General features: G+C 40.7%; 207 protein-coding genes and 4 pseudogenes (2 of these 211 running past the window's edge). 80 read left to right on the top strand and 131 right to left on the bottom strand.

Going from position 1 to position 230,686, the window contains the following annotated elements:
- Both L0Z67_RS19260 and hutH (L0Z67_RS19255) read right to left on the bottom strand, forming a co-directional pair.
- On the bottom strand, window positions 1-1,706 hold the 5' portion of the coding sequence (locus L0Z67_RS19260; RefSeq protein WP_392353247.1) for a urocanate hydratase. Its footprint begins 295 nt before the window's first position; the window shows 1,706 of its 2,001 coding nt (coding positions 1-1,706); its start codon is at window positions 1,704-1,706; the stop codon falls past the left edge of the window.
- A gap of 11 nt (window positions 1,707-1,717) precedes the next feature.
- The gene (gene hutH, locus L0Z67_RS19255) at window positions 1,718-3,211 is read right to left on the bottom strand and encodes a histidine ammonia-lyase (protein WP_237115638.1); all 1,494 of its coding nucleotides are present in this window, start codon (window positions 3,209-3,211) and stop codon (window positions 1,718-1,720) included.
- 119 nt (window positions 3,212-3,330) lie between these two features.
- On the opposite strand from hutH (L0Z67_RS19255), the gene L0Z67_RS19250 reads away from it, so the two are divergent.
- Window positions 3,331-4,227, top strand: a complete 897-nt coding sequence (locus tag L0Z67_RS19250) for a LysR family transcriptional regulator (RefSeq protein ID WP_237115639.1) — start codon at window positions 3,331-3,333, stop codon at window positions 4,225-4,227.
- Here the strand turns inward: L0Z67_RS19250 and L0Z67_RS19245 are convergent.
- From L0Z67_RS19245 to L0Z67_RS19215, 7 genes are all read right to left on the bottom strand, one after another.
- Window positions 4,205-4,705 (bottom strand): hypothetical protein, encoded by a 501-nt coding sequence (locus L0Z67_RS19245; RefSeq protein WP_237115640.1) that lies wholly within the window; start codon window positions 4,703-4,705, stop codon window positions 4,205-4,207. The two genes, L0Z67_RS19250 and L0Z67_RS19245, sit on opposite strands and share 23 nt — an antisense overlap.
- Window positions 4,698-5,087, bottom strand: coding sequence for a DoxX-like family protein (locus L0Z67_RS19240; RefSeq protein WP_237115641.1), 390 nt, complete (start codon window positions 5,085-5,087; stop codon window positions 4,698-4,700). The genes L0Z67_RS19245 and L0Z67_RS19240 overlap by 8 nt, the downstream gene beginning before the upstream one ends.
- Before the next feature lie 56 nt (window positions 5,088-5,143).
- Window positions 5,144-5,560, bottom strand: a complete 417-nt coding sequence (locus L0Z67_RS19235; protein ID WP_209438167.1) for a DUF805 domain-containing protein — start codon at window positions 5,558-5,560, stop codon at window positions 5,144-5,146.
- 266 nt (window positions 5,561-5,826) lie between these two features.
- Window positions 5,827-6,345 carry a DUF4240 domain-containing protein gene (locus tag L0Z67_RS19230; protein WP_237115642.1) on the bottom strand — a complete coding sequence of 173 codons (519 nt, stop codon included), beginning with the start codon at window positions 6,343-6,345 and terminating at the stop codon, window positions 5,827-5,829.
- A complete protein-coding gene (locus L0Z67_RS19225) occupies window positions 6,342-6,536 on the bottom strand; it encodes a YwbE family protein (RefSeq protein ID WP_062568181.1) in 195 nt (64 codons plus the stop codon). Before L0Z67_RS19225 ends, L0Z67_RS19230 begins: the two co-directional genes overlap by 4 nt.
- Window positions 6,537-6,684: 148 nt before the next feature.
- Entirely contained in the window at window positions 6,685-6,963 is a 279-nt protein-coding gene (locus tag L0Z67_RS19220; protein ID WP_062568010.1) for a hypothetical protein, read from the bottom strand.
- Complete coding sequence (locus tag L0Z67_RS19215) at window positions 6,960-7,163, bottom strand: hypothetical protein (protein ID WP_062568011.1); 204 nt, start codon at window positions 7,161-7,163, stop codon at window positions 6,960-6,962. Before L0Z67_RS19215 ends, L0Z67_RS19220 begins: the two co-directional genes overlap by 4 nt.
- A gap of 88 nt (window positions 7,164-7,251) precedes the next feature.
- Here L0Z67_RS19215 and L0Z67_RS19210 point away from each other — a divergent pair, with 88 nt between their 5' ends.
- Window positions 7,252-8,058, top strand: a complete 807-nt coding sequence (locus L0Z67_RS19210) for an ion transporter (protein ID WP_237115706.1) — start codon at window positions 7,252-7,254, stop codon at window positions 8,056-8,058.
- 59 nt (window positions 8,059-8,117) lie between these two features.
- Here L0Z67_RS19210 and L0Z67_RS19205 read toward each other — a convergent pair whose 3' ends face one another.
- The 3 genes from L0Z67_RS19205 to L0Z67_RS19195 all read right to left on the bottom strand — a co-directional run bounded on the left by L0Z67_RS19205 (window position 8,118) and on the right by L0Z67_RS19195 (window position 11,348).
- Complete coding sequence (locus L0Z67_RS19205; protein WP_062568013.1) at window positions 8,118-8,498, bottom strand: VOC family protein; 381 nt, start codon at window positions 8,496-8,498, stop codon at window positions 8,118-8,120.
- 330 nt (window positions 8,499-8,828) lie between these two features.
- Window positions 8,829-9,263 (bottom strand): GNAT family N-acetyltransferase, encoded by a 435-nt coding sequence (locus tag L0Z67_RS19200; protein WP_062568014.1) that lies wholly within the window; start codon window positions 9,261-9,263, stop codon window positions 8,829-8,831.
- Between the two features lie 126 nt (window positions 9,264-9,389).
- Window positions 9,390-11,348: a methyl-accepting chemotaxis protein gene (locus tag L0Z67_RS19195; protein ID WP_392353241.1), complete on the bottom strand. Its 1,959-nt coding sequence runs from the start codon at window positions 11,346-11,348 to the stop codon at window positions 9,390-9,392.
- 401 nt (window positions 11,349-11,749) lie between these two features.
- On the opposite strand from L0Z67_RS19195, the gene L0Z67_RS19190 reads away from it, so the two are divergent.
- The gene (locus tag L0Z67_RS19190) at window positions 11,750-12,217 is read left to right on the top strand and encodes a YHS domain-containing (seleno)protein (protein ID WP_062568016.1); all 468 of its coding nucleotides are present in this window, start codon (window positions 11,750-11,752) and stop codon (window positions 12,215-12,217) included.
- A 7-nt stretch (window positions 12,218-12,224) separates the two neighbouring features.
- On the opposite strand, the gene L0Z67_RS19185 is transcribed toward L0Z67_RS19190, so the two are convergent.
- Window positions 12,225-13,142, bottom strand: coding sequence for a cupin domain-containing protein (locus tag L0Z67_RS19185; protein ID WP_392353239.1), 918 nt, complete (start codon window positions 13,140-13,142; stop codon window positions 12,225-12,227).
- Window positions 13,143-13,223: 81 nt separating this feature from the next.
- Here L0Z67_RS19185 and grxC point away from each other — a divergent pair, with 81 nt between their 5' ends.
- Window positions 13,224-13,463 (top strand): glutaredoxin 3, encoded by a 240-nt coding sequence (gene grxC, locus L0Z67_RS19180; protein WP_062568018.1) that lies wholly within the window; start codon window positions 13,224-13,226, stop codon window positions 13,461-13,463.
- 45 nt (window positions 13,464-13,508) lie between these two features.
- On the opposite strand, the gene L0Z67_RS19175 is transcribed toward grxC, so the two are convergent.
- Complete coding sequence (locus L0Z67_RS19175; protein WP_062568019.1) at window positions 13,509-14,132, bottom strand: FMN-binding negative transcriptional regulator; 624 nt, start codon at window positions 14,130-14,132, stop codon at window positions 13,509-13,511.
- A gap of 313 nt (window positions 14,133-14,445) precedes the next feature.
- Here L0Z67_RS19175 and L0Z67_RS19170 point away from each other — a divergent pair, with 313 nt between their 5' ends.
- The 6 genes from L0Z67_RS19170 (at window position 14,446) to fhuF (ending at window position 22,921) form a co-directional block, all read left to right on the top strand.
- Window positions 14,446-16,005: an aspartate aminotransferase family protein gene (locus L0Z67_RS19170; protein ID WP_062568020.1), complete on the top strand. Its 1,560-nt coding sequence runs from the start codon at window positions 14,446-14,448 to the stop codon at window positions 16,003-16,005.
- Window positions 16,006-16,015: 10 nt separating this feature from the next.
- Window positions 16,016-17,353 (top strand): lysine N(6)-hydroxylase/L-ornithine N(5)-oxygenase family protein, encoded by a 1,338-nt coding sequence (locus tag L0Z67_RS19165; protein ID WP_392353236.1) that lies wholly within the window; start codon window positions 16,016-16,018, stop codon window positions 17,351-17,353.
- The gene (locus L0Z67_RS19160) at window positions 17,350-17,955 is read left to right on the top strand and encodes a GNAT family N-acetyltransferase (RefSeq protein ID WP_392353234.1); all 606 of its coding nucleotides are present in this window, start codon (window positions 17,350-17,352) and stop codon (window positions 17,953-17,955) included. The genes L0Z67_RS19165 and L0Z67_RS19160 overlap by 4 nt, the downstream gene beginning before the upstream one ends.
- Before the next feature lie 2 nt (window positions 17,956-17,957).
- Window positions 17,958-19,820 (top strand): IucA/IucC family protein, encoded by a 1,863-nt coding sequence (locus L0Z67_RS19155; protein ID WP_392353232.1) that lies wholly within the window; start codon window positions 17,958-17,960, stop codon window positions 19,818-19,820.
- A 45-nt stretch (window positions 19,821-19,865) separates the two neighbouring features.
- Entirely contained in the window at window positions 19,866-22,013 is a 2,148-nt protein-coding gene (locus L0Z67_RS19150; protein ID WP_237127425.1) for a TonB-dependent siderophore receptor, read from the top strand.
- 122 nt (window positions 22,014-22,135) lie between these two features.
- A complete protein-coding gene (fhuF, locus tag L0Z67_RS19145) occupies window positions 22,136-22,921 on the top strand; it encodes a siderophore-iron reductase FhuF (protein ID WP_062568025.1) in 786 nt (261 codons plus the stop codon).
- Between the two features lie 70 nt (window positions 22,922-22,991).
- On the opposite strand, the gene asd is transcribed toward fhuF, so the two are convergent.
- A complete protein-coding gene (gene asd, locus L0Z67_RS19140; RefSeq protein WP_062568026.1) occupies window positions 22,992-24,128 on the bottom strand; it encodes an aspartate-semialdehyde dehydrogenase in 1,137 nt (378 codons plus the stop codon).
- Between the two features lie 328 nt (window positions 24,129-24,456).
- Between asd and L0Z67_RS19135 the strand changes: the two genes are divergently transcribed.
- A complete protein-coding gene (locus tag L0Z67_RS19135) occupies window positions 24,457-24,864 on the top strand; it encodes a hypothetical protein (RefSeq protein WP_237127423.1) in 408 nt (135 codons plus the stop codon).
- Window positions 24,865-25,125: 261 nt separating this feature from the next.
- Here the strand turns inward: L0Z67_RS19135 and L0Z67_RS19130 are convergent, their stop codons facing one another.
- The 15 genes from L0Z67_RS19130 to L0Z67_RS19060 form a co-directional block, all read right to left on the bottom strand.
- Window positions 25,126-25,473 (bottom strand): hypothetical protein, encoded by a 348-nt coding sequence (locus tag L0Z67_RS19130; protein WP_392353229.1) that lies wholly within the window; start codon window positions 25,471-25,473, stop codon window positions 25,126-25,128.
- A 193-nt stretch (window positions 25,474-25,666) separates the two neighbouring features.
- On the bottom strand, window positions 25,667-28,300 hold the full coding sequence (locus L0Z67_RS19125; RefSeq protein WP_392353227.1) for a TonB-dependent receptor domain-containing protein: 2,634 nt from the start codon (window positions 28,298-28,300) through the stop codon (window positions 25,667-25,669).
- 80 nt (window positions 28,301-28,380) lie between these two features.
- Window positions 28,381-31,182: a hypothetical protein gene (locus L0Z67_RS19120; RefSeq protein ID WP_237115652.1), complete on the bottom strand. Its 2,802-nt coding sequence runs from the start codon at window positions 31,180-31,182 to the stop codon at window positions 28,381-28,383.
- 289 nt (window positions 31,183-31,471) lie between these two features.
- Window positions 31,472-32,779: a tetratricopeptide repeat protein gene (locus L0Z67_RS19115; protein WP_392353225.1), complete on the bottom strand. Its 1,308-nt coding sequence runs from the start codon at window positions 32,777-32,779 to the stop codon at window positions 31,472-31,474.
- Between the two features lie 17 nt (window positions 32,780-32,796).
- Window positions 32,797-33,402 carry an energy transducer TonB gene (locus L0Z67_RS19110; RefSeq protein ID WP_392353223.1) on the bottom strand — a complete coding sequence of 202 codons (606 nt, stop codon included), beginning with the start codon at window positions 33,400-33,402 and terminating at the stop codon, window positions 32,797-32,799.
- Between the two features lie 12 nt (window positions 33,403-33,414).
- The gene (locus L0Z67_RS19105; protein ID WP_036971869.1) at window positions 33,415-33,828 is read right to left on the bottom strand and encodes a biopolymer transporter ExbD; all 414 of its coding nucleotides are present in this window, start codon (window positions 33,826-33,828) and stop codon (window positions 33,415-33,417) included.
- 45 nt (window positions 33,829-33,873) lie between these two features.
- On the bottom strand, window positions 33,874-34,401 hold the full coding sequence (locus L0Z67_RS19100) for a MotA/TolQ/ExbB proton channel family protein (protein WP_392353221.1): 528 nt from the start codon (window positions 34,399-34,401) through the stop codon (window positions 33,874-33,876).
- 3 nt (window positions 34,402-34,404) lie between these two features.
- Complete coding sequence (locus L0Z67_RS19095; RefSeq protein WP_392353220.1) at window positions 34,405-35,772, bottom strand: MotA/TolQ/ExbB proton channel family protein; 1,368 nt, start codon at window positions 35,770-35,772, stop codon at window positions 34,405-34,407.
- A 10-nt stretch (window positions 35,773-35,782) separates the two neighbouring features.
- The gene (locus L0Z67_RS19090; protein WP_341804749.1) at window positions 35,783-36,535 is read right to left on the bottom strand and encodes a DUF3450 domain-containing protein; all 753 of its coding nucleotides are present in this window, start codon (window positions 36,533-36,535) and stop codon (window positions 35,783-35,785) included.
- 367 nt (window positions 36,536-36,902) lie between these two features.
- A complete protein-coding gene (locus L0Z67_RS19085) occupies window positions 36,903-38,060 on the bottom strand; it encodes a lipase family protein (RefSeq protein WP_392353218.1) in 1,158 nt (385 codons plus the stop codon).
- Window positions 38,061-38,090: 30 nt separating this feature from the next.
- Entirely contained in the window at window positions 38,091-38,633 is a 543-nt protein-coding gene (locus tag L0Z67_RS19080; protein ID WP_392353216.1) for a DUF6795 domain-containing protein, read from the bottom strand.
- A 564-nt stretch (window positions 38,634-39,197) separates the two neighbouring features.
- The gene (locus tag L0Z67_RS19075) at window positions 39,198-39,818 is read right to left on the bottom strand and encodes a DsbA family protein (RefSeq protein ID WP_392353214.1); all 621 of its coding nucleotides are present in this window, start codon (window positions 39,816-39,818) and stop codon (window positions 39,198-39,200) included.
- On the bottom strand, window positions 39,819-40,898 hold the full coding sequence (locus L0Z67_RS19070; protein WP_130152216.1) for a GGDEF domain-containing protein: 1,080 nt from the start codon (window positions 40,896-40,898) through the stop codon (window positions 39,819-39,821).
- Between the two features lie 22 nt (window positions 40,899-40,920).
- Entirely contained in the window at window positions 40,921-42,810 is a 1,890-nt protein-coding gene (locus L0Z67_RS19065) for a methyl-accepting chemotaxis protein (protein WP_392353211.1), read from the bottom strand.
- 345 nt (window positions 42,811-43,155) lie between these two features.
- Window positions 43,156-44,427 (bottom strand): sugar MFS transporter, encoded by a 1,272-nt coding sequence (locus tag L0Z67_RS19060; RefSeq protein ID WP_371352760.1) that lies wholly within the window; start codon window positions 44,425-44,427, stop codon window positions 43,156-43,158.
- A gap of 147 nt (window positions 44,428-44,574) precedes the next feature.
- On the opposite strand from L0Z67_RS19060, the gene L0Z67_RS19055 reads away from it, so the two are divergent.
- Together L0Z67_RS19055 and L0Z67_RS19050 are read left to right on the top strand one after the other, a co-directional pair.
- A complete protein-coding gene (locus L0Z67_RS19055; RefSeq protein WP_392353845.1) occupies window positions 44,575-45,786 on the top strand; it encodes an AGE family epimerase/isomerase in 1,212 nt (403 codons plus the stop codon).
- Window positions 45,783-46,736: a carbohydrate kinase gene (locus tag L0Z67_RS19050; protein ID WP_392353209.1), complete on the top strand. Its 954-nt coding sequence runs from the start codon at window positions 45,783-45,785 to the stop codon at window positions 46,734-46,736. The genes L0Z67_RS19055 and L0Z67_RS19050 overlap by 4 nt, the downstream gene beginning before the upstream one ends.
- A 61-nt stretch (window positions 46,737-46,797) precedes the next feature.
- Here the strand turns inward: L0Z67_RS19050 and L0Z67_RS19045 are convergent, their stop codons facing one another.
- The gene (locus L0Z67_RS19045; RefSeq protein WP_237115659.1) at window positions 46,798-47,397 is read right to left on the bottom strand and encodes a hypothetical protein; all 600 of its coding nucleotides are present in this window, start codon (window positions 47,395-47,397) and stop codon (window positions 46,798-46,800) included.
- Between the two features lie 431 nt (window positions 47,398-47,828).
- Window positions 47,829-49,514: a M1 family metallopeptidase gene (locus L0Z67_RS19040; RefSeq protein WP_392353207.1), complete on the bottom strand. Its 1,686-nt coding sequence runs from the start codon at window positions 49,512-49,514 to the stop codon at window positions 47,829-47,831.
- Between the two features lie 205 nt (window positions 49,515-49,719).
- Here L0Z67_RS19040 and L0Z67_RS19035 point away from each other — a divergent pair, with 205 nt between their 5' ends.
- The 3 genes and pseudogenes from L0Z67_RS19035 to L0Z67_RS19025 all read left to right on the top strand — a co-directional run bounded on the left by L0Z67_RS19035 (window position 49,720) and on the right by L0Z67_RS19025 (window position 52,192).
- Window positions 49,720-51,456 carry a hypothetical protein gene (locus L0Z67_RS19035; protein WP_392353205.1) on the top strand — a complete coding sequence of 579 codons (1,737 nt, stop codon included), beginning with the start codon at window positions 49,720-49,722 and terminating at the stop codon, window positions 51,454-51,456.
- Between the two features lie 218 nt (window positions 51,457-51,674).
- Complete coding sequence (locus tag L0Z67_RS19030; RefSeq protein ID WP_062568045.1) at window positions 51,675-51,929, top strand: type II toxin-antitoxin system Phd/YefM family antitoxin; 255 nt, start codon at window positions 51,675-51,677, stop codon at window positions 51,927-51,929.
- Window positions 51,922-52,192: pseudogene (locus tag L0Z67_RS19025) on the top strand (Txe/YoeB family addiction module toxin). Before L0Z67_RS19030 ends, L0Z67_RS19025 begins: the two are co-directional and overlap by 8 nt.
- Window positions 52,193-52,222: 30 nt before the next feature.
- Here the strand turns inward: L0Z67_RS19025 and L0Z67_RS19020 are convergent.
- The 3 genes from L0Z67_RS19020 to L0Z67_RS19010 all read right to left on the bottom strand — a co-directional run bounded on the left by L0Z67_RS19020 (window position 52,223) and on the right by L0Z67_RS19010 (window position 55,153).
- On the bottom strand, window positions 52,223-52,759 hold the full coding sequence (locus L0Z67_RS19020) for an RNA methyltransferase (protein ID WP_392353202.1): 537 nt from the start codon (window positions 52,757-52,759) through the stop codon (window positions 52,223-52,225).
- Entirely contained in the window at window positions 52,759-53,256 is a 498-nt protein-coding gene (locus tag L0Z67_RS19015) for a YcgN family cysteine cluster protein (RefSeq protein WP_138616689.1), read from the bottom strand. The genes L0Z67_RS19020 and L0Z67_RS19015 overlap by 1 nt, the downstream gene beginning before the upstream one ends.
- Window positions 53,257-53,332: 76 nt before the next feature.
- Window positions 53,333-55,153: a DUF885 domain-containing protein gene (locus L0Z67_RS19010; protein WP_392353200.1), complete on the bottom strand. Its 1,821-nt coding sequence runs from the start codon at window positions 55,151-55,153 to the stop codon at window positions 53,333-53,335.
- 147 nt (window positions 55,154-55,300) lie between these two features.
- Between L0Z67_RS19010 and L0Z67_RS19005 the strand changes: the two genes are divergently transcribed.
- From L0Z67_RS19005 to L0Z67_RS18990, 4 genes are all read left to right on the top strand, one after another.
- On the top strand, window positions 55,301-56,569 hold the full coding sequence (locus L0Z67_RS19005; protein WP_392353198.1) for an amidohydrolase family protein: 1,269 nt from the start codon (window positions 55,301-55,303) through the stop codon (window positions 56,567-56,569).
- A gap of 199 nt (window positions 56,570-56,768) precedes the next feature.
- The gene (locus tag L0Z67_RS19000; RefSeq protein WP_392353197.1) at window positions 56,769-59,153 is read left to right on the top strand and encodes a TonB-dependent receptor; all 2,385 of its coding nucleotides are present in this window, start codon (window positions 56,769-56,771) and stop codon (window positions 59,151-59,153) included.
- A 195-nt stretch (window positions 59,154-59,348) separates the two neighbouring features.
- On the top strand, window positions 59,349-59,564 hold the full coding sequence (locus L0Z67_RS18995) for a hypothetical protein (protein WP_392353195.1): 216 nt from the start codon (window positions 59,349-59,351) through the stop codon (window positions 59,562-59,564).
- 60 nt (window positions 59,565-59,624) lie between these two features.
- Complete coding sequence (locus L0Z67_RS18990; protein ID WP_392353193.1) at window positions 59,625-60,212, top strand: hypothetical protein; 588 nt, start codon at window positions 59,625-59,627, stop codon at window positions 60,210-60,212.
- 297 nt (window positions 60,213-60,509) lie between these two features.
- On the opposite strand, the gene L0Z67_RS18985 is transcribed toward L0Z67_RS18990, so the two are convergent.
- From L0Z67_RS18985 to adhP, 3 genes are all read right to left on the bottom strand, one after another.
- Complete coding sequence (locus tag L0Z67_RS18985; protein ID WP_392353189.1) at window positions 60,510-60,908, bottom strand: HI0074 family nucleotidyltransferase substrate-binding subunit; 399 nt, start codon at window positions 60,906-60,908, stop codon at window positions 60,510-60,512.
- Complete coding sequence (locus L0Z67_RS18980; RefSeq protein WP_392353187.1) at window positions 60,898-61,221, bottom strand: nucleotidyltransferase domain-containing protein; 324 nt, start codon at window positions 61,219-61,221, stop codon at window positions 60,898-60,900. Before L0Z67_RS18980 ends, L0Z67_RS18985 begins: the two co-directional genes overlap by 11 nt.
- Window positions 61,222-61,620: 399 nt before the next feature.
- Window positions 61,621-62,631 carry an alcohol dehydrogenase AdhP gene (gene adhP / locus L0Z67_RS18975; protein WP_062568053.1) on the bottom strand — a complete coding sequence of 337 codons (1,011 nt, stop codon included), beginning with the start codon at window positions 62,629-62,631 and terminating at the stop codon, window positions 61,621-61,623.
- Window positions 62,632-62,889: 258 nt separating this feature from the next.
- Here adhP and L0Z67_RS18970 point away from each other — a divergent pair, with 258 nt between their 5' ends.
- On the top strand, window positions 62,890-63,444 hold the full coding sequence (locus tag L0Z67_RS18970; RefSeq protein ID WP_062568054.1) for a GbsR/MarR family transcriptional regulator: 555 nt from the start codon (window positions 62,890-62,892) through the stop codon (window positions 63,442-63,444).
- A 172-nt stretch (window positions 63,445-63,616) separates the two neighbouring features.
- On the opposite strand, the gene L0Z67_RS18965 is transcribed toward L0Z67_RS18970, so the two are convergent.
- A complete protein-coding gene (locus L0Z67_RS18965) occupies window positions 63,617-64,642 on the bottom strand; it encodes a lytic transglycosylase domain-containing protein (RefSeq protein ID WP_392353184.1) in 1,026 nt (341 codons plus the stop codon).
- Entirely contained in the window at window positions 64,635-64,916 is a 282-nt protein-coding gene (locus L0Z67_RS18960) for a YcgL domain-containing protein (protein ID WP_392353182.1), read from the bottom strand. Before L0Z67_RS18960 ends, L0Z67_RS18965 begins: the two co-directional genes overlap by 8 nt.
- Window positions 64,917-65,071: 155 nt before the next feature.
- Here L0Z67_RS18960 and minC point away from each other — a divergent pair, with 155 nt between their 5' ends.
- From minC to minE, 3 genes are read left to right on the top strand one after another with little or no spacing between them, the layout of a single operon-like run.
- Complete coding sequence (gene minC / locus L0Z67_RS18955; RefSeq protein WP_062568057.1) at window positions 65,072-65,776, top strand: septum site-determining protein MinC; 705 nt, start codon at window positions 65,072-65,074, stop codon at window positions 65,774-65,776.
- 5 nt (window positions 65,777-65,781) lie between these two features.
- The gene (gene minD / locus L0Z67_RS18950; protein WP_062568058.1) at window positions 65,782-66,591 is read left to right on the top strand and encodes a septum site-determining protein MinD; all 810 of its coding nucleotides are present in this window, start codon (window positions 65,782-65,784) and stop codon (window positions 66,589-66,591) included.
- Window position 66,592: 1 nt separating this feature from the next.
- Window positions 66,593-66,856 carry a cell division topological specificity factor MinE gene (gene minE / locus L0Z67_RS18945; protein WP_062568059.1) on the top strand — a complete coding sequence of 88 codons (264 nt, stop codon included), beginning with the start codon at window positions 66,593-66,595 and terminating at the stop codon, window positions 66,854-66,856.
- A 40-nt stretch (window positions 66,857-66,896) separates the two neighbouring features.
- On the opposite strand, the gene L0Z67_RS18940 is transcribed toward minE, so the two are convergent.
- Both L0Z67_RS18940 and L0Z67_RS18935 read right to left on the bottom strand, forming a co-directional pair.
- A complete protein-coding gene (locus L0Z67_RS18940) occupies window positions 66,897-67,313 on the bottom strand; it encodes a GNAT family N-acetyltransferase (protein ID WP_392353180.1) in 417 nt (138 codons plus the stop codon).
- Between the two features lie 70 nt (window positions 67,314-67,383).
- Window positions 67,384-70,173 carry a TonB-dependent receptor gene (locus L0Z67_RS18935; RefSeq protein WP_392353178.1) on the bottom strand — a complete coding sequence of 930 codons (2,790 nt, stop codon included), beginning with the start codon at window positions 70,171-70,173 and terminating at the stop codon, window positions 67,384-67,386.
- Between the two features lie 387 nt (window positions 70,174-70,560).
- On the opposite strand from L0Z67_RS18935, the gene L0Z67_RS18930 reads away from it, so the two are divergent.
- Together L0Z67_RS18930 and L0Z67_RS18925 are read left to right on the top strand one after the other, a co-directional pair.
- Window positions 70,561-71,289, top strand: a complete 729-nt coding sequence (locus L0Z67_RS18930) for a copper homeostasis protein CutC (protein ID WP_237115673.1) — start codon at window positions 70,561-70,563, stop codon at window positions 71,287-71,289.
- Window positions 71,290-71,291: 2 nt separating this feature from the next.
- A complete protein-coding gene (locus tag L0Z67_RS18925; RefSeq protein ID WP_392353175.1) occupies window positions 71,292-72,161 on the top strand; it encodes a BadF/BadG/BcrA/BcrD ATPase family protein in 870 nt (289 codons plus the stop codon).
- On the opposite strand, the gene L0Z67_RS18920 is transcribed toward L0Z67_RS18925, so the two are convergent.
- Window positions 72,158-72,883: an AraC family transcriptional regulator gene (locus tag L0Z67_RS18920; protein WP_054552042.1), complete on the bottom strand. Its 726-nt coding sequence runs from the start codon at window positions 72,881-72,883 to the stop codon at window positions 72,158-72,160. The genes L0Z67_RS18925 and L0Z67_RS18920 overlap by 4 nt on opposite strands.
- Before the next feature lie 162 nt (window positions 72,884-73,045).
- On the opposite strand from L0Z67_RS18920, the gene L0Z67_RS18915 reads away from it, so the two are divergent.
- The 7 genes from L0Z67_RS18915 (at window position 73,046) to L0Z67_RS18885 (ending at window position 80,580) form a co-directional block, all read left to right on the top strand.
- Window positions 73,046-74,206: a Gfo/Idh/MocA family protein gene (locus L0Z67_RS18915; RefSeq protein WP_392353172.1), complete on the top strand. Its 1,161-nt coding sequence runs from the start codon at window positions 73,046-73,048 to the stop codon at window positions 74,204-74,206.
- Between the two features lie 6 nt (window positions 74,207-74,212).
- Complete coding sequence (locus L0Z67_RS18910) at window positions 74,213-75,265, top strand: sugar phosphate isomerase/epimerase family protein (protein WP_392353170.1); 1,053 nt, start codon at window positions 74,213-74,215, stop codon at window positions 75,263-75,265.
- Window positions 75,266-75,299: 34 nt separating this feature from the next.
- On the top strand, window positions 75,300-76,520 hold the full coding sequence (locus L0Z67_RS18905) for an MFS transporter (protein WP_392353168.1): 1,221 nt from the start codon (window positions 75,300-75,302) through the stop codon (window positions 76,518-76,520).
- A gap of 24 nt (window positions 76,521-76,544) precedes the next feature.
- Window positions 76,545-77,237 (top strand): DUF1080 domain-containing protein, encoded by a 693-nt coding sequence (locus L0Z67_RS18900; protein ID WP_392353166.1) that lies wholly within the window; start codon window positions 76,545-76,547, stop codon window positions 77,235-77,237.
- Between the two features lies 1 nt (window position 77,238).
- Window positions 77,239-78,918: a GMC family oxidoreductase gene (locus tag L0Z67_RS18895; RefSeq protein WP_392353164.1), complete on the top strand. Its 1,680-nt coding sequence runs from the start codon at window positions 77,239-77,241 to the stop codon at window positions 78,916-78,918.
- 2 nt (window positions 78,919-78,920) lie between these two features.
- Complete coding sequence (locus tag L0Z67_RS18890; protein ID WP_392353162.1) at window positions 78,921-79,676, top strand: gluconate 2-dehydrogenase subunit 3 family protein; 756 nt, start codon at window positions 78,921-78,923, stop codon at window positions 79,674-79,676.
- 73 nt (window positions 79,677-79,749) lie between these two features.
- A complete protein-coding gene (locus tag L0Z67_RS18885; RefSeq protein WP_392353160.1) occupies window positions 79,750-80,580 on the top strand; it encodes a sugar phosphate isomerase/epimerase family protein in 831 nt (276 codons plus the stop codon).
- A gap of 131 nt (window positions 80,581-80,711) precedes the next feature.
- Here the strand turns inward: L0Z67_RS18885 and L0Z67_RS18880 are convergent, their stop codons facing one another.
- The 5 genes from L0Z67_RS18880 to L0Z67_RS18860 all read right to left on the bottom strand — a co-directional run bounded on the left by L0Z67_RS18880 (window position 80,712) and on the right by L0Z67_RS18860 (window position 93,063).
- Window positions 80,712-89,315, bottom strand: coding sequence for an Ig-like domain-containing protein (locus L0Z67_RS18880; RefSeq protein ID WP_392353158.1), 8,604 nt, complete (start codon window positions 89,313-89,315; stop codon window positions 80,712-80,714).
- A 187-nt stretch (window positions 89,316-89,502) separates the two neighbouring features.
- Entirely contained in the window at window positions 89,503-90,120 is a 618-nt protein-coding gene (locus tag L0Z67_RS18875) for a phage tail protein (RefSeq protein ID WP_237115683.1), read from the bottom strand.
- Between the two features lie 138 nt (window positions 90,121-90,258).
- Window positions 90,259-90,744 (bottom strand): hypothetical protein, encoded by a 486-nt coding sequence (locus L0Z67_RS18870; protein ID WP_237115684.1) that lies wholly within the window; start codon window positions 90,742-90,744, stop codon window positions 90,259-90,261.
- 142 nt (window positions 90,745-90,886) lie between these two features.
- Window positions 90,887-91,813, bottom strand: a complete 927-nt coding sequence (locus L0Z67_RS18865; RefSeq protein ID WP_237115685.1) for a methionyl-tRNA formyltransferase — start codon at window positions 91,811-91,813, stop codon at window positions 90,887-90,889.
- Window positions 91,810-93,063: a hypothetical protein gene (locus tag L0Z67_RS18860; protein WP_392353155.1), complete on the bottom strand. Its 1,254-nt coding sequence runs from the start codon at window positions 93,061-93,063 to the stop codon at window positions 91,810-91,812. Before L0Z67_RS18860 ends, L0Z67_RS18865 begins: the two co-directional genes overlap by 4 nt.
- 481 nt (window positions 93,064-93,544) lie before the next feature.
- Here L0Z67_RS18860 and L0Z67_RS18855 point away from each other — a divergent pair, with 481 nt between their 5' ends.
- A complete protein-coding gene (locus L0Z67_RS18855) occupies window positions 93,545-94,060 on the top strand; it encodes a hypothetical protein (RefSeq protein ID WP_392353153.1) in 516 nt (171 codons plus the stop codon).
- Window positions 94,061-94,191: 131 nt separating this feature from the next.
- Here L0Z67_RS18855 and rnd read toward each other — a convergent pair whose 3' ends face one another.
- The 3 genes from rnd to L0Z67_RS18840 form a co-directional block, all read right to left on the bottom strand.
- A complete protein-coding gene (rnd, locus tag L0Z67_RS18850; RefSeq protein WP_062568078.1) occupies window positions 94,192-95,322 on the bottom strand; it encodes a ribonuclease D in 1,131 nt (376 codons plus the stop codon).
- A 49-nt stretch (window positions 95,323-95,371) separates the two neighbouring features.
- A complete protein-coding gene (gene fadD, locus L0Z67_RS18845; RefSeq protein WP_237115688.1) occupies window positions 95,372-97,033 on the bottom strand; it encodes a long-chain-fatty-acid--CoA ligase FadD in 1,662 nt (553 codons plus the stop codon).
- 117 nt (window positions 97,034-97,150) lie between these two features.
- Window positions 97,151-98,002: an alpha/beta fold hydrolase gene (locus L0Z67_RS18840; protein WP_237115689.1), complete on the bottom strand. Its 852-nt coding sequence runs from the start codon at window positions 98,000-98,002 to the stop codon at window positions 97,151-97,153.
- A 110-nt stretch (window positions 98,003-98,112) separates the two neighbouring features.
- Here L0Z67_RS18840 and L0Z67_RS18835 point away from each other — a divergent pair, with 110 nt between their 5' ends.
- Window positions 98,113-99,402: an alkaline phosphatase gene (locus L0Z67_RS18835; protein ID WP_237115690.1), complete on the top strand. Its 1,290-nt coding sequence runs from the start codon at window positions 98,113-98,115 to the stop codon at window positions 99,400-99,402.
- Between the two features lie 67 nt (window positions 99,403-99,469).
- Here L0Z67_RS18835 and L0Z67_RS18830 read toward each other — a convergent pair whose 3' ends face one another.
- The 5 genes from L0Z67_RS18830 to L0Z67_RS18810 form a co-directional block, all read right to left on the bottom strand.
- Window positions 99,470-99,793: a hypothetical protein gene (locus tag L0Z67_RS18830; RefSeq protein WP_392353149.1), complete on the bottom strand. Its 324-nt coding sequence runs from the start codon at window positions 99,791-99,793 to the stop codon at window positions 99,470-99,472.
- Window positions 99,794-99,869: 76 nt separating this feature from the next.
- Entirely contained in the window at window positions 99,870-100,562 is a 693-nt protein-coding gene (tsaB, locus tag L0Z67_RS18825; RefSeq protein WP_392353147.1) for a tRNA (adenosine(37)-N6)-threonylcarbamoyltransferase complex dimerization subunit type 1 TsaB, read from the bottom strand.
- 10 nt (window positions 100,563-100,572) lie between these two features.
- Window positions 100,573-102,489, bottom strand: coding sequence for an ATP-dependent DNA helicase (locus tag L0Z67_RS18820; protein WP_392353144.1), 1,917 nt, complete (start codon window positions 102,487-102,489; stop codon window positions 100,573-100,575).
- 95 nt (window positions 102,490-102,584) lie between these two features.
- Window positions 102,585-104,447, bottom strand: a complete 1,863-nt coding sequence (locus L0Z67_RS18815) for a M28 family metallopeptidase (RefSeq protein WP_392353142.1) — start codon at window positions 104,445-104,447, stop codon at window positions 102,585-102,587.
- A 61-nt stretch (window positions 104,448-104,508) separates the two neighbouring features.
- Entirely contained in the window at window positions 104,509-106,698 is a 2,190-nt protein-coding gene (locus L0Z67_RS18810) for a M4 family metallopeptidase (protein WP_392353140.1), read from the bottom strand.
- A 382-nt stretch (window positions 106,699-107,080) separates the two neighbouring features.
- Here L0Z67_RS18810 and L0Z67_RS18805 point away from each other — a divergent pair, with 382 nt between their 5' ends.
- Entirely contained in the window at window positions 107,081-108,160 is a 1,080-nt protein-coding gene (locus L0Z67_RS18805) for a mechanosensitive ion channel family protein (RefSeq protein ID WP_392353832.1), read from the top strand.
- A 226-nt stretch (window positions 108,161-108,386) separates the two neighbouring features.
- Entirely contained in the window at window positions 108,387-109,670 is a 1,284-nt protein-coding gene (locus tag L0Z67_RS18800) for a sodium:proton antiporter (RefSeq protein ID WP_062568087.1), read from the top strand.
- A gap of 118 nt (window positions 109,671-109,788) precedes the next feature.
- Here the strand turns inward: L0Z67_RS18800 and L0Z67_RS18795 are convergent, their stop codons facing one another.
- Window positions 109,789-110,022 carry a hypothetical protein gene (locus L0Z67_RS18795; RefSeq protein ID WP_062568088.1) on the bottom strand — a complete coding sequence of 78 codons (234 nt, stop codon included), beginning with the start codon at window positions 110,020-110,022 and terminating at the stop codon, window positions 109,789-109,791.
- A gap of 357 nt (window positions 110,023-110,379) precedes the next feature.
- Here L0Z67_RS18795 and hisG point away from each other — a divergent pair, with 357 nt between their 5' ends.
- From hisG to hisIE, 8 genes and pseudogenes are all read left to right on the top strand, one after another.
- Complete coding sequence (gene hisG / locus L0Z67_RS18790) at window positions 110,380-111,279, top strand: ATP phosphoribosyltransferase (protein WP_237115695.1); 900 nt, start codon at window positions 110,380-110,382, stop codon at window positions 111,277-111,279.
- Between the two features lie 6 nt (window positions 111,280-111,285).
- Window positions 111,286-112,587 (top strand): histidinol dehydrogenase, encoded by a 1,302-nt coding sequence (gene hisD / locus L0Z67_RS18785; protein WP_062568089.1) that lies wholly within the window; start codon window positions 111,286-111,288, stop codon window positions 112,585-112,587.
- A pseudogene (hisC, locus tag L0Z67_RS18780) lies at window positions 112,577-113,675 on the top strand (histidinol-phosphate transaminase). The gene hisD and the pseudogene hisC overlap by 11 nt, the downstream one beginning before the upstream one ends.
- The gene (gene hisB, locus L0Z67_RS18775; protein WP_337117094.1) at window positions 113,672-114,733 is read left to right on the top strand and encodes a bifunctional histidinol-phosphatase/imidazoleglycerol-phosphate dehydratase HisB; all 1,062 of its coding nucleotides are present in this window, start codon (window positions 113,672-113,674) and stop codon (window positions 114,731-114,733) included. Before hisC ends, hisB begins: the two are co-directional and overlap by 4 nt.
- Window positions 114,730-115,320: an imidazole glycerol phosphate synthase subunit HisH gene (hisH, locus tag L0Z67_RS18770; RefSeq protein WP_392353829.1), complete on the top strand. Its 591-nt coding sequence runs from the start codon at window positions 114,730-114,732 to the stop codon at window positions 115,318-115,320. The genes hisB and hisH overlap by 4 nt, the downstream gene beginning before the upstream one ends.
- A gap of 27 nt (window positions 115,321-115,347) precedes the next feature.
- Window positions 115,348-116,082 carry a 1-(5-phosphoribosyl)-5-[(5-phosphoribosylamino)methylideneamino] imidazole-4-carboxamide isomerase gene (locus tag L0Z67_RS18765; protein ID WP_392353827.1) on the top strand — a complete coding sequence of 245 codons (735 nt, stop codon included), beginning with the start codon at window positions 115,348-115,350 and terminating at the stop codon, window positions 116,080-116,082.
- The gene (hisF, locus tag L0Z67_RS18760) at window positions 116,064-116,843 is read left to right on the top strand and encodes an imidazole glycerol phosphate synthase subunit HisF (RefSeq protein ID WP_392353825.1); all 780 of its coding nucleotides are present in this window, start codon (window positions 116,064-116,066) and stop codon (window positions 116,841-116,843) included. The genes L0Z67_RS18765 and hisF overlap by 19 nt, the downstream gene beginning before the upstream one ends.
- Window positions 116,834-117,448, top strand: a complete 615-nt coding sequence (gene hisIE, locus L0Z67_RS18755; protein ID WP_062568095.1) for a bifunctional phosphoribosyl-AMP cyclohydrolase/phosphoribosyl-ATP diphosphatase HisIE — start codon at window positions 116,834-116,836, stop codon at window positions 117,446-117,448. Before hisF ends, hisIE begins: the two co-directional genes overlap by 10 nt.
- Window positions 117,449-117,491: 43 nt before the next feature.
- On the opposite strand, the gene L0Z67_RS18750 is transcribed toward hisIE, so the two are convergent.
- Window positions 117,492-118,871 carry a serine hydrolase gene (locus L0Z67_RS18750; protein ID WP_157066168.1) on the bottom strand — a complete coding sequence of 460 codons (1,380 nt, stop codon included), beginning with the start codon at window positions 118,869-118,871 and terminating at the stop codon, window positions 117,492-117,494.
- Between the two features lie 216 nt (window positions 118,872-119,087).
- Between L0Z67_RS18750 and L0Z67_RS18745 the strand changes: the two genes are divergently transcribed.
- Window positions 119,088-119,825, top strand: coding sequence for a hypothetical protein (locus tag L0Z67_RS18745; protein ID WP_062568097.1), 738 nt, complete (start codon window positions 119,088-119,090; stop codon window positions 119,823-119,825).
- Between the two features lie 62 nt (window positions 119,826-119,887).
- Here L0Z67_RS18745 and L0Z67_RS18740 read toward each other — a convergent pair whose 3' ends face one another.
- Window positions 119,888-120,295 (bottom strand): hypothetical protein, encoded by a 408-nt coding sequence (locus tag L0Z67_RS18740; RefSeq protein WP_392353823.1) that lies wholly within the window; start codon window positions 120,293-120,295, stop codon window positions 119,888-119,890.
- Window positions 120,288-120,572, bottom strand: a complete 285-nt coding sequence (locus L0Z67_RS18735; RefSeq protein ID WP_392353821.1) for a hypothetical protein — start codon at window positions 120,570-120,572, stop codon at window positions 120,288-120,290. The genes L0Z67_RS18740 and L0Z67_RS18735 overlap by 8 nt, the downstream gene beginning before the upstream one ends.
- A 203-nt stretch (window positions 120,573-120,775) precedes the next feature.
- Here L0Z67_RS18735 and L0Z67_RS18730 point away from each other — a divergent pair, with 203 nt between their 5' ends.
- The 3 genes from L0Z67_RS18730 to L0Z67_RS18720 all read left to right on the top strand — a co-directional run bounded on the left by L0Z67_RS18730 (window position 120,776) and on the right by L0Z67_RS18720 (window position 122,374).
- Entirely contained in the window at window positions 120,776-121,288 is a 513-nt protein-coding gene (locus L0Z67_RS18730; RefSeq protein WP_062568100.1) for a hypothetical protein, read from the top strand.
- A gap of 41 nt (window positions 121,289-121,329) precedes the next feature.
- Window positions 121,330-121,515 (top strand): DUF1289 domain-containing protein, encoded by a 186-nt coding sequence (locus L0Z67_RS18725; protein WP_062568101.1) that lies wholly within the window; start codon window positions 121,330-121,332, stop codon window positions 121,513-121,515.
- A gap of 64 nt (window positions 121,516-121,579) precedes the next feature.
- A complete protein-coding gene (locus L0Z67_RS18720; RefSeq protein ID WP_392353819.1) occupies window positions 121,580-122,374 on the top strand; it encodes a glycosyltransferase family 25 protein in 795 nt (264 codons plus the stop codon).
- Between the two features lie 15 nt (window positions 122,375-122,389).
- On the opposite strand, the gene L0Z67_RS18715 is transcribed toward L0Z67_RS18720, so the two are convergent.
- Window positions 122,390-124,171: a M61 family metallopeptidase gene (locus tag L0Z67_RS18715; RefSeq protein WP_062568103.1), complete on the bottom strand. Its 1,782-nt coding sequence runs from the start codon at window positions 124,169-124,171 to the stop codon at window positions 122,390-122,392.
- Between the two features lie 202 nt (window positions 124,172-124,373).
- On the opposite strand from L0Z67_RS18715, the gene L0Z67_RS18710 reads away from it, so the two are divergent.
- The 8 genes from L0Z67_RS18710 (at window position 124,374) to ilvN (ending at window position 134,268) form a co-directional block, all read left to right on the top strand.
- Complete coding sequence (locus tag L0Z67_RS18710; RefSeq protein WP_338053560.1) at window positions 124,374-125,909, top strand: diguanylate cyclase; 1,536 nt, start codon at window positions 124,374-124,376, stop codon at window positions 125,907-125,909.
- Window positions 125,910-126,044: 135 nt separating this feature from the next.
- Entirely contained in the window at window positions 126,045-127,388 is a 1,344-nt protein-coding gene (gene ppnN, locus L0Z67_RS18705; protein WP_062568104.1) for a nucleotide 5'-monophosphate nucleosidase PpnN, read from the top strand.
- A 12-nt stretch (window positions 127,389-127,400) separates the two neighbouring features.
- Entirely contained in the window at window positions 127,401-128,174 is a 774-nt protein-coding gene (gene xni, locus L0Z67_RS18700; protein WP_392353815.1) for a flap endonuclease Xni, read from the top strand.
- Window positions 128,175-128,244: 70 nt separating this feature from the next.
- Complete coding sequence (locus tag L0Z67_RS18695) at window positions 128,245-128,628, top strand: DUF3192 domain-containing protein (RefSeq protein WP_062568106.1); 384 nt, start codon at window positions 128,245-128,247, stop codon at window positions 128,626-128,628.
- A gap of 6 nt (window positions 128,629-128,634) precedes the next feature.
- Window positions 128,635-130,332 (top strand): hypothetical protein, encoded by a 1,698-nt coding sequence (locus tag L0Z67_RS18690; protein WP_392353813.1) that lies wholly within the window; start codon window positions 128,635-128,637, stop codon window positions 130,330-130,332.
- A gap of 215 nt (window positions 130,333-130,547) precedes the next feature.
- Window positions 130,548-131,555, top strand: a complete 1,008-nt coding sequence (locus tag L0Z67_RS18685) for an isocitrate dehydrogenase (RefSeq protein WP_392353811.1) — start codon at window positions 130,548-130,550, stop codon at window positions 131,553-131,555.
- A 491-nt stretch (window positions 131,556-132,046) separates the two neighbouring features.
- Window positions 132,047-133,771, top strand: coding sequence for an acetolactate synthase 3 large subunit (locus L0Z67_RS18680; RefSeq protein WP_392353809.1), 1,725 nt, complete (start codon window positions 132,047-132,049; stop codon window positions 133,769-133,771).
- The gene (gene ilvN, locus L0Z67_RS18675; protein ID WP_036972002.1) at window positions 133,771-134,268 is read left to right on the top strand and encodes an acetolactate synthase small subunit; all 498 of its coding nucleotides are present in this window, start codon (window positions 133,771-133,773) and stop codon (window positions 134,266-134,268) included. Before L0Z67_RS18680 ends, ilvN begins: the two co-directional genes overlap by 1 nt.
- Before the next feature lie 76 nt (window positions 134,269-134,344).
- Here ilvN and L0Z67_RS18670 read toward each other — a convergent pair whose 3' ends face one another.
- The 15 genes from L0Z67_RS18670 to L0Z67_RS18600 form a co-directional block, all read right to left on the bottom strand.
- Window positions 134,345-134,620 (bottom strand): HU family DNA-binding protein, encoded by a 276-nt coding sequence (locus tag L0Z67_RS18670; RefSeq protein ID WP_036972004.1) that lies wholly within the window; start codon window positions 134,618-134,620, stop codon window positions 134,345-134,347.
- Between the two features lie 202 nt (window positions 134,621-134,822).
- Complete coding sequence (locus L0Z67_RS18665; protein WP_392353806.1) at window positions 134,823-135,359, bottom strand: DUF3833 domain-containing protein; 537 nt, start codon at window positions 135,357-135,359, stop codon at window positions 134,823-134,825.
- Window positions 135,352-135,849, bottom strand: coding sequence for a chalcone isomerase family protein (locus tag L0Z67_RS18660; RefSeq protein ID WP_062568111.1), 498 nt, complete (start codon window positions 135,847-135,849; stop codon window positions 135,352-135,354). The genes L0Z67_RS18665 and L0Z67_RS18660 overlap by 8 nt, the downstream gene beginning before the upstream one ends.
- A 55-nt stretch (window positions 135,850-135,904) precedes the next feature.
- A complete protein-coding gene (locus tag L0Z67_RS18655) occupies window positions 135,905-136,348 on the bottom strand; it encodes a DUF2878 domain-containing protein (protein ID WP_405128750.1) in 444 nt (147 codons plus the stop codon).
- A 28-nt stretch (window positions 136,349-136,376) separates the two neighbouring features.
- Window positions 136,377-137,639 (bottom strand): class I SAM-dependent methyltransferase, encoded by a 1,263-nt coding sequence (locus L0Z67_RS18650; protein WP_392353804.1) that lies wholly within the window; start codon window positions 137,637-137,639, stop codon window positions 136,377-136,379.
- 4 nt (window positions 137,640-137,643) lie between these two features.
- Entirely contained in the window at window positions 137,644-138,393 is a 750-nt protein-coding gene (locus L0Z67_RS18645) for a DUF1365 domain-containing protein (protein ID WP_062568114.1), read from the bottom strand.
- Window positions 138,386-139,642 (bottom strand): NAD(P)/FAD-dependent oxidoreductase, encoded by a 1,257-nt coding sequence (locus L0Z67_RS18640; RefSeq protein WP_392353802.1) that lies wholly within the window; start codon window positions 139,640-139,642, stop codon window positions 138,386-138,388. The genes L0Z67_RS18645 and L0Z67_RS18640 overlap by 8 nt, the downstream gene beginning before the upstream one ends.
- Window positions 139,639-140,349, bottom strand: a complete 711-nt coding sequence (locus L0Z67_RS18635; protein ID WP_062568116.1) for an SDR family NAD(P)-dependent oxidoreductase — start codon at window positions 140,347-140,349, stop codon at window positions 139,639-139,641. Before L0Z67_RS18635 ends, L0Z67_RS18640 begins: the two co-directional genes overlap by 4 nt.
- On the bottom strand, window positions 140,349-140,777 hold the full coding sequence (locus L0Z67_RS18630; protein WP_062568117.1) for a nuclear transport factor 2 family protein: 429 nt from the start codon (window positions 140,775-140,777) through the stop codon (window positions 140,349-140,351). The genes L0Z67_RS18635 and L0Z67_RS18630 overlap by 1 nt, the downstream gene beginning before the upstream one ends.
- A gap of 1 nt (window position 140,778) precedes the next feature.
- The gene (gene phrB / locus L0Z67_RS18625) at window positions 140,779-142,170 is read right to left on the bottom strand and encodes a deoxyribodipyrimidine photo-lyase (RefSeq protein WP_392353800.1); all 1,392 of its coding nucleotides are present in this window, start codon (window positions 142,168-142,170) and stop codon (window positions 140,779-140,781) included.
- A complete protein-coding gene (locus tag L0Z67_RS18620) occupies window positions 142,170-143,123 on the bottom strand; it encodes a DUF523 and DUF1722 domain-containing protein (protein WP_062568119.1) in 954 nt (317 codons plus the stop codon). Before L0Z67_RS18620 ends, phrB begins: the two co-directional genes overlap by 1 nt.
- A 7-nt stretch (window positions 143,124-143,130) precedes the next feature.
- Window positions 143,131-143,781 (bottom strand): ChrR family anti-sigma-E factor, encoded by a 651-nt coding sequence (locus L0Z67_RS18615; RefSeq protein WP_062568120.1) that lies wholly within the window; start codon window positions 143,779-143,781, stop codon window positions 143,131-143,133.
- Entirely contained in the window at window positions 143,774-144,397 is a 624-nt protein-coding gene (locus tag L0Z67_RS18610; RefSeq protein WP_062568121.1) for a sigma-70 family RNA polymerase sigma factor, read from the bottom strand. Before L0Z67_RS18610 ends, L0Z67_RS18615 begins: the two co-directional genes overlap by 8 nt.
- Window positions 144,398-144,459: 62 nt before the next feature.
- Complete coding sequence (locus tag L0Z67_RS18605) at window positions 144,460-145,038, bottom strand: LON peptidase substrate-binding domain-containing protein (RefSeq protein ID WP_062568122.1); 579 nt, start codon at window positions 145,036-145,038, stop codon at window positions 144,460-144,462.
- Between the two features lie 220 nt (window positions 145,039-145,258).
- Window positions 145,259-145,537, bottom strand: coding sequence for a hypothetical protein (locus L0Z67_RS18600; protein ID WP_392353796.1), 279 nt, complete (start codon window positions 145,535-145,537; stop codon window positions 145,259-145,261).
- A 255-nt stretch (window positions 145,538-145,792) separates the two neighbouring features.
- Between L0Z67_RS18600 and L0Z67_RS18595 the strand changes: the two genes are divergently transcribed.
- A complete protein-coding gene (locus tag L0Z67_RS18595) occupies window positions 145,793-146,422 on the top strand; it encodes a hemolysin III family protein (RefSeq protein ID WP_392353794.1) in 630 nt (209 codons plus the stop codon).
- Here the strand turns inward: L0Z67_RS18595 and L0Z67_RS18590 are convergent.
- Both L0Z67_RS18590 and L0Z67_RS18585 read right to left on the bottom strand, forming a co-directional pair.
- Window positions 146,419-146,727 carry an MGMT family protein gene (locus L0Z67_RS18590; protein WP_392353792.1) on the bottom strand — a complete coding sequence of 103 codons (309 nt, stop codon included), beginning with the start codon at window positions 146,725-146,727 and terminating at the stop codon, window positions 146,419-146,421. The two genes, L0Z67_RS18595 and L0Z67_RS18590, sit on opposite strands and share 4 nt — an antisense overlap.
- The gene (locus L0Z67_RS18585; protein ID WP_062568126.1) at window positions 146,711-147,622 is read right to left on the bottom strand and encodes a LysR family transcriptional regulator; all 912 of its coding nucleotides are present in this window, start codon (window positions 147,620-147,622) and stop codon (window positions 146,711-146,713) included. Before L0Z67_RS18585 ends, L0Z67_RS18590 begins: the two co-directional genes overlap by 17 nt.
- A 117-nt stretch (window positions 147,623-147,739) precedes the next feature.
- On the opposite strand from L0Z67_RS18585, the gene L0Z67_RS18580 reads away from it, so the two are divergent.
- Both L0Z67_RS18580 and L0Z67_RS18575 read left to right on the top strand, forming a co-directional pair.
- A complete protein-coding gene (locus L0Z67_RS18580; protein WP_062568127.1) occupies window positions 147,740-148,825 on the top strand; it encodes an efflux RND transporter periplasmic adaptor subunit in 1,086 nt (361 codons plus the stop codon).
- The gene (locus L0Z67_RS18575) at window positions 148,825-151,896 is read left to right on the top strand and encodes an efflux RND transporter permease subunit (RefSeq protein WP_237127379.1); all 3,072 of its coding nucleotides are present in this window, start codon (window positions 148,825-148,827) and stop codon (window positions 151,894-151,896) included. The genes L0Z67_RS18580 and L0Z67_RS18575 overlap by 1 nt, the downstream gene beginning before the upstream one ends.
- A 60-nt stretch (window positions 151,897-151,956) precedes the next feature.
- Here the strand turns inward: L0Z67_RS18575 and L0Z67_RS18570 are convergent, their stop codons facing one another.
- On the bottom strand, window positions 151,957-153,558 hold the full coding sequence (locus L0Z67_RS18570) for an amidase (protein WP_237127378.1): 1,602 nt from the start codon (window positions 153,556-153,558) through the stop codon (window positions 151,957-151,959).
- A 311-nt stretch (window positions 153,559-153,869) separates the two neighbouring features.
- On the bottom strand, window positions 153,870-155,780 hold the full coding sequence (locus L0Z67_RS18565) for a methyl-accepting chemotaxis protein (RefSeq protein ID WP_392353789.1): 1,911 nt from the start codon (window positions 155,778-155,780) through the stop codon (window positions 153,870-153,872).
- Between the two features lie 452 nt (window positions 155,781-156,232).
- Between L0Z67_RS18565 and L0Z67_RS18560 the strand changes: the two genes are divergently transcribed.
- Complete coding sequence (locus L0Z67_RS18560; protein ID WP_392353787.1) at window positions 156,233-159,448, top strand: TonB-dependent receptor; 3,216 nt, start codon at window positions 156,233-156,235, stop codon at window positions 159,446-159,448.
- Window positions 159,449-159,543: 95 nt separating this feature from the next.
- Here the strand turns inward: L0Z67_RS18560 and L0Z67_RS18555 are convergent, their stop codons facing one another.
- Together L0Z67_RS18555 and L0Z67_RS18550 are read right to left on the bottom strand one after the other, a co-directional pair.
- Window positions 159,544-159,885, bottom strand: coding sequence for a DUF6559 family protein (locus tag L0Z67_RS18555; protein WP_392353786.1), 342 nt, complete (start codon window positions 159,883-159,885; stop codon window positions 159,544-159,546).
- Between the two features lie 3 nt (window positions 159,886-159,888).
- The gene (locus L0Z67_RS18550; protein ID WP_392353784.1) at window positions 159,889-160,230 is read right to left on the bottom strand and encodes a hypothetical protein; all 342 of its coding nucleotides are present in this window, start codon (window positions 160,228-160,230) and stop codon (window positions 159,889-159,891) included.
- A gap of 129 nt (window positions 160,231-160,359) precedes the next feature.
- Between L0Z67_RS18550 and L0Z67_RS18545 the strand changes: the two genes are divergently transcribed.
- Both L0Z67_RS18545 and L0Z67_RS18540 read left to right on the top strand, forming a co-directional pair.
- Window positions 160,360-160,494 carry a hypothetical protein gene (locus L0Z67_RS18545; RefSeq protein ID WP_392353782.1) on the top strand — a complete coding sequence of 45 codons (135 nt, stop codon included), beginning with the start codon at window positions 160,360-160,362 and terminating at the stop codon, window positions 160,492-160,494.
- A 204-nt stretch (window positions 160,495-160,698) separates the two neighbouring features.
- Window positions 160,699-160,992 (top strand): hypothetical protein, encoded by a 294-nt coding sequence (locus tag L0Z67_RS18540; RefSeq protein WP_062568419.1) that lies wholly within the window; start codon window positions 160,699-160,701, stop codon window positions 160,990-160,992.
- 252 nt (window positions 160,993-161,244) lie between these two features.
- On the opposite strand, the gene L0Z67_RS18535 is transcribed toward L0Z67_RS18540, so the two are convergent.
- The 17 genes and pseudogenes from L0Z67_RS18535 to L0Z67_RS18455 all read right to left on the bottom strand — a co-directional run bounded on the left by L0Z67_RS18535 (window position 161,245) and on the right by L0Z67_RS18455 (window position 181,562).
- Window positions 161,245-161,757: a hypothetical protein gene (locus tag L0Z67_RS18535; RefSeq protein ID WP_062568420.1), complete on the bottom strand. Its 513-nt coding sequence runs from the start codon at window positions 161,755-161,757 to the stop codon at window positions 161,245-161,247.
- A gap of 175 nt (window positions 161,758-161,932) precedes the next feature.
- Window positions 161,933-162,771: pseudogene (locus tag L0Z67_RS18530) on the bottom strand (transposase).
- Window positions 162,772-162,816: 45 nt separating this feature from the next.
- Window positions 162,817-163,020, bottom strand: coding sequence for a hypothetical protein (locus L0Z67_RS18525; RefSeq protein ID WP_062567445.1), 204 nt, complete (start codon window positions 163,018-163,020; stop codon window positions 162,817-162,819).
- Window positions 163,021-163,578: 558 nt separating this feature from the next.
- A complete protein-coding gene (locus L0Z67_RS18520) occupies window positions 163,579-164,268 on the bottom strand; it encodes an RHS repeat-associated core domain-containing protein (RefSeq protein WP_245219856.1) in 690 nt (229 codons plus the stop codon).
- An 11-nt stretch (window positions 164,269-164,279) separates the two neighbouring features.
- Entirely contained in the window at window positions 164,280-164,570 is a 291-nt protein-coding gene (locus L0Z67_RS18515; protein WP_405128749.1) for a hypothetical protein, read from the bottom strand.
- Window positions 164,571-164,685: 115 nt separating this feature from the next.
- Window positions 164,686-164,955: a hypothetical protein gene (locus L0Z67_RS18510; RefSeq protein WP_392353776.1), complete on the bottom strand. Its 270-nt coding sequence runs from the start codon at window positions 164,953-164,955 to the stop codon at window positions 164,686-164,688.
- A 53-nt stretch (window positions 164,956-165,008) separates the two neighbouring features.
- Window positions 165,009-165,926 (bottom strand): 23S rRNA pseudouridine(2604) synthase RluF, encoded by a 918-nt coding sequence (gene rluF, locus L0Z67_RS18505; protein WP_392353774.1) that lies wholly within the window; start codon window positions 165,924-165,926, stop codon window positions 165,009-165,011.
- Window positions 165,927-166,003: 77 nt separating this feature from the next.
- Window positions 166,004-167,107: an ABC transporter substrate-binding protein gene (locus L0Z67_RS18500; protein WP_392353772.1), complete on the bottom strand. Its 1,104-nt coding sequence runs from the start codon at window positions 167,105-167,107 to the stop codon at window positions 166,004-166,006.
- A 50-nt stretch (window positions 167,108-167,157) separates the two neighbouring features.
- Window positions 167,158-168,240 carry a DUF418 domain-containing protein gene (locus L0Z67_RS18495; protein ID WP_392353770.1) on the bottom strand — a complete coding sequence of 361 codons (1,083 nt, stop codon included), beginning with the start codon at window positions 168,238-168,240 and terminating at the stop codon, window positions 167,158-167,160.
- Between the two features lie 7 nt (window positions 168,241-168,247).
- Window positions 168,248-169,462 (bottom strand): EAL and HDOD domain-containing protein, encoded by a 1,215-nt coding sequence (locus L0Z67_RS18490; protein WP_237115308.1) that lies wholly within the window; start codon window positions 169,460-169,462, stop codon window positions 168,248-168,250.
- Window positions 169,463-169,553: 91 nt separating this feature from the next.
- Entirely contained in the window at window positions 169,554-171,092 is a 1,539-nt protein-coding gene (locus L0Z67_RS18485) for a glycogen synthase (protein ID WP_392353767.1), read from the bottom strand.
- Between the two features lie 74 nt (window positions 171,093-171,166).
- Window positions 171,167-172,468 (bottom strand): glucose-1-phosphate adenylyltransferase, encoded by a 1,302-nt coding sequence (gene glgC, locus L0Z67_RS18480; protein WP_237115310.1) that lies wholly within the window; start codon window positions 172,466-172,468, stop codon window positions 171,167-171,169.
- An 18-nt stretch (window positions 172,469-172,486) separates the two neighbouring features.
- Complete coding sequence (locus tag L0Z67_RS18475) at window positions 172,487-175,006, bottom strand: glycogen/starch/alpha-glucan phosphorylase (protein ID WP_237127372.1); 2,520 nt, start codon at window positions 175,004-175,006, stop codon at window positions 172,487-172,489.
- Window positions 175,007-175,010: 4 nt separating this feature from the next.
- Window positions 175,011-177,053 carry a glycogen debranching protein GlgX gene (gene glgX, locus L0Z67_RS18470; RefSeq protein WP_392353765.1) on the bottom strand — a complete coding sequence of 681 codons (2,043 nt, stop codon included), beginning with the start codon at window positions 177,051-177,053 and terminating at the stop codon, window positions 175,011-175,013.
- Window positions 177,043-179,274: a 1,4-alpha-glucan branching protein GlgB gene (gene glgB / locus L0Z67_RS18465; RefSeq protein WP_392353763.1), complete on the bottom strand. Its 2,232-nt coding sequence runs from the start codon at window positions 179,272-179,274 to the stop codon at window positions 177,043-177,045. The genes glgX and glgB overlap by 11 nt, the downstream gene beginning before the upstream one ends.
- Window positions 179,275-181,251, bottom strand: a complete 1,977-nt coding sequence (gene malQ, locus L0Z67_RS18460; protein WP_237127369.1) for a 4-alpha-glucanotransferase — start codon at window positions 181,249-181,251, stop codon at window positions 179,275-179,277. It abuts the gene before it with no gap.
- An 11-nt stretch (window positions 181,252-181,262) separates the two neighbouring features.
- Window positions 181,263-181,562, bottom strand: a complete 300-nt coding sequence (locus tag L0Z67_RS18455) for an isoamylase early set domain-containing protein (protein ID WP_062567102.1) — start codon at window positions 181,560-181,562, stop codon at window positions 181,263-181,265.
- Window positions 181,563-182,153: 591 nt separating this feature from the next.
- Between L0Z67_RS18455 and L0Z67_RS18450 the strand changes: the two genes are divergently transcribed.
- Window positions 182,154-184,040 (top strand): putative bifunctional diguanylate cyclase/phosphodiesterase, encoded by a 1,887-nt coding sequence (locus L0Z67_RS18450; protein WP_392353760.1) that lies wholly within the window; start codon window positions 182,154-182,156, stop codon window positions 184,038-184,040.
- Window positions 184,041-184,084: 44 nt separating this feature from the next.
- The gene (locus tag L0Z67_RS18445; RefSeq protein WP_237115315.1) at window positions 184,085-185,011 is read left to right on the top strand and encodes a hypothetical protein; all 927 of its coding nucleotides are present in this window, start codon (window positions 184,085-184,087) and stop codon (window positions 185,009-185,011) included.
- A 70-nt stretch (window positions 185,012-185,081) separates the two neighbouring features.
- Here L0Z67_RS18445 and L0Z67_RS18440 read toward each other — a convergent pair whose 3' ends face one another.
- Window positions 185,082-185,510: an Lrp/AsnC family transcriptional regulator gene (locus tag L0Z67_RS18440; RefSeq protein WP_062567105.1), complete on the bottom strand. Its 429-nt coding sequence runs from the start codon at window positions 185,508-185,510 to the stop codon at window positions 185,082-185,084.
- Between the two features lie 204 nt (window positions 185,511-185,714).
- Here L0Z67_RS18440 and L0Z67_RS18435 point away from each other — a divergent pair, with 204 nt between their 5' ends.
- The 6 genes from L0Z67_RS18435 to L0Z67_RS18410 all read left to right on the top strand — a co-directional run bounded on the left by L0Z67_RS18435 (window position 185,715) and on the right by L0Z67_RS18410 (window position 192,663).
- Window positions 185,715-186,920: an aspartate aminotransferase family protein gene (locus tag L0Z67_RS18435; RefSeq protein WP_062567106.1), complete on the top strand. Its 1,206-nt coding sequence runs from the start codon at window positions 185,715-185,717 to the stop codon at window positions 186,918-186,920.
- Window positions 186,921-186,967: 47 nt separating this feature from the next.
- A complete protein-coding gene (gene astA, locus L0Z67_RS18430; protein ID WP_237115316.1) occupies window positions 186,968-188,002 on the top strand; it encodes an arginine N-succinyltransferase in 1,035 nt (344 codons plus the stop codon).
- An 18-nt stretch (window positions 188,003-188,020) separates the two neighbouring features.
- A complete protein-coding gene (astD, locus tag L0Z67_RS18425) occupies window positions 188,021-189,493 on the top strand; it encodes a succinylglutamate-semialdehyde dehydrogenase (RefSeq protein ID WP_237115317.1) in 1,473 nt (490 codons plus the stop codon).
- A gap of 40 nt (window positions 189,494-189,533) precedes the next feature.
- Entirely contained in the window at window positions 189,534-190,337 is an 804-nt protein-coding gene (locus L0Z67_RS18420; RefSeq protein ID WP_237115318.1) for a DUF1338 domain-containing protein, read from the top strand.
- 17 nt (window positions 190,338-190,354) lie between these two features.
- The gene (locus tag L0Z67_RS18415) at window positions 190,355-191,206 is read left to right on the top strand and encodes a hypothetical protein (RefSeq protein WP_405128748.1); all 852 of its coding nucleotides are present in this window, start codon (window positions 190,355-190,357) and stop codon (window positions 191,204-191,206) included.
- A gap of 239 nt (window positions 191,207-191,445) precedes the next feature.
- Complete coding sequence (locus L0Z67_RS18410; protein WP_392353754.1) at window positions 191,446-192,663, top strand: type III PLP-dependent enzyme; 1,218 nt, start codon at window positions 191,446-191,448, stop codon at window positions 192,661-192,663.
- Window positions 192,664-192,753: 90 nt separating this feature from the next.
- Here the strand turns inward: L0Z67_RS18410 and L0Z67_RS18405 are convergent, their stop codons facing one another.
- The 4 genes from L0Z67_RS18405 to L0Z67_RS18390 form a co-directional block, all read right to left on the bottom strand.
- Window positions 192,754-193,224: a hypothetical protein gene (locus L0Z67_RS18405; RefSeq protein ID WP_237115321.1), complete on the bottom strand. Its 471-nt coding sequence runs from the start codon at window positions 193,222-193,224 to the stop codon at window positions 192,754-192,756.
- 78 nt (window positions 193,225-193,302) lie between these two features.
- Window positions 193,303-196,272 (bottom strand): TonB-dependent receptor domain-containing protein, encoded by a 2,970-nt coding sequence (locus tag L0Z67_RS18400; RefSeq protein WP_237115322.1) that lies wholly within the window; start codon window positions 196,270-196,272, stop codon window positions 193,303-193,305.
- 373 nt (window positions 196,273-196,645) lie between these two features.
- A complete protein-coding gene (locus L0Z67_RS18395; RefSeq protein WP_237115323.1) occupies window positions 196,646-197,926 on the bottom strand; it encodes a flavohemoglobin expression-modulating QEGLA motif protein in 1,281 nt (426 codons plus the stop codon).
- Window positions 197,927-198,005: 79 nt separating this feature from the next.
- Window positions 198,006-198,872, bottom strand: coding sequence for a TlpA family protein disulfide reductase (locus L0Z67_RS18390; protein WP_392353751.1), 867 nt, complete (start codon window positions 198,870-198,872; stop codon window positions 198,006-198,008).
- Between the two features lie 189 nt (window positions 198,873-199,061).
- On the opposite strand from L0Z67_RS18390, the gene L0Z67_RS18385 reads away from it, so the two are divergent.
- From L0Z67_RS18385 to L0Z67_RS18365, 5 genes are all read left to right on the top strand, one after another.
- Window positions 199,062-199,322: a DUF3081 domain-containing protein gene (locus L0Z67_RS18385; RefSeq protein ID WP_062567116.1), complete on the top strand. Its 261-nt coding sequence runs from the start codon at window positions 199,062-199,064 to the stop codon at window positions 199,320-199,322.
- Window positions 199,323-199,329: 7 nt separating this feature from the next.
- Window positions 199,330-199,626, top strand: coding sequence for a hypothetical protein (locus L0Z67_RS18380; RefSeq protein ID WP_237115325.1), 297 nt, complete (start codon window positions 199,330-199,332; stop codon window positions 199,624-199,626).
- 80 nt (window positions 199,627-199,706) lie between these two features.
- Window positions 199,707-201,302: an AbgT family transporter gene (locus L0Z67_RS18375; protein WP_062567118.1), complete on the top strand. Its 1,596-nt coding sequence runs from the start codon at window positions 199,707-199,709 to the stop codon at window positions 201,300-201,302.
- A 221-nt stretch (window positions 201,303-201,523) separates the two neighbouring features.
- Window positions 201,524-203,260, top strand: coding sequence for an amidohydrolase (locus L0Z67_RS18370; RefSeq protein WP_392353748.1), 1,737 nt, complete (start codon window positions 201,524-201,526; stop codon window positions 203,258-203,260).
- A 19-nt stretch (window positions 203,261-203,279) separates the two neighbouring features.
- A complete protein-coding gene (locus tag L0Z67_RS18365) occupies window positions 203,280-203,798 on the top strand; it encodes a protein tyrosine phosphatase family protein (protein WP_062567120.1) in 519 nt (172 codons plus the stop codon).
- 22 nt (window positions 203,799-203,820) lie between these two features.
- Here L0Z67_RS18365 and L0Z67_RS18360 read toward each other — a convergent pair whose 3' ends face one another.
- The 23 genes from L0Z67_RS18360 to dapA form a co-directional block, all read right to left on the bottom strand.
- Window positions 203,821-206,067 (bottom strand): DUF5916 domain-containing protein, encoded by a 2,247-nt coding sequence (locus L0Z67_RS18360; protein ID WP_392353842.1) that lies wholly within the window; start codon window positions 206,065-206,067, stop codon window positions 203,821-203,823.
- Between the two features lie 203 nt (window positions 206,068-206,270).
- A complete protein-coding gene (locus L0Z67_RS18355; RefSeq protein WP_237127363.1) occupies window positions 206,271-207,572 on the bottom strand; it encodes a DEAD/DEAH box helicase in 1,302 nt (433 codons plus the stop codon).
- A 67-nt stretch (window positions 207,573-207,639) separates the two neighbouring features.
- On the bottom strand, window positions 207,640-208,071 hold the full coding sequence (locus L0Z67_RS18350; RefSeq protein ID WP_062567122.1) for a hypothetical protein: 432 nt from the start codon (window positions 208,069-208,071) through the stop codon (window positions 207,640-207,642).
- Between the two features lie 124 nt (window positions 208,072-208,195).
- Window positions 208,196-209,422 carry a beta-ketoacyl-ACP synthase gene (locus L0Z67_RS18345; protein WP_237115328.1) on the bottom strand — a complete coding sequence of 409 codons (1,227 nt, stop codon included), beginning with the start codon at window positions 209,420-209,422 and terminating at the stop codon, window positions 208,196-208,198.
- Window positions 209,422-210,147 carry a 3-oxoacyl-ACP reductase FabG gene (fabG, locus tag L0Z67_RS18340; RefSeq protein WP_062567124.1) on the bottom strand — a complete coding sequence of 242 codons (726 nt, stop codon included), beginning with the start codon at window positions 210,145-210,147 and terminating at the stop codon, window positions 209,422-209,424. Before fabG ends, L0Z67_RS18345 begins: the two co-directional genes overlap by 1 nt.
- Window positions 210,147-210,599: a hotdog family protein gene (locus tag L0Z67_RS18335; RefSeq protein ID WP_237127362.1), complete on the bottom strand. Its 453-nt coding sequence runs from the start codon at window positions 210,597-210,599 to the stop codon at window positions 210,147-210,149. The genes fabG and L0Z67_RS18335 overlap by 1 nt, the downstream gene beginning before the upstream one ends.
- Window positions 210,586-211,749, bottom strand: coding sequence for a beta-ketoacyl-ACP synthase (locus L0Z67_RS18330; RefSeq protein ID WP_392353744.1), 1,164 nt, complete (start codon window positions 211,747-211,749; stop codon window positions 210,586-210,588). Before L0Z67_RS18330 ends, L0Z67_RS18335 begins: the two co-directional genes overlap by 14 nt.
- Window positions 211,750-211,751: 2 nt before the next feature.
- On the bottom strand, window positions 211,752-212,303 hold the full coding sequence (locus L0Z67_RS18325) for a DUF3261 domain-containing protein (protein ID WP_062567127.1): 552 nt from the start codon (window positions 212,301-212,303) through the stop codon (window positions 211,752-211,754).
- Window positions 212,291-213,532, bottom strand: a complete 1,242-nt coding sequence (locus L0Z67_RS18320; RefSeq protein ID WP_392353742.1) for an NAD(P)/FAD-dependent oxidoreductase — start codon at window positions 213,530-213,532, stop codon at window positions 212,291-212,293. Before L0Z67_RS18320 ends, L0Z67_RS18325 begins: the two co-directional genes overlap by 13 nt.
- A gap of 3 nt (window positions 213,533-213,535) precedes the next feature.
- Window positions 213,536-215,755 (bottom strand): transporter, encoded by a 2,220-nt coding sequence (locus L0Z67_RS18315; protein WP_392353740.1) that lies wholly within the window; start codon window positions 215,753-215,755, stop codon window positions 213,536-213,538.
- Window positions 215,752-216,264 carry an outer-membrane lipoprotein carrier protein LolA gene (locus tag L0Z67_RS18310; protein ID WP_167346326.1) on the bottom strand — a complete coding sequence of 171 codons (513 nt, stop codon included), beginning with the start codon at window positions 216,262-216,264 and terminating at the stop codon, window positions 215,752-215,754. Before L0Z67_RS18310 ends, L0Z67_RS18315 begins: the two co-directional genes overlap by 4 nt.
- A 5-nt stretch (window positions 216,265-216,269) precedes the next feature.
- Complete coding sequence (locus tag L0Z67_RS18305; protein WP_062567131.1) at window positions 216,270-216,695, bottom strand: thioesterase family protein; 426 nt, start codon at window positions 216,693-216,695, stop codon at window positions 216,270-216,272.
- Window positions 216,688-218,232 carry a histidine ammonia-lyase gene (hutH, locus tag L0Z67_RS18300; protein WP_392353736.1) on the bottom strand — a complete coding sequence of 515 codons (1,545 nt, stop codon included), beginning with the start codon at window positions 218,230-218,232 and terminating at the stop codon, window positions 216,688-216,690. The genes L0Z67_RS18305 and hutH (L0Z67_RS18300) overlap by 8 nt, the downstream gene beginning before the upstream one ends.
- A 1-nt stretch (window position 218,233) precedes the next feature.
- Entirely contained in the window at window positions 218,234-219,202 is a 969-nt protein-coding gene (locus L0Z67_RS18295; RefSeq protein ID WP_237115335.1) for an acyltransferase, read from the bottom strand.
- Complete coding sequence (locus L0Z67_RS18290) at window positions 219,202-219,939, bottom strand: glycosyltransferase family 2 protein (protein ID WP_062567134.1); 738 nt, start codon at window positions 219,937-219,939, stop codon at window positions 219,202-219,204. Before L0Z67_RS18290 ends, L0Z67_RS18295 begins: the two co-directional genes overlap by 1 nt.
- Window positions 219,940-219,942: 3 nt before the next feature.
- Entirely contained in the window at window positions 219,943-220,296 is a 354-nt protein-coding gene (locus L0Z67_RS18285; protein ID WP_392353734.1) for a thioester dehydrase, read from the bottom strand.
- Complete coding sequence (locus tag L0Z67_RS18280) at window positions 220,280-221,638, bottom strand: AMP-binding protein (RefSeq protein WP_392353732.1); 1,359 nt, start codon at window positions 221,636-221,638, stop codon at window positions 220,280-220,282. Before L0Z67_RS18280 ends, L0Z67_RS18285 begins: the two co-directional genes overlap by 17 nt.
- A complete protein-coding gene (locus tag L0Z67_RS18275; protein WP_237127357.1) occupies window positions 221,628-222,191 on the bottom strand; it encodes a septation protein IspZ in 564 nt (187 codons plus the stop codon). Before L0Z67_RS18275 ends, L0Z67_RS18280 begins: the two co-directional genes overlap by 11 nt.
- Window positions 222,192-222,200: 9 nt before the next feature.
- Entirely contained in the window at window positions 222,201-222,446 is a 246-nt protein-coding gene (locus L0Z67_RS18270) for an acyl carrier protein (RefSeq protein ID WP_062567138.1), read from the bottom strand.
- A gap of 25 nt (window positions 222,447-222,471) precedes the next feature.
- Entirely contained in the window at window positions 222,472-222,729 is a 258-nt protein-coding gene (locus tag L0Z67_RS18265; RefSeq protein WP_062567139.1) for a phosphopantetheine-binding protein, read from the bottom strand.
- Window positions 222,726-223,502, bottom strand: coding sequence for a 1-acyl-sn-glycerol-3-phosphate acyltransferase (locus L0Z67_RS18260; RefSeq protein WP_237115339.1), 777 nt, complete (start codon window positions 223,500-223,502; stop codon window positions 222,726-222,728). The genes L0Z67_RS18265 and L0Z67_RS18260 overlap by 4 nt, the downstream gene beginning before the upstream one ends.
- A complete protein-coding gene (locus L0Z67_RS18255; protein ID WP_062567141.1) occupies window positions 223,492-224,202 on the bottom strand; it encodes a beta-ketoacyl synthase chain length factor in 711 nt (236 codons plus the stop codon). Before L0Z67_RS18255 ends, L0Z67_RS18260 begins: the two co-directional genes overlap by 11 nt.
- A 107-nt stretch (window positions 224,203-224,309) precedes the next feature.
- Entirely contained in the window at window positions 224,310-225,224 is a 915-nt protein-coding gene (gene dapA, locus L0Z67_RS18250) for a 4-hydroxy-tetrahydrodipicolinate synthase (protein ID WP_237115340.1), read from the bottom strand.
- A gap of 160 nt (window positions 225,225-225,384) precedes the next feature.
- Here dapA and L0Z67_RS18245 point away from each other — a divergent pair, with 160 nt between their 5' ends.
- Window positions 225,385-226,038, top strand: coding sequence for a DUF6058 family natural product biosynthesis protein (locus L0Z67_RS18245; protein ID WP_062567143.1), 654 nt, complete (start codon window positions 225,385-225,387; stop codon window positions 226,036-226,038).
- A gap of 34 nt (window positions 226,039-226,072) precedes the next feature.
- Here L0Z67_RS18245 and dkgB read toward each other — a convergent pair whose 3' ends face one another.
- The gene (gene dkgB, locus L0Z67_RS18240) at window positions 226,073-226,888 is read right to left on the bottom strand and encodes a 2,5-didehydrogluconate reductase DkgB (RefSeq protein WP_237115341.1); all 816 of its coding nucleotides are present in this window, start codon (window positions 226,886-226,888) and stop codon (window positions 226,073-226,075) included.
- A gap of 213 nt (window positions 226,889-227,101) precedes the next feature.
- Window positions 227,102-227,326, bottom strand: a complete 225-nt coding sequence (locus L0Z67_RS18235) for a hypothetical protein (RefSeq protein WP_392353841.1) — start codon at window positions 227,324-227,326, stop codon at window positions 227,102-227,104.
- Between the two features lie 251 nt (window positions 227,327-227,577).
- Between L0Z67_RS18235 and L0Z67_RS18230 the strand changes: the two are divergent.
- Together L0Z67_RS18230 and ykgO are read left to right on the top strand one after the other, a co-directional pair.
- Window positions 227,578-227,829: pseudogene (locus tag L0Z67_RS18230) on the top strand (type B 50S ribosomal protein L31).
- Between the two features lie 12 nt (window positions 227,830-227,841).
- Window positions 227,842-227,979: a type B 50S ribosomal protein L36 gene (gene ykgO, locus L0Z67_RS18225; protein ID WP_062567147.1), complete on the top strand. Its 138-nt coding sequence runs from the start codon at window positions 227,842-227,844 to the stop codon at window positions 227,977-227,979.
- A gap of 22 nt (window positions 227,980-228,001) precedes the next feature.
- Here the strand turns inward: ykgO and L0Z67_RS18220 are convergent, their stop codons facing one another.
- Entirely contained in the window at window positions 228,002-228,388 is a 387-nt protein-coding gene (locus L0Z67_RS18220) for a cytochrome b562 (RefSeq protein ID WP_392353726.1), read from the bottom strand.
- A gap of 155 nt (window positions 228,389-228,543) precedes the next feature.
- On the opposite strand from L0Z67_RS18220, the gene L0Z67_RS18215 reads away from it, so the two are divergent.
- On the top strand, window positions 228,544-229,563 hold the full coding sequence (locus L0Z67_RS18215) for a substrate-binding domain-containing protein (protein ID WP_392353724.1): 1,020 nt from the start codon (window positions 228,544-228,546) through the stop codon (window positions 229,561-229,563).
- A 43-nt stretch (window positions 229,564-229,606) separates the two neighbouring features.
- Here L0Z67_RS18215 and L0Z67_RS18210 read toward each other — a convergent pair whose 3' ends face one another.
- A protein-coding gene (locus L0Z67_RS18210) for a sugar phosphorylase (RefSeq protein ID WP_237115343.1) crosses the window boundary here: on the bottom strand, window positions 229,607-230,686 show its 3' portion. It continues 690 nt past the right edge of the window; only the last 1,080 of its 1,770 coding nucleotides appear in the window; its start codon lies off the right edge, out of view; its stop codon occupies window positions 229,607-229,609.

The following is a 230,686-nucleotide window of genomic DNA, read 5'->3' as shown; positions in this document are numbered from 1 at the left end:
ATTACGTTATGAATCGCCATGTCTGCTGTAAAGCGGCTACCGTCATAAATGTTTGATGTTTCACGGAAAGGTGAATCCGTACCACTTACGTCATGGTGGTCACGCCCAAGTACAACTGGACCAATTTCACCACGATTTATGGCATCATTAAAGGCTTTAGCGATTTCAGCGCGGCCTTGTGCATCTGCATATAGGATACGTGCTTGTGAACCAACAACGAGTTTGTTCTGTTTCGCATCTTTGATCCAAGTGATGTTGTCTTGCATTTGCTGTTGAATTTCTTCAGGCGAGTCCGCCATAATTTTTTCAAGGACTTGTGCAGCAATCGCATCTGTTTTATCAAGGTCGTCTGGTTTACCTGATGTACATACCCAGCGGAACGGGCCAAAACCATAGTCAAAACACATTGGACCAAGAATATCTTGTACGTACGATGGGTATTTAAAATCAATCCCATTATCAGCCATTACATCGCCACCAGCGCGTGATGCTTCTAGCAAGAACGCATTACCATAATCAAAGAAGTAAGTGCCTTTCGCCGTGTGCTTGTTAACAGCATCGGCGTGGCGTTTAAGCGTCGCTTGTACTTTTTCTTTAAATACCTCTGGCTCTTCACGAATTAAACGATTTGACTCTTCATAGCTGATATCAACTGGGTAATAACCGCCTGACCACGGGTTATGAAGTGAAGTTTGATCTGAACCTAAGTGAATGAAAATATCTTCTGCTAAGAAGCTTTCCCAAACATCAACCACGTTACCGATAAAGGCTATCGATACCACTTCCTCATTTTGCTGAGCAGTACGCACACGCTCAACAAGATCTGGCATGTTATCAATTAACTCATCAACCCAACCTTGCTGGTGACGCTTAATGGCCGCCTTAGGGTTAACCTCTGCACATACGGTAATACAGTTAGCAATGTTACCCGCTTTAGGCTGAGCACCACTCATACCGCCTAAACCAGCCGTTAAGAAGATTTTACCTTTCGGTGATTCACCTTTTTCAAGCACTTTACGAAATGCATTCATTACCGTAATGGTTGTACCGTGCACAATACCTTGCGGGCCAATGTACATAAATGAACCCGCAGTCATTTGACCATATTGAGTTACACCCAATGCATTGAATTTTTCCCAGTCATCCGGTTTTGAATAGTTCGGGATCATCATACCGTTAGTCACAACCACGCGCGGTGCTTCTACTGATGATAGGAATAACCCCATAGGGTGACCCGAATACATGTGAAGCGTTTGGTCTTCTTCCATTTCGCTTAAGTACTTCATGGTTAATAAGTACTGCGCCCAATTTTGGAATACTGCACCGTTACCACCATAAGTGATAAGCTCTTCTGGGTGCTGCGCTACAGCAGGGTCAAGGTTGTTGTCGATCATCAACATAATAGCGGCAGCTTGTTCGCATTTAGCCGGGTAATCGCTGATCGAGCGCGCTTTAAGCTCATAGTTAGGCTTAAAGCGATACATGTAAATACGGCCAAATTGTTTGAGCTCAGCAGCAAATTCAGCAGCTAGTTCTTGATGCCATTCTTTAGGGAAATAACGCAATGCGTTACGAATAGCTAATTGCTTTTCGTCAGCCGATAAAATGTCTTTACGTTTTGGAGCACGGTTTGCATCACTTGGATACGGTTTTGGCTCTGGCAATACGCTTGGGATACCTTGCTTAATTTGTTCTTGAAAAGTCATTATTTGCTCCCTTAGTTAACTTTAAACGCTTGCGATTTAACAAGTTCTACCATGGCATCAATATCAGGCTTAAGTAAGCGGTCTTCTTCTAGTTTGGCAACTTTGCTGCGAATTAGCGCAAAGTTTTCTTCAATGATGTCTGAACACGTGTTAGGACGTCTAAATTCAATTGCTTGCGCTGCATACATCAGCTCAATAGCAAAGATTTTATCAAGATTACCTAAAATCTGGTTTAACTTACGACCAGAAATACTCCCCATAGATACGTGATCTTCTTGGCCCATTGATGTTGGTACGCTGTCTGCTGATGGTGGGAAACACAAAGATTTGTTTTCTGTTACCAATGCCGCAGTCACGTATTGTGGGATCATCATGCCAGAGTTTAAGCCACCCGATGACGTTAATAAACGCGGTAAACCATGTAAGCCCTCAAGTAGCAAGTAACAACGACGATCAGCAATGTTGCCAAGCTCTGCTGCTGCGATTGAAGCATAATCTAATACCATAGCAAGTGGTTGACCGTGGAAACCACCACCCGAAATGGCTTCTTCTTCGCTGATCACAATAGGGTTATCTGTTACAGAATTCATTTCTGTTTCAGCAAGTTCTTTTAAGTGGTAATACGCATTACGTGATGCACCATGAACTTGAGGAATACAACGCAGTGAGTAAGGGTCTTGAACACGGTCACAATCAGTGTGTGAAGCCATGTTTTCAGAGCCTGCAAAAAAGCTGCGCATACGCGCTGCAACTTCAACGTTACCTTTAAAAGCACGAATGGCGTGTAACTCTTCACGAAACGGTGATTGGCTACCTTGCATACCTTCAATGCTCATAGCACCTGCGATATCAGCAAGGTCTAATAGGTAACGCATTTTAGTAAGCGCAGTAATGGCATGCGATAAGATAAACTGAGTACCATTAATTAACGCTAGGCCTTCTTTAGCATGTAAATCTAAAGGCGCTAAACCGTGCTCTTTTAATACGTCTGCAGCTGGCTTGATTGTGTCGTTTACCCAAAACTCACCTTCTCCTAAAAGAGGTAAGAATAGGTGTGATAACGGTGCTAAGTCACCCGATGCGCCAACTGAACCTTGCTCTGGTACAACAGGAATAATATCAAGTTCAATAAACTTAAGCATACGCTCAACTACGGTTAAACGAATACCTGAAAAACCTTGGCTTAATGCATGTACTTTGGTGATGAGCATTAGCTTTGAAATAGGTTTAGCGATTGGCTCACCCACACCGACAGCGTGTGTAATCAATAAATTCTTTTGTAATAGATTGGTTTCTTCTGGAGAAATTTGTGTATCACATAATGGACCAAAGCCCGTATTGATACCATAAATGGCTTTATCTGAGGCAGCCATTTTGTCTACGTTTTGGCGGCTTTTATTAATTTTATCAATCGCTTCTTGGCAAAGCTCTGCCTGTAACGTACCGGCTGCAATAGCATTAACGCTGTCTAACGTTAATTGGTCAACACCATACTTAAATGTCATTTATAACTCCTAAAGAACAGGATAAGTTTTATTTAGAGGGAGTCTAGCTTGCTCTAGTTGTTTTACAAATGCATAATTATCGTTATTCATTCCAGATTTATCGAACTAAAAGAAGTGCTATGCAAGTTCATGACGTAGATCTGCGCTTATTGCGCGTTTTTGTAGCAATTGTTGAGTGTGGCGGGCTTTCAGCCGCAGAGTCACGTTTAAATATTGGCCGCTCAACGATCAGTGCGCATTTATCTGATTTAGAAGTAAGGCTTGGCATTAAATTATGTAAACGTGGCCGCAGTGGTTTTGAAATTACAGACGCTGGCGCTATTACCTATCAAGCATCGATTGAACTGCTTCAGCAATGCGAAGCGTTTGCTAATACTGTAGCAAGCTCTAAAAACGAGTTATCGGGGCGTTTAAGTATTGCCATGATAGATACCATGGTCAGCGACCCACGCTGTGCCATCCCAAGTGCTATTGCAAGATTAAAAGGCAAGGGTAAAAACATTCAGTTTGATATTAATGTGTGTGAAGCACGAGAGGTAGAAACCGCAGTAGCCAATGGCCGTTCATTAGTGGGGATTGGTGTTAGCCGCCATCATATTCGCGGCTTAGACTATACCGCCCTGCATAACGAAACTAACTTTTTGTATTGCGCAGTCGGTCACCCCTTATTTGAGTGTGAAGACAAACAAATAAATGAGCTGCTCAAAGAAGCTGAGGTAATTACCAGTAACTACATGCGCGATAAAGAAAGCCGAAACGACGGTTTAAACTATCAAAATAGTGCTGTTGCTTATCACGATGAAGGTATTGCACATTTAATTTTATCGGGTGAGTTTATTGGTTATTTACCCGACCACTACGCACAGTTCTGGGTTGATAAAGGTATTTTCAAAGCTATTCAACCGAGTAAATATCACTACGATATTCCTGTGGTATTGATCACCTCAAAAACAAATGCCAATTCGCCGCTAGCAAGCGCCATGATTGACGAAATTAAGCGCTGTTACGCGGTTTAGTTTTAAACTTATTGATTAAACTAAAAACAATCAAAATCAGACCAAAAATACCAAGCAATATACGCGTAATATTGCTTTTAAATATTGCCTGTTCATAACTTTGGATCATCTTACCATTTAGTTGTAACTGATGAACTTTATACGCTTCGGCACTTTTATTATATGAAGCTAAAACATGAACGTGATCATTTAATTCAATTGGTAAATTCGTTGGTCTTAGGTATGTAGTCGTCTTTTCAGTTCCTACAACTGTCATAAGTTTACATTTATTGTGTTGCCCACAATTTCTATGTGATTCATAAAAGCGTTGTACTACACCCTGCTCATCTAGTAGTTGTTCTTTTATAGGCAAATCCAAAAAATAGAATGCGGCAATTATTTGCAATAGGCCTATTAAAAATAAATAAGAAGATAAAAACTTTTTTTCTTCTTTTTTCGTGTATTGAGTGATTGGCGACTGATGCGGTGTATTAAGCATTGAGCTGCGGCTCTTTAGTTTCTTTAATTAGCACAAGGCTAAACGCGATCATGGCAAGGTTTGTAGTCACAGGATTAAACGCTTCGATTAAAAGTGTGGGCTGTAAAACAGCAACAAACAGCATTAGCCCAACTAAAGCAGCTATATTGAGAATATTGAGTAAGATTGAACGATAGAAAATAAAAAACAGCACGGCAAAAATCATTTCACCTATGCCAGCTGCTCGGGTAATAAGTGTTGAAATTTCAGCATTAAAACCAAAACTGGCTGTCATTTTTAGTTCAAGGGGAGCAATGTGAATAAGTTTTGGTATCAGCCCATGATAAAGCCAACTAAAGCTGATAATAAATCGAGCGATTTGAATGTTAGTGAAGTATTTCATGAAAGATTATGTGCAGAGTCATTGTGTGCTCAGACAGAGCACACAATGAATACGGCTTAAACCGTTGGCTTACCAAAACGGTTTTCTGCTTCATCACCCGCTAAAAAGCCATTTTCAATCAGTACCCAAATACCACCAATCACTGGTACTAAACCAATTAGTACCCACCAACCTGACTTGTTGCGGTCGTGCCAACGTTTAACTTGAATAGCAAGCGATGACCAAATTAGTGGAATGTAAATTAAAAGTGGAAGGAAAATGGCCGCATTTTGTGAGATCATTGCGCCAATACCACTTAACACAAGCATAGCTAAAACACTAATTAGCATTAATCCTAATACTGATAACCAATAAGTTTTACGTGGAATTCTACCTTGGAAAGAGAATAAGATATCCTTACGACTCATGGTTGTTGTCTCTGTTGAAATATTAGCAACATCTGATTCAGGAGCTTGATAAACGTTTTCTGACACTGTCATTTCCTTTTGAGTTTACTTCGGTTTTAGCAAGGCTACCACTCCGTGCAGCTTACTGATTAATCAAAAATAATTTTTGCACTTTATTAGATCCAACTGAAATTATTGCTGAATCCAACATGAACAAAAGTACCATAAATAATACTATTTAAGGAACTAAAAATTAATAATACAATTAAATTTAATACTTTTTAACTAGCTGAAATAAATAAACTTTAGCTCTCGATATCTCTTTAAACTACAAAAAGCCATTCGAGTGGTTGCTACTGCCAATATTTAGCAAACAGGCGAGGATATGCCTGTTTTAAAAATTTCGGCTTGTCTTTAAAACGCTTGCCCTTTGGCTGTTCAAGCCCAGATGGAATAAATGGTAGCTCATCGCCATTACGCTCTTCAAACAGCATACCGGCGATTAAATCATACTCATCTAAATAAGGATAAGGTTGTTCATTCAAATGATAAACGGGTGTGCAGTCAGCAACGGAGTCTGGGTTCTCTAAGGCTTTTAAAAATGCGCCTTCACCGCGAGATATGAGCCAACATAAAAACTCTGAAAATCCATAATCATCGTTACAACCAGCCATTACAAACGCAGCACCAAATAAGTCCCAAGTGTAAGCTTTACGCATACGCAAACTAAACTGCTTGTCAAACTCCATAAGTTGCTCATCGGATAGATGTGTTAGCTTTTCTCTTAGAGTATTACACACCGATTCTGGCTCTGCCGTTTTATCTTCTGCGGTCACTAATTCCCAAAATTCACTTTCGGTTAGAACACTCATGATAAGATCTCTTTAACACGACCGACTTGACCGTCATCAAGTTGTACTTTAATGCCATGAGGATGGTTTGGTGACTTAGTTAAAATACGCGAAACAACACCTTGCGTTAAATGGCCTGTGCGCTGGTCTTGTTTTAAAACAATATTAACTTCACAGCCTACGGTTATTTGTGAGCGTGTTGGTACAGCCATAATAAACTCTCTTACAGTATTTTTGCCGATTATAGCTATTTGCGACTGTGTTACCAATGCTAAACTCATTTGATGTGTATGTTTTCATCCGCTTGACGTGGTGTTAGTGAAAGCTGTGCCTATTGCAAGGTAAAAGTAAACGGCATATTTAATCCTTAAAAAACAGAATAGCTTTTGCTGATATCACTACTCCTATCTCTTTCAGCTCTTTTGTAATCACTTGATTAATTTGCTCTGCCAGCGGTGAATTTGATAGAGGAATTTGCTCGGCAAAATAACAACTTACTTTCATTGATGCTGGCAGTCTCTTTAAATCAGCGGTGTGAGTTAACCATAAAAAGTTGTCGCTTATGTCTTTTAGGTTTTCACATGCCGTCGTTAGCGCTGCCCGAATAGCTTTATCGAGGCGTTTTTCAGTTTTGGTCATTGTTCTGACTTTTGCTTTTTAAAGTTTTCGTAGCTATCTTGCTGGCGCTTTACACACGCATGGTATTCTTTATCAGCTAAATAATTGCATTCAGTCAAGCGTGCAGATTGGAGTTCATGAAAACGCGCATTTGAACTACACCCTGTTAACAAAAGAAACATTGATGCAATCCCAGTAAACTTTAAAGCGTTTAAAAACATTTAATTTCCTTTCTTCAGTTATACATTGGTACTGCGATTTATTGTATATTGCGTGGGTTTAAATACTATCACCAAAGGGTCATATATGATGTTGTCGCAGTTACAAGAGCTGTTTCAGCGTATCGATAAAAGCAAAGTTTTTCAATCATTCGTTATTGCCGTTATTGTTATTTCAGCATTAACCGTCGGGGCTCATACTTATTCGCTTCACCCAACCGTAGAGTTAGCTCTCCATTGGATGGATATGGGTATTACCGTGTTTTTCCTTGTTGAGCTTGTGATCCGCTTTATTGCAAGCCGAGGCTTTAAAGACTTCTTCAGTAAAGGCTGGAATATCTTTGATTTTATCATAGTGGTAGGTAGCCTTTACCCTGCCGCAGGCTCAACGATTTTTATTGCTCGCTTGTTGCGTATCTTCCGCGTTTTACGACTTGTATCCATGATCCCCGAACTTAGGCTACTGGTTAACTCGCTTTTAAAAGCGATTCCACAAATGGGCTATATTGCCTTACTGATGTTCGTAATCTTCTATATTTATGCCGCCATGGGAAGCATGCTGTTTGCTGATATTAACCCTGTGTTATGGGGTGATGTATCAATATCAATGCTCACCTTGTTCCGTATAGCAACATTCGAAGATTGGACAGATGTCATGTACGAAACCATGGCCGTGTATGAACTTAGCTGGATTTTCTACCTAACATTTATTTTCTTAACTGCATTCGTATTCTTAAACATGATGGTAGGAGCTATTTTAGAGGTTATGTCTGAAGAGCATCGTAACGCGCGAGAAGAGCAGATAAACGACGATGATTTGCCAGCAACCAAAGGCCAAATAACTCAATTACAGGCTGAAGTAGCTGAATTAAAAAAGTTACTGAAAGAAAAGCAGTAACGTTTAAAGGATTAGCTTTTAAGATATTAGGCGCTAGGACATAGACCCTAGCGCCTTTTTTACCCTCGTTTTTCTACTTTCCATGGTGGGTTTAAGCGGTTTTCTCCGGCCCAATATAGTTTAATTTTATTCCCTGATGGGTCTTTTAAAATTGCTTCCGTCCACAAATAGCGCTGAGCGGTTGGTGGCTGTTCAAAATTAATGCCCTTTTCAACAAGTCTCTCGTACAGCTTATCGAGCTGCTCATGTTCAAAATAAATTACCGCATAATTACTATAATCTTCAGTTTCTAATGACAGCGAAAATGTGGCATCACCATCTGGACATTGAAAGCGTGCGTAATGCGGGGTATCTACAATCTGAATCATTCCCAATGTTAAGTAAAAAGCCACCGCTTCATTCATATCCGTTACTGGTAAGGTTACCTGATTGAGGTTCATTCGCTATTCCAATGTAATGCAATATTCTTTTCATCAGCATATCGCGTAAACCAATTAAGCAAAAGATAAGCTGTAACAAATTATTGAGTTAAGGGTTAAAGTTAGCGAGTTACTGGGGGAAAGTTTGTAGAATGCACTTTAACACCGAACATGTGAACTTCTCGGCTAAAGCCGTTCCTACTGGTTCCCATCGTAGGCGTGAAACTTGTTTCGCGCGCTTGAAGGTCGTGCTTTTTAGCACATTAAAAGTAAAGTTAGCGAGCAACAAGGGAAAACTTTGCAAGAGGTGTTTTTTCGCCGAATAACCGCGGTACACAACTAAAGCAATTCCTACCGGAGTACCATGTGCAATATTGGAAATGGTTTGCCCATATCATCTAAAGGCGAGCGTGAGGCGACTTTAAACCCCATATGCTGGTAAAAACCAACTGCAAGTGGGTTTTGCTCATTAACATCAACTTTGTTGGCAGCTAATTGATCAACCGCATAGTTAAGAAGCGCTTTACCAACCCCTTTACCTCTTGCTGCATCTAAAATGAACAACATTTCTATTTTGCATTCATGTACGCCAATGAAGCCCAAAATTGCCTTATGCTCATCCTTAATACACTTTAAAGTAACATGAGGAAAAGCTTGCTCAATGATGATCGGCTTAAAAAAGGCTATGTCGTCTTCTGTTATAAAATCATGTGTTGCTCGGACTGAATTTTCCCATACATCAAGTAGCTCTGGGTAATCTTCAGCGTTAGCACTATCTATTTTCATTGTTTGCCATTTTATAGGAGCTATCCAGCCTTATGCTTCTCAGATGAAATAACAAAAGGATTCGTTAGTCGTTTTAGTTAATTACTCCATTAAAGCATGTGAAGGTCTTTGAAACAAATGAGTATTTTACACCTTAAACTTACCCACTAAATCAGTAAGTAAATGTGATAACTGATTCAGCCGCTCACCATTATCACGCGCATTTTGAGCAATCTCACTCACATCATCGGCCGCATTTTTAATTTCGATAACATTACGATTAATATCTTCAGCTACATGTTGCTGCTCTTCTGCTGCCGTCGCAATTTGGGTATTTAAATCACTGATATTGACGATTGATGCGGTTATTTCGCTAAATTGATGTTGTGCGGAATGGGCTAACTCAACTGTTTTATTTGTGCGGTTTAAACTGGTTGTCATTTCTTTTGACACTTGATCAGACATTTTCCGTAAGGTGTCTAACTGGCTTGCTATTTCTTCTGTCGACTCTGAGGTTCTTTGTGACAAAGCACGTACTTCATCAGCGACTACCGCAAAACCGCGACCATGTTCCCCCGCTCTGGCAGCTTCAATAGCAGCATTTAATGCAAGCAAATTAGTTTGCTCTGCAATGCCTCTTATTACACTCAATATTGACATGATATTTTCACTTTCAGCGTCAAGCTGATTAATATCTTGAGTGGCTTTGGTTATGACCTCAGACAACGATACTACACTCTCTACCGTCTCTGAAATCACACTTTGACCAAGCTCTGAGGCATGCTGTGTTTGTGTTGCAAGCTCCGCAGCATTTGCACAACTTGCTGAGACTTCATTAGCGGTAGCCGCCATTTCATTAATAGCCGTTGCGGCCATTTCTAAAGCTTGTTGCTGCTGTGAAGTAGAACCCGATAATTGTCCTGCTTGTGTTGATGTTTGTGCTGACGTATCGCTTACATTATGCGCACATTCATTTATTTGTGTAACTAACTCTGAAATCAAACTCAAAAATAAATTGAAGCTATTGGCCAGCTTCCCAGTTTCATCACGCGTTTTAATAATTAACCGCTTGGTTAAATCTCCGCCGCCTTGTGATATTTCTGTCAACCCATCACTCACTTCGACAATAGGTGCAGAAATGAGTTTTGAAATATAGCTGGCTAACAAAATAAACACGGCAATTAAAATTGCACTAATGATCACAATGGTAATTGTCATCGTGTTAGCAGCGCTCATCACTTCAGACTTTTCAACTAAGCCAATGAATTTCCAGCCAAGCTTTTGAGACGTATAAATATTCGCCACATAATCAGTGCCTTCAAGATTAATTTCAAATTGGCCAGTGTTATTATTCGCTAATTGTTTATATTTACCTTCGTTAACCTCTGCCAATTGCTTAAAGCGATAATCAGCATGTTTAACATCAACCAAGACGTTACCACTGTCTTCAATAAGCATTAGATAACCGGTTTCACCTAATTTAATATTAGCTATGATATCTGTAAGGCCTTGTAAAGATACATCCATGCCCTGAACACCAATAAGCTGACTATTTTGTTTAATCGCTTTCACTGTTGATACAATCACCATATCATCAGCGGCCCAATAATAAGCATTCGTTCTTACTGTGCTTCCATCAGCGGCTTTTGCAGCTTCGTACCATGGCCGTTTTCTAGGATCATAATTAGCGGTTACTTCGCCTTCTGGCCATTGAATATATCCACCTTGCTCATTCCCCATGTAAATATAGGCAAGGCCTGGATGCGTATCACCAAAGTGATCAAATAACGTATAAGCAGCTTGCTCTGTGTCACTGCCAGACATATGCGCGAGTTTAACTGCATTGGGCGATTGCATATGTGTTTTAACGTCTTGTTTAGCTTCTAAAATCGCGGGGTGCGAAGCTAAATAATCTACATTTTTTTCAATCTCTGAAAAAAACATATTAATACCATTATCTACTTGCTTTGCTTCTCGTTCACTTAATTGGGCAAAACCATCTAATGCCTGTTGCCTTGTTTGTGTGATAACTAAAACAGCGATAATTATTAATGGTAAAACTATTGCGGATGCAAATGACAGCTTTAACTTCTTAGAGATATTCATGATTCAAACCCAATGTATGACTCACAAGAATATAGTGAGTATCTTTATATTCAGCAAGTTATTAGATTTAGATTTCAATAAAATGAAGGGTACTGAATGAGTAGAGTAAAGACTGAAGAACTTGAGTATGACAGTTAGTTGACACAGAAATGAACTGTACTAAGTTTACCTATAGCATTTAACATACTTTTAACAATCATGTTGAGTGCCATCCAACCAATATTGGCAGCATTTGCAGGATGCTAATGTGCTGCCTATTCTATTTTGGCTGTAAAACGAATTCATCTCTCCTCAAATTGTAATCAGGACTTTTGGACATATATTCAGTAATGCCAGATATATTTAGTTCGTTGATTGTCCACTACTATGTTTCCTAAGTTAAACATAATTGGAGAATAACTATGAAACTTTACCACGCATTTAAAGGGATCGCTGCTGTCGCTCTTTTGAGTTTATCGTCTTTATCTTACGCTGGAAATGACACCGAAACAGATGAAAATGGGGTCATTTTAGCGGGTCATGATGTCATCGCATATTTTAAGCAAAATAAACCTGTGTTAGGGAATGCTAAATATACAGCGGTATACAATGATGCGATTTACCGTTTTCAGTCTGCTAAAAATAGAGATATGTTTAATTCAAACCCAGAGAAATACGCACCTCAATACGGTGGTTTTTGTGCTTATGGCGTAACCTTCGGTAAAAAGTTTGATATTGATGGCAAAGCATTTGAAATCAAAGATGGAAAACTCTATGTAAATAAAAATATGGATGTGTATAAAGCATGGGCTGAAAACATTCCTAAACACATTAAAGAAGCAAACGACCATTGGCCAGATGTTGAAAATGTAAGTGCTGATGACCTGTAATTTATAGTTAGTGACCAACCATCGCACTTCTAACAGCACCAGGGGCTTCACCTTGGTGCTGTTTAAACGCTTTTCTAAAAGCGGCTTCTGTCTCGTAACCACTTAATTGCGCAATTTCTGCAATACTAATATCACTACAAATCAGCAATTTACGGGCTTCTATTAAACGCCATTTAAGCAAATATTTCATCGGACTTAAGCCAACTAGCTTTGTGAACTTATCTGCAAAATTAGAACGACTCATTGAAGCTTTACTGGCAAGTGACGCTAAATTCCAAGCATATTCTGGTTGTTGATGAATTGCATTAAGTGCTTTACCTATACGATTATCAAACAACGCCACCAACATACCATTATTTAACTTGCCAGCTTCAACTTGCTCTCTGAGTATTTCTATAAACACCAAATTAGCGAGTTGATCGACTATGGTATAGCAGCCTGTGCGCCTTTGCTGTAACTCCACAATCATCATATCAATTAATTGCATTATTCTTGAATTACACGATGAACTTGTAGCGGGAATGTGTAAAAACTCAGGTAAAGCATCTAAAAGTGGATTAACTAGGGTGTGATTAAACTGAAAAAAACCACAAACCATATTCGTTGTTTCACCCGCCCCCTTCGCAGGCTGATTGACTAATTTTTTTGCTGGTTTAATCGGTGAGCTCGATATTATGTGTTGATGATCTCTTGGAAAAACAACAAGATCTCTTTCATTCAATACAATAGTTTCACTCTCAAAATGCAGCCATGCTTGCCCTTTACCAATTAAATGAAATGGAATCCGGCGAGAGCCCGATGTATCAACAGCCCACGAGCCACAAAAATCGCCATTAACGTACACTTCAGCCCTCAAGGACATTCGTTCAAGTAACACACTAAGTGGATCAGGATCATTTAAATAAATATTTGGACTTTCAGACATAATTTTAGCTACATGCAACATAGAGAAAAAATTAACACAGCTTAAACTAGCCACATCGGTTAAATCACTTAGGACTAACTCATGGCTAAGATCAAAATGTACCACAAAGACTATTGCCCATACTGTCGAGCGGCAAAGCAACTGTTTAAAAAGTTAGGCTGGCAATACACAGCAATAGAAATCTCAGATAACGACCGACTTTTTCAAGAAATGGTTTCACTGAGTGGTCGTAGAACTGTCCCACAAATATTTATTAATGATGAACATATTGGTGGCTTTGATGATTTTCAGCACTATGTTAAACAACTAAGCCATAGCTAGATTAGCTTTAGCAATAGGAAAAGATACGCCTATAACAAGTAAAAGTTAGCTATTGATATCTTTTCCTATACCAACTTCAGTTTTCAACATATATGATAATAGGCTTTGCGCATCAGGATGCTTATCTTTTTTTAACCCTGCTACAACACCTAGTTGATCAGCTATTGATTTATGCTGGCCTAACTTTTCTTTTGCCTGAATTGAGTCAAGTTTGATTTTAATACCAATAATCCCGCGTAGTAGCTTCGCTTGATAGTCACCTGGCAGCAAACTTGTGTCGTTTAAAATACTCGGCTCGTATTGGCTAATTAACTCATCTAAGCAAACCAAGGTATTGTCGTCATCAAGGTATTCAACCTTGCCTTTTGCATGAACCGCAGTGTAATTCCAAGTCGATACAGCTGGCTTTTCAGCATACCAAGTGGGTGATATATAGCTATGCGGACCATTAAAAACTACTAACACATGCGTATCTTGTAAGCTTTTACCATGCTTGTTTGCCCGTGACACATGACCATATAAAGTACCAAACTCACCTTCATCGGGTTTATACACCAATGGCAAATGTGTGGCTTCAAATTCACTATCTATCATCAGCGCAAAGCTATAGGTTTTTATAAATTGTGAAACTCGCTCTGGCGTCATTTTCCACTTGTTGGGTGTGTGCATGCTTTTCTCATATTATTAAAATTGCTCAGATTGTTTGAATCTATCATTGTAATTGATAAAGAATTTTCTACTAGCCTTTACCCGCTACTTCAATCACAAATGATGCCGTGTCCTTTAACCAGTTCGAAAAATTAACAAATCAAAACACCTTTAAGTTAGAGTAAAGCAACTAAATGATAATTGTTTGCATTAGCGTTTAATGCATGATACCTTCCTACTTATCGGTACAGGGTGTTGCGGATTTTAATTAATTAGAGACGGAAAAAGCTCTTCTGGTCTCTTGGTTACTTAATCAATGTTAAAGGATATACATATGGAAAATTTTAAACCACCGCAATATCAATGGATTAATGATTCTAACTATCAAACTAAACCCAAACAAACTGCTGCCCCACTTTTTGGTGTTTCACCAATGGAGGATTACGCACAATTAATACAATTGGGTATAAGCACCCTCAGCGAGCGTATTAAAGAAGTTAATTCTCCTACCAGTGGAGTACAACCTGCACAGTTACAAGAAGAATTTGCAGCCATTGATCTAAACACACCTTTAAGTGACATAAATCAAGTCCTCGAAGAGCTAGATCACCTTTATTTAAAACACGCGATATACTTCCATCATCAAGATTACCTTGCTCACTTAAATTGCCCAGTTATGCTTACATCGCTGCTGGCGGAGTTGTTTAGCTCTTCGATAAACACCGCTGTTGAAACATGGGATCAAAGTGCAGGCGCAACACTTATAGAACAAAAAGTGATTGATTGGACATGCCAAAGAATCGGTTACGATGAGGGCGCAGACGGCGTGTTTACTACTGGCGGAACCCAGTCAAATTTAATGGCATTATTACTTGCACGTGAGTTGGCAGGCAAATTAGAACCACACAGCCATACAAATATTACTTCTGGCTTAAGCAGTAATGCACATCGTTATCGAATTCTTTGTTCTGAATATAGCCATTTTAGTATTCAAAAGGCAGCGGCATTATTGGGTCTTGGTCATGATGCTGTTATCAGTGTTGCGTGTGATAAAAATCGCTGTATTGATACCCATAGCCTCGAAAACACATTAAATGAACTCCAAAGAGCACATTTATTACCAATTGCTGTAATCGCCACGGCTGGTACAACAGATTTTGGCGCAATCGACCCGATAGCAAGCATTGCTCATTTATGTAAAGAGCATAACTGTTATTTACATGTAGATGCTGCTTATGGCGGCGCTTTATTAGTGTCACAACATCATAATGAACGATTGTCAGGCATTGATTTAGCTGACTCTGTCAGTATTGATTTTCACAAAACATTTTTCCAGCCAGTATGCTGCTCTGCCCTATTGGTTAAAGACAAGCGGTTATTGAGCTTTCTAACTTATCACGCCGATTACCTCAATCCAAAGGCTCAAGCACAAGCCGGCGTTCCTGATTTAATAAATAAAAGCTTACAAACAACGCGCCGATTCGATGCGTTAAAGCTCTGGTTAAGCTTAAGAACAGAAGGGCCTGATGCGATTGGTGCCATGTTCGATACCTTGCTTGAAAAAACACAACAGGTATACCAACGCTTAACGCGTCATAGCCAGTTACAAGCTGCACAAGTTCCATCACTCACTACACTCGTATTTCGATTTAACGATAGCGCCTTGAGCCAAACTCAGCTTGATGAATGCAACCGCACTATTCGCAGGGCCTTAGCTCAGAGTAGCCGTGCCATGATTGCAGCAACAAAAGTGAACAATGTTCAGTATTTAAAATTCACTTTATTGAACCCTCACGCATCGATAGACAGCATAGACGAGGTATTGAATGAAATTTGCAAAATTGGCGAACAATATGTGATCGACTGCAAAAGCAAACAATTGTGCACAGCTTAAGGAAAAGACAATGAAACCAGAAATTTATGATTTAATCGGAATAGGTGTAGGCCCGTTTAATTTAAGCTTAGCAGCGCTTTCTTCGCCACTTTCAGACTTGAAGACGCTATTTGTTGACAGTCGCCCTAAATTTGATTGGCATCCAGGTATGTTATTAGACTCTGCGAGTCTGCAAACCCCTTTTATGTCAGATTTAGTGACGATGGCAGACCCAACAAGTCAGTTCAGTTACTTAAATTTTGCCAAGCAGACTGGTAAATTGTATTCGTTTTATATTCGCGAAAACTTTTTTTTACCGCGACAAGAATATAATCAGTATTGCCAGTGGGTGTGCCGCCAGTTAAATAATCTCAAGTTTAATTTTCACGTAGAAAACCTCGAATACGAGCAACAGCTCGACTGTTACCGAGTCTCTGGCAAAGATAAAGTAACTGGCAAGGTACAAGATTTATATTGTAAACATTTAGTGCTTGGTACCGGTACTCAACCTTGGCTACCTGAATTTTGCCCGACAGATAAGCACATAACTCACTCTTCACAGTACCTTAATAACAAAGCAATGTTACAAAGCAAGTCTGACGTTACTATTGTTGGCAGTGGTCAGAGTGCAGCAGAGATTTTCCATGATTTACTGCTAGATATTGATAAATTTGGTTATCAATTACGCTGGTTGACGCGTTCACCGCGGTTCTTTCCTTTAGAGTACACCAAGCTTACTCTGGAAATGACATCGCCTGAGTATATTGATTATTTTCATAATTTACCAAGTGCGAAGCGACAGCAACTTATCCACTCGCAAAAGTCGCTTTATAAAGGAATTAATTCAGAGCTCATTAACGATATTTACGATTTGCTCTATCAAAAGAAACTGAATTGCGATTTTTCAGCCGAGCTTTTGACGAATACCTCATTAACGAACATTAAACAAGAAGGCCAAAAACTTGCCCTCTCATGCCTACATAACGAGCTAGAGCAAGATTTTAGCTTTAACACTAATGCACTTGTAATGGCGACAGGCTATCAATATCAGTTACCCACCTTCATTGAACCATTACGGCATAAATTAAACTTCGATGAGAACGGCGAGTTACAAGTAAAACGTAACTATAACATTGATGAGCAGGGTCGCATTTTTGCACAAAACCTAGGCCTTAACAGCCATGGATTAACAGTGCCAGATCTCGGAATGGTGTGTTATCGCAATGCCATCATATTAAAGCAAGTATTAGGTAAAGCGCCTTATAGCATTGAAGAACGCATCGCCTTCCAACAGTTTGGCATTCCTAAAACAGAGAGCTTTGCGCCCTCACATAGTAAAACAGCTTCAATGTCACAGGAGGCTATGTGAGCAATTGTAACCACGCAGAGGTCAGTAAAAGCTTCGCTAGCCAGTGCCAAGCAATAATAAACACGGACGCCTTTGTTATTGATGACTTTCGTTTTTACATTTACCAATCACAGAAACACTTTCCCTTATTAAATAGCTGGCTGGCTCAAGATTATGCCCACTTTTGGGGAATGCAAAATATGAATGCAGAGCAACGCCAAAGTGAACTTGCTCCCGCACCTCATAAACTAGCACTTATAGCTTACCAAGATGCGATTCCTGCTTTTTTTATTGAATTGTATGACCCGCAGTTTGACGAAATCGGTAAACATTTTGAAAAGCAATCTGGTGATTGTGGAATGCACCTTTTACTTGCCCCCGTAATCACCCCGCAAAGTGGTTTTAGTCGGCGTGCTATTACAGCAACAGCAAAACTCATCTTATCTCAATTAGGTTTTACTCGATTAGTTGTTGAGCCTGACATTAACAATCAAAAAATACATAAGCTAAATAAAAAAATAGGCATTCAGAGCAGTCATATCGTTCGCCTTACAAACAAAGATGCATGGCTAGGTTTTGCTGATCTAGCAAGCTTTGAAGCAGCTACAACACAAGGAGACTAATTATGGAAATCATTAAAAATTCATTCCCTCAACATTTATCTGAATCTTTATGGCAAGGTGCTAATCAACATTTAGTCGCCAAAATACTGTGTGAGTTTAGCCATGAAAAACTAATAAAACCTATTGCAGCAAAAGAAGATAGAAAACAAACATTGCAGCAATTTCAGTTATTATTAGAAAGCAACCAAGGGCTTTTAAGTTATGACTTTAGTGCTCGCCACTATCAACTAGATCACCTACATATTCAGCCAGAATCAATTGTCTGCAAACTAGATGGCATTAACCAAGATTTAGATGCAGTAACGCTCATTATTGCCCTAAAAGATCGTTTAGGTATGACTGATAGCCTCTTACCAACTTATTTAGAGGAAATCACCAGCACGTTATACAGTAAAGCATTTAAATTGCTTCACCAAAATAAACCCGTTTCAGAGCTGGTACATTGCGATTATCAACAAATTGAAGCGGCCATGACCGAAGGTCACCCAGTATTTGTCGCTAACAATGGCCGTATTGGCTTTGATATGGATGACTGCCACACTTTTACACCTGAAAGTGGTCAAGCAATGAAATTAGTCTGGTTAGCTGTTGCGCGGGTAAACACAAGCCTAGCAATGATTGAAGAGCTTAATTACGAGCGTTTTATTGAAAGTGAATTAGGCAGCCAGCAAGTTGCAGCATTTAACAACATAATTGCTGAGCATGGTAAAAAAGCTGAAGACTATTACTTTATGCCTGTGCATCCTTGGCAATGGCGCGAAAAAATTAGCCGAATTTTTGCTGCTGATCTTGCTCGTAAGCAACTTGTTTATCTTGGTCACAGTGAAGATGACTATCAAGTACAACAGTCGATTCGCACATTCTTCAACTTAAATAACAACAAGCGTTGCTACGTCAAAACCGCGTTATCTATATTGAACATGGGCTTTATGCGCGGGTTATCTCCTTATTACATGAGCCGAACGCCCGAAATAAACACCTTTGTTGCTGAGCTTGTGAACAGCGACCCATACTTTGCTAAAAAACGCTTTGTCGTTTTAAGAGAAACCGTCGCAATTGGTTATCACCATAAATATTACGAGCAAGCATTAGAAAAAGACACGCCTTATAAAAAAATGCTCAGTGCACTTTGGCGAGAAAGCCCTTTCAGTTTAACGTATCAGGGAGAACCGTTAGTTAAAGAAAACCAACAACTTTTGACATTGGCCGCCTTGCTACATCAAGACAGCCAACAAAAGAGCTTGCTTGTTGAACTCATTAATACCTCTCAACTCACAGCAAGTGAGTGGGTAAGCAAATTGCTGGATCTTTATTTACAGCCTCTATTACATGCGTTCTTTGCGTATGATTTAGTGTTTATGCCCCATGGTGAAAACCTAATCCTTGTTTTAGAAGAACACCAACCAGTTACTATTTTAATGAAAGATATTGGCGAAGAAGTCGCAATTCTAAACGGCAATTCACCTTTACCAGGTCATGTCGCTGACTTAGCGGTGAGCCTAGAAGAGGACATGAAATTAAATTATATACTGCTAGATATTTTCGACTGTATCTTCCGCTTTATCGTACCGCAGCTTGATGCGCAAAATTGTTTAACTGAACATGATTTTTGGCAATTAGTCGCTGATAAAGTTTATCAGTATCAGCATGAAAACCCGCAATTTTCCGAAAAATACACACGTTACAACTTATTTAAGGCTCGCTTTACGCGCACCTGCTTAAACCGCATTCAATTGAATAATAATCAGCAGATGATTGACCTTGAAGATAGAGAGAAAAATCTCCGTTTTGCTGGGGATATCAAAAATCCACTGCATGATTTTGCCACTCGTCATGACTTTCAACATGACACAACAATGGCCTAAGCATAGGCCTCACTATTTATAGACGTAATAGGACTACGGATAAAAATGAAAAAGACGAACTACTTTACACTCACGCCTGTCGCACTTTCTTGTTTAGCGATATTTAGCCACTCTTTACAGGCTGAGCAAAAAAAGCATCACGATATGGAAGTACTCACAGTCGTTGGTGAACAAAACCATGCTCAAGGCTATAAAGTCGAGCAAATGAGTACCGCAACGGGTTTAGAATTATCATTTCTAGAAACACCGCAATCAACCACAGTCGTGACTGAGCAAGCGATAAAAGATCAACAACTAAACTCAGTTATTGAAGTGATGAACAGCGTAACAGGGATTAATACCCGCCCTTCTGACAACGACCGCTACTCAATCAGTGCCCGCGGTATTGGCGTAAGCAGTATTTTGTATGACGGCGTGGCAACAACCTACGATACACGTTTTAACTATGGTGACAACTTAATGGATAGCGCAATTTATCAGCGCATAGAAGTTGTTCGTGGTGCAACAGGTTTGATGCTCGGGGCGGGTAGCCCGTCTGCTGCGATTAATTTAGTTCGTAAGCGTCCGACAGAAGAGTTTCAAGCAAGCGTAAGCCTAAGTACAGGTTCATGGCAACAGTTACGCGGTATTGTTGATTTATCGGGAGGCTTAAATCAAGACGCAAGTGTTCGAGGTCGAGTGGTCGTAGCGTATCAAGATCGTGAAAGCTATCAGCATCGTTACGAGCAGCAACGACAAACACTATACGGTATTATCGAAGCAGATATAGGTCGTAATACATTGCTGACGTTAGGTGCTGACTATCAAGACACCAAACCTGAAGGCTCTATGTCTGGCGGATTACCGTTATTCGACAACCAAGGCAATAGAACTAACTACAGCCACCATACGTCAACTGCCCCACGCTGGGCGTCATCCAAAACCAAAGCATTGAATAGCTTTGCCACGATTGAACATAACTTTAGTGATGACTGGCAACTCAAAGCAAGCTACATTTATGGCGATAACGATTTAGAATATGATGTGTTATGGGCTACAGGTCACCCAGACCCAATAACCAACGAAGGGATGATACCTGGCTCATTAGCATTTATTGACGGTAATCGAACCCAACATACATTCGACTTAAAATTAACGGGTCGCTTTACCCTCTTTGACCGCTCACAACAAATTCTAATTGGTGCAAATCAACAGAAGCAAGAGTTTGCCAATCCATATTATGGCTCTTTAGATGAGGCTCCACCTTTAGGTGACTTTAGAGATAAAGATTTTACATATCCGACCCCTACATGGAGCGATGAAGTTCTGTATGGCTCATGGGGGGAAACAAAGCAACAAGCAATATACCTCGCCTCTGATATTGCGTTAACCGACGCACTTTCAATGGTAATAGGTGGGCGTATTGATAATTGGGAAACTGACCAAGACAATTTTGGCACCATTCATGATTACGAAGTTGATAATGAATTTACCAGCTATGTCGGCGCCACCTATGCGATTGGGCAAAATGTATCACTGTATGCCAACTACACAGATATTTTTACACCACAAAGTAGAGTACAAGCTGATGGCAGTTACCTCGATCCTGTTAAAGGAAAAAACTATGAAGCAGGTATAAAAGCCAGCTTATTTGAAGAAGCGTTAGACACCTCTCTTTCGGTGTTTGAGATCCGTCAAGATAACGTTGGCGAAGCAACGGGAGAAACCTTACCAGGAACAACAGTTCCTATATACCGCGGTATTGATGGCACTAAAACACAGGGATTCGAATTTGAAGCCAATGGTTCAATCAATGAACAATGGAATGTCTATTTTGGTTATAGTCAATTTGAAACAGAAGACCCTGATGGTGAAAAAGTAACGACCACCAGCCCAAAACATCAAGTAAAGCTCTTCACTACTTATGAATTAGATAACTGGGTAAATGGCTTACAACTGGGTGCTGGCGTTAATTGGCAAAGTGAGATCCGCAGAGATGTTACTAAGCCAGATAGAAGCTCAGTGGAGGTTAGCCAGCAAAGTTATGGGCTTGTTCGATTAATGGCAAGATACAATGTAAACGATCAACTAACATTGCGCGCTAATTTAGACAACGCATTCGATAAACGTTATTACAGCCAATTAGGCTTTTATAACCAGTTTCAATATGGCGCACCACGAAACTTTAGCATCACTGCTCAATATAGTTTCTAAGTAACTCGACATTATTGCGAATTGCTATTATGCCGCCTCGGTATGAGGCGGCATAAAATACACTTAAAGCCGCAATTTTATGAAGAAGTTTCCACCCCAGCACAATGAAAGTACAAACATACATGGCGTTACACGATACCACTGAGCTAAACTCTTTACTGGAGCAACAGGCTCCATTTTATAGCCAGCATTTTAAACTTATTGAGCCACATCAACCTCTCCCCAAAAACTGCCAACCATTATCACAACGTTTAAAAAAACCACATTATACAGAATCGCTCATGACTTTTTCTAAGAGCTATCAGCAACAGCAACAAGAATCAATCGACCTTAGCGCATTACATTCTATGTGGAGCCAATGGTTTTTCGGCTTTTTACTTCCGCCACTATTAGAGTACGCATTAAAAAGCCAAACAAGTGTATTGCATGCTGCAATGAACCTTAAAAACTGGCATTGGACTTATCATCAAACGGGGCGAGTGGAATGTTTCTATTTAGTGCTTAGAGAAGATCAAGTTCAAAGACCGACTGAGTTACCCATCACATTACTAGAGCGGTTACTTGTTAAGCTGATAAACCCTATTATAAAACAACTAAGTACCCTGTCGCCGGTGTCAGAAAAGTTATTTTATAGTCATGTTGCGTACTGTTTTTATTGGTATTTATCAGAAATGTCGTTGGCTCAGGAATGTAAACTTAATTTACTAAACCAGTTATTTAGTAAAGACACATTATTACTCGCTAAAGGCGCTACTTTGCCACACCCTTTATGGCGCAAAATTAGACTTAAAAATAGTGAGTACCCGCGTATTATGTGTTGTTTACGGCACAAATTACCTAACACACCAATGTGTACTATTTGCCCATTGCACAAGAATAAACACAAGATCTGTAAAACTGCGATATGAAGGCTCTGTAAAAGAGCCTCTATAGAATAGAATGTTTGAGCAAGGCTTTATTGCTCAAACATAGCCTTATTTAGCCATCAACAATTATGCGAAGCATACGACGAAGAGGTTCGGCCGCGCCCCATAAAAGTTGGTCCCCCACTGTAAATGCACTGATGTATTCTGGACCCATGGCTAACTTACGAATACGGCCTACCGGAATAGACAAGGTGCCCGTTACTTTAACAGGGGTTAAGTCTGTAGCCGTCATGTCGCGGTCGTTTGGAATAACTTTGACCCATTCATTGTGAGAAGCCAGGATCTCTTCCACTTTTTCTACGCTGATATCTTTGCGTAGCTTAATCGTCATTGCTTGTGAGTGACAACGCATTGCACCAATGCGAACACATAAGCCATCAACAGGGATAGGTTGCTGGCTACTACCTAAAATCTTGTTTGCTTCAACTTGTGCTTTCCACTCTTCTTTACTCTGACCGCTTGGCATTGGTACATCAATCCAAGGGATAAGACTACCTGCTAAAGGCACACCAAACTGGTCTTGCGGTAAATCACTTGAGGCGATTTTTTCAGTGACTAATTTATCAATTTCAAGAATTGCCGCGTTTGGATCAGCCAGCTTGTCTGCCACTGTTTCGTGAATTGCACCCATTTGTGCGATTAACTCTTTCATGTTGCGGGCACCAGCACCAGAAGCAGCTTGATACGTCATTGGGCTAACCCATTCAATCAAGTCTTGCTCAAATAAACCACCCAGCGCTAACAACATTAACGATACAGTACAGTTGCCGCCAACATAGGTTTTAACCCCCTGCTCTAAGCCTTGATCTATAACGTCTTTATTCACTGGATCAAGAACAATAATGCTATCGTCACTCATACGCAGTGCAGATGCAGCGTCAATCCAGTAACCTTGCCAACCTGATTCGCGTAATTGCGGGTAAACGGCTTTGGTATAGTCACCGCCTTGGCAAGTCACAATAATATCCATCTTCGCAAGCTCAGCAATATCATTCGCATCTAAAAGCGGCTTAGCAGGGCCCGCAATATCAGGGCCTAATTGACCGGTTTGTGAGGTGGTGAAAAAAGTCGTGTCGATCTTAGAAAAATCATTTTCTTGCTGCATACGCTCTAATAACACAGAGCCAACCATGCCCCGCCAACCGACTAATCCTACTTTTTTCATTGTTTGTTCCACTGTTTGATTCATTCAAATTACCTAAACTGTTAAAAATTAAAGTCCATTGCGTGAGAATTTAACTTTTACAGAAGTAATCTAGCATTGCGGCCCCAGCAAAACTAGTGCTAGTCATAGAATATAAAATTTTTTCATCTTGGCTTAGTAATCTCATCTCAAATACTCAATTTGTTGCTCATACTTTTTCTAGTTCTAGCGAACTCTAGTCACTTATGACGTAAAAACTGAGCTGATTTCTTTATGCAATTAATACAAATGCCATAAACAAGATTCATAATCATTTCGCACTTTGTAGTAGGAAGTACTGTGTATTTTTTATTTTTAAAAAGGAATCAAACAAATGAAAAACCTATACTTTTCTGGTCTAATTGCGGCTTTGCTATCTTGTGGAGTTTCTGCAAATGCTAACGAAATTGATGTGGAGGCGAATACTTCTTTCACACGCTCTACAACCAGTGTCGAGCAAGTGGCGGGTTCTGCAACAAGCCTATCTACTGCAACTTACCTAAACCCAGTAGTTAGAGTAAATAACAGTTATAGAAACTTTTTCGTAGGCTCATTATCTGGCAACCAGTTTTGCAAAGAGCAAGGCCATAAAGAGGAAGTAACAGGAAGTAGCGTAAAATGTGGCGAAGATGAATCTTCTTATGCAGAATACGACTGGTATGATAGCGCATGGGTTTCAAAAAGCACGGGGAGCAAAAACCAGTGTTACCCACTCTATGCAAGCATAAAATGCGGTAATTAGAATTTAGAAAAGAACCCAGTGCTTTCTGGGTTCTTATCCTGTAATTGTATTAGCAATCTAGCCACTAATTTTTACCTGCCTTTTAAATCCTAAGCTTATTAAAAACGTCTCAATAATAGAATCACTGCCCTGAAAATGATTTTACAAAAGTGATGTCGCTAACTTTGCTAGTTAGCTTAATAAAATTAAAAAATCCAATTCAAAATATTCAAATATAAAAGCCCCACACAAGTTAGGGCTAATTAAATAAATTATATTGCTCTAAATATTATGTACAGAACCAACATAATCTATAACACCATCGCTACAGCTATTAGCGTCATCACCATCAAACTCTTCTAGAATATATACCTTTACTTGCAGCTCCCAGTTTTTAGCTTGGACTAACTTCTCTAGAATTGTGTCAAAATTTTCATCTTGATACGATAAAGTTAGAATGTCGTTATTATTGTATGTAACAGAGTTAATTGTATTTATTTGAACTTTATATGGCTCAAGAGTAATATCTTTTACATAAACAGAACACGATCGTGCTGCTAAAGCATTATTCATAAATCCCAATGAGAATAAAACCAACGAAAAGGTTAAAACCTTTTTATATATATTCATTTTCTTCATCCTTTTTAAAAAATCAATAAACTGTTAAGTTAAAATTAACGCTTACATAATGCGCAAATCTATTATCAACAGAGCATATTACAAAAAATGTGATATTGAGTGACAATACGATTAAAAAAGCCCTGCTATTGCAGGGCTAAATCAATGTTAGGATTTATTATTATATCCTTCCTTGGTCAGAGTTTTAAAACTGGTACTTGTACTCAATTGAGAACTCAGTGCCTTTCTCTTTAGAGCGGGTTAATGTACCGGCTGACTCTATTTCAGACTTTGCACCCAAGATATTCGTTACTTTGAATTTCAGACTTGAGTTAAAATCAGGAAAATAGCTGTAGTTAAAGTCTAAAGAATGAAATGGTTGTTCCATCCAATCATCTTGTCCTTCAATACCAGGAATGATAATTCGCTCACCAAATACGTTATAGATTAGCGTAGAGGCATGCTGACCACTTGGTGCATCATAGCCCAACTGCATATTTACAACATATTTGGAGTGACCCGTTAAGCGACGTTTAGTGTTAGTGATCGCCGCAGATACACCAGTTTGATCAACTATCGCTTGGCGGTCTAGGTTTATCTCAGAATCACTGAGTGTAACATTACCACTCATAAATACGTCTTGCCAAAAGCCACCTAAGAAAGCGAAATCTTTAAGATAATCAAACTCAACGCCAGCAACATAGCCATCTTCAGCGTTAGCAATACGAACAAGTGGTGGTCCATCTTGCGCTGGTGATTGCACTGACTCAATTGGATCGATCATGTCTTTATAAAACAAGCCAACTGAGAAGTTTTCACCGGTATCAAAGTAGTTTTCCCAGCGGAAATCGTAGTTTTTGATTTGCGTCGTACGCAATCCAGGTGTACCACCAACAGGATATTCAGTAAGTGGATCGATGTAAGTTGCTTCAGATATCTCACGTAAATCAGGGCGGACTACTGTTTCACCGTAACTTAAACGCCATTGGGTTTCGTCGTCTTGAACATAAGTGAATGCAAGTGCACCATAAATATCATCTTCTTGAAACGCTAAGTTACCTAAATCATCATAATCGATTGAAGGATCTAAGCCACCAGTAAACGGATCAAGTGGTACTGATACTTGCCTGAAATCTTCCCAACGTAAGCCACCTGTCACACGCCATTTATTATTGAAGAAAAAATCAGCTTCAAAGTAATAAGCATCTGTTTTTTGTGCAGAGCGGTAATCATCACCTGCAAACGTTGTATCATTAAGTATTGGTAGAGTTAGTTCTGCATTCGCTATTGCATCATCAGAAAGAATCGTATTCAGCTCATTGCCATTTAAATCAAGGTCTGTAAATGCACGTGTATTAATGTCAAAGCGACGATTGGAAGCCGAGCGCTCTTTAGAAACATAATCAGCACCTGATTTTAATTCTATCTCTACACCATCTAACATAATTGGTAAGGTAAAATTAAACCCGTAGTTTTCTACTTCATCATTAAGATCTTGGAATGTATAACGAGCAGCCGTTGTGGCATTGGTTAGTGCGATTTCATTAACTAAATCATAATTACCATCTTCGTTAGCATCTGTAACAATGAATCGTGTCTGCATATTTCCTGGCGCATAACGGTTTGATCGCCCATTTGAGTATTTCCAATCAAAACCTGCATAGTTAAGAAAATCGAATGTATGCATACCTTTGATTTGATTTACTATTAATTCTCTTTCTTCATAACTTACGTCATAAGAACGAACACGCTTATTATCTGACTGGTTATTATTTTCATCAATACCCAAACGATCACGAATTTTATCTTCTGTGTCGCGTAAAATCAGCGTGCTTAAATCAATACGATGAGCATTGTTATATTCAATACCAAAGTTAATCATTCCAGACACTTTAACATTGTGCTCTGTAGCGCTAACTTTATCGTAACCACGTGTCAGAGCAGCGCTTGTTTCGCCTAAACGAAAATCTTCACCTTGGTACTCTTCGCCAACAAAGTATTTGTTATCATAGCTAACCGCTGATAGAAAGCCGTAACGCCAATCGCCTGACTCAAAACTATTACCTAATGTTGCTGTAAACTTAGTATTCGGGTTTACAGTGGTTTCTTGCGGATCATAATCACGGTTTAGGTCAAGGACTAAAGAACGACTTTGCTCTGGCGTTAGATCATCTAATGATTGCCCAGAGTTATAAATTGCCATGATTGAATCAGGTATTTCACGCGTGCCATCATCAACACCATACCAATCGTTCGAGCCGCCATTGTACTCAATGCCATCATCGAAATTGTTGGTGTTATAACCAAGCTGGCCTGATACATCAAAAACAAATTGGTCTGGAATGCTTTTTAAGCGTATATCCACATTACCACCACCAAAAGAAGCTGGCATAGAAGGGGAATACGACTTTTGCACTGACAAACTTTCAATAATGCCTGATGGAAATAAATCAAGCGGGATCACTGAACGGGTTGGATCAGGACTCGGTACTGCTGCGCCATTTAACTGAGTACTTGAATAGCGCTCACCTAAACCACGTACATATATAAATTTACCATCGACTAAAGTTAAGCCCGTCACACGGCGTAATGCAGATGCCGCATCACTATCACCACTGCGAGATATTTGCTCAGCACCCATAATATCGGCAACAAATGCCTGCTGCTTTCGCTCTTCAAGTACGGCGGTTGCAGTGCCTTTTAAGCGACTTGCACTAACCACAACTTCCTCAAGAACAGCCTCATCTTCGGCTTCAGCAGCATGTGCTGAAACGCTTAAACTACATAAAATTGCTGCGGAAAGTGTGGATAAGCAAAACTTTTTAGAAAATTGTTTCATGTTTACCTCTATCTGAAATAAGTTACAGAAAGTGTTAAAAAAGGTGCTAGTACTAAGTGCTAGCACCCATTCTTACTGTGTTATTCCAGACCTACTGTCCAGCCAGCTGTCCAATCGTTATCACTCGATACAGCACCAATATGTGATGTAGTATCGAAGAAGCTATCTACAGCGTTTACATCTGTAGGCGTTGTTGTATCGATAGTATAAATACCATTAACTACGTCAGTTTGCCCTGATGCGACTAAGTTGCCTAATGTCGCTGTCCACCAGTTTTCTACACTGAAATCAACACCGCTTGGGTCTTTGAAGTTCTCAGAGCATGCGATAACTGATGACTTAATCATTAAAGTGCCATCTTGTGCATTTTTAACTGTTTCACTTTCATTGAATATTGGTGCACCATTTCCATCTAATGGAATACCTTCAACCTCTAGACACTCTCCCATGCCTGCAGGGCCTGTCACAATCGTGTTATAGATTTGCGCGCCAGTTCCTTCACGGAAGTACATACCTTCAGCGTCATCTTCACCCTTAAAGGTATTACCAATAATGGTTAAGTTAGCAATCATTGGGTTTGATTTAGGCATTTTAGAAGGTGTTTTACCGTCATTATCAGCTTCGATACCACGGTTAGCATCTGAGTTATCTGCTGCTTGCTTAACAAGAATATGCTGAAGCTTACCTTGGAAACCATTGTCCCAGTCGATGCTGTCATCTTGAATGCTTGTAAGTACTAAGTATTTCGCTTGTACGTTACCACCGAAGAACTCAACACCGTCATCCGCATTTTGGTGAACTTGTAAGTACTCAACCGTTGTACCAGAACCCACACCACCAAAAGTAATACCGTTAATTTCATTACCAGGAGACAGTAAGTAGCCGCCATTCATAACGCGAACATAACGTAATGTTCCAGAGTTATCTGTTGTATCAGTACCACCAAAAACAGCACCGGCTTCGACACCTTCAACTTGAAGCGCACATTCACCAGTATCTGGACATTTATTAGATGGTGCATTACCTAATAGTACTAAACCACCCCATTGACCTGCTGCCGTTGCCTCACCAGTGACATCTTGGCGTGAAGTAAATGAAATTGGCTTATCTTTAGTACCATTGGCTTCAATTTTAGATCCACGGCTAATGACAATATAATCTTTACCGTTACGGCCATAAACCGTTACACCAGGTTCAACGGTTAAAGTGGCAGAGTCTGCGTTATCATTACCCACAAAAACGGCACCATCTACAGCATATAGATTACCTGCTGTTAATGTTAAATCTGACGTAATACGGCCTGATATTTCGCATGTTGTCGTTACGTTATCCGCTGGAGTGATTGACGTGGTGCCCGCAGGACAACCAGCCACAACGGGTGGTGCCGTTACTTCACCGCCACCATAACCAAATGCCCAACCTTCACGCCAATCGTCAGAGTCATTTAAAGCACCAACAAAATCAACGGTATCAAAAAATGCATCAACAGTATTTGCAACATCTTGACCAGCGCCTAGTAAAGGAGAACCCGCAATTGGTTGGCCATTCACACCTAGCATTGGCTTATCGTTAATAACGTTGCCGACTTGACTAGTGAACCAAGTCTCAAGATCCAATAACGCAGAACCATCTGCACCTTTAGGGTTTTTGAAGTTTTCACCATTCGTACAAGACATAAACGTATTTTGCATCAAAATAGTGCCATCATTAGCATTATTCACAGTTTCACTATCTGAAAATAGTGCATCGCCATTATCATCCAACGCGATACCTTCTATCTCTAGACACTCGCCCATTTCATCAGAGCCTGTGATCACTGAGTTATAAAGGTGCAGGCCAGTGCCTTCACGTAAGTAGATACCTTCAGCATCATCTTCACCTTTAAAGTTATTACCGATGATCGTCAAGTTAGAGATAATAGGTAATGACTTAGGTTCTTTTGATGGGATCTTGCCATCATTATCAGCTTCAATACCACGGTTAGCGTCAGTCGAGTTTTTATCTTGTTCAACATAAACAAACTGCATCTTACCTTGATAACCGTTGTCCCAATCGATACTGTCATCGTCGATACTTGTTAAAACAACATGTTTTAAATTAACTGCGCCACCAAAGAACTCAACACCATCATCTGAGTTATTATGTACTTGTAAGTAATCAACTGTAGTGCCAGAACCTACCGCACCAAAAGTAATACCGTTTAGCTCATTGCCCGTTGATAGTTCATAACCAGCATTCTTAACAACAACGTATTTTAATGTACCTGAGCTATCAGTGTTGTCTGTACCACCAAATACAGCACCCGATTCAACACCTTCAACTTGAAGCGCACAATCGCCTTCAGCAGGACACTTATTAGAAATACCATTACCAAGAAGCACCATACCGCCCCATTGGCCAGCTGATGTTTCTTCGCCGATTACGTCTTGCTTAGAAGTAAAGATAATTGGGTCATTTTTCGTCCCTGTCGCTTCAATTTTTGAATCACGACTTACTACTAAATAATCAGAGCCATTATTACCAAATACAACTGCACCTGGTTCGATAGTTAATGTTGCACTGTCTGCTTTATCGTTACCAACGAAAACGGCACCATCAAGGGCCCAGAATGCATCTGTCGATAATGTTGTATCTTCAGTGATTACGCCAGAAAGAACTTGTACTGTTACATCACGTCCTAATGCTGCAGACACTTCATTAGATAGGCTTTGGCTGAAAACACCTGGTAACTCGTCAGTCGTTGGTGGTGTAGTTGGGTTAGTAGGTGTTGTTGGTTGTTCAACAGTTTCATCTACATTGATGTTGATGTCACCACCACCACAACCTGCTAGTGAGATAGCTGTCGCTACAAGACTAACTTTGAATAAGCCAGATAATTTCATTGTTTACTCCGTAAGATAAATATTTAATTATTGTGTTAGCGCATAAACTCAAGTCAGCCAAAAACACCTTTTGATTATGCTTTTGGGTCACTTGAGTTTTAAACTGCGACTACCTTACGGGAGCTGTATGACAAAGTGGTTACATTTTAATAAACATAAAATGACAATGTAATTGACTTTAAAATTAGAGGGTTAAGTAAAGTTGAAGAACCGAAAAAAGCCGCCCGAAGGCAGCTTTGGTGTTGCGATTATAAATGAGTTCTTTTGTACGCTTACCTGTTGAAGCTGGTTATAGCAATGCAGTACGTAATGTTTCGGCGTGTACTTTTTCACGCTTCACATACTTGATCCATTGCTCAGCTAAACGCTGTGATTTTTTGTGTTTTTCCGCTTGCTCGAACGCTAAAATCGAGGCATCAAAGTTTTGTAAATTGTATTGCGCCATACCTAGAGCCACATACACATTTGATTCAAACTCTAAGCCGCCTTTATCGAGGGCTTTACGTGCTGCATCCGCTGCTTCTTCGTATTTTTCAAGGTTAATGCTTACCTCTGCGATACGTTGCTCATACTGACCATGCGTTACTAAATCAGCAGCCTTGGCAAAATAAGTAAGCGACTTTTCAGCCTCTTTTGCTTGTACCATAGCCTCGGCTACGAATGCGTAGTTTTTAGCTGACTGCTCGGCAATACCATCTTGCATCGCTTTGCTCATTACGCTCGCCGCTTTATAAGCAAGGCCATTGTATAAATACACTTGCGATAATTGGCGTAAATCAGATTTAGATGTTAAAAAGCCTTGCTGATATGCCGCTTCTAAAACCGCTAACTGCTCTTTTTCTGCGCCTGTTTCACCGTACATACCACCTAATTGAACCCAGTACTCTGGCTTATTGTAAAGCTTCACTAAGCGCTCAAGTACCTCGACCACTTTGTCAGACTGATTAAGTGAGTAGTACATAGCACGTTGTAAAATTAGCCAGTTTTCTTTTGGCATTTCACCTTTACTGTCGGCTTCTGCGATAGCAAGATTAATGTTTTCAATGCCTTTTTGGTAATCTTTAAGCTGATAATAGGCTTGTGATTTTAATACGTAATAAGCATCTGTTTTAGGCTTGTTGTTAATCACATCCCACTGCGCTAAATATTTGATTACCTTTTCGTAGTCACTGTTAGCCATTGCAAGTTGCGCTAAGCTAAAGGTGGTGCTTAGACGTAATGTTTCTGGAATTGCATCTTCGTTTACTACTTTTTCAAACGACGCAATGGCTTTATCTAAGTCGTTTTCGTTGTAATAAATAAAGCCATAGAAATTATGCATCATGGCAATTTCATACGAGTTCATGCTTGAAGAGCGCTCTTGAATACTATCAAGTGCTGCTAATCCTGCTTTTGCATCACCATCATCAGCTAGCTTTTGTGCACGCGCTAATTGGCTATACACTTTTTCGCGCAGTGCAGGTACGCGTTTGGTTTGTTGCTCCTCAGCGTAAGCTGTTGCCAGTGTGACACCGGGTAATAGGCTAACAACGCTTGGCACTACCAGGCTGCTTGTGAAAGCAGCCGCGCAAATCACGGCAACTTTTAAAGGTTTCATAATCGCATTCCTCTTTTCTAACCGTTAATTTGGAAAGAAATTTTGTTCTGTACGCCCGCTACTTCAACAGCTTCACCGTTAACAACGCGCGGTTTATATTTAAATTTAAGTGCTGCATCCATCGCAGCGCGGTCAAACAATGACTCTGGTTCAGCTTTAATAACTTTCGGGTCACGTACTGTGCCTTGCTTGGTTACTGTAAACTCAACAATCACATAGCCTTCGATCCCACGTGATAAAGCTCGGCGCGGATAAACAGGCGCTACTTTTACAATCGGTAAGTATTCACCGTCGCTTGATTCAAGGGCTAAGCCGCCAGCTAAGTTAACGTCGGCTTCAACACTGGCACCAAAGTCAAAGTTGACATTGCTCGCGTTAGGATCACTGTTTTGCATTTGCGGTGATTCCATTGGCGGAGGTGGCTCTTTTGGCGTTGGTGGCTTTTGCGGTTTACGTTCTTTCTTTTGCACTGTCTCTTCTTTTTTCAGACGAACAAAATCAAGTACGTTTCCTTTTACGGGCTCAGACATGGCCCCTTCACCACCGGTGATCAGTGCCTGCATGCCTAAAAACAGCATAACAGTCACGATACCAGCGATGATTAATGCAACTATATAACGCATCGCTCACATTCCTTATGATGCTTCTTGCGCAGCAATCGACACATCAAATGCGCCTGCAGCACGCGATGCATCCATTACTTTGATAAGTACATCGGTTGTGGCTTTCTTATCAGCTTGAATAACCACGCTACCTTGTGGGTTTTCAGCTTTTAAGCGCTCGATGTTTGCTTGTACTGCACGAACATCTACTTGGCGTTTGTTGATCCAAATCTCACCTTTGTCAGAAATAGCAACTAAGATGTTGGCACGCTCTTTTTTCACTGCCGTTGCTGCTTCTGGGCGGTTTACATCAATACCAGCTTCTTTTACGAATGATGCTGTTACGATGAAGAATATAAGCATGATGAAAACAACGTCTAGCATTGGCGTCATGTTGATTTCTTCAGCGTCGTCTTCTTGAAATAAGTTACCTAGTGGCGCTCTCATTGTTAGTCTCCTAGTGGGTGATGCTCACATCACCCTAAAATTCGTTTAGTGGTCTAAGACCATGTTGTCTTCAAGTAATTGCACTTCGCGTTTTGCACGACGTTGTAAGAACGTTGATGCGAAAACCCCTGAAAGTGCACCCACCATACCGGCCATTGTTGGGATAGTGGCTTTAGACACCCCTGATGCCATCGAACGTGCACTGCCCGTGCCTGTGATTGCCATTACATCAAATACTTCGATCATGCCGGTTACGGTACCTAACAGACCTAAAAGTGGACATAACGCAACCATTACGTTGATAAGCGCAAGGTTATTATTTAATTGCATGCCAGCGCGTGAAATCATCGCTTGGCGAATTTGCTCTGCGTTCCAGCTGTTACGCTCTGCTCTATTGCTCCAAGTGCTTTTTACGTCTTTCTTGTAGCGTTTAAAGCCACCAAAAAAGTACATAAAACGCTCAAGTAGCAATAACCACATCGCGAAGATGAGGACCCCGATGACCAAGAGAACTTGGCCACCTGTGTCGAGGAAATCACGTAGAGCATTGATTGCATCAATCAATAGCACCATGATTTATGCTCCTTTCTCGCTTCGCTCTGCGATGATACCTGCGCTTTGCTCTTGTAAAATCAACAGCATGTTTTTAGAACGCGTGTTAAGAAGTGTGTATAAGAATACTGTTGGGATAGCCACAACCAGACCAAGTACCGTTGTTACAAGTGCCTGAGATATACCACCCGCCATTAGTTTAGGGTCACCTGTACCGAACAAGGTAATTGCTTGGAAGGTGTTAATCATACCGGTTACCGTACCTAGTAGACCAAGTAATGGTGCTACCACAGAGATAATCTTAATTAGCGTCAGGTTACGAGTAATTTTTGGCATTTCACGAATAATTGCTTCGCTTAATTTAAGCTCAAGCGTGTCGTACGCGACATCTGGGTACTGGTCTTTCACTTTCATTACACGACCAAGCGGGTTGTCATCACGTGCCACTGTGTCTTTAAGCTGACGACGGATTTTGCTACCCATAATCATCAGAGATACAAAACGCTCAAGTGCAATTAGTAAAGCGATTAAGCCAACACCTAAGATGATATAACCTACAGTACCACCTTGGTGAACTTGCTCTTCAGTGTCAGGTGCTTGTACTAAAAGACCTAAGATTGAACCGCCAGTTGGGTCAAGTGCGAACGGTACAACACCCGAATTTGCATGCTGTAAATCAGCTGCAGTTGCTGTGTAACGGCTGCTTGGCTGACGTGTAAGCTGGCTGATTGTATTTGTAGCAGGTGTGTACTCTAGGTATTTACCATCAGCGATTAAGTTAAATGCACCAACACGCACCACTTCTTTTTGTGCTTTGCTGCCACCTTCAACGATAACATCAGTTGTAAAGCGAGATACTTTACCTTGTTCAGTCATTTCGCGTTGTAATTCAAACCATACTTTTTCGATATCATCAATAGAAGCAAGCTTTGACGTTGAGCCCATTTTTTGTGCCAGCTCATCCATGAAGTTACTGCGACCAGGAAGCTCTGCAGAAACAATAGAGGTCATGAATTTGTTGCTAGAATCGCCCGCGACTTGTTGTAACACACCGAATAGCTCTTTAAGTGAGCCCATGCGGTTTGAAAGTGTTTCGGTTAAGTTAGCTAGCTTTACTTCGTTTTCTTCAAATTGAGTTTCTAAGCGCTCCGATTCGTTAAGCATTGCAGTACGCTTTGCTTGTGTATCTTTAAGCATTTGTACTTGCTCGTTTTGACGCGCCATGAATGCTTGTTCACGTTGCTTATTCTCAACGCTTTGCTGTGCTTTACCTTGCTCTAATGTTTTTAGTAATGAATCTAAATCCATTGGCTCAGCCGCTAGGCTGCTTCCAGCAAAACCAAGGCCAGCTGCAAATACGGCCATTTTTGTCATTTTCGTTAATAATTTCATCTCAAACCTCTTATTCAGCAGCGTGGACTGGCAGTGTTAACATATCTGGGGCAAGTTGCTTACGTGCAATGCGTAAACCTTTATTGATTTGGCTGATTGCAGAATCTGGTAATTCAACAAACGATTTAGTTTGCGTATCCCAGCTGCCTGCTTTTTTGCCATCGCGTGTTAAATAAATAAGTTCTAAACGACCGATGCGTAAGAAATCTACTTCGCGCTCTTGGCCATCTACATTCAGTAATGATGTGTACGCTTCGATAGTGCGACCGTAATCGACTTCTACTTGGTAAGCTTCAAGTAAGCGGCGGAATTTTTCACTTGAAGTGATGTCTGCGCGGTCCATCATTTCTTTTAATGATGCAATACGCTTACTACGTTCTTCAGTTAAGAAAGGCACGTCTAGTGCAACAAATTGCTCAAGACCTGTGATCATGCGCATCATTAACGGCGTGATTTGACGCTCAATAACTGATACCTGATCCATTGACTCGTTTAACGCGTCCATTTCTGCAATTTGGTTGTTTAATTGCTTAGTTAGCTGCGCGTTATAAACAGTTAAGCCGTCAATTTCTTTATTAAGGGCTTTAAATTGTTGTAAACGACCTTGCATTGAATCTGCAATCTTGTCGATTTTTGTTTGTGATTGCGCGGCAGAGTTGTTTATTTCGCTGCTTTTATCAATTACTTTATCTAGATCGTTTGCATGTACTGTTGCAGATGCCGCTACAATACCTGCTAAAATCAGTGGTTTAACGCCTTTCATCGCATACACCTTTACTCGTTAAGTTAGCTTAATTTGCTAGTGGGTTTGTTTTAATGTGCGAAAGGATAACGATGAAAAATGACAAGCATGTTGCGCAAAAAATACAAAAATATGACAGCTGTAACAATTAGTTTATATTAGGCTGAAAAGGAAGCGATATTGGTATGAAGTTTAAGAGTTATTCTGTTTAGACTATGAAGTTATTATTTTAGGATTGAGAAAAAGGTAACAAATTTCTGCTTGACCTGAAGTTAGGTTAATCGACTATAGATCGCGACCAACGAATATTTTTCAAAAAGTTATTTCTTTTGTTAATAGAACTTGTTTTAAATATGCCAGCATTAGTAACTGCTGGCATATGATAAGTTTATACAAGTAGAGGAGCTGTATGACTAGCCATTTCTATTGAAAATTTAGCTAATTGAGAAAGTTTCATAAGCATCTTCTTAAAAATCAAGCGAATACCACGATAACTAAAATCTATAAACTTTCCTGCGGGCAGGCCACAGAATACATACATATGACCCACTATCCCTTTTACTTCGGCTGCATAGGCCTGAGTTGTTTCTATCTCATTTGCTAAATAGGTCGCAATAGCATCATAAATAGTGAGTAAGCCCGTTACACTTGCTTGTATCGAATGTAATACACCTTTTTTATTTAAAAAGTCGAGCAGCGCGGCGCCTATCTTTTTAGCCCAGCGAACAGAAAAGTGAGCTTGGTGACGTTTTTCAAAATCAAGGCGAATAGCTTCTTGGTGACGTAACTCAAACCCTTTTTGAATATCAGCATAGCTTTTGTATTTTGATGCCGTATTTAAATATCCAGGGGTCGGGTTAGTCATACTATGTGCACCAGGAGAGATATTCTGTGCCGAATTTAAAATATATTCGTCTGTAGTGTGCACAAAAGGCCAAACAGGCACCATAGGTACGGGATCACCTGCGTGAACACAGCGATATACGCCTTGTAACGCTTGCTCAGTATGACTTGCAAAACTTAAAAAACCAACTCTAGGTGCACCAAAAGTATACAGTTTCACAGGTACTTTAAAGCGTTGTTTTAGCCAATTAGCGGCTAAATTCGCCAACGCTCCACCTAAGCTGTGACCAACAACATGGACTGGTGCCGTAGGGTTTTGCGAAAAGTATTGCTCTAGTTGTGATTTAAGTGAATTAAAAGTTTGATTAAATCCCGCATGTACACTCTGATTATTAGGTCCTGTTGCGACACCGCAATGTAAATCAGTAAGACAATCGCGCATTTTTGCTGTACCACGAAGTGCTAGTACATAATGATCTTTAAACGCCCCTGTTCTTCCTTTAGCAATACAGCCAAATGGAGTTTGGTGCCGAAAAATTCGTTCTAAAATAGAGCCACTGATACCTGTAATATTGTTGTTATCAAAATCAAATAAAGGGCTTAGATAGGGGTAGCTAGCAGAAGTTTTTAATCCGCCCTGCTCAAGAGTTGCATAGGCAATGTTGGCAAAATGTGCTGCTTGTGTTGGTTGTAATGAAATCATATTTATCTTCCTTAATAAAATGTTGAATTTTTAGTTTAAATTATTAGCTTCATCAATAATTTGCTGTGGGTCAATTATAGTGAAGTCTTGATCCCACCTACAAATTGATGAACCTGTAAGCAATAAGTTTGGTTGCTCTGGATTATCAAACTTAAAAAAGACTTCTTTATTATTAATATCTCCGTTTAATTCCTTTAATTTTTGCGAGTATTCGTGCATAGGATGTATGCTGTATAGGGTTGCAGCCCATAATAAATATTCCTGCTTCTTATAAAAAAATTTAATCTGTTGAGCAGTTCTCATATCGACGAAAGGAATACCTGGTTGATCAGAACGTATTATCCATTCAGGAAAATTAAAGTTTCCATGAGCGTCTGTGTAAGTCGCATCTTTTCTTGCTTTTCCGTCACAAAAATATAAACCACGCTCAATTTTTACGTTGGCCAAAGGTTCACCATTATTTGTTAAGCGGCCTGTAACCTCTGGGCACAAATGCACTTTATATGTGCCAAACTTATCTAAAAGAGGCTGAATTATTGTGCTAAGGGATTGGAGTTTATCGATGAGTGACATTTGAACCTCTTAATTTATAAATGGAATTACGAGGTATTGCGTAAAAAAGTGTTGTACGCAGAATATCCACATTCCATGTCAATATTGTCAGCATTCTATAGTCTAGGTGAAAATATGCAATCAATTTTAGAGTGATGTAATAGATTATGTTGCACTAAAATTACACAGAATGAAATTAGTAAGCTTGTACTATTGAGACAGGCAAAGCTGGAGGTGCAGGGCTAGGCTAACTTGGAGGTTATACAATAATGTAATGTAATTTTTTGATTTTACCTTTTGAAGGAACATTCTTTTGTGGTGTAATATAGTTACAGGCAAGTTAATGTATGAGGTTGTTGAAAAGTAATGGAACCTCTTAAGGTGTGGTTTTTAACTCTATTTCTTGCATCAGCTGGCCTTTTCTTTTTTATAATATTACCAATGCTAATAACTATAAAAGATAAGAAAACTCAGCTAATAGAGGATGCTCTTAATGATGGTAATCGTTTTTACTCATTAAATATCATAACTGCTGGTAGCTGCGCATTGCACTATGGTTCTATCTTTCTATTTGACTGTTATTCTTTAATTTGATGGCACTGACACAAATTGCATAACCTGCTGGTAAGTGCTTTGCCAGTCTTGATAATTAATAGGCACAGCATGGTAAATCCCTTTATTTTCAATAACTAAAGACGGAAAACCTTGGACAGGCAAGCTCCTAACCTCGTTTATTTCATTCATTAGTAAAGAATTGATTTTTTCACTTTGAATTTCTGTAATAAAGGTGTTTTTTGCTAAACCAATTTGCTCGGCTAGATTGGCAAGCGTGCTTATGTCAGATGGGTTTTGTGCATTTAGGTAGTAGGCTTTTTGAATTGCGTAGAGCATCTCAAGCTCTTTGTTGTATTGCCTTGCAACAAGCACAGCACGGCATGCAGGGTAAGTTGAGCGGCGTGGTTGAGTACTCAACCAAAAGTTATGATTAAACTTAGTGCCAAGCTGCTGTTCTATACGTTGCCATGTTTGCTGTAAAAATTGCTGCATATCTTCAGGCATTGGTTCATCAGAATCAGGCGCAAGACCACCCACTTTATATTCAATAGCGAGTTTATCCCCTAGGGCTTCTTTCAGTTTTAACCAGGTCTCTCTATAACCCCAGCACCAACTGCACATTGGGTCATATACATAAATCAGCTTTGCCATTTAGCTCACCTCATGGAAATCAGACACCACCACATTACGCCCTTTTGCTTTGGCTTTATACAAATTATCATCAGCTTGCTTTATCGCTTTACTAAATTGGCTACCATGTTCAAGGTTTGCAATACCAATACTGCAAGTAATAGAAATAGACTGGCCAACATCATAAGCTATTTGCTTATTTGATACGTATTCACGTAGTTTTTCAGCAACACCATGGGCTGTTTTCAAACTTGCTTTTGGTAATAGAATCATAAATTCTTCACCGCCATAGCGTGCTTTTATATCTGTGCCACGTAATTTATCGTGAAGCATGGAAGTAAAGGCAATTAAAACCTGGTCGCCAAAGTCATGGCCATAGGTGTCATTGAGCACTTTAAAGTTGTCTAGGTCGATTAATAACACAGACATAGGTAAATAACTGTTCGCTTCTGTATCAAGCCTTGGCTGAATGTGTTCATAAATATAACGCCGATTGGCAAGGCCAGTTAGGGGATCGGTTAATGCATCTCGCTTCTCTATCAAAGTAATGTCTGCAATTTTTTGATGGCTCTTTTTTCTAAAGTATTCACTTATCGCAGAAAATAAAATAACCAGCGAAAATGAGGCCAAAAAACGAGAAACTTCAACATCGCCATACTGCACTTGCCCAAAGTTGGGGCCAAATAGCATTAATAAAGTACTGATATACATCACAGCCATTAATGCACTGCCAAACATCAACCCCAATGTGACATAAGAAACTACAGGGTAAAACATAACCCAATAAAGAGCTGTATTCTCTTTTCCTCCAGTGTAGATAAGAGAAATACACAAAAGTAAAACGATCGACATAATAATACAGGCAATTGTCATTAGGTTGCCTGTTTTAAAGTAATACAACAAACAAAGCACGATTGTTATATCACTAACAATTAACATCACAGTTAGTGGCATTTCATAAATATGGAAATTAGAAATGACTAACGATGTAATCAATACAAGTGCAAAAAATGCCATTGTAAACAAGGTAAAGGCACGACGTTGTTTATCCGCCGTGTCAACGGTTTTTGTAGTTACGGCTGTAAGCCAATTTTGGTCCAATACAGTATAATTCCGTTGTTAATTAAACTTTAAAGGTTAACACGAGCTTTTCTAGCTCATAAAACTGTGCTTTGAGTTTAGTGCACTCATTCAAGGTGTTATTTAAGTTATTTTGACCTTGGTTAGACAACTCACTAATTGAGTGAATATCACTATCGAGGCTTTGTATAACATGATTTTGTTCCGTCGTAGCGTTAGCAACACTATGATTTACTTCATCTATTGACTCTATAGCATGGGTGACTTCAGACATTTTTTCGCCCGCAACATTGGCTTGTGCCACACTTTTTTCACTGTCTTTTATACTCGCAGTCATTACTTCTACTGCCGAGGAAGAACCCTGCTGAAGCTGCGAAATCATCTCTTCAATTTCTTGCGTCGATTGTTGTGTACGATGTGCTAACTGACGCACTTCATCTGCCACAACGGCAAAGCCTCGCCCTGCTTCACCAGCCCTAGCAGCTTCAATCGCAGCATTTAGTGCCAGTAAATTAGTTTGCTCACTCACCCCTTTAATCACTTCAAGGATCTGACCAATACTTACGGTATGCGCATCTAGGCTGTTGATTGTTTTTTGTGCTTGTTCCATATTGCGTGACAGTGCATTAATTGCAGCAAGGTTATCTGCCAGTGCAGCCTGACTTTGAAGCGATTGGTTATTAGCACTTGTAGCAAGTGTTGATGCATGACTTGCACTGTTGGATATTTCCACTGCACTTGAAGTTAGCTCGTTAATTGCGGTTGCCACATTATCAGTACGTTTAGTTTGATCTGCGTACATAGCTAATGTGCCTTGGGTTTGATTAACCAAGCTCTCTACCAAGCGCTCTAACTCTACTGTGGTGTTTTTAACTTGCTCGATAGAGCCATGAATTTTTTCAATAAAAGCATTAAAGTAGTGACTTAGTTCACCAAACTCATCATTGTTTTCAACTTCGAGGCGGCGGGTCAAGTCCCCTTCACCTTGAGCAATGTCTTTAATGGCATCGTTTAAACGCTGCATTGGTCGCATTAAATAACGAAGTAAAAACTGCATCATTAGCACAATGGCGGCGATACCGATTAACATATAAATGGCCGCCATGTTTCTAAATGAGGCCACCGATGAGTAAGCAATTTCTTCGTTGATCACCACGCCTAAATACCAGTCAACGTTTTGAATTCCTTTGATTTTAGTGAACGACACGAGTTTTTCTAAACCACCAACTTGCACTTCAACAAACTCAGATTGTAAAGACAGACTTTTACCAAACAAATCGCGCATGTTCTTATCGTTAAATTTTGTGTCTGGGTGGCTTAATATGCGCCCTTCACTATCGAGTAAAAAGCCATAACCAAACCCTAAAAAGTCAATTTCGTTAACGATCTTTGTAATGGTTTTCATATCGATATCGGCACCTGTAACCCCACTAAAAACACCATTGGCTTGCATAGGCGCAACAGCAGATATAGTTAGCTCGTTAGTGGTTACATCAATATAAGGTGCAGTAAATGCGGTGTTTGTTTTGTTTTCAACAAGCTTGTACCACGGCCGAGTCGTGGCATCGTAATCAGGTGGTAATACAACTGATTGGTCATTCAAAACAAAGGTACCATCGGTAATACCAATGTAGGTGTTTTTAAAATCGCCAGCTTTATCCGCTGTGTTTAGCTGTGTCAGTGTTAGGCTTTTACTGTCTCCTAACTGATAGGTTTCGGCAACAGATGAAACAATAGCCAGCTTCGCGTTTAGCCAATTTGCTATATTTTGCGATACCGATTGAGAAATCTCTTGAAGAACGAGCGAAAGCTGCTCCTGCGTTTGGCTACGCATAGAGATGAAATTGTTAATGGTAAATAAACCGAGCACTACCACTAAAACCAGTGATGCTGCCACAGTTACCTTGGTGGTAAATTTAAGAGTGCTTTGCATGACAAACCTGTTTGTTATTTTTTTCGTTGTTAGCTATTTATTTTTAACAAATTAAAACCACTTTGTCTTATAAATTTAGGCTAAAACAGTAAAAACGTCCCAATTTAAAGTAAACGCTTTCTATATAAATCAATTACTTTGTTAACGGCAGGCAGCTTTGCTTCTAAAGTTAATAAATGAAATATGTTCAAATCAACAATTGGAACGTTCCTACAAGCAACGTAATATTGGCACCTTGAATACGTATTCATTAAACAGTTATATCATGTAAATTTACTTGTCCAGTGTTCATTAGGCATAAAAAAACCCGCAACATTGTGCGGGGTTTTCCATCATTAAAAGTGACTATGCAATTCGCTTTTTCCAGCTATCCGCTAAGCGAACCACGTTTAGTCCATACCAAGCAATAAATGCGTAGCACACTACAGGAACGAAGAAGCTCTGTTGAATACTCACAGTGTCGGCAACAACACCCTGTACTAATGGTACAAGTGCACCACCAACGATGGCTAAACATAACCAGCCCGAGCCTTTACTCGTCAGTGAACCCAAGCTTTCGATTGCAACTGAGAAGATTGTTGGGAACATAATTGAGTTAAATAAACCAATTGCCAGTACAGAGTAAAGTGCCACATCACCTTCTGTGAAAATAGTCACGAGCAATAATACAATTACCATCATTGCATTAAAAAATAATGCTTTTGAAGGTGCCACTTTTTGTAGTGCCGCAGAGCCAATAAAACGACCTACCATTGCACCGCCCCAGTAGTAAGCAATCAAGCTTGCTGCTGCATGTTCTTCAAGGCCTGCAATGTGTGCTTCACCAAAATAATTTACTAAGAAGCTACCAATTGATACCTCAGCACCCACATAACAAAAAATCCCCACAACACCCATTATTAAATGTGGCGCTTCTTTAAGGCTGTGATTTTTGGCTTTGCAGTCTTGCTCTTCTGAATGCTCAGATATCACTGGTAATTTAAAAAATGCAAATACCACTGCAATCGTTAAAAGTGCTGCAGCTAGCATCAGATAAGGTACTTTAACAGACTCAGCTGTTGCAGCATTCGCAGCTAATGTACCTGCTGTACCGAAGAATAAAATCCCCCCTACATAAGGGCCAACAGTGGTACCTAGTGAGTTAAGTGCTTGTGCTAAGTTTAAACGTGATGATGCGGTTTTTTCTGGGCCCAGCGCAACAACATAAGGGTTAGCTGATACTTGTAATACCGTAATACCCGAGGCTAAAACAAATAATGCACCTAAAAATAACCAGTATTCATGCACAACGACTGCTGGGTAAAATAACATACAGCCAATTGATGCCACCACAAGGCCTGTTAGTACGCCATTTTTATAACCAAGCTTTTTCACCAACATACCCGCAGGTAATGACACAATAAAATAAGCACCAAAAAAGCAAAACTGAACCAGCATCGCTTCTGTATAAGTTAAGTCGAACACCCCTTTTAGGCGTGGGATCAACACATCATTAAGAACTGTGATAAAGCCCCATAAAAAGAAGAGGGTTGTCATTGCCGTCAGTGGTAGCAGATAGTTTTTATTTTGCTGCGAGCCATCGGCGACAAACGATTGGTTTGTATTAATTTCACTCACGTGGTTTTCACTCCGTTAACAAGTTGTGTTCGATTCTACACATTGATGTAAAAATAGCACAAGGATTTAATAGGAACGTTCCAATTATTTAATTTCCTGCTATGATTGTATTATCTTAAATATTCAGCTGGGGAAGATGTGCAAACCATCAACTTCAAATCGGTGCCTTTTTTACAACAGCACATAAAAGATACGCTTGCTTTTTATCACCCTCATTGTGTTGATTACGCTTCAAACGGTGCGGGTGGCTTTTACCAATATTTTAAAAATGATGGTGAAGTTTACGACAAACAAACTCGTCATTTAGTATCTAGTACGCGTTTTGTGTTCAACTATGCAATGGCTTATATCGAGTTTAAAAACCCTGACTACCTGACACTGACAAAGCATGGTCTAGATCATCTTGAAAATGTTCATAAACAACTCTCGGGTGGCTACGCATGGCTGTTAGAACAAGACGAAGCCGGTTGCGTCACTATTTTAGATAATACAAACCACTGTTATGGACTTGCATTTGTGTTACTCGCGAATGCAGTTGCTCTTAAGGCAGGAGTGACTGAATGTGAGCAAACAATATCGCGAGTTTGGGATTTACTCGAAAAACATTACTTTGAACAACATCACAACGCGTATTTAGACGAGCGAACAGGTGACTTGAGTCAAGCAGATAGCTACCGTGGTCAAAACGCCAATATGCATTTATGCGAAGCTTTTTTGATGTGTTTTGAAGCAACGAATAACGCCCGCTATTTAGCACGAGCCAAGCTACTTGCAGAAACCTTTACAGTTAAACTGGCTGGAAATAGCCGACAATTTATTTGGGAGCATTATTCTCACGACTGGCAACTCGATCTTGATTATAACAAGAATGATCCTAAACACTTATTTAGGCCGTGGGGATTTCAGCCAGGTCATCAAACTGAATGGGCTAAACTGTTACTGATTTTAAATCGCCACATTGATGAGCCTTGGCTCGTTGAACGTGCCAAAAGTTTGTTTGATAAAACACTTACTGTTGCATGGGATAATCAGTATGGTGGTATATTTTATGGTTTTTCTCCAGATAAACAAATATGTGATAGCGATAAATATTTTTGGGTTCAAGCCGAGTCGTTAGCCGCAGCAGCCCTACTCGCTGATGCCACAAATGATGAAACCTATTGGCAATGGTACGAAAAGATTTGGCAGTACAGCTGGCAACATATGGTCGACCATAAGTACGGTGCTTGGTATCGAATTTTATCTGTCGATAACCGACCTTATAGCGATGAAAAATCCCCCGCAGGTAAAACCGACTATCATACTATGGGTGCCTGTTACGAAGTTTTAAGAACGATTAGATTGAGGAATGCAAAATGAGTTTAGTGTGTTTTGGCGAAGCATTAATTGACTTTCTATCAAATGGCAAACAGCCTGAGTCATTTACCAAATACGCCGGTGGTGCCCCTGCAAACGTGTCGGTGGCTGCTGCTAAACTCGGTTTAAAAACAAGCTTTTGTGGTATGTTAGGCGATGACATGTTCGGCCATTTTATAAAAGATGAACTGACCCAACATGGCGTAAATACCCAGTATTGCCAATTTACCGATGCAGCAAAAACAGCCCTTGCATTTGTTTCATTAGATGAAAGCGGTGAACGCTCGTTTAGTTTCTACAGGCCCCCTGCCGCAGACTTGCTCTATCGGGTTGATGATTTTGAACATAGCATGTTTTCTGAACACGCCATCATGCATGTATGCAGCAATAGCTTAACGGAACATAACATATATCAAACAACTATTTATGGCCTAACACAAGCCAAAAAAGCGGGTGCTATTTGTAGCTTTGATATGAACCTACGTGAGAATTTATGGCCAAGCATGCGTCATACACTTGATCGTATTTGGCATGTCATATCGCTCTCAGATATTGTGAAACTTTCACATGAAGAACTGGAATTTTTAAATAACCGCAGTCACAAAGACCAACCATTCGAGCACACTATTAAAACCATTTTAAAAGCTGGGGTTAGCTGTTTGTTGGTGACCAATGGTGGCGAAGCTATTCGATATTACCATGCTGATTTTACAGGTGAAGTCACTCCACCAGCCACCAAGGTTGTTGATACCACAGCCGCAGGCGATGCATTTATTGGTGGTATGCTGGCTAAAATTGGCCAGTATTGCCCCAATAAACAGAGTTTTAAAGAATACTGTCAAACCCAAAGCAATATCGAAGAGACGATTGCTTACGCAGCTAAAGCAGGTGCTTTTGCAGTCAGTCGCTATGGCGCATTTGCGTCATTGCCAAGTGCTCAAGATTTAATCTAACCTAGTATAATGCACGGTATTAATTACTTAATACCGTGTTCAAAACATAACCTTTAGCTAATTATTTAACACCTATTTCTACTGTCATTGTACTTTCTTCAGATTGGCCAACATAATAAAAAACATAATCCTGCCATGCAGCATCAGAACGCAATTGCTCTGCAATCAGAATCGCTTGCTCAATTGATTCTGAGTCTTGCTCTGCCGTCAAATCTAAGTGGCAAAGTGTTTCTCTACACTCTACATTTATAAGGTCTAATTTGGCTAGTTGCTCATTTGAAGAGAAAAGGTCGTTCAATTTAAATGTCATTTCATCAGCCCATTCATAGTTCACCTCTTGCTCGTCAAAAGGGACTTTCTCAATGTTCTTAGGGCTTTTATCTATAACAATATCACTGCTGGTAATGACTGGTTGCTCTCTTTTTTCAGTGGTCTTGCTATCCAACAGCGTTGTCGTTTTCATATTAGTTGATTCTAGCTTGACATCATTATTTATGTTTGTGAGTTTTTTACTTTTAGCAGCTACATCTTTATGTTCAACTAAAACTGAGTTTTCATCTTTTTTATTTTCCTTTAACTTAGTGACTTCATTTGTTTGCCCCATAAAATAGATACATGAGAGTACTATCCCCAGAAATACAATGACTAATTTAATTTTCATATCCCCCAGCTAACTCAAAATAAAGTTTTCACAATATATGATGTATTGATGTATTGATGTATTGATGTATTGATGTATTGATGTAAATTTTAAGTCTGTTATTACTTTTATAATGAGTAATCTAAAAAATCTTATTTAATACACTAACACCAATTAAAAAAGATAGTTATAAAATTATACGATAAAAGCTCTTAGTGTAACCTTTTCAGTAGGATAGGCTTTCATTAAGAAAGCTTTTCTTAATGGTATTTATAAACATCATATTGTATTGAAACTTAGCTTCTATAAGCTACCTACGGAACACTGATTACAGTAATTACTTATCATTTCAGCCTAAAAATGTAAGCATTGGTATTTATTTTAGGGGTGAAAATAAAACGAATACCGTAAAGAAAAAGGGTATTAATTTATTTAATACCCTTTAAAGTTAATTAATCATCGTTTTTACATTTATCAATGATAGGTAGGTAGCGTAGTACTTTCATGTTTGGATCAATCACGACATGATCAGCTTCTTTTAATGTGATACGCAGCTCTCCTTTATCCATTTGGTATATTTTCTCTATGCCATTTATCGAAATAGGAACTGGCATTGGGAAACGTTCAGCTGCAATTTGTGGATGTTGCCAGCTCAATGTTAACGTATCGCCGTTATATGTTTCTGTTAACTCAGGTAATTCAGCCTGCTTAAGATACATATTAAAAAACCATTGATAGTCTTTTTTGGTTAAACGATTAATTATGGCAATAAACTCGTTTGTATTACGATAACGAGGTGCAATTGGGTATGTTAATGACGCTGTGTTATTCACACCATAAAGAAGCTCTCGTGTTGCTTGCCAAAATACGTCTTCACCCACAAGCCAGCGAAGAGTGTGTAATGTCCAACCACCTTTGCCATATATATCGGAGTTAAACGCTTGGTCTGATGTAATTTGTCCATCAAGTACCACTGGTTCACAGTTTTTCAGCCCAAGGTAAGCTGAGTACATGCTGTGTTTATACGCTGCGTCACCAAATTTATATAAGCTGTAACTGGGTTGCATGTAAAAACCAAACCCCTCATGCAGCCATGCATCATTGAGCTTTTCATGGGTCATTAAGTTGCCAAACCATTCATGAGCCAGCTCATGTTGCAGTAACCAATCATAACCATTTGGATCACGCTTGTATTTTTTACCATACGCGTTGACTGTTTGGTGTTCCATGCCTAAGTGTGGCGTCTCAACAAAACCTAACTTTTCACCGCCCCATGGGTATGGACCAAGCATCTTTTCAAAAAACGTAACCTGCTGGCGTAAATCATTTTCGATAAGCTCTCGTGCTTTTTGCTCATTTTTTTTGAGAGACCAGAATTCGATAGGTACAGTCGCGCCATTCACACTGGTGTAATCCGTTTGAATACGCGTGTAAGGGCCAATATTAAGTGCAATGTTATAATCACTGGCAGGCACCGATAACAACCAATCAAACTGTTGTTTATTGCCCCCAACTGGCTTCACTTCTTGTAATACGCCATTAGTCACCGCACTCAGCCCTTGCGGTACTGTTAGACGAATGCGCATACTGTCTGCTTTGTCTGCAAAATGGTCTTTACATGGCCAGAATAAGTCGCAACCTTCTCCTTGCACAGCGGTTGCTATCCAAGGTTCACCTTGCTCTGTTTTTGAAAATACGAACCCGCCATCCCAAGGGGCATTTTTAGCTATATGAGGAAACCCTTGATAGGCTACAGCAACACTTACCATGCTACCTTTTGCTTGTTGCTCACCTAAGTCAACACGAATTACACCGCCATCTCGCTCATATTTGAGAACCTCGCCTTTTGAGCTCACCTCATTAATTGTAAAACGGCTATCCAATTTTAATTCTACAAATTGAGTGGCTGCCAGCATTTTAAACTCTGTAGTAGCAATACCTTTAATACGTTTATTATCAGGAAATACCTCAAGTGCCAAATCGTAGTGCTTAACATCACTTTTAAGTGCAATCGCCGATAAAGCTTGCCCTGTATCACCAATAACAGGATCTAACGCAATAGGTTTTGAACTACACGCGGCTAGCACAGCCGATGCTACGAGCGTAGTGGCTACTTTAAAAAATTGATTTACGTGCAAAATACTTTTTCCTTATCGTTATTTTTATTGGTTTAAAATGACATGAGCAATTATTTATTACTAAGATTTGCGATGAAATTCAGACCTATATTCAAAACAGATAGAGGTGATGCTCTGGATATGTAGAGTATCTAAACCTAGGACTTTTAACGGTAATCGTGGTATGTTTTTCAGCGTATCTAATTATTAAAAAGGAATTTATGCTATGAATAGCAAACTTCTTGCAGGAGGCGCAGTCGCTATTGTCGCTGGCGCGTTCCTCTATTCACAAAGTAATACAAGCATTAATGTAGAGTTGTCGCAACTTCAGCATGTCCCTGCCGACACGCCAATTTTTTATGGTCAATTAAAACCATTTCCGTATGCAAAATACTTTGAGCTTATGCCGAGTACAATGAAAGGCGGCAACGATTTAACACCCGCGATTGCTCAGCTAAGAACGAGTGGCGATCCAAATGCCCTCTTTATTGCAGCACTTTTAGAAAAGTACCAAACATCGTTAACATCATATGACACGTTCAAGTCTACATGGGGGTTCAGCGATGACTCTATGGGGCTGTTTTACAGCCAAGGATTAATGCCGATATTTCGTATTAAAGTGGGTGAGCAAACCGCACTCTTAAATAGCATTAAAGAGTCTGCTGATGAAGCGGGTATTGCCTACTCTGATGAATCTTCACAAGGTATCACGTACACACAATTTGCACTCACTGTTGATGGTATCGATGATATTCATCTGATTGCATCTGCAACAGATAACTGGGTAACACTCACTTTGAGTAGTCCCTTAACAAACGAGCAAGACTTACGAATTGCTTTAGGGGTTGAAAAGCCTGTTAAATCATTAGCAGATACCGATAAACTGGCAACGCTTATCAATACTTTTTCATTGGATGGAAATTCTGTAGGCTATGTTGATCATCAACGGATTGCTAACGCCCTTACTGGTAAAGAAAATTCTCGCTTACATCAAATGCTAAAAGAGTTACTTAATAAAGCACAGCAAGGCAATGCATTAGCGGCTATTTCAACGCCTGAATGCCAAGATGACATCGCCAGCATTGCCGCTAAATGGCCTGCAACTGTGTCAGGAACGACAAAAACACGTATCACTACTGATTACGCCAACTTTGATGTAAAAGCTGTTCTACAAAGCACAGATCAAGACTTACTTAATACTCTACAAGCCGTACGTGGTTTTGTGCCAAAACATACCACTGGGCTTGACGGCCAAGTTTTAAGTGTTGCCTATGGTGTTGATATCGCAAAAGTAATGCCGCTTGCCAATACACTAACGGGTGCAATTAAGTCAGCTGAGTTTAACTGTGGCCCAATTGTCGCACTACAAAATGAAATGCAAGATGTGAGCACAGCAGGGCTTGCTATGATGTCAGGCTTTGCAAATGGTGTGCAAGGTATGAGTGTGAGCGTTCAAGATGCTGCATTTACCATTGATGACTACCAAGGGCCACAAATTGATAAGCTTGATGCTATTGTTACCCTATCTGCTACCGACGCCCATGGTTTGTATTCGATTGCGCAAGGTTTTGTCCCACCACTTGCTAATATAAAACTGCCTGCCAATGGTGATGCGGTGCTGATCAACGAATACATTCCCTCGCCAGTGCCACTTAACTTTGATATTAAAATGGCGCTAAAGGGCAATCATATTGTGATTTTCACTGGTGATAAGTCAGCACAAATTGCCAATACCCTAGAGTCGCAAAGTGTCACTAAAAATGGCTTTGTGAACATGGCATTTGACGTTCAAAAAATTCTTTTACCTTTGCTAGATAGCGTTGCAGCAACCGGTCAATTAAGTGATGAGGAAATGGCTGAACTTGATTCACTACGTCATCAACCTGTTAGTGTTTATTTTGCCACAGACATCACTGATAACGGTATTAACATGGAAAGTAATGTGCAAATCACGAAAGAGTGATTAATTTAATTAAATACACAAAGAGCGCAATTTAGCGCTCTTTTTTTACACTCTCTTTCAGTACTATAAGCCCCATTTCATTTAAAAGTGTATTAATGCAGCTCGCTAATGATGGTAAATCAGTTGCTTCTTGATTAACACTTCATGTTTAACTCACTGTTATATGTAGATAACTAAAGACTATACTTGTTCCATTAAATGTACATGTTGAGGTTATTATGAGAATCGTATCTTTTACTGAAGCTAAAAATGATCTCAAAGCTGTTTTGGATGGTGTAGTTAATGATGCTGATACAACAGTTATTACCCGTCGTGATTCTGAAGATGCCGTGGTTATGTCTTTGGATTACTACAATAGCCTTATGGAAACAGTTCACTTATTACGTTCACCTAAAAACGCTGAACATCTAATCCGTTCGATTGCACAGTACCGTGCTGGTAAAACAACAGCACGAGAGTTAATTGATGAATGATAGTCAACGATTACTGTCGTGGACTGATGACGCATGGGATGACTACCTGTATTGGCAATACTCGAGACAAGAAAACACTCAAGCGCATCAACAAACTCATTAATGATGTTAAGCGCTCACCATTTGAGGGCATAGGAAAACCAGAGCCCTTAAAAGAGAACTTATCTGGTTTTTGGTCTCGTCGTATTGATGACACCAACAGACTTGTCTACATAATCGATGAGCAAGCGATAACGATAATTTCGTGTCGTTACCACTATTAAATCTGGCGCTAACAAAGCTATTATGAGTGATTACTCAGTGTCGGCTTTCTCAGATTGATTTGGTTGCCATTTAAGTGAGTTGTTGGTGTCTCGACTATTACAAATGGTGTTGTTTGAGCTTTCGATGCCACCGAGTTTAGCAAGTCGGTCGTACAGCACAACATTACAGGTCGCGGCTAGGTTCATACAACCTATTGTTGGCACATACACCACTTCATCACACCATTTCAGCACGTCCTTACTGACCGAGCCATCTTCAGGGCCAAACACATAAAATGCGTTTTCAGGATGCTTAAATTCAGGTAGTGGCGTTGCACCCTCAACCAGCTCAATCACCACCGTTGTTGCACCTTCAGGCTTGGCTTGTTCTAGGCTTTCAACTTGGATTAGTGGAATATGCTCAAGCACATTTTTGGTATCGGTATGGTACTTATTAGCGCGTAAATAACGGCTACCAGTAAAAAACACCTGCTTGGCATTGTAGCACCCCGCAGCACGTAATACACCACCCACATTCGTTGGGCTTTTTGGGTTTAACAGGCCAATGCTGGCTTTAAGGGCGCTCATTAATCGATGTCTCTGGTTGGCCACTCGGCCACGTATAGGTCAAAGTCATCTAGGTCAACATCACAGTCTTTCACTGTTTTGTCACGCACAGAAATACCTAGCTGATGCATCATATCTTTACTGCCACCGTTCAGTAATGGGTGCCAAGACGCAAGGCCACGGCCTTCGTAAAGGCGACGGTAGCTACAGCTTTGCGGCATAAAAAAGATATCTTTGAGGTTTTCTTTAGTGAGCTTTACACATGAAGGCACCAAGGTTTGGCGGTTCGCATATTCGCTACAACCACAGGTGTCGTTGTCTAGGTATTGGCAAACGATATTAGTGAAAATAAGTTCTTCACCCTCGCGTAGTTGATCCGTTGCGGTAAATTCATCTTCGTCTTCACTGTCGATAAATGTGTTTAAACAACATTTACCACAGCCATCACAAATGGCTTCCCATTCGGGTTGTGACATTTGCTCAAGCGAGCGCTTAAGCCAAAATTGATCTTCTAACATGGTATTACTCAAAGCCCCTAAACAGCGCGCATTCTAGCGTAAAGCCAGCATGCGCGCAAAGTTTAGCGAGTTTGAGCTACTGCTCGTTAACCCAACGCTTAATTTTCTCTTCAAGAATTGGCATCGGTAATGCGCCATCAATCAGCACTTGCGTATGGAAGGCTTTAATATCGAACTTATCGCCTAGCTCTTTGCTCGCGTAGTCACGTAGTTCTTGAATTTTGAACTGACCTAACTTGTACGATAGCGCTTGACCTGGCCACGCAATATAACGCTCAACTTCGGCAATAATGTCACTTTCGGCCATTGATGAGTTAGCCAACATGTAATCAATACCTTGTTGACGTGTCCAAGCTTTCGCGTGGAAACCAGTATCAAGCACTAAACGCATTGCACGTAATTGCTCATCTGATAAACGACCGTACCACATGTAAGGGTCAGTGAATAAGCCAAGCTCTTTACCTAAGCTTTCTGCATACAATGCCCACCCTTCTGCAAATACCGTGTAGCCACCAAATTTACGAAACAGCGGTAATCCTTCTATTTCTTGTTGCAAGGCAATTTGAAAATGATGGCCTGGTGCCGCTTCGTGAATAGACAGGGTTTCAAGTAAAAACTTAGGCTGTGCTTTTAAATTAAAGGTATTGATATAAAAAATACCTGGGCGTGAACCATCTGGTGCTGGCGACTGGTAAGATGCACCCGCAGCAGATTCTGCGCGGAAGTCTTCAACTGCTTTTACTATATAAGGCGCTTTTGGCGCAATATCGAACATTTGCGGCAGCTTAGCGTCGATTTTTTCTTTTACTGCTTCATACGCAGCAATTAGCTCTTCTGGCGTATCGTAGTAAAACTCATCTGAAGTTCTTAAATGCTCAAAAAACGCTTTTAAATCGCCTTCGAAACCCACAGTCTCTTTGACTTTTTTCATTTCAGATAAAATACGCGATACTTCGCTTAAGCCAATGTCATGAATTTCATCGGCGTTTAGGCTCAGCGTTGTATGCTGCTTAATTTGATACTCATACCATGCTTTACCATTTGGTAGGTCGCTATAACCAATGCTTTCGCGAGCATTAGGTATGTATTCGTTGGCTAAAAAGTCAGCCATTTTTTGATACGCAGGCACTAAACGCTCGCTGATCATCACGGTGTACGCGCTTGTTAGCTGTGCTTTTTGTTCGTCGCTGAAAGACTCAGGCAACTGAGCAATTGGCCCCCAGAATAATGACTCTTCTGGTTTTTCTACAATATGAGTTTGAAATTGTGGTAATAGTTTTTCAGCAAGCGGTTTAGGAAGAACCACTTTATCTTTCATGCCTTGGCGCATTGATTGCTCAACACTGTCTAACCACGCAATAAAGCCATCGGCACGTTTTTCAAATGCTAGATAATCTTCAACCGTGTTAAAAGGCTGTGCGCTTTGCCCAGAGCCTAACGCAGCAAAGGTATTATGCGCCCCGCCCATTTGGTTAATTGGCATTAAATAACTTGGAAACTGCGCGCCTTCAATCGCAAGGTCTAAATCGCGGGCTAGAATTTCGTAGCTTAATAATGACTGACCTGTTAATTGCGCTTTGTCGATATTTGCTAGTTTGTTTTTGTATTCTTTAACAAAATTAAGCTGCTCGTCACGGTTTGCTTTATTGATTGGTGCAATAAATTGGTCGTTATATTCGCTACGACCAATGTAAGTGCCGCCGATAGGGTTAAACTGTAAACCATCTTCAAAGTAATCGGCTAATAGTGTGTCGAGTTGTGCTGCGGGTGCTTTTGCTTGCGTCGTAGTTTGTGCGTTTTCAGTCGTCGGCTTTTCATTTTTAGAAGCAGGTTCGTTACAACCAACTAATGCAAATAGAACTGCCGAACTGATTATTGCTAATTTTATATTTTTCATTCTTTCCTTGCCCTGATAGTGATTACAGATAAATTATGCGGCTTTAGCTTGCTAATAAGCAAGTATCCCTGCAATTTATCGCAGTTTATTTACACTATGCAAAGTGGTTGCTAGAGTTGCGATTCGACTATCTAACTTTGAATAAAAATGAAAAAGACTCTGCTATCAATAAGCCTTGGCTTAACGGGCTTTATATCAATGAATATAAATGCTGCAACCTATATATCTGCAAAAGAAATGGTTGATGTTCATTCAGGAAAACTGATTAAATCACCACTTATTAGTATAGAAAACGGTCAAATAACAAGTGTAGATAGTAATAAAGAACCACGGCTAAAAGAGGGTGATAAACATATACAGTTGCCAGAACTAACCTTAGTGCCTGGTTTAATGGATATGCATGTGCATTTGACGAGCGATCCAACTGTGCCGCGCAGCGAACGAATTGGCCAGTCTATTCCACGTAAAGCGATTAAAGCGGCACACTTTGCAGAAAAAACCTTATACGCTGGATTCACTTCTCTGCGTAACTTAGGCGCAGAAGGCTACAGTGTGATTGCTGTACGTGATGGCATAAACGCAGGCGACATTGTTGGCCCGCGTATTTGGGCAGCAGGGCCGTCTTTAGGTGTAACTGGCGGTCACTGTGACAACAACCGTTTACCACCAGAAATGAAATACACCGCCGAAGGCGTTGCTGATGGCCCGTGGGCTGTACGCGCTAAGGTACGCGAAAACATTAAATATGGTGCCAATGCGATTAAGTTTTGTGCAACAGGTGGGGTTTTCTCAAAAGGCACTAAGGTAGGTATTCAGCAGTATTCACAAGATGAAATGAACGCCATTGTGAACGAAGCACACCTACGCGGCCTTACCGCTGCGGCACATGCACATGGTACGAGTGGTATAAAAGCCGCTATCATTGCTGGTGTAGACAGTGTAGAACACGTTAGTTTTGTTGATGACGAAGCCATTAAACTTGCTAAAAAACATGGTACTTGGTTCTCAATGGATATTTATAACACTGAGTACACACTTGCCTTCGGTGAACAAAACGGGGTTGCAGAAGAAAACCTCAACAAAGAGCGCCAAGTATCTAAAAAGCAGCGTGATAGTTTCAGCCGTGCCGTTAAAGCGGGTGTGAAAATGGTATTTGGTACCGATGCCGCAATTTACCCACATGGCGATAACGCTAAACAGTTTTCGCGTATGGTTGAGTTTGGTATGACGCCACTGCAAGCATTACAATCAGCGACAATTAATAGCGCTAAACTGCTAAAAGTGGATGATCAACTTGGTCAAATCAAAAGCGGCTTCTTAGCCGACATCATTGCGGTTAAAGGCAACCCGCTTGAAAACATTGCCGTACTGGAAGATGTAAAATTTGTAATGAAAGACGGCAAAGTCTATAAATAAATTGATTTTCTGGCTTCTTATTTAGAAGCCAGCTCTCCCCTTTTTTCACAATTCACCGCTCACAAGTTAAATAAGCTTTAACAAAACATCTCTTTTTTGTATTAAAACGAAAAAAATACCTAATTTAGATAAATAAAACTTGAAATGAAAATAGCTCGCATTATCATTGCCGAAAATTTTCGACAAATTCCCCATAATAATGACATACAAATACTCAATTTTAGCCCTAGCCTGCTTAAGCGCATTCAATGCAAACGCCAACGATTTAGACTCAGTTGAACGAATTACCGTATATGACAAACAAAACCGTGTGGTACTTGAGTCTGGCCTTGCCACTAAATCAAATATGACCTTAATGGAAACGCCAGCCCCAGTTGTGGTTGTTGATCAAGAGCTTATCAACTCGCAAGGCGCTACAAACTTACAAGATTTAGTACGTAATATCAGTGGTGTAACCCAAGCGGGTAACAACTACGGCATTGGCGATAACTTAGTGATCCGCGGTTTAGGCGCTAACTATACTTACGATGGCATGTATGGCGGTGCAGGCCTAGGTAACACATTTAACCCAACACGCTCAATGACCAATGTTGAATCTGTAGAAGTACTTAAAGGCCCTGCAACGGGCTTATATGGTATGGGTAGCGCAGGTGGTGTTATCAACCTTATTGAAAAAAAGCCACAATTTACTGAAAAGCACACCGTTAATGCAGAGCTTGGTCAATGGGATAGCTACTCACTAGGCTTTGATAGCACAGCTGCATTAACCGACAACCTTGCTTATCGCGTAAACGCAAAAACCGCTCGCAGCGAGGGCTACCGCGACTTAAAAGACGACCGTGACGAAATTTATGGCGCGTTAAAATACGTATTAAGCGACAAACAAGACATCATGATTTCTGCCGCTTATATCAAAGATGCCATTGCCGTTGATTCAATTGGCCACCCTATTCGTATTTTTAACAGCGACTCAGTAAATGGTAAAACCGCAGGTGAAGTAACCGCTGCCGATTTAATTAACGATGCAACGGCAAAAGGCCTGCAACTAACCGATCAGCAACGCCAGCAATTAGCAGACTCACTGGCAGCAAATGATGGCCTAACACCTTATACCTTTGGCCATAACGGTATTATTTCGCCAATGGCAAATGATAACGAAGGCGAAGAGCTACGCTTTAAGTTAACCCATAACTACTTCATTACTGATAATTTATTTTTAAACCAGCAACTACAATACCGTAATTACGAATCGAGCTTTGCCCGCCAAACGGGTGCTTATAACTACGTTTATTGGAACCGCAAAGGCGTGATCAATGCCGACCCGCGCGCTCCGTTAGTGGTTGATGACGTACTTTACCCATTTGCCGCTCGTCGCCAAGAATACCGCCAAGTAGAAGCTGACGAAAAATCATGGCAATACTTTGCTGATCTTCGTTATGACTTTAGCTTTGCCGGAATTGATAACGAGCTACTGGTAAACGCCAACTACGAAGACCGCGATATTCGTTTTAAACAATACTCAATTTACGATGCCGACAAGATCATTAAAAACAAAGATGGTGAGGTTACTTACCAAGGTCAATTACCGTACATTTTTGATATTCGTAACCCGAACTGGGGCGAAGGCAGCTTTTACGATTACGACCCGCTAAAAACCAGCAATTACAACAAAAAAGTTCAAGCTTGGGGTGTGGGTATTCAACATGTTGCCTATATTCACGACACTTTCACAACCCGTGTAGGCGTTGCGTTTAACCGTATTAAACAAAGCTACGAACACTTTGGTGTTGATGCGCGCTATCGTGCCAGTGCAGCCGAGCCAACACCAGAAGCAGATACATCAGACAGCGGTATGACCTATAACCTTGGTGCAACTTATAAACTGAGCGATGATATTTCGTTCTTTGTAAACCACTCTAAAGGTCGTACAGCATATAGCGTACTTGGCAGTGTATCAGGTACCGAAGCTGACCGTGATGACGCCGAATCAGTCAGTAACGACATCGGTATGCGTGTAAAAGCGTTTGACGATCAACTACTGGCATCACTTGTGGTATTTGATAGCGCCCGCACAAACCTTGAGTATGCCAACCCAGATTACGAAGCCGGCGTATCAGGTCCATCAGTACCAAAAAGCTTTTACGATGGTGAAGAGCAAACTAAAGGTGTTGAGCTTGATTTAAATGCCGATTTAAACGAGCAATGGAAACTTAACGTAAACGCGGTTTATCAAGACGCCCGTTCTTTTGATGCTCGAAAAAAAGGTGTGCCTTATGTAACAGCAAGCAGCTGGTTAAGCTATGACGCTAAATGGTTTGATTTAGCCGAGCCACTTACAATTAGCGCAGGCGTTCAATATGTTGATGACCGCAGTACAAACTCAACCTCGTTTGGTATTCCTGATGGCTACGTACCGAGCTACACAGTCTACGACGCCGCAATTCAATACCAAACAGATGATTGGAAACTACAGTTAAACTTAAATAACTTGTTTAACAAAACCTATTATTCAAAAGCAATGTTCTTAGGCGGTATGCCAGGTGAAGAGCGTAATGCTAAATTAACCTTTAGCTACACACTTTAATTGTGAATTGATAGCAAAAAGCGCGGCTTAGATAAGTCGCGCTTTTTTTGTTTTAGAGCAACGGCCCATTTAAAAATGAATGCGTTTTTTCTACTAACTGGTTTCACGAATTAGATATGCCGCCTTTAAAATTGCACCGCAAAATTCTATTTGCTATTTTACACGCTCATAAATGGATAATTTAAGGATTTAAGGATGAACCCACTACAACAATACCCAATGCCAGATCGACCAAGTAACCCCAGCCCTTTAGAAATTGCTATTTATAATTATGAATTACTAGCCAAAAAACACTATGACGACAAACGCCGTAAATCTGCTGCGTCTAAAGAAAAGCTACAAAGGGATTACGACCACTTACAAAAAGAGCGCACACGTTTAGAGTTTTACCGAGCTGAAAGTGAAAATTAAAAATTATATGATGCCAGCCAACGTTATGATGCCAAAAAATGTTAAGTGAGATGGTAAATCATGAAGCTGTTTTCATTAAAGCCTGTTACTAACTCTTACGACATGGTTGAGTGGGACATAGTTTCATTCGCTGAAAAAATACAACCAATGTTGCCATCTAATCAAGATGCTTGCATGTTTCTTCTTGATATCCATATGAATAATGACTCTTTATTAGAGTACTGGCCTGAAGATTATGAGTTATCATTTTTACCTGGTTATCTAAAAGATAACTACGATATCAGCATCATGGATGGATTTATTGCTCTTCGAATGAATGCTTATGATGTTTTAAAAGGTTTATTAGCTCCTTTAGGTGAGTTCATTGAAACAAAAGCTGATGGTGAACCAATTGTGATTTTTAACTTGCGTACATTTGGTCAAGAAGATGAGACTAAATGTGAGCGTGAATACCTAGATGGCTATCCTCTGGATTATATTAAAATTGCTTTCATCAATGATGATGTAGAAAATAAACCTGTATTTAAAAGTAAGTTAACAGGTGGTTCTCGTTTATTTTGTACAGATAAGTTTAAATCTGCCGTCGAAGCTAATAATTTGACTGGTGTCTTTATTGACGAAGATCTAAATAATATTTTTTCTAGTTAAGTAATGTTCTTAGGCGGTATGTCAGGTGAAGAGCGTAATGCTAAATTAACCTTTAGCTACATACTTTAATTGTGAATTGATAGCAAAAAGCGCGACTTAGTTGGGTCGCGCTTTTTTGTTTTATTTAGTGAGAGCGAGTTTGACTAGTGGCTTGTTATTGGACAGAAATGAGTTAGATTCGACAGACGACTCTATGCCAAAAGCGGACGGTGGTAACGCTTCAATAGCCGGCGCAGCTTTGCTGCGTCCGACGCCGAAGGCGTGTAGTTAATTGACTTGTTATGTTTTGGTTGTTTGTTACTTATATCGGCCTTCCAAGAATTCAAGAAGCTCTTTGATCGGGGTAAAAAACCTTTTTATGTCATCGTAATACTCATCAAGAAACGATTCATCTAAATATTCATGAGATGAAGTATTTCTGTTGTCTAATAGCTCCTGCCAAACAATTTCGTTGCTTAGCCAACCTGCTGAAAAACCTTTTTTCATGGTCTCCCTTGGTGTTGCTGGATGAATGCCTTCATATTTGAGTCCACGCCTAAGTGTCTTCCAGACTAGCTCTACAACTGTTTCAAACCTTTGAATAGTCCCTTCCATGACTAATTCTCGATCTCTCGGGATTGCTAATGCTGATTCTAAGTTATCAACGGCATTTCTCAGGTTATCTAAGCTATCTAGTAGTTTTCTGTTACTGCTCATAAATTATTTTTCCATTTTCCAATATTCTATTTTTTAACCTGTCAGGGTTTTTGAAGTAGTTTACTACTGATATTTGCAAAACAGTTCTAACTTCGTAATAGGCACGCTCTCTAAGCTTGACCCAGCCTTCATGAACCAAACCTTCGGCATCTATAGCTAAGTCAACATCAGAATATTTTTCATAGTCACCACAAGCTCTAGAGCCAAAGATTATTATCCTGTTGACTTCATCGATATTAGAAATATCAGATATAAAATCGATTACAGTATCAGGAAGTGGGCTAACACCAGATAATTCGAGTCTTTTGTTCAATGCTCACTCCAATGCTTGTTTAAACATAACAATTTAATAGTGCGCAAATAGCGCATATTTCTACAACACAACAACTCACTTTCATCATTACTACATTTTTATCAAATTAGCTAACCTTTTGCTAGCTAAAAAATATTTTTATATTGGTAAAGTGGTCTGATGATAAATATGCGCTAATTGCTCATTTAACTGAATATATAGGAAAGTTGTATATTCTGAATATAAAAATCTATCAAAAGAAAATATTCAATGTCCGCTCATAGCCGACTCTAAGCAAATACGTTAATTTATTTTGGAGCATTAACGAGCTACAGCTCCCTGCTTTTTAACAAACGAAAAACTGTCAGATTCAATTGAATCATTCAACCAAACCTGACAGTACTTGTTAAAAAGCTCAACTTAAAGCGTCATCACAATTCGGCCTGTGATATCGCCTTTTAGCATGTCGTCAAAAATATCGTTGATATCTTCGAGGCGTTTTTCTTCAATAATGGCTTTAACTTTACCTTTGGCTGCAAAGTCCAGGCATTCTTGTAAGTCTTTACGCGTACCAACGATTGAGCCCACGACAGAAACACCATTTAATACAGTGTCGAAAATCGGTAGTGGCATCTCTTCTGGTGGTAAACCAACTAAAACGCATTTACCACCACGGCGTACACTTTTGTAGGCTTGCTCAAAACCTGGTTTTGATACGGCTGTACACACAACACCATGCGCACCACCCACTTGCTCAAAAATGGTTTCTGATGGCACTTGCTTCATAAAATCAATAGTGATGTCTGCACCAAGCTCTTTAGCAAGGTTGAGTTTACTTTCACCAGTATCAACGGCAATTACATTAAAGCCCATCGCTTTTGCGTACTGCACCGCTAAGTGGCCAAGGCCACCCACACCAACTATAGCAACCCAATCACCTGCTTTTGCACCCGTTACTTTTAATGCCTTGTACGTCGTAACACCGGCACAAAATAATGGCGCAGCTTCTGCAAAGCCTAACCCGTCTGGTACTTTTACAACAAAGTCACCATGTGCAACACAATACTCAGCGTAACCACCGTCTATTGAATAACCTGTATTGTGCTGCTCAAGACACAAGGTTTCTTTACCTTCTAAGCAGTAGTCACAATGCCCGCATGCACTATACAGCCAAGGGATCCCTACTCTATCGCCCACAGATAAGTGCTTTATATTAGCCCCTACTTTTTCAATTGTACCGACCCCTTCGTGACCAGGTACTAATGGCATTTTAGGTTTTACAGGCCAATCTCCATGGCATGCATGTAAATCAGTGTGGCACACACCGCACGCCGCTATTTTAACTAACACGTCGTTTATCCCTACCTCAGGGCATGGAATATCTTCAATAGTCAGCTTACCTTTGTATTCTTTATTAACTGCAGCTTTCATAACGTTCCTCCTTTGTTTTATTTTAATTGAGCACTTTGAGCCTATACGATAACGCAAACTATTGTCACCAATATTGATACAGATCAAACTGTTTATTTTTTGTTCGATTTCAATTTTCCTGTTTAACACTTAGTAAAATCAACGGACTAGCTCAAAATTTAGACTTTAGTCGCGTAACATCGAATAGTGGCTATTTCTTTTAGTTATACCAACACCGTGCTAGCATTAAATTTCTGAAGTTTTTGAATACAAAAAATTATGAGCCTATCTGAAAAAAATTTAGCTTTTGTAATGCACTGCGGTGAAATGGGTAGCCGTTGGGGCTTTAATCGCACTATTGGTCAAATGTGTGGTTTACTCACCATTACTAAAGAGCCCATGACCGCCAATGAAATTGCCGATACCTTGAGTATTTCACGTGGTAACGTGAGTATGGGCATTAAAGAACTTCAGTCTTGGCGTTTAATCAAGGTGCATCATATCCCTGGCGACCGTAAAGAATACTACGGCCCTGCTGGCAGTATTTGGGACATGGCCAACCGTGTATTCGAAGAGCGTAAAAAACGTGAGATAGACCCAACCCTTAGCTTACTTCGCGATAATATTTTAGAAGAAGCCCACAACGATGATGAGCGCTTTGCCCAGCAGCAAATGCAAGAAATTCACGACCTACTTGAAACCGTTACAAAATGGTCGGCAGAGCTACAACGTTTAAGCCCTGAACAACTCCAAAGCCTAATGAAACTCGGTTCAGGTATTGGCAAGGTACTCGATTTTAAAGACAAAATTTTGAAGAAGCCTGGAAAAGAATAAGTTGCGAGTTTGATATTGTAGGCGTGAAACTTGTTTCGCGCGTTTGCTTGAAGGCAGTGCTTTAGCGCGCAGTGGGTATGGATATTTATTGTAAAAAGTGACAACCTCACACCCAAAACCTTCTATTCCATTAACCACCAAGCTTTGATAAAACTTGGTGGTTAAAAATCAATTACTTAACCGCTGGGTAACCGATGCGATCTGATAAGTAACCAACACTGGTTGCAAAGTAATACGAGCGATTCCAGTGCATCAGTGCTTTGTAGTTATCGTAGGCTAGATACATACGACCGTTTACATCATCTGGCATTACCATTGCGGCGGTAACATCAACGTTTGGTAAGTCGCTACCATCCATTTTACGAACACCGATTGCTTGCCAGTCAGCAAGACTGCGCTCAGAGTCTTTCCAGTACTCTAACCATTGGCTGCGCGTTTTAGTGCCACGTTTAAGAATGTTTGCGTTATCAAAGTCTTCAGGTAATTTAACTTGACGACCCCAAGTTAAATCATCGTTCCAACCTGCTTGCTTTAAATAATTAGCGATTGAAGCAAATGCGTCTTCTTCTGTGGTCCAAATATCTTTGCGGCCATCACCGTTGTAATCAACAGCGTAAGCGTTAAATGAGGTTGGCATAAACTGCGTTTGACCCATTGCACCAGCCCAAGAGCCTTTGAACTTATCAAGGGTAATGTGGCCCTCTTTTAAGATATCAAGCGCTGCCCAAAGTTGGTTTTTATACATAGTTTCGCGGCGGCCATCAAAAGCAAGTGTGACTAATGATGCTATCACACTATGACCACCTTGGATTTTACCAAAGTTACTTTCAAGGCCCCAAAGTGCAACAATAAAGCGCGCTTGAACGCCGTATTCTTTGGCTACTTTTTCAAGAACCTCTTGGTTTTCTTTGTATAGTTTACGCGCGCGGTCAATTTTCCATTGCGGCACACGTTTTGGTAAATAGGTTTCGAGGGTTTCTTTTACTTCAGGCTGATTTTTGTCAGCTGAAATGACTTTCTTTTTAAATTTAGCTGTTGCGAATGCTTGCTCGATTAAGGCTTGATCATAGCCTTTTTCTATCGCTTCATTTTTTAATGCAGCAACGTATACGTCGAAGTCAGCTTGTGTTTTTTCCTCTGCCAATACAGATGTGCTTAATGAAGCACTTAGTAGAACTACGGCAAGTTTTTTAATCACTCTCAGCTCCCTTGTCTTTTTTAAATTGGGTTAACAGGTTTTCTTCTGGCGGTGGTAATTGCAAGTAGAAACCTTGGTCAATTAACGCTTGCTTAACCGTTTCTAAGTCTGCCAAACCTAACTTTTCACGACTAGCAAGATTAATTATCATCACATACTGTGGTTGACCAAATGTGTCCATTAAAGGTTCAGGAACACGCGTAAAATCATCTCTTTTTTCTACAAAAAGGTAGGTATCCGCTTTTTTCTTACTTTTATACACCGCAGTTAGCATTATGACCCTATAATATCTTGCTTAACGAGGGCGCACACTATAACATGACTCTTATAAGAAGATTAAAAATTTCGGTTAGATTTTTACTGTATACGCCTTGTTCAGCCTGCGTTTATTTAAAAAAGAGCTAACCAAGACAATTCAATTGAGCATGTATGTCGGAACAAATTTTTGAACTAAAAGGGAACCTTTTTACTTTATCTGTGTTGCATCTATTTTCAGCAGATACCTCTCTTTTAAGTAAGCAGTTAGATGAAAAAATAGCCCAAGCACCTAAGTTTTTTGCAGGCGCGCCCATCGTAATTAACTTAAGTGATGTACAAGGTGACTCGTTTGATTTTTCTTTCTTAAAATCAATGCTTACCAGTCTATCGTTTAACCCTGTTGGTGTGTGTAATGGCAGCCAAGAGCAAAACGAAAACGCCAAAGCGGCAGGCTTATCAGTCCTAAATTATTCACAGGACGTTAAGGGGGCAACCGCTAAACAACAAACAAATACATCTATCGTTGAGAAAACCGTTCACCTACCTGCACAAGTGATTCACGGCACAGTTCGCTCTGGTCAGCAGGTCTATGCAAAAGATCGTGACCTTATTGTTATTGGTGCGGTTAGTCATGGCGCAGAGGTGATCAGCGACGGTAATGTTCATATTTATGGCACATTGCGCGGACGTGCAATTGCAGGTGCTAAAGGCTACAACGAAGCACAAATATTTTGCCAAAAATTAGAAGCAGAACTTGTTTCAATTAATGGTAGTTATTGGATCAGCGATTCCCTACAAGGTGAACACTGGGGCAACGCAGTACAAATCCAACAAAAAAATGATTCATTAGAAATTTCAGCTTTGGTTAAAGGATAAATCTCATGGCAAAAGTAATTGTCGTTACTTCTGGTAAAGGTGGTGTTGGTAAAACCACATCGAGTGCTGCAATTGGCACAGGTTTAGCGCTTAAGGGCTTTAAAACCGTTATTATCGACTTTGATATTGGTCTACGTAATCTTGACCTTATTATGGGTTGTGAACGCCGTGTTGTTTATGACTTTGTAAACGTAATCAATGGTGAAGCTAACTTAAATCAAGCCCTTATTAAAGATAAGCGAGTTGATAAGTTACACATTTTACCTGCGTCACAAACACGTGATAAAGATGCCTTAACCCGTGACGGTGTTGAACGTGTACTAAATGATTTGAAAAAAGACTTTGATTACATCGTATGTGATTCGCCAGCGGGTATTGAAGCGGGCGCAATGATGGCAATGTATTTTGCTGATGAAGCAATTATAACAACAAATCCTGAAGTATCATCAGTACGTGACTCCGACCGAATTTTAGGTATTTTGCACAGTAAATCTAAGCGTGCTGAAGAAGGCCTAGAAAGCGTTAAAGAACACTTATTATTAACACGTTATAACCCTGAGCGTGTTGAAAAAGGCGAAATGCTATCAGTTGAAGATGTGCAAGAAATTCTTGCGATTAAACTTTTAGGTGTTATCCCTGAATCACAAGCAGTATTAAGTGCATCAAACTCTGGTCAACCAGTGATTTTAGACGGTGAATCAGATGCAGGCCAAGCCTATACTGATGCAATTAATCGTCTACTAGGTGAAACTGTCGATTTCCGCTTTTTAGATGTAGAGAAAAAAGGCTTATTTAAACGGATTTTTGGAGGTTAATGTGTCTTTACTTGACTACTTCCGCTCAGAGAAGAAAAGCAGTGCGTCATTAGCAAAAGAGCGATTGCAGATCATTGTCGCACACGAGCGCTCACAACGTGGTACACCTGATTATCTGCCACAGCTAAAGCAAGATATTCTTGATGTGATACGCAAATATGTGAATGTAAATACCGATGCTGTTCAAGTTCAGTTTGATCAAAATGAAGATGACTTAGCAGTACTTGAGTTGAACGTGACTCTGCCAGAAGAAGAAAAGAAATAGTCAAAATTGGGCGCTTTGTTAATGCTAACAGCGCCCTTTTTTATTTCTGCCACTGCATATGAAACTCATAGTCGTCTGCACCTAGCGTTTTGAATCCTGCCCGTTGATATAACCCATACGCTGGGTTTGCTTTTAGCACCGTTAAATTAATTTCTGATGTTTGCGCTTTTAGTGCATCTAACACCTGAGTGCCTAACCCCTTGCCCTGCTCTTTAGGTGCTATTTGTAACTGTAATAAACTGATTGTTTTGTCACTAACAATGAACTTAGCAGCGCCTACACATTGCCCATCATTTAACACTAAGTGGCTGTTTTCAAAGTGTTCTGCCACTCTTGCTTGATGTTGTTCAAGTGATAAAAATAACCCTTGATTCTCAAGGTGTTCAACCATGGTTTTTAACCTTAAGTCGAGTAAATAGGCTTTGTCTTGCTCGGTAGCCGCTACAAATTTAATCATTCTTGTCTTAAAAAAGAAAAAGGTACTTTAGTAAAAGTACCTTTTTAGGTTGCAACAAACAACATGTCGGTTAGAAGTTATAATTTGCGCCTAAGTAAAAGCGACGACCCGAATACTGGTTATAAGTAAAGCGATTACTTTGTTTCCAATAACCTTCTTCAAGCTCTTCTGTTAGGTTTACTACAGATGCAGTAAATGAGAGCTGCTCAGTTAGATTATATGATGCATTCACATCTAGCTGACCATAGTCTTTGGTATACAAGTTGTAGCCTTGGTGAATACCGTTGGCACGGTCATCTTTCCAGTTATAAGAGGCGCGAACGCTAAAGTCATCGTTCTCAAAATACACTGAAATATTATATTGATGCTTAGCTGTACCTGGGATCTCAGCATCTGTTTTTTGCCCGTCTGTTGAGACTTCGCTGGTGCTGGTATCTGTGTAGGTGTAGTTAGTTAAAATACCAAAACCATTATCAAACGAATGCTGGAAGAACAGCTCTAAACCCTCTGATTTTGCATCGCCGCCCCCTACTTTGGTGTTCATTTCAACTTCAATTGGGCCATTACAACAATCGTGTTCACGCTCTACTATTTCTACTGTCGAAATTGGTAAGTTAGAAATATCTTTAGAGAATAAAGTAGCACCCAGTGCAGAACCATCGCCGTAATACCATTCAATACCTAAATCGAATTGGTCAGATAACATAGGTTCAAGCCCTGTGTTTACTGAGGTACCATTACCACGGCCTGTCCATGAATCTGGCGAGTTAATGTTAACTGGAGGACCGTATGACTCTGCTTGGCTTAAGTCTGAATAACTCACTCTTGCCATGGTGCGTGCTGCTGCAAAACGAACAACAAGGTCTTCGGTTGCATCCCATGCAAGGTTAAAACTTGGTAATACTTCGCTGCCATCACTACTACGCTCATTCGGATCGGTATCGTCATCGTCTTGACCAATGACATCATCGTAGGTCAAGGTGCTAAGCTCTGTATTGACATAACGCACACCCACATTGCCGCGGAAATCTTGCCATTCAAAATCAGCTTGGGTGTAAACAGACCAAATTTTCTCTTCAAGGGCATAAGTACCCGAAAGCGTAGGCACAACTGTTTGGCTAAAGTTTTCTTTTAGGTAATCATCCAGTGCCCTGAAATCAAATGCTAAAAAGTTAAATGCGCCTGTATCCCCAGCGCTATTATCCACCACATGATCGCTCACCAGTGTTGGTGCATCTGGGTGAAAATCAGGATTATGGAACCACTCTGTACCTGGTAAGTAACCACGGTAACCGCCATTGTCAGCTATGCCATCATCCCAACGAAAATCATTACGCATCCCTTTAATTTCGTGGTCGCGATATTTGCCCCCCACATACACACGGGTAAAAAAGCTGCCATCAAGGTCAAATTTTACGTCTGTTTGAATGTAATCTTCAGAGTCTTCATTTTCAGATGAGTAAGAGTCAAACCAATCATAGTATTGATACGCTTCTTTATCGGTGGCTAAATCAGTCGACACTCCATAGCTTGGTTTTCCGTTTTCAATTGACCATAACCAACTGTTCACTGAGCCTTGCCGTGCATCAATGTTGGCGTAGGTTTCTTTTGATGTACCGCCCTCTGCTTCTGTATGACCAAGTTTTAACGTAATGCTATATGCATCACCATAATAAGTGCCTTCAAAATCATAAGTATTTGATTTTGATTCACCAAAACGCTCACGCCCCGTTAGCTGCGGCGATAATAAACCACGGCGAACCGGCACGCCGCCGTTTACATCGGCATCACCCCAGTTATTATCATTGAGTAAACCGTTATCGGCATTACCGTAGGCAACTACGGTATCGCCATCAAGTACTATGCCGTAATACGGGTTGTGGTTATCGTTCCACTCTGCAAAGGTAATGCTTTGCCCTGTTTGGTCGTAGCCTAACTTGGCACCAAAATAGTTAAAGTTTAAATCAAGTCTGTCACTCGGTGCCCACTGAACAGCCACTTGATAACCATCTCGTGTGCGGTCTTGGTTTGAGTTGTTAACACTCATCGCACGTGGTGCCCACACATTGTTGTACACTTCGCCAGTGGCTTGGTCTACTAGAGCTGGACGCTCTGCCCCTTCAACAGTATCTGAATGAAAGCGCCAATGTGACGCATTGTTAGTGATAGTTGTTACGGTGCGGTCTTGGCGTGTGAAGCCTGCTAAAATACCGAAGTTTTCCTCATCGTTTTTCCATGAGTACAATACATTCACTTGTGGTTTTGTGTCTTCAGACACATCATCGTAAGTCACCTCAGCACTTAACGCCCCTGAATTTACTTCCATTTCGAGTGGTTTACGGGTGTGTAGTATAACTGTGCCGCCAATACCGCCTTCATCAATACGTGCCTCAGCACTTTTGTACACTTCTACACTTTTGATCATGCTTGATGGCAATAACGTGTAGTTAAAACTACGGGTAGGGGCACCTGAACCTGATGATGCAATATAGTTACCGTTTAATTGAGTAAGTGTCCAATCCGGTGACGTACCACGAATACTGACGCGGCTACCTTCACCGCCATCGCGATCAATGAGTACGCCTGATACACGTTGTAATGAATCAGCGACGTTTTTATCAGGAAATTTACCAATATCTTCTGCGGTAATTGCATCAACCGTGGCAGCTGAAAGTCGTTTTATTGCTAAGTTCTCTGCGGTTGATGAACGAATACCACGTACTTCAATCACTTCTACGTCTTCATTCGCTTGTTCAGCGGCGTAACCTGTGTTGATTGCCGAGAGTAACGAAATCACAATTGCATTACGTTTAAAATGCCGTCCTTGCTCTTTTATTTTTATTACACTTTGCTTGCCCATGCTCATCTCCAGTTGTGTGTTCTGCACGCTTTATGAGATCTATACATCTCATAAAACATTTTATTGTTATCGGTTTAAACTGATTATTGGGAGTTAATAGCTTGTTAAACTCAGTTTCAGAATAGGGGGAGCGGTCAAAAAGTGATAATAAAAATTCGGTGACCGATATAACAAAATCGGCGCAAGGAATATTTTATATTCATTTTTATATTTTCTACTTTATAGTTAACCTTATGTTTTATGTGCGTAAACCAAAGTTTCAAAGAACACACCGTAAAATATAAGTAATTGATAAAAATAGATTAAAATACATAAAATACTTTCTGATAAAACAAGTGAAATAAGTGACTAGAAACTAGGTGTAATAGATATGGTAAAAACACAACTATGAACAATGGTAAAATCCTTGAAGTCTGTCTAAATGAAAGCGACTTAAAGCAACTTGCAAACAACGTTTTTACGGCTTGCAACTTAGGCGCAAAGCGCTTTGAGCTATGCAGCAATTTACACCTAGGAGGCTTAACACCCAGTATTTCAGCAATTGAATGCGCATTGAAAAGCCTGACCAGAAATACCGAGCTATTAGTAATGATACGACCAGAAGCTGGCAATTTTACTGTTCGTACTGAGTGTCATAAATTAATGGAAAAACAGATAAAACTCGCAGCTAATCTAGGGGCACATGGGGTAGTATTGGGTGCAGTCAAACAAGGAAAACTTGATTTAAACGTGACTCGCTCTTTAGTTGCCACAGCTAAACAGCATGGCTTAATGGTGACCTTTCACCGTGCATTCGATACCCTTACAAACCCGTTATGCGCACTTGATACACTCATTAGCTTAGGAGTTGACCGTATATTAACATCAGGCACGCCGTGGCAAAGCGGGCAAAGTGCCGTTGATGGTCTAAATCAGCTCAACACATATTTAGCGCAGAGCGCCAATCAAATAGAAATTGTTATGGGTGGCGGCGTTACCCTAGAAAACGCGGAAGCTTTTTGGCAATTAATAAGAAACCATTCAGCAAATGCATCTGTGCATGTACACTCTTGCGTGCATAACGCACAAGGTGCAATTAACGCTGAGGCTATCTATAAGCTACTTTCAAAGGATTAAGCATGGCGAAAAAAGCAACGTATTTTTTAGGTATTGATGGCGGTGGCAGTAAGTGTAAAGTTCGTTTAGAAAACGAAAATGGCTCTTTGCTTAGCGAAGCCATAAGTGGCTCAGCAAACGTGGCCACCAGCTGTCAACAAAGCCAAGACTCAATACTGCACGCCACTGAGCTTGCTTTTCATGAGGCAGGGCTTGCCTTAAGCGAGCTCAAAAACGCCTATGTGCATGCTGGGCTTGCCGGTGCCAATATCGACTCTGCCTATCAAGCCATGACCAAATGGCAGCACCCTTTTGCTAAGTTTACTCTTTCAACAGATATGCTGATTGCGTGTAAAGGCGCACACCAACACCATGATGGCGCGGTGATTATTATTGGCACCGGCTTTTGTGCAGGCTACCAACAGCAAAACCAATTTAGTGAATTGGGAGGCTATGGTTTATTGCTGAGCGATGGTGCCAGTGGTGGTTGGTTAGGCTTACAACTTTGCCGTAAAGCATTTGAAGTTCTTGATGGTGTTGCGAAAAGTTCCGCTGCTGTAGATACCCTGCTCACCCAGCTTAACTGCGACTCAAGCCAAGCGTTAAGTCAGCGTTTAATATCAGCACGCCCTGTTGAGCTCGCCAAATTTGCACCGCTGGTTTTTAGCTATTCTGATGACGCTTTTTGTCAGCAATTAATAAATGAAGCGTGCGCATACATTACCCGCTATATCGCTTACTTTGAAAAACAAGGTATTGAAAACGTTACCTTGATGGGCGGCATTGCCAGTGCCATCACGCCTTATTTAACTGATGCCAGTAAAGCGCGTTTAACCCCCGCCCTTGCCAGTGCTGAGCAAGGGGCTATTTTAATGGCAAGAGCGGCAATTTAATCGCCGAGTTGTGAGCGCATTTGTGAGGGAATTTCACCAAACAAACGCCGAAATTGTTTGCTGAAGTAACTCGGCTCAGAAAAGCCGCACTGATAAGCGACTTGTGAAATGGGTAGCTGTGTTTCAATCAGCAGCTTACGAGCATTTTCGAGACGCACTTCATTAATGAATTGATTGGGTGTTTTTGCTAAGTGTTTTTTAAAGCGACGCTCTAAAGCACTTACCGACAAGTGTGCAAGCTCTGCTAATTCATCAATACTGATCTGACGATGATAATGCTCGCGAATAAATTTTACCGGCTCTTCAATTGCTCTTACATGAGAAAGTGCTTTTGAGGTTTTTTGTAAGTGCCGAGTCACACCATAGGTGCCAATCACATTGCCATCATGATCTTTTAGAGCATGCTTTGACGTTGAAAACCAACCAAGCTCACCTTGTTGGGTTTGGTTAAGCTCTAAACGGTCAGTTACTATGTAGCCTTCCATCACTCGTTTATCGTCATTGACGTACTGAAACGCGAGGTGCTTTGGCGAAAAATCGAAGTCTGTTTTTAGCAATATTTGCTCCAGTGTTTTATAACCCTGATGCTCAATAAAATGCTGATTACAATGCAAAATTCTACTGTCTGTGTCTTTTACCCAAAAGAGGATATCTGGCAGTAAATCAAATGCAGCAATTAGCTGATTTACGCCAGCTTTTTTTATTATTTCTTGAATATCCATCGCTCAATTTTGTCTCTTTCCCGAATAATGCTATATATTTTAAACGCCGATTTTGTTGCATTGTCAACCGAATTTTTATTATCACTTATTGCTCAAGCTTTCCTATTATCAATAACATGATATTAACAGTAACAAACGCTATTTAAATTAGGAGCGCTTAAGATGAGCAAAGCTAAGATCCGCATGGCAATGGTAGGCGGTGGCGATGGTGCCTTCATTGGCGCTATTCATCGAATTGCAGCGCGGTTAGACGGGATGATAGAGCTTGTGGCAGGCGCATTCAGTTCAGATGCAAACAAATGTAAAGCAACTGGCGAACTACTCGGGCTTGATAGCAGTCGTTGCTACGACAGTTACCAAAGCTTATTTATCGAAGAAGCAAAATTACCCGCTGATGAGCGTATCGACTTTGTGGCTATTGTAACACCCAACCATTTGCATTTTCCGGTCGCAAAAATGGCGCTTGAACATGGTTTTCATGTGCTATCAGATAAACCCGCAACGCTCACTCTCGCAGAAGCAGAGCAATTACAAGCCATCATTGCAAAGCAGCAGGTTTTATATGGGTTAACCCACACTTACACAGCTTACCCTATGGTCAAAGAGGCCAAACATCGCATTAAAGCCGGTGAGCTTGGCACTATACGTAAAGTGATTGTTGAGTACACCCAAGGTTGGTTAGCACACAGTGAAGACGAAGGCTCAAAACAAGCTAGCTGGCGTTTAGACACCAGTAAGTCTGGCATTAGTTGTTGTATGGGCGACATTGGCGTGCATGCAGCTAACTTAGCCGAGTATGTCTCTGATCTCGAAATCACCGAGCTTTGTGCCGATTTAAATCATGTGGTTGAAGGTCGCGCCCTTGATGACGATGGCACCGTGCTACTTAGATTCAATAATGGTTGTAAAGGCGTTTTACTGGCAAGCCAAATCGCTATTGGCGATGAAAACAACTTACGGCTACGTATTTACGGCGACAAGGCAAGCCTTGAATGGTCACAGCTTGAACCTAATAGTTTATGGCTGCGTGGTCACAACCAACCCTCTATTTTACTGCGAGCGGGTGTGGGTGAATTACACCCTGACACACAAAACGCACTGCGAGCCCCTGCGGGTCACCCTGAAGGCTACCTAGAAGCATTTGCTAATATCTACAGCAATTTTGCAGCACAAATTCACGCATTTAAACAAGGCGATAGAGCAACAAACTCAGCATTTGATGTGCCTGGCATCAATGAAGCTGTGCGTGGTATGGCGTTTATTGAGCACGTAGTTGCTTCAGCAAAGCAAGACATTAAGTGGCACAAATTACAGATTGGATAATAAAGAATGAATAAAATCAAAGGGCCAGCAATTTTTTTGGCGCAGTTTATTTCTAAAGAAGCCCCCTTTAATAGCCTTCGTGGCTTATGTAAGTGGGCAAGCGGTTTAGGTTACAAAGCGATTCAAGTACCCACCTCAAACCCTGAGATTTTCGATTTAGAAAAAGCCGCCCAAAGTCAGCAATACTGCGATGAAGTCACTGGTATTGCCACAGAGTATGGACTTACAATTTCAGAGCTATCAACACATTTGCAAGGCCAGTTAATTGCTGTGCACCCTGCGTACGATGAAATGTTTGATAACTTTGCCGCAGAGCATGTAAAAGGTAACCCAGCTGCCCGTACTAAGTGGGCAACCCAGCAACTGATGCTAGCTGCTAAAGCCAGTAAGAACCTGGGTTTAACAACTCATGCGACTTTTTCGGGTTCTTTTTTATGGCATACCTTTTACCCGTGGCCGCAGCGTCCACAAGGACTTGTTGAACAAGGCTTTAGTGAACTTGCTAAGCGTTGGTTACCTATTTTAGATTGCTTTGACGAGCATGGTGTAGATGTCTGTTATGAATTACACCCGGGTGAAGACTTACATGATGGTGTGACATTTGAGCGCTTTTTAGCGGCAACTGATAATCATCCGCGCGTTAATATTCTTTATGATCCGAGCCACTTCGTATTGCAACAGCTCGACTATTTAGCGTTTATCGATATTTATCATTCGCGCATTAAAGCGTTTCATGTCAAAGATGCCGAATTTATCGCAAATGGCCGCTCAGGTGTTTATGGCGGTTTTCAAAACTGGCAAGACCGACCAGGACGTTTTCGCTCTTTAGGAGATGGCCAAGTCGATTTTAAGCAAATCTTCAGCAAGTTAACGCAATATGGGTTTGATGGTTGGGCTGTACTTGAATGGGAATGCTGCTTAAAGCACCCAGAAGATGGGGCAAGAGAAGGCGCTGAGTTTATTAAAGTCCACTTAATAAATCCAACAGACAAAGCCTTTGACGATTTTGCCAGTGGCGCAACAAACACCGAGCGTAATAATCGAATTTTAGGTTTATAAAACCGACAACAATAGAACACACAGGACACACAATATGGACAACAATAATTATAACCGCATTGTCTTTCGGCTTTGCTGTATAGCACTGATTGTGACCTCAATGACCTTTGCCATTCGTGCTGGTATTTTAGGTCAACTTGGCAGTGAGTTTGGCCTAACCGACACAGAATTAGGTTGGGTTAATGCCATGGCATTTTTAGGTTTTCCGGTTGCGACTATGATCGGCGGCATTATTTATAATGCCATTGGCGCGAAGAAATTAGTGGCGTTAGCCTTTATCTGCCATTTACTTGGTCTGGTTTTGACCATTACTGCTGATGGTTTTTGGGGCTTACTGGTTTCTACCTTTTTGATTGGTTTTGCTAACGGCTCTGTTGAAGCGGGCTGTAATCCGCTGATTGCAGAAATGTATCCTAAAAATACCACTACCATGCTAAACCGTTTTCATGTTTGGTTCCCAGGTGGCATTGTGATTGGCGCACTTGCCTCTAACTTTATGTCGGGAGCGGGTTTAAACTGGCAATGGCAAGTGGCGTTAATTTTAGTTCCTACGGTTATTTATGGCGCTATGCTAATTAAAGCGCAGTTTCCTAGCTTTGATACCCGCACTCACTCAACTAGTAGCAATATTCGCCACTTATTCACGCCGTTATACCTCTTTTTAATTGCCTGTATGACACTCACAGCAACCACTGAGTTTGGCACACAGCAATGGATTGAGCGTATTCTAGGTTCATCGGGTGCCTCTCCTATGGTGGTATTAGCCTTAATCACTGGCTTAATGGCTGTTGGTCGCTTCTTTGCTGGCCCCATTGTGCACAAGCTCAACCCTACCGGTGTATTACTTGGTTCAGCCATTTGTGCAAGCTTAGGTATCTTCATGATGAGTCAAGCCCAGGGCAGCATGATTTATCTGGCAGCGATGCTATTTGCACTTGGCGTTACCTACTTTTGGCCGACCATGCTTGGTTGCGTTGCTGAATACATTCCAAAGTCAGGCGCGCTGGGTATGTCGTTAATGGGCGGTGCTGGTATGTTTGCTATGAGTATCTGGAACCCTGTAATTGGTAGCTGGATAGATTCTGCCCGTTCATCGGCAGAGGCAAGTGGCGCTAGTCCTGAACAAATTGAAATTTTAGCCGGACAAGCTGTATTACAAAACCTACTGATCTTCCCAATTATTTTAATCGTCGCATTCATTGGGTTGCATTTAGTAATTAATAACAACAAACGCACCGAAAAATGTGCGTCTTAAGCAAGTAAATCGTCGAGGAACACTATGTTTAAATCTCTTAAAGCACTGACTTTAATTCTCACCGTTAGTAGCTGTGCACTCGCTAATGCGGCTGACAATCAGCTTACACAACAAGAAAAGCAAGCTGGCTGGCAGTTGTTATTTGACGGTAAAGATATGTCGCAATGGCGTAACTTTAAAAGCGAATCTTTAAACCCTGCATGGGTCGTTGAAGATGGCGCTATGACACTAACCAAAGGTGGCGGTGATCTGCTCACTAAAAAGCAGTACCAAAACTTTGAATTAAAGATTGATTGGAAAATCTCTACCAAAGGCAATAGTGGCATTTTCGTACTGGCTGATGAAACTGGGCAGATGATTTACTCTCATGCGCCTGAAATTCAAATTATTGATAACGAAGAACACCCAGATACTGAAATTGACTCACATTTAGCGGGGTCAATTTACGATTTATTTGCTGCGCCAGTTGCAGCGCACAAACCAGCAAATAGCTGGAACCATGTACGTATTAAGATGCAAGACAACCATTTACAAGTTTGGCAAAACGGTATTAGCACCACCAGCATTGTGATTGGTAGTACAACCTGGAATACCCTTGTTAAAGGCAGTAAGTTTGCAACCTGGCAAAACTTTGCAACGGCTGAACAAGGTCATATTGGGCTTCAAGACCACGGCGACAAAGTGTGGTTTAAAAATATAAAAATCAAGGAGCTATAAGATGTCTGATTTTAAACACAAGGTATTAGTAGTTGGCTCTGGTGCTGGCGGTGCCATGGCTGCTTACACGCTGACCAAACTTGGCTACAAAGTGTTATTACTTGAAGCCGGTCGTAATTATGACCCGAAAACAGAAAGCCCGATGTTTCGTCGTAACAACGAAGCCCCACTTATGGGTGCAGGTAATAAAGACAAAAACTTTGGCTTTTACGACGCAACTGTTGATGGCGGCTGGCAAGTGCCTGATGAGCCATACACTAGCGCAAAAGGGAGCGACTTTTATTGGTGGCGCGCACGTATGCTAGGTGGTCGAACAAACCACTGGGGCCGCTATTCATTACGCTTTAGCGAGCACGATTTTAAAGGCAAAAGCCGTGATGGTCACGGTGCTGACTGGCCTTTTGAATACGCTGATTTAGCACCTTGGTACGATAAAACTGAAGAACTTGTTGGTGTATGTGGCACCAATACAGGCCATGAAGATATGCCAGATTCATCGCCAGGTATTTTACAGCCACCACCGAAGCCGCGTGTTCCTGAGCTTTTAATTGCCGCCTCTGCAAAGAAAATGGGCATCCAAGCAGTGCCTATGCACCGCGCGGTATTGACCCGCCCGAAAGATGACCGCATGGCCTGTTTTTATGCAACGCCTTGTGGCTCGGGTTGCTCGATTGGCGCCGCTTTTCAAACGACGACATCATTACTGCCAATGGCAAAAGCTACCGGTAACTTAAAAGTCATTACCGATGCCATGGTGAAATCAGTCAAGGTTGATGAGCAAGGTAAAGTAACTGGCGTAACCTATGTTGATAAACATACGGTCACTGAGCATGCCATTGATGCTGATGTGGTTATCTTAGCTGCCAGTGCCTGTGAATCAGCGCGTATCTTATTAAACTCAAAAAATAAAAAGCACCCTAAAGGCCTTGCTAATTCAAGTGGCCAAGTAGGTAGAAACTTAATGGATTCGACGGGTGCATGGTTAGGTGCGCAAATTCCAGCACTTAAAGGCCGCCCACGCTATAACGAAGATGGCCATACCGCTAACCACTTATTTATTCCTTGGTGGGGTCATCAAGCACAAGCTAACAATGAATTAGATTTCCCACGTGGTTATCACTTTGAAATTGGCGGTGGCTTTAGGCAACCAGGCTCAGGTGTATCGGGTGATAAACAAGGTTATGGTCCTGCCCTTAAACAACAAATTCGTGATGCATATGGCTCTTACGTTGGCTTTGCTCTTCGTGGCGAAATGTTACCGAACAAAGATACCTATATGGAAATTGACGAAAAGGTTAAAGACAAATGGGGTATTCCGGTATCAAAGTTCCACTTTAAGTGGTCTGACAGAGAGTTAAAGCAAATCGAACATGGTTTAAAAACCGCGAAGCAAATCTTAGAAAACATGGGTGCCACCGTTGGCGACCTCCCGCCTGCTGAAAAAGCAATTTCAAAAGGTGGCGAAATCATTCACGAAGTGGGCACGACTCGAATGGGGAGCTCAAAGAAAGATTCGGTCACCAATCAATGGGGTCAAACATGGGATTGTAATAACCTATTTGTAATGGATGCCGGTGTATTTGCTTCTAACCCCCATAAAAACTGTACGCTCACCATCATGACACTGGCAATGCGTAATTCAACTTGGCTTGCTCAACAAATTGATAACGGGGTACTTTAATTATGCATCATCGTAACGAACATGACTCATATAACTATGTTTCTAACATGAGCCGCCGTGAGTCTTTAAAATGGCTTGGCCTATTAGCTGCGGGCTCGGCGGTTGGTTTAACTGCTGGCTGCACAAAAGCACTTGAAGATGACGGTGCTGTCTCTGCAAAAGAGCATTGGCCTGATTTAGATATTAAGCCTGTCACCGCTAAAGGCTATGGCCAAGATCCTAATTTGGTGATGCCACCAGAATCACCTTGGCCGCTGACCTTAACAGCGGACGAGCTTACGTTAGTAGCGCTTTTATCTGATTACATTGTACCGCGCGAAGGAGAAATTCCTTCAGCCAGTGAGCTACAAGTACCAGCTGTTATTAATGAGTGGGTGAGCGCGCCTTATGAAGGCCAACAACGCGATAGAATTAAAATTTTAAATTCACTCGCGTGGCTCAACGATGAAGCACGGCTTCGTTTTAAAAAGCAATTTGTTGCGCTTAACGAAAAGCAACATCGCGCGATTTTAGACGATATTGCGTTTTTAAACGAGCAAACACCTCTGCAATTTCAGCGTATTGGTAAAGCCTTTTTACGCTTTAAAGAGTTAGTGCTCGCAGCCTTTTTCTGTACCCCTGAAGGCTGTAAAGACATAGGTTACCTTGGTAATGTACCAATTGCTGGTGATTACCCTGGCCCTTCTGATGAAGCAAAAGCTCATTTAGATCAGGTTTTAGCTGAGCTTGGTTTAAGCGAGTACGCCTATACCGATTAACTTTCCCCCTTGTGTTGTTTTATAACACAGTTTAATGCAGGGGAGCTCTCCCCTGCTTTTTTAGGATTTAAGTATGTTTAAAACCCGCATTTTATTGCTCATTTTTAGCCTTGTATTTAGTGGTCAATTATTCGCAAAACTGCCAGTGAGTGTGCAGTTATGGTCAGTCAAAGACACCTTAAAAAATGACTTTCATGGTACGCTTAAGTCTCTTGCCGAAATGGGCTTTGACGGTGTTGAGTTTGCAGGGGATTTTGGCCCCTACTCTAATAACCCAGCCGCTTTAAAAGCAAAGCTCAGTGAATTTGGCTTAGTTGCTAGTAGTGCCCATATAGGCTTTGATGCGCTCAGTGAAAACACAATTGATAGCACCCTGCTGTTTTACAAGACCCTTGGTGTTACCACACTTTATGTACCTTGGGATGAGCGAGCATGGCACCCAGAAGGGGTTAGAACACTGGTTAAAGAGCTCACTAAAGTCAGTGATTATGCAACCCGCTTTGATATGAAGATCGGTTTTCACAATCATAATAAAGAGTTTAATGCATTTAATAACGCAACGTTTTGGGATTACATTGCCACTAATACACCCAAGACCATGCCATTGCAGTTAGATATAGGCTGGGTCAATTACGCAGCTAAAGACCCAATTTACTTCATTAAACAGTACCCTAACCGTACACTTGCTACGCACATTAAAGTACGCACTATTGAGGGCAGCAACATGAGCCCGATAATCGGTGAAAACAACATTGATTGGTCTGCCATCATCGATACGTTAGAATCGCACGGCGACACCAAGTGGCTAGTGATGGAACAGGAAGAATACCCAAACGGACTAACCCCACTACAAAGCGTTGCTAAATCAAAACAAAACTTAGATAAGATTTTACAGCGTCGCTAAAGAGTTCAGCATTATAGGTCCACAATTTTTGTAAAAATAAGTATGACCTTGCTAATTCAACTCCAAGTGTTTTTGCTCTATCGGCTAACTCGAATAAAAAAGCCAGCACAAAAGTGCTGGCTTTTAAATAATTAAAATTGATAGCTCATTGAAAGAGCAATTTCATTTATATCATTCTCAGAGACAAAATACCGCGTATAGTCAACACCTATACTAACTGAGTCAAGTAGTTGATAATTTATACCTGCGCCAAGAAAAAGGTCAGTTCCTTCATCCCGTTTGACAATAGTATTTGAATTATCTCTGCGACTGTTTATTTTATATTTCCAATGATACGCACCTAGAAACAGCTCCCCTTTGAGCGATGAGGCTAAATCAACTAAATAGTTAGCTTGAATTGCCAAGCCAGTAGGTAAAACAGGCGCTTTGTCTGAAAGTTCTGAGTGCGCTTGCTCAGGGTTACTCGTTTCTTTAGAAAAATTAACACGCGCTTCGCCTAAATCAATATATCTAATACCCAACTTCCAATTAGGTTTTAAATTATAAAAAGCACCAACGGACCAACTAACGCTTTCATCATCAATCGCCGTTTGTACCCATTGCTCAGATGAATATGAACTTTGAGCTGTCGCTTGACCTAGGGTTGCAGACACTTGCCAATCTTCCGCGGCTGCTGAACTTGCTAACACACAACTAGTGGATAGGAGAGCAAAACTCGGTAACCGAGACACTCTACGTCTTACTACAAAAGCAGAAACGACGAGTAAGGTGATCATGCCAAGGCCACCACCTGATGATTTATTGCTCACATTAACAGTTTGTTTTAACTCAACGGTTACTGAAACGCTTCCCTGTGATTGCGCACCTTGTGCATCTTTCACAATATAGTTGATCGTATCCATCCCTTCAAAACCAGCCGCGGGTGTGTAGCTCAACGTACCATCGCTGTTAACAACGGAAGTGCCAAATTCTGTGGTAGCCGAAACTAAGAACAGTTCACCTTGTTCTGGGTCGCTGTCATTAGCTAAAACATCAATCGTGATGGTTTCTCCATTGCTAGATGCGCTATCATTTTGTGTCACGGGAGCTTGATTAACTTTAATAGTCACAATTGCAGTACTATTAGCCGTTCCTCCCATCCCATCAGTGATACTGTATTGAATAGTCGCATCCCCGATATACCCGACTATAGGCGTGTAAACAAGCTGATTATTCTCGATAACAACAGTACCGAAATCAACCGTTGCACCGGTAATGGTAAGGGTATCATTATCGATGTCTTCATCATTGGCTATCACATCAATAACGACAGATTCCTCAGCTACAATTGTCACAGCATCGGCATTCGCAATTGGGGCGTTATTTCCTGTGGTTGGCACAGCAACACCACCTGGGTCTACAATACTACCATTGGCAACACCATCATCATCATTTGGACCACCGTCAACAATACGTAGTTGTACACACCAGTCCCCTTCAGATAGCCCTGTTGTCCACTCATTACTACCTGGCGGAGGACAGAAACCAGGTTCACCTTGTGTTGACAGTACTTCATTGCCGTCAACAATTACAAAGTTCTGCCAATCTCCATTAATTAATTTCCGATAAACAGCATTTACAGGAATAGGTTGTCTCTGCGGTAAAACAATACTGTAGGTATCACCAACTTCTGGTAAACCCGTTGCTATAAAGTCGAATAGCCCTCCAGTATTGCTTGCAGTTGGATCTTCCGGTAATTCTGTTTCTAGCAACTGCAAACCGCCCGTATTATTTTGCGGCACTGTAGCCCCTTTGCGCAGACATACTCCAGGGTCACCTTCTACTAAAAATTGTGACGACTCTAATGCTTGCTCTTGCATTACGTTACAATCAGAGATTGCATCCATAAAATCAGGAATACCGTCATTGTCAGAGTCTACATACCCTTCTTGATCATCAGGTATTAAATCGCCATCGCTATCAACCGCAGTCAGTTCAGGTAGTGACGGTATTACTTCAATATAAACATCTTTCATAGTCGACAAACTTGGTACTGCATTATCTTTTGCAGTAACACGTACCTTGTAAATGCCAGAAGCTACAGCGGCTGGATTAAACTCAAAAATGAACGGATCATTTGAGGTGTTCACAAACTCTGGCGCAGCATCCCACTCAACAGTTACTTCATCCGTTGGATTTGGATCTGATACGTTTGCGGTAATTGTCACCAATTCACCTGAAGCAGTAATAGTGCTGCGTTGTTGATTATTCTGTAAAACTAAGGTCTCAATATTCGGCGCGACATTGTCTTCGACAATTGTCACCGTTGAAGTAGATTTTGCGCCCTTATTTACAGAGTCACCAAGGGTTATAACAATAGTTTCGTTACCTTCATCACTACTGTCGGCAAAAATCATTAGTGGAATACTCGCCGACACGCCAGCGCTTATAACCAATTCGCCAGATTGTAAATCATGATCAGCGCTGTCCGCTGTACCAGATACAGTGTAAGGAATTACCACTGGATAACTTGGAGCAGGTCCGTTTAAATACACTTTAACGGCATGCTCTTTATCTTCAGCAACTCGACTATCTTTTTGTAATGATACAAGAGGATTGACGTTTAATTGCTGAGTTGTCGTTACTTGTTGACCTTCATTATCCACGCTTTGCCAGTACACCAAGTGTTTACCCGGTGCAAAAATGGGGGCTCCACGTACGAGCGAAACAGGTAGAGGATTATCTGAGCTATCAAACGCCATTGCTATCCCCAAATCAACTTTGGTGAATAAACCCGTTGCATTGACAGTTAAATCTGCAGGGGCTGTGATTACTGGCATTGCAGACGAGTCATCACTATTGATAGCAATCGTTGCGGTCGCTTCAGCTCGAGCTTTACTCTGATCTTCAATAATATAATTAACAAGAATTGGGCCTTGAGTATTCTCAATTGCTTGATAACTCAACGTGTTATTGTTGATAGATACTGTGCCTATCGACGCTTTTGCACCAATGATACGCAATGCATCGCCATCAGCATCGGTGTCATTTTCAAGTACTGATAATGTATATTGATTATCAGATACGGCTGCAAAATTAAAGTTATCGTCATTCGCCACAGGGACATCATTTACCGCACTTACATTTATCACCACTGAAGCGTCATTAGATGATAATTGTCCATCAGAAACACGATAAGTAAATGTATCATTGCCATTAAAATTTGGACTCGGTGTATAAGTAAAAATCGTCCCTTGTACTTGTACGTTACCATTTTCAGGTTGCGAGATAAGTTCGATAACTAATGAATCATCATTGGCGTCTTGAACATCTGCCACAAAGCTCGTTGTCCCATCTTCTTGGACATTTCTCTGCATGTTATTGGCTACTGGCGCTGCGTTAGTCGCAGTAACAAGGATAGAGAACCCTTCTAAACTTGCTTGTAATGAACCATCACTGACACTAATGACAATATTTTCATAATTACCTACGTCAGTAATATCAGGCGTGCCTGACAGTCTGCCCGTAGAAGTATCAAAACTCAGCCATGCAGGTAGATTAGAGACAGAAAAGCTGAATGTGTCTGAATCAACATCTTCAACGGTAGGCGTGAAACTATAGTTTTCACCTTGCTTCACCTCGATAGGCGGTACACCGAAAATAACAGGTGCATCATTCACTGGATTCACAATAATGTTAAATGCTGGTAGAGCTGATTCAAGTTCACCGTCAGAGACAGTAATAACAATATTATCGTAACTACCACTTTGTCCCTCAATTGGTGTACCTGAGATTGTTCCCGTCGTATTATCAAAACGAGCCCATAATGGTAAGTTCGTAATACTGAACTCCAAGCTATCGCCGTCTGAATCTGTCGCAGAAGGAGTAAAGCTATAAAGCGTGTCTTCATCTATTGAAGTAATAGGTTGACCTGAAATAACCGGTGCATTATTCGACGGAACACTTGGAGGGACAATTGTTACAATAGCCTGATTGGTGCCCGTACTATCTATCAGCCCATCATTAAAAGTATAGTTAAGCGTGACAGATGAGGCAGGGTTATTAGCATTATTAATGTAGCCAATTGCCTGCAACACACTATCAACGAGAACTGAAGTCGCATTACTGTTGAAAGTAAGTTGTAATGTTCCTGCTGAATTAGTGGTTACCGTTCCCACCACATTGCTATTATAGCTTAGCGCACCGCCTTGAGTTAACACTCCCAGCAACCCTGTGTTAGTAAAGAGATCGTTACCGTTGGCTCCACCCGCTCGCGCGATAGTTACAGATGCACCATCATAATTACCATTGCCGCTATTAAGTGCGTCTAGTTCACTATCTGCGACTGTGACATTGGCATCAATTACGATCGCTGAACCGCCCTCAGTAAACGTGCTTCCTCCATTTAAGCCACTAAAAACAGGGCCACTATTTGATGATCCAAAAGTAATCACAGTATCACTGCCCGAGTCAGCGACTGTATACACAAGATCACTCGCTGGAGCATTTGTAAGTGAGAGTGATATTTCAGGACTTGAGAAGTCAGTAGCATTGGTATCAATCTCTAGGATACTGCTGCCATTAAAACGCACATTACTGGTTGATAACCCAGTCATACCAGTAATCGTTATTACGTCACCAATACTCAGATCTGTTAGTGTATCGCCATTCAAATCACTTGATTCACCAATGAAGTTATCACTTCCACCATTACCTGTGATGGTATCTGCTCCCTCACCTGGGCGGATAGTATCTGCACCACTACCACCAATCATCGTGTCTGATCCATCTAAGTCAGCAGCGGTAATTTCAAGAACATCGCCAACAAACGCTGAAGCATCAATTACTAGATCAGCAGTTATTGCACTGCCAGTGGTATTAGTAACAGACACTGTTTGTGTATCTGCATTGAAGTTATCAGTTAAATTAATCGTTGCTACATTATTAGTGCCAATTGAGATCCCTTCGATCCCCGTAACATTAGTTGTAGCAAAGTCAAAGGTTCCCCCATCCATAAGGTTTAGTGTTTCAATGCCTGTACTGCCAGTAATCCCAGTTGTAAAATCATTTAAATTTTCAGCATCAACAGCAATACTTGCACCACTCGCTAAGCTGAGCGTTCCTATACTATTAAATACACCACCACTGACGTCTGCACCATCAGTTACTAATAGACTGTCAGCAACACTACTATCGCCAGTTAATGTGCCACTGTAAGCACTTCCGCCGATAGCAAATGTGATAGCATCTGAGGTTGAATTAGCTGTGACAGATGTCGTACCGCTTAAAATTGTGATTGTTCGAGTATTAGAACTATCATCACCAACCAGATAGTTTTCGATACCTGTTAGTGCTGTTATATCCCCGTCACCACTTAGCGTAATAGTTTCCGACCCACTGGCAGTCAATGTACCGTTAAAGTTTTGATGCTGACTGACTGTCATTGCAACATTGGCACCCGATTCTACCGTTAAATTACTCACTCCATTGATAGTTGCAGCAGTAATATCAGCACCAGAACCCAAAGATAATGTGTCCGCAGTCGTATTGTCACCCGTGATTGTGCCTGTGTAAGTAAGCGAACCTAAATCGAAGGTCACTGCATCTGAAGTTGAAGTAGCTGTAACAGAGTGGTTAGTGTTGCTTACTGTCACTGTTCGTGCGTTTGTAGAATCATCAGACAGTGTATAACTTTCAATTGCAGAAATAGTGGTAATATCACCGTCGCCTGACAGTGTTAAAGACTCACTTCCACTACCAGAAACTGTTCCGGTAAACGACGATAATTGCGCTACCGAAATTGTAGCTGAACCATTTTCTGCTACTGATAAATTTTCAAAACCACTAACCGTTGCGCCAGCAATATTCCCACTATTGCTGAGTATGAGTGTATCTGTACCACTTCCTCCAGCCAGCGTTCCCGTTGCATTCAATGTGCCTACATTTACTGTATCGTCACCACTGCTGCCTGTTAGATTTTGCGCTGCATGACCCAAAGTAAAAGTGTTAGCTGCAGACAATATGTATGTTTCAACTGCACTATTACCCGTTAAGCCATCACTTGAATCACTGATAGTGATACTCTCAGTGCCAGCAGCAGTGATTGTTGTGAAGTTATCATGCTGCGCTTCGGTCATCGTTATCGATGCATCATCACTTAAGGTCAATGACTCAAAGCCGCTAAGCGTTGCACCACTGATGTTTGCGCCAGTATCCGCTCGTAACGTATCTGTACCCGCACCACCTGCAAGCGTACCTGTTGTCGTAAAACCTGCAACATCTATAGTATCAACTCCAGTGCTTCCCGTAACGCTCTGCGCAGAACTAGCCAGTGTAAAGCTCATTGCCGCACCCAGCACATAAGACTCGATATCGCTATCACCGATTAGGGTTTGATCTCCATCAGCACTCGATATTGTAAATTGGTTAGTACCTGAGCCATTGATCGTGGTAAACACATCATGCTGCGTTTCTGTAAGTGTCAAAGATCCATCAGTTTCTGGCGTTAATGTTTCGAAATTAGTTAATGTCGTAAAATTAGCTAGATTAGAGCCTGTTGCTACAGACAAGGTATCTGTCCCCGCGCCCCCATCTGCAATTGAACCGACAATATGGCTGGGATCAGCAATAGTCAGTGTTTCATCGTCACTGGTGAAGGTAATTGCTGGAGATAAATTCGTGCCGTTTGTTGTATTAAAACTGGCTGCAGTACTGCTCGCCGCTGTGAGATTACTCACAGAAATAGTCGCTGTGCGAGAAGTACTATTATTTGTACCGTCATTTATGACAACGGTTACAGTTCTAGAAGTTTGATTCGGTGAACTGGAAGTATTGTTGTAAGTGATGGCTTGTAGAAATGTTTGTACTTCTGCTGCAGAAGCAGTTGCACCCGTTATAGATATTGTATCTTGTAGCGTAATATCAGACGATCCTGAAACTCCCGTCAATGCATCTTGGGCTGATGCACTAATATTTAACCCTTCAGATACACCATCTTGATCGTTTGTAAGACTTACGGTAATGGTTGTTAGCGTGTCGCCATCTGCTTCTGTCACAGCCGCATTCGCTGCAATATTGACCGCACCAGCCCCTTCAGAGAATGATACACTGCTATCGTCACTGCCGCTCGTTGAATCTAAGTCAACTGCAGGTGCAGTGTTACCTGTCGAGAAATTAAAGCTTGTATCATCATTAATACCTGGAAAGCTGTTTCCCGCAGAATCATCAACAGCAGTTGCGTCAATACGAATAGCGTAGTTACGATTACCCGATAAATTATTGCTAGGGTTTATATAAATTTTATCATTTGTAATGCCTATACGACCGGCACTTGGGCTTGTCGTTGTACCATCGCTCTCGGTTGCTACATTAAAAACTTCAAAGTCACTATTGCTACTGATATCACGAATAGTAATGTTCCCCGTTCCAAGGGATATATTTTCATTAAAATCGACAACGATATTGGCATTTCCTGCAACACCTGTGGCATCATCATTTGGCGTCGAATTTGCCCCATCAAACGCAGGCCCTATACTGTCAATTGTAAAAGCAGTTATCGCCAGTGGCGTATTAGCATTACCCGCAGCATCCGTTATTGTAATCGTACAATTACTGTATGTACCATCGACGAGCGCTGTGCTGTTATCGGTTTGCGTCAGAGTAATAGTTTGGTTACCTGTTGAACTAATCGTTGTTGAGCTTGAGGTGCCACAACTCCCTCCTACTGATAGTGTGCCCGTTTCAGTGGTACTAAATGTGTAGCTCGGAGTACTGTCACTCCCTGGAGTGGTCACTGCGGTCACTTCTGCAACCGCTGGCGCTGTAGTATCCACTGTGAAACTGGTAATATTCAAAACTGAACTAGGATTATTCGCAGCATCGGTCACAGTGATAGTACAGTTGCTGTAGGTGCCATCAGCCAAAGCTGTTGAATTATCAGTTTGAGTTAAAGTTATAGTTTGATTACCTGTACCACCGATAGTTGTAGATGTCGACGTACCACAGCTACCTCCTACAGACAAGGTACCAGCCTCATCGGTAGTAAAGGTGTAGTTAGGCGTGTTATCGTTCGTTGGGGTTGTAACGGGTGTCACTTCACTGATTATTGGTGGGGTTGAATCGGAGGCTACAGGGTTAGTCACCACCATACTCAGAACAGCTATCTCCTGAAAGTCTGTAGTGCCAACCACACCGCCAGAACCATCTGAGGTTGTAGCCCAAGTAACTACTAATGTATCTATATTTTGCCATTCAACATCATCCGACCAAGTACCTGAGCCTCTGGTAAATGTTTCAGCACTGCCTCCCGAAAAAACACTCCATGTTAAATCATCGGTAATAACCGCGCTGCCACTTCGGTAGCCCGTAATAGTAAAAACGTTATCACTAGTGCTACCAGTAGATCTTCGCCCTAAGTACATAGAGTCTAATGAAAAGTTATTTGTAGCGGATAGCTGAAAACCGCCTGTAGAAGCATCGAAAGCGATATTTGATGCCGTATCAAATGGCAGCATTGCAGCATTCGCCGCATATACTTTTTCATCCGTATATACATTGCTACCTTGTAAACCGGTTCCCCAATCGATTGTAAAGTTTGTGCTAGTAGATAGACTGACTGTTGAGGTATAGTCGTTTACTGCCCCCCCTGTATCTACATTGGTATAATCAATTGTTGCAGCCGAGGTTGCTATTGATGCAGTCAAGGTTGTTGATAAACCAACAAGCCTAATAGAATTAGTTATTTTATTTAATCGCATGATACTCAACCTCTAACCTGCGCTTGATACACATAAAATCCCATGATATGAAGCAATTTCTGCTTTTTATCATATTAAACAAATACTTATACAGCATTCTTTGGTAATATTGAAGAAAAAGCTCTTCAACCTTCTAATCTAAAGAACGAGTTTTGCATAAGCCTTTGCAAAACTCGCTCTGTCTGATTTATGAACGAGATGGGTATATTCCCTCCAGTACCATTTGCCAGTTAACTACCTGATATGGACTAACAATACTAAATGGCTCTGAGTTGCCAGTATTCCCCACAACGACATTACCTGACACACCACCACCCTCGACAGTTAACCCCGATATATCAGTCAATGTGGGAGCTGGCGAAAAGCCTTGCTCTTTATAGTACATTTGGCTACTTGTATTCGCTGCCAAGTAAGACTCAGCATCCGGCGTCGGTGTATTGGGGCCGTTTGTTGCAACCTGTAGTCGCCCAGTTGCTTGCGAAGCACCTGTAGACTCAAATATCGCAATATGATTATGCTGCGGCAGTTGCGATAAAGCTAAGGTTCTATATTCGGAACCAAAGCGTTGGCCAAGATTATAAGTAGCACCACCAGGCATATTACCCATACCTAATGGGCTACGACCACGTAAATCAGGTATACCAAACGTCGTTCTTGCATCACCACCATAAAAATCTCCAATTAAAGAGAATAAGGCTGAGTTTTGAGATATTGCCATTAACTGGCCCTGACAAATCGTCCAGTTACGAATTGTAAAATTGCCACCAAATGGTCTCATGGTGCCGATATATGAATCTGCTGACATAATTGGTCCTTAATAATGTTCGAGTTGTAATTGGCGACAAATTGACTTAATAACTGCTTTCAAATGCCTCACCAACTAGGTTACTTGCGATTAAATTAGATATATTTTGTACAACTAAAATCACCTCGTTTATTGAGATTATTTGTTATCTTCTGGTTTACTTCCCACAGGGTGGGCAGAAAATACTGGGGGAACAAACAATTCTGGTAATGCCACCTGACGAACACTTCCAGATGATACTTTTCCTAAACAAACAGTACCTACATCATTAACACTTAAGCTAACGGAAGGATGCTCTGGTTGTGTAGTAAAACGCCAATAAAGCTCAGAAGTCTTATAGCGTATCAATACCATTTGTTCGCATTGATCAAATTCATCTGGCTGTTCACAAAATTTATCGTGGTATTCAGACAGCCGCTGCTCACCCAAAAACTGCACCAACAAGCTCCCCATTCCTGGCACTTTTAAAATTGCGGACTGCCCACGCTCTACAATTAACTCCCCTTTACCCTCAAGTTTGGCGATGGTTTGGGCCAAATCATTGCTAGGCACAGCGCCATCGTTATATGGATATGCTGCTAGGTCATAGCCATAATTATTGGTAAGTTCTATTTTTATCTTCATTTGTTATCTCGCATCTGAAGTGTCATCTAGAGCACCGCGCACATGGAATTACGATAACAGCCCAACCTCTATTGCCTTTCATGCGACTTTGCTCACCATCTTTAAAACTATTATTAACTTGTTGCCTGCGAACCCTGCTTCACTAGATCAAAGAAAATCCTGCATCTAGTCCAAAAAGTACAGCAAATCTATAACCATCAAAGAGCCCTTGCTGTGTGCCAATAACATCTAGACACACAGCACCATCAAGAGTTTTAATAACTAAACCTTCTCGACGACTTAGTTGAATAACAGTACCTGCTTGTACGCCTTTGATATCACATTCAAGCTCACTCGCTTGTAGCAATTGAAACATCTCTTGTCTTAGACAAAAGGTGGCACAGCCAACATCGACATTGCCAGCACGGCACATGTTCACAATTTCCGAAGTGGGCTGTTTACACCAGTTAATAGCCAGCTGCTGCGGTTCGAGCATGGGTGCAAAATGCTCAAAGCATGTGTCTTGCTCACGCCAAGAGATATTTTCTTGCTCTTCTAATTGACAAAAAGTATTGAGCAAATGAGGTAAAGCTTGCGAGACTTTTTGATTTACTATACTTATCGTATCGAAAGGATGAATAGTAAGGTCAATATCGATAGCTATATCTCCGCTATCCACTTTTGATGTAACATGGTGCAACGTAAGCTTAGTGGCTTGTTCACCGTTTCTAATTTGCCAATAAAGGGGGAAAGGTCCACGGTATTCAGGTAGAGGACTAGGATGAATATTGACTAAGCTGCCATCAAAGTAGCTGATCAACGTTTGTTTTAAAATATGTCTAAATAGGTAAATTACACCGCGATTAGCGCCTAGCCTGTCCAAATCCGCTATTAGGGCCATATCGTCATGCTGGTTATACTGTAAAGTAGGGATCTGCGCTTGATGCAGTAGCTGCTGCAATTGCATTAAATCCGGGTTTGGCTCAGCGTCCGCCAAAACCACACATGCTAATTTATTGGTTTGTTGGAGATATTGGATCGCCGATAAACTCTGGCAACTCCCCGTAAACACCGCATACCTTTGCATCATATACTCTCCTGTACTTTTACAGGCACAAAACCCGGTAACCCTGTCAGTTGATAGTAAAACTGAATCGTATCTCCGCTACTAGCAACAAAGTGAGTATGTTCGATGTCTTTAGGTTTAAGATCTATGTAGACGCTATTGTCTGGTCTTGGGTGTGTGATCCCTGAATCATATTGGCCAACCTCTTCTTGCGCGAAGGTTTCTATGTGAGCATAGACCGCAAAAATACGTTTGCTCATATCTTCGACACCCTTAGGTAGTACAATTTGATTCGCAGGGATCACTTTTATACCGCCTTCAAGTTCAAGCTCTTGCATCTCTAACAAAGTAGATTTATTGATCTTAAGGATTTCGCCTAGCTCCACGCGGTCTTGTTGTGCCTCATTAGCTACATTACTTGAATGACTAAACTCTTGAGTTTTCCATTGTTGATTAAACTCAATTTCCCCAACAACCATCATGCCTTTTACCGACACATTTTGCGGGATCATCCAACCGTCTAGGGATAAGTACTTTACTAAATGTTTGGCAATACTTAATTGGCCCTCTTTCGTAAAACCATGTTGCATCGCTTCTAACACTAAAAGATCAATCGCATTTTCTGGCTCAAATATGCTCGCATCGGCCTCTTCAATAAGTGATATATACTCTTCTAGCTGCAAGTCACTCACGAGCTGTTTAAGGGTTAATATTGCACCGGGCTGAATATCCACAAGTGTCACTTGGATTTGACTCGGCTTATAAGTTTGAGTCTCTTTGTAATAACTAAGTAAAGGTAGTAATAAAGGGGCGAAAGGGCCACATGCTGGATACAACACATTAATTGAGGGTTTATTTTTTAACTTACCTTGAATTGCTTTATCAAGCCCGCGTGCATATCCCTTTATTCGGTATATATCCTTTATTGTATGCTTACAGTTATAGGGTGACATAATCAAACCCGTCGCTGAAATGTACTGATGTGTAAGTTGCTCTTGGCTTAATCCCGCAACGGCCATAGACAGCACTGCTTGGTCATACATATTTTCGAATGTTTTCACTAATTGAGTGTGAGGGGCAGTTATTTCAGAAAGTACCAACGTCATAGCTTCAACAAAACTTTGTTGCAATACAACGAGCCTTTGTTCAACACTAATAGAAGTCTTCAGCAATGATTCCAACTGTGTTCTAACAGAGTGTTTTAGTAACACGTCTATCTCAGGGTTAGCGTAATCGTATAAAGTCTTACTGTTTGTACCGTCTATTCTATCCATGTAATAAAAACTCAGATTTTTTAAATTGCTAATACCTATAGTTATAGATAATTTTATCTTTAACTAAACAATGTCACGCTGTTTTAGATCAAAGCGAATTACATCAGTATAGTTTTAATACTGTTATTTACAATTTAAGGGTACACTTAAAACAACAAATTATTTATTACACTTTATTACAGCTCATTGCATTACCAATTACCTAGTGCTACTTTGAAAAAATGGCATAAAATAAATTGATAAAATGAAAATACTATCGAGGTGTGGTAAATATTATTACCCGTATTTATTTGCCTAGGGTTCGACCAATATTTGAAGAAAAATCACCGAAAAGCTTGCCATGAACAAATTTGAAAAAATATCTTTTCAGATGGAAAAGAGCGTGTTATTTCATCCTCGAAAATAAACTTTCGAGATCCACGTTTATAGCATTCCAAAAAGTTTTCAGTGTTCATCCCTCATTTTAGACAGGATCTCTAATATGAAAAATTATATTGAGACTATTTTAAGTTTTTTAACCGAAATAAAAATAGCTTATGAAATGACTGATATTAAGAATAAAACCCTTTTGCCTGGGTTATTTATTCAAAATGGAATTCTTCAAATAGATATAAATAAGCTTAAGTATCCCGGAGATATTTTACACGAGGCCGGCCATATCGCTGTGTGCGAACCTATTTTTCGCGATCGGCTAACGGGGTATGTTTACAAACATGGTCTATCAATTAAGAGAGAGCCTCAAGCGATGCATGGTGAAGAAATCGCCGCCACAGCTTGGTCAGTTGCTGCTGTAAAATATTTAGGCTTACCTATAGAGCTCATTTTCCATGATAAATCCTATAAAGGATCTGCACAAAACCTTTTCGATTTATTTGAAAATGGCGGGTTATTTGGTCAACCGTTATTACACGCGTGGGACATGACGTGCCCAAACGCAGGCTTTCCAATTATGCGAGCATGGATAAGAAAAACAAGATGGATTAATTCGCTATCTTAATGAGCTGTGAGGCGTTTGGTAAAGAGTTATTTTCTAAAAAAACTTTGTTAAATATGAACTTATAGTGTTTGAGCTGGCTCTGCCACATATCAGACAAAGCCACAACAAAGCTCTTTTAAACTAAACGTGCCTTATTTTTCCCAAGCAGAGAGTACATCTTTCACCAACTCATAGCGCCATGAGTTAAAAAGGTCTGGTCTTGAGGCCGCTTTACGTTCTTCATCATCGAGCTTCCAATTCCAGCTGATCAGTTGATTAATCTGTTTTTTAGAGGCCAATACATCTTCAGGAATCCCCTGCTCTTTTGCAGCCTTGGTAATTTTTTGTTTAATGTCTTTAGCGGCTTTTTTATAAGCCGGAAAATCAATTAAACGTTTTAATTGTGCTGGTTGCTCGCTTACAGGGACAGCTTTACCACGTTCAATACATTTTAAAATTTCGACGCCTGAGCGGTTAACTTCCATCGACTCAACACCTGGGACACGGCGAAGTGCATTCAAGCTTGTTGGCTTACGTTTGGCAATTTCGACCATGTTATGCTCTTTTACCACAAAGTTAAGAGCAAGGTTTTTGCGCTCTGCTTTTTCACGGCGCCATGCTGCAAGTTCGCGTAATACAGCTAAATCATGCGGTCGTAATTGCCATGCATTTTTAATGTCTTTGTAAAGCTGATCGGCAGGGGTTTGATAGGCACGTTTTTGCGCAACTAACTCGCTTTCGCTGATCACTATGTCAAAAAAGCCGGCTTCATCAATTTGTTTTTTAATGATTTCAAAACAAGGCAGTAAATGAAAAGTATCGGCAGCGGCGTAATCTAACTGTTTTTCAGTTAGCGGACGCTGTAACCAGTTAGTGCGTGATTCGCTTTTATCAATTTCGATATCAAGCAACTCTCTTACCATGTGCGCAAAGCCCATGCAGTTACCATGACCTAAAATTTGCAGTGCAAATTGGGTATCAAACAGCGGTGTTGGTACAAAGCCAGCATACTTTTGAAACACTTCAATATCTTCTGATGGTGAATGCAGTACTTTTAACACTTCTGGGTTTTTAAGTACTTGCCAAAAATCAAAAAGCGACAACTCAGCCAGTGGGTCAATTAATGCTAAATGCTCACCATCATATACTTGAATAAGTGCAACTTCAGGATACAGTGTGCGACGACGCATAAACTCGGTATCAATTGCCAGTACCGATTTACCTGTAATTTTTTCTACAAAATCATTTAATTGGTTTTGTGTTTCGATCAGTTGATATTGCACTTACACTCCTATAGGAAACATAAAAAAAGCCGGCTGATGCCGGCTTTAATTATTTCTTTTCGTCCTTTAAGGCTCTTCTTAGAATCTTACCAACGTTTGTTTTTGGTAATTCATCTCTAAACTCAACGAGTTTAGGCACCTTATAGTTCGTTAAATTATCACGACAGTGCTTTATTATATCTTTTTCAGTTAAAGATTGATCTTTTTTCACAACAAAAACTTTAACTTGTTCACCACTTACCTCATGAGGAACACCAATCGCTGCCACTTCAAGCACGCCATCGTGCATTGCAACAACTTCTTCAATCTCATTTGGGAAAACATTAAAGCCAGATACGATAATCATGTCTTTCTTACGATCAACAATATAGAAGAAACCTTCATCATCGTAAGTTGCAATATCACCTGTTGCAAACCAACCATCTTTTAAGCATTCGGCTGTTGCATCAGGGCGGTTATAGTAACCTTGCATAACTTGTGGGCCTTTAACCCAAAGCTCACCAGGCTCACCTTTCGCTGCTTCTTCACCATTTTCAAGCATTAGCTTAATATCAGTGCTTGGTGCAGGTAAACCAATGGAACCGTTATAACCCTCAAGGTCGTATGGGCTCAGTGTTACAAGTGGTGCACACTCAGTTAAACCATAACCTTCCATTAATTTGGTTTTCGTTACAGCTTGCCATTTTTCAGCAACGGGACGCTGTACCGCCATACCACCGCCAAGTGACATTTTTAAGCTTGAGAAGTCTAGCTCAGCAAAGCCAGGGGTATTTAGTAAACCGTTAAATAAGGTATTTACCCCCGTCACCGCAGTAAATTTGTGTTGTGCTAACTCTTTTACAAAACCAGGCATATCGCGAGGGTTAGTAATAAGCACGTTCAAACCGCCATATTTCATAAAGGTTAGACAGTTCGCTGTCAGTGCAAATATGTGATAAAGCGGTAATGCCGTAATAACGACTTCTTTACCTTGCTCTAGCACTTTATCTAAGCAACCTGATACTTGTTCAAGGTTACCAACCATGTTGCCATGCGACAGCATTGCACCTTTTGATACGCCTGTTGTACCCCCTGTGTATTGTAAAAACGCTAAATCGTTTAAATCAATATCAGGCTTTTTATAGTTTGCTTCATCACCTGCCAATGCATCTGAAAACTTGATTACATCTGGTAGTGAGTAACTTGGCACCATTTTTTTGATGTGTTTAACAACAAAATTAACAATGTGCTTTTTAAGACCACCTACCATATCACCCACTTGGGTAACAACAATGTGTTTAACATTGGTTTTTGGAAGGGCTTTTTCTAGCGTATCGGCAAAATTAGCAAGAATGAAAATTGCAGCTGACTCTGAGTCATTTAATTGATGCTCTAATTCACGTACGGTATAAAGTGGATTTACGTTAACCACCACACAGCCAGCACGAAGAATACCTAAAATTGTTACAGGTGTTTGAAGCAAGTTCGGCATCATCACCGCAACTTTATCGCCTTTTTTTAGACCTAGGTCGTTTTGAATATACGATGCCACACGTTTTGTCGCACTGTCTAGCTCACTGTAGGTCAACTCTTTACCCATGTTGGTAAAGGCTGGAAGGTCACTATAGTCAGCAAAACTTTTTTCAAACAAGTCGAGTAACGAGTGATAATGCTCAGGGTCGATTGTTTCAGGCATACCTTCTGGGTAGCGCTTAAGCCAGATTTTTTCCACTCTTAGCTCCTGTTTATAATTATATTTTTTAATAACCTTAATCTAACTAAGGCTGTTTCACAATGGAGTAAATACTCTAATGGTGCAGATAATCCCACATTTGGTGCAATTATACAATTAACTTGCTTTATAGTGCTTAATAAATGCATGAATGTGCTCTAAGGTTAATGCAGGATTTTGCATATGGCAATGGTGACCGCCAGGTATCTGATGAATTTTTAACTCCTTGTAATATTTGCCATATGCTTCTAAGTTTTGCTTAACGAACGGGAACCCTTGCTCGCCAAGGATTAGCTGGCATGGTGCCTGAATTTGTTTGATGGTTGCAATACATTGTGCTTCATCAAAACGAAAACCTGAGTGATTTTTAAGCTTAGGGTCCGTTGTTAAATACCACTTACCTGCTTTGTGGTAGCTATTTCTGTCCATCAGTAACTCTGCTTGTGGGTATTCAAGGTCACCACTGGCAAGTCTTGCACTAATAATGTGCGCTTTAGACTCAAATGCTCTGAGCCCTTTAGTACTGACTCTTGCTCTATTTAAAATTGCTTTGCGAAGCTGACTGCTCACATCATTACTGTTTGTTGTGACGCCCCCTATTCCCTCAATAAAATTCACCGATGCCACTTTTTCAGGGAAGCAGCTGGCAAAAACACCTGCAACCATAGCGCCCATTGAATGGCCCACTAAATGCACTTTATTCACTTCAAGTGACTCAATAAACTTATATACGTCATCAATGTAGTCAATAAAGTAATAATGAGCATCGCTACTTCGCCAATCAGATAAACCATGGCCTGGGAAGTCTATACAGTACCAAGTATTATCGAGCTTGGCATTCTCTAACATAGGAATGTAACTATGTGCATTATCAAGCCAGCCATGTAAGGCAACAACAGCCTCTTCACCATGGCCAAAGGTTAGGCCACGTAATGTCTGAGTACCAGTTTGAAAAGAAAAAGGTTGCACAATTACTCCTATTTATTAAGCGTTTCAACTTAAAGGCGTTTATTTATCGTCTAGCTAGTATACAATAATCCTCGCAGTATAAATAAGGGCACAATAATAAGGTTACATCAATGAAATTAAAATTAAGTCTTTTAGCATTATTATGCTCAGCAGGCTCAGTAATGGCTGAATCAGCACCAAAAAACATTATTTACATGATTGGTGATGGTATGGGCCCAGCATATACAACTGCATATCGTTACTTTAAAGATGATCCAAATACTAAAGTCGTTGACCCAACTGTATTCGATACCATTTTACGTGGTATGGCACATACTTACCCTGATGATCATACTTATGTAACTGACAGCGCAGCGGGTGCAACAGCACTGAGCAGTGGTCATAAAAGTTATAATGGCGCAATTGCTGTTGATACTGATAAAAAACCAGTAAAAACCATGCTTGAAGTTGCTAAAGAGCGCGGTATGACAACAGCATTAGTAGCTACTTCACAAATCAACCACGCAACACCAGCAAGCTTTGCTTCACACAATGAATCACGCCGTAACTACGACGAGATCGCTAACGACTATATCGATAACAAAATCGCGGGTAAGTTACCGGTTGATTTAATGCTAGGTGGCGGCACTAAATATTATGTTCGTGAAGACCGTAACCTAGTTGAAGAATTCAAAGCAGCGGGTTATCAGTACAGCGATGACTTCGCAGCAATGAGTGACTTAAAACAAGTTCCAGCACTTGGTTTATTCGCTGAAGTGGGCTTGCCTTATGCACTTGACGAAAATCCGACTCGTCTTACGCAAATGACAACTAAAGCACTTGATTTACTTGATGGTCAGAACGACAAAGGCTTCTTTGTGATGATCGAAGGTAGCCAAATTGACTGGTGTGGTCATGCCAACGACATCGCGTGTGCAATGGGTGAAATGGACGACTTTGCTAAATCGATTGAACAAGCAAAAGCCTATGTAGATAAAAACCCTGATACTCTCCTTGTTATCACAGCCGATCACTCAACAGGCGGTTTAACACTGGGTGCTCATGGTCAATATAAGTGGGAAACTGACGTTGTTAAGGGTGTCAAAGCAACAGCGGGTACCATCACAAAAGCCTTGCTTGAAAGCGAAGATTTAAAATCGGTATGGCAAAAGTATTCTGATATCGAGTTTACTGAAGCAAATGCGATTAAGCTCAGCGAAGCGAAGAAAATGGGCGATAAAGCTTTAGTACTCGCCGTTAAAGATATCATTAACCATGCCAGCTTCACGGGTTGGACTACTGGCGGCCACACCGCTATTGATGTACAAGTGTTTGCCTATGGTAAACGTGCTGAAGATTTCTACGGCTCGCAAAACAATACCGCGATTGCCAGTAAGTTGATTGATTTTATTAAAGAGTAAACCTTTTAATCATAAAAAGCCTAAACACTGTTTAGGCTTTCTTCATTTAATTCAGTTATTTTATTAATTATGCGTACACATCAACGCCAATTAAGCTTTGCACTTCGGCACGGCGATCTAAATTAGCAAATTCAGTATAGGTGGAAATAGCACGGCTAACTTTCACACTGCTAGGTTTATCATAAATTGTTTGCTGATAGCTTTGCGACTCAGCTTTAAACTTATCGGCAATAACAACAGCTTGAGGGCTCGATTTAACATACTCTGTTGACGATTTTTGCTCAGCCGTTCGGTCTGATATCGCCTTGGACGTATCAGTAACGGTATTTTTACGGCTATATTGACCAGGGATGTCACCGGTATAAAAGCCTGAGCCAATAGGTAAAGTCAAACGAGTATTTCCACATCAAACATGACTAAATTATGTGCCATAACTGACGGGCACGCAAGTCCCGTTGCTCTTTCAATTACTCTCGGCCTGGTAGCTTTTTCCAAGTCACTGTATCACGAACATATTTAGGCTGTGCATTCGCAGCAGTTACCGTTTCACCGTTAGCAAAAGCAGATTCAACAGAGGCCAGCATGTATTTCGCATCAGGCAATAAGATGTTTTCATACAAGCTTACATTTGCAAGTTCAGTAACAAGCGAAGGATAGGTCTGCCAACCGGTACCCACCGCTGTTGCAGCCATTTCAGGTAGCGTTAGCAACTCAGGTTTAATAACTTGCTCTTCATCAACAAGTCGCATTAAGCCATGTTCATTCGCTTTATAGTGAGCGTAATAAATCTCCCCCATACGTGCATCAATGGCAGAAAACACATCACGTACTTGATGTTGCTCAAACGCTTGTTGCGCCATCATCTGTAATGTTGATACGCCAACCAAAGGCAAGCGTGCGGCATAAGCTAAACCTTGTGCAATCGCAACACTGATGCGCACGCCCGTGAAGCTTCCAGGCCCTTGACCAAACCCAATCACATCTAAATCGGTTAATTTACATTCTGCCTTTGCGAGTAACTCATCAATTAAAGGCAAGATTTTTTGGCTGTGCTGCTGTGGACACTCTTCAAAATGATGAAATGTTTGCCCTTGATAATGTAGCACCAGCGATAAAGCTTCAGTTGATGCATCTAAGGCAAGAATATTGTGTTTAATCATCTAAGTTACTCTAATTGATCTGTTCTAAAAAAGCGTTTGCCATTGCTAAATCACGCGTGCGGCGCATGGGTGGCAAACTTTTTAAAAATACTTGGCCATAATGGCGCGTTACTAAGCGGTTATCGCAAATAACCAGCACACCTTTATCTTTACTATCGCGAATCAGTCGCCCTACCCCTTGCTTTAATGCAATCACCGCTTGGGGTAATTGAATATGTGCAAATGGGTCTTTACCTTGCAACTGACAATCTTGCATTTTTGCTTGCAACAATGGGTCATCCGGCGCGGCAAACGGCAATTTGTCAATGATAACACAACTTAATGTGCTGCCTCTAACATCCACGCCTTCCCAAAATGAGGCGGTACCGAGTAAAACGGCATTACCGTGACGGGTAAACTTTTCAAGGATAATACGCTTTGACATTTGCCCTTGCATATAAACCGGGTAATCCATTTGCGTGGTTAAACCTTCCGCCACTAAGTGCATCATGCGATAACTTGTAAACAGCACAAAGCAGCGACCTTTTGCTGATTTAATCAACTCAAGGGTCAGCTTGATAATAGCATGGGGCATATTATTCGCGTGAGACTCAGGTAAGTAGCGCGGTAAGCAAAGCAGTGCTTGTTGTTGATAATCAAACGGACTTTCAACAATCATGCTTTGCGCGGGTTTTAGTCCAAGACTGGCATTAAAATGCGCTAATTCATTATCAACCGATAGAGTGGCCGAAGTAAAGACAAAGCCAGCCCCTGTGTCTTTCATCATTTGCGCAAATTTAGCCGATACATTTAGCGGTGTAATGTTTACCGTTAAATAGCGGCGAGTTGTTTCATACCAATAGCTATAGCCCGTTTGTGCAGTATCAAATACCCGCTCTAACTGGCCTTTAAAGGCGAGTGTACGCTCAAACGGGTGCTCTATTTTTTCGCTACGGTCTAAACATAATTTCAACACTTGATATAAAAAGTCGAGGTCGCTTATCACGCGGTGCAGGGCTGCACAGATATCTTTATCGGCTAGCTTTTCACGCCAGTCACCGCGACTGCCATCTAAGCCAAACTGCAAACGTAAATCTGCCACGCTGGTTTCTAACTTATTGAGGGTTTTACCTAATTGCAGCATATCGGGGATATCTGCACGGTAAATCGCGCGTAAGTCATTGATTAAATCCATCAGCTTTTTAGTACTAACACTTTCACCAAAATAGTCACTGGCTATTTCACTTAACTGATGAGCCTCATCAAAAATGTAGGCATCAGCAGTTGGCATCAATTCAGCAAAACCCGTGTTTTTCACAGCCATATCAGCAAAGAATAAATGATGGTTGATCACCACCACATCGGCTTCCATCGCATTTAAACGCGCTTTACGAATATAACAATCTTGGAAATCGGGGCACTCTTTACCTAAACAGTTATCAGCGGTTGAGCTAACATAAGGCAGTACTTTGGCGTCTTCTTCAATACCAACACAATCTGCTAAATCGCCAGAACGCGTTTCACTGGCAAACTTTGCCACCATCGCCAGTTGATGCATGACATCTGGATCATCTGTTGGTACATGCGCAACGTGCTGACTTAAGCGATAGGTACATAAATAATTTGCACGGCCTTTTAATAGGGCTACTTTTTTCGTAGCACTGAGTGCTTTTACTAAGTTGGGTAAATCACGATGAAACAACTGTTCTTGCAGCGCTTTTGAACCCGTTGAGATGATAGTTTTGCCTTTTGATTTTAACGCAGGCGCTAAGTAAGCATAAGTTTTACCTGTACCTGTTCCCGCCTCAACCACTAATTGGTGACGTTTTTTCAAGGCATCATCAACCGCAACAGCCATGTCAATTTGTGGCTGTCTTGGAGTGTATCCATCAAGAGAAAGTGCAAGCGGACCCGTGGCACTGAAAAGTTGTTTGATAAACTTCGCCAATAAGATTAAAAGTGATGGGCAGATTTTACGTAACTGGTTAACCTAGGGCAAGACTAAATGAGGAAGCAAGGCTTCCTCATTATTAAAAACATGGGTTATTGTGCTTCTATAGTGAGTGTCACACCCAATGCAGAACTGTAACCTTGCAAGTCTATATACCAAGTACCCGCTTGTGGATTACTAATCTGACATGTCTCTTCGTTGCCATTTTTATAAGGTCGACATTGATAATTTGAACTCGTCGAAGGTGAGCCGTAATTAACATATAAATCAGCATCACCACTGCCCCCTGACATAGTCACTGTTAGATTACTCATACCGCTTGGGATCGCTTGAGTAAACCTCTGCCAAGTACCACTGGGTACATTAACATTCGTTTCTGTGCGGTCTATAGGTGTGCTGCCAGAGCCTTGGCTATAACTTCCCGTTAATGCAACACCGGCAATTTCATTCCATGCTTCAACCATAACGTGATAAGTCCCCGCTTGTATTGATGAAATCACACAGCTTTCGTTACTTGAAGATGTTGTACTTTTACAATCAAAATCTTGTAAAGTCGGCTTGCTGCCAAATTTGACATATAAGTCGGCATCACCTGTACCGCCCTGTGTCGTAAACTCAAGGTTGCTGCTCATTGCTGGCACTTCAAGGGTAAAAAATAGTTGCTGTTTTGCAGCCGCAGATAAACCGGTTTTTGCTACACCATTTTCAAGTTCATTACTTGGTTCGCTCACAACATCACCGGCATTTTTTGCCATTTCAGCAAGGTAGCTCACAGCCAGTTTGGCGAATTTGCTGGCATGTTGTGCGTCGAACTGTGAATCGTTTGAAGTATGGATGAGAGGGTTAATATCGCTCATTCTTGATTCAAATGGCATTGATGCAGCAAAACCTTGCTGATACCAAGATGCATGATCTGAACAGCCATAACCACATTGGTCAAAGCCGTAGCTAACACTTGGTTGATAAGCATCAAGTAATTGCGATAAATACTGGTTTTGTGGTGAATTAGTGTAATCTGTCATCATCACAATGTCTGTGCTACTGCCGTTATTACCAGTCATATCAAATTGCACCATACCAACCACATTTTTAGCCTGCGATTTATAACTCTGGGCAATATCTTTAGAGCCCCGAAGGCCGACTTCTTCTGCAGCAAAGCCCATAATTTGGATAGTCCGTTGAGGTTGATAGTTATTATCAACAATTGCTTTTAAGGCTTGGGTAAGCACAGCAATGCCTGATGCGTTATCGTCTGCACCAGGCGCACGCCCATTACTTGGATTTGATTGATTTATTGAATCTAGGTGACCCCCAATCACGACAATTTCATCGGCTTTTTCGGCACCTGGAATAGTCACAACAACCGACGACTGTGAAAAACTATGATTGAAGTATTCGACGCTAATATCGCTACGGCTACTTGCTATTTGTTGCCAGTGATTTTTTAACCACTGAGCTGCATCTACACCGCTTTGCACTGAATAGTATCGATTATGGAAATTCATCATACTATTCACTGTATCAGTAAGCTCACTTGCATTAATTGATGAAAGCAACGCATTGACAGTCGTAGCGTTATCAATGCTGTAACTTGCAAAGCTGCTCGTCGAAGCAAGGTGTGAAACACTATTTAGCTTTTGAGTATACAGTTCGGCATCGGCTAGAGATTCATGAGCGACAAAACCACCACAGCGATGGTAATTATCGTGCATAAATTCGCTTAACCCTGCTATATCTTGTTTATTGACACGCATAAAGTTTACATCATTTATAACTGACGATTGCAAAGCGAGGTTACGTGTTTGTTTTTGTTTACTTAGCGCATCTTGTTGAAAATGTTTTGCGGCTAGGGCATCAATTGTCACCCAGACTGTTTCATCATCTTGAGCGAAACACATTTGGCTTAACGACAGTGAGGCTACACCGACTAAGCACTGCTTAAGAAGGGTTGTCATAATGGGTCCTTTTCTTTGTAAGGGAAAGTAAAGGGAGCAAATGCTCCCTTTTTATGATTGGCTAATTAGCCGAGATGGAGAGTGTTACGCCACTCGCTGCGTTGTAACCACGTAAGTCAATATACCAAGTGCCTGCTTGAGGGTTGGTAAAGGTACACGTTTCGCTGTTACCATTTTTATACGGACGGCAATCATAGCTAGAAGTTGTTGATTGCGAACCAAACTTAACGTAAAGATCTGCATCGCCAGTGCCACCTGAAATAGTGACATCCAGTGATGAATAACCCGCCGTTAAATCTTGTGTGAAGCGTGTCCAGCTACCTGATGCAACACTTACATTTGATTCTGTACGATTGATGGGTGTCACTCCACCTGAACCATTATCAAAACTACCTGTTAAAGACACACCTGAGATTTGGTTCCATGCTTCTACCATCACATAGTATGTGCCTGCTTGTACATTACTGATTGCACAGCTTTCAGTGCTAGTAGATGACGTACTCTTACAATCAAAGTTGTTAAGTGTTGGTCTAGAGCCATACATTACATACAGATCGGCATCGCCACTTCCACCTGTGGTATTGAATTGCAGGTTTGTAGCACCACTCGGAACATCTAAAGTGAAGAACAGCTGTTCTTTGGCTGCGCCACTAATCCCTGTGCGCGCAACACCATTTGTTAACGCTTCGTCAGTCGGTGGCTCAGTTGTACCGCCACAGCTACTACCTGCGCTTAAGTTTGAACTAACACCTACCGCAGCAAGCGCTGCTTGAACATCGGCAGGATCATAGTTCAAGTCACATGCCGCATCCATCACGCCATTACCTGCAAGGTCCCAGTTAGTACTTGCTGTCCAATAAAGTTGGTTAGCGCGTGCCATAACCACAAATGCCTTTTGCGTATCCCAACCCGATGTGGTTGCAAGATTATAAAATGCTTTATTGAATACGCCTGAGCTGTAGTGAACATCCATACCAGAGTAGTAATCATTTTGATGATCAATTGAGCTACCATCTTGAGTTGGATTATTCATGTAGCGAAGTGCGCCATTACCTTTGAAGATTTCCTGACCAACTAACCAGTCGTTTGAGCCTTTCATGTAAAACTCAGCGGCTTCACCAGCCATATCAGAGAAAGCTTCGTTTAAACCACCCGATTTACCAGAATAAACAAGTCCTGAGTTTTGCTCAGTAAAGCCGTGGCTCACCTCATGAGCTGATACGTCTAGACTTACTAGAGGGTAAAACGTATTTTGGCCATCACCAAAGGTCATAGCACTGCCATCCCAAAATGCATTTTCGTAATTATTACCATAGTGAACACGCATTTTTAATTGGAAAGTTAAAGGTGCAGTACCTAACCAATCGTTATACATATTAAAGATAACGTTACCAAAATAATGTGCATCATTGAGTGGCGAATATGCACCATTAATTTCTTTAAAGGTATTTTCAGGGCAAGTAAACGAATAAGCCGTAGAACCACTCGTACCGCCATTGAGGTTAATCGTTCTTACGTTGGCGTTATTCATCGTACATGTGTTGCCCGACTGAGAAACATCAAGACTACTGAAGTCACTGCCATAGATGTACTTACCCGTTTTTAAATTGCCGCCAGGGCCTGTTGCACTTGCATGCTGGAGGTTATCCATACTAAAAAGTACTTCACCAGTATTGGCATCAATAATTTGATAAGGGCGAGACGGGTTTTCACCATAAGTAACGTATGACACTTCGTAAACCAAATGCGCAACGCTATTCTCATCAAGCCAAATAGCTAAACGAGACTGCTCATTATGTCTCTCTAGGCCTGACGATTTTTTTGCAACGGCTGAATTAGCAAGGCCATGCGCTAACGCTTTTTGCTTTGGTAAAGCAGGTGAAACAGAACCAATATCTGATGCAATGTCATAGACCGCGGCACCGTGTGCGGTTTTTAACTGTCCCGCATCATCAAAGGTAAGAATAACCGTATCGCCAATAACTGGAATATTCTTATACATTTGCTGGTAACGGCGGGTTGTCGTACCGTTATTGCTTTTTATTTCTTTTAAAACAGTTAGTTCATTTCCAGCTTCCAAACCAATTAAATGTTTCGGATTAGACATTAATACTGATGCAGCATTAGTCTGTAATGCCTTATTAATACCTGTTTGCTTGTTTAGATATTTTTTATTTGCAGCTTCTGCATTTGTTGCTTGAGCTAATGCCAAAGCAGCAAGAGTAGCTATTGTGAGTTTTGATAAATTCACGTTTACGCTCCGTTAGATTGTTATTTAATATTTTCCTAATAATCGGGTTACACACCTTCCCGATTGCTAATCAGCCTAGCGCGATCAAAAAGAAAACAAAAATTAAACAATAAATTAACATTTAAAGTGGCGTGATTTTCCTAAATTGCTTATTTTTTAGTAGGTTAAGAAAATAGCATGATAGATAAAGCTTAAAAATGGCGTGAAATTGTAAAAAATTAATTACAGATCATTAACAAATTTACTACATTAGTCCCTTTTTTATTGATTATTTCTTAGCGTTGTTTAATTAGCTCCCCATTCATCTCCTGTCCGTTGAGCACTTTAAAGCTGGGTACATAAATTGCAACGTCGACAAAGACTTTAGCTTATAGGATTAACTATGTTTAGCGAGCTGTCGCAGAACGAATGGGTAAACAAACCATGGTTGCTAATAATTGGTGGCACAACCCTAGCTGCTATTATCTTATATATAATAAGGTTTTTAATTGTTTACTGTTTAAAGAAGTGGACTAGACGAACAGACTTTGTATTCGACTCACTACTTGTTGACTCACTTATTACTCCGCTTACCTTGTGCACAATGATGGTGCTCGTGATCATATTTGGGCAGTTATTAAGCATCACCGGATTTATGACAGAACACCCCCTGCCTATTTCAGCCACTGCTAAAACAATATGCATTATTGCGTTTGTACTGTTTCTAGATCATTTTTTATTTGGCACAGTTGATTATTATAGTGCGCGTTCAGCAATGATATCGAATAGCCATAGCATTATTAAAGGACTCATACGCTGTGTGATTGTATGTGTTGGCCTGCTGGTTTTAATGGGTACTTTGGGTATATCAATCACACCTATAATTGCATCACTCGGTATTACGTCTCTTGCTGTTGCACTCGCTTTGCAGCCTACACTTGAAAACTTCTTCTCTGGCGTTCAAATGGTGATTGATAAACCGATTCGGGTGGGTGACTTTATAGAGCTTGAAAGTGGCGACCAAGGCTTTGTCGAGAAAATTGGTTGGCGCTCAACTTGGGTAAAAATGTTGCCAAATAACATGATAGTCATCCCCAACAGTCAGCTGTCTAAATCACGCATCATTAATTACTTTTACCCCGAAAAAGAGCTCAGTGTAGCTGTTGAAGTGGGTGTTCATTATGGCTCAGATCTAGAAAAAGTTGAACAAGTGACACTGGATGTAGCAAGGCAGGTTTTAAAAAGTCACAAATGGGGCGTAGCTGACTACGATACATTTGTGGTATTTCATACCTTCGATCAATCAAGCATCAATTTTACCGTGATGCTAAGAGCAAAAGAATACTTCAATCGATTTTGGGTAAAATCTGCGTTTATTAAGGCACTGCACACGCGTTACGCTGAAGAAGGAATTGTGATCCCTTATCCGATAAGGGCTATTAATACGACTCAGGAATCGGCACAATTAAAAAAAGCGGATTGACCTAACTAAACTAATCCTCAGCGCACTTCTAGTCAGGTTTATTTTGTCTCTTTTGAGACATTTTTAACAGCAATTATACAATTGCAATCAGCCACCTGAATTTTTACTCTAAAATATCATAAAAATCGCATAAACACTGTGACATACATGAGATAGAGGCGTACCATATGCGGCCAGAAAGTGACAACTTTCTGCGTCTTGTTATACAAATATTTAAGGTCAAACAATGAATGCTTGGTACCTCATTTGTTTTCTTTCAGCATTAGCTATTTTTATTGCTTTTGCTAACCAATATATCCTCAAAATGCAAACCACAATTGCTATAACAACAGGCTCTGTTGTTATTTCTTTACTGCTTATACTTGCCGTTAAAATGCTCGGTGATAGCACCGCCCTCGAAATGACCCAAATAGTCTCTAGTATCAACTTTAATCAGTTGCTATTAAAAGGCATGCTCGGGTTTTTACTGTTCGCAGGTGCACTTGAAATCAACTTAGCAGCCCTTCGTAAACAACGTTGGGAAATAACCGCATTAGTGCTATTTTCAACCATTACCTCCACGGTCATTGTTGGCTACTTAAGTTACTACTTATTTGCTTTTGTTGGCTGGCCAGTGCCATTTATTTACTGCTTATTATTTGGTGCATTAATCAGCCCAACCGACCCAATTGCTGTATTAGCCATTATTAAACAAATGCGAGCCCCAGAAGGTATTTCTGTGCAAGTTGAAGGTGAGTCTTTGTTTAATGATGGTATTGGCTTGGTGATTTTCACTACCATATTTTCAGTTGCATTTTATGGTACCGAAGCTAATTTTACCGACATTGCTGAGCTATTCTTAGTCGATGCTATAGGTGGCATTGCATTTGGTTTAGTGATTGCTTTAGTTGGACATTTTTTAATTATTAATAGCCGCGATGTGAATATTCGCTTGTTATTAACGCTCACCATTCCAACCGCTGGCTTTGCTGCTGCAAATATTTGGGAAATCTCGGGCGCACTGGCGATGGTAACCAGTGGTATTTTACTTGGTAATATCACTCGCTCAAAAGCCACAGAGCGCACGGGTCCTGAAGATACTCGCTACGTAAAAGACTTCTGGCATGCCACCGATAGCTTTTTAAATGCCTTGCTGTTTTTGATCATCGGTATGCTCATTGTCACCATGCCTATCACACTTGAAGAGATTGGCCTTGGTTTACTTATGGTACCTGTGGTGCTATTGGCGCGCTTTGTAAGTGTGGGTGCACCGTTTGTGTTCTTTAAAAAATACCGTCAATACGACAAGCACTCGGTGAAAATCCTCACTTGGGGGGGCTTGAGGGGTGGTTTAGCGTTGGCGATGGCCGCAGCTATTCCACGTGATCAGGTGATGATTGCTGGCTCTGACTTGCACAATTTAATTGTAATTGTCACCTATGTGGTGGTGATCTTTTCGATTATCGTACAAGGCTTAACAATTTCACCGCTGATTCAAAGTAGTATTCAATCAGCACAGGCAAAGTCTTAAACATTGCTTTAAAACCATAAAGGCTCGTTTATCGAGCCTTTTTTACGTTTCTTGCACATACAACCACCAGCAGCTAACTTTTTAGTTACTAAATAAGACCGCAGACGAGAAAAACTCGCTATGCCCACGTATCAAGATGCTGATTGCCTTCTTCATCTTCTTCGGTGGTGTTTTTATTATTTTTATCCGCTTTTTGGGCTGTTTTTTTTCGTAACTCAATCTCTCTTTTTTGTCGCTTTTCAAGCTCAATTCGCTGCACGTTCGCATCTTTTACCCCAGCAATATGAAACGCGCCTTTACTTTCAAGTTGTAGGCGAGTTATACGCCCTAAAAAGGGGATCATGATATCCATATGTGCCTCCAGCTGTACCTGCTACCTATCCATTATATATCGACCGTTATAAGATATACTTTAATTTCGCAAAAAAATGCTTGCCAAAGATTAGCAAAGCATGTTTATCTATATACGCAACTTATTTAAACAGATTTACGCACTGGTTTATACAAACGAGTGCAACACAGGAAAAAATTATGCGCTTCAATCTGACAACTATCCATCATCACCATCATTCATCGGAATAGCCTGTCAGGTTTTTCGCTGAGAGGTTATTCCTAAAAGGAACCTCTGGCGAGCAATCAACCAAATTATTTATTTTCGCCCTGAGGTTCCCTCGGGGTTTTTAGTTTTTGAATTAAAGGAAAATGAATAATGAGCAATACCAATCGTTTACGAATCGCCATCCAAAAAGGCGGTCGCTTATCAAAAGACTGCCAAGAGTTACTAAAGCAACTTGGTGTTAAATTAAACCTTCGTGAACAACGTTTAATCGCCCACTCTACCAACATGCCAATTGATGTGCTTCGTGTACGCGATGACGATATTCCGGGTCTTGTCATGGACGGTGTGTGTGACTTAGGTATCGTTGGTGAAAACGTACTTGTTGAAGTACAAGCCGAACGCGAACGCCAAGGCGTGGCATTCGAAGTAAATAAGCTTTCTAAACTTGATTTTGGTTACTGCCGCTTGGCACTTGCATGGCCACAAGAACTTGGCCCTCAGGAAAAAAGCTGGTTCGAAGGTAAACGCATTGCCACTACTTACCCTGAAATCTTAAGCCAATACCTAAAACGCGAAGGTATTAACGCAAGCACGGTAATGTTAACGGGCTCTGTTGAAGTCGCACCGCGTGCAGGTCTTGCTGATGCTATTTGTGATTTAGTGTCTACTGGTGCAACGTTAGAAGCAAACGGCTTAATGCAAGGCGACACCATCTTAGAATCAAATGCATGTTTAATTCAGAATAAAGACCTCACTGATCAAAGTAAGCTTGATTTAATCAATACGCTAATGCCGCGTTTACGTGGTGTTCGTCAAGCTAAAGAAAGTAAATACATCATGCTACACGCACCAAAAGCAAAGCTTGATGAAGTGTGTGACTTACTACCGGGTACTGGCCAACCAACTTTACTATCGCTTGCAGGTAGCGACGATTATGTTGCGTTGCACATGGTTAGCAGCGAAACCCTATTCTGGGAAACAATGGAACAGTTAAAAGCACTGGGTGCCAACTCAATTCTTGTTATGCCAATTGAAAAAATGATGGAGTAATTATCCATGTTTCGCTGGAATGAGGAAAATCAACAAGCACAGCAGGCGGTACTTACCCGCCCTGCTGTTACTGCCAGTAAAGAGGTTGAAGCAATTTGCATCGACATCTTAAATGCAGTCAAAACAGACGGTGACGCAGCGTTATTAAAGATGGCAAAAGAGTTTGATAAGCGCGAAACACCTCGCTTATTAGTGCCAATTGAAGAAATTAATCAAGCTGAGCAGTTATTATCAAACGAGTTAAAAGCCGCCATCGAAACGGCCTATGCCAATGTAAAACGCTTTCACCAAGCACAATTACCTAAAGACATTAAGTTAACCACGCAACCTGGCGTATTGTGTGAACTTAAATATCAAGCCATTGAAGCGGTGGGTATTTACGTGCCAGGTGGCAGTGCACCATTGCCATCGTCAGTGATCATGCAAGGGGTGCTTGCACAGTTAAGCGGTGCACAAACCGTTGTGCTTACTACACCTGTAAAAGCAGACGAAACAATCAACCCTGCCATTTTATATGCAGCAAAACTATGTGGTATTAAAACTATTGTAGAAAGCGGCGGCGCAGGTGCCATTGCAGCAATGGCATACGGCACAGAGTCAGTGCCTAAAGTGAACAAGATTTTTGGCCCAGGAAATAGTTTTGTCACCATGGCAAAACAACTCGTTGCGCAAACTATTCCGGGCATGGCGATTGATATGCCTGCTGGCCCCTCTGAAGTGTTAGTGATTGCTGATGAGCGTGCAAATCCAGAGTTTATTGCGGCAGATTTATTATCGCAAGCAGAGCACGGTGCAGATTCACAGGTTATTTTACTGTGTAACAGCGAACGCATCATTGAAAAAACACAGCAAGCATTAACTGAGCAGCTAGCAAAGTTAAGTCGTAAAGACACTGCCGAGCAAGCGCTTGCAAACTCAAGCTTGATATTAGTGGACTCGGTTGAGCAAGCCTTTGCAGTGTCTGCACAATATGGTCCTGAGCACCTTATTCTACAACTTGCTGATGCGCAACCTTATTTAAGCTTAGTAAAAAATGCCGGCTCAGTATTTGTCGGTGATTACACTCCGGAGTCTGCCGGTGACTATGCATCTGGCACGAACCACGTACTACCAACGTATGGTTACAGTGCGACCTATTCGAGCTTAAACTTACTGGACTTCTTTAGAACTTACACAGTGCAAACCATCAGCAAAAATGGCTTACGTGAATTATCTAAAGCAATTTTACCTTTAGCTGCAGCAGAAGGGCTTGATGCTCACGCGAATGCTGTTTCAATTCGTCTTGAGGCTATGAACAATGAGCGATAATTCAAAAATAACGACACTGTTGCCAGATAACATTGCAGCGCTTACAGCCTACAGTTCGGCGAAAAGTGAAAAGCTGACAGGCACAACGTGGTTAAATGCCAATGAAAGCCCGTATTCACGTACGCCAAATATCAATTTAGCAGATTTAAATCGCTACCCAGATCCGCAGCCTCAGCAAGTGATCACTCGTTACGCTTGCTATGCTAATTTAGAGCCTGAGCAAGTACTAATGACTCGCGGCGCTGACGAAGGTATCGAACTATTAGTACGTACTTTTTGTAGCCCTGCTAAAGATAGCATTGCACTCTTTTTGCCAACTTACGGCATGTACAAAGTGACCGCTGATACCCACAACATTGCGATTAACGGTTTAACTCAAGAGCTGTTATTAAAAGGCACGGTTGATGAAATTGTCACTGCAGTTGCTGATTCAAAGCTGGTGTTTATTTGTAATCCAAATAACCCAACCGGCAGCATGACAAGCCAAGACAAAATCAGAAAAGTCACCCAACAACTTGCGGGTAAAGCGATTGTCGTGGTGGATGAAGCTTATATAGAATTTTGCCCAGAGCAAACTGCGGCAAGCCTGATCAACGAGTTTAGTAACCTTGTGGTACTAAGAACCTTATCAAAAGCATTTGCACTTGCAGGGCTTAAGAACAGGCTTCACCTTAGCCAACAGTGAGCTGCTTGCGCCTATTCGTAAAGTGATTGCGCCTTATCCTGTATCAACGGTGGTTGCGAGCATTGCCGCAGATGCATTAAGTAGTGACAACATCGCTTCAATGCGCCGTCAGGTGACAATTCTAAATAGCTTAAAAGCCAAACTGAAAAGTTGGCTTGAGCAATCACCTGCCATTATCAAAGTACTAAGCGGTGAAGGTAACTTTGTCACCTTAAAATTAAAAGACAAACAATCATTTAATATCGCACTTGAGCAAGGGCTCGTGATGCGTGCCTTCACCTTATATGGCGAAAATGATTGGTTACGAATTTCTATCGGTAACGAGCAAGAACTAGAACAAGTAAAAATTTGGTTAGATGGCTTATCACTGACCAGCAAAACAGTAGAACAGGAATTATCATGAGCAACCCATATTTATTTATTGACCGAGATGGCACGATTATCGAAGAGCCTATCACCGACAAACAGGTTGATAGCCTAGAAAAATTAGTGTTCTTGCCGAATGTAATCCCTGCTCTATTACAACTTCAAGCGGCAGGTTACCGCCTTGTGATGGTTTCAAATCAAGATGGTTTAGGCACTGATAGCTTCCCTACCGCTGATTTTGATATTGCTCAAGACAAGATGATGGATATCTTAAACAGCCAAGGGATTAAATTTGATGAAGTTCTGATCTGCCCTCACTTTGATGAGCAAAATTGTGACTGCCGTAAACCAAAAACCGGCTTACTTACTGAGCTGATGCGCTCAGGTAAAGTCGATTTAGCGCGCTCTTTTGTGATTGGCGACCGCCAAACTGACATCGGACTTGCCAATAACTTATGTTGCGAAGGTATTTTGTATGATGGTAGCTGGGATGCCATTGTCACTAAGCTGACAACGGCGAACCGTGAAGGCCGCGTTACTCGCAACACCAAAGAAACGCAAATCGATGTGCAAATTAATTTAGACCAAACAAAAAATGGCGAAATTAGCACTGGCCTTGGCTTTTTCGATCACATGCTTGACCAAATTCGCACTCACGCCAATATCGGACTTAATATTCAAGCCACTGGCGACTTACACATTGATGAGCACCACCTAGTTGAAGATATTGGCATTGCACTTGGCCTTGCCCTTAAACAAGCGCTGGGTACAAAAACGCAAATTGGTCGCTATGGTTTTGCATTACCTATGGATGAATGTAAAGCAGAAGCGCAAATTGATTTATCAGGCCGCGCCTCATTTGTATTAAATGCTGATTTTAGCCGTGAAAAAGTCGGCGACTTAGACGTGCAAATGGTTGAACACTTCTTTAAAAGCTTAAGTGATAATGCCGCCATGAGCCTGATTCTGTCGGTTAGCGACGGTAACTGTCATCACCAAGTTGAAGGCTTATTTAAAGCGTTTGCAAGAGCGCTTCGCGCTGCGATTGCAAAAGATGCTTCGCAACAAACGGCTAGCTCTAAGGGGTGTTTATGATTGCCATAATTAATACCGGTTGTGCCAACATTAACTCAGTTCGTTTTGCCTTTGAACGCTTAGGTAAAACGCCAGAGGTGATCACCTCACCTGAACAACTCAAAGGCTTTGAACGTGCAATTTTACCCGGTGTAGGTCATGCCTCTGTAGCAATGAAGCGCTTAAAAGACGGTGGTTGGCAGCAAGCAATTGATGAATATCAGCGCCCGCTGATGGGCATTTGTTTAGGCATGCAATTACTTTGCGAAAGCACAGAAGAAGGCAATGTCGATTGCCTTGGCAAAATTCCTGGTGTTGTTAAACACTTAGATGTGGGTACATTAACCTCACCACACATGGGGTGGAACGACCTAAGCGTGTTAAAAAAGCATGCCCTCACCAAAGGGTTATCAGCGCAAGATCAAGTGTACTTTGTGCATAGCTTTGCTCACACAGTAAACGATGCCACCCTAGTTAGCGGTGAATACGGACACGCTTTTTCTGCGATTGTTGCCAAAGATAACTACGCAGGCATGCAGTTCCACCCTGAACGAAGCGCCAAAGTAGGCACTCGACTTTTACAAAACTTTTTAGATTGGCAGCTGTAAGCGCAGCAAAAAATAAGAGAAATAAACGTGATTATTCCAGCACTCGATGTATTACAAAACCAAATTGTGCGCTTATACCAAGGTAAGTATGATACAGCACAATTTTACCCTTACGAACTTAGCGCACGCTTACAAGAGTATGCAAATAGCGGCGCAGGTAAACTACACCTCGTTGATTTAGAAGGTGCGCGCGATCCAAATAAAAAACAGTGGCAGCATATTCAAGCGGCAACCAAAGCGCTTAATGTACCTTATCAAGTAGGTGGCGGTATTCGCTCTGAGCAAGATGTTGCCGACTGGCTTGAAGCCGGTGCTAACCAAGTCGTGATTGGCTCAATGGCCGTTGAAAAGCGCGAGCAAGTACAGGCTTGGATTGAAAAATTTGGTGCAAAGCACTTCGTTATCGCACTTGATGTTAATAAAACTGACAACGGCTGGGCACCAGCGACACATGGGTGGCTAAGTGAATCTAAGTTTGGTTTGTTCGAACTTGTTGATTTTTACGTAGCTCTCGGTGTAATTGATTTTCTGTGTACTGACATCAGTAAAGACGGCACGATGACAGGCCCTTCATTTGCACTTTATGAAGATCTAACTAACCACAACAGCGAGATTAAAGTTCAAGCATCAGGCGGTGTAAGCTCACTGGATGATATTGCAAAGCTGAAAAAACTAGGGGTTGGCGGTGTTATCTTAGGTAAATCATTACTCGATGGTGCCTTTAATGTTGAGGAGGCGTTAGCATGTTATCAAAACGCATAATCCCTTGTTTAGATGTAAAAGACGGTCAAGTTGTTAAAGGCGTTAAATTTAAAGGCCATGAAGTAGTTGGTGATATTTTAACGCTCGCCAAAGCTTACAGCGATGCCGGTGCGGATGAACTGGTGTTTTATGAAATCAGTGCCAGCGTCGAAAAACGCCTACTTGATGTTAATTGGGTAGAGAACATTGCGCGCCACATTGATATTCCATTTTGTGTGGCGGGCGGCATTAAATCTGTTGCTGATGCCGCACGTGTTTTAGAACGTGGTGCAGATAAAATCAGCATTAATAGCCCTGCAATTGCTCGCCCTGAACTTATCAAAGAATTACACGATGAGTTTGGTAAACAATGCGTGGTTGTGGGTATTGATAGCTTTTATGATGAAACCACTGGCGAGTATTTAGTGTACCAACTGACTGGCGACCCAAATGCATCAAGCCGTACTCGCTACAAAACCGAAGAATGGGTTAAGCGCGTGCAAGATCTAGGTGCTGGTGAAATCGTACTCAATTGCATGAACCAAGATGGCGTGCGTAAAGGCTACGACAATGTTCAGCTATCAAAAATGCGTGCTCTGTGCGATATTCCACTAATTGCATCGGGCGGCGCAGGTACGATGCAAGACTTTGTTGATGTATTTGGGCAAAGCCAAGTTGATGGCGCGCTCGCTGCCAGCGTATTTCACAAGAACGTCATTGATATTGGCGAACTAAAACAATTTTTAATCGATAATAATGTAGCGGCAAGACTATGCAATTAACCAAAGACACTCTTACTCAAGTCGATTTTGCCAAAAGCGAATTGATCCCAGCTATCGTGCAAGACGCACGCACTGGGGTTATTTTAATGCAAGGCTTTATGAATCAAGACGCATTAGCTGCCACTTTCGACAAACAAAAAGTAACTTTTTACTCGCGTTCTAAAGAGCGTTTATGGACCAAAGGCGAAACATCAGAAAACTACCTTGAAGTAGTTTCTGTGCACACCGACTGTGATTACGACTCACTATTAGTGCTAGCAAACCCACTTGGCCCAACATGTCACTTGGGTACACAAAGCTGTTTTGGCAATGATGCAAAACCTAGCTTATCGTTTTTGGGCGAGCTTGAACAAGTGATTGTCTCGCGTAAAAACGATGATCCAAGCAAGAGCTATACTGCGTCTTTATTTGCAAAAGATTTAAGCCGTAGCTGTCAAAAAGTGGGTGAGGAAGGTGTCGAAGTTGCCCTTGCAGCCATGAAACATGATAACGATGAATTAACCAATGAATCGGCAGACTTACTGTATCACTTAACCGTGTTATTACAGCGCCAAGGCTTATCATTGGCCGATGTGGTGAGCTGCTTACAAGGCCGTCATAAGTAAATGAAGTACAGTAAGATGCACCTTTTCAGGTGCATCTTAAATCTCATTGCCTAAGTGCTTTTAAAACATCACGGGTAAAGTCATGTTCATTAAAGCCTTTAAGACCCGCAAGATCATACCCTCGCCTAACAATAACTAGCTGCTCACTTGGAATAATCACCAAATATTGACCACGGTTGCCTCGCGCTGCGATGGTATCGTTTGGTAGTTCTGGGAAGCGCTCGTTATAAAGCCACCACTGCGCGCCGTATCCAGGTGCAGTTTCTGGGGGCTGAGCAGGGGCTGGTTTACTAATATAACTTAACCAATCTTTTGGTAATATTTGCTCACCTTGCCAACGACCATTATTTAGATGTAATAGTCCTAAACGAGCAAGATCTCGTGAGGTCGTCCACACTTGCGATGACAAAATAAAATCACTTTGCCAGTCAGATTCTAAAAAAGTATGCTGCATACCAATTTTATCGAGTAAGTTTTCATACGGATAACGTAAGTAACTCGCCTCATCGTTGAACGTTTCTCGTAAGGTCCGTAGCGCTAACATGGTGTCGTTATTGGCATATTTCCAGCGGCTGCCAGGCTTTACTTCAAGCGCAGTATGCGTTGCAGTATCAGACACTAAACCGCCGCCCATATAAACCCGATCCGTCCGGTTACCCGCTTTATTACTGTCTAAGCCTGATGCCATATGAAGCAAGTTTTCCAAGGTAATTTCACCTCGTGGGTCAAGCGGATGAGACCAATTTTTAAGTCCAGCTGGCTTAGTAACATCAAGTCGTTTTTGCTCTACCGCCACACCAATGATGCTCGCGCCAATACTTTTTGCAACGGACCAAGTACGCTGAGCAGTTTCTGGGGTAAAACCTGCCTTATATTGCTCTGCTAAAATCGCCTGAGGGCTCGCTATTAATATTGCTGAAGTACGTGCTCCTTCGCCATAATGACGTGTAAAAGCCTGAGCAATAACCCCATCAAGCGCCTCATTGCCCGTTGCTTTATTAACACCATTTAGCGTTTGCCAAGGCTTACCCTCATCCTTTTGGTAAGCTAAGTTTTCTTTAAACGGAGCTTGCACAAGTGATGCAGATTCTAGGCTAGCCCCTACTGGCAAATCAACACAGCCTAAACGAGGACGCCACACGGATATGCGCTGCTTATCTTTATCATAATCAACAGTGACTCGCTTATGCTCGGTATCAATGTTCGCTTGCAGTGTTTTTACCGTGGCTGCGATTAAAGGATAAATCCCCGTGAGTTCATCTGTAACGATTTGCTCAGTCGTTTTGCCAGCATTAAACGTGGCACTACAGGAAAAATTGGCGACGTACCCAGCAGCGTACGCGTTTAAGGTTGTTTCTGTTTCTTCACTACAAACAAAAAAGCTGGTGCACAGCAAAGCACTTAGGAAGGTTATTTTTTTCATTATTACTCCTTGGAGGCCAAAAAGTTTAAATTAGCAAAAGAAAAAAATAATGATATGTTTTTACGGCAGTATTAACGCTTTTAACGATAAGAAGCTGGATACTAACAAAATAAACAAAGCAGAATTATTTTTTAAAAAGTTTTTAAATTGTTTAAACCTTTTATACCAGCACCTGCGACTAAGCTAATAACACCATACATATGAAAGGGAAGAACCATGTTAAGTACAGTAAAAACACTCTCGCTAATTGCTGCAGGTTTATTGTCAGCACACACATTTGCTTGGGGTGAAATGCCTTTGCAAACAACTAAAAACCTCACTCTTGATGCAGCATCATTAACCGCATTAAAAGTACAAGCTGGCTCTGGTTTTTTACACATTACCGGCACTGACGGTGATGAAGTGAGCGTTAAAGCCGAGATTTATCAAGAAAAGCCTCATGATGAATATTGCCTAACGCTTGAAGCTAAAGATAAGAGTGCTGCGCTTAGTGCAGGTCAATGTGAATATCAAACCAACAAGCAAACTCGCATTGACTTAACCGTTGCGATCCCTCGCTCATTTAATGTCGATGTGCATGATGGCTCTGGTGAGATTATTATTAGCAAAGTCGCTGATACAGTGATCAACGATGGTTCTGGTTCAATTACAGCGAATGACATTGCAGGCAGATTAGAAATCAATGACGGTTCAGGCAGCATAGATGCGCGTAATATCAGCGGTGATATTAAAATTCATGACGGCTCAGGCAATATTGATGTTGTAAAAGCTCAAGGCAATATCGAAGTACACGATGGTTCGGGTGGAATTGATTTAAATGATATTTCGGGTGATGTAGTCGTTTCAGATGGCTCTGGTAGCATCCGCGTTGATAATGCGGCAAACTTTGAGTTATTAACTGATGGTTCTGGCTCAGTAAAAGTAACCAATATTACTGGTAAAACGAAGATTTAGCGCTGTATTACTATTACTTTAAAAAGCGGTGCTAATTTGCAGCACCGCGCTTACTATTTATTCTATCCCGCCAATTTTTTATAGTGGCTAATTATCTTTTTCCGGTCATCCTCAGCAAATATTTTCAGCGGGATCTTACGCGTGATCGTTTTTTCCTTTGCCGCAACTTCTAAGTGCAAAAAATCTTTTATTATTTCAGCGGAGTTTATATCTTTGTTTTTGATAAACCACCTTGGTCTTGCAATAGCTAATAACTTGACCTCTGAGTAGTCTTTATAAAACCTCACTGCCTCTAACTTACTATGAAAGAAAAATATGGCTATCATAAAAATACCCATGCCGATTAAATGTGGCACAATAAGTAGTCCTATTACCAATGCGGCAATGCCCATATATAACAAAATGTTTTTATGTTTATCAGCAACGCCAAATGTTTCAAGCGGCTCGGCTGTAGCATCATATTCACTCACTACGTAAACTCCTTAAGAAATCACGTTTAATTTCATTATCCATCTCACTTCTCAAAGCAAAAACCCCGAGTGCGCTAATAGGCACAAAAACAACACAACCTAGCATTCCTGTGTAAGCTAACCATTTATTTTTAAAAATAAAATACAACCCCCCAAATAAAGATAACAGGATAGCTGGAGCAAAAATCAGTGCTAATGTCTGATAGTTCGGATCTTGATATAAAATGATAATTGCAAAGGTTTGGATCAATATCGTGAGGGTATATAAGTACTTCATCTAATTCCTTTAGTTTGAAAGTATGCGTCCAGCAATAGGCTGGCAATTCTATACACGTTAGTGAAAAAGTAAATATCTGTGTATTAGATCAAGCCTAATTAATTCAAAACTAATATTTTTATGTCTTTCATAGCATTTTTACAAGGGCTTAGGTATCCTTTATAAAACGTTTAAGGAACTGCTATTTAAAAGGATAGCCTGATATGAAAAAGCCACTCGCCGCTTTACTAACCAGCCTTGTTTTAACAGGTTGTACGGGACTGACAACTGAACAACAAGCTGCCATTGATAACTTAACCCCTTGCGAGAAAATTAACGCCCTATTAGGTGCTTACGACAACCGCTTTGAAGGCTTAAAACGTAGCCGTGTAAACACTAAATACATGGAAACATGGACAGCAAAATACAACCTTATTGCTGATAACTGTCAAATTACCGCGCTTGATAAAGACAATGTCACCTACCGCTGTGTAGGCAACTATGAGCAACAGCAGCAAGCTGTGGCCGATCACACTCGTGCGGTTAATTTTACTCAAGCGTGTTTAGCTGGTAATAATTGGCATCAAACACAAAAAGAGTCAGCTGAATCGTTGCGCACGACCTTTGTGCTTGACGAAAACAACCCTGTTATCTCAATTCATTCGGGTAAAACCTTATCACGTAAACAGCCTTGGTCTACCACTCTTGAAATTGGTAAACCCGTTGAAGGCAAATAAAATACCCTTGAAGGCTAATAGACAATAGCCTTCTCATCACTATGACAAATTCAAAAAAACCAACCAGCCAATTCAAAACAGATTGCATCGGCCAATGTCATCGCCTTAATGGCTATTGTACAGGCTGTGGTCGCAGCAATGATGAGATTTTTGATTGGATCATTTTATCCGAGCAAGAAAAACAAACAATTTTAAATACCCCTCGCCCTGACATAAAAAATAAATAGTACTGACATTCAAGCGTCATTGACGATTGCTAGCCTGCTTCAAACGGCTATTTAGGTGATTATCATGACCGCTATTTTTGTAATTAACTTAGCAAGCTCTACTGAACGATTAAACCGTGTTAGCCATGAGCTAAATGCACAAAATTTGGCATTTGAACGCCTTGATGCAATTGATGGAAGAGAGCTGTCTGATACAGAGATAGCTAAGCACTATAGTGCTGATTTAAACCTAAAAAAATACCATAAGCCATTGAGTAAAGGTGAAATTGGTTGTTACCTGAGCCACCGAAAAGCATGGCAAACAATAGTCGATAGACAACTCGACTACGCTATTATTTTAGAAGATGACTTTGTTCTTGACCGCTCCATTCACAGTGCAATTGAAAACATTAATAGGTTACAGCAGCCTTGGCAGTTAATAAAATTGGCTGCTTACAAAGACCGTCAGCGCGACATTGCTTTTACCAAACCCCTGGCTGATGAGCAGCATTTAGTCATTCATAAAAAGCTGATGTCTGGCTGCTGTGCAACAGCTGTTAGCTTGGCCGGTGCAAAAGCGCTGTTAAAAGCCACTGCCACATTTGGCCGTCCCGTTGATTGCGATTTACAGTACGTTTGGGAAACAGGCGTTTATGGTTACTCTTTGCTGCCCTACCCGGTATCGCAACCTGAAAATTCACAAAGCGATATTAGGGATAGATCAGACAAAGTTAAAAAGTCATTTTGGCGACGTAAAAAGCAGCAACTCCGCAGTGCATTATTAAACACAAAGTACACTAAGCAGTTTGTGAAAGCGCAGCAAACACCAAACAAAAAGAAAGGAGCCGCAGCTCCTCTCTTACCAGTCAAAAATCATTAAACATTAAATTGGCTGTTATTTTTCTTGGTTTGGGTGATCAACACCCATCCATGCTTTAAACAATGCCATTTGAGCGGGTGTTGCATCTTTTAATGCTTTTACCTTTTTCTCTTTATCAAAGTCTTCGCTCAGTGTCAGCGTCGTGCTTTGCAGGGCATCACGTCTAATGAAATCAACAGTCACGGTGTCGCCTGCTTTAAATGTTTCAAGGCTAGCTGTTAAATCTTTACCAACATGCTTTTTGTTGAATGCAACAATTTTGTCATCTGTCGTTAAACCCGCTTGCCAAGCAGCACCACCACGGCGAACGTGAGTCAAGGTAAGTAACTCACCACTGTTTTTAGCGAACGAATCAATACTCGGTACTGATTTTGCCCCTTCAGGGCGAATTAAACCTAAACCGACTTTTTCAAGTAATGCATCGAAGTCGATAGCTGCTGGTTCATCCACATTCGCTTGCCACCAAGCGCTGTAATCGCGACCTGTAAGCTCTTTTAAAATCGCTTTAACATCATCTGGCGTAAAACCATCTGGTAAACGGTGCTTGTTGTAAAGTGCACGGTGAACATCACGGTAGCTAATTTTGCCATCGCTTTTTTCAAGTAAATCAATATCAAGCGCCATTGAAATCAATGACCCTTCTAGATAGATATTAGTGCTGTAGTTGCGAGCGTGGTCGCCGCCTTGGTTGATCCACTTATCAAAACTGGTTTCGGTTGCGCTTTGTACTTCGCGACCCGGTGTTTGTAAGTGACGATTAATCGTTTTAGTTAGGGTGTCAAAAAACTCATCGGTTGTTTCAATACCCGAGCGCACCATTAAGTGATCTTCAAAGTAGCTGGTTGAGCCTTCTGCTATCCACAATGTTTTCGTGTAGTTAATATTTGTGTAATCATAAGGGGCAATCCCCTTTGGACGATACGCTTTAACATTCCACGTATGAATAAATTCGTGGGCAGCAGTGCTAATAAACGCGAGGTAATCTTTACGAGAACCAAAACGGTCACGTGGACGCTGGATAATGGTTGAGTTTAAATGCTCTGTTGCACCGCCTGCACCTGATGTGGCATGTACCATAAATACATAACGTTCATACGGGTAGCTATCCCAAATAACATTGCCAGTTGCCACTAGCTTTTTAAGATCGGTTAGCATTTGGTCTACGTCGTAGTTGCCATCACCCCAAATAACGAGTTCGTATTCACGACCATCAACAGTGAACTTGTGTAGCTCATTGATACCACTTTCAATTGGCGAATCTACTAAAATGTCGTAATCAGCGGCTTTGAAGCTATGTTTAGAACCCGCATTTTCCATACCTGACACTGAACGCCACGCTTTTGGTACGTTTAGATTTACAGTAACAGGGTCTTGGCGAAATGATTCACTGAACATGAAGAAGCCCGAGGCATCAATAAATGCATGGCTATCATCAATGTGACGAGCACGCTTGCCAAGCTCATTGGCATAGACTTGGTAATCAACATTTACTTGCGTTGGCTCATTTAGGTGAACACGCCAAGTGCTGTGGTCAATTTTTTCCCACTTTAACGCTTTACCGTCATCATCTTTTGCATCGAAAAAGCGTACGCCATTGGCAAGATTTAAAATTTCGTAACGACCTGTCCGCCAAGCGGGAAGTTTAATATCCAAATGTGCTTGCGCAGTTTCAGGAAACTCAACACGCACATTACCTAAATGGTGTTCAGGTTCAGTAATAGACAGTGAATAATTAACATCAGCAAATGCACTGCTTGAGCACGCCGCTAATATTGACATGGCCAACAACTTTTTCATAATAACTCTTTTTTCTTAGTATCAAAATTACAAGCTAGCCTACCAACTGAGTAAAAAAATGTGAATTAAAAACCGATAAAGTCCCAATGCAATAAGCTTGATAAACAAATTCGCTAAGTTTTTGACTTCGCGCCTACATTTCGCATTAATTTGTTGTAAACTTAGGGTATTGAAATTTGAATCTAAATGGCGGTATTACTCGGTGCAACAGCAGCATGATGTTCTTAATAAAAAGTTAAAACAAGCGATCGACGCACGCATGGTCGTCGAAGACGCTCGTAAGCATCAAGTTGAATTGCTCTCACAGTTTGCGGCAAAATTATCGCTCAGCTGTAAAGGGCTAGACATTGAACTAGACAACCGTCTTGCCAAATACCGTAATGCATTAAGAAAAGGGGTAGACTTTCAGCTACTCGAACCCTTCATCAACGATATTCTTGGGCTGTTAAAAAATCAAGAAACGAAACAAATGGCGCTACAACGCGAGTTGAACGACACTGTCCTTGATGCCGGTAAGCAACTTCAAAAAGTAAAAGGTTTACCAGACGATGCGCGCAGAACACTTCGTCATTTACTCGATCATGAATTAAATAATATCCAGTCAAATCATGACTTTGTTCCATTACTTTCAAAGTTGATTGTAATCTACCATCAAGCATTGCAAGCGAAACTCTCCACAGCAAATGAAGCTGAGGCACTCATAAAGCCAGAACTTGCCAAGCAATTAATGCTACTTGCTAATGACCTTGTGCTAGAAGATGAAAGCGCTGAACAAATAAAGAGTATAAAAAACAAAATTACCTACAATGACAGTGTTGATGATCTGCTAGATACAGCAATCGATATTATCACTATCATTACACGTAATATGAGCAAAGAGCGCCAATCTGCGCAAAGCTTTTTAATCTCATTAAACCAAACAATCGAAGACCTACATCACTCGATTGTATCAACCAGCAAGCACTCAGAATCACTCAGTGCTGAATATGAAACGCTCAATAAGCAAATAGAAAGTAAAATTAAAAACTTACATAAAAAAACACAAGATGCGACATCTATTTCAGTGCTTAAAGAGTTGGTAGAAGAAGAGCTAAAATCACTAAGTGATGACTTAATTGCAAAAGAAAAGCTTGAACACTCTGAACGTGAAAACTTATTAGCTAGTTTCAACGATATAAATAGTCGAATTGGTCATTTAGAATCTAAACTGACCACTTACAAGCAGCGTTTGAATGAACAAAGGTTCAAAAGCTTGCTTGATGGGTTGACTAAGTTACCTAACCGCGCTGCATTTGATGAGCGCTTTAATCATGAATTTCATTTATTTGATGCCCATGAATCCGACCTGACTTTGGTTGTGATTGATGTCGACCATTTTAAATCAATTAATGATAAATATGGTCATAGTGCAGGCGATAAAACCTTGCAAGTTATTGCTAAAGCTTTGCAAAAATCAATTCGTAAATCTGACTTTATTGCCCGTTATGGCGGTGAAGAGTTTGTCATGTTAATGACAGGAGTGTCTCTTGAAAATGCATCATTACCGCTTGAAAAACTGCGTAAAACGATTCAAGCCATTCCATTTAAATTTAAAGATACTCAAGTTGAAATAACCATTTCAATTGGTGCTACACAACTTAAAAAAGGTGACACACCTATTATCGCATTCGACCGTGCTGACGATGCACTCTATAGTGCCAAGAACGAAGGGCGTAATAGAGTGTGCGTCAGTCGATAAATGAATTATACCAATTTACTTAATTAATTGGGCAACCTACCCCTCAAAATGATTAAGTATTATTGCGAAAGGTATTAGTTTAAGTCTTGTACATACACAATGATATAGGCTCATAGATGAGCTAGGAGAGTGCTTATGTTAAAACAATTGAATCCTACAGGCGTACTGGATTTATTATCACAACTAGAAGTAGACTTACTCGAACAATCATCCACCAGCGAGCGTTATAAACTTTTTAGAAACTGTGTGCTTGCCGTCCTAAATGTGGGCAGTCATACCGACTCAAGCTCTGAGATATACGATAAATTTGAAGATTTTGATATTCGCCTTCTAAGCCGTGAACGTGGTATTAAAATAGAACTTGAAAACCCTCCTGAATCGGCGTTTGTCGATGGCGAAATTATCACCGGTATTCATGAACATATTTTCTCAGTTATCCGCGATATTTTGTTTATCTGCCAAAAATATGAAAAAAACCTGACCGAACAAAAAGCCATCACGCATATGGTGTTTGACATGCTAAGAAATGCGGGTGCGCTCCGCGTCAACAGTGATCCTAGTATGATTGTTTGCTGGGGCGGTCATTCAATTAACGAAGTTGAATATAAATACACCAAGCAGGTGGGTTATGAGCTTGGCCTACGTGGTTTAAACATTTGTACAGGTTGTGGCCCTGGCGCAATGAAAGGGCCAATGAAAGGGGCAACTATCGGACACGCTAAACAGCGTATTTCAGATAACCGTTATTTAGGGTTAACAGAACCTAGCATTATTGCTGCTGAGCCACCGAACCCGATTGTAAATGAATTAGTTATTTTACCCGATATCGAAAAGCGCCTAGAAGCTTTTGTAAGAACGGCACATGGCATTATTATTTTCCCAGGCGGTGCAGGAACAGCTGAAGAGCTATTGTATTTGCTGGGTATTTTGCTCCATCCTGATAACGAAAAACAACGTTTACCTGTGATACTCACGGGCCCTAAAGAGAGTGAAAATTACTTTATCGAGCTTTGCAAGTTTGTTGAGAAAACACTCGGTAAAGTCGCTCTTGAAAAGTTCGAAGTCATTATTGATGACCCTGCCCGTGTCGGTAAATCGCTAAAAACCCAAATGGCCGAAGTTCGCGATTACCGTAAGAGCCAAGGTGATGCCTACTACTTCAATTGGACATTGAAAATTGATAATGATTTCCAGCAGCCTTTTGTTCCAACACACGAAAACATGGCCAGTTTGGACTTACATTTAAATCAACCTACACAACAATTAGCAGCAAACTTACGCCGTGCCTTTTCGGGTATTGTGGCAGGTAACGTTAAAGATGAAGGTATCCAAGCTATAAAACAACATGGTCGATTTATACTCAGCGGTGAGCCTACATTAATGACCGACATGGATAAGTTGCTTGCAGCCTTTGTTGCACAAGGTCGAATGAAACTCCCTGGCAGCAAGTATATTCCTTGTTATGAGATTAAAGCGTAACAAGGAGACTGTGTGAGCACCCAGTTACTTTTAATCGATGCGCTTAATCTAATCAGGCGCATCTATGCTGTTGATAGTAATCAAAGTCACCATAGTGAAGAGCATATGATCAAAGCAAGTTGTGCCCGTGTGGCTCATGCTTGCAAAAAGTTACGTGCGCAATGTAACGCCACCCATGGCGTTGCTGTGTTTGATGGTGACAGAAGCTGGCGCTATCACTACTTTAAAGATTACAAATCTTCTCGGGCTCCAATGCCTGATTTACTTAAGAAGAACCTTGCATTATTTAAGCAAGCGATAGAACACACTGGCATTGTTGTTTTCTCCCCTGATAACGACGAAGCAGATGACATTATTGCGACTCTCGCCTACAAGGCCGCCTCAAATAAAGTGCCCTCAACCATCGTTTCAACTGATAAAGGGTTTTTACCATTTTTATCTGAATACATAAGCGTTTTTGACTACTTTAAAAAACACTTTATCAGCCAAGATGATATTCATAAGCGTTTTTCAGTGCCACAGCACAGGCTAATTGATTTTTGGGCTTTAGCAGGTGATAAAACCAATGATATCCCAGGCGTTAAAGGTATTGGCAACAAATCAGCACAACAATTGATAAATCAATATAATGTGATTGATGATGCCATAGACGATGAAACGCTTAACGCGACTTTAAAGCGAAAGCTCATTGCCGAGATGGATTTGTTTGTCATTTCCAAAAACTTGGTTACCTTGCGAACAGATATAAACTTAGGCTTTAGTTTAAAGCAGTTAAGGCTCAATTAGTCGCAATCCATTAGCACTGTAAAGCAACTGATCGTATACTGAAAGCAGCGTTCGTATTGAAGAGTGACACATGTTTAAAAAGGTTTTCCAATATCTGATACTAGGATTGGGTGTTTACGCACTTATAGCGGCCCTAGTTATCACTTTTTATAAAGATGATCCTCAAGCAATGATTTGGCAAGATCGTGAAGCGTTCAATAAACGTTATATTGCCAAGCTTTCAATCGATAAACCTGAAAACCTTAATGCCGTACTTGATTATTTAGGTAGTCCAGACCTAACCTATGCGAAACGAGCAGAAGATGTTGTATGGCAAATTGTTTTTTATCGCACGCAACATGTTAAATCTGATGGCATTACAACAATTGATGAGTGTACAGGTCTATTATTTAAAAACGGTCAACTTGTTTTATGGGGCCCCAGTGCCTATGAAAGCTATCAACAAGAAGGCTAACACGCTATGATGGATCCAGTCACGCCACGAGAATTAGCGCGTTTGTTTGATAGCACTCACCAATTATTAAAGCTTTATCATCACAAAAACAAATGGCCACAGATATACCCTCTATTAACTAACCTTGCTGAACGTTACTACCTCATTTATCAAGCTTGTCCTAAAGGCCTGCAAGCGCAACTAAGTTTATATGTTCCAGATCATGGTTATACAACTAATTTAGTCGTTAACCAATGTGTACTCGCCTGTGTGTTATGTCGAGCCCTTAACTACAACCAAGCAATCAGCGAACAAATTATTGCAACCTGCTTGGCTAATTATTTATGTGTGCAATCACAAAGTAATAAGTTAGCGTGTGCACAGACTCTCACCACACAAGATAAAAAACTGTGGCAATGTCGCCATCAGCTCGCAGTAAAATTATTGCATGCCTCTGGGCCTATGACATTAAGTGTGCAGCATATACTTGCACGCCTTAATAAATACAAACAAGCCTTACTGAGTGCGCCAAAAACAATGATTTACGATGGTGCGACGACCCTTGTTGCCCTCGCTAATATCATTGCGATGAATATAACTTATCGTCAAACAGGCGAGCACATTAGTTTACACAAAGCACTGGCTGACATTTACTTACGAACCCCAAATGAATTTGCTCAAAAAGCGATTAAAAGCTTTATTGCTCACACCGGCTCATACCTACCTGCCAGTGAAGTAAATTATGCCGAGCAGTCACTCATTTATTTAGCAACGGATGATCGTGCACGGCATATACTTGTCGATGTTTCTCGCCCTGAAAAGGTGCGTTGGCATAGAGTGAAAGCAACGCTTAGCACGTTTGAGAAACAGCGAGCATGTGATGATAACCGCTTACTCTATACAGTTTGGTTCAGCGACAATATAAATTTTGCGCACCCTGAAGACATTGCTAAATCTCAGCGACAAAAATACCTCAATCTCATTAGCCAATTAAAAATATCGAAAGAATACAGTTTTAGCGCTCTTAATAAGTTACTGAGTCCATTTCCAGAGCTCATTTTGCAATTAACTTTAGCCGTTAAACCCTATAACAAAGAGCATCAACGTGCTAAAGACTTACGCCATTGTTTATCAATGGTGGGCTACGACAATGCCCCTGCTATTATTCAAAAAGTACTTTTTCAGCGTTTAGTCGCAACTATTTCACACCCATTAGAACAGCATCTAGTTAAGCGACTAGAAAATATTGCTGTTATTATTCAAGCTTTTTTTAAGCACTCAACTATTCAACAATTTGAACAAGTTACCCTGCCCTTATACGCGTACTGTGTATTTTTGTGTGAAAAGCATGCTACGGCTTTATCCCGAAAAACATTATTTGAACCAGCAGAATTAAACAATGTTAGTGCCCCTTTAGCTTGTTTATTTGGCGTAAGTGCAATTGATCAAATACCACTTAGTAAATACCTTATGCAATTACTCGGTGATAACCCATGGACTGGATACTTACTTAACAGTGAGCAAAAGGAAAAGCAACAATTAGGTAGTGAGGAAAAACACTGGATTGCGATAAAATTATTCGCTTACTATGTTTTTCAACCCAACGCGGTTTTCAGCAGTTGGCAAGAACAAATCATGGCACAAAGCCTCAATCTAGTTGGCTGGCAATCAAAAGCGGATTTTTATTCATATCTAGAAACCTGTGAGTTTGCCGATAATTTTTAGATTGTGTTGTTAAAACGTGCAAAATCGTTAAATAATTATGAACTTTCGCCTATTTATAGTCAGTATTCACAGGATAAACTGGCAAAAAGCTGAATAAATTGCTATAAAAGCCGCTTAAATTTTCAAACACATCCACGTAAGTTTCTAACAAGTAAAGTCGTGCTCAATTTCGCGATATATTTACGTGTATATCTACTCATAAATAGGAAAAGTAAATGGCTAAACAAACCATCACAGTGATCAAAGGCGACGGCATTGGTCCTAGCATTATTGATTCAGCACTTGAGATCCTTAAAGCTGCAGGTTGCGATTTTGATTATGAATTCGTTGATGCTGGCCTTGCTGCCCTAGAAAAAACTGGTGAGTTACTTCCGCAAGAAACCATTGATACGATTGCGCGTAACAAGATCACTTTAAAAGGTCCTTTAACTACACCAGTGGGTGAAGGTTTCACATCTATCAACGTTACATTACGTAAAAAGTTTGGCCTATACGCAAACGTACGTCCAGTTAAATCTTTTGCAGGTACGAAAGCTCGTTACGATGATATCGATATCATCACCGTTCGCGAAAACACACAAGGTATGTACTCAGGTCTTGGTCAAGTTGTATCTGAAGACGGTAACGAAGCTGAAGCGATGTCGAAAATCACACGTGCAGGTGCAGAAAAAATCGTTACTTTTGCATACGAATTAGCAGTACGCGAAGGCCGTAAAAAAGTAACAGCAGTACACAAAGCTAACATCCTTAAATCAACGTCTGGTTTATTCTTAAAAGTTGCACGTGAAGTCGCTGAGCGTTACCCGCAAATCGAATCAACTGAGATGATCGTTGATGCAACATGTATGAAGCTAGTAATGACGCCAGACGAGTTTGATGTAATTGTTACAACGAACTTGTTCGGTGACATTCTATCTGACCTATGTGCTGGTCTTGTTGGTGGTTTAGGTATGGCACCAGGTGCAAACATCGGTGAAGATGCAGCTATCTTTGAAGCTGTTCACGGTAGTGCTCCTGATATCGCAGGTAAGAACCTTGCTAACCCAACTTCAGTTATCTTAGCGTCAATTCAAATGCTAGAGCACCTTGAAATGGGTGAAACAGCTGAGCGTATTCGTAACGCTGTAGCAGACGTTATTAAGACAGGTGACCGTACTACACGCGACCTAGGTGGTAGCCATGGTACAACTGATTTCACTCAAGCAGTAATCGACCGCCTATAATTTTAGTCTCAAACTAATTTTTAAGAAGCCAGTCATTCGACTGGCTTTTTTTATGGCTAGATTATGCATAGCTAAGCAATGGTTATATTATTTATTACTGTTAAGCCATAAACCAACACAATCAAATTAATGCATAGTTATTCCTCAAAAACCGCCAATAAAAACAAACAAAAGAACAAAAACAACTATAAAAACAAAAATAAGAAAAAATAATGCAAAAAACACCTTTTACAGTTGACATCCCCTGCTAAAAAGCTTAAAAATAAGTCAATCATTTTTTAGGCAGCAACTCTATTTAGGAGTTGTCCTTTTATAAGAATTTAAAAACTATGAATATTCGCAGTCACCTTTTAGTCGTCAACGTTCTCGTACTGGTCTTTTTAACAAGCCCAGCGGGGAGCTATTAAAAGGTGAAAGCATGCTTTTAAAAAACCCCCGCCCTATGCGGGGGTTTTTTTATGCTCTCGCAGCTAGCACACAGAGGAATGAGGATGAGTAAAACACAATACAATGGGTCAGAACTAGTCGTTCGGGCGTTAAAAGAATTAAAGGTTAAATATATTTTTGGCTACCCAGGTGGGTCTGTACTAGACCTATATGATGCACTTTTTCAACAAGATGATATTGAGCATATCTTAGTGCGTCATGAACAAGCTGCTACACATATGGCAGATGGTTATGCCCGCGCCACGGGTGAGGTCGGTGTTGTGCTTGCAACTTCAGGCCCAGGGGCTACAAACTGCATTACCGGTATTGCTACCGCTTATATGGATTCTATTCCTATGGTGGTTCTATCTGGCCAAGTGCCTACAGGCCTAATTGGTGACGACGCTTTCCAAGAAACGGATATAGTTGGCTGCTCAAGGCCCATAGTAAAGCACAGCTTTAACTGTCGTAGCGCTAAAGACATCCCAGCCATTCTTGCAAAAGCTTTCTATATAGCTAGCACAGGTCGCCCTGGTCCTGTTGTCGTTGAACTACCAAAGGATATGCTAAACCCAGCACTTACTTTCGAATTTGAGTTTCCTAAATCAACTGAGCTAAGAACCTATAACCCCAATACTAAAGGGCATTCAAAACAAATAAGAAAAGCCGTTACTGCGATTCTAGAAGCAAAGAAATTAGTTATCTACTCTGGTGGTGGTATTGTGCTATCTAATACCTCTGAGCAGTTAACCCGACTTGTTGAGTCACTCAATGCGCCTATCACGAATACACTAATGGGTTTAGGTGGCATTAGTGGTACACACCCGAACTTTATTGGAATGCTTGGTATGCATGGCAGCTTAGAAGCCAATAAAGCAATGGCCAACGCAGATGTTATTTTAGCGCTTGGCGCCCGTTTCGATGATCGGGTAACTAATAACGTTAAAAAGTTTTGCCCAAATGCAACTATTGTCCATGTAGACGTAGATCCAACATCAATCTCTAAAACCATTAAAGCCCACATCCCAGTTGTTGGTTGCTTAAACACGGTTCTTGAACAACTTCAAACAGCGATTGATAAAAGTGCTATTGCGATAGACCGCTCAGCACAAGAAGATTGGTGGCGACAAATCATTAGCTGGCGCGAACAAAAGTGTTTAAGCTACAGCACAGATGGCGATAAAATTAAGCCGCAAGCTGTAATAGAAGCCATTTATAAAGCAACCAATGGTGATGCTTATGTTAGCTCTGATGTAGGCCAACACCAAATGTTTGCAGCTCAGTATTACCCGTTCAAACATCCACGCCAATGGATTAATTCAGGTGGCTTAGGCACCATGGGCTTTGGGTTGCCAGCTGCTATGGGCGTTAAACTTGCTTTCCCTGATAAAGAATCTATCTGTGTGACAGGGGATGGTTCAATTCAAATGAACATTCAAGAGCTATCAACCTGTTTACAATACAACTTAGCTGTAAAAGTAGTCTCACTTAATAACCGTTCACTTGGCATGGTGCGCCAATGGCAAGATATGATGTATTCAGGACGTCACTCATCTTCTTATATGGAATCATTACCTGACTTTGTAAAACTAGTAGAAAGCTACGGCCATGTGGGTATTCGCGTCGACCATATCGATGAACTAGAACCAGCAATCGAGAAAGCTATGTCAATCGATGACAGGCTCGTTTTTTTAGATATTTGTGTTGACGAGAAAGAACATGTTTACCCTATGCAAATCAAGCTAGGAGCTGTAGACGACATGTGGTTACGTAAAGGAGTAAAAGCATAATGCGCCGTATTTTATCAATTTTATTAGAAAATGAACCAGGCTCGTTATCACGCATTGTTGGCTTGTTTTCACAACGAGCTTACAACATTGACAGCCTAACCGTTGGCACAACGGATGATCATTCATTATCAAGAATTACCATCACAACCATGGGTGATGACCGTATCGTTGAGCAAATCACGAAGCAAGTTAATAAACTTGTTGATGTACTTAAGATCATTGATCTAACTGAGATGGCACATATTGAGCGCGAATTGTTACTTGTGAAAGTGTTTGCCCAAGACGAAAACACCCGCGCAGCGGTCACCCGTGTGGTTGATGTATTTCAAGGCGCGATTCTTGATATGGGTCGCCATAGCTACACGTTACAACTAGTGGCTAGTACTGAAAAAATAGAATCTTTCCTTGATACACTACGTCACGAGACAGATCTTATTGAAGTTGTACGTTCTGGTGCGGTTGGCATTGGTCGAGGAGACAAGGCGCTAAAAGCGTAACCATTTTTTGAGCTAAAGCAAAGAAACAAAAAAAGGGCTAGTAAGCCCTTTTTTTAATAATAAGCAATCAGTCTTATTAAGGATTAACTTGATCTTTAAGACCTTTACCCGCTTTAAAGCTTGGGATAGTTGCTGCTGCGATTTGAATTTCTGCACCAGTTTGTGGGTTACGGCCAGTACGCGCTGCACGTTCTTTTACTGAGAATGTACCGAAACCAACTAATGCTACTGAGTTACCTTCTTTAAGAGAGTTAGTAACCGCGCCAGTGAACGCATCAAGCGCACGTGTTGCTGCCGCTTTTGAGATTTCTGCATCAGTAGCAATTTTTTCAACTAATTGAGCTTTATTCATTGTTAGATTCCTATTCGTTATTATTTTGCCTTCGCAAAACCTATCTTTATGTATTTTTGAAAAGTTAGCAACAGCAAATTGCTATTTTTACGTAAATTCTTCAAAAATGACTACATTTTAACTATCTGTCACTAATCTAGTGACTTCAGGGTTAATAAAGACTGAATTTAACCATCTTTCAAATGGTTTAGAGACAATTAAACTATCGTTCGATTTTCTCGATAACCAAGGTCACTTCCCCGACCTCGATGCCAAACTTATCAATAGCAGTACGGTTAATCAAGCGTGATTGTGTTACCAAATACATCCAATCATCAAAATTCACTACTAAAGTACTACCATCATAAGGTAATTCTACCGAGTAGGTCCAATGAAAAACACTGCCATTGCTGTCACCGTAGGCTGTACCAACAACATCTGATGCCGTTCCCTCAATGCTGCCATCCTCTTTTAGGGTGATATTCCAAGTGCGAGTTTGCGTTTCACCGTCATCATAGACGAACTGTTCATCAATAATGCCCTGATTGCCTTGCCAGCTCGCTTGCATATCCACCACTAACTTACGTGTTAGCTCGCCTTTATGGTCTTGGACAACACCATAGGCTTTCAATTCGCCATTAAAGAAGCGTTTAAAATCAAACTGTGGCTCTGTTCCTTGGTAATAATCAACATCAGGCGCAGAACAACTGGTGACTAACATTACCATGGCAAAAATAAAGGTTACTTTGAGCTTAATCATGTTTCCCTCCAATAAGCTGTTTTCGAAGTGAAGGCTCTGAGGTATCGCTACTGAGCCAAATTGCTAAAAAATGGTCTGCAAACTGCTTATCTTCAACGACACCAAGCTTGTCGTTATTGAAGTAAAAAGTACCTATCCCTTGTGTATTCGTTTCGAATGACAAAGAGTCGTTTTTTTTGATATTTGGCCAAAGCGCTAACAATTGTTCGTCATACGCATTAACCATATCCACCAAACCTAGATGCTGCCATTGCTCGTTGGTCGCTTTTACGATGTCTTTTGCGTCAAAATTGCGCAGATAAGTAAGTGTTAATTTCACCGGATGTTCACCAAACTCATAGCTTCCTGTTGGAGTTTCTAGTTTCGCGTTGTATACATCCCAGAATAAATATTCCATTTTTGCTTCGCCAACGGTCTTAAATCCGTTAGCACTGGCATATGCTGACAAAGTCAACGAGATGGAAAAAAGCATCAAATGTATTAACTTCATAATTGCTTGCCTAAAAGTCAGTTTGTAGACACTACGATTTAAGCGTAAAAGTTGATCATTTCTTGGCAAGCATTCTGTTATTTAAGATCAGAATAGCTAGAAACATTGACGCCCAACCTGCGCCATACATAATCCAAAACTGCCACAAGGGTAACTCGATGTTTAATACTTCAAAACGTGCCCCTGCAAAGTAACTAGCAGGTGCAAATACAGCGCAAAGTAACCATGCTAAGTACCAAGGAAGCTTTTGCAAAAATTGCATTGAAGTATTGACGGTAAGCAGTAACGCAGACCAAAGTACCACCAGCCAAAAAGGAAATGGAGCCTCTTTAAAACTCAGCAAATTAAGTGCTGTAGCCAGCCATTCAAAAGTCAGCGCAATAGGTAGAGCAAAAACCAGTAAAAAAACATCTTGTCTTCGTTGCAATGACAGATACATCATCAACGCAACACAAACGAGGGCCGGTAAAATAGACTTTTGTTCAAGGAGTAAGGCCATAAACCAAACCCCTTGGAACAAGGCAAAATTAATAATTGAGCGCAATGTCATCGCCAGAATGCACAAATCGCGGTCTGCGGGCAACAAGATGAACCGTGCTTATTGCACGCGTTCTAAAAGCCCCCTCGCAGTAAGCAAGATAAAATAACCACAAACGATAGAAGCGTTGATCGAACTTTACTTTATCGATTTCAGGCCAACTAGCAATAAAACGTTCACGCCAATCGGCAAGGGTTCTAGCATAATGCACACCTATATCTTTTACACTGTGTACGACCATGTCCGTTTTCAGTTTTATTTGTTTGTTCATCTCGTCTAAACACGGCAAACAGCCACCTGGGAAGATGTACTGCTGAATGAAGTCAGAATTTTTTAGGTAATGTTTATAACGCTGGTCGGCAATGGTAATCGCTTGAATTAGCATAGCGCCATTTTCTTTTAACAGCGACTGACACTTAGCAAAAAAGCCAGGTAAATACTCATGACCCACTGCTTCAATCATTTCTATGGAGACAAGCTTATCGTAACGCCCTTCAAGCAAACGGTAATCTTGTTTGAGTAAGGTTATTTTACTTTCTAAGTTTAGCTGTCGAATTTTCTCAGCTACATAAGCGTGTTGTTCATCAGAAATCGTCGTAGTTGTAACATGGCAATCATAATGAGTGGCAGCGTATATTGCGAAAGCCCCCCACCCTGTACCAATTTCAATTACCTTGTCGCCCGCCTGCAAATCAACTTGCTCGCAAATAAGCGCTAGCTTGTGCGACTGAGCTTGCTCTAGTGTTGCTGTTTGCGATGGATAGACTGCACAAGAATATAGCATTTCGTCACTTAGAAAAGAGCTATACAAATCATTGCCTAAGTCATAATGAGCAGCAATGTTCTTTTTAGAACCTCGTGACGAGTTTTTATTTTTTAAATGATTAATGCGATGCGCTAAGCCACTTAAAAAGGCAAATTTTTTCTCAAACGCGTCAAGCTGATCTTGATTTAATGCAAATATTTCAATCAGCTGCGTTAGATTATCGCACTCCCAATAACCTAGAATATACGCTTCTCCGGCCCCCACACTACCAGATAATGCAAACAGCTTATACATTGCAGGGTCTTTAACAGTCACTGTCACGTTTAAAGAGCTACTTGGGTTGCCGAATTGAATACGTTCATTTTCTTCAACAAGTGTGATGCAACCAATATTGATGCTATTAAAAGCACCGGTTACAAGCTTTTTGTAGATTTTTGTTAACCAACTCGCTGTATGAGTCTGTGTTAAGTTTGATACCTTTTCCATCACATCACCTAGTTTGTTTCTCTTGCTTGCCCGAGTGACCAATAAAAGGCACACGTTTACAGAACAACTTCAGCGCATGAAAATAAATCCCCTTGAAAATACTGAGGGTCATCGCTGGGAAACGTTTAAGTACAGCACTTACTTGTTGTTTAGTAAGCGGCTGCCTTTGCAGTCTCAATGTTGCGTCAAACAAGAGTTTTTCGTCTTTTTTATTTTCAATATGAATCATAGTGTTATCAGAATTTTGTCTGACACTCCAATAATAGTTCATATCTAAGTTCATGAAAGGTGATACGGAGAAAACCTTTTTAAAGTTCACTTTTTTTTGCAGGGGTACGACATAATAATGACGTTCATTCCAAGGGGTATTACTCACCTCAGCAAGCATGTGGCTAAATTCGCCATTCGGTGTCTGATAAAAGAAAAAGTTTACAGGGCTAAAATAAATGCCGAAACAGCGCATTTGCCCAAGCATGAAAACATGACTGAATGTTTGCGTGACGCCGAGCTGTGCGATTTTATCGAGTGCGCGCTGTTTTACAGGTAATTGCATGTCAGTTTGATAGTTAAAATAGTCGCTTTGATTGAACTTCAGCGCTTTAAAACCATCACAGCCAAGCCAAGGATGAATACCGTTCAATTCTTCAGGCCGTGATAAATCAACCCACATCATATAAAGTGGGTATTTGAAGTGGTGCTCCTTCACCGCAAATCGTCGGTGGCGAATATCACCGACATAAATTGCGCTATTCAAACTCAACCCCGAGTTGCTGTGCGACATTAACGGCACTTCTAACACCATCTTCATGGAAGCCGTTATACCAATAAGCACCACAAAAATAACTGTTATTCTTTCCGTCTATGAGTGACTTTTGCTTTTGAGCCGCAATAGATTGTTTATTAAAAACAGGGTGATGATATGTAAACTCTCTGAGAATTTTATCTTTACTGATCCCTTCCCGGTGGTTCAACGTGACACAAAATTGCGTATCACTTTTGATACCCTGTAAAATATTCATTTGATATGTTACTACAGCCGCTTTATCCGTGTTGTCATTCAGTAAGTAATTCCAACTGGCCCAAGCAGCTTTACGTTTAGGTAAGAGCGCAGTGTCGGTATGTAGCACCACTGAATTGGCTGTGTATGGCATTGCAGCAAGCACTGCTTTTTCATCTTCACTTGGGTCTAGTAATAATTTGAGGGCTTGATCTGAATGACAGGCAAACACCACTTTATCAAAGGTTTCAGTATGACCATCGTCAAAATGAATATGAGCACAGTCTTCAGTACGTGAAACCGAGCTAATGTTGCTATTCAAACGAATTTTATCCGCAAAACCTTGTATCATAGGTTTAATGTACTCGCGCGATCCACCTGGTATTACGTACCACTGTGGGCGATTAGTAATGTCCAATAAACCATGGTTATAGAAGAACTTAACAAAAAACTCAACGCCGACTTGGGTCATCTCTTTTATGCTAGTCGACCAAATAGCCGCGCCCATCGGTAAAATATAATGGAAGCGGAAAAACTCATTAAAATTGTGCTCGTCTAACAGCTCGCCCAGCGTTTGATTTTCTGTATACCTTTGTTTTGCATGCAGCGCTTTACAGACATCATTGAAGCGCACAATATCTTTCAATAACTTCCAAAATTTAGGGCGGAAAATGTTGCGCTTTTGAGCAAATAAACTGAAAAAGGTATGACCATTATATTCAAAACCTGTGCCTTCATTGTGTACACTAAAGCTCATTTGCGTTTTTTGGCGGTCGACACCTAAACGGTCTAATAACTTCTCAAAATACGGGTATGTTCTATCGTTAAATACAATAAACCCCGTATCAACAGCATATTCAACGCCACCAAGATTAACGTCAATGGTTGCAGTATGGCCGCCTATGTAATCGTTTTTTTCAAATACAGTTACATCATAATGTTTGTGCAGTAGGTGTGCGCAGCTTAATCCTGCTATGCCAGACCCAATTACAGCCACTTTTTTCAACGTGATAATCCTTTTGCAAGCTTCAACCATAATGGCATAGGAAGCATTCTTAAAAATTTTAAAATGAAGGTAAAACGATGGGGGAAGTGCACTTCTTTGCGCCTTTTCTTAACCCCTTTGTAAATATAGTTCGCAGCCTGTTCAGCCGTTACAGCCATAGGCATCGGGAAGTCGTTTTTATCTGTTAATGGTGTTTTCACAAACCCAGGGTGAACAAGAGTGACATCCACATCAGTTAAATCCACCGCGAGGCTATTTGCCAGATAACTCACTCCGGCTTTAGAAGCTCCATATGCTTGACTTCGTGGCAAAGGAAGATATGTCACACTGGAACTTACAATAACAAGCTGACCACCAGATTTAATTCTTGGCAGCAATGCCTCTAAACAATACCCCATGCTAAGTAAGTTGGTGGTAACAACACGCTCAAACAAGCTGCTGTCGAAGTTGCGTGCATCATCAATATATTCACAATTACCTGCGTTTAAAATAACGCGGTCAAACTCATTGTAAGCAACTGTACTGGAACGTATATCCTGTAAGTTTGTGGCATCAAATTGACAGCTTTCGATGTGGCTATGTTTACTCAGCTCAGCAAGCTTCTCTGTATTTCTACCACAGGCAATAACGTTTTCACCCTGCTCTGCATATAGCCTAGCAAGTGCTTCACCAATCCCTGAGGTTGCTCCTGTAATTAAAGTAGTCATTATGCACTTGTCCTTTTATCAATATAACGTATTGCCGTACCAAGAAGCGGAATATGCCTATACAGAAGTGCGCCTACATCAAAGTAGTCCTGATGATGAACTATTTTATCTCCCTCAAAAACTAAACGGCTGTGCCCCTCAACGGCAATGCTTTTGCCATTATTTAGTTTTGGGTGGCGATAATGCATCGTCCAATAGATAAAGGCTTTGTTGTTGCTACTTTCAGTGTCTTTTATCGAAAACTGGCAAGACAACACATTAGCGTATAAGTTTTCAAAGTAATGATGAAGTGACTCAAGACCGTTCACGGTATGCAGTGGATCAATAAATTGGATACTTGGGTGATAAATATCATCAAGTAGCTGCAAGTTGTTTTTGTTCAGTGATTGGTAAATTTCAATAAACCTATCGAGAGTCACCTTGTCCATATCACACCTTAAATGCGTTTAGTGCACGTTCTCGTGCTGCTTTATGATCAACAATTGCTGGCCAATAACTGCTAGACTTTCCTTGCTTAGCTAAATAATCATGAGGAAAGTGGATTTGTTTCGCAGGTATTTTTTCCAGCTCTGGTAAATATTTACGGATAAATTCACCATCTGGATCAAAACGCTCACTTTGAGTAATGGGATTAAAAATACGGAAATAAGGTTGTGCGTCACACCCTGTGCTTGCTGCCCACTGCCAGCCGCCATTATTTGAAGCCAAATCACCATCAATCAAGTGCTTCATGAAAAAGCGCTCACCCTTTCGCCAATCAATAAGTAGGTGCTTTGTTAAAAAGCTTGCAACCACCATACGTAAGCGGTTATGCATCCAACCTGTTTGCACTAACTGGCGCATTGCAGCATCAACAAGAGGATAACCCGTTTTCCCCTCGCACCATGCTTTAAAGTCACTGTCGTCGTTACGCCACTTAACCGCATTATATTTGTCGTTAAAGTTTGCGTACTTGCTTAGGCGTGGAAAAACCGATATTAGGTGTCGGTAAAATTCTCGCCAAATTAACTCATTGACCCAGCAAAACAAATTGCTTTTCGCACTTTTTAATATATCAGGGTGACGCTGTTGAATCAGCGCAAGAAGCTGATGAACACTAATAATACCTAACGCTAAATAAGGACTCAGACCTGATGTACCTTTAATGCTTGGGATATCTCGCTGCTCTTGATAAGAGGCAAGCTTTTCATCTATGAAGCGGGCACAGACATGACTTAAGGTCTCATCATCAACGGGCCACTTTTGTGAGCTTCCATCTGATGTGAGTAATTTACTTTCTTGCCACTCGATTTTGTCATGCATCTTAGGCGGCTCAGCAAAGTAGAAGTGTCTGTCTTGATACTCTTTGAGCCATGCATTTTTAAATGGAGTAAAGACCTTAAACATCTCACCACTTTGATTTTCGATACTACCTGGGGGGGCAATAACATCACCATCGTAAGTATAAAATGAAACTCCTAGGCTGTCGGCTTTATCTACAAAGGCACGATCGCGCTCAACTTCATTTAGCTCATACTCGTTATTAACGTAAACATTTTTTACTGCATTTTCTTCGCAAAAATCGGCTAGTTTGTCAACGCAACCGGTATAGTCTCCAGCATCAATGAGATGCAACTTTATACCTTTACTTGCTAATAACTGGCCTAAAAAAGCAAGCCTGCGTTTTAATAAATCTAGCTGAATATCTGCGACATCATGAGCCTGCCACTGCTTTTCAGTTATAAAAAATACAGCATGTTGGCAGCCATTCTCGATCGCTTGATACAGAGCGTCGTTATTAAAAAGGCGCAAATCGCGCCTAAACCAGAATAGTGTGTTCATTAAATTCCGTAGCGTAGTTTAAGTTCGTTCGGATAAGGGTCTAAGTACACTTGTTGACTTAGGTATTCATTTGGATGAACTTTGAGGTGATGCTTTATCAGCGTTAATGGCACATACAGTGGCACCAACCCTTGCCGATATTCGTCTATCGCATCGCGTAACTCTTGCTTTTCAATCTTAGAGAGTGACTTTTTAAAATAACCTTGCAAGTGCATAAGCGTGTTCGCATTATTTTTGCGAGAAGCAGGCTTTTTCAAAGCAGTCATCAAACCAAAAATATAATCACTTGCTAATGCTTGAATATCATGACCATCAAATGTGCCCAGTAAATTGCCTAAATTACGGTATGCTTCGTAGTTGTGAGCCATCAAAAGATACTTATACTGAGCATGAAATTGGGTCAAACGATGCACGGTTAAAGGTTGTTCATTAAGGGTTTGCCAATGTTTGTAAGTGTATACACGCATAACGAAATTCTCTCGTAAATGCATGTCGTTCAAGCGCCCGTTCTCTTCACATGGCAATAGTGGATTATGGGCCATTATTTGCTCAGCAAAAAAGCCCACACCTTCAGAGGTGTTACCTGTGCCTTGTTCGTTGTAAATTTTGATACGCTCCATACCACAGCTGGGGCTTTTGGCGCAAAAAACAAAACCGCTTAACTCAGCTGTTTGCTCCGTAGCAACTCGCTTTCCGTATTCTGTAAGTTTTGGTCCTACATCCCCCGTGCCGTCAGGGCGACAAACTTTAATTGTGTCACCCACTCTCACTTGGCGGATGGTTGGTCGTGGGATTGGTAATCCCACAGCAACTTCAGGACAAAACTTCTTATACTCAACATGGTTAGCGAGCTCGTCCATACAGAAGTTAGATTTTTTATGACCACTATCAAAACGAACTTTATCGCCAGCAAGACAGGCACTAATACCTATTTTAATTGTTGATTGCAGCATAGGATCCCTAATAAATTAAATTACCAATTGGGTTAAGTAATTTGCTAATACCTTTGTTAAAATGCAGCGCACTACTAACCACTGTAAAACACAAACACCCTTCAGTTGTTTTTGGTGTATGGTTATGGCGTCCATCCAGCATCATAAAATCCCCTGGGACATAACTGCCATCTTCATCACTAAACTCACCATCAAGTAATAAGGTTAGCTCAAAACCTGTGTGAGTGTGGTCCGGAATTTCACCACCGGCATCGATATGTAAAAGACTGGCTCTGAGCGCCCCATCATCCAATGCAATTCGTGAACGTGCTAGTTTACCTATTTGCATAAAGCTACTGTGCCCAATGCGAGTTAGCGCCCTTGGTAAGGTGTACTCTTTTCCCTTAACCTCTACTTTGATAGCCGGTTGATCATATACTTCATCAATACTCTCATCCGAGGTGATGTTGTCGAACATAAGCTGGTCAAAGCAAATATCATCGTCGTTAACTACGTCTTCAAATGCAGTGTTTGCATTTTTAGCTTCAAGTGTAGCGAGTTGCTTTTGACATACAGGACACATCTCAACATGAATAGCAACCGCGACACTTAGCGTAGCCGGCAAATTGCCCTCACTAAATTGCACTAATAATTCGTTGCTCGGGTGATGCTTAATCATGTTGCTCTCCCATTTCGTTGCGTAACTTCTGCAAGGCTAGACGAAGTCGAGACTTCACTGTACCTACGGGAATGTTTAAATGCTCTGCAAGTTGCTCTTGTGACATATCTTGAAAATAAACGCCGCGTACCACTTCACGTTGGGCTTGTGGTAAACGGTCTAGATATTGTTTAATTTGCTTATCTTCAAGATGATCGCTGAACTCGTGCTGCCCAGGCTCAGCTTCATCAATGAGCGGCCAGATATCTTCACTTATACACTCTTCTTTGCTGCTTTTCATTTTTCTGAGCATATCGAAAGATGCATTTCGCATCACAGTGTATACCCACGTTGTCGCAGCACCTTTTTCAGGATGGTATAAGTGTGCCTTTCTCCAAACCGAAGTGAGCGTTTCCTGTACCAATTCCATTGCTTGAGCCTCAGAACCAAACTGTTTGATTCCAAAACGCTTTATTTTGGGCGAAAAATATTGGAAAAGAAAAGCAAATGCACGCTTGTCACGGGAAGTGGCAACAGCGAATAGCGAATTAGCAAGCTCTTTGCTCGGTGTCTCTGGCATGGCAGTAAATTGACCTGTTTTAGGTTTACAACCTGTTTGAAGTTGTTGACTTACCATTTTAATGTCATCCAATTATTGTCGTAAGATGCAATACGCATTCAGACATGGTTCGGATCATATTAATCAGTAAATTCTGTGTTAATTAGAGTATGGAGGAAAGTGAGTAAGTTTTCAAAGTTAGATTCAAAGGCAAGTTGTTGTTTTTTAACTAGTGAAATAGGTAGAATTTCGAGCCAACGCGCAGCAACCCACGCCAAATCATCGTATTGCGGTGTTGGATAAAGTGCAGACAAGTCAGGCTGACTAGCAAACACTGAACGAAGCGTCTCGCTTAATAAAGCATTGTTCTGATCCAAAGGTATTTTTTTATACCAAACAGGCTCAATTACTGCTTCTACATCAGCGTAACGCAGCATATTTTTGTCTTGAAATGGATTGTGGATTGTGACAGCAGCTTGTGCATAAACATCTATCAAGAGCTGACCGCTGTCGTCTTGATTAAAGTCATTTATTTGCATCAAGCAACCTAGATTAGGCAAGTTGAACTCAGTGTCGTGCTGGTAAGTACATAGCACAAATCCCGTATTATCTTTCGCGGCTTCTTTAACCATATCAAGATAACGTTGCTCAAATATTCTAAGTTTAGTCGCCCCTTCTGGAAGAATAAAAACCGGTAGGGGAAAAATCGCACGCTTCATAAAGTCTACTATTTAAAATACCACATGCCTCTAATTACGTGCGCTTTTCATTTGCCGATCAATATTTCATGAAATCTTCATTTATGCCCAGTAAATTAAAAGTTGAACCATTGTGCAACGTTTCTAAATAATTCGATTGACGCGTACGCACTCAGTAAACTCAAAACGGGTGCAACCATAAGTAAAAATAAACTGATTTCACTACTCATTAGATGTTTCCTTACTGCTTATTTTCTACAACAGGTGCTTTAGCAATAACGGTTGATTTGTCATTTTCCTTAACAACCTCTTCGCTTATGTATTCATTGAGTAATTGCTGAGCATCAAATTCAATACTGTTTGTCACATTTTGTTTAAGCTCATTACTCGCTTGTTGAACATAACTTTTTAGCGATTGAGTAATTGTGTTACTAATATCTAATTCAAAGTCAGTCGCACTTGCTTGAGTAGACCCTAATACAAGTAACGCAGCTGTTGTAAGTTTAAGTGAGTTATTCATAATGATATTCCTTGTCTCTTTAAGTAATTAGTCGTAACTACTTAATCAAAGGTTGTGCCAGCATGAAAATATTTTTCAACCCATTAATTTTTAATGATTTTTTGTAAATTTTATTTTTCCACCCTATTCAGCAATGGTTAATAAAACCAATTAGTTTAATATTTTTGACTAACTATTAGCGAAAAAATAAACGTTGATATTTTCAGCGTACACTTGTACACTGAAACTGTTTTTACAATCACTTTTAGAGAGTTTATGACTGCTCAGTTACCTTACTCGCGTCAAGAAGAACAACTCAATGTACTCACTCATAGCTTGGGCGTGTTATTTGCTTTTTACGTACTGTGGGATTTGATTTCGCAATCAAAAGCTGTGTCAGCAACAGTCAGTGCGATTGTTTATGGTTCGAGTTTACTGGTGCTTTTTATGGCATCAACACTTTACCATGCAAGTACCAAAGCGCGTTTGCGTGCCATCTATAAAAAATGTGATCATTGCGCTATTTATTTGCTAATTGCTGGTACTTACACGCCATACCTCGTCATATCATTATCGGGAATGTGGGCAATTGCAGCACTGGTATTTATTTGGAGCTTAGCAATAGGCGGGGTCATTTATAAATTAGCGGTAAAAAATGGCAATAAAAAAGTATCACTCGCAACCTACTTATTAATGGGTTGGTTTGCCCTTGCCCTTGTCTACCCTCTGTACTTAAATTTAGACCACAGCGCTTTGTGGTGGTTATTAGCAGGAGGCATTGCTTACAGTCTTGGTACTTTTTTCTACAGTGCTAAAACACGCCACTATAGTCATGCTATTTGGCACGTATTTGTACTTGTTGGGTGTGTATGTCACTACTTATCAATCAGTTTATATGTTTTTTAATGCCATTGGTGTAAACGCATATTGATTTTAGCTTTATTAAAGCTCACCCCTTCTCTGATTAATTTTTGCCGTTGTTCAAGGTGTTTACTTGTCCCTTCTGGAAAAGAGATTTTACCTTGGCTATTTACAACACGATGCCATGGAATAATTGAATCACTGGGCATTTCTTTTAATAAGCGGCCAACCAATCTGGCATTTTGCGGGTAACCCGCAAGCGTAGCAACTTGCCCATAACTTGCTACTTTACCTGAAGGGATAGAGGCTATTATTGTAAAAATTAACTCTTCTTTAGTTGCCTGTTGCATGGGCTTGCTCCGTATATTCTTTACTTACCTCACTAAAGGCTTGCCAAATTGATCTTGCAACTGGACCATGATGCACTGAATGTTGCCTAAACACGCGAATTTCTGCGCCAAATTGGTGCTCTCTATCCGTAATTTTTATTTGCTGTAACAAACCTGATTCTATTTCAGCCTGACAGTGTTGCAGACTTATCATTGCCCAACCAGCACCCGAGAGTAAAAACGACTTAACACTGGTAATATCATCTATTTTCATTAAGGCCGAGCCAAGGTTGTAAGATAGCCTGTCAGAGTCAAAACTCAGATCACTTTCAAACATAGCCAGACATGGGTAATTTTGTATCTCGGCAAAACTAATCTCTCTTGGCACGACATGAGGAGCACTCACTATACCAATATCAAACTTACCTATCGGTAAACTTTCGAGGTCCCCTGTTGCATGAAACAAATCAAACCATGGCCCAATGCCTAAATCTGCCTGCAAGCTATTAACTTGTTCTAAAGACACAAATCGTTTTCCTGAAGAAATACTAAACTCAGTACTTGCAAAGCACTTAAAGGTTTCGCTTATCACTTGATTATAACTATGCTGATGACACAGCTGCTCGTAGCAAATTCTATAACTGGCTTCATTACCCAGCGCAAGTTCTTTTGCTAAAGAAGCCAATTCACTGTTTGCATTGAGTAATTGACGTGCTTCACGATAAAAAATGCGCCCTTTCTCTGTTAAACATAAGCGATACTGATTTCGGTCTAACAATTCAAAACCAAGCTCTGACTCAAGCTTCTTTATAGCAAGCGTCAATGCAGGTTGTGTTTTGTGTAATGTCACAGCTGCTTGGCTTAAACTAGAGCTTTGCACGATTGCATCTAAAATTGTTAATTGATTTAAATTCATTAATCACCAAAACCATTAAAAAAACTAATGATGTTTCTAAAATTTAATAATTTTTATTTTATATCTTTGCAGCGTATCCTGCATCAAATTTATGCTTTCATATCTATGGAGAAGACAATGAGATTGGCATCCGCCGTATTAATGAGCAGCGTGTTTTTGTTACTTACGGCATGTACAGAGCAAGCAGCACAAAGTGACGTTGAACAAGTTGTTCGCCCTGTTAAACTTTTCAATATAAACAGTAACTCAGATCAAGCAATCCGCAGCTTCCCCGCTGAAGTTGTGGCTAACCAAGGCTCTTATCTTGCTTTTAGAGTTAACGGAGAGTTACTTGAGTTCCCAGCACTTGCAGGTCAACATGTTGAAAAAGGAGAGCTTTTAGCCAAACTCGATCCAGAAGATTTCGAACTTCAGTATGAAGAGCGTAAAGCACGTTTTGAACTTGCTGAATCGCAACTTGAACGTGTACAGAAATTATTTGACCGCTCCATTGCCAGCCAGTCAGAGTTAGATCAAGCCACTGCCAATAAACAAGTGGCAGAATCTGCAATGAAAATTGCCAAAACCAACCTAGATAACAGTGAATTACGCGCTCCGTTTGCAGGCACTGTCGCAAAAGTATTTGTGAAAAACTTTGAGAATATCCAAGCTAAACAAAATATTCTACGACTTGAAACCCGCGACTTAATGGATGTGGTCATTCAAATACCTGAAAAGCTCATCGCTCGTATAGATAAAGACGTGCAATACCAGCCAGAAGTCGTCTTTGATGGTTATCCAGATAAATCTTATCAGCTGACAATAAAAGAGTTTGATACCCAAGCCGACCCGACTACGCTAACCTATAAAGTAGTATTTTCGTTACCTGTACCAGAAGATTTTAACCTACTTGCGGGTATGACAGGTCGTGTAGATATTGATTTAAGCAAAATCACTAGCTCACAATCAGCCTACACATTACTGCCAGTTGAAGCGGTATTCTCTGAGCCTACAGAGCCTGAAGGAAAGAATAGTTATGTATGGGTTTTTGATGAAAATAGCGGCCAAGTACATAAACGAGCTGTAAAAGTCGGGCAATTACACCGCGATGGAATTGAAGTACTTTCAGGCATCGAAAAAGGCCAAACAGTTGTCGCGGCAGGCGTTCACTTTTTAGAAGAAGGTATGAAAGTTCGTCCATGGCAAAAAGAGCGAGGCTTATAATGAGTTTTGCAGCACTGGCCATTGAACGTAAAGTCGTAAGCTGGATGTTTGCCCTGTTTCTGCTAATTGGTGGCACAGTGGCCTATTTTGGCTTAGGACAACTTGAAGACCCTGAGTTCACTTTAAAAAAAGCGATGGTGATCACCGTATACCCAGGCGCATCTCCCCAGCAAGTTGAAGAAGAGGTCACCTTTCCTATAGAAAATGCCATTCAACAACTCCCCTATGTTGATTATGTAACAAGTATTTCATCTCCTGGTAAGTCGCAAATAACCGTTGAGATGAAAAGTAGTTATCGCAAACAAGACCTACGTCAAATTTGGGATGAACTGCGCCGAAAAATTAATGATCAAGCATCGTCAATGCCTTCTGGGGTATACCCTAGCAAGATCATGGATGATTTTGGGGATGTATACGGTGTAATGTACGCCGTAACCGGTGACGGCTATTCTTATGATGAACTCAAAGATTACGTTGATTATTTAAAGCGCGAACTGGTACTGGTCGAGGGTGTGAGCAAAGTCACCATAGGCGGTGAGCAACAAGCCCAAGTAATGGTTGAAATCTCTACGCGTAAACTTGCCCAGCTGGGTATTTCACCAAACCGTATTTACCAACTGTTACAGACTCAAAATAGCGTCTCTAATGCGGGTAAAGTACGTGTGGGTGATGAATCAATTCGTTTACACCCGACGGGTGAATTCAAGGATGTTAAAGAGCTTGAAAGCCTGCTTATTTCAAAGCCAGGTGAAAACGAACTTATTTACCTAGGTGATGTAGCAACCGTGTTTCGTGAATATGCCGAAGTCCCCACCAACATCATTCGCTACAATCAACAACAGGCTTTATTGGTAGGCGTGTCTTTCAGCTCAGGCGTTAACGTTGTTGATGTAGGCATGAACATTGATGAGCACTTAGCTTCTCTAGAATACCAACGCCCCCATGGTATGGAAATTAACAGTGTATATAATCAACCTGCTGAAGTTGAAAAGTCTGTCAGTGGCTTTATTATCAGCTTACTTGAAGCTGTTGCCATTGTAATTGTCGTGCTGCTGCTCTTTATGGGCTTTAAAAGTGGTGTGTTAATTGGCGTTATTTTGCTTTTGACCGTACTGGGTACTTTCATATTCATGAAGTTATTTGCCATCGATTTGCAGCGTATTTCACTGGGTGCGTTAATCATTGCGCTCGGTATGTTGGTTGATAATGCAATTGTTGTCACCGAAGGCATACTCATCAACCTAAAGCGCGGGCAAACAAAACTACAAGCCGCAACCAATATTGTTAATCAAACAAAATGGCCTTTGTTAGGTGCAACGGTTATTGCGATTACTGCATTTGCTCCGATTGGTTTAAGCTCAGATGCAAGTGGTGAATTTGCCGGAAGCCTTTTCTGGGTGCTCTTTATTTCATTATTACTTAGTTGGATTACCGCAATTACACTTACTCCTTTCTTTGCTGATTTAATGTTTAAACAAGCGAAAGAGAAAGAACCACATCATGACGAAGACCCCTACCAAGGCGTGATTTTTAATGTGTATAAAAGTGTTCTTCACACCTCTATGCGTTATCGGAAAACCACCCTTCTGGTTATGGTTGTGATGTTAGTCAGTGCGGTGTTTGGTTTTAAATTTATAAAGCAATCATTCTTCCCAGCATCAAACACACCGATGTTTTATGTTGATTACTGGCAAACACAAGGTACTGATATACGCAGTACGATAGACGGTGTTGCTAAGCTTGAAAAATTCTTACAAGCAGACCCGCTAGTTGAGGAAATCACCACCACGGTGGGCCAAGGTGCGCCGCGCTTTATGTTGACCTACGCACCTGAAAAATCATACCCAGCCTATGGGCAATTGATTATTCGCGTAACAGATCGAGAAGCCGTTACAACCATGATCGAGAAGGTGCGAGATTATCAACACAAACATGTGCTTGACGCTCAACTAAAGGTTAAGCGCATGGAAATTGGCCCGTCGACTGATGCTAAAATTGAAGCGCGTTTTTCGGGTGCTGATCCTGTCATACTTCGTCAATTGGCTAAGCAGGCTAAAGATATACTGCATCAAGATGCAGGTGCATTTAATATTCGTGATGATTGGCGAGCACGTTCGAAACTTATCCGCCCACAGTTTAACGAGCAAAAAGCGCGTCGCTTGGGTATTGCCAAATCTGATCTAGACCAGCTACTACTCACCAGCTTATCAGGCAAGCAAGTTGGTGTTTATAAAGATGGCACACAAATGCTACCTATCATTGCTCGCTCACCTGCGGAAGAGCGTTTAAACGTTGAGAGCTTACGTGACTTACAAATTTACAGCCCTGTACTAGGTGTATTTGTGCCAGTGACACAGGTGGTTGATGACTTTGTGGTTGAGTGGGAAGACAGCCTCATCATGCGTCGCGATCGCAAACGAACTATTACAGTCATGGCTGATCATGATGTTATTGGCGATGAAACCCCAGCCAAGCTGTTCGCCCGTGTCCGTAAAGATATAGAAGCTATTGATTTACCACGTGGTTATGAGCTGCAATGGGGTGGTGAATATGAATCATCAACAGACGCCCAAAAAGCAATCTTTGGCTCATTGCCGCTTGGCTATCTAGCTATGTTTGCCATTACTGTATTGTTATTCAACTCAGTGAAGCAGCCTCTCGTCATTTGGGCAACCGTGCCGCTTGCCATTGTTGGTGTGAGCGCAGGCTTATTGCTAATGAATGCGGCTTTTAGCTTTATGGCTCTACTGGGCTTACTCAGCTTAAGCGGTATGTTAATTAAAAATGGTATCGTCTTGGTTGATCAAATAAATATTGAACTAGATAGTGGCAAAGAACCATACAAAGCGGTATTCGATTCAGGCGTGAGTCGTGTTCGTCCTGTTGCTATGGCTGCAATCACCACCATTTTAGGGATGATCCCACTGTTATTTGATGTGTTCTTCCAATCAATGGCTGTAACCATTATGTTTGGTCTAGGTTTTGCGACAATACTCACGCTTATCGTCGTGCCTGTTCTGTACACTATGCTGTTCAAAATCAAGGTGCCTAAACAGCGTCATAGCAGCTAGATACGCTCGCTTTAAGTATCCCTTGAAAAGTCGTTTTCAAGGGATACTCTACTCTACAAACTAATAGTATTTATAACCAATTAACTGCTCTATACGATAAGCAATCGCTATTAATTCTTTCTCACTTAATGAGCCACCTGTAACTGATAGCCCAACAGGCATATGATGCACTTTCCCCATGGGCAGAGTTAAGTGAGGGTACCCCGAAACAGCAGGATAACTAGAAAAGCTGCCAGTAAAGTGATCGCCATTAATGCGATCTATTGACCAAGCAGGGGTTAGAGTAACGGTAATAATGGCATCAAGGTCATGCTCCTTGAGCATTTTATCTAGACCGTCTTCTCTGGTCGCTTGGTGAACATTTTGCAATGCCTTTATGTAACTTGGGTCAGTTAACTTGGCTTTTTTCTGAGACTTCTCAAAGATCTCTTGTTGGAAATAAGGCATTTCGTGGGCTGCGTGTGTTTGATTAAATTCGATTAATTTTTTCAGTGTCAGTGTATTGTACTCATTTGGTAATTGAGCGAGGTAGTCGTTTAACGTCGCTTTGAATTCATACAGCAATACATCATAGCTATCTTGATAAAAATTAGCATAAGGCTCTGTCGATAAGCCTTCGACTAATACAGCTCCCTCTTTTTCAAGTACCTTTTTAGTCTTATTGAAAAGTAACTCAACGTGCTCATGAGCGAGTGGCGCAGCATAAAGCACGCCTAAGCGTTTTCCTTTTAGAGAATGTTTTGAAGTTTCAGGCATATAGTCATCGTTCATGCGCTCTTTGGCTATTTTTGTTGCAGCGTCTTTATCATCAACACCTTGCATCACTGAAAGTAAAATAGCTGCATCAATAACCGAACGCGTCATAGGGCCTGCGGTATCTTGCGTATGTGAAATTGGCACAATACCAGTGCGACTTAACAAACCCACTGTGGGCTTGATGCCAACGATCCCATTTGCAGAAGACGGACAAGTAATTGAGCCATTGGTTTCAGTGCCAATCGCTGCCACGCTTAAAAATGCTGCAACAGCTGCACCAGAGCCAGAACTAGAGCCACATGTAGAGCGATTTAAATCATGAGGATTACGTGTTTGGCCACCAATCGCACTCCACCCAGACGATGAACGCTCAGAACGCATATTAGCCCATTCGCTTAAGTTTGTTTTACCTAAAATAATGGCACCTGCATTTCTAAGCTTGGCGATAATCGGCGCATCTCTATGTGTAAAGTTATCTTTTAATGCCAACGAGCCTGCCGTTGTCGCCATCTCTTTAGTTTCAATGTTATCTTTTATTAACAGAGGTATGCCGTGTAGAGGACCACGTGTTTTCCCTTTGCTTAACTCTTCATCCAGTTGCTTTGCAATAGCTAAAGCGTTTGGATTCATTGCAATCACTGCATTGAGTTGCGGATTAAGTGTCTCTACTTGCTGAATAAAAAACTGTGTTAATTCAGTTGAAGTTAGCTGATTAGCTTTCATCGCTTGAATGAGTTGTGGAATAGTACTTTGTTGAACAATTTCTTTTATCGCTTGAGACTTTTGCTCTGTAACGGATGTGTTTTCGTTTGCTGATAATTTAAAACTCAAACACATTGTCATTAAAGATACGCCCAATGTTAACTTTACGAGCATGCGCCTAAACGTGTTTTTTCCTGTGTACATTTTTTGCCCCTTTTTTATAATTTTTATAGGGTTGTTCTGGCAATTACTGCTGCATTGTTCTACTTCTACGCAAGAGCAATCTACAACTTTTAACGCAGTGAGCGTCAAATTAACCCTCTAAAATGATTAAGTATTTTTGCAGATTAGTATCAGTACCGATTTATAGTCTACCCTGATTAGAATGAAGGGCGCTAGTTTTAAGGCTTTAAATATCGAAAAGTAAATAACGAATGGGTGTGGGCTGTTATGCTAAAATATGCTGAATTGGGGCAATGCTAGAGATACCCAGCATTGCTCCATTTTTAGTAGGCTTAAACCTTAAAGAAACTTATAAGTTTAACCATAGCTTGTGTTTGATTTTCCAGTAGTCGCGTTTGTTTGCTGATATCACTTAAGCTCGATGCGTTATCATCCGCAAGCGCCTTTATTTTCACAACATTCGCATCGACTTCTGCGGCAACAGATGACTGCTCTTCAGCCCCTACCGCAACTTGATTGTTGGCCTCAACGATATCGTTAATCGAATACACAATTTTCTCAAGTGATGCGGTCGAATCATTTGTTAAAGCTGCAACCATTTGCCCTTTTTCATTTGATGTTTTCATAACATCAACGACATTGTCAGCACCAAGTTTGATTGCTTCGATAATGTTGGTGATCTCGCTAATAGAGTCTTGAGTGCGCTGTGCCAGCGTGCGTACCTCGTCAGCAACCACGGCAAAACCACGCCCCTGCTCACCGGCACGGGCCGCTTCAATGGCTGCATTCAAGGCAAGTAGATTGGTTTGATCTGCTATATTGCGGATCACATCTAATATCCCTTCAATGTTAGCTGTATTTGAGCTTAAGCTTGTGACTACTTCCATCGCATTTAATAACGCATCCGCAAGCTCACTCATTGCAACATCGGTTTGACCCACCACTGCTTTAGACTGTTCTACGCCCTCTTCTGCATTGTGGCTTGTTTGTGAGGCGCCACTTGCACTTTGTGCAATTTGTAACGCGGCTGCAGCCATTTCGTTTATAGCAGTTGCGACCATGTCTGTTTCGAGTTGCTGTTGAGAAACAGAATCTGTTGCGCCCGATACTGAATTCGTTATTTGACAACTTGATGCTTCTATTTCTTTGGTGACTTGAACAACTTGATCTACAACATTACGTAACGCATTCGCCGATTCGCTTAACGCGCTATTTAACTGGCTAAACTCATCGCTGCCTGTAACCTGAATAGTTTGGCTCAGATCCCCCTTCGCTATATGAGATGCAAAATCAATAGACAGATTTAACGGCCCCATAATACTGCGAATAATCCACCAGCCAACGGAAATCGCAATGGCAAACGCAATCATCACAACTATAGCCATTATTAACTGCACGGCGTTTTCTCGCTCACTGGCAATCACTTGTTCTTCTTCAACAAGTTTTGATGCTGCCTCTGAAGCGCTGTTAGCAACACGTAACATCTCAGCTTGAATAGTATTTAATTCATCGTAAGTAGCAACCGTCGATTTAAACACTTGATAATAGTGAGTTATATCATCTAATAAGTCATTGAGTAAGGCTTGTGTACTGGCTGCAAGCATTATTTTCTTTAAACTATTAACATTACTTTTAAGTTGGCTAATTTGATTAGAAATATCGCTCTCTAGTTGCTGAGTAGGCGCAGTATTATAACGCCACACATTGACACGAATTTCCGCAAAATCGTCCCGTACTTGCTTGGCTTTTAAAAAACGACCAAACTCCGAAAAATCGGATTGATTGGTTGAAAAGTATTGCTCAATACTGTTTAGCGTCTCGTCTATGCCATTGATGACAGAATGAGCTGCTTGATTAACCTCATCGCGCGCATTGATTTGTTTTTTCTTAGCAGATACGAAACGTTCAAACAATTGCGTGAAATCGTTAATTCCCTGTTTTATTGTATTGACTTGAGTCACACTCTGCTCAACTGCCATTTGGCTTTTAGCCGCATTCAAAGTGCTAATTGCTTCTTGCGCTTCGCTCAATACTTTTTTGGTGAAATCAGGGTTTTCCTGAATCATATAATCAGCTTGAGCCAATCGTGATGTATATAAACTTGCATCAGCAAATGTGAGATTTAACATGATGTCTGTTTGTGTTGCTTGAGATTTTAATGAAAATGAAGCGTACACCCCCAACCCCAACATCAAAAACAACACAGCGGCAAACATTGCATAAAGTTTTTGTTTAATAGTCAATTTTTCGTATCCATCAATAAATTCAGTACGAAAATATTATAAACAAAGATTGATAAAAAAATGACAAAAATTTCAATAAAACTATGTTTTCATTAGAAAATAGCCCAAAAAAGGAACTCGCATATTAGCCAGCAGCAGACCCTTTATTTATAAAAACCATATAATCATTTCCAGCTATATTCATCCCATAAAACTAAGCAACTGATAATAATGCTCTTTTAAATGATCTCGCTCTGAGAAGTTTATTTTTTATTCGAAAATCGAGTGCCTAATAAGAAATTACGACCACAACATTTACTTTTTTGAAATTTATGTTAAAAATTAACAGGTGAATATAAAAACAATGTTACTTAGTATCGCATTTTTTTCACAGACAGGCATAGTCTGTAGTTATGCCTAAAATCGTTACCGTGCAACAAAGTAAATATAATAAAAATCAAAGGACTATAAACATGTCGGCATTTCAGAACAACATAACTACTTACTGTAATAAACGCACCAAGCTTAGCCTTGCCGTTTCTACCGCTCTATTGAGCCTGAGCTCATTGTCTGTTTTTGCGCAAAACGCGCCACAAAATGACAGCGATGTCATTAATGAAAAAGATGAGCAAATGGAAGTAATAGAGGTTTCTGGTATTAAGGGAAGCATTTTTAGTGCGCAAAACCTTAAACGTTACGCTGACACGGTTAAAGATGTGATAACCGCGTCGGATATTGGCGCGCTACCTGACAAATCGGTTACAGAAGCATTACAGCGTGTTCCTGGGGTAACCATCGAACGATTTGCGTCTTCAGACGATCCTAAACATTATGCTGATGAAGGAACTGGCGTACTTGTTCGTGGCCTAGACCGTGTTCGTTCTGAGGTCAATGGCAGAGATGCATTTAGCGCGAACTCTTCTGGCGGGCTAAGCTATGAAGACTTTCCTGCGGAGTTATTAGGCGCAGTGGAAGTTGTAAAAAACCAAACCGCCGACCTAACAGCAGGTGGCGTTGCGGGTACCGTAAACCTCATTACCAGAAAACCTTTTGATTCAACTGAGCAGTTAATATCATTTAATGCCAAAGCAAATTATGGCGATTTTAGAGAAGAAACCACACCCTCTTTCTCTGCGCTATTTTCAGATAACTGGGAAACACAAGCAGGTAAATTTGGTTTCTTAATCGCGGCTTCATCGAGTGAATATAAAACCCGTGGTGACGGTGTTGGTTTAGGAAACTACCACTCTCGTGGTGACTCATTTGTGCCGACTCTTGACCAATGGGGTGGTATTACGGGGGTTGATCCAAATTCACCCGTAGATGGCCCTGCACTGCCAGGACAACCTGCTGGTAGCACGTGGCATGTACCGGTAGCTATTCATATGAGCACAGCAGAAAATGATCGCAAAAGAAAAGGCTTAACAACCTCTTTTCAATGGGCAAATAGTGATGACACAATTATTGCAACCGCTGAGCATATTCGTTCAAAAGCTTCTTTAGAATGGAATGAAAGACAATTGGGTCAGGCCGCACAAGGTTTTAAAGGCTTCATGGGATCTTCTCAAAACTGGCAAGATGATAGCGAGAATGGCTACCCGCTCACAGTAGACGATAACTTTGTTACGTCGGGAATTGTACTTGGTGTTAGCCCTGAAACCCCATTCTTTTACCGTAGTCGCTGGAACCATAATGAAAATACCGTTGAAGACACTTCATTTAATTTAAAGCTCAAACCGACAGACAGATTAAGCATGGAGTTTGACTATCAGCACGTCGATTCTGAAAAAGTAGTTCATAACTACAGTATGTCGGCACAAACTCGCGGTAATCATGTTCATACGGTACTTCCTTATTACCTTGATACACGAGGCTCAAGACCAAGCGTTGAATTTTTAAGTAATAATATTTTAACTGCGGGCTGGTCACCCAATGAAGATTGGGACGGACCAGTTCCGAATACTTTTCTAGGAAGTGGTATGGAGCAAGAAGAGCACAATACCGCTAAAGCAAACAGCTATAAATTAGATTTTAAATACGAACTTGATGGCAGCTTTACCAGTGTGCAAGCTGGTGCCTATTACTCAGATAAAGACCTAACGGTACGCGATACTGCTTATGAAGGCTGGTCGGCAATCGGCACGCCATGGATACAAGCAGACCGAAATGCTGCAGCAGCTATTAACCGCCCCGAACTGTTCGAGCGTGTTGATTTCTCTGACTATTATCATGGCCAAGTACTGCAAGGCGATGTGAATAGCTTCCTTTTCCCTAGTATGGATCTGGTAAAAAATTACGCTGACTCACTTCGTCAAGGCTGCCAAGATGGTTGGCATAATGCTACCAATAGCGCAGCCAATAACGGTGTTTGCAGTGGCACCTATGTGCCTTATGAAGACAAACCTAACCGTGTTGAAGGTCCGTTTGCAGCTCATAATATTAGCTCAACCAATGAAAAACGTAGCGAGTTTTATGTGCGTGCAGACTTTGATTTTCTCGTTCAAGACCTACCTGTTGTGGGTAATGTAGGCCTGCGTTACGTGAACTACCAATTAGAGTCAACCGGTGCATTTGTACAACCCATGGAAATAAAGCGTGGCGAGCCTGGCACCTCACTAAATGAAGTAATGCAACAACCTGAATATAAACGCTACTACGATATTGCAACTGGGGAGTCTACTTTAAGTACAGTCGAAGGCACTGATTACAGTACCGTTCTACCAAGTTTTAACTTTAGCGTGGCATTAACAGATGATGTGGTTATTCGTTTTGGTGCCTCTAAAGCACTTTACTTCCCTAACCTGATAGATACCCGAAATATAAACATCGTAAACCTTGATTATACTCGCCGCTTACAAACCCCTGGCGCTGATTATGACGAAGTTAATAATCCTGTTGTAGCTTTGGATGATATTGAACTGACAGCCCTATCTGGCAATCCCAATTTAAAACCTGAAAAGTCAATCAATACAGACCTTTCTGCTGAGTGGTATTTTGCCCCTGCCGGTTACGTTACTGTTGGTTTATTCCATAAACGACTCGACGACATAATTCGCAGCCGTGCATTTGATTTAAATGCAAACTTCAATGGCGAAGACTATGCGATTTCGGCCTACGGACCAGCCAATACAGGTTCAGGTACTATTCGTGGTGCTGAATTCGCTTACTCTCAATTTTACGATATGCTGCCAGGTGCATGGAGCGGACTTGGTTTACAATTTAACTACACCTACATCGACCAAAACGGCTTAGAAGATCCTAATGAAGTATCGACCGGCACACTCGGGTTTGATGAAAACGGTAACCCAATCACTGACAACCGAAATACATTCCGTGTATTTAGTGGTTTGCCACTTCAAGGCTATTCAGACCAAAACATGAATATTGTCGGTATGTACGAGTACGAAAACATTTCGTTTCGTCTAGCTTATACTTGGCGCTCAGAATACCTGTTGACCTTAAGAGAGTCAGAAGAGTACGTGCCAGCCTATGTAAAACCAGCAGGCATGATGGATGCGAGCATTTACTACACGCTGAATGAACATTGGAAAATTGGTTTCGAAGCAAGTAATTTACTCGACACAGAAACTAAAACAGAATATCAAATGGACCAAGCAGGCACCCGCACAGATGCCCTAAGCTTTACGACTGACCGTATTTACGCACTTAGCGTGCGAGCTACTTTTTAATTAATGTTAGCCCATCTAGTATTGATTAGATGGGCTTTTAAATTGTAAAAGTTTTAAGCAAACTTATGGGATTACACATACCGGTCGATGTGCTTTTAATCTCCACTTCCTCCCAAATCATTTCCCCCGTCTCCCCCTATGAAATCAACACTGTTACTCAACATAGAATTTGAACTAGGGGAACTACTCACATATTCTTTTTCAATTTCTTGATAATCGTATTGAGTTCCAAACCTACTAGACTCAAATGACTGCCTATCAACAAACATAAAACAAGCAAGATACGAGTATTTTTGATTCAACTTATGTCTGGTTATTGTTGCTTCTATTTGACTTGGGGTGCAACCATTAAAGCTCCCATAATCTTTTTTCAGAAGTTTTGGTTGCTTTATCAAATATTGTTTTATCGCCTTTTTTTTAAAATAATTGAAATACATTGCTTAACTCTTTTTCACATATTCTGGTATATAAAAACTATTTTGCCATGGAATAGAAAAATTATCATTGAAGTGGTTTATAAATAAGTTTGCATAACTTTCCCCATTTTTTTCTGCCAGTTTAATACTGAAGATATTATCCCAAGGCAATAAAATAGGCGGCTTTTTCCGATAGCAAAGAAAATATAATAATATTCCTTCATCATTTACACTAACCCACATGGGTTGATTAGTATCTGACAAAACTCCGACCCCTTTGAGCCAATTAGACATACATGAAAATGGCTTTATTTCCTTCTGGACAATCAGTTGAGTTGCGATCTTATCGACAGCAACCTGCCTCACTTTTCGGCCACCTTTTGGATAAAAGTAAACCAGCCCACAAAAACCAATAAAAAATAAGGAAGCAAATAATAGAGAGTTAAACCAATTAAATATTAAAAAATCATCTTATATTCTTATGAGGGTTAGGTCATGAAGACAACAGTTAAAGATTGGTACATCGTTTCTGTTTTTGATGATGAGGAATTGATCGGCAAAATCCTCTGGGGCACTTGCGAAGAAGATGAGACTTACAGATTTTCACCGGGGAGCTATATCAGTACATGAAAGGTTGAAAAGATTTTTCCAAACAAAAGATTAATCATTACAGCGAGTGGCAGTTGCTATAAATTGATTGGCGAAGGCCAAAAGGCTCAAGTGCAAATAATTGACTTCGAACTCCTTCGAAACGGCTTTTCGCCTGAGCAGATCACCCAATTGAATTTGGCACCAAACGGTGTATTTCATTAAAAAATCAAGCAGGATATTATCATGACAACTCAAACAATCGATTTTCACAATGCCGAATGCTCAGCTTGTCACAAAAAACATGTCGATATCAGGACTGAGATAGTTGATCCTTCGCCAGAACATCCCAATGCAATTAGAAAGAAAATTATCTTTCGATGCGAAGATCACCTTAACTGTGATGTTGATGAAATTGAAAAGCTTGCGCTGGTCAAAAAGCGATTTCAAGATCTAGATGAAAGTGACCTTGTGGATGGTGACGATTTTTTGAATCACATTGTTCCAGACCAAGTAAATTTTTGCAGCCAGCTACCCTAGAAAAACAAAGCCCCGCAGCTTAAGTAAGCGAGTGCGAGGCTTTGGATTAGAAATAAATTAGCCATCGTATCTTTTTTTATAGTTCCGGTATGTGTTTGCTGCTACGAGTGCCATAAGCACATTGTAAGCCACTAAAAAAAATAAACCGCGTAATGGGCTGTAGAAAAAGCCTATAACCAATCCTGCTAACCCACCCAAAATAAGATGAAATAGCAACTGTCCTTTATAGTATGTAAAAAATGTCATCTAGTCTTACTCATTTATTTCTTTATTGACTACAGAAAGAGCTGCATCGGTTACAGCAGATGCTGCTGTTGCGCCGCCAGAGGTTAGCTGTTCACTAACATTAGAACCAACATAACTACTTCTAGTTGTATTTGATATCTGGGAACTAATTCCACCTGAATTTGATAAGTTATCAAGCTTATTCGTTATCGAATTTGCCCCCTTAGCACCTACGAAACCGCCAGCAGCGCCAGCTACAGTGCTTGTCGCTGCTTTAGTTAGATTTACCTCTTTGCCATTCGCAAGATCAGAAGTAACTGAACCAACACCATTTGCAGCGCCACTTACAGCAGTTGTTCGAGTTACAGCTTTAGACCCAGTTATAGCTCCTTTAACAGCTTGTGTTGCTGCTCTACCTGCAAAACCGCCAGTTACGGCACCTACTGCTCCAGCTATAGCAATATCAGTAACATTTATATCTTGACCAGTCGCTACCTGAGCAATTAACTCGACACCTGCACCTATAACAGCTCCCCACAAAAATTCGCCATCAGCACAAACCTAGGGGTCACACAAACCTAGCAAACCTAGGGGTCTAGCAAACCTAGGGGTCAGCAAACCTAGGGGTCACAGCAAACCTAGGGGTCACAGCAAACCGGCAAACCTAGGGGTCAGGTCTTGCCTTTTGCCACAATTTTACTGGCAAACCTAGGGGTCAGGTCTTGCCTTTTGCCACAATCTTACTTACACGCGAATAGTGTAATTGAAAATAATCACCCACCTATTTCTAAGTATATCCCCCAGATGCATAAGCGGCTTTTATTGCTTCATTTCGATTATCAAATTGCTGAGCGTATTCAGCTAATGGCAATGACTGGTTTCGCCTTTGTTTAAGGGGGACTTCACATAAATCACCTTCTTGCTCTAAAAGTAACGCTAAGTGCTCTTTAACAAATTCATCGTCACCTAAAAAACTTGATTCGATATATCAGTCCAAGGATCCACGCCTTTTCCTTGCTCGACAAATAACGCAAATTTTCGCCTTGCTATCGCTTTAAATTTTCAAAATTGGAGTAACATTTTGTCGATTTCAAGCCATGCTGGAACGTGTGCTTGGCCCATCGTAAAGTGCCAGCTACTCCAAGGCCAATCCGATAAGCTATCTACCATCTTTGCTCTAATTGGATTTAAAACAATATATCTGTTCAACTCTAATAAGTAAGCATCCTTATCAACCAAAATAGCCTTATAGCGCCCCTGAAATAAATGCCCAACACGTTGATGACTTCTATTAAACCATTGTGTATATACCCCGTTTAATTGGCGCATCCCTTTACTTAAATTTGCATCAGGAGTTTCAACTAATAGGTGGTAATGATTGCTCATTAAGCAAAATGAATGAATAACCCAGTTATAACGCTCGCATACGTCACCTAAAATACTTAAGAATCCATCAAAGTCAGCTTCATCTAAATAAATTGGCTTTCGTTCATTCCCTCGCGACGTTACATGGTACAAAGCTCCTGCGAACTCTAATCGTAGCGGCCTAGCCATCCTTTCACCTATCAATATTGGTAAATTAATAACTAAAATTAGGCCTTAATTAACGAAAAGGCAAAAAGAAAGACCTGACCCTTTTGCTTTTGCATCTTCTTTGCTGAATTTAAAGCTCAGCCAAATATGCTCTAAGGTGAGCCAAACATAAGCGTTGTTAGGCGGGTATCCTTCAAACTTATCAGAATAACCAAAAGCATCTACTAATTCTTTAAAGGAAAGTTTTAGTTCATCTGCTCTTTCAATCATTCGTTCCATCACTGGCCAATATGTCAACCAAATAGGGTTATCACTTCTATAACTGTCAAGCTATCTTTGAATAAAAGCTTTGCAAAATTGTGTTGGGTTATCTTTTGGGAGTGCCATATTAATTATCCTTCAATGCTATTTAGTCCAGCATATCCACATTGAAAAAGTTCGTCCGTATCTGAAGCATGTAAATTTTATCGACTTTAGATCGAGTAATAAAAAGCCCCATGAGAGTGGGGCTTTTTGTTCAAATTTGAGTGGATGTCATCTAAAGATTTGTTCTAAATTTTAAGTTTGGAAAAAATCCAGCTTAAGATCTTAAAAGACACACCATATAAGATAGCCAGAGAAAACAACATCAACGCAAAACCACTTAGAACGATAACTTTGTCATATTCCCTTAACGGCTTATTCACATCAATTCCCAGTTCCGCACCGACCTTATGAACTAATGTTATATAGATAAAGGTTACAATAAATACATTTATTGTATGTATGATTAACCTTACTTTTTTTCCTTTCTCTGATGTTGAATCTGAAAATTTTAAAGAACCCATATCAACAACCCGAACTATCTTTGCATACTTTATCTGCTGTAGCAGTACCTGCTGCTGCTCCTGTTGCATACCCAGCCCCAACCTGAACGTCCGCAGCTGCTGATTTGCTACCAGCATTTGTTAATGACTGTGAATTGCTTAACACTCTTTGAGAAGTTGATTCTGTCATATTATGACTAGCTTGACTAATAGAGTTATCTGGTAACCCCTTGGTCAATGCTCCTTTTACCGAATTTGCTGTACTCTTGGCTAAAGCGCCTCCAACAGCGCCTGTTAAACCTGCTGTCGCAACCTTAGCACCATCATAATTTCCAGTAGCAATTTGATTTACAGCTTCACCTGCCGCATTTGCACCACCACCTAGTAAAGCAGATGATACAACCCCGCCACCTAGAGAGCTTGCCAAACCAACTGCACCACCAACAGCCGATGCACGAGCAACAGAAGAAAAACTTGCGTTATCGTTTGTCAATAGTTCTGTGGCACCACCTATTACAGCACCAATTAGTGTTGCAGCTATTTGAATACCAAACTCACCATCAGGGTCTACATATTTATAAGGGTTATTATTGGCATACGTGTAGCGACCAAACCCATGCACAGGATTCCCACGCCCCATATGCCCCATGACATCCACAGGATCATTACTCATAAAGCGACCTATGACTGGATCATAGTATCGTGCCTGCATATAACTCAACCCTAAATCCGTGTCGAACTTATGCCTGTGTAGCCCACATCATCTTTTGCTGCTTCAATGCTATCCCCATACGGCTTATAATTCATAACCGATGGCGCGGCAGCAACTCCAGTACCTTCTTTAGCAACTAACTTACCTCCAAGATATATAATTAATGCCCCCTTTCGGTGTTTCTCGGTAAAGCAATTTACCAGCCTTATGTATAAGCTATAGCTGATACCTTTTGAGTCCACGGTCTTAATACGGCGATTATAGCCATCGTAAACATAATGATTACTATCCGATTTGACCATTTGGTTCGCAAGAATATAAGCAAAGGTATTCTTAACCATTATTTGTAATATTACCGAGGCTATAAAACAAATATGGTTAATTCAAAGTGCGAGGAATTGGACTCAAAAAGTCTATTTACTTATCATTTTTATCTAACTGGCTTGCGCAAGAGTAGCAGCTCTCTTTTGGCATGTTATATTTTAAAAATGAGCGAATAACTTGGTTTTTACCACATTTAGGGCATGTGTAGTTTATCGATTGAACAACCAAAATAATTGCAGTGACCAAACTCAGTATATAAAACGGATTTAAAAAGAAATCGACACGAATATCAATGAGGTTAAAGCCCATGATACAGACAACAAGCACTACTAATGTTATTTGGAATTTTTTGTGTTTTGCCATTTAAATACCAAGAACCTTTCTAACCTAAAGCTAAATACGCTTTATGTTATTAGCTATTTTTTAAGACTCAATGTGCCTGCTCGTTTAGTACTACTTCGCTTTGTTTGCGTGTTTTTTGCAGAATGAGTTTTCGTTTGTTTTGAGTCTGTACGCGCTTTTTTTACGTATTTCGAAAAGTCGCGCTTTTTATCGTTTTCTGCGCGAGGTTTTGGCGAAGGTTTGGTTTGCTGTTTGTTTTCATCTATAGAACGTTCTTCAGTTTTACCTGAATTTGCAATGGAGTTATTAATTTCAGCCATTTCTTGTTCTGTCAGGTGACGCCATTGGCCTACTTTCAAGCCTTTTAACGTCACATTCATGATGCGCGTGCGTTTAAGAGTCACAACTTCATAGCCTAGGTATTCACACATGCGGCGAATTTGGCGGTTGAGCCCTTGTGTCAATACAATAGTAAATTGCTGAGGGCCAGTTTGTGTGACTTTACATTTTTTTGTTACCGTATCGAGGATGGGAATACCATTTGCCATTTTATTTACAAATTGACGGTTTAACGGTTTATCAACGGTGACGACGTATTCTTTTTCGTGATTATTACCCGCGCGCAAAATCTTGTTAACGATGTCACCTTCGTTAGTTAGAAATATTAACCCTTCGGATGGACGATCTAAACGACCAATAGGAAAAATTCGCTCAGGATAGTTTACTGCTTTTACAATATTACTTTGAATTTTACGTTCCGTAGTACAGGTAATACCCACGGGTTTGTTGTAAGCGATATAAACAAGTTTAGGCTTTGCTTTGAGTGCTTTGCCATCGATAAGTACGTCGTCGGAGTCACTGACTTTAACGCCCATTTCAGGTAAATTGCCGTTAACCGTTACGCGACCTTCTTCAATATATTTATCGGCCTCACGACGTGAACAGAACCCTGTTTCACTGATAAATTTATTTAATCGCTTTAACTGTGTCATAACGTACTTCTATTGGAATGGTAAAGCCGCTAGTTTATACCAGAACGCTTAGGCAAACCAGACGCAATAAAGGCCGGTTAAAAAGCGGATTCCTTAAAAGCCACATTGGCGTTTTTTTGCAACAATAAGGAATGCAGCCGCTCAAAATCGAGCTGATAGGCAGTATTATTTGAACCGCTGAGCAAAAATGCGTCAAAGGGAACCGCAGACCAATCTTCGATGTCTCTTATCCAATTGTAATCGTTTACGTTTTGGTTGGTGATCACACCTAATAAAAACTTTATAGAATTATTATTCGTCCAATATGAGTGACCATTGTGATGATCGACCAGACTTATTAATGCCCATGCCCCCATCATAAAATGCCCACCGGCACTTGCGGTTAATCGTCCTTGTTCAATCAGTCTTAAGTTATCATCAAGCCAGTCCATGCCACCAATAAAGTACTGTTTATTATTTTTCTCTTTAACAGCATCCAGTGCACCAAGCGCCATTAAGTCAGAAGCACACCAAATAACGTTTGTCTGGGGGTAGCGATGTAATAGCCTGCGCACTTTATCTGTGGCCTCAGTTTTGTTCCAATTAGCATACACCACCTGCTCTAGCTCAACTTGCTGATTTTTTAAAAAGTGCTTTAAGCCGTTACTACGCGTGTCAGATTCAGTGCCATAGTGGCCATTAATAGCAACAAAATGCGCTGTTTGACCTGCATTTTCAGCACTGTCTAGCAGGGCTTTGCCAAGTTGTTCACCGGCTTTAAAGTTGTCGTGATACACTTCGCCTAACCAATATTTAAAATGCTGTTTTGGCTCACCGACTTGCTCTCTCTCAGCCCCTAGAATAGTTTCTTCTAGGGTAACAAACTTAACTTTGTGTTTTTCTAACAAGCTCATCGACTGCTCAGCGCCGCCTGGATAGTTAATTAAGACAACATAATCAGGTGTCGCATTGTATTTGAGGTATTGTTTGAGTTCTTCCAGCTGAATATGGCGATTCGCCCCGCCATAGATAATATCCAAATCGACATTAGTTTGCTTTGCAGCCGCCTGCATTACATCGGTCACTTTTTGCCAAAATGGTTCTTCTTTAATAGATGGATTTACAAATAACACATTAAATTGCTCGACGGCACAAAGTGGCATTGTGCATAGCATCAGTAAGCTAATTATCCAAAACCGCATAACATCCCCGAACAATTTTCTTTAAATTAAGTGTAGTACATACAGTGCGATTATGACGATAATTTACGCCATACATATTCACATGGACCATGCTTAAATAAACGTAAATATAAGGCACTAAAGCTCAGTTGAAGCAGGGCAATAAAAACGCTCAGTAGCCAATAATCAATCCGATTAAAGGTAACTACCCAGGAAGGAAATACAATTCGAAAGCACAACAAAAAGATCACTGTTTGCATTAAATATAAGGTCAATGACATACGACCTGCATTTTGTAAGGCCGTAAATTTATTTTTATTATTTCCGACAAGCTTCACAATTAAATGAATATAGAGTAAAGCAGTACTAAGGGCTGCAAACCAGTTAAATGGCTCAGCTAAAGCATATGTTAAAACGCTTGTGCTAGGCTCAACTATTAACCTCAAAAGCGTAAATCCAACGGCAGCAGGTAAAATAAAGTTAAGCTGTTTTGTCGTTAAACCGTTTACAAAAATGCCTTGTTTATAGAGTGCAACACCAATAAGCATAATACCCGCTGCCATCCATAATGTTATAAGCGGGAGCGCTATTAGCATCACAACAAACATGAGTATGTTACTCATAAACCCAGAAAAAAATGATGAATGCCAGTCTTGGTAAGCCTCTACAAAAATATCTGATTCACGAGTTAAGGGGCTCATATCAGGCTCAATAAAAGCCAGTAAAAATGAAATGACTGCACCAAGCGCTAAAAATCCAATGCCTTGCTTTAGTTGTTGATTATAGGGTTGGTCAATAAACTTTAATGTTAACCAACCTGCACACGCATAAATTAATAAAATATCGCCAGCCCAAAGTAAAAGACCATGTGCTAGACCTATAAAGGCAAGTATTTTTAAACGGTTATATTGTTTATCACGTAACTGAGGGTGCTGCCGTTGAATAACTAAACCTGCGCCAAATAACAGGCAAAAGAGTGTTCTGAATCGCCCATCAATAAAAATGAGATCGGCTATATGAATTATATTGTCAGATAAAGGTGGTTGTGGACTTGGCACATATCCATATTCAAAAACACCGAAAAAATAGGCATTCATAAACATCAGGCCAAGTACCGCGATACCCCGTAAAACATCCATATTTATATTGCGCATAAATCACTTATAAGTTTTGCCGACAGCTATCGCTCCAATTTACCGCATTTTCATAGATTTTGGGAAGATCTGCACTATCAATATTAATATAGACAACAGCTTGCTCTAATGCCCACCAACTGCCTGATTCGTAAGCTTTAACAGTCTCAAGTATATAGTAGAGAATGTTCTTTTCCTGCATCAATGCCGCATGGATATCATCAGGAAAAGGTAGTCTATCAAGCAGCTTTTCCATCGGTTGGTCAAGTATAGCATCCAGCAAAGAAAACAAACCTGTTAGAAACGCTTCGCCAGTGTGTTCTTTAGCGACTTGCAAGGCTATTAACTCACAAAAGCGTGCCCTAACAACACAAAGCCGAGTTAACTCGGCTGGTTTTGATTGCGCACTATGGGCGGTAATTATAAGACTTACAAACTTTTTCAGTCGTTCATTACCCAAATAAACAAGTGCCTGTTTTAAAGACCCTATTTTGCTTTTTATTGGAAAAACACCACTGTTGATCAGTCGCAATAGTTTATAGGCAAGGGCTGTATCAAGAGAAAACAAACCTGCCACTTCGTTAATATCGGGTGAAGGTCGCATAACTTCAGCGTAAATCGACAACACTAAGGCGTAGTTATAGTTAATGTCACGCTGTTGAATCATGGTTGGTTTTGCAAAAAAATAGCCTTGGAAAAAATCAAAGCCCATTTCATAGGCTTTTTTGTAATCTTCTTCCGTTTCAAGCTTTTCAGCGAGTAGTTTTATTTTTTTGTGCTTTTTTAGCTTATTGACGACAGGAGAAATTTCTTCGAAAGGCGTTTGTTTTACATCAAACTTTATTAATCGTACTAATTTTAAAAAACGATCCCATTCTGGTTGATAAACGAAATCATCCAGAGCAAGCTTAAAGTTATTATGAAAAAGTTCACGACAAAAAGCGTAGTTTTCGTCTGTTGGCTCCATGGTTTCCAACAGTTCGATAACAACATCTTGGTTAGGCAAAAAAGCGCATAAATCCAGTTTCAAAGACTCTGGACCAATATTAATTAACGCTTTTTTCCCCGATGTAATATGACGTGTACCTAAGTTGAGCTGATTTTCCATAATGAGTCGTGCTGTCGCAGTACTTTCAGCAACATTCGGAAAACAGTTTTTCTCACTATCACGAAATAGTAACTCATAGGCGACAACTTGTTGACGACGATTAAAGACAGCTTGCCTAGCAACAAATACAGCCACTTTACCTACTTTTTATTTATTATGTAACACTAAGTAATTAATAACTGAAATTGAAACAAAAGTCACCCTATTCCCAATAATAGTCCATTTTTTATTGATATAAGTCCGATAAATAATTTGTGGCGACTTGCTGCCAAGTAAAACGAGCACTTTTCGCTCGCTCGCAAATTGTACACCACAGCTCAGAATCTGTTTCCCTTAACGCTAATACCTCACTAAAACGATTAATGAGTGCACTACTTTGCTCGCTAAGATTAGCGCCTTCAAAACTAAAACCATTTTCTGAATCAACGACTGTATCTTTAAGCCCCCCCACACTATGAACAAGACATGGTTGGCCTGCTCGCATCGCTAGCATCTGGCTTATACCACATGGTTCAAACGAGCTAGGCATTAAGAATAAATCACCTAAGTGATACAGGTATTCGCCTGTTAAGTGTGCATACCCTTTTAAATATAATAAGTTAGCATTTCGTGCCATCGCCGCGGTCATTAATTGCTCAAGCGAGTCATCACCGGAGCCCAATATAATCATATAGCCATGGTATGTACTTAAACGAGCACACAATTCATCAATAACACGATGTTGATTATAAGGTTGCCGCAACAGCAAGGCTTTTTGATCCGTTAAACGGCCGACACTGGTTACTAATGGGCCTGAAAAGGAACGTGTTTTAAACTGTAAAAGCCGTTGATGCGCAATGTAGTGGGTTGAGTCAAGTATCGGACTTTTTGCCATCCATTGAAACAATGCCAACTCGGCATGCTGATACAGGCTAGCCAGTGTGCAATTATCAGGCTCTGCGACTGAGTATTCACAGCCATTGAGTATGCCAACTACTCGCCCTTCTTTATTAGCCGCCTGTAAGTCTTGCTCTAATCCTTCGCCACCAAAAAAACCATTGTCAGCATCGCTTGCTTTAAGGACCTCTTGGCAATAAGTTGGAGACACCAAGTGAACTTTATCAACTAAATTAATCGCTGTGCGCATCGGGTTAAAACAATCTGGGTAGCGAGGATCACACAATGTTTGACCATCGTAGCCTAAACTTGGAAACCATGCTTCTAAGCTCGAGCTATCCCCCTTAAATGGGCGAATACCTTGTAGGGCTAAATTATGAACCGTGTAGGCTAAAAAGAGGTTTGAAAACCGATTAAATCGCTTATCTGTTTTTAATAACAATGCGACACACGCACTATGCCAATCATGTAGGTGTAATACATCTGGGGTATTAATAACCCCTTGTAATAAAGCCTCACAGACTGCCGCATTGAACAGAGCAAACTTACTGGCATCTGTTGCAAATGGGCGGCCTATTTCATCATTACAATACACAGCACCGTGATGTCGGCTAAATTCCCAATGCGAAATAACAAGTTGCTTTATGCCCTGTTCCGACTGAGCTAGCTGCCACACTTCTAATTGCTCTATTTTGCCTGCAAATGAAACCGAGATACTGCCTAAGTGCTGACGCTCCAAATAATGGAAACCATAGTCAGGTATAACAACATCAACCGTTAAGCCTTTTTCAATCAAAGCCTTTGGGCAGTCTCTCACAACATCAGCAACGCCACCTACTTTGGCATTGGGTAACGCATCATTCTCTGCAGCCACCATCAACACATGCATGTTTGCAGTACTCCTTTTGAATATGTTTAAATCATGCAGCCACGGCAATACGCGCTAACTGCATGAGCACGGCATTAAGCAAGACGTTTGTTATCCTGCTCTTGTTGCTTTAGTTTCTTGGCAAGTTCATGCAACATGTCGCGGGTAACAAGCACAATGCCTTTTTTGGATACCCTAAAGCCATTTTCTTTGTCGACCTTATGATCGTAGCCAATTTCCAGTCCTGCCGGAATTTCACAGCTACGGTCAATAATTGCGCGTTTAATTCGACAATTACGCTGAATTTTTGCACCGGGTAGAATCACCGACTGTTCTATTTCACAATAAGAGTGTACATGCACATTCGAAAACAGCAGTGACTTTCTCACTAACGAGCCCGAAATAATACACCCACCTGAAACAGTGGAATCCACTGCCATACCGCGCCTGTCATCATTATCGAAAATAAATTTAGCAGGTGGAAGTTGCTCTTGGTATGTCCAAATAGGCCAACTTGGGTCATATAAATCAAGTTGCGGTTCAGGCATTACTAGCTCCATATTGGCTTCCCAAAACGAGTCTAGGGTGCCAACATCGCGCCAATACGGCTGACCTTCAAAGCCTGGATCTCTAAATGGATACGCATACACATTATGCTCTTCGATTATGGCAGGAATAATATCGTGGCCAAAGTCTCGGCCAGAGCCTTCTGTTTCAGCATCTTTTTTTAGCTGTTCAAATAAAAACTCGGTGTTAAAAACATAATTCCCCATTGATGCCAAACATGTGCCTGGTTTGCCAGGCACAGAGCTCGGGTTTGCTGGCTTTTCATCAAAACGGCGAACCCGTTTAGTATCATCAACTGTCATCACACCAAAAGTATTTGCGGCTTCTTCACAAGGCACTTCAATGCAGCATACTGTCATATCAGCCCCTGTTTCCACGTGCTTAGCTAACAGGCCGCCATAGTCCATACGGTAAACATGATCCCCTGACAAAATCATTACATACTTAGGTAGTTCATGGCGAATAATATCCATATTCTGAAAAACAGCATCCGCAGTACCACAATACCACTCATCACCATAACGCTGAGATGCAGGCAGTATTTCAACTGATTCTCCCAGCTCTTTCTTAAAGTGCCCCCAAGCACGATTTACATGACGAATTAATGAGTGTGATTTGTACTGAGTAGCAATCCCCACTCGACGAATTCCTGAGTTTATACAGTTGGACAATGGGAAGTCGATAATTCGATGCTTACCACCAAAGTACACAGCCGGTTTCGCTCGCCAATCTGTTAATTCGTGTAAACGTGAACCTCGCCCACCCGCTAAAATTAGGGCATACGTTTCTCTTGTTAAACTACTTATATATCGATTTGCATAACTTGGCATAACTCTCTCCGTCTTAAGTTAGCTACTTTTTTCTGTGTGTTGCTGTGTGCGAGTATCCAAAAGTGGTTCCAAATGCCATATGTCGTCACTGTATTGGCTTATGGTTCTATCGCTCGAAAACATACCACTGGCGGCCGTATTCAAAATGCTCATTTTGGTCCAATGTGATGTGTCTAAATAGGCTTGCTCAACATGTTCTTGCGCTTGTACAAAGCTGGCAAAATCATGGGCGACTAACCAAGGATCGTGTGGGCTTTTAATCGCGGCAATGATGTCGTCAAATAAATTGGGTTCAAAAAGATTAAAATGCCCACTTTCAATGAGCTGCATCACCTTATATAAGCTGTCAGTTTGTTGAATAATTTGCTCAGGGTTATAATGGGCTTTAATATCGTCAATTTGTTCTGCGCGGGCACCAAATAAGAAAAAGTTGTCTGCACCAACCGCATCTCGAATCTCAATGTTTGCACCATCTAATGTGCCAATGGTCAGTGCACCATTCATCATGAATTTCATATTACCCGTGCCTGATGCTTCTTTGCCTGCTGTTGAAATTTGCTCTGATAAATCCGTTGCAGGGCAAATAGTTTCCATTGCGGTGACATTATAATTAGGCAAAAACGCAACACGTAAGTAGGGCTGAGCGAGTGGATCTTTATTGATAACCTCAGCGACGTTATTAATTAACTTAATGATCTTCTTCGCCATGTAATAGCCAGGTGCTGCTTTGCCACCAAGTAACACACAGCGTGGCACAATATTGTCTGTGTGGCCTTGACGAATTCGATCATATAAATGAATGATATGCAGTACATTCAAAAGCTGGCGTTTGTATTCATGAATACGCTTAACTTGCACATCGAACATCATTGAAGAATCAAACTCAACACCACAGCGGGCTTTAACTAAATCAACTAAACGCTGTTTGTTAGTGCATTTAACTGCTTGCCATTGTTTGTGGAATGCTTCATCGTCGTAATAACGACGTAGCAGGCTAATTTTGCTGAAATCAGCAACCCAATCATCACCGATTTTGCTGGTAATTAATGTGCTTAACGCAGGGTTACAATGAGCAAGCCAGCGACGAGGAGTTACACCATTTGTCTTGTTATTGAATTTGTTAGGCCATAACTGATAAAAGTCATTAAATAAGCCAGCTTTCAATAGTTCAGTATGCAGGGCTGCTACACCATTGACGGAGTAGCTACCAACAATCGCTAAATACGCCATACGAATTTGCGGCTCGCCACCTTCTTCAATTAACGACAAAGCTTGTTGCTTGCCAACATCGCCTGGCCACGCTTGTGCAACCTCAGCTAGAAAACGAGCATTAATCTCATAAATAATTTCTAAAACACGGGGCAGTAAACGAGAAAATAATGACACCGACCACTTTTCAAGTGCTTCAGGTAACAGTGTATGGTTTGTGTATGCCATTGTTTTTGTGGTAATTAGCCACGCTTCATCCCAATCAAGCTCATAATCATCGACAAGTAGTCTCATGAGCTCTGCTACAGCGATACTAGGGTGAGTGTCGTTTAACTGAAATACATGATGATCGGCAAAGTCAGAAAAGTCTTCACCGTACTGATTAACCCAAATATCAATGATGTCTTGAATACTGGCCGATGATAAAAAGTATTGTTGACGTAAACGCAGCTCTTTACCGTTTTCGCTACTATCGTTGGGATATAGCACCATGGTAATTTGCTCTGCTAAGTTCTTACGTGCCACAGCCTCAGAGTAACTGCCTGCATTGAACTCACTTAAATCAAACTCATCGGTGGCTTCTGACTTCCACAAACGCAAGGTGTTAACTATGTCATTTTTATAGCCAGGGATTGGCACATCATAAGGTACGGCGAGTACGTCTTGGGTATCAAGCCACTGACGATGTACTCGTCCTTGTTTGTCTGTATAGCTGTCTAGGTGACCAAAAAATTTAACCCGTTTTGACTGCTCTGGTGCGCTTAATTCCCACGGATGGCCTTCGCGTAGCCAGTTATCTGGTTGCTCAACTTGATGACCATTTTCAAGTGCCTGATTAAACATACCGTATTCGTAACGGATACCATAACCAATAACAGGCAGAGCAAGACTGGCGCAGCTATCCAAAAAACACGCTGCAAGACGCCCTAAGCCACCATTACCAAGCCCTGCATCGTGTTCAGCTTCTGCAACTTGTTCAAGTTCAGTACAATATTGCTGCAATGCTTTTTCAACTTGCTCATCTAAATCAAGATTCAAAATTGCATTGCCAAGTGCCCGTCCCATTAAAAACTCCAGTGATAAATAGGCAGTTTTTCGACGCTTTTGCTCATGTATTTGCTGCTTAGTAACACGGCAGCGGGCCACCAGCCTGTCACGTATTGTTAATGCTAACGCATGATATAAATACAGTTGTGACTTGCCGACTTTGTCACGCCCTAAGGTGTAGTAAAAATGGCGTGATAAATCATCCTCTAAGGTGCTTTCATCAATAATTGGCGCGTCTTGCCACCCTTTTACAACACATGCTTGCTCAGCATTTTTAGTCATGACTTTAGTCCTCTGAATTGGCGGTAAAAACCCAGCTACTCATTGCAGCTATTTGTTGTTCCATATCTTCATTGGCGGATATTGGATGAATACTGCTAACAGCGAGCTGCCACTTAGCTTTTTCTAAATGAGGAAGTTGACAGCTAACAGCCTCAGACCCTGCATTTAGAATGATTAAGAGTGCTTGGTGTGTATGTTTATCGGTTAAGCTATACATTAGGAACTGACGCTCAGCTTCATGCCAGTCGTCCTGTTGCATTGCGTTACCCTCTTCGGTAAACCATGCGACGTCATACCGCGTGTCATCATCGTGCACAAAGAAACGGTGCTTAAAGACACTAAATTGTTTGCGTAAACGCAGCACATCATCAATGAATCGAGTCAATGGGTGGCTTAATTGAGAATCTTTCCAAGCAAGCCAACTGGTGCGGTTATTTTGGCAATACGCATTATTATTACCGCCCTGTGAGTGAGCCATTTCACTGCCCGACGCAAGCATAGGCACGCCTTTGGAAAGCAATAAAGTTAGCAACATATTTTTTTGTTGTTGTAATCGTAATGAGCTTACTTTTGCATCGTTAGTAAAGCCTTCAACTCCACAGTTAAATGAATAATTTGCACTATGACCATCACGATTTTGTTCGCCATTAGCTTCATTATGCTTTTGTTCGTAACTGACTAAATCTGCCAGCGTAAATCCGTCATGGCTAGTGATAAAGTTAATACTGTTTAAAGGGCCTCGTAAGTTATGCTCAAATAGATCGAAAGAACCATGTAAGCGTTTTGCAAGTTCACCAATTAAGCCTGGCTCTTGTTTCCAAAAACGTCGAACGGTATCGCGGTATTGATCATTCCACTCACGCCAAGGCGCAGGGAAAGCACCAAGTTGATAGCCTCCAGGCCCAATATCCCAAGGCTCAGCAATTAACTTTACTTTATTAAGTACAGGGTCTTGGTTTATTGCCTGTAAAAATGAATGGGCTTGATTAAAACCGTTTGGGTTGCGCCCTAAGATAGTCGCAAGATCAAATCGAAAACCATCCACGCCCATTATTTCAACCCAATAGCGTAAACTGTCGAGTACCAATTGCAATGTGCGTGGAGAGTCAATGTTGAGCGTATTGCCACACCCCGTGTCATTAATATAATGTGATGGTTTTTCAGCCACTGTTCGGTAATAGCCTAGATTATCTAAGCCTCGCAGTGATAACAAAGGACCATCCGTGCCAGCCTCGGCAGTATGGTTGTAAACAACATCTAAAATAACTTCAATGTCTGCTTTATGAAGGGTTGCCACCATATCTTGAAATTCACTGACATCATCTTTAACCAAGTAATCTTTATGGGGAGTGAAAAAGTTTAAGGTGTTATAACCCCAATAATTTTGTAACCCTTTGGCAGTAAGAAACTGTTCACTGATAAAAGCTTGCACAGGCAATAACTCCAAGCAAGTTATGCCCAACGTACGTAAATGCTCAATGAAACGAGGATGGCTCAAGCCTAAAAACTTTCCTTGTAATGGCTTTGGAATGTCTGGGTGTCTACATGTTGCCCCTTTAACATGGCACTCATAAATCACGGTTTTGCCCCAGCTGTGATTTGGTCTTTTACCCGAATATGGCTTAACTTCTCCGACACGCGACTTAGGCATATCAATGGCATTATTCACTTCACTTAAGGTGCCTACCGGCATTTGCCCATAGTGGCGTTCACTCCAAGTAAATTCACCGTAAAAGTCCTGCGCATATGGGTCTAACAGGAGTTTGTGTTTATTAAAAAACACTCCTTTATCAGGTGCATATTCACCATCGGCACGAAAGCCATATAACGCTCCTTTTTTTAATGGGCTGACCAAAAGTGTCCACACACCTCCTTCGTTCATATTCATCGGTAGCGTTAATACTTCCGAGTGACCACTACTATCAAACAAGCACAGTAAGATATGCTTTGCCTGTGGCGCATAGACGGCAAAGTTAACCCCCTCTTCAACAACGGATGACCCCAGAGGCTGCGTAAAGCCGATTTCCAACCGCACACTATGACTCATGATTCACCTTTTTAAGGTAAATTGTGGCAAGGCCAGGTAAAGAAATACTCAAACTTTGTTTAAAGCCGTGACTTAGCGTCGTTTGCGTACTTATTGTTTGATTTGCCATGCCTGTCACTTCTACACCTGAGCCAAAATAATCTTGCTTATCGGTGTTAAAAACAACCTGATAATCACCCGCTTTAGGTACACCAACGATGAAGTCATGATAGACCTGCGGGGTTAAATTGCTGATCACAATTACAAAATCATCGGCTTGTTTTGCATAGCGAATGAAACTAAAAATACTTTGCTTTGCATTGTTGCTATCAAGCCAAGCAAACCCAGCAGGGCTGGTGTCTTGTTCGTACAGTGCGGGCGTATTGCGATAGACCTCATTTAACTCTTTAATGGTTTGCTGCACACCACAATGACTAATATGCTCAAGTAAGTGCCAATCTAACGATTGATCGTGATTCCACTCGTTACGTTGCGCTATTTCAGCCCCCATAAAAAGGAGCTTTTTGCCTGGATGCGCCCACATAAACGCATAATAGGCTCTTAAATTAGCGAATTTTTGCCAATCATCGCCGGGCATTTTTTCAATAAGCGACCTTTTGCCATGTACAACCTCATCGTGACTGAGAGGCAAAATATAATTTTCACTGTAAGCATAAACCATTGAGAAAGTCATTTCGTGGTGGTGATGCGCACGGTATAGTGGGTCTCGCTGCATGTAGTGCAGACTGTCATTCATCCAGCCCATATTCCATTTGTAGCCAAATCCTAAGCCATCATGATCAACTTGGCGTGTAACACCAGGCCATGCTGTTGACTCTTCTGCCACCATCATGATGCCTGGATTGTTTGCGTAGCAGCGCATATTCACTTGCTTTAAACACTCAATGGCCCCGAGATTTTCACGGCCGCCATATTGATTAGCAACCCACTGCCCTTCTTCTCGGCTGTAATCTAAGTAAAGCATTGACGCCACAGCATCAACACGCAGGCCATCAATACCAAATTCATGCAGCCAATACATCGCATTCGCAATCAAAAAACTGCGTACTTCAGCCCGATCATAGTTGTAGATATAGGTATTCCAATCAGGGTGAAACCCCTGACGAATGTCTGCGTGTTCATAAAGGTGAGTGCCATCAAAACAATGCAAACCATGCGGGTCACTTGGAAAATGCCCAGGCACCCAATCTAATATAATTCCTAAGTTTGCTTGATGACATTGATTAACAAAATAAACAAAATCTTCAAAGCTACCGTAACGGCTTGTTGCCGCAAATAAACCTACCGGTTGATAACCCCATGAACCATCAAATGGGTATTCGCTAATTGGCATTAACTGTAAGTGGGTAAAACCAAGTTCTTTGGTGTAAGGGATCAGACAATCGGCAAGCTCTCGCCATGTTAGATATCGATTATTATCTTGTCGCTGCCAAGAGCCTACATGCACTTCATATATACTTATTGGCGCATCAATGCTATTGCGCTTGGCACGATTAGCCAGTGCGTGCTTGTCAAGGTGTACCTCTGCCTTGCTACACTGTAAAACAGAAGCAGTGCCAGGCGCCTGTTGCATTTTAAATGCAAATGGGTCCGCTTTTTCAAGCACTTCACCACTAAGAGTGGTAATCGCAAACTTATAACATTGGTCTACTTTTAGTGCAGGAATAAATAACTCCCACACACCACTTGCAGGATGAAACCGCATAAAATGGCGGCTGCGTTGCCAATAATTAAAATCCCCAATGACTGAGACACTCGCGGCGTTAGGTGCCCACACTACAAAACGGACTCCTTGTACACCCTGCTGATCTGTAAAATGAGCACCAAAGTGTTTATAAGCATGCTCAAGGCTGCCCTCATTGAACAAATACATTGCCTGTTCGTCGAGTGTGCTTACAAAGCTATATTCATCGTACTGTTGCTCGCACCCTTGCTCATAGTTGACGTCAAGTTTGTACTCAGGAGCAGACTCTGTATGGATTGTCGCAACAAACAAATCACTTTGCCCTTGCCTGTGTGCTGGTACAATGAGTGAATCGAGCACAACGGATACTGTTTTTGCTCCTGGTAAAAAGCAACGTACTTCATAACTTTCACTATTCACTTTATGTGGCCCTAAAAAGCTGAATGGATCTTTAAAGCAGCCAGCAGTTAAAGCCGTGATCTGTGCCTGATAAATCAGTGGTTGTTCAATGTGCTCTTGGCGGACACGACTTTGCATTTATTGCTTCCTTATGGAGATTAAATTGGCTAACAATGATGCTTTAGAATCGATAATATGCTTTGCCGAACGTGACAATAAACGCCGCCAATTTGGGTATTCTTGATCAGTGCCAGGGATGTTTACGGGCAATACTTGCTCGTCTAAATCATCTATTTGAATGGTAAATAACTGTGCAGGAGCCTTAGCAAGACATGTCGCTAATGCTTCATACACTTCTTGTGCCTGTGCATTAGGGCTTAACTCCTTCGCACTTTGACGATAAATAAAATGCAACATCCTTTGTTTTTCAATGTCTCGCGCTGCGATAAGTTCATAGCTCTCGGCCTCATTTATCAATCCATATTGCTGTTTTACAGTGATATCATAACCAGTCCACCAACCAGAAAATGGCGGGACATCATGATTGGCAATCATTAATAAACTGTGCTGCGAAAAATGTTCAGCCAAGAGGAATTCCCCATCCTGATCTTTTTCAAAATAAAACAAACCATTTGAATAAATAGCACTTGCTTCAAGTGCCTCTCTTACTTCATTAGGGACAACCCCTAAATCTTCACCAATTACGACACACTGATTAAGATGAGATTCTATTTTTAAAATGGCAAGAAGATGTTCAAATGGGTAATAAACATAACAACCATCTTGCTGTCCTTGGTTCTCAAAACACCACCATAATCTGCGTATAGCCATAACATGGTCAATTCTCAGTCCGCCTACATCTTCCATATTGGCGCGAATTAAAGAACGGTAAAATGCAAAGTGATCTGTACTGAGTTTTTGTGGGTCTAATGCAGGTAGCCCCCAATTTTGGCCTCGCTCTGCCCAAGGATCCGGTGGTGCACCAACATAAGCACCATGAGAAAATAACGTATATTGACTTTTAAACTCACTGCCATCTCCAGCGCAGCCCACTGCCAAGTCGTTTATTAAACCAATATCCATATAGCAATCAGCAGCTAGTTGTTGGCAAAAGTTTAGCTGAGAGTGCGCAAGCCACTGTAAGTAACTTGCGTATCGGCTATCTTCTGCATCCAGTGTTGCTAGGCTTTGGCTATGTACGTTACAAAACTCGTCGAATTGGGCTTTACGTTCGTCCGATGCGGTATTGCAAAAGTGTGCGTATAAGCAATCGAACACGTTATATTTAAAATCAGTGACTAGGGTGTAATCTATGAACTGTTCTGAGTTGATTGGCAGCTCAGCCAATAATTTTTCAAGCTTAGTATTGTGCTTTGCGTCCTCACATAGAGACACCGCTATATACAGCGGGTTTAACAAAGCACGGCTGTTTGGGCTGTATGGGCTTGCCCGCTCTGGGGCGTGTTCAAAAAGTAAATGTAGTGGGTTGAGTAAAATATAATCCATCCCATGGCTGGCCGCATCACGAATAAGGGAAGCCAAGTCAGCAAAATCACCAATACCAAAGCCTGCATGATTCACTAAACTGTAGAGCTGAATAGATAAACCCAAACGTTTTTTATCTTCAACTTGAAAACATGTTTGAGGGGTTATCCAAAGTTGACTACGACTGTGTTGATCTGCCACAGATATATACGCATCATGATAACCAATAGGCATAGGCGGCACAGGTAGCGCGACCTCGATATAACGAACACCATTTAAACCATAGTCACCTAATACATCTAAACCTACAAAGCTTTCTCTGTTAGCGGTTATTCCGAGTGACGGGATTGATAGCTCACAATGATGCTCAAGTAAGCGCTCATCTATACGCACTTTTAACAGTCGGTTTTCAGCGCTGACAAGGCTTACCGGCGGCAATAAATTGAGCCAATTACCTGCATCAAGCGTAAAGTTTAGCTGTTCAATTGTATTTATGTCGTCAGTATGAATACCGCAGCAACGTAAGGCACAAGCGCGAGTATTCTCATCGAAAACAACATGCTCGCCTGTGTACTTTGTATACTCGTAGCCAATACCATAAAGATAAAATAACTGCGAAAGTGACTGCATTAATGCACCTATTAAGCGCGTTGAGTGTTTACAACACTATTTTCAGTACCAAAAACATTAGGAGTATAAGCGTCAGCTTGATGGTCGTTATCCCAAACATGACCATTGATGAGGTAACGAAAGTGAAATTGTTTATCGAGCGGTAAACGCTGCTTGCACTTGAAAACCTGTTCTTTTTTGTTGTATTTCATTGGCACTGGCTGCCAATCTGTAAACTCTGCAACTAATTGCACATTTTCAGCGTCTGGGTGCTGAAATTCAAAAGTAACTTCGGTTTCGTCTTTGGTTTTAAAAAAACGTTTACTTAACATAGTGGGCTCCAATTCAACCAGATGGTTAATTAATCCTTGCCACAGTGCCGTGTTCAACTACTCAACAGTCGGGGCTGTGTATTACATGCGCTAAAAACTGCCTAAAAGAACATGTACCTTACTCAGTAAATCAAATCTTTGTTTACGCATTATGACAGTGCAAAATATTTGTGCACGCACCATAAAAGTGCATAAAACAAACAAAAACATGATTAATCAAACTTCTAACCTTAAGTCAGCAATAAACGAACCAATTTGAAAGTTAAATTCTCATTTACTCTAAATACTGAACTTGAGTCATTTCTCAGTAAAAAGTAGTTAATAAGTAAGTGTTGGTAAAGTGAATTAAATTGAAGTTAATCGTGTAGTACAAAGTATTTTTAAGAGATTAAAGGCCTGATTATTGCACTCAACAAATACAACTTTTTACTTACTTAACAGATTAACATTCTAATTACATTACAAAAGGTTTGTCTATTTTAGTGACAAGCCATATACTGAAAAAATTAACTTACGGGTTGGTAAACAATATAATAGTGCCCAGGACGGTAGTGAATAATGGCCAATGCTCTTCGTATAGTATGCAGTTGTATGATAACCATAGTAGCTTTTTTTTATGGTTTAAACATTTTATTAGTTAAACAGGTTAACGATCTCTCTTATCAACCAAATACAACTATGCTTTCCACTTTCTCAATCCCCCCATCAGGTATAGCACCGGCTCCATGGTACAACATTCTATTAACTGGCCAATACACGCTCACTCATAACAAGCAAAATTACGTTGTCGTTAAAGCCGACACACAAACAGTCACGGCAATTGAGACAAAGCAGCTCATTACTTCAACTTTGATGGCACCTATTAATATTATCATTTTGTTGCTGTTAATTATTGCTATCACATGGTTGGTCAGCCTAAGACGTCAAAGCGATAGCATGAAACAGACGATTAAAGAACTTAACATTCAAACTTCAGCTCTACTCTCCAGCCTAAACCTTACTAACACACATTCAGCTTCGCAATCTACGCTTTGTAATTTGCAAGCAAATGTTCATGCCTTGAGCGCGCACATTACCACCTACACTCGCGAGTCTCAGGCGAGTATTTGCCAAGACAAATTGACCCTACTGATAGACCGCCATGCATATTTAGAGCATTTAGCCAGACAACTAAGTGTTGCAGAGATAGATAAACTCAATTGTGCGCTTTTATTTATCGATTTAGATGGTTTTAAACAGGTAAATGATTCATTTGGCCACAGCTTTGGCGATGAAGTACTTATTCAGGTAGCTGCTCGCTTAACGGGTGTGCTTCGCCATCACAAGCTCAACAATATTTCTGCCACCAGCCAGCTTGAACAAAACTTAGCTCGTTTGGGAGGAGATGAATTTTCTATCTTTATTAATCACCTGACCTCAAAAGAGCAAGCACTTGAAATTGCTAAAAATGTTTTAAAAGAAATCGAGAGGGATTTTGTACTCGGTAATAAGCTGATTAAGATCAGCGCAAGCATAGGCATTGCAACCTACCCTGACAGTGCAGCGACACCTCACACATTACTGCAAATGGCTGATGTGGCGATGTATCGTGCCAAAACTGATGGCCGTGGTATTTTTAAAGTGTATTCCCCTGAAATGGGCAATAAAATGCGTCGCTATCATTACTTACTTGAGGAAATGCGCCTTGCAATTGCCTCTGAAAACTTTCATTTATTCTTTCAACCGATTGTAGATGTTGACGATTGCGCAATCGATTATTTTGAAGCTTTGGTACGCTGGGAACATCCAGTTGAGGGCGCTATTTCTCCTGTTGAGTTTATTCCTATTGCTGAAGAATCGAATCTTATTTTAGAACTCGGCGATTGGATCATGCTTGAGTCATGTCGGCAGATGGCTGCATGGTATAACGCGGGGATGAAGAAAGTGAAAATATCGGTGAATATTTCTGGCATTCAGTTAAAACACCGGGCAATTTATGATTGGGTAATGGCCAAACTTTCTAAAACAGGACTGCCAGCAACTGCTATTATGTTGGAAATAACAGAGTCGACATTAATCACCGCAAGTAAAAAAATTATAAACGACCTAGAGAAATTACGCCGTGAGGGTATCACTATCGCCATCGATGACTTTGGTACTGGTTTTAGCTCTTTAAGTACCCTTGCTGACTTACCGATTGATGTAATAAAACTGGACAGACTGTTTATTGCGCAAGCCAATGACAACCCAAAATATAATAAGATACTTCACTCTGTCAGTGAGTTAGGCCATAAACTAGGTTTAAAAATTGTGGCCGAAGGCGTTGAAGAGCTTGCACAATTTGAACTAGTTAAATCAATGGGTATTAGAAGTGTGCAGGGCTACCTTGTTAGCCAGCCCGAATCATCTTTTAATGTAGGCCACAAAGTACTCCACGATAACGTCAATTTTATTGCAACAACAGGCACAAGTGTTTGGAATATACAGAGACAACATTAATAAGCTATAATCACATTTAATATCTAAATCCCAATCCCTTGTTAATGTTGAAAAAAAGTCTATTAATTACACTAACCCTGAGCGTGACGCTTGCCGGTATTTTTATCGGTACATCAATTTATACTTTATACAGTAAAAAACGCTTATCTGTTGATCCTAAAGTCAAGGAAATATCAGGGATAGAATTTGATAAAAAGCATCGCCTTTGGGCAATTAACGATAGTGGCGACCAGCCAAAACTGTATCGTTTAAATGAGGATGGCTCAATCGCAAAAGAAGTGTTAGTCACCAATGCCAAAAACATTGATTGGGAAGATATGACTCAAAATAGGTTCGGGCATTTCTTTTTAGGGGATTTTGGCAATAATAACAATGACCGAAAATGGCTAACCATTTATAAAATAGAAAACCCTATTGATATAAAGGGTAATACAACACAAGCTGAAATCATAAAATTCACCTACCCTGAAATGGATGGCAGCCCAATCCTCCCCAATAAACGTAACTTTGACTTAGAAGCATTTGTTGCTTTTAACCATCATTTGTATTTATTTACCAAAAACCGTACCGAGCCATTCGATGGCATTACCAATGTTTATAAAGTAGGCGACCATGCCGCAAATTTCGATGCCGAATTAATTGACTCATTCAAAACCTGCACGACGATGGAAAAGTTATGCTGGGTCACATCTGCCGCGTTAAGCCCTGACAGAAGTAAACTTGTTTTACTTGATTCGACTAGCATCTGGTTATTTGAAAACTTTAAAGGCGATAAGTTCTTCTCAGGTGATGTGTCACGTATAGACTTAGGTATCGTCACTCAAAAAGAAGCTATCACATTTTACGATGATAACACCATCGTGTTTACCGATGAAGAATTTAAAGGTATCGGTGGCAATGCATATGTTATACAACTTGATGAAGTCGAAAAGAAAGTCATTCGCAAAGCACCTCAAGCAGATACAAATTAAATATCTATAGCCAAAAACTGAATGAGTAATTTCTGAACCGAGTAAAAACAATCTTGATCCAAATTAAGGGTTAACGTTTAAATTTCGTCTCTAAAATCACTGACGATGTAGTACGCTCAACCCCATCTAAGTTACCAATATCATCTAAAAGGTGGCTCAGCTTTTCAAGGTTTTGGGCTTGCACAACTGCAATCAAATCAAACTCACCGCTAATTGCGTAGAGCTGCGAAATGGCATCAATTTGCTTCAACTCAAGATTGGTTTTAGTGGTCAATTTTTGTTTTACTTTAATTGAAACGTGCGCCGATACCATTTGGCTCAAATAGGCATCACCATAGTCAACACTGTAGCCTTTGATCACACCTGTTTCTTCTAGTTTTAACATTCGGCTTTGCACTGTTGAGCGCGATAAGTTAAGCGCCCTGGCAAGGTCTGAAATACTCGCACGGGCATTTGTTCTTAGTATAGATAATAGCTTTTCGTCTTGTGGCGTTATCACTTTGACTACTCTTTTCGTTAATTTGCTTTTTATTTTAGTCATTTTTCACAAAATAGCACTGCAAATTTAAGTTTCTAACCCAGATAATAGTAAAAATAGATAAGAAAAATAATCTCATCGTGCTTAATTAGGCAGGAACGGCTTAACTGACCTATTTTTTGCAATTTAACTTTTTTCATACTAAGCCATATTTAGGTGCAACAAATGCAAGTAACAAGAGAACTTTTCAACGACGTAATGGTACCAAACTATAACCCATCTGAGGTTATCCCTGTTCGCGGAAAAGGCTCACGTGTTTGGGATCAAAACGGTAAAGAATTTATTGATTTTGCAGGTGGTATTGCCGTTAACTGTTTAGGTCATTGTCACCCAGCTCTTGTCAATGCGCTTAAAGAGCAAGGTGAAAAAATTTGGCACTTATCAAACGTAATGACAAACGAGCCTGCACTGCGCTTAGCTAAAAAGTTAACGGACGCTACATTTGCAGATAAAGTGTACTTTGCAAACTCAGGTGCAGAAGCCAACGAGGCAGCATTAAAATTAGCGCGTCGCTGGGCATTAGATGTACACGGCGAGCAAAAAAACCAAATCATCGCGTTTAACAAAGGTTTCCACGGTCGTACATTCTTCACTGTTACTGTAGGTGGCCAAGCTGCTTACTCTGATGGCTTTGGCCCTAAACCTGCTGCCGTTGATCACTGTGACTATAACGATTTAGCTGCGTTTGAAGCACTTATCAGCGACAACACATGTGCCGTAATGATGGAGCCATTACAAGGTGAAGGCGGTATCATTTCACCAACAAACGAGTTTATTAAAGGTGTTCGCGCGTTATGTGACAAACACAATGCTTTACTTATTTTTGATGAAGTACAAACAGGTGTTGGTCGTACTGGCGATTTATACGCATACCAAGGTTTAGGTGTAACACCAGATATTCTTACTACAGCAAAAGCGTTAGGCGGTGGTTTCCCAATCGGTGCAATGATCACAACGGCGAGCATTGCAGAGCATTTAAAAGTAGGCACACATGGTTCAACTTACGGTGGTAACCCGCTTGCATGTGCTGTAGCTGAAGCGGCTTTTGATACTGTCAATACTGAAGAAGTACTCGCAGGTGTTAAAGAGCGTGAACAGCTTTTACGCGACGGCTTTGCTGCAATTAACGACAAATACGATGTATTTAGTGAAGTACGTGGTAAAGGTCTATTATTAGGTGCGGTACTTAACAGCAAATTTGAAGGCCGTGCACGTGACTTCCTAGTAGCAAGCACAAAACACGGTTTAATGAGCCTTGTTGCGGGTACAAATGTTGTGCGCTTTACGCCATCTTTAGTTATCCCTCTTGAGGATATTAAAGAAGGTTTAGCTCGCTTTGAAAAAGCGGTTGCAGACGTTGTAAACGGTTAATTCTAGTTGGCGTGCTGCTAAACCAGTGCGCCATCGGAGAGCAATGAATGCAAGTATTACGTCCTATCACAGCAAATGATTTTGCCGCGTTAAAGCAAATAGCGATGGAGTCTGGTCATGGGTTTACCTCATTACCTGTTGATGACACCTTGCTACAAGAAAAAATCGATCGCGCCGAGCAAAGTTTTGCAAAAAACATCAATAAACCACAAGACGAAACCTATTTATTTGTTTTAGAAGACAGTAAAACGGGTGACGTTATCGGCACTACAGCGATTGAAGCCGCTGTAGGTATGTCGGTGCCTTTGTATCATTACCATCTTGGAAAAACTGTTCACCATTCACGTACTCTCAACGTGTATAACACCGTTGATATTCTGAGTATGTGTAATGACTACACAGGCTGCTCTGAGATTTGTACCTTGTTCTTACGTGAACAAAACCGCAAAGGCTTAACAGGTCGCTTTTTATCGCGTTCGCGCTTTCTATTTATGGCGCAGCACAGCGAACGTTTTGCTGATACCATCATCGCAGAAATGCGTGGCGTAAGTGATGAAAAAGGCCATTCACCTTTTTGGCAATGGTTGCAAGAGCACTTTTTTAGCATTGAGTTTCCACAAGCTGATCACCTAGTCGGTTTAGGCGATAAAGTATTTATCAGCGAATTAATGCCTAAATACCCAATCTATGCCAACTTACTGAGCAAAAAAGCGCAAGCTGTGATTGGTAGGGTTCATGAAAAAACAAAGCCTGCACTTAAACTGTTAGAAAAAGAAGGGTTTGAGCACCGTGGGTATGTCGACCTTTTCGATGCAGGGCCCACTGTTGAAGCAAAACTTGGCAATATTCGCAGTGTTCGTGAGTCACAAGTGTGTCCTATCACCATCGGTGAACTTGCACACATTAATGAGAAAAGCTCAGATACATTAGCTATTTGTAATCAAGGCGTGAATGACTTCAGAGCAACATTCACCAAACATGCTCATTATAACCACGCTAAGCACACGCTAATCATCAGCCAAGAAGTGGCAGATGCACTTAAATTAAAACAAGGGGATGCAGCACGGTTCTTCCGTTTGTAACCACTTAAGGAGTTTAAAATGAGTGTCACAACTCAACTTATCGATAACCAATGGCAAGCTGGCCTTGGTCATGATTTTAGTTCTATCAACCCAAGTAATGGCGAGGTTGTGTGGCAGGGTAAAACAGCCACGGCTGGACAAGTAGCTGATGCAATTAAAGCAGCTCGTAGTGCGCAGCTAGGCTGGGCTGATATGACCCTTGAAGAGCGTATTGTTATTCTTGAAAACTTTGCAGCAGAGCTTAAAGAGCATAGCGAAGAGTTTGCAACAATTATCGCCCGTGAAACAGGTAAACCACTTTGGGAAACACGTACCGAAGTAGGCGCAATGACAGGTAAGATTGCCATTTCTATTAGAGCCTATCACGAACGTACGGGTACCACAGAAAACCCAATGCCTGGGGCGAAAGCGTTTATACGTCACAAGCCACATGGTGTTGTTGCAGTGTTTGGTCCTTATAACTTCCCAGGTCACTTACCGAATGGTCATATTGTGCCTGCTATTTTAGCGGGCAATACGGTTGTATTTAAACCATCAGAACTCACCCCTCATGTTGCAGAGTTTACCTTAAAACTTTGGCTAAAAGCCGGCTTACCTGCCGGTGTCATTAACCTTGTACAAGGTGAAGTCGACACAGGTATTGCACTCGCTTCTCACCAAGATATAGATGGCTTATTCTTCACGGGTAGCTCAAATACAGGTCACCTATTACATAAGCAATTTGCAGGTCACCCTGGTAAAATCTTAGCGCTTGAGATGGGTGGGAATAATCCACTTATCGTAAAAGATGTTGCTGATGTAAGTGCCGCTGTTCACGATATTATTCAGTCTGGTTTTATTACGTCTGGCCAACGTTGTACCTGTTCTCGTCGTTTATTTATTGAGAACTCGGCAAATGGCGATGCAATTTTAGAAAAGTTAATTGCTGCAACCAAACACATTAAAGTAGCCGACAGCTTCAGCGAAGATCAACCGTTCATGGGTGCAATGATCAGCGAAAAAGCAGCACTCGGTATGGTTGCAGCTCAGCAGCAATTACTTGATATGGGAGCAACCTCTCTTGTCGAGCTTAAGCATCTTGAAGCGGGTACCGGTTTTGTAAGCCCAGGTATTATTGATGTAACGGCTGTTAAAGACATGCCTGATGAAGAGCACTTTGGTCCGCTTATCAAGGTATACCGTTATACAGATTTCGATAGTGCGATTAATGAAGCAAATAACACCTCATTTGGTTTATCTGCTGGTTTATTAAGTGATGATAGCGATGACTACCACCATTTCTTAAAACGTATTCGTGCCGGTATCGTTAACTGGAACCGACCAATTACAGGCGCATCAAGCGCTGCACCGTTTGGTGGTATTGGTGCCAGTGGTAACCACAGAGCAAGCGCTTATTATGCTGCTGACTACTGTGCATACCCTGTTGCTTCTGTTGAAGCCGATAAAGTTAACTTACCACAGACCCTTGCGCCGGGCTTAATTATTGAATAATTGTTTGGCGGTCTCGCCGCCTTAATTGAAGGAATTAAACATGCACACAGATGTAAACGCCCTATTTGAAAACCTATGGGACAACTATTTATCAGTTACGCCATCGGCGGTAAAAGTACATGAGCTACTAGGCTCTACACAAAAAGATGACGTGATTAACGATCACATCGCTTTACGTACCTTTAATCATGAAAAAATCGGTTTAGAAAAACTAGCTGCGCACTTCTTAGCAGTTGGCTACAAAGAATGCGGCGAGTATCACTTCGAAGCGAAAAAACTATACGCTAAACACTTCGAACACTCAGATCCGAAGCAACCTAAAGTTTTCATTTCTGAATTACTTGTTGAACAATGCTCAGAAGAGCTTCAAGCTATTGTTAACGACATGGTTGCACAGGTTGACGAAAACGCTGTAACAGCGGATAATTTCCTTTACTCAGGTACGCACTGGCAAGTAAGTTCAGACACCTACAAAAAACTGCTTGCAGAAAGCGAATACGCGGCATGGATGTCGGCGTGGGGTTACCGTGCTAATCACTTTACGGTGAGCATCAATGAATTGGCGAAATTCGATGATATCGAAAGTGTTAACCAAGCACTTAAAGATGCCGGTTTTGCACTAAATACATCGGGCGGCGAAATCAAAGGTTCGCCAGAGGTATTACTTGAACAGTCTTCTACGCTTGCTGATGATAGCGAAGTTGAATTTAGCGATGGTGTTGTTGCCGTACCGAGTTGCTTTTATGAGTTTGCGCTACGTTATGCAAAACCGGATGGCGAACTCTACACTGGTTTTGTTGCAGCATCAGCTGACAAAATTTTTGAGAGCACCAATGCTCGATAAATAATTAAAGGATATGCATGAGACTAGGTTTGCTTTTTTTAATAATGCTGACCTTAAGCACAGCTTTCGCTAGTGATAAGAGTAAGCTTATAATTCTATCTCATGCATATTTCGACAATGAAACTGATAAAAATAGCGTTAACTACCATCTAGTCAAAGCAATTCAGCCAGCACTCGGTAATGAGTTCCATCTTAAGCTACAGTTTACAAATCATGCACGCCAAATTAAACGTTTATCAAGTAACGAACCTAGCTGTACTTTTAATGCGATAAAAACACCAGAACGCAAACAGAACATGTTGTTTTCAACAGTTCCAACATTTATGCATGTGCAACGACAGTTATTTGGTCTTAAAAATGAACTAAAAAGTAAACCTTCTGACATTTCAGTGGAACAACTCCTACACAAAAACTATATTTTCGGAATAATTGGATCCACAAGTTATCAACAACTGGACAAATTGTTTGCAAGTAATGCCTCAAATGTAGCTGTTATATATGGTGAAAACCCATTTTTACAACTAAGTAATCTACTCATGAACAATCGTATCGATTTCATTATTGGTTACCAAGAAACGTTATTTGCTCATTTAACCGTTGAGCAACAGTCTCTTATTGAATCCCGTCCTATTATTGAGTTACCTAAATTTATATATGGGTATTTTGCTTGTAGTAAAACACCGCAAGGTCGCAGGGCCATGGAATTAATGAACAATTACATGAAAACCCATGATATGGCTGCCTACCTTAAAGAAATCCATACTAATAATAGCCGCCCAGAAGATACCCAAGCAATGCTCGACATTTATACTAAAACATACGGGATAAATTTTAAAAACGCCCCTTCGCCTGTTCAAAAAACACACTGAAAATAATTCAAAAAATCTTTGAAATAATGCTTGCGCAAATAAAAAAGCAGATCTATTATCTCGCCGCTTCTTGATGATAGCCAATCCGAGTACATTGCAAACCTAGTTTGTAGCAAGGCGATAGAGCAACTATCCAAGAGTGTATTTGATTGCACAGAACATACGGTGCGCTTAATAACACTCAACTGACTTGGACTTCCATTTTTTTCCGAGCAGTTGCTTAATTGCCGGAGAGTAAAATGGCTATTTCAACACTTACACAAGACTTAACAATCAAAGTACCTGCAGCATCGGTTGCTGCAAACGAATCAATAGCACAACCATCAAATCAATTTATTGAGCAACTTGTTGCCCAACATGGTGCGCCATTAATGGTGCTAGATTGTGAATCTGTACGCCACCAGTACCGTGCACTAAGCCGTGCTTTACCTGGTGTTGTTTTACACTTTGCATTAAAGCCACTTCCTCATGCAGCAGTTGTTCGCACGCTTTTAGAAGAAGGTGCCAGCTTTGATTTAGCAACCAGCGGTGAAGTTGACTTAGTTGCCAGCCAAGGTGTACCAAGTGATCGTACTATTCACACGCACCCTATCAAGCGTGACCGTGATATTCGTGATGCCCTTGAATATGGTTGTAACGTGTTTGTGGTTGATAACATCAATGAACTAGAAAAGTTCATTGCATACAAAGACCGCGTTGAGTTACTTGTTCGCTTAAGTTTTCGTAATGCAGAGTCATTCGCGGATTTATCGAAAAAATTTGGCTGTAGCCCTGCAATGGCTATTGAGATCATTACTTACGCGCAACAACTAGGTATTCGTATCAAAGGTTTGTCGTTCCATGTTGGTTCACAAACAGCGAGCCCTGCTAAATACGTAACAGCAATTGCTGCATGTAACCAAGTGATTAACGACGTAGCTGCATTGGGACTACCTGCACTTAGTACGCTTGATATCGGCGGTGGTTTCCCAGTGCCGTATAACAAAGACGTACTGCCAATTGATGAGTTTTGTGCCCCGATAAATGATGCCTTAGCACAGTTACCAGAGACAGTTCGCGTCATTGCAGAACCAGGTCGTTTTATTGTTGCCTGCGCTGTAACCAGTGTTGCATCGGTAATGGGTCAAGCTGTACGTGAAGGTAAACCTTGGTACTACCTAGATGATGGTATTTATGGCTCATTCAGTGGTTTAATGTTTGATGAAGCCTCGTACCCTATCGACTCGTTAAAACAATCGAACGAACGTGTAGAGTCCGTATTGGCAGGCCCAACTTGTGACAGCATCGATGTGGTGAGTGAGTCAATCATGCTACCTAAATTAAGCAACGGTGATTTAATCATCAGTCGTATGATGGGTGCTTACACATTAGCAACCGCAACAGATTTTAACTTCTTCAAACGTGCTGACGTTATTGTACTGAATGATGTAGTACAGGTTGATGCACTTACTGGTTAACAATTTCCTCGACTAAAAGCATGTAAGGCTACATGCTTTAGCTTTACAAAACGCAGCTGCTCATTCCAGCTGCGTTTTTATTTCATGCAATTAAACAGTACCTTCTAAACACTGTTTCTTTCTTAGCTGATCTTCGATTACTAAAGGGCGTTTCAGCTCCTTGGTAATTACTTCTGAGGCTTGATTACCCGTCTCTTTATCTGCGAACCAAATAGAAATTTTATCTCCCTTTACTTCACGGTTTAGCGTGTAGTTTCCGCCTTCTTTAAAGTTCATATCAAATCGAGCAAAAGCATTCTTTTCAGAAGATGGGAAATCTCTTTCACTAATTACGGCTTTAACCCAAAGAACGTGGTCGCCAGCTTCGTACTGCCTTGCTTGCTCCCAAGCTGAAACAGACTTGCTATTACACATTAAGTACACATAATCTCTTTGCTTACCATGCTCATATTGAAAGTTTTCAACTCGAAACTTTCCTTCGTCTATATCCTTTTTAATAGGCAACGCACTACATGCTGTCATTAAAACTGCTGAAACTACTAGGCTTGAATGTTTAATCATATTTTTTCTCCATAAAAAAAGCGCCCTCTTATAAAGTAGGCGCTTTCTGTTTAAAAATCAAGCAATAAGCTTAAGTTTTTAGAACGTCATGTTGAAAACCATTTCAACAGTACGTGGTGTCTGCCAAGAAACTGGTGAACCGAACTGTGCATTACCATTGAATGCAGCTTCCGATTCAGCAACCTCTTCATAGTTAGTTACATTGCTCGCATCGAACAAGTTTTCAATTTGAAGAGATACGAAAGCAGAATCAAATACGTCTAAGTAGCTAAGGTCATACTTGAAGTTAACATCTACTGTCGCAGTCCAAGGAGTTCTACCAAAGCTACCACGTGAGAATTTAGTGTCACCTACATAGTAAGTATCACCATAGTGATAGCTTCCTTGGTCTGGGTAGTAACCAGCACCCAGTGCGTTACGAGGACGGCCTGAAGTTAGACGCGTATTCATACCAACGATTAGATTGTCTGATATCGCATATGAACCAAAGATTTTCAGTGAATGGCGACGGTCATTAGGTAAGTAACCATTAGCGCCGTCCATTAGGTATGGGTAATCCCAGTCTGTTGTTAGACCAGCATCATCCTGACCGTTATCAGATTTAACGTAACCTTCCGCATTACCATAGCTTTGTGACCATGTGTAGTTCGCTTTAAGCATCCATTGACCATCCCATGCTCTTTCAAGCATTAAGTCAACAGCGTTGTAGTTACGTTTTGCTTCTGGGTAACCTAGCTGTTCAGCTGTGAAGTTATAGTCTTCTAAAACACCGTCACCGTCAGCGTCATATTGGAAAGATGCGCCTTTACCTGGGTTAAGCAATAAGAAATGATCATCATCAATACCGATGCTTTCAAATGCTTTTTCTGCACTCGCATCATCAATTACACTCTTAAGTTCGCGACGAGTATATTTGATACCTGCTGACCAGTCTTCATTGATCATACCTTGATAACCAATGATGAATTCATCTTGATACATTGCTTCAAGGTTTGAAGAACGAACACTTACAGGGCTAGGTGCTGTACCGTCACCAAATACAACTGTGTCACCAAGCTTACCACCTAATTGTGGAACATCATCTGAGCCGATGCTGTCAATTTGGTAATAGTCATGTGTATAAAGCTCTGCACCTGCTAAACGAACGTTAGTATTTGATGCTACTGGTAAATGATAACGACCTGCATTGGCAAATACTTTATGCTCACCATCTGCAAAGATGTCGTATGCGATACCTAAACGAGGAGCAAACTGATTGCTCATTTCAACGAATGTTTCACCGTCAGCATTTAAGTTTTCGAAACTTTCCCAACGGAAACCGATGTTTAGAGTTAGTTGATCATTTACATTCCAAACATCTTCAATGTAGAACGCTTCATTGTTGATATCAAATTCGCCACCAACTTCATAGTTACGTACACGAACATAACGACCAGACTCTTGGATTGTATAACCATTTGGTAATACAGCACCTGCTTCATAGTTTTGGTATGCGTAGTAGATATCACCAGAAAGGTTTACAACACTCGTTGATGTATTTTTCTCAGCGTCGTAACCGAAACGCAAGTTGTGATTGTCTGTTACTAACCAGTCAACGTCAAAACGATATTGCTTACGTTCGTCACTATTATCTTCAATAGTAAAAGACGCCCAACAACCTAAGTTTTGACCAGATGAAAGGTCATAAATTACTGGACAATCTGCGCCATCAGCTGTTGTAGTATCCGTAAACTCAACTTTACCTGCCATTGCAGAGATTGATAAATAATCTGTGATGTTACCGTTATAACGAACAGACCAGCTTTTACCACCAGACAAGGTTTCAGAATTTAGAGCCGTGTCTTTGATGATATTGCCATCTGCATCCAAGTCGTAATCAGTAGTCGCAAGAGTACTTTCGTCTTTGAACATCCATGCAGATAAAGAGTGATCTTCATTAATATTCCAATCTAAACGTGCCAAGTAATAAGGGTCATCATCCTTACGAATACGCATACCGTTACCACGATTGATAAGATCTTCGTATTCATTATCACGCATTTCATAAAGACCATAGAAGAATAATGTATCTTCAATTAGAGCACCACTTGCAAAAATATCTGTTTTGCTTGTTTCACGCGCATCACGGCTATTATCAACAATAACGTCACCAACACGGTTAGCACAGGTCTCAACTATGTCACCGTTTACAACTTTCTGTTGACAGTCATCGGCTTGATAATACGAACTAGGGCGGTCACCGTATAGCGAGCCAAGATCTTGTCTATGTTGTAGACCAAATTTAAACTCATTAGTACCCGATTTAGTTACAGAGCTTACTACACCACCTGTTGAGCGACCAAATTCAGCTGAGTAACCACCCGTTTTAACTTGGAAAGATTCATAAGCTAAGAAAGGAATAGTCGCACCACCAACACCATTACGGAAGTTTGTCATGTTGAGACCGTTCACGTAATAAACGTTTTCAGCTTGAGATGCACCACCAAAGCTTGCAAGTGAGTTACCTTTCGCATCTTCGAAACGAGAATCACCTAAGTTAACACCTGGAGCAAGTAATGCTACTGATGTGATATCAGGCGCAACTGGTAAACGGTTTAGTTCATCAGCAGAAATATTGAAAGAAGCCTCTGAGCTTGTTGTATCAACGCGAGCAATTCGGCTACCCGTTACAGAAATAACCTCTAAGTTACCCTCTATCATCTCTACTTCAAGCGCTGCAACTTTACCAATTCCGATTGTTACGTCTTTAAGTTCAGATGTTTGATAACCACTTTTTTCAATGCGGATATTGTAAACACCTACAGGAATTGAATTTAAGTTGAACTGACCTCTAGAGTCTACGATAAGCGTTTTCGTGAAACCATTTGTCTCGTTCGTAATAGTAACAGTTGCACCGGCAATTGGTGCATCGCCTTGTTGCTGTGTTACTACCCCTTTAATTGCACCATCAACGTTACTTGCTAGTGACTGCGCACTGTAAAGTGTTAAAGATGAGCAAACGGCAACGCATAAAGCCGCTTTTTTGAATATGTTGTTTTTATGTATCATAATTTTCCCTGAATTATTATTTTAGTTACTTTCGCACTTTCGATGTAACAAAATATTTTTACCATTAACACGTGGTATATACAAGTGTTTATTGAAACTTTCTGATAACATTTCATTAAGAAAAAAACACACTATATTCAACAACATCTATAAAAACACCTTTTGTTCCTGATAACAAAACAATATAAAAATTGTAAATATGAGGTTTACTAAAAAGATTTTCGAGGGAAAAATCAGAATGAATTAGGTATCACTTTATGCTTGAAATGACTTTTTGGTACATAAAGTTAACAAAAATTTTTGTAGTTTGAATTAAATAATCACTTGAGAGTGTGGAGCTAAATAAATTATCGCCACTCCACATTTAAATAGATCAAATAAACAATGGTTTGTAATCGTTTTCTAATTGCTCAAACGACAAGTTGCCAATAAAACGACCAAAGCTCAGCCACGTTGCTAGGCCTCGCAAGTCTTTAAAGTGTGGCGGAATAAATTTAGGGTCTTCAATCACACCTAAATCATGCAATTGTGATATCAGTCTGAAATCGTCTATTGAGATTTTACCAACCAATAGCAAGTGCAATTGATCAATTCGGCCTAACTGAATGGCAACTCGTATTAGGTTATACACCAACACGAAACCTTTAATATAGGCAATATCTTTTGTAAAAGGTAAGCCTGTTGCTGTACTTCCTCTAAACACGCGTTGAGTGAGTGTGTAGCTGTCGTCCTTGCTCAAGCCTTGTGCTACATAGTCACGATAAATGTCTACAAATTCAGCGCCATCAATAACCTTGGTAATCCCTTGAATACGGTTAACTAATTTTGCTAAACGTCGAGGCGTCGACTTTAAGGTAATAATTTCGGTCAACACCGCAAGGCCTTCTTGGGTAACCGTAGAGCTCGGTGTGCCTTTACTTAAACAAGTTAAATAAGGCTGCGCAAGACCGTTTTGGGTCGTCCCCACATGGATCCAGCCTTCATGCACTTCAAGAATATCAAGCTCCCGCTGTGAAAACTTAACATCTTGATTAAGTTTAATGTTGTTTGCACCTGCTGCCGCATCACTAACAATACCGTCGCTCAGAATGACCTCAACATCGATACCCGGCATTGTTTGAGCCACTTGCGATGCTAAAATTTTAACCGCATCTTCTGCATCAATATTTTTGGGATCATCAGGTAATATATCGGCATCGAGCATACTCTTTAGCGGCTGCTCAAGCATGGTGGCAAGCTCAGCAAGTGAAGGCTCTCCAGCATGGAATAAATCTTTTGGATGACCAAATAGTTCAACAGAAAGATCATGAAATTCAGGCGTGCCACGATACTCAATCATACTAAGTACAGTTTTATATTCAGTACACATCTTGCTCATGTATTGGGCTATCGGATTGAGTTGCCCTAACTGGCTGATGATATCGCGATTTAAATCAGAAAACGCACGGCGTAACTCACTTGGTACAAAACCAAGATCACGTTGCTGGTAATAAGCTTGATCAACCGTTGGGTTTTTCTGGCATTTATGCTTAAAAAACTCTTCTTTGATCTGTTTATCCCAATTGATCGCATCAAGAATACGAATGGGTGTTTGCAGTGCGATTAATCGGTCAGATAACTCGCGTGTTTTTGCTAATAATGCCTTATCTATCATGCTCTAGGCTCACTGTGTAATGAGCCTAGAGCATAGGCTAAATTTGTATAATTACAAAGCTAAATTAATCGGTTTTTAGCTAAAATTTAGCCTGTGTAGTGGCTAACTTTCCATCGTTGTAGATAAGTAAAGTTGGTACCGAATTAATGCCATTTTCGAGAAATAAATCGTTACCATAATCGATTGAAACCGGCATACTTGCAGAGAATTTATCAACATATTCTTGCACTGCACTTTGATCGGTCCACAGCTGGCTCACTTTAACTTCCACATCAATTCCTTGCTCTGTCAATTTATTAACATGTTGCTGTGCTAATACACATTGCTTTGCCATAGCAGGGCGAGTGTCGGCTAAGTACCAGTCGCACCACGTTGCGGTGAATAGCACTGCTTTTTTGCCTTTTTTCGGAATAGTCAATGGAGTCGCTTGGCCTTGTTTTTCGCTAAGCAGTCGTGCTTTTTCAACTTTGCCATTGTGTGATAACAAACGTAATGTGTTATCAAGCGGCTTATCGGCTTCGTGGCCTTGAAAAATCACTTTCTCATCGCTATCAATTAACACATGAAAAGGGGTGCCCATAAATTCATAATGTTTCGCAACTTGGCCTGTGTGATCCGTAAATAGTGGCATACTAAGTGAGAAACGCTCTTTAACCTCAGCAACAGCGTGTGTATCATCATTGAGGTCGATATTAATAGCTACAAATTGAATTTTATCGCCATATTGCTCATAAGCATGCTGAAAATGCGGCATCTGCTCCATACATGGCTTGCACCACGTAGCCCAAAACTTTAAGTAAACTGGTTTCTTGCCTAAGTAACTGCCAAGTTTAACAATTTGCCCTGCTTCATTTTCTAAAACAAGGGGGGCTGTATTCGCCGATATTCTTTGGCTAACAAGCAACAAGCCTGTTAGCAGCACCAAAGGAAAAAACTTATATTTCATTGTGCGATCCTCAAATAAAACGTAGCTTAAGCGTAAGGTAAGCCAAAGGATTGTAAATTTTCGACATCAGACATGCTAATGTCATTTTAATGATTTATCGCAAAGTAAAGCTTATTAACACTCAAAACATTAAGAATAGCACTAAACTTTTTATAGATAGTAAACGTATTACACCAAAAAGGAGTCATCATGAAAAACGAGTTAGACGGTAAATTAATTCTTTCTGTGTATGAGAAAATTATTCAACACGGTGAAGATCACGAAGACGGTAAACTCTATGAAGGTATTTGCGCTTTTTCAGATATCGATGGCTATACAGTATATCTAAAAGGCAGCGGTGTATTACTGCGCTTTGGTTTTCACAATACCTATCACCTTGACTATCAACACGAAAAAAATAAAGAGGACTTTTTAAAGAAAGTGCTTTATATCGCAGAAAAGGAACTATGAATACATAATGAAACGACGGGTAAAAGCTGAGTCAAAACAACAGACTGTATTTATCAATGAGGTTATTAATGAACTTAAAAGTAATCCTGATAAGTTAGATATCATCCGCGATAATCTGAGTTACTATCGTGAGCAACAGTTTCTTAAGCGTGGTTTTCTGCTCGCTATTGAGCGCTTTGATTGGGTGTTTGAAGCAAGCAATGATGTAGAGCAAATTTGCGCGCAAATTCTAGCTGATGATTATATTGGTAAACGTTTGCGCCGCTACCCCTTGCTATATAAGGGTGTCATTGAGCGTAGTTAGAACGATTCCCACCGCTAAAACATGATCTGTCCGGTAAAAAATGCTAGGTTAGCGCCATTTTGAAAATACGAGAACTGGACATGTCAAAAACAATAAACTCTCACAACACCCATGAGGGTGGTAACAATGGGTTATTTAACCGATTTTTAGCCACCGTTGAATTTCTGGGGAATATGTTACCCCACCCTATTACATTATTTGCAATGTTCTGTGTTGCGATCATCGTATTCAGTGGTATTGCCGATTGGTTTGGCCTAAGTGCCATCGACCCACGCCCAGAAGGTGCTGCCGGTCGCGACCCTGATGGTGTAATTGAGGTTGTCAGCTTACTCAGTGCCGAAGGCCTACAACGTATCGTTACAGGGCTTGTGACTAACTTTACCAGCTTTGCGCCACTTGGTACGGTACTGGTTGCTTTATTGGGCGTCAGTGTTGCAGAGCACTCAGGTTTACTCTCTGCAGCTATGCGTGGCATGGTAATGGGTGCATCTAAACGCCTAGTTACCTTTATGGTGGTGTTTGCTGCGATTTTATCAAATACGGCATCAGAGCTTGGCTACGTAGTACTTATTCCACTCGCTGCAATGATCTTTCACAGCCTTGGCCGTCATCCGCTTGCGGGTCTTGCTGCCGCATTTGCGGGTGTTTCAGGTGGGTACAGCGCTAACTTATTACTAGGCACCATTGACCCTTTGCTGGCTGGTATCACTACGCCCGCTGCACAAATGATTGATCCGAACTACCAAGTTGGCGCTGAAGCTAACTGGTATTTCATGATGATTTCAGTATTTTTAATCGCTATTTTGGGTACTCTCGTTACTGAGAAAATCGTTGAGCCGCGGCTTGGCAAATACAACCCAGAAGAAGCTAGTAATGATTTGCCAAAAAATGATATTGCCGGTTTAACCGATAAAGAAAAGTCAGGCCTTAAGTGGGCTGGTGTTTCATTGTTAGTGGTTTCATTATTACTTGCATGGACAATTGTTCCTGACGACGGCATTTTACGCAACCCAGAAACAGGCCTTGTAGCACACTCGCCATTTTTAAAAGGCATTGTAGTATTTATCTTTGTGACTTTCGGTATCCCAGGGTTTGTTTACGGCCGTGTTGTTGGCACCATGAAAAACGATAAAGATGTCATCGATGCCATGAGTAAAAGCATGAGCTCGATGGGGATGTACATTGTGCTGGTATTCTTTGCAGCACAGTTCGTTGCCTTCTTTAAATGGACCAACTTAGGCACAATTTTAGCTATTAACGGCGCTGCTCTATTACAAGCGCTAAACCTAACTGGTCCTGAAGTTTTCGTGCTATTCATTTTAATGTGTGCGCTAGTAAACTTAAGCTTGGGTTCTTCATCAGCACAGTGGGCTGTCACTGCACCAATCTTCGTACCAATGTTAATGCTTATAGGCTACGCACCGGAGACTATTCAAGCAGCGTATCGAATTGGTGACTCGGTAACAAACCTTATTACTCCAATGATGAGTTACTTTGGATTGATACTAGCTGTTGCAACTAAATATAAGAAAGACATGGGTATTGGTACATTGGTTGCGACCATGCTTCCTTACAGCATGATATTCTTTGTTGGTTGGGTCGCGTTATTCTACTTATGGGTATTTGTACTGGGATTACCTGTGGGCCCTGAATCACCGATTTATTATCAGCCTTAAGTAAGCACCTCTTCTGAAGAAAAAAGCCAAGCACTCGCTTGGCTTTTTTGCCTGTGTAATTATCCTGTGGCACTCAGCTTTATAGTAAGAATCAGTTAGCAGCTTCGACAATCGAGTTTGACTTCAATCAAATTTAAGCCCATTTTTTAAACACAATCTATATAAACAGACTATATTCTTATATTGCTCAAAGACATAATTAATAAACAAGGACGCTACACATGAATTATCACCTCACACTCGCTTGTTCATTACTCGCCTTAACGGCCTGTGATAAAGCCCCTGTGCAAACAGCTAAAACTCTGCCACTGCAAGTTAGCTATGCAGATGCTATTTATTATGGTGGTGATATTCTTACTATGACCGATGATAAACCAGAGTACGCACAAGCAATCGCAACAAAAGGTGAAAAAATTATCTTTGTGGGTAATAAAGATAAAGCACTTGAATATAAGCTTGGCAAAACAAAGCTCATTGATCTGCAGGGTAAAACTTTAATGCCTGGTTTTGTAGATGGCCATAGCCATGTATATGGTGTTGGCTTGCAAGCCATGGTCGCCAATGTTCTACCTAGCCCAGATGGTGATGCCAATAGCGTTGAGCAAATCGTCAACATCCTAAAAGCAGCACAACATAACCCTGACTACACTACATTTATCGAAAAAACAGGAGCAATTTTAGGCTTTGGTTACGATGATGCTGAGCTTGATAGGTATCCAACTAAAATGGATTTAGACCTAGTTAGTACAGATAAACCTGTAATTATAATTCATACCTCAGGCCACTTAAGTGTTGCAAACAGTAAAGCATTAAGCATGGCTGGCATTGATGCCAGCACTAAAAATCCTGATGGCGGACTGATACGCCGAATGCCTAACTCACAAGAACCAAATGGTGTACTCGAAGAAAACGCACACTTTGCTTTATTGTTTAAACTCATGCAATCTTTTGATCCTGAGTTACAAGACATGATGCTTGAAGAAGGCCAAAAAATGTATACCAAATACGGCTACACAACGGCGCAAGAAGGCCGTGCAACCCAAGAAGCTTATGATTCAATGGTAAGGGCATCAAAAGCGAATAAATTCGTGATTGATGTGGTTGCTTATGCGGATATGGCTACGAGTAGTAGTTTCATGAACTCAACTTATAATAGTAAAGACTACACCAACCATTTTCGCATCGGTGGGGTAAAACTAAATTTTGATGGCTCACCACAAGGTAAAACTGCGTGGTTAACTCATCCTTATTTAAAAGCCCCTGAAGGCCAAGAGCAGGGTTATGTAGGCTACCCTACTTTTAGCGATGAGCAAGCCTATAAATATGTTGAAACAGCCTTCGCTAATGGCTGGCAAGTTATGACCCATGCGAATGGTGATGCCGCCATTGAACAATTTTTAAATGCTGTTGAAAATGCGAATAACAAGCTTGGCAAAAAAGACCGTCGCCCTGTGCTCATTCATGGTCAAACAATTCGTCAGGACCAAGTTAACCGCCTTAAAGAGTTAGGCGTTTTTCCATCACTCTTCCCCATGCATACCTTTTATTGGGGCGACTGGCATGTAAACTCGGTGCTTGGTCACCCCCGTGCAGATTTTATTTCACCAACCCATGCGGTTCGCAAGCAAGGGCTAATGTTTAGCACCCATCATGATGCGCCAGTGGCACTGCCCAATGCTCTTCGCGTATTAGATGCAACGGTTAACCGCACAACTCGTACTGATCAAGTATTAGGTCCTGAGCAACGGGTTTCTGTGTATACTGCATTGCAAGCAATGACAATATGGCCTGCGTATCAACACTTTGAAGAAACCTCAAAAGGGCAATTAAAACAAGGGATGCAAGCGGATTTAATTATCCTTGATAATAACCCTTTAAAAATAAAGCCTGCAGAGCTTCATAACTTACACGTGTTAGAAACCATCAGCCGTGGTAAAACCGTCTACAGTAAAAATTAAACACATTTGAAGGAATAATATGAATAAGTTCATACAGTTAGTATTAGCCTCAATGCTGTCATTTTCAGTATTAGCAACACAAACAATCACCACAGAGCTAGATATTTATAACCTGAAAGCTCAATCTGAGTATGTATTGACCTCAGGTCAGCCGAATCAAACCGATTTTGCAAAATTAAAAGAGCTGGGAGTTAAAAATATCATTAACCTACGTGGGGATAACGAAACTAATTGGTCTGAGCAAGATTTAGTCACCGAGCTTGGCATGAATTATTACCATATTCCTGTGCAATCGAAAGCTGATATTACGATTGAAAATGCCACTAAGCTACAAAGTTTGCTCAATGAACATCAACAGCAAACAACCTTGTTGCATTGTGCTAGCAGCAACCGTGTTGGTGCACTTGTTGCGCTTTACAATGCTATTACCTTAAAACAGCCAATTGATGAAGCTGTCGAGATTGGAAAGCAATGGGGCTTAAAAAGCCTTGAAGGGGTTGTAAGAAGTAAAGTAAACGAAGAAATTGGTCAGCCCTAAGCTGACCAATTTTTAACTGAAACTAAAGCTGCCACGCATAACTTAACTTTGTAAAAAAGGTTCGTTGGTCTCTTTCTAGCCCTTTAAGAGAGTCATCCTCATACCCTCTATCTGAGTAGCCTAAGTAAAATAAAGTTTGGGCATTAATTTTGTAGGAATAGACCAGTTGACTACCATAGTCACGATTCGTTTGGCTTACATCATAAAGATAAGCTTCATGATTTCGATCCACATCTTCAAATTGTAAAACGAGTTTAAGCATCGAGCGCATATTAAATTTATAATAAACTCGCAAATCCGTTAAGTTAGCGGTATAAACACGGTCGTTTTGTTCGTTATCTAAATAGCTGTAACTGTGCTCTAATTGGACTTGCCAATGGTCGTTAATGTCCCATGTCATTTCTGGCTCAATTCGTACCATAGTACCAAGGGCGGCATTGCTATAATCTATTTTGCTACCGTATTGCGCATACAATAAGAAACGCACGTCACGAATTGGCCTAAAACCACCGTAGATATAGCCAATATTTTGATTAAAGAACTCACCAGCATAAAACTCATTACGGTGAATAAAACCAATTTCTGTTTGTGACTGCATTTTGCCTTTAAAAGTAATAAAGCCATCGTACTCTTCTTCGAGTAAATCACCATTTTGCGCCCACGTTTTATCCCACTCAGCATTATAACTGTACTCAGTAATTGCATCCTCGGCGTCACGATACCAAGTTTGACCTCCACCTAGTTGAACTTGCTCATAGTCAGCCTTTGCTTGATAACCTAAGTCAGAGCGGTAATCTTTGCCTATATTTTCATAGTTTGCGTAAAGCTCGTAATCACGTTTATTGCGGCTAAACTCAATATTGTAGGCTTGGTCTGATTGATTTTTTTCAAGACCATACACATCAACTAAATAATCAGAGTTCTTAGTGTCTGTTGTTACAGCTTGATATTGAAGGCTATCCGTTTGATTAAACCAATAACTACCATCAAGGGATAAAACTGTGTTGTGATAATCACCACTTTCACGGTGTGTTGTCATCACCCCAATCGTCCCCTTTTGGCCTATATCAAGTTGATAACGTCCTACAGCTGAATGTGTTTTATCACCAAGATTGGCAAAACCAGAGCCTTGGTTAGTCGGTAGCAAAACGCTGGTATTTTCATCATCCGCATACATAAAGCCATAGCTGTGCGTCCCTGTTTTACCTGTTAACTTAACACCGACTTCTGGCTCTGCAATGGTACGTGTATACAGTAATTCAAGTTGGTTAGTGTCAAAATAAGACGCACCATCTAAGAAGAATGGACGTTTTTCGGCGTAGTAAATTGAATAAGTGGTATTCACATCAAGCTCAAGTGAGTCAGCCTCAACTTGCGAAAAATCAGGGTTAATTGTAGCGTTAATGACCGCATCTTGAGTCACACCCCAACGTAAATCAAGGCCAGCCTCAGTGTCGATATCTCCATTTTGCCAATCTCCTGGCACAGTGTCTTTTGTATCATGGCGAAGTGCTGTTAATGTCGGTGTGAGCTGAATATTTTTACTCTCACTCATATTTCTAAAACCAGTTAATTTATCAAATTGACAAAAACTGCACTTAACATCACGGTCAAAACCGACATTCGACATTTGATAAAATACGTCTCGCGGGTAGTTACGCCAAACAGCAAAGCTCCATGTCAATTGCTCTTGGTTTTTAGGAAAGCGTAATGCAGTAAAAGGAATTCGCATTTCCACCACATAGCCGTTTTCAGTGATCTGCCCTGCACTATCCCAAATTGCATCCCATGAAGGGTCTTCAGCCCAATCATCAGTGTCTGTCATACGCATATCCCCTTGAGCACCAAGTGGATTTACATAAAACTCATACCCTGTACGCTCGTCGTTAAAGGTATCGATCATTAAGGCCACATTGTCATCTTGCCACAGCGTATCACGGTCCCGAAGTGCTGCACGAATTTGACTAGGATCATTATCTTTGGCAACAAATCCAACATACAAATACTTACCATCTTCATACATATAAGCATCAGTTTGTACAGGTGGCTCACCTTTTTCATTGGGTTCGTTTTGATATTTAAGAGGTATCTTAGTTGCGTGCTGCCAATGTGCTTCGTCCATGACACCGTCGACACGAATAGACTCATTGATATGAGCTAATGAAAATTCGACTTTATCATAAGCAACAGCTTTGAGGGGTACATGTGCAAGGCTAAAAAAAATGCCAGGTAGAATAGCACGGGTAATTATTTTTCTTACGTACTGCATAAACATCCATTTAAATACAAGCGTGACCTTCACGCCATTTGAGCTTTTCGAAAAGCGATTGTAATTCAACGAGGTAGAATTGTTAATGATTTTGTCTATAAAAATTAACAAATAAGTAATTTTTATTAGTTTTGAATAGGTAACAAAAAGCCCCGTAGCGTATTCGCGACAGGGCCTTTCAAAATTAACTAAAATTCAATTAGTTATTTTTTTAAGCTTAGTTTTCCGCCTTTTAAGGACTTACGTACATTGGCAATACGCGAGCGATTTTTAGCACGTGCTTCGCCTGTCGCCTGACCAGACGGCTTATTTGTACGACTACGGCGTAGATGCGCGGGCTTTTTACCAATTTTATCAATCAATACATCACGATTACTCACTTCATAGCCGGGTAACACTATGCGTTTAATGCGCTGGCCGATTAACTTTTCGATATCGAATAGGGTATTTTCTTCTTCACGGCTAACGAATGAGATAGCTTGTCCTGGTTTACCAGCACGGCCTGTACGACCGATACGATGTACATAATCTTCAGCAAGCCAAGGCAGGTCAATATTAATAACACGTGGTAAGCCTTCTATATCAATACCGCGGGCTGCCACCTCAGTTGCAACTAATACGCGAACTTTACCCTCTTTAAATTCACGTAATGCACGACGGCGATTGCCTTGGGTTTTATCGCCATGACATACAACCGCAGGAATACCATCTAGGTTTAGCTCTTTAACAAGCTCATCGGCGGTTTCTTTCATGTTTACGAAAACCAAAACCTGTTGCCAATTTTTCTTACCAATAAGCTCTGACAACAACTCTTGTTTACGGCGCTCTTCTACTGGATAAACTACGTGCTGAACGGTTTCGGCTGTACTGTTCGTTTGATCAACATGGATAATTTCAGGTTGCTTAAGTACTTTACTTGCAAACTGCTTAATTGCGGCAGGAAAAGTCGCCGAAAACAGTAAAATTTGACGTGCTTCATCACAGCCATTAATGACTGTTTGCATGTCATTAATAAAGCCCATGTCAAGCATGCGGTCAGCTTCATCAAGTACAAGGTGTTTAACACTTGCTAAGCTGATATTACCTAAACGTAGTTGATCTAATAAACGCCCTGGTGTTGCTACGACAATGTCAACACCTGCTTTAAGATCATTTGCTTGGCCGGCTAGGTTAATTCCACCAAATAAACACACTGTTTTTAACTCAGTGTATTTTGCAAATGCTTTAAAATTATTGGCAATTTGCTCTGCAAGCTCGCGAGTTGGCGCAAGCACTAAGGCACTCGGTGCATTATTATCACTCAGTGTGGTCTCTGACAGCTTTTGAATAAGAGGCAGTGCAAAAGCAGCTGTTTTACCCGTACCAGTTTGCGCACTGACAAGTACATCTTTGCCTTTTCTTATTGCAGGAATAGCACTACGTTGTACGGGAGTAAGCGTTTGGAAATTAAGTTCTTCTAATGCCTGAAGAATCTCAGAAGAAAAACTAAATGATTTAAAATTCATGCTGTATAACCTGCGGCCATCTTATCAAGGGTCGCAAATTATACAGAAAAAAAATGGTTTTAGTTAGTTATAACTTAACTAAAGTGCCTTTTAATGCTACGCCAGCGATAAAAGTACCCGCACCACACTGATATTCAGTCTCACTCACAAACTCGCGCTTTTTATAATAAGATTGAATATTCACGACTGCATTCATGCCTTCACGTTTAGCACGCTCTTGTAGAGCCTTAAGCGCACTTAACATTACCCACTCACATGCTTCGCGGTCACTTTTGTTAAACGCATTGGTTTTTTTATTTGTTATCACTTCACCATAACTGCTTTTGATTTTGCTATGACTTTGACTGGCAAAATAAAGAGGAATATCAAGCAGCGCATTTTTTGCTTTCGTTGTTTGCAATAATGCTTCAACTGGTAGTGTTTGCAGATCATCGCGCGCAGCGCTATTAGCAGAAAATAAACAACCGATAAGAGCCAAAGTGGTAATAATTAATTTCATTTAAAGTTCCTTTTGTGTCGTTTCCATGCAAGCTTTAGTGAAATAGAGTTGTTGTTATTCTGTTTCACTAAGACTTGCATACAGTTCGATGTTGTCGATAAATCTCATTTAACATTGCAGTAGGTTATGCCTGCCACTTCTTAAAAATCAGCGAAGTATTAATGCCACCAAATGCAAAATTGTTACTCATTATGTAATTAGTTTGTATGTCTCGGCCACGACCTTTTATGTAATCAAGGTCTGCACATTGACTATCAACTTGACTCAAATTGATAGTCGGTGCAAACCAACCATCATTCATCATATTAATACTTGCCCACGCTTCAATCGCACCACAGGCTCCTAATGTATGTCCTAAGTAGCTTTTTAGTGAACTAATCGGCTTTTTACCAAGCGCATTATAAGTTGCATGAGACTCAGCAATATCGCCTTTGTCTGTTGATGTACCATGGGCATTGATATAACCAATATCATCTGCGGTAAGATTGGCATCGGTCATTGCCATATCAATGGCCACTTGCATTGTATCAGCAGTTGGTTGGGTTACATGCTGACCATCTGAATTACAACCAAAACCAACTAGTTCAGCGTAAATAGCTGCACCACGCGCAATTGCGTGTTCATATTCTTCTAAAATTAATGTCCCTGCCCCTTCACCGATCACAAGACCATCTCTATCTTGGTCAAAAGGACGGGGAGTTGTTTTCGCGGCATCATTTTTAGTACTGGTGGCATATAATGTATCAAATACAGCCGCTTCGGTAATACATAGCTCTTCAGCACCACCCGCTACCATCACTTTTTGACGTCCATACTTAATTGCTTCATATGCATAACCAATGCCTTGTGAGCCTGATGTACACGCTGAGCTCGTTGTAATAACACGCCCTTTTAAGCCAAAAAACACACCAACATTGACCGGTGCAGTATGTGCCATCATTTGAATATAACTCGTTGCTGTCACCCCCGTCATTTCGCCTGTTCGCATCATGTTTGCAAAAGCAAGTAGCGGCGGTGTTGACCCCGTTGATGAGCCAAAAGCGATGCCCGTAGAACCATCGGTTAAACTTGGGTGCTCTAAAAGTCCAGCCTGTTCAAGTGCAAGTTCAGTGGTGCGCGTAGACATCATAGCAACGCGGCCCATTGAGCGTACTTGCTTACGCTTATAATGACTAGGCTTTGTAAAGTGCGTTACAGGCGCAGCTAAACGTGTATTTAAATCAGCAGCACAATCCCATTGCGACATGTATTGAACTGCGTTCTCACCTTTTTTAAGCGCACCTTTAAACTCACCCCAAGTATCACCGAGTGCAGTAATTGCGGACATACCTGTAACAACAACGCGCTTCATTACACCATTCCACCGTTAACTGAGATAACTTGTCGAGTAATATACGCGGCATCTTCAGAGCATAAAAAAGAAACCGTGCCAGCCACTTCGCTCACCGCGCCCATACGCTTCAATGGAATCATTTTTAGCATTTCATCGACAGGTAAATCATCTGTCATTGCCGTTTCAATTAAACCAGGAGCCACACAATTGACGGTAATTTTACGCTTAGCAAGCTCTAGCGATAATGCTTTTGTGGCACCAATAATACCCGCTTTCGCCGCGCTATAGTTAACCTGACCACGGTTACCGGCAATCCCCGATACAGATGCCATCGTAACAATACGTCCCCCCTTACGTGTTTGCACCATAGGCATCACGGTTGGATGAACCACATTGTAAAAACCATCAAGCCCTGTGCGAATTACTTTATCCCAATCATCGCCCTGCATCGCTGGAAATGCCATATCATTGGTTATCCCAGCATTACAGATCACACCGTAGTAGGCACCATGCTCAGCAATATCTGATTCTATTTGTTCTTTTGCTAATGCTCTGTCACATACATCAAATTGTAATAAACTGGCATGCCGACCCAATGCGATAATCTCGTCGCACGTTTGTTTAGCTTCAGCCAAACCGCTTCGGCAATGTACGGCAATATCAAAGCCGTCGCCTGCTAATCGTAATGCGATTGCTTTACCTATACCACGGCTAGAGCCTGTCACTAAAATACGTTTTGTCATTAACTTTCTCTTATAAACTGCATTGGATCTTGTGGCTGAAACACATTGATTTTTGCTTCTGCTAATAGCGTTTCGTCGTGGTGAATTTGACACTCAAATACACTTAATCCTGACTCTTCTTGATACAACTGTGTAACCGTTACCTTAAGCGTTTGCCCTTTTTCAAAGATCGGTGCATAGGTTTGGTATTTACGCGTACCAATTAGAAAACCTATTTGTACATCGCTCCCTTTATCTTTTGCCAGCGCACCCGCATATGCGGCAATGGTTTGTGCCATATATTCACAACCAATATAACTGGCAACCCCGTGTAAAGACGTGTTGTAAAATGGACTCTGAGGGCTAATATCTACCTCACAACAAGCACTCTCTTCAGTATAATTGGCAAGACGATTGAGCAAAATCATAGGCGCACTATGAGGTACAACCTGCTCAATTTTATAATTCTTCATTCAGATGTCCTAGTACTACACTGACATTATTGCCACCAAAGGCAAATGAATTTGATAAACAATGGCTAACCTTTACGTGTGTAGGCTGAGTTATCAGGCCAATATCAGCTAGTGTTTCGTCAGTTTCGATTTGATTAAACACCATACTCGTAAATTCAGGATAAGCTAAGTACAACCAGCAAAGGCCAGCCTCTAGCGCACCGGCAGCACCTAATGTATGACCCGTCAGATGTTTTGACGAACTGACTGGCGTATTGTTGCCAAACACATCATTGATTGCAAGTGACTCCATGGCATCATTTTGCGGTGTTGCGGTGCCATGCGCATTAATATATTGAATATCTGAGGGGTTAATACCTGCCTCATTCAATGCAGCTTTCATTGCTGCTATAGCGCCTGAACCATCAGGAATAGGCGCTGAGATATGATGGGCATCAGAGCTCTCTCCTCCACCTAGAAAAGCAACACTGTGATCACTCAGCTTTTCTTTACTCATTACGAAAAACGCCGCGGCTTCGCCAATATTGATCCCTTTTCTATCCTTACTAAATGGCTTACAGATATCATCACTGATTGAAGACAGTGAATCAAAACCGTTAATTGTAAGCTGGCAAAGACTGTCTACCCCACCACATATCACCACATCTGCTAAATCCGCACTCAATAAAGCGCGAGCACTTATCATCGCTTTTGCGCTTGAACTACAGGCTGTAGAAATACTGTAATTTGGCCCTGATGCATTTAGTTTTTTTGCGATATAGGCAGCGGGTGCAACTAAAGCTTGATCATAATAATCAAATTGGCTTGGCCACTGCCCACTTTCAGCTTGTACTTTTCTGGCTCTTTCGCCCTCTTGTATGGCAGCTGTACTGGTACCAATTACCACTGCAATACGTTCATTTGGGCACATGATTTTTGCTAAAGTATCTGATAACTGTGCAAGGGCTAAGTCAATTAACTTATAAAAACGCATCGATTCAGATAAAGGTATCTCATTGACTAACCCCACACAGGTAGATCGCTTTTCAAATGCCAGTGAAGTAACTTCTGTTAGTGTTTGCTTAGGCTGAGCACACACACTTTGCATAGTTTGCTCTTGACCTACGCCCATCGCGCTAACAATTCCTAAGTCATTTAGCCAAAATGGCATAATTAATTAACCCTTTGAAAAATTATTGAGTAGTCTCGCTCGTAATTAACAAGCTTGGTTTGACTGTCTAAAAATTGAATTTCGCTGATCAGCCGTTTTCCTTGGTAAAGGCGTCGTGTTGTCCCTTGCTCATCAATTACCAGGCCATAAAGCTGTGCATTAAGTACATCTATAGGCCAATGCACAAGCATAATGTCAGCTAAAATATAACGTGGATCAACCCCACTAATCGGCAACATTTTTTCACTTTTGACCGCTCCTAACGGGGCTTTTTCGAGTTGAAAAATTGGCATGCCTTGCACCGTCATTACGACTAAATTTATACCCGTTTCACTGCTCAAATTTAACTGCGCTAACAGAGTATGTTGTTCTGTATTATGTTTTACTGTAAGCACTTGCTGCCAATTATCAACGTCTAGTGAAACAGGCGGATCCGATAGATAGATACCTGCGTTAGGTGCAAGATCAAGCCCTGTTTTAACTGCATACTCACTGGCACAGCTAACTAAAAATAAGCTACAAATTACAATGATATAACGCATTATTGCTGACATAACTCGACCAAGGTGTTTAAACGTTTATCGCTTTGTTTAACAAATGGGTTATCAAGATCCCACGCATAACCCGCTAAAATGGCACTGATCATTTCGCGTATTTGTTGATTTTGTTCACTATAAAAAATGACATCCTGAAATGAACCATTATACCAAGCACTCACATAGGTTCTAAAGCAATTGACGCCTTGTTGCAAAGGGATGCTGTACTGCTTTTCAAAATCAACTTTCTCACCCTGTAAATAGCTATCAACCAAAGGAGCCACCAATGAAGCTGATTTTAAAGCGATAGTGACACCAGATGAAAAAACAGGATCTAAAAACTCCCCCGCATTCCCCAGTAACGCAAAATGCTCACCATATAAAGACGACACATTCGCTGAATAACCTTTAATGGCACGCGCCTCACCCTTTACGACACGATTTGCCAGTAATTTACTTAAGTAAGCATCTTGTTCAATAAACTGATTTAAGCAAGTTAACGGTTCTTGCTGCTCAAACTGACTCGGTTTGCCAACCACACCGATGCTTGCTGTGCCATCGCTAAATGGAATAAGCCAATACCAAATATCTTTAAATTCGGGGTGAATATTAATGAGTATTTTCTCGCGGTCAAACTGCTCGTCGCGAATATTATCCTCAAAATGACTGAAAAAAGCCCAGCGCACCGGAAAGTTTGACGGTGTTTCTAAGTCAAGTAGTCTTGGTAACACTCGACCAAAGCCACTGGCATCGAGCACAAATCGGCCTTTAATTTGATACCTGTGCTGATTTTCATCAATAACGCTAAGTAGAGCACCATCTTCACAATCCGTGTAAGCTGATACACTATGTTGATAGCGAATTTCTGCCCCCTGTTGCATCGCACCATCCGCCAAGCATTTATCAAAATCAGCACGTTTAACTTGAAACGTTGTGCCTGGGCCCGCACTGAATTTTTCTGTAAAGTCGATATGTGTATGCTGGCCACGGCGCTGAAACGCCGCGCCGTTTTTAAACTGAAAACCTAAATCTTGAGCCTGCGACTGCACTGCCTCTTCAAGGTTTGCTTCAGCTAAAAAGCGCATGCATTGGGGTAACAAGCTTTCACCTATCGAAAAGCGAGGGAAAACTTGTTGCTCCAATACCACAACACGCCACCCTTTTTTAACCAATAAACTGGCTGCCACGGCTCCTGATGGACCCGCACCAATGATAATCACATCTGCCTGTTGAATTTGCGTATTCACCTATTATTTTTCCTTATTATTAGGTAATGCAACACTAAGTGGTGCGAGTATATAAATACACATTAGCCCCACTAAAACCGTTAAACCAAAGCTAAAAATAGCGGGGGTTTTTGACACTGCGAGCATACCAAATACCCACATTGATGATGCTGCTGACAAACTAATTGCCAAAACATTGCTCGGTACCAGTTTATTGATTTGATAAAATACGAGGTAATCAATAGCTAACGCTAAAATCAATAAGCAGCCCAATAAGTTAAAAATCGATAATTGGCTTTGTATCGAACTGCACAGCAATAATACTGCGGTTAAAGTTAAAGCGAGTATCAAGCCTTGTTTGCATGCAGTTTTAAACCCAAACTTAAAGGTAAACAACAAAACAGCGAAGGTCATTGCAATCAGTAATGTGACTAATAATGACTGTGAGTAATGACTCAAGCCCTCAGTGATCAGCGCCACTTTATCATACACAATTAAATCGCTTTCGGCGGCTGCCCACTGTTTTAATTGCTGTTTTTCAACCCCTGTTACCATAAACCAACTGGCCGCAAATGAGTTGTTTATATACACTTGATTATGTATCAGTGGTGCTAGTGCTGAATCAAGTGCGGTCTCTAAAGTTAAGGTCGACTGGCTAAACTGCACGGGATTGGCGGTCATTTGGCTAACGATATTTATAGCAGCTTGATGGGTTAATAAATCCGCTTTATTCTCGCGTTGTCTATGAGTACTTGGTACAAGATCACTGAGCATCACAGCCTTGCCTTTATACTCATTAATTTTGCTTTTTAACGTTTCTTGCTTTTCTAAAAGTTGCTGTGCATTTTCAGCAAATAAAATCATTATCTGGCCATTGTCTTTTCCTAACAACGTCATGTGCAGTGCTTCGTTATCCATCAATGCTTTTGGGCTTGCATTTAATAGTTTTACATCATCATTTACTACTGGAGGTTTAAGTAGTGTAAATACACTTAACAGCACTAGTAGCCCTATTATTAGTGCTGTTTTATACTCGTTTACCTTCTGTAATTGCTTGCTAAGAGATGACGTAAGATGATTAGCACTTTGACTCACTGCTAACCTGTTTTGCCAGTGGGGTAGTAAAAATCGCGTGCTAAACCAAGCAGTAACAAGCCCTGCAACAACAAATACACCGACTTGAGTTAACAGCTGAACGGGCGAGAAAAATAAACTTGCATACCCCATAGTCGTAGTCAGTAAAGAGAGCGCTAACGCAAGCTTGAGTCCACGACTAAAACCGCTTTTATGCTGCGTTAAATCAAGCATGCCATGAAATGCATAATCAATAGCAATGCCAATCAGTGTGACCGCAAATACAAGCGTCAGTACATGGATCTGATTAAATAAGCTAACGAGCACTATCGAGCCACCAAGTGCAGCACTGACCACAGTCACCGATGCAAGCCACAATGCATTCACTGATCTAAATACCCACACAACCATTATGAACAGTGCAATTAAGCTCAAGGAGCCAAATAAAGTCATTTCAAACTTTGCTTGTTTAGCATTTGCAGCGGTATGAAATAAAGCCCCTGAATAATGGACGGTTGTATTTGGGTACTGACTTTCTAATTGGGTAAGTTTAGTTAATATTTCATCATTTAAAGCGATTGCCTTATTAATCGAAAAGGCATTATTCGTGCTGTGAACAAACAAAAGTAAGTAATCTTCGCCTTGGTAGTTAGCTGTTATTCGGCCATCTTGTAATTCAAATTGTTGTATATTGGCTAAAACATGCCTCAAAAAACTTGCGGTACTAAGCGTAGGATCTTGATTGATAGTGCTAGATACAAAGGGATCAGCAATTTGGCTCAATTGCCCCAAATAATACTGCTCGAAAACTCTAGGTTCACGTAGGCTTTGTTGGTACTCGGGTGCCAACAAGTAACCTGCGTATTGGCCATAAAAATGGGCAAGAGTCTCCATCTTTGGCAGTGTAAAGCGCGGTTGAATGTTTTTGCCAGCTAACCAACTCACCATTTCGTCATAAGCTTGGGTATTATTTTCACCGCTAAACGAAAAGCTCAGTTGTTGCTTGTTTGCTGAAAAAAAGTGCTCTTCTACCTGTTGTAACCTTGGCTCCGACTTGGGCAGCAAGGCTAAAATGTCATTATTTAAAGCTGGTTGTTTTACCGCAAAAACAACAACTAACATAACAGTGAGTAAAGTTAGCCAAGATAATGTAATTGCCCACGCTTTCACTTTTGCTGCTCATTTTCAGTATATGAGAAACGCAATAAGGTAAAATTCTCATTTGGCTCTTGTAAGCGCACGGTAGTCACCTTATTAGCATCAAAACAAAGTTCAAACTGACTAAAAACGTGTTTTAGCAATGCTTGGTTAGGCAAGAGGATTTCGCAATTAGGCTCAACGCTTTTATTTATTGTAAATTGCTCTGCTAACGCCGCTCTGTCGTGTTTTAAAATTGCTCGTAGCAGGCTCACATAGGGCTCAGCCCCTTTTTGTAATTGTTCGTTTCCTTGACTGTCAAGAGTATATACTTGACCCTGTTTAATAAATAAAGTGCTTTTTACCGGTGATTGCACTTGCCACGTTAAGCCCTCTTCATTAAGTTCAAAAATGCCTTTTGAAATAAAGGGCTTGCTAAAGCCCTTAAAGTGTTTTTCTTGGCTGAATGAGCCATGCTCTATCACATTCTTAGCAAGAGCTGGCGTTATAAAAAACATACTACATAGTAGAAAAATGCTCATTCGCATTAGATCACCTTTTGTAATTTCTCATGCAGTACAGGCGGTGATACAAATTGCATCTCTTTGTTTTCTATATCAACCGCCACCTGAATAGTCGTCGCTTTCGTTAACTTTTTGCCCGTCGCAACATCGCTGATAATATAATCAATACGTAATCGCGTTTCATATTCTTTCAAATATGCATCAATCCGTATCTTTTGCGTAAACAATGCAGAACCCACATATTTAATATGCATATCAATAATTGGCCACGCATAGCCAGACTCCTGCATTTGCCCGTAATCATAATCAAATAAACGCAGCAATTCGCAACGTGCCACCTCTAAATAACGTGGGTAATTACCATGCCATACCACGTTCATAGGATCACAATCATGAAAAGGGATTTCAATTTCTACATAAGTACTCAATAAAGAGCCACGACTATGCATATAAACTCCAACGTTTAGTTTGAATAGCATCAACGGTAAAACGTAACACCGCCTCAAGTGGGCGATCTTCATCAAGCTGTGGGAAAAACTCACTAATGTCTTGATACATACTCTGCACTTCTGGGGTTAAGCTTGCGTAGTCAAGCTCACCGTTATTAATACGCAAACGTAAACCTTGAATACACGCTAACAATGTACTGGCAACCACTTGTTCGGTTAACTGCAGTACACGTAAACAATCACGTGCCGCAATAGTTCCCATGCTTACTTTGTCTTGATTATGACATTCGGTTGAGCGCGAAAACACACTGGCAGGCATGGTCAACTTTAATGCCTCAGCGGTATAGGCACTGGCACCAATTTGCACCGCTTTAAAACCATGATTAATATAACGACGTTCATCTGTACTTGCTGACAAGTTTGAAGCTAAGCCATTGTTATAACGAGTATCGACAAGTGAAGCGATTTGTCTGTCTGCTAAGTCAGCTAAATTAGCCACCGCCGTTTTCATGCTATCCATTACCATTGCAATGTGGCCACCATAGAAATGACCGCCATGCAGTACGTGCTCACCTTCACCATCGATGATTGGGTTATCATTCGCCGAATTAAGCTCATTCTCGATCATTTGCCTAAACCAAGGGAGGCTATCTTGTAATACACCAATGACATGTGGTGCACAGCGGATTGAGTATCTATCTTGTAAGCGGTCAGCATTACGTGGGTGCTCTACATGGTTTAAGTCACCACGGATCCACGCGGCCACTTGCTGTTGGCCTAGGTGAGGTTTTACCGAAAACAAAATATCATCAAAATGATGACTATTACCTTTTAAAGCAAGACTGGCAAGCGCTGTAATTCGGCTGGTTAATTTAGCAAGGTAATCGGCTCTATCGAAAGCAAGGCATGCTAAAGCAGTCATTACTGCGGTACCATTCATCACCGCAAGCCCTTCTTTAGGGCGAAGCGTTAATGGTTTTAAGCCAAGAGATTGCATAACCGCTAAACTGTTTTTAATTTCGCCTTTGTAATATACATCACGCTCTCCCACCATAGCGCCAGCGACATAAGAAAGCGGTGTGAGGTCACCACTGGCACCCACAGAACCTTCTTCGGGAATAACTGGCACGATATTGTGATTTAAAAAATCACGTAATAAGTTGAGCATATCCCAGCTAACGCCTGAGTATCCTTGCGACAGTGATGCTAGGCGAGTCGCTAAAATAGCGCGTCCTTGCGTTAAGTTAAATGTATTGCCTAGACCACAACCATGAAATCGAGTTAGGTGAAGAGGTAGTTCATTAACCAAATCAAGGGGTACTTTTACAGTCACCGAGTCACCATAACCTGTGGTGACACCATAAATTACGCCATCGTCTTCTAAGAGTTTATCTAAAAATGCTACGGCACTGTCGATTTTTTTGGCAAATTGGTGATCTGAAGTTAATGCAACAGCCCCTTGTTGCAAGGCAATATGAACAATATCTTCAATCGATAAACGTTGCTCACCAAATAATGTAGTCGTGTACTCTGACACTTTAGTTCTCCTTGTTTTGGTCACGAGACACTTGCTCGTCATTTTGCCAAAAATCATAAAAATTAAACCATTGATATGGATAGGCAGCTGCGTAATAACTCAACCTCTGTGCATAATCGCTCACAATTTTTTGTAATGTTTGCTGTCTAGTTTTACGTGGCAGCGCTAGTTTGTCTGCGTATTTTTCAAATACCACCCGATAAACTCTCTTTCCACCGGCTAATTTATCTTTTAAACAGAACAAGTGAAAAACAGGGCAATCTAATAACGCAGCGAGTATAAAAGGGCCCTGTGAAAATGGCGCTGGTTTTCCTAAAAAGTCAGCCTCAACCACACGTCCGGCTGTTGTAGTACTGGTTCTATCTCCTACAATGACAACGATTTCGCCTTGCTCTACTTTATCTTTGAGCATAATCGCCATATCCGGTCCAAGATCAGTGACTTGAATTAAGTTAATGCCTACATCAGGGTTTATACTTTTTAGTAATTTGTTAAATTCGACCGCATGATGAGTAAATACCAATACATTGATGACTTTACGATAGCGATGCTGACTAAGCGCACGACAGACTTCTAAATTACCCAAATGTGAGCCAATAAAAATAGCCCCTTGCTGTTGCTCATCAAGCTCTTTAAATAATGCCTCATTAGTATAGATAATATCGCTTTGCTGAATACGGCCAAGCCAAGCATCAATTTTATCAAACGCACTGTCAGCAAAAGAACGAAAGTGGCGAAAGCTGTCACGCCATGTAACCGCTTTATGGTTACCATTTACCTTACGTGCTTGAGTTAAAAATGCATAAGATGCTTCACGAGCTGTTTTACCTGTTAAAAACAAATAAAACACAACTGGAAACAATACGAACCATAAGCCTGAACGGCCAAAAACACGATAGCAAATTAATAAAATTTGCATACCGAGCCAATTGCCACGCTCTTGCATTTTAGACCAGTGCTTAACAGCCATCAGCCAACCACCTTACGCCAAAGTAGCTTAGGTGAACGCAGTAACATGCCGAAGAATAAACGCGTATGCAGCCAAGAAATACCCACGTTATCATGTAAGGCTCGAAAGTGAGATACGCCATTTTCGGGGTAGATCACCTGCGTTGGCAAGAAAGTAACCTTCACACCTTGCCAATATAATCTAACTAAAATTTCGATATCAAAGTCCATGCGTTTGCCTAACGTCTGTTTAGACATTAAATCTTCAACAGCCGAAAGTGGATAAACACGAAAGCCACACATAGAATCAACAATATCAAAGCTTAAAGTTTCAACCCACACCCAAAAATGAGTAATGTAGCGACTCAAATAACGGTGTTTTGGCACAGAGCTATCATAAATAGGGCAGCCACTGATCACATTGTTGGGTGACTCATTACTCAATTCTATCAACCTACTAATATCTGCTAACGAGTGCTGACCGTCCGCATCAACTTGAATCGCATGACTAAAGCCGTGCTTATGTGCATACATTAAACCGGTTTGAACAGCACCGCCCTTACCTTGATTTTGAGCATGGGTGAGCAAAGTTAAAAAATCGTACTCGGCGTCAAGTGCTGAAAATACTTGTTTCACACTTTCGTCACTGCCATCATCAACCATAATAATCGGCAATTGTAATGCCTTTAGCTCATCAAGTACCGCAGCGATAGCATGGGTGTGATTATAATTTGGAATAACAATACAAAACTGGTTCATTGTTTAATCACAAAATACGATTCGGCCAGATGCATGCTGCCCTTTATCTGAGGAATAACTAAATAAGCATTTGCCTTTTGCATTGCGTTCTAGGCTTAAGTTAACCGTCATATCAGGCGTAGTAACCACTTGAAATTTCAGTATTTCTAGATTTTTTACTAAAGAGCCAAAACCAAGATATTGCTGCGCATATTTAACGGCCCAATCTAACTGTACGACCCCTGCTAAGATAGGCGCATCAGGAAAATGTCCACGAAAATAGTCTAAGTCAGCCGTTATCGTTAACGCTAAGCTGACGCTATCTTTTGCTTGTGATAAAACGCTCACCTGTGGCGTAACATTATTCAGACTTGGCAAAGTACTGCTCCAATATTTTGATGCTTAATTTAGCTTGGCTGTTAAAAGGAAGCGCATCGATATAGCGCCATTTACGTGGCAGACATATGCGTTCAAACCGATTAGATAAATAATTTTGTAAAGTACGATTTATGATTAGTTTCCCTTGTTTAAGGCGTTCACTATTTCCATCATCTGTTAATACAATAACAGCACCTATTTGTACTCTTTTCGCGGGTAAAACAACAACTTTAGCCTCTTTCACCCAAGTATGACTTACTAAATAATTTTCTAAGTCATCTAGATTAAGCCGTTTTTCTTCTATCTTGATTGTCCTATCAATACGGCCTAGCAATTTAAATTGACCATTGCTATGCACGTGTGCCCTGTCATCTAGCGCAAAGCCAGATTGCTCTAGAATATAAGAGTCGAGTATTAAACGGCCTTCTTGATTAATTGATAAATAATTACCGCTAAAAGGCTGCCATGGAACCTCAACCGCTGCTTGAGTAACTTGCCTATAAGCAATGCCGCCTGTTTCTGTACTGCCAAAAACTTGTGTGACTGGACGAGCCAATTGATTGAAAAGCGTCTCTGCGTGCTGATTATTTAACGGACCACCCGATGAAAAAAGCCACTTTATGCGTGCTCGCTCGGGTATCAGTACATTGTCTAAGCATAAGCGTCCAAGCTGTGCGGGGCTGGAAACTAACACGGCTTGTTGAGTCTTTTTCAGCTTTTGCACTATGTGCTCTGGGTACTGGATTTGTGTGCTATCAATAATGTGCCCTTTTGCCAGGGGCCAAAGCAACCTAAATAACAACCCATAAATATGCTGATGTGATACCGTTGCTAAAAATGTAAATTGCCCCTGTAAATCAAAGGCCATAGACAACACTGACAGCTCACGATTTAACACTCGCCATGGCTTAACAATCGGCTTGGATTGGCCAGAAGAGCCTGAAGTATAAAAAATCACCGCCGTGTTTGTTGGCCACTGGAGCTGAGTTAGGGGTGTAGGCGCACAAGACGCTTGCTGCTCAAGATTAGTAATCGCAGACTGCGTATCTAAATCTGCAGTATCTCCTGCAAATACCGGGGTTTGAGCCAACAACAAGCGTAATGTTTCAGGCTGGCCATTGGGCGGTAAAATGACATTATGCCCAGCACAAGCAAGTGCAAACAACCGAACGGCAAATTGATAAGTATCAGGGTGAAATAAAACGACATGACATGGGCTTTTTAACGTATGTAATTTCGCTTTAAAGGCCGCTATGTCAGCAAAAAACTGCTGCTGGTTAACGATTTTATCTGAAACAACAAAAGCACCGCTTGGGTGAAATTGTAAGTTATTAGCCAACATTATTTTTTACCTTTTGTCGGATCAACCACTCAACTAGCATTAAACCAGCGATAAGTATGTATGCGATTAAACCATTGTAAAGCGTCCACACTGATAACGAGGTGAATAGACATGTATATAAAGCCACTGAGGCGTTAAGCAGGAAAAATACGCTCCATACTTTCGTCACTTGACGCGTGTAACGTACACCGTTTTCATCAAGATCACCTTCCTTTAACCGCGCTAAACTCTCTATAACTGGAGGCCCCTTTTTTAGTGAATATAAAAAAGTAGCTGCCATGACGCTGTTAATTATCACAGGATAAAGCTTTAATCCTAATTCGCTATTAAAAACCTGTGTTACCACTAACGCCACAATTGCTAGTAAAGAGGCTGGTTTTATCCATGGCATTTTATTCGCTAAGCGCTTGCTAAGTATCAATCGTAAAATTAATAAAGCAATCAGTACTAGACTAACCTGCTTAATTGAACTGTGCTGCAAACCAAAATACACAATGAATGGGTATAAAGATAAGCCGATGATAATTAACGTAGTGGTAATTGCTTTAAGCATATTGCTGTATTAAGAAACTAGTTTTTCTACTTCGCTAACAACATCTTGCACTGTGCGTACTTGCTTAAACGCATCTGGCTCAATTTTTTTACCCGTAATTTCGCGCAATTTAACGACCAAATCAACAGCATCAATACTATCAAGGTCAAGATCTTGATATAAATTTGCATCAAGGCTAATTTCATCCGCATCGATTTCAAATTCATCGACTAAAATGCCCTGTAAAACGGTGTAAATTTCGGCAGCGGTTTTCATGCTTTTTCCTACTTCTAAGTCTATATTACGATTTGTTTTGATTAATAAAATCAGCAAGTGCATCTACTGAAGCAAAATGCGCTTTTGTTTGTTCCGAGTTCGCATCAATTTTCACATTAAACTCTTTCTTGATAGCTAAACCAAGTTCAAGGGCATCAATACTGTCCAGCCCTAAGCCATCAACGAATAACGGTTGGTCATTCTCGATATCATCAATGCTAATATCTTCAAGGTCTAAGCTGCTAATGATTAATTGTTTTATTTGGTTCTTTAGTTCAGTCATAGTTGCCTGAGTTCCTCTGTAAAATAATCCTGTAAATCACGGGTTAATTGTCGCGCTTGCATTGCAGGCTGCTCATCTTTAAAAGAATCTGTGTATGCAAATTGTTGATTAGCAAAGCGCATCTTAAAATACGCCTTCGTGGGAGCGACTTTATACCAAGGTGTGTCTTTAGTTAGTGTACTTGGCTTCATACTAATCACTACTGTTGTTATGGGTGCTCGACAACGTGTTGCAATATTCGCAGCACCACGTTTGAATTTTAATGGTTCATTAGGCGTTGTTCTCGTTCCTTCAGGAAAAATAATCAAATTATTACCTGATGCAAGTGACGCTGCACATTCCTCTAGTAACTCTTGTGGATCTTCGTTACTAATATACCCCGTGCCCTTTATAACTCCGCGCATAAACGGGTTTTTAAATAAGTGTGCCTTAACGACACAATCTGCATTTTTAATCACTGATATGAGAACAACGACATCAATCAAAGATGGATGATTAGCCAACACCAGTTGACCTTTAAGTTGTTTGAAGCGCGCCCTATCATGCACAGAAAAATGAATAGCGCCTGTGTAGTGCATCAAAGCAACAAAAAACTTAAATGTGTAATGCACTGTGATACGTGCTTTTTGCTTTTGTTTATGGGCTGAGGGCTCAATACAACGCTGCAAAGGGAATACCAGCAAGGTTAAAACTATGCCACCCATACCAAATACAACAAAACAAAACCCAGTTGCAAAGATACGCCAAACTTTACCCAATAAGTTAAGAGCCATGGTATTGAAGCATCCAAGCCGACTGCTGATGTACAAGCACTGTTTTCGGTTCCTTGCGAATAAACGCATCTGCAAGTTGCACGCTCAATGGTAAACAATCGCTAGGAGGAGACACATCATGATTTGATAACTTGTTTAGTTCAAAATATGCATCGTTACCAAGTTGTGTTGAAAGCAAAAACGAGACACTATGATCCACTTGCAACTCATCAGCAAAGCAAAGATATTCTTCAGGCAGCACACTGTCTGTATGATTGATTAGAATTTGACTTTCAAGACCTGATTTGACGCGGGCATAACCATCTGTAATAGCATCAATGATACTCTCTGCACCGCCGGCAATGGCATTCATAGCTGCTTTGTTTTGACCTGTTATCGAGAAAATACCCGTGGTCGCATTATGCACACTTAGCCCAAACGCAGTAGGAGATAAAGGCGCTTGTTCAACGAGGGTATTGAGTAACTTAGCTGTTTTAGGTAAGTCACCATGACGTGATGAAAAATTCACAGCAACTTGAGTGTGTTCTGCTTTTGCGTTATGTAAGGTATGCAATGCCATTTTCATGTAAGGGCTTAACCTACGGCGTTGCATGGCAGGGATCCAGTTTAAATCAAGTTCGCTGGAGCTTGATACTAATCGTTCAGGTATTTGTTGCCCGGGTGCAACCCAATAACACAGATTATTAACAACAAATTTCACAAACGTTTATTCTTTTAGCGCTAATCGATTGCTAATTTTACCCATTGTCCACAAAAAAGTAAAACTTTGACACTTAATTGTAACCAAAATTAAGTGTCAATTCAGTTTTATCGTAAGATAACGCCTTTTTCGTTTAAAAGTTGAGCTTTATCGCCCACAATATCAGCAACATTAAGCTCATTAATTAGGTGTTGTCCAAGCGCTTGTTGTGCTTGCGTTAACGGCACATACGGTAAACGGAAAACACTGTTTACTGCACCAGTCATCATTAAAGCGGTATTAATAGCAATTGGGTTTGGTTCACAGAATAACCATTGCATTAACGGCTGTAACTGAGTGTTAAGACTATCGTTTTTGTTATCCATTAACTGACGGAACAAGCCTGGAATTAAGTTGGAAGTTACCGAAATAACACCATGAGCATTATAGATATGACGAGCATCATGACTTTCATCATCATTGCCTGACCAACACGCAATACCTTGTTGTTCATAATGAGCAATTCGCTCATTACCACCACACTCTTTAACACCGATAAAATTTTCATGCGCTGCTAGTGGTTCAATAATATCAGGTGTAAGGTCTTGCCCTGTGCGGCCGGCCACGTTATAGATAAACGCAGGACCAATATCTAATAAGCGTTTAAAGTGCTCTTTCACACCAAGAATAGACGTACGACCATAATATGGATTAATTTGCAGTGCTGCATCCATACCAGTTGCAAAGCCATATTCGGTAGCTTTAATGGCTTCACGGGTATTATTACTACCTGTGTTACCTATGATAACTAGACGATCTGAAAATTTACTTACACTATGTGCAATAAGCATCAAGTGCTCTTCCCAATTCATTAGTTGGCCTTCACCTGTGGTACCACCAACAATAATCCCATCGACTCCTGCTGAAATTTGTTGTTCAACAAGCTCATCGTAACAAGCCAGATCAATATCACCGTTGTTGAGATAAGGTGTTTTAATTGCTGTGATCAAACTTGCTTGTTTAATTGTTTCTAGGCTGCGCATAACTATTTTTATGTTTGGAAAATTTGCGCTAGTTGTAACATAAATACAGGCATTTTCCGAGTAGTACATGCTAATAAATAAAAATACTTGATAAAATGTTTAGGGTAAGCCAGAATTAAACACTGTACAAATAAACAGTATTTATTGCGAGTAATTGATAATGCAACTTTCAAAATTTTTGGCTAATTACTTTTACACCACAGAGGAGCTTTGTCATGCACTATCAATTGATGAAGAAACACTAACTGATTGGCAACAAAAAGGGCTATTCCCGAAACCAAGTTACTGCTTACAAAGCCAATTAGAATGCAGCTCTTACTCAGGTATTTATCAATGTGAGGAATATCAAGACTTTTATCCTCGTGGTGCGTCTAGCTGGGGCCAGCACATTATTAAACATGATGTAAAATCATCATGCCAAGCCTTCAATCACTTTGCCCAACAATATTCGACTCAACTTAGTAAACTGGCCGAGCAAGGTTACGCCCTTAATGAAGACTTATTTGGTTCTGAGATTGACGAACATTTGCAACAAGTTTGGCAGCAGTTTTTATGCAGCAAATATGGGGTATTAACCCAAAATGGGTTGATTGAAGAAGCCGTGCAACTTGATGTAGCAAAGCTACTCATTGATGATATTACCGAACTTCGTACGAAAACAGGCTTAACAGTCGATGAGCGCCAAGCACTTCACAAAGCTTTAAAACTTATGAACAAAGCATTGAGTCACGGTACTGGCAACGAAGGTAAAAACACCCTGCGTCACAAATATATTGAAGAAGTTGTCTGCAAATATGATCTATCTGTAAAATAAATAAAGCCGCCAAATGGCGGCTTAACCTTATTATTTATTGATCCCACTGTGGTGCAAAATCAGGGTTCGCTAAACGTTTGTTTTGGTCTAACGCATTAATTCTATCTATGTCTTCATGATCAAGTTTCACTGAATCATCAAAATTATCAGCCAAATTTTCTCGCTTAGTTGATGATGGGATTGTCGTCATCTCATTTGCATTTACCCAAGCAAGTACGATTTGCGCAGGTGTAGCGTCATGTTTTTTCGCTATATCCAATATCACATCATCTTTGAGGGCTTCACCTACGGCAAACGGCATATAGGCGGTAACATGGATATCATGTTGTCCACAAAAAGCGCGCAATTTAGTATTGGTAAGATACGGATGAACTTCAATTTGATTGGTGAAAATTTCTCTCGCGTCGAGCGTTTGCATCGCCTCTTTCAAGTTGGCAATGGTAAAGTTTGAAACACCAATGTGTTTTGCTAAACCAAGTTCTTTTACTTTTTTGAGCTCAGTTAAATATTCACTCATTTTTTCTCCATTACTCGGAGAAGGCCAGTGAATAAGTAATAAATCAACATAATCTAGTTGTAGCTTTTCAAGGCTTTGTTTAACACTATCAACAAACTTGGCTTTGTTTAGTTTGTCATTCCAGACCTTAGTAGTAATAAAAATTTCACTGCGGGGCACAGAGCTGTCTTTAATTGCTTTACCGACTTGCTCCTCATTACCATAAATTTGCGCTGTATCTATGTGTCTAAAACCAATATCAAGCGCCATTTGAACTGAATTGTAAGCTGTCTTTCCTTCTAGGCGAAATGTACCAATACCTAAATCTGGCATTTCAATAACATGTTGTGACATAACCTCTCCTTTTAAAGTAATTCGTTATAAGCTTACTTACTTCACTGAGGCCAAATTTTAGAGTTTCAAGGAGGGATTTAAAATAAGTTAACTTAACAGGAAATTATTCACCGTAAATAAGTACTTCCTAAATTGCTCAAGATTACCTATAAACATGTATATAGATAATACACACGCCCTCATTGGGAGTTTTATACTCTTCTATTTATTAAATTAGTCTAAGTGCTCATAGTGACCGCGGTACACTTCAAAGGTTTTCACTACCGTATGCTGCTCTTTAGTGAGATTATCAAACCAAGTATCAAAACGCTCATCATCATCCTGCTCACCCAGAGCAAGGTACTGTGCTAAGAGTTCAATTATCTCATTGTGACTGAAGCTTAAAGTATCGACATGGCTCGCAAGTGTTGAATGATCTTTATCACGAAGCGTATTCATTACATTTTGGTCCAATTGCTCAGTTTGAATTTCATCGTTCACTGCCTTACTCCTTCTTATTATATGAGCACACATACCTAGTTATAACAGCCTTATTAACAATAGCCAGCTTTTTGAATTCAAGTGGTCAGAGTTTGTTCAGACTGACTAAAATCAAACCACAAATATTAAATAAGAATTATTTTTATCTTGATCTTACCAGTTTGAACACTTATCATTTGATACATTATCACATAGCAAAAGGTTATATAATGAAACCGAATATACACCCTGATTACCAGTAAGTCGCCTTTCATGATACAGCAGCAGATAGCTACTTTATTATAGGTTCAACAATTAAAACATCGCGAACAGTAGAGCTTGAAGGCAAGACCTATCCCTATGTGCCTATCGATGTATCGAGTGACTCACACCCTTTTTATACTGGTAAACAAAAAGCTGTGGCAAGTGATGGTCGAGTTGCCGCATTTAATCGCCGATTTAAAAATTTAGCGAGCAAATAAAAAGAGAATTAAATGAAGGTATTAAGTTCATTAAAAAGCGCAAAAAATAGACCTGGGTGTCAAATCGTCAAACGTAAAGGGCGCGTGTACGTGATTAACAAAGAAAACCCACGCTTTAAAGCCGTACAAGGGAAAAAGAAAAAACGTTAAAAAGGTGCAAAGGCACCTTTTTTTATTTGCCAAATAGTAGCTCCCAAAAACCAGGTGGCTCATGAAGTTCATGGTATTTTTTTCGTAAAGTATCTATTTCTTTTAATGGTACTTTTGCCGCTAGTATTCCCTGCTTATTGGCGAGCCTTTTAGCATCTTCTGCTTTATGGATAACTTTATCGATACCCTCAATAGAAGCAGATTGATGCTGTTTAAAGTCAGCCTTTTTTGCTTTCTCTAATAGTTGAATAAACTCATCAATTGCGTGGTTGAACTCGCTCAACTCACTGGCTTGCACAGCATTTTTGTATGCTAACCCCATATTCTTCATGTTAGCTTCTAAATCGATGCCTTTAGCAAAGCTAGATAAAGAGGTAACTAAAAAAAGGGCACTCAAAACAACTCTCATACTACTTCCTATTAAAACTAACTTAGCGTTAATTATATCCTTTTTGGTCGATAGAAACGAATTTATACAGCCTTTTTTATAAGCCAAACAGCTAATCGAAACTTCTGCCAATAAGCGCTATACTCACTTCATTGTTGTATTGTTTTTAGTTGTTTATGGCAAAGGCCCTTTCTTTCTTATTTTGTTTATTTTGCATTCCCAGTGTTTTAGCACAGCATAAAGTTATTTTTATCAATCCGGGTTACGCCGATACCAATACCACAGGGCCTTTTTGGTTTGAAGTATCTGAGCTCATGCGCGATGCAGCAGATGATTTAGATATAGACTTAACAATTGAGTACGCTAATCGTAATCATATTTTAATGAAATCGCTTGTTGTTGAAGCGATAGACACTAAACCTGATATGCTGATTTTAGTGGATGAAAAAAGTGTACTCAGCCAACTACTATTAGATCTGCCAAAGTTTGATACCCCGATATACTTTTTACTAAATCGTCCTACTGATGATGAACTTGCAGCCTTAAGTAATAAAGGGCTTAATATTTCAGGCAGTGTTGTGCCAAACAATGTTCAAGCAGGAAAGTTGTTAGCTCAAAAGCTCGTAGAAAAAAATAACGGACAAGCTAACATTTATGCAATTCATGGTGACTATACAACTCACGCATCTATTGATAGACAACAAGGCATAACTGATTATATTTCAAAAGTAAATAACGCGAAATTGGTCGCACAAAGTGTTGCCAATTGGTCAGCAACGCAGGCTTACCGCCAAAGCACTGGCTTTTTAAATCACCAAAAACAAATAAACATTATTTGGAGTGCTAATGATGCGATTGCGCTTGGAGCGATTAGAGCACTTAATGACAATAAGATACGCGATAAAGTCTTAGTAGGCGCGATTAATTGGCCACTCAAGGCTGCGTCGGAAAAAATCGACATTTGTATCGGAGGGCATGTCACACTTGGTGCTCTAGCAATGGTAAACATATATGACATATTCCAACAACAGCCTTTGGAGCTACATCAAAACATTGCTATTTTTACGCCTCACACAGCTAGAACAGTCACGTTCGTTGAGAAAATTCATAGCAATAGTTTGGCGATAGATTTTAAGAAATTTAGTAAAACTGAGCAGAATTCTGAGCCGTTCTCCATAGCAGCACTCCTCCCCTAGCCTTTAAAAATAAGCTGTAAAGGGCATTTACAGCTTATAAACACTACTTATTACTTAGCCAAATAGCTTGATAAGGTGACAACACTATATTTTGCGTGTTTTCTTCTATAACTTGCCCTGAAATCAGATCTTTCCAGCTTTCAGTTTCAATCAGATTTAGATCTGCGAAGGTAAGGGTTTTTGATTCATCAGTAATGTTATAAATACAAAACATGCTCTGTGAACGATTAATACTTTGTCGCCAAAATCCAAATAGTCCATCGCTAATATGTAAGGTGTATTGCGTCGCATTAGGATGAAATGCGCTCTGTGCCTTACGAATAGTCATCAGGTTTTTCATTGCTTTAAACACGGTACGATGGTGAGTATTTTCATTACTAAGTTTTGCCAATAGCTCTGACTCTTGCCAGCGATGGCGGTTAATCGCTCGGTTATGTTGGCTATTTTCAAAACGCTCGTAATCGTTAGTAGTACCTAACAAGCTATGAATATACAGACCCGGAATACCTTCAAGCGCAAACATTATGGCATGCGCACATAAAAAGCGTTCAACCCCCCATTTGTCTGGTCCTCGATGCGTACCTTGTAATGCATCAAACAAAGCAATGTTCAATTCGTAAGGGGTATTGGTACCATCTGGTGCGGTTCGTAATGATACTTTACCACCATATTTAGCGGTCGTGCTGACCATTTCCGCTATTTGCGCTTGATCAAGTAAACCTTCAACAGGACGCAAACCAATACCATCGTGAGAGCCAATAAAGTTAAAGTAAGCTGTACCGTGCTGGGCTGGCGGCATACTCATCATCCAATGCTTCAATGCAGTGCTGTCACCACTGAGTAAAGTGTGCAATAACAGCGGTGGCAATGAAAAATTATAAATACAATGTGCTTCGTTAGCATTACCAAAATACGACAGGTTTTCTCGATTAGGTATGTTAGTTTCTGTGATAATGATCACGTTAGGTTCAACATGCTCAATTAGGGTGCGAAGCAACCTAATCACTTCGTGAGTTTCAGGTAAGTTGATGCAGCGGGTATTGAGCTTTTTCCATAGAAATGCCACGGCATCAAGGCGGAAAATACGTACGCCATTGTCTAAGTAATGACGAATAATGCCCAC

This window comes from Pseudoalteromonas sp. PB2-1 (genome assembly GCF_045040605.1).
GTDB classification, from domain to species: domain Bacteria; phylum Pseudomonadota; class Gammaproteobacteria; order Enterobacterales; family Alteromonadaceae; genus Pseudoalteromonas; species Pseudoalteromonas arabiensis.
Note: the sequence above shows the minus strand (reverse complement) of the source record. Positions and strands in the feature narration are given on the sequence as shown.

Coding starts and splice junctions, on each gene's coding strand:
- hutH (WP_237115638.1), bottom strand. CDS start 3,211: ATGACATTTAAGTATGGTGTTGACCAATTAACGTTAGACAGCGTTAAT.
- L0Z67_RS19250 (WP_237115639.1), top strand. CDS start 3,331: ATGCAAGTTCATGACGTAGATCTGCGCTTATTGCGCGTTTTTGTAGCA.
- L0Z67_RS19245 (WP_237115640.1), bottom strand. CDS start 4,705: ATGCTTAATACACCGCATCAGTCGCCAATCACTCAATACACGAAAAAA.
- L0Z67_RS19240 (WP_237115641.1), bottom strand. CDS start 5,087: ATGAAATACTTCACTAACATTCAAATCGCTCGATTTATTATCAGCTTT.
- L0Z67_RS19230 (WP_237115642.1), bottom strand. CDS start 6,345: ATGAGTGTTCTAACCGAAAGTGAATTTTGGGAATTAGTGACCGCAGAA.
- L0Z67_RS19225 (WP_062568181.1), bottom strand. CDS start 6,536: ATGGCTGTACCAACACGCTCACAAATAACCGTAGGCTGTGAAGTTAAT.
- L0Z67_RS19220 (WP_062568010.1), bottom strand. CDS start 6,963: ATGACCAAAACTGAAAAACGCCTCGATAAAGCTATTCGGGCAGCGCTA.
- L0Z67_RS19215 (WP_062568011.1), bottom strand. CDS start 7,163: ATGTTTTTAAACGCTTTAAAGTTTACTGGGATTGCATCAATGTTTCTT.
- L0Z67_RS19210 (WP_237115706.1), top strand. CDS start 7,252: ATGTTGTCGCAGTTACAAGAGCTGTTTCAGCGTATCGATAAAAGCAAA.
- L0Z67_RS19205 (WP_062568013.1), bottom strand. CDS start 8,498: ATGAACCTCAATCAGGTAACCTTACCAGTAACGGATATGAATGAAGCG.
- L0Z67_RS19200 (WP_062568014.1), bottom strand. CDS start 9,263: ATGAAAATAGATAGTGCTAACGCTGAAGATTACCCAGAGCTACTTGAT.
- L0Z67_RS19195 (WP_392353241.1), bottom strand. CDS start 11,348: ATGAATATCTCTAAGAAGTTAAAGCTGTCATTTGCATCCGCAATAGTT.
- L0Z67_RS19190 (WP_062568016.1), top strand. CDS start 11,750: ATGAAACTTTACCACGCATTTAAAGGGATCGCTGCTGTCGCTCTTTTG.
- L0Z67_RS19185 (WP_392353239.1), bottom strand. CDS start 13,142: ATGTCTGAAAGTCCAAATATTTATTTAAATGATCCTGATCCACTTAGT.
- grxC (WP_062568018.1), top strand. CDS start 13,224: ATGGCTAAGATCAAAATGTACCACAAAGACTATTGCCCATACTGTCGA.
- L0Z67_RS19175 (WP_062568019.1), bottom strand. CDS start 14,132: ATGCACACACCCAACAAGTGGAAAATGACGCCAGAGCGAGTTTCACAA.
- L0Z67_RS19170 (WP_062568020.1), top strand. CDS start 14,446: ATGGAAAATTTTAAACCACCGCAATATCAATGGATTAATGATTCTAAC.
- L0Z67_RS19165 (WP_392353236.1), top strand. CDS start 16,016: ATGAAACCAGAAATTTATGATTTAATCGGAATAGGTGTAGGCCCGTTT.
- L0Z67_RS19155 (WP_392353232.1), top strand. CDS start 17,958: ATGGAAATCATTAAAAATTCATTCCCTCAACATTTATCTGAATCTTTA.
- L0Z67_RS19150 (WP_237127425.1), top strand. CDS start 19,866: ATGAAAAAGACGAACTACTTTACACTCACGCCTGTCGCACTTTCTTGT.
- fhuF (WP_062568025.1), top strand. CDS start 22,136: ATGGCGTTACACGATACCACTGAGCTAAACTCTTTACTGGAGCAACAG.
- asd (WP_062568026.1), bottom strand. CDS start 24,128: ATGAATCAAACAGTGGAACAAACAATGAAAAAAGTAGGATTAGTCGGT.
- L0Z67_RS19135 (WP_237127423.1), top strand. CDS start 24,457: ATGAAAAACCTATACTTTTCTGGTCTAATTGCGGCTTTGCTATCTTGT.
- L0Z67_RS19130 (WP_392353229.1), bottom strand. CDS start 25,473: ATGAATATATATAAAAAGGTTTTAACCTTTTCGTTGGTTTTATTCTCA.
- L0Z67_RS19125 (WP_392353227.1), bottom strand. CDS start 28,300: ATGAAACAATTTTCTAAAAAGTTTTGCTTATCCACACTTTCCGCAGCA.
- L0Z67_RS19120 (WP_237115652.1), bottom strand. CDS start 31,182: ATGAAATTATCTGGCTTATTCAAAGTTAGTCTTGTAGCGACAGCTATC.
- L0Z67_RS19115 (WP_392353225.1), bottom strand. CDS start 32,779: ATGAAACCTTTAAAAGTTGCCGTGATTTGCGCGGCTGCTTTCACAAGC.
- L0Z67_RS19110 (WP_392353223.1), bottom strand. CDS start 33,402: ATGCGTTATATAGTTGCATTAATCATCGCTGGTATCGTGACTGTTATG.
- L0Z67_RS19105 (WP_036971869.1), bottom strand. CDS start 33,828: ATGAGAGCGCCACTAGGTAACTTATTTCAAGAAGACGACGCTGAAGAA.
- L0Z67_RS19100 (WP_392353221.1), bottom strand. CDS start 34,401: ATGGTGCTATTGATTGATGCAATCAATGCTCTACGTGATTTCCTCGAC.
- L0Z67_RS19095 (WP_392353220.1), bottom strand. CDS start 35,772: ATGAAATTATTAACGAAAATGACAAAAATGGCCGTATTTGCAGCTGGC.
- L0Z67_RS19090 (WP_341804749.1), bottom strand. CDS start 36,535: ATGAAAGGCGTTAAACCACTGATTTTAGCAGGTATTGTAGCGGCATCT.
- L0Z67_RS19085 (WP_392353218.1), bottom strand. CDS start 38,060: ATGATTTCATTACAACCAACACAAGCAGCACATTTTGCCAACATTGCC.
- L0Z67_RS19080 (WP_392353216.1), bottom strand. CDS start 38,633: ATGTCACTCATCGATAAACTCCAATCCCTTAGCACAATAATTCAGCCT.
- L0Z67_RS19075 (WP_392353214.1), bottom strand. CDS start 39,818: ATGGCAAAGCTGATTTATGTATATGACCCAATGTGCAGTTGGTGCTGG.
- L0Z67_RS19065 (WP_392353211.1), bottom strand. CDS start 42,810: ATGCAAAGCACTCTTAAATTTACCACCAAGGTAACTGTGGCAGCATCA.
- L0Z67_RS19050 (WP_392353209.1), top strand. CDS start 45,783: ATGAGTTTAGTGTGTTTTGGCGAAGCATTAATTGACTTTCTATCAAAT.
- L0Z67_RS19045 (WP_237115659.1), bottom strand. CDS start 47,397: ATGAAAATTAAATTAGTCATTGTATTTCTGGGGATAGTACTCTCATGT.
- L0Z67_RS19035 (WP_392353205.1), top strand. CDS start 49,720: ATGAATAGCAAACTTCTTGCAGGAGGCGCAGTCGCTATTGTCGCTGGC.
- L0Z67_RS19030 (WP_062568045.1), top strand. CDS start 51,675: ATGAGAATCGTATCTTTTACTGAAGCTAAAAATGATCTCAAAGCTGTT.
- L0Z67_RS19020 (WP_392353202.1), bottom strand. CDS start 52,759: ATGAGCGCCCTTAAAGCCAGCATTGGCCTGTTAAACCCAAAAAGCCCA.
- L0Z67_RS19015 (WP_138616689.1), bottom strand. CDS start 53,256: ATGTTAGAAGATCAATTTTGGCTTAAGCGCTCGCTTGAGCAAATGTCA.
- L0Z67_RS19010 (WP_392353200.1), bottom strand. CDS start 55,153: ATGAAAAATATAAAATTAGCAATAATCAGTTCGGCAGTTCTATTTGCA.
- L0Z67_RS19005 (WP_392353198.1), top strand. CDS start 55,301: ATGAAAAAGACTCTGCTATCAATAAGCCTTGGCTTAACGGGCTTTATA.
- L0Z67_RS19000 (WP_392353197.1), top strand. CDS start 56,769: ATGACATACAAATACTCAATTTTAGCCCTAGCCTGCTTAAGCGCATTC.
- L0Z67_RS18995 (WP_392353195.1), top strand. CDS start 59,349: ATGAACCCACTACAACAATACCCAATGCCAGATCGACCAAGTAACCCC.
- L0Z67_RS18990 (WP_392353193.1), top strand. CDS start 59,625: ATGAAGCTGTTTTCATTAAAGCCTGTTACTAACTCTTACGACATGGTT.
- L0Z67_RS18985 (WP_392353189.1), bottom strand. CDS start 60,908: ATGAGCAGTAACAGAAAACTACTAGATAGCTTAGATAACCTGAGAAAT.
- adhP (WP_062568053.1), bottom strand. CDS start 62,631: ATGAAAGCTGCAGTTAATAAAGAATACAAAGGTAAGCTGACTATTGAA.
- L0Z67_RS18970 (WP_062568054.1), top strand. CDS start 62,890: ATGAGCCTATCTGAAAAAAATTTAGCTTTTGTAATGCACTGCGGTGAA.
- L0Z67_RS18960 (WP_392353182.1), bottom strand. CDS start 64,916: ATGCTAACTGCGGTGTATAAAAGTAAGAAAAAAGCGGATACCTACCTT.
- minC (WP_062568057.1), top strand. CDS start 65,072: ATGTCGGAACAAATTTTTGAACTAAAAGGGAACCTTTTTACTTTATCT.
- minD (WP_062568058.1), top strand. CDS start 65,782: ATGGCAAAAGTAATTGTCGTTACTTCTGGTAAAGGTGGTGTTGGTAAA.
- L0Z67_RS18940 (WP_392353180.1), bottom strand. CDS start 67,313: ATGATTAAATTTGTAGCGGCTACCGAGCAAGACAAAGCCTATTTACTC.
- L0Z67_RS18935 (WP_392353178.1), bottom strand. CDS start 70,173: ATGGGCAAGCAAAGTGTAATAAAAATAAAAGAGCAAGGACGGCATTTT.
- L0Z67_RS18930 (WP_237115673.1), top strand. CDS start 70,561: ATGAACAATGGTAAAATCCTTGAAGTCTGTCTAAATGAAAGCGACTTA.
- L0Z67_RS18925 (WP_392353175.1), top strand. CDS start 71,292: ATGGCGAAAAAAGCAACGTATTTTTTAGGTATTGATGGCGGTGGCAGT.
- L0Z67_RS18920 (WP_054552042.1), bottom strand. CDS start 72,883: ATGGATATTCAAGAAATAATAAAAAAAGCTGGCGTAAATCAGCTAATT.
- L0Z67_RS18915 (WP_392353172.1), top strand. CDS start 73,046: ATGAGCAAAGCTAAGATCCGCATGGCAATGGTAGGCGGTGGCGATGGT.
- L0Z67_RS18910 (WP_392353170.1), top strand. CDS start 74,213: ATGAATAAAATCAAAGGGCCAGCAATTTTTTTGGCGCAGTTTATTTCT.
- L0Z67_RS18905 (WP_392353168.1), top strand. CDS start 75,300: ATGGACAACAATAATTATAACCGCATTGTCTTTCGGCTTTGCTGTATA.
- L0Z67_RS18900 (WP_392353166.1), top strand. CDS start 76,545: ATGTTTAAATCTCTTAAAGCACTGACTTTAATTCTCACCGTTAGTAGC.
- L0Z67_RS18895 (WP_392353164.1), top strand. CDS start 77,239: ATGTCTGATTTTAAACACAAGGTATTAGTAGTTGGCTCTGGTGCTGGC.
- L0Z67_RS18890 (WP_392353162.1), top strand. CDS start 78,921: ATGCATCATCGTAACGAACATGACTCATATAACTATGTTTCTAACATG.
- L0Z67_RS18885 (WP_392353160.1), top strand. CDS start 79,750: ATGTTTAAAACCCGCATTTTATTGCTCATTTTTAGCCTTGTATTTAGT.
- L0Z67_RS18880 (WP_392353158.1), bottom strand. CDS start 89,315: ATGCGATTAAATAAAATAACTAATTCTATTAGGCTTGTTGGTTTATCA.
- L0Z67_RS18875 (WP_237115683.1), bottom strand. CDS start 90,120: ATGTCAGCAGATTCATATATCGGCACCATGAGACCATTTGGTGGCAAT.
- L0Z67_RS18870 (WP_237115684.1), bottom strand. CDS start 90,744: ATGAAGATAAAAATAGAACTTACCAATAATTATGGCTATGACCTAGCA.
- L0Z67_RS18865 (WP_237115685.1), bottom strand. CDS start 91,813: ATGATGCAAAGGTATGCGGTGTTTACGGGGAGTTGCCAGAGTTTATCG.
- L0Z67_RS18860 (WP_392353155.1), bottom strand. CDS start 93,063: ATGGATAGAATAGACGGTACAAACAGTAAGACTTTATACGATTACGCT.
- L0Z67_RS18855 (WP_392353153.1), top strand. CDS start 93,545: ATGAAAAATTATATTGAGACTATTTTAAGTTTTTTAACCGAAATAAAA.
- L0Z67_RS18835 (WP_237115690.1), top strand. CDS start 98,113: ATGAAATTAAAATTAAGTCTTTTAGCATTATTATGCTCAGCAGGCTCA.
- tsaB (WP_392353147.1), bottom strand. CDS start 100,562: ATGATTAAACACAATATTCTTGCCTTAGATGCATCAACTGAAGCTTTA.
- L0Z67_RS18815 (WP_392353142.1), bottom strand. CDS start 104,447: ATGACAACCCTTCTTAAGCAGTGCTTAGTCGGTGTAGCCTCACTGTCG.
- L0Z67_RS18805 (WP_392353832.1), top strand. CDS start 107,081: ATGTTTAGCGAGCTGTCGCAGAACGAATGGGTAAACAAACCATGGTTG.
- L0Z67_RS18800 (WP_062568087.1), top strand. CDS start 108,387: ATGAATGCTTGGTACCTCATTTGTTTTCTTTCAGCATTAGCTATTTTT.
- L0Z67_RS18795 (WP_062568088.1), bottom strand. CDS start 110,022: ATGGATATCATGATCCCCTTTTTAGGGCGTATAACTCGCCTACAACTT.
- hisG (WP_237115695.1), top strand. CDS start 110,380: ATGAGCAATACCAATCGTTTACGAATCGCCATCCAAAAAGGCGGTCGC.
- hisD (WP_062568089.1), top strand. CDS start 111,286: ATGTTTCGCTGGAATGAGGAAAATCAACAAGCACAGCAGGCGGTACTT.
- hisB (WP_337117094.1), top strand. CDS start 113,672: ATGAGCAACCCATATTTATTTATTGACCGAGATGGCACGATTATCGAA.
- hisH (WP_392353829.1), top strand. CDS start 114,730: ATGATTGCCATAATTAATACCGGTTGTGCCAACATTAACTCAGTTCGT.
- hisF (WP_392353825.1), top strand. CDS start 116,064: ATGTTATCAAAACGCATAATCCCTTGTTTAGATGTAAAAGACGGTCAA.
- hisIE (WP_062568095.1), top strand. CDS start 116,834: ATGCAATTAACCAAAGACACTCTTACTCAAGTCGATTTTGCCAAAAGC.
- L0Z67_RS18750 (WP_157066168.1), bottom strand. CDS start 118,871: ATGAAAAAAATAACCTTCCTAAGTGCTTTGCTGTGCACCAGCTTTTTT.
- L0Z67_RS18745 (WP_062568097.1), top strand. CDS start 119,088: ATGTTAAGTACAGTAAAAACACTCTCGCTAATTGCTGCAGGTTTATTG.
- L0Z67_RS18735 (WP_392353821.1), bottom strand. CDS start 120,572: ATGAAGTACTTATATACCCTCACGATATTGATCCAAACCTTTGCAATT.
- L0Z67_RS18730 (WP_062568100.1), top strand. CDS start 120,776: ATGAAAAAGCCACTCGCCGCTTTACTAACCAGCCTTGTTTTAACAGGT.
- L0Z67_RS18725 (WP_062568101.1), top strand. CDS start 121,330: ATGACAAATTCAAAAAAACCAACCAGCCAATTCAAAACAGATTGCATC.
- L0Z67_RS18720 (WP_392353819.1), top strand. CDS start 121,580: ATGACCGCTATTTTTGTAATTAACTTAGCAAGCTCTACTGAACGATTA.
- L0Z67_RS18715 (WP_062568103.1), bottom strand. CDS start 124,171: ATGAAAAAGTTGTTGGCCATGTCAATATTAGCGGCGTGCTCAAGCAGT.
- ppnN (WP_062568104.1), top strand. CDS start 126,045: ATGTTAAAACAATTGAATCCTACAGGCGTACTGGATTTATTATCACAA.
- L0Z67_RS18695 (WP_062568106.1), top strand. CDS start 128,245: ATGTTTAAAAAGGTTTTCCAATATCTGATACTAGGATTGGGTGTTTAC.
- L0Z67_RS18690 (WP_392353813.1), top strand. CDS start 128,635: ATGATGGATCCAGTCACGCCACGAGAATTAGCGCGTTTGTTTGATAGC.
- L0Z67_RS18685 (WP_392353811.1), top strand. CDS start 130,548: ATGGCTAAACAAACCATCACAGTGATCAAAGGCGACGGCATTGGTCCT.
- L0Z67_RS18680 (WP_392353809.1), top strand. CDS start 132,047: ATGAGTAAAACACAATACAATGGGTCAGAACTAGTCGTTCGGGCGTTA.
- ilvN (WP_036972002.1), top strand. CDS start 133,771: ATGCGCCGTATTTTATCAATTTTATTAGAAAATGAACCAGGCTCGTTA.
- L0Z67_RS18670 (WP_036972004.1), bottom strand. CDS start 134,620: ATGAATAAAGCTCAATTAGTTGAAAAAATTGCTACTGATGCAGAAATC.
- L0Z67_RS18665 (WP_392353806.1), bottom strand. CDS start 135,359: ATGATTAAGCTCAAAGTAACCTTTATTTTTGCCATGGTAATGTTAGTC.
- L0Z67_RS18660 (WP_062568111.1), bottom strand. CDS start 135,849: ATGAAGTTAATACATTTGATGCTTTTTTCCATCTCGTTGACTTTGTCA.
- L0Z67_RS18655 (WP_405128750.1), bottom strand. CDS start 136,348: ATGGCCTTACTCCTTGAACAAAAGTCTATTTTACCGGCCCTCGTTTGT.
- L0Z67_RS18650 (WP_392353804.1), bottom strand. CDS start 137,639: ATGGAAAAGGTATCAAACTTAACACAGACTCATACAGCGAGTTGGTTA.
- L0Z67_RS18635 (WP_062568116.1), bottom strand. CDS start 140,349: ATGACTACTTTAATTACAGGAGCAACCTCAGGGATTGGTGAAGCACTT.
- L0Z67_RS18630 (WP_062568117.1), bottom strand. CDS start 140,777: ATGGACAAGGTGACTCTCGATAGGTTTATTGAAATTTACCAATCACTG.
- phrB (WP_392353800.1), bottom strand. CDS start 142,170: ATGAACACACTATTCTGGTTTAGGCGCGATTTGCGCCTTTTTAATAAC.
- L0Z67_RS18620 (WP_062568119.1), bottom strand. CDS start 143,123: ATGCTGCAATCAACAATTAAAATAGGTATTAGTGCCTGTCTTGCTGGC.
- L0Z67_RS18615 (WP_062568120.1), bottom strand. CDS start 143,781: ATGATTAAGCATCACCCGAGCAACGAATTATTAGTGCAATTTAGTGAG.
- L0Z67_RS18610 (WP_062568121.1), bottom strand. CDS start 144,397: ATGGTAAGTCAACAACTTCAAACAGGTTGTAAACCTAAAACAGGTCAA.
- L0Z67_RS18605 (WP_062568122.1), bottom strand. CDS start 145,038: ATGAAGCGTGCGATTTTTCCCCTACCGGTTTTTATTCTTCCAGAAGGG.
- L0Z67_RS18600 (WP_392353796.1), bottom strand. CDS start 145,537: ATGAATAACTCACTTAAACTTACAACAGCTGCGTTACTTGTATTAGGG.
- L0Z67_RS18595 (WP_392353794.1), top strand. CDS start 145,793: ATGACTGCTCAGTTACCTTACTCGCGTCAAGAAGAACAACTCAATGTA.
- L0Z67_RS18590 (WP_392353792.1), bottom strand. CDS start 146,727: ATGCAACAGGCAACTAAAGAAGAGTTAATTTTTACAATAATAGCCTCT.
- L0Z67_RS18585 (WP_062568126.1), bottom strand. CDS start 147,622: ATGAATTTAAATCAATTAACAATTTTAGATGCAATCGTGCAAAGCTCT.
- L0Z67_RS18580 (WP_062568127.1), top strand. CDS start 147,740: ATGAGATTGGCATCCGCCGTATTAATGAGCAGCGTGTTTTTGTTACTT.
- L0Z67_RS18575 (WP_237127379.1), top strand. CDS start 148,825: ATGAGTTTTGCAGCACTGGCCATTGAACGTAAAGTCGTAAGCTGGATG.
- L0Z67_RS18570 (WP_237127378.1), bottom strand. CDS start 153,558: ATGTACACAGGAAAAAACACGTTTAGGCGCATGCTCGTAAAGTTAACA.
- L0Z67_RS18560 (WP_392353787.1), top strand. CDS start 156,233: ATGTCGGCATTTCAGAACAACATAACTACTTACTGTAATAAACGCACC.
- L0Z67_RS18555 (WP_392353786.1), bottom strand. CDS start 159,885: ATGTATTTCAATTATTTTAAAAAAAAGGCGATAAAACAATATTTGATA.
- L0Z67_RS18545 (WP_392353782.1), top strand. CDS start 160,360: ATGAAGACAACAGTTAAAGATTGGTACATCGTTTCTGTTTTTGATGAT.
- L0Z67_RS18540 (WP_062568419.1), top strand. CDS start 160,699: ATGACAACTCAAACAATCGATTTTCACAATGCCGAATGCTCAGCTTGT.
- L0Z67_RS18525 (WP_062567445.1), bottom strand. CDS start 163,020: ATGATTGAAAGAGCAGATGAACTAAAACTTTCCTTTAAAGAATTAGTA.
- L0Z67_RS18520 (WP_245219856.1), bottom strand. CDS start 164,268: ATGCAGGCACGATACTATGATCCAGTCATAGGTCGCTTTATGAGTAAT.
- L0Z67_RS18515 (WP_405128749.1), bottom strand. CDS start 164,570: ATGGTCAAATCGGATAGTAATCATTATGTTTACGATGGCTATAATCGC.
- L0Z67_RS18510 (WP_392353776.1), bottom strand. CDS start 164,955: ATGGCAAAACACAAAAAATTCCAAATAACATTAGTAGTGCTTGTTGTC.
- rluF (WP_392353774.1), bottom strand. CDS start 165,926: ATGACACAGTTAAAGCGATTAAATAAATTTATCAGTGAAACAGGGTTC.
- L0Z67_RS18500 (WP_392353772.1), bottom strand. CDS start 167,107: ATGCGGTTTTGGATAATTAGCTTACTGATGCTATGCACAATGCCACTT.
- L0Z67_RS18495 (WP_392353770.1), bottom strand. CDS start 168,240: ATGCGCAATATAAATATGGATGTTTTACGGGGTATCGCGGTACTTGGC.
- L0Z67_RS18485 (WP_392353767.1), bottom strand. CDS start 171,092: ATGCATGTGTTGATGGTGGCTGCAGAGAATGATGCGTTACCCAATGCC.
- glgC (WP_237115310.1), bottom strand. CDS start 172,468: ATGCCAAGTTATGCAAATCGATATATAAGTAGTTTAACAAGAGAAACG.
- L0Z67_RS18475 (WP_237127372.1), bottom strand. CDS start 175,006: ATGACTAAAAATGCTGAGCAAGCATGTGTTGTAAAAGGGTGGCAAGAC.
- glgX (WP_392353765.1), bottom strand. CDS start 177,053: ATGAGTCATAGTGTGCGGTTGGAAATCGGCTTTACGCAGCCTCTGGGG.
- glgB (WP_392353763.1), bottom strand. CDS start 179,274: ATGCAAAGTCGTGTCCGCCAAGAGCACATTGAACAACCACTGATTTAT.
- malQ (WP_237127369.1), bottom strand. CDS start 181,251: ATGCAGTCACTTTCGCAGTTATTTTATCTTTATGGTATTGGCTACGAG.
- L0Z67_RS18455 (WP_062567102.1), bottom strand. CDS start 181,562: ATGTTAAGTAAACGTTTTTTTAAAACCAAAGACGAAACCGAAGTTACT.
- L0Z67_RS18450 (WP_392353760.1), top strand. CDS start 182,154: ATGATAACCATAGTAGCTTTTTTTTATGGTTTAAACATTTTATTAGTT.
- L0Z67_RS18445 (WP_237115315.1), top strand. CDS start 184,085: ATGTTGAAAAAAAGTCTATTAATTACACTAACCCTGAGCGTGACGCTT.
- L0Z67_RS18435 (WP_062567106.1), top strand. CDS start 185,715: ATGCAAGTAACAAGAGAACTTTTCAACGACGTAATGGTACCAAACTAT.
- astA (WP_237115316.1), top strand. CDS start 186,968: ATGCAAGTATTACGTCCTATCACAGCAAATGATTTTGCCGCGTTAAAG.
- astD (WP_237115317.1), top strand. CDS start 188,021: ATGAGTGTCACAACTCAACTTATCGATAACCAATGGCAAGCTGGCCTT.
- L0Z67_RS18420 (WP_237115318.1), top strand. CDS start 189,534: ATGCACACAGATGTAAACGCCCTATTTGAAAACCTATGGGACAACTAT.
- L0Z67_RS18415 (WP_405128748.1), top strand. CDS start 190,355: ATGAGACTAGGTTTGCTTTTTTTAATAATGCTGACCTTAAGCACAGCT.
- L0Z67_RS18410 (WP_392353754.1), top strand. CDS start 191,446: ATGGCTATTTCAACACTTACACAAGACTTAACAATCAAAGTACCTGCA.
- L0Z67_RS18405 (WP_237115321.1), bottom strand. CDS start 193,224: ATGATTAAACATTCAAGCCTAGTAGTTTCAGCAGTTTTAATGACAGCA.
- L0Z67_RS18400 (WP_237115322.1), bottom strand. CDS start 196,272: ATGATACATAAAAACAACATATTCAAAAAAGCGGCTTTATGCGTTGCC.
- L0Z67_RS18395 (WP_237115323.1), bottom strand. CDS start 197,926: ATGATAGATAAGGCATTATTAGCAAAAACACGCGAGTTATCTGACCGA.
- L0Z67_RS18390 (WP_392353751.1), bottom strand. CDS start 198,872: ATGAAATATAAGTTTTTTCCTTTGGTGCTGCTAACAGGCTTGTTGCTT.
- L0Z67_RS18385 (WP_062567116.1), top strand. CDS start 199,062: ATGAAAAACGAGTTAGACGGTAAATTAATTCTTTCTGTGTATGAGAAA.
- L0Z67_RS18380 (WP_237115325.1), top strand. CDS start 199,330: ATGAAACGACGGGTAAAAGCTGAGTCAAAACAACAGACTGTATTTATC.
- L0Z67_RS18375 (WP_062567118.1), top strand. CDS start 199,707: ATGTCAAAAACAATAAACTCTCACAACACCCATGAGGGTGGTAACAAT.
- L0Z67_RS18370 (WP_392353748.1), top strand. CDS start 201,524: ATGAATTATCACCTCACACTCGCTTGTTCATTACTCGCCTTAACGGCC.
- L0Z67_RS18365 (WP_062567120.1), top strand. CDS start 203,280: ATGAATAAGTTCATACAGTTAGTATTAGCCTCAATGCTGTCATTTTCA.
- L0Z67_RS18360 (WP_392353842.1), bottom strand. CDS start 206,067: ATGCAGTACGTAAGAAAAATAATTACCCGTGCTATTCTACCTGGCATT.
- L0Z67_RS18355 (WP_237127363.1), bottom strand. CDS start 207,572: ATGAATTTTAAATCATTTAGTTTTTCTTCTGAGATTCTTCAGGCATTA.
- L0Z67_RS18350 (WP_062567122.1), bottom strand. CDS start 208,071: ATGAAATTAATTATTACCACTTTGGCTCTTATCGGTTGTTTATTTTCT.
- L0Z67_RS18345 (WP_237115328.1), bottom strand. CDS start 209,422: ATGAAGCGCGTTGTTGTTACAGGTATGTCCGCAATTACTGCACTCGGT.
- fabG (WP_062567124.1), bottom strand. CDS start 210,147: ATGACAAAACGTATTTTAGTGACAGGCTCTAGCCGTGGTATAGGTAAA.
- L0Z67_RS18335 (WP_237127362.1), bottom strand. CDS start 210,599: ATGAAGAATTATAAAATTGAGCAGGTTGTACCTCATAGTGCGCCTATG.
- L0Z67_RS18330 (WP_392353744.1), bottom strand. CDS start 211,749: ATGCCATTTTGGCTAAATGACTTAGGAATTGTTAGCGCGATGGGCGTA.
- L0Z67_RS18325 (WP_062567127.1), bottom strand. CDS start 212,303: ATGTCAGCAATAATGCGTTATATCATTGTAATTTGTAGCTTATTTTTA.
- L0Z67_RS18310 (WP_167346326.1), bottom strand. CDS start 216,264: ATGAGCATTTTTCTACTATGTAGTATGTTTTTTATAACGCCAGCTCTT.
- L0Z67_RS18305 (WP_062567131.1), bottom strand. CDS start 216,695: ATGCATAGTCGTGGCTCTTTATTGAGTACTTATGTAGAAATTGAAATC.
- L0Z67_RS18295 (WP_237115335.1), bottom strand. CDS start 219,202: ATGGCTGTTAAGCACTGGTCTAAAATGCAAGAGCGTGGCAATTGGCTC.
- L0Z67_RS18290 (WP_062567134.1), bottom strand. CDS start 219,939: ATGAACCAGTTTTGTATTGTTATTCCAAATTATAATCACACCCATGCT.
- L0Z67_RS18280 (WP_392353732.1), bottom strand. CDS start 221,638: ATGTTGGCTAATAACTTACAATTTCACCCAAGCGGTGCTTTTGTTGTT.
- L0Z67_RS18275 (WP_237127357.1), bottom strand. CDS start 222,191: ATGCTTAAAGCAATTACCACTACGTTAATTATCATCGGCTTATCTTTA.
- L0Z67_RS18270 (WP_062567138.1), bottom strand. CDS start 222,446: ATGAAAACCGCTGCCGAAATTTACACCGTTTTACAGGGCATTTTAGTC.
- L0Z67_RS18265 (WP_062567139.1), bottom strand. CDS start 222,729: ATGACTGAACTAAAGAACCAAATAAAACAATTAATCATTAGCAGCTTA.
- L0Z67_RS18260 (WP_237115339.1), bottom strand. CDS start 223,502: ATGGCTCTTAACTTATTGGGTAAAGTTTGGCGTATCTTTGCAACTGGG.
- dapA (WP_237115340.1), bottom strand. CDS start 225,224: ATGCGCAGCCTAGAAACAATTAAACAAGCAAGTTTGATCACAGCAATT.
- L0Z67_RS18245 (WP_062567143.1), top strand. CDS start 225,385: ATGCAACTTTCAAAATTTTTGGCTAATTACTTTTACACCACAGAGGAG.
- dkgB (WP_237115341.1), bottom strand. CDS start 226,888: ATGTCACAACATGTTATTGAAATGCCAGATTTAGGTATTGGTACATTT.
- L0Z67_RS18235 (WP_392353841.1), bottom strand. CDS start 227,326: ATGAATACGCTTCGTGATAAAGATCATTCAACACTTGCGAGCCATGTC.
- ykgO (WP_062567147.1), top strand. CDS start 227,842: ATGAAGGTATTAAGTTCATTAAAAAGCGCAAAAAATAGACCTGGGTGT.
- L0Z67_RS18220 (WP_392353726.1), bottom strand. CDS start 228,388: ATGAGAGTTGTTTTGAGTGCCCTTTTTTTAGTTACCTCTTTATCTAGC.
- L0Z67_RS18215 (WP_392353724.1), top strand. CDS start 228,544: ATGGCAAAGGCCCTTTCTTTCTTATTTTGTTTATTTTGCATTCCCAGT.